The following is a 224784-nucleotide window of genomic DNA, read 5'->3' on the forward strand; positions in this document are numbered from 1 at the left end:
CTTCGCGGGCCTTCTCACCGAAGATCGCGCGGAGCAGGCGCTCTTCCGGGGTCAGCTCGGTCTCGCCCTTGGGCGTGACCTTGCCGACCAGGATGTCGCCGTCGCGGACCTCGGCACCGATGCGGATGATGCCGCGCTCGTCGAGGTCGGCCAGGACCTCCTCGGAGACGTTCGGGATGTCCCGGGTGATCTCCTCGGCGCCCAGCTTGGTGTCGCGGGCGTCGATCTCGTGCTCCTCGATGTGGATCGACGTGAGCACGTCGTCCTGCACCAGGCGCTCCGAGAGGATGATCGCGTCCTCGTAGTTGTGGCCCTCCCACGGCATGACCGCGACGAGCAGGTTCTTGCCGAGCGCCATCTCACCGTTCTCGGTGGACGGGCCGTCGGCGATGACCTGACCCTGCTCGACCCGGTCGCCCTCGTTGACGATCGGGCGGTGGTTGAAGCAGGTGCCGTGGTTGGAGCGACGGAACTTGTACAGTCCGTAGCTCTTCCGCGTGCCGTCGTCGTGCATGATCGTGATCAGGTCGGCCGAGAGCTCCTCGACGACACCGGACTGCTCGGCGACGAGCACGTCACCGGCGTCGACCGCGGCGCGCAGCTCCACACCGGTGCCGACGTACGGCGCCTGGTTGCGCAGCAGCGGAACGGCCTGACGCTGCATGTTCGCGCCCATCAGCGCGCGGTTCGCGTCGTCGTGCTCGAGGAACGGGATCATCGCCGTCGCGACCGAGACCATCTGTCGCGGCGAGACGTCCATGTAGTCCACGTCGAGCGGGTCGATCAGCTCGACCTCGCCGCCCTTCTTACGGACCAGGACGCGGTCTTCGACGAAGGTGCCGTCGTCCGAGATCGGCGCGTTGGCCTGCGCCTTCACGAAGCGGTCTTCCTCGTCCGCGGTGAGGTAGTCGACCTGGTCGGTGACGCGGCCCTCGACGACCTTGCGGTACGGGGTCTCGATGAAACCGAACGGGTTGACCCGCGCGTACGAGCAGAGCGAGCCGATCAGGCCGATGTTCGGGCCTTCCGGCGTCTCGATCGGGCACATGCGGCCGTAGTGCGACGGGTGGACGTCACGGACCTCCATGCCGGCGCGCTCACGCGACAGACCACCGGGGCCGAGGGCGGACAGACGACGCTTGTGCGTCAGCCCCGACAGCGGGTTGTTCTGGTCCATGAACTGCGACAGCTGCGAAGTACCGAAGAACTCCTTGATCGCCGCCACGACGGGACGGATGTTGATCAGGGTCTGCGGCGTGATCGCTTCGACGTCCTGCGTGGTCATCCGCTCGCGGACGACGCGCTCCATCCGGGACAGACCCACGCGGATCTGGTTCTGGATGAGCTCGCCGACGGTGCGGAGACGACGGTTGCCGAAGTGGTCGATGTCGTCGGTCTCGACCGGGATGGTCTGGTCGCCGACGGTGACCTTGTCCTCGCCCGCGTGCAGGCGGACCAGGTACTCGATCGTCGAGACGATGTCCTCTTCGGTCAGCGTCCCGGTGTCGTACGGCGTGGTGAGGGCGAGCTTCTTGTTGACCTTGTAGCGGCCGACCTTGGCCAGGTCGTAGCGCTTCGGCTTGAAGAACAGGTTCTCCAGCAGCGTCTGCGCGCTCTCCTTGGTGGGCGGTTCGCCCGGACGCAGCTTGCGGTAGATGTCGAGGAGCGCCTCGTCGGTGCCGGCGGTGTGGTCCTTCTCGAGGGTGGCGAGCAGCGTCTCGGAGAACGAGAAACGCTCGCGGATCGCCTCGGTGGTCCAGCCGAGCGCCTTCAGCAGCACGGTGACCGGCTGGCGGCGCTTGCGGTCGATGCGGACGCCGACGGTGTCGCGCTTGTCGACGTCGAACTCGAGCCAGGCACCCCGGCTCGGGATGACGCGGACGTTGAAGACGTCCTTGTCCGTGGTCTTGTCGACGCTGGTGTCGAAGTACACGCCAGGCGAACGGACCAGCTGGGACACGACGACACGCTCGGTGCCGTTGATGACGAAGGTGCCCTTGTCGGTCATCACCGGGAAGTCGCCCATGAAGACCGTCTGGCTCTTGATCTCGCCGGTGTTGTTGTTCACGAACTCGGCGGTCACGAACAGCGGTGCCGCGTACGTCATGTCCTTGTCCTTGCACTCCTCGACGGAGGCCTTGACCTCGTCGAAGCGCGGGTCGGAGAAGGACAGCGACATGGATCCGGAGAAGTCTTCGATCGGCGAGATCTCGTTGAGGACCTCTTCCAGGCCACCGACCGGGTTTTCTTCACCTTCTTCGACGCGGCGTTCGAACCACGCCTCGTCGCCGGTGAACCATTCAAAGGACCTGATCTGCACGTCGAGCAGGTTCGGGGTGCTGAGCGGCTCGCGAATCTTTGCGAAGGAGACCCGTTTGGGGGCTCCCGGGATTCCCGTGGACTCCGAGCGAGATACAGCCGAGGTGGTCGCAGCAGTGGCCTGGTTCGCGGGAGAGACTGCCAAGATGCGTCCTTCCGGGGACAATGAGCGGTGAGCAGCCGCGTCAGCAACAGCTGAAGCGGACTGTCAAGGGTGCCGTGTGCCCACTATCCTAACTACCGGCTCCGGGCAGCCTGAAAGAGGGCAGCGCAAAGAAGCAGTCTAGCCCGAACGTCGCGGTCTGTCCAGGGGGCGCTCCCGATGGGGCCCAGCCTGCATCGCAACGTCTTCAGGTATGCCTCTCCTGGCTTCCCCGGGCCGTCCCTCCCGCAAGGGCACCGCCGGTTCTCGCCGTTGCCAGTAAGCGTGACCCCACAGGGGCTCTGAGTCAAGATGCCGCGCGGTGGTCCCGCCGGTTGGCGCAGCGTGGGAGAGGTTGCGCGCGGGGCGCTTCCCAGGACGATCATCCTGGTTACCGCCCGGTACCCGCAGGTGGCGGCGCTGGGGCGCCGACCTGCGTTTAGCGGGCTAATCGCGATCCGGCCGAAGGGCGTTCACGAGAGTCACCGGGTCGGGGCCAGGCGATCGGCGGGGCGCTCCGGACGGGCCCGACGGGTGTGACCGCTGTGGCCGGTGGGCCACCTGGGGTGGCGCACAGGCAGGCGGCGGACTCGCGTTTAGCGGGCTAATCGCGAAGCTGCCCGGCACGCGTCGCGATTAGCCCGCTAAACGCGCTCCGCCGGGCGCTGCCAGACTGGGCCGCGTGTGCGAAATGTGCGAGCAGGAGGCCGGTGCCGAGGTGGTGCCCGCGTTACCCCCGGTCCTCTTACGACCGGAAGCCGAGCTGCGGCTGGCCGCAGAGCGGAGCCCGCTCCTCCACGATCTCCGCGGATACGTCGCCGGGTTGGACGAGAACAGCGAGCCGGGCGACACGCTGATCCCCCAGTGGGCGGAGGCTTCCGGGCTGGTCCGGGTCCTCAAGGGCAAGCACGTGCCCGTCCAGAGGAACGCGAAGCTCCTCGACGACCCTCTCCGGCTCTGGGAGCGGCTGTATTCGACGATCGGCGAAGCCGGGTTCGGCATCGCCGCCCAAGGCGATGCCGTGCCGCTTGGCTTCGGGATGCTGTTCCCCCGGTTGGTCGCGTCGCTCTCGCTCACGCTCTACCAGTCGGGTCCGGTCCCGGCGCCGGTCGAGCTTCTCTTCGAGGTCTTGGCTCCGATATTCGAGCTCGGGCAGGCGCCCGATGAGTCGACGCGGCACGCGACCGCCGTCACCCTGGATCTGCTGGAACGGCTCGGCGCGATCGAGCGGGCCACCGCGGACCCGGCCGGGCTCGCGAGAATCGCCGAGATCGCCGGCAAGCCCGATCCCTCCCCGTTCCTCGTCAGTCTCACCCCGATCGCCGTCTGGGCGATCAACAGGGAGCTCCGCGAGGCCGGAATGGACGCACCGGTCATCGGTGACGCCGTGGAAGAGAGTCTCGGCGAGCTGAGCCCACGCCTCGCCGATGCCGCGCCGGAGATCATCGACGCGGAACTGAAGGCCTGGACCCGGCACCGGTCACCCTCCGACGCGGCAGCCGAGGCGAGCGAGTTCCTTCGCACGGCGCGGCTTCCCGAAGAACGACTGTTCACTTTGATCGTGCTCGGGGAAGTCGGCGAGATCGGCCTCGAGACCGCTGTGGGAGTCCGGGCCGAAGGCGGTCTGCTCGGCGCGGTCGCCGCGATGTGGCTGTCCGAACGTGGAGCGATCGGCCCGGAAACGGTCACCCGCGACGAGGTCGTCCTCGGGATGGCCGACCATTTCGCGGCAATGCACGCGCTCGGCGCGTTCGTCCACCAACTCGCCGACATGGACGACGGCTTCGACATCGTGGACCTGCTGACGTCCTCTCGCCACCCGGACAGACTCGAACTCCTGAACGTCGTCGGCGTGGAACATCCGGACCGGACGATGGCCGAGAAGGCGCGAAAGGCGAGCTTCAAGCTCCGGTCGAGCGGCGGCGTGTGAGCCCTGGCCCCGGATCGCGTTTAGCGGGCTAAACGCGATCCGGGGCGCTACTTGGAGGGGGGCGCGGAGGCGGGGGGTGAAGCGGGGGCCTGGGAGGCCGTCGGGTTCGGCGGAGCGGCGTAGGTGTTCATCGCCGTGATCTTCCACTTGTCGCCCTGCAGCTCCGCGTTCAAATGCAGCTGCGCGCTCCCGGCGGTGGTCTTGTTCGTGTCGGCCCGCGTCGAGCTCTGGTCGACGAACACCATCACGTCGGCCCGGTCGCCTTCCAGCCGGATGACGGCGCTGCGGGTGACCTTGCAGGTCACGACCATCTTCTGCTGCGGGGCCAGCCGCTTGACCTCGCCCATCAGCAGGTTGTACTTCGCCCGCACGTCGTCATTGACCAGCAGATCGCCGGCCGCTGTCTCGGTCTTCGCGATGTTCTTGAAGTCGTACGAGAACAGCGCCTCGGTCGCCTTCGCGACCTGGTCCTTGACCTGCGCGGTCTTCGCGACGTCCAGCAGCGCGGTGTTGTCCGTCGAACTCGACACCTCGGAAGCCTTGAGATGGAACAACACCGCGGTCGCGGCCAGCAGCAGCCCGACGACGACCAGCGCGCCCGCCAGGATCAGCTTGCCGGAGCCGGGCTTCTTCTCGGACTCGGATGCCTCGTCGGCTTCGGAAGCGACCTCGGCTTCGGCCTCTTCGATGTCGTCCGGCTTCGCCTGAGCGGCCGCACGGGCCTTCGCACGCGGGCTCGGCTTCGCGACGACAGCCTCTTCAGAGTCTGAAGGGTCTTCGGGTGCCTCCTCGACCTCCGAAGGAGCCTCGACAGTCTCAACGGCCTCAGCAGTGTCCTCAACGGACTCAGGGGCCTCGACAGACTCAGCAGTCTCGACAGGCTCAGCGGCCTCGACGACCTCGGGCTCAGCCTCAGGAACGGGCCGCGGAGCAGGCCTCGGCGACGGACGCCGCACCGGCGTCTCGGTGACCTCCGAGACTTCCGCAGTGGAGACCTCCGAGGCGGAAGCCTCGGGAGTGGGCCGTCGCAGACCGGCCACCCGGGGGCGGCGCACCGGCGGAGTGCTGCGAGGGGGCTGGCGACGGGAGGGGGGCACTACGAGGCTCCGTTCTAGGTGACGCTCTTACTGGCCGGCCGCGACGAGGGGCACGTTGTCGATCCCGGACAGCTTCCACTCATCGCCGACCCGGGTCATCGAGACCTCCAGGCGCAGCGCCTTGGAGCTCGCCTTGTCGCCCTGGGTGACCTGGGTGGTGATGGCGGCGAGGAAGCTCGCCTTGCCCTCGTGGTCGTCGAGTTCCTCGACCGCGATGTCCTGGATCGTGGTCGCGACCTTGGTCTTCGCGTCGCCGAGCGCCTTGCGGTACGTCGGCTCCAGCTGCGCCAGCTGCTGGCTCATCTTGTCGTCGGAGACGGCCTTCTGCCGGTTGAAGAACTCGTCGAGGTTCTCGAAGTCGACCTCGGTATAAGCCTTGATCGCGCGGCCGCCCGCGTCGACCACTTCGTCCCGCGAGCGCGCCAGGTCGGCGTTGTCATCCGACGCGGCCACGGCCCACTGGACGCCGAAGATCGCCGCGGCGACGAAGGCTGCCAGGGCGAACGCCGCCGCCCCGAGGACCAGGGTCCGCGATCGAGAAGAACTCATGACACTCCAGGGTAGGTATACGGTCTCGGGCTCAGCCGGGCAGGCCCAGCAGCGCGCCCAGGCTGGCCAGGCTGACCCCCGGGCTCTGCAGGACGCTCGGCATGCCCTGCGCCGCGCGCAAGGCCGCCAGCTCCTCGGCGGACCGGCCGGCGTTCTTCGCGACGTCGCCTTCCGACGGGATCTGCGGGACCCCGTTGTACGGGACGTTCTGCGAACCGCGCACGTTGATCGGGCTGCCCTTCGGCTCGGCGCAGTACGCGTCGTCCTTCGGCGGGCGAGGCGCCGTGTCGGTGCCTTCGCGGTACTTGTCGAGGCCGATGTAGCCCTTGGTGCACGAAGGCGGGTTGAACAGGTTGAGCGCGAGACCCAGGTGCGCGGTGCCGTCGTTGGCGACGCTGTTCGCGCCCGCGGCCAGCATCGGGTAGGTCACCAGGCCCTGCTCGAGCCCGTCGAGCCGGGTCACCAGCAGGTTGGACGTCGTGAGCAGGTTCGCCGTCAGCGCGCCCAGCCCCGGTCCGGATTCGGCGAGCACCGAGCTGATCTGGTTCGCCACCTGCGGGGTGACCCCGATCAGCTTCCGGATGTCGGCGTCGGAGTTCTTCAGCGTGCCGGACAGCTTGTTGAGGTCCGCGCTGAACGACTTCATCGAGCTCGCCATGTCGTTCTGCGTGTCGAGGACCTGCCCGCCCTTTTCCAGCAGCTGGATGGTCTGCGGCAGGTACTCCTGCGCGGTCGTGGTGAAGCTCCGCGCGGTGTCGAGCAGTCGCTGCAGGTCCGGGCCGGTGCCGTTGAAGGCGTTGTACGACTCGTCGACGACCTTGCGCAGCGAGTCGACCGGCACCGACGCCGCGAGGCTGTCGAGGTCGCCGATGAGCTGTTCGGTGGGCACCGGCGTCTTGACCTTGTCGGCCGGGATGACCGAGCTCGCGTTCAGGAACGGCCCGTTCTCGCTCTTGGGCCGCAGGTCGACGAACTGCTCGCCGACCGCCGACCGGTTCGCGACCACGGCGTCCAGATCGGCGGGCACCTGCGGGGCGTCCGGCGAGATGTTCAGGTCGGCTTCCAGCCCGGTCTTGGTCAGGCGCAGCTCACCGACGCGGCCGATGTTGAAGCCGCGGTAGGTGACCTCGGCGTTCTGGAAGATCCCGCCCGATTGCTTGAGCTGGAGCTTCACCGTGTAGCCCTCGTCGCCGAAGACCTGGCCGAGTCCGGCGAACCGGATCAGCGCGTACACGATGGCGACCACGGAGATGATCACGAACGCGACCAGCTGGATCTTCGTCCTACGGACCAGCATCAGCCGGCACCTCCCGACAGCAGGCCGAAGATCCCGGCGGGTCCGGTCTGTCGCGGCTGTCCGCCGCCCTGTGGCGTGTTCGCCTGGCCGCCTGCCTGGGTTCCGCCGACGCTGTCGGGGATCGGCAGCGGCGGGTTCACGCCCGGTCCCTCGGTCCCGCCGGTCAGCCCCGGCACCGGGACGAGGTCCTTCAGCGGGTTCTCACGGCTGCGGCCGAGGTTCTTGAGGATCTCGTTCAGGTTCAGGTCGACCTTCGCGAACAGGTTGAAGTAGTCGCCCTTGACCCCGTCGAACGCGGCGTCACTGAACGGGAAGGTCAACAGGATCTCCAGCGCCTTGGGCAGATCCGCGCCCGCCTCGCCGAGCTTCTGCAGCGTCGGCTGCAGCGCCTTGAGGTCGGCGACGAGGTCTTCCTTGCTCTTGTTCACCGTGTCGACGGCGACACCGGAAAGGTTGTTGAGCGCGTTCAGCATGGTCACCAGCTGGCCGCGCTGCTGCTCCAGCACGCCGAGGCCGGGGCCGAGGTTGTCGACCGCGCCGACCAGCTTGTCCTTCTGGCCGTTCAGCGTGAGCGAGAGCCGGTTCAGCCCGTCGAGCGCCCGCGTGATGTTCGCGGACTGCCTGTCCAGGTTCGAGACCAGCTCGTTGGTGTTGTTCAGCAGCGCCTTGAGCTCCGGCGAGCGGCCGCTCGTGGCGTTGTTGAGTTCCTTGGTGATGGTGTTGAGCTGGTCGACGCCGCCACCGTTGAGCAGCAGCGAAAGCGCGCCGAGCAGTTCCTCGACCTCGACGCTGCGGTTCGTGCGGGCCAGCGGGATCACCGCGTTGTCGGCGAGCTTGCCCTGTCCCCCGGCGGGCGCGGCCAGCTCGACGTACTTCTCACCGAGGAGGCTCGACTGCTTGACGTTGGCCAGCGCGTTCGCCGGCAGCTTCACGTCACCGTTCACCCGGAGGGTGACTTCGGCGTTCCAGCCGTCCTGGGTCAGCCCGATCGCTTCGACGCGTCCGATGGAGACCTCGTTGACCTTCACCCCGGCCTGCGGGGTCAGGTCGAGGACGTCCCGGAACTGCACCTTGACCGTGTACGGGTGGTCGCCGAGCTCGGCGCCACCGGGCAGCGGGACATCGTAGATCCCGCTGAACCCGCAGCCGCTCAACGTCAACGCGGCGATGGTTCCGGAGGCGATGAGAGCGAGTTTCTTCATCACTTCGCCGCCGTTCCGTAGAGCTGCCCCGCGATGGGCAGCGGAAGCGGCGGCAGCTGGCCCGCCTGCGAGGACTGGATCACCTGCGCGATCGACGGCAGCGGCACCAGCCCGTCGACCAGTCCGGCGATCCCCTTGCACGCGTCGCCCAGCGCGTCGAGCGCGTCCGGGGTCTGCTTGAGCAGGTTGCACACCATCACCAGCGGCGGCTGGGTGAGCTCGTTGAGGTTCGCCCGCGCGTCGAGCGTGCCCGACGAGGCGTTGTAGGTGTTGACCAGGTTCCCGAGGCCGACCGGGGCGACGTCGAGGATCTCGGCGAGCGCGCCGCGCTGGTCCACGAGCACCTTGGTCACGCTGGCCAGCTTGTCCACATTGGACTTGAGCCGGTCGCGGTTCTTCTCGATGAACCCCTGCACCGCGGTGAGCGTGTCGGACAGTTGCTTCACCGTCGCGGCGAGGTTGTCCTTCTCCCCCGCGAGGAATCCGCTGACGTCGGCGAGCTGCCGCTCGAAGTCGCGGACCTGCGAGTCGCTGTTCACCAGCGTCTGGGAGAAGGAGCCGAGGTTCTCGACGGTCTTGAACAGGTCGTCCTTGTTGCCGGACAACGTGCCCGCGGCCTGGCCGAGCTTCGTGATCGTGTCGTGCAGCGCCTGCCCGTTGCCGTCGAAGTTCTTCGCGGCGGTGTCGAGCAGGTTCGACAGCGAACCGTTCTTGTTGGCACCGTTGGGCCCGAGCGACTTGCTGACCCGGGAGAGACTGGCGGCGAGCTCGTCGACCTCCAGGGGGACTTCGGTGCGGTCGAGGCCGATGACGGCGCCGTCGGCGATCCGCGTGCCGCCTTTGTAGGCCGGGGCCAGCTGCACGTAGCGGTCGCTGACGAGCGAAGGCGACACGATGATCGCCTTCGCGTCGGCGGGCACCGCCACCGAGCGGTCGTATTCGAGTTCGACGCGGACCTGGTTGCCCATCGGCTGGATCTTGGTGACCGTGCCCATGTCGACGCCGAGCATGCGGACGCTGTTGCCTTCGTAGAGGCCGACGGCACCGGCGAAGTAGGCGGTCACGTGGTTGCGGCCGGCGTCCTTGAGCGTCCACCACAGCGCGCCGGCGACGACCAGCGCGAGCACGATCGCGATGGTGAAGCCGCGGGCGAGGCTGGAACCGAGACGGGTACTCATTTCTCGTAGCACCCCTTGTCGTTGATCGGCCCGAACGACGGCAGGACCAGTCCGCAGATGTAGTTGTCGAACCAGCGGCCGTTGCCGATCGTGTTCGTGAACACCCGGATGAACGGGGCGAACCGCGCGATGCCCTGGCCGAGGGCGTCCTGGTTGCGCTGCAGCATCGAGGTCAGCTGGTCGAGCTGGGTGAGTACCGGGTCGAGCTGCGCGTCGTTGTCGTCGACCAGGCCCTTGAGCTGGGTGGCGAGGTTGCGCGAGCCGTCCAGCAGGGCGCTGATCGCGTCCTTGCGGCGGGACACCTCGCCGAGCAGCTTGTTGCCGTCGGCCAGGAGCTTCTGGAACTCGGCGTCGCGATCGACGAGCGTCTGCGAGACCTGCCGCGTGTTCGCGAGCAGGCTCGCCAGCTTCGAGTCCCGCGAAGCGATCGTGTCCGAGAGGCGGGAAAGGCCGCTCAGGGCGCCCTTCACGTCTGCCGGGGTGTCGGCGAAGGTCTCCGTGATGACGTCGAAGCTCTTCGCCAGCTGCGTCGTGTCGATGTCGTCGACGGTCTGCGAAAGCCCGCGGAAGGCGTCGAGGACGTCGAACGGCGACATCGTGCGCTCACGCGGGATGGTCGCGCTCGGGTCGAGCGTGCGCTGGCCCTGCGGGTCGAGCGCCAGGTACTTCTGGCCGAGCACGGTCTTGATCTTGATCGCCGCGCTGGTCTTGTCGCCCAGCCAGGCGTCCTTGACCTTGAAGGAGATCCGGACCTTGTCGCCGTCGAGCTTGATGTCGGAGATCTTGCCGACCTTCACCCCGGCGACCCGGACGTCGTTGTCCTGCTGCAGGCCGGAAGCCTCGCTGAAGTCCGCGCTGTAGGTCGTGCCGCCGCCGATCACCGGCAGGTCCTCGGAGTTGAGCGCGGCGAGGAAACCGAGCAGCAGCACCGAGATGCCGACCAGCGCGATCGGGACCGGATTGCGTTTCTGGAACGACTTCATGCCGTGCACCTCGCCCGGTTCACCGGCAGCAGCGGCAGGTTGATCGGTTCGTTGATCAGCGGAGGCAGGGCGACGGCTCCTGTCAGTTCACAGGCGAAGAAGTTGAACCAGGAGCCGTAGTCGGCGGTGCGGGTCAGCGCGGTCACCTTCTGCGGCATGAACTGGATGAAGTGCTCGACGATCGGCTGGCTGTCGTTGAGGTTCTTCGTCAGCGTGCCGAGCGCGGCGATGTCCTGTTTGAGCGGCTCGCGGGCCTCACCGAGCAGACCTGAGGTCGTCTGGGCGAGGTTGCCGAGCGAGTCGATGGCGTCGCCGATCGGCTCGCGGTCCGCGGCCAGCCCGGAGACCAGCTGCTGCAGCTTGACGATCAGGTCGTTCAGCTGCGGCGTGTGCGCGTTGACCGTGTCGAGCACCGAGTTCAGGTTGTCGATGACCTCACCGATCACCTGGTCCTTGTCGGAGATCGTGGTGGCCAGCGACGCGGTGTGCTTGAGCAGGCTTTCGATCGTGCCGCCCTCGCCCTGCAGGACCTGGATGACCTCGTAGGACAGCTTGTTGATGTCGTCCGGGTTGAGCGCGGTGAACAAGGGCTTGAAGCCGTTGAACAGCTGCGTCAGGTCGAGTGCTGCGGTGGTCCGCTCCAGCGGGATGTTCCCGCCCGGCGCCAGGTTCTTCCCGGAGGAGTCGGTGCCCTGCCCGAGCGAGACGTAGCGCTGGCCGACCAGGTTCCGGAACTTGATCTGCGCGGTGACCCCGGCGGGCAGCTTGCGGCCGGCGTCCACTTCGAACTCGACCTCGGCCTGGCGGCGGTCGACGATGCGGACGTCCTTGACCTGCCCGACCCGGACGCCGGCGATGCGGACGTCGTCGTTGGGCAGCAGCAGGGTCGCGTCGCTGAAGCGGGCTTTGTAGGCGTTGGTGCTGGTGGTGTTGATGTTGGCGATGCTGATCCCGAGGATCGTCGTGAACAGCACGGTGACCACGACGAAGACACAGAGCTTGATCAGCGGTGCGAGCAATCCCCTCACTGGACGTGCACCTCCGCTCCGCGGTAGAGCGGGCCGACGAGCAGCGAACCCCAGCCGGGCACGTCCGAGGCGGACATGCCGACCTGCGGGGCGACCAGCTGCGCGAGGAAGTCCGATTCGGACGCGCTGTAGGACGGGCTACCGCCGGGCGCTCCCCCGCCGTTGTAACCGCCGACGTTCGCGAAACCGTTCGAGGGCGAAAGGCCGTCGTTGGCCGAGCGCGCCGGCGGTTTGGCCGTGCTGCCGTCCTTGATCGGGCCGTCCGGCGGGTACTGCGGGAACGGGTCCGGGAACTGCTTCAGGTCGTAACAGCGCGGACCGCGCTTGTCCTCGAACCTCGGCTCGTCCTTGCCCGGCAGGTACGGCCCGCGGTTGACGGTGATCTCGATGGTCGCGTGCAGACCGGGCCGGTTGGTCCCCTTGCCGAGGGCCTTGTCGATCTTCGGCAGGTTGGCCGCCATCTGCCCGATCACGCACGGGTACTCCGGCGCGTACTTCGCCAGCAGTTCCGCCGTCGGGCGGGCGGTGTCGGCGAGCCGGATCAGGTTGTCGGCGTTGTTCTGCAGGAAGGTCTGCAGATCGACCGAAGCCTGGGTGACGCTGCCGTAGAGGTTCTGCAGGTTCATCTTCTGATCGGCCACGGTGCGCGTGGTCGTGCTCAGGTTGTCCAAGGTCTGCACCAGATCCGGGGCGACGGCGTTGAGGTTGTCCGAGAACTCCGCGAGCTCCTTGAGGTTCTGCTGGAGCTGGGGCACGTGCGGGTTCAGGTCCCCGACGTAGGTGCCGAGCTGCGAGAGAGTGTCGCCGAGCTGGCCGCCGCGGCCGTTGAGCGCGGTGGAGATCGCCGAAAGCGTGCTCGACAGCTTCTGCGGCTGGACGGCCTGAAGCACCGGCATCAGGTGGGCGAAAGCCTGCTCCAGCTCGACGGCGCCGGACGTGCGGTCCTGGGTGATCACGTCGCCCTCGGCGATCGTCTTCACCGAAGGGGCGTCCGGGATTTCGAGGGAAACGAAGCGTTCGCCGAACAACGTCTTCGGCAGGAATCGCGCGGAAACGTTCTGGGGGATCAGTTTCGCCGATTCCGGATTCAGCGCGAGCGTGAGTTCGGCGCCGTCCGGGGTCGCGGCGATTTCCTTCACCGAGCCGACGATGAGGCCGCGGACCTTCACGTCGGACTGCTTCAGCAACTGGTTCCCGATGCTGCCGGACTGGAGCTTCACGCTCACCACGGGCGTGAAAGCCCGTTGGTACAGCGCGATGCTCAGCGCCACCCCGCCGACGAGCACGGCGACCAAGAGCAAGCCCAATAGCCTGCGCCGGACTGTCGCGATCATCCTGCGATCCTCACCGTGACGTCGGTTCCCCAGATCGCGAAACCGATGAAGAAGTTCATGATGGACACCGTGACGATGCTGAGCCGCACCGCCTTGCCGACCGCCACGCCGACACCGGCGGGGCCACCGGAGGCCCGGTATCCGAAATAGCAATGGGACAGGATGATCAAGACGCTGAACAACAGCACCTTGATGAACGAATAGAGCACATCCTGTGGAGGTAGGAACAGGTCGAAATAATGGTCGTAGGTACCCGCTGACTGGTTGTAGATGTAGATAACGACCAACCGGGACGCGAGATACGAACTGAGCAGGCCGATGACGTACAGCGGGATGACCGCGACGAAACCGGCGATGATCCGCGTGGTCACCAGATACGGCAGGCTCGGCACGCCCATGACCTCGAGCGCGTCGATCTCCTCGGAGATCCGCATCGCGCCCAGCTGAGCGGTGAATCCGGCGCCGACGGTGGCCGAAAGCGCGAGGCCGGCGACCAGCGGGGCGATCTCGCGAGTGTTGAAGAACGCGGTCAGGAAGCCGGTGAAGGCCGAGGTGCCGATCGAGTTCAGCGCCGAGTAGCCCTGCAGGCCGACGAGGACACCGGTGAACAGCGTCAGGCCGACCATGACGCCGACCGTGCCGCCGATGACGGCGAGCGAGCCGGAACCGAAGCTCACTTCGGCGAGCAGCCGCAGGACCTCTTTGGTGTAGCGGCGCAACGTCCGCGGCGTCCACAGCAACGCGCGGCCGTAGAAGGACATCTGGTCGCCCAGCGCGTCCAGAGTCTGCAATGGACGGTTGGCGACCCGCTTGGCGCCCTGGAGAAAGGTCATGCGTCAGTCCAGCTTTCCGGGCACGATCTGCAGGTAGATCAGCGTGATCACGAAGTTCACCACGAACAGCATGAGGAACGTGATGACGACCGACTGGTTGACCGCGTCGCCGACGCCCTTCGGGCCGCCGGACGGGTTCAGTCCCCGGTAGGAGGCGACGACCGCGGCGATGAAGCCGAAGATCAGCGCCTTCAGCTCGCCGACCCAGAGGTCCGGCAGCTGGGCCAGTGCGGAGAAGCTCGCCAGGTACGCACCCGGCGTCCCGCCCTGGAGGACGACGTTGAAGAAGTAGCCGCCGAGCACGCCGATGACGCTGACCATGCCGTTGAGCAGGAGCGCCACCAGCATCATCGCGAGCACACGCGGCACGATCAGCCGCTGCACCGCGGAGACGCCGAGCACCTCCATGGCGTCGATCTCTTCACGAATCGTCCGGGCGCCGATGTCGGCGCAGACCGCGCTACCGCCGGCGCCCGCGACCAGCAGCGCCGTGACCAGCGGACTGGCCTGCTGCACGGTGGCCAGCACCGACCCGGCGCCCGTGTAGGACTGGGCGCCGAGCTGGCGGGCCAGCGATCCGAACTGCAACGAGATGACCGCGCCGAACGGGATCGCGACGAGCGCCGTCGGCAGGATCGTGACGCTCGCGATGAACCAGGCCTGCTGGATGAACTCCCGCAGCTGGAACGGGCGCTGGAAAATGCCACGAACGATGTCGAGGCCAAGGGCGAACAGGTTTCCGGTCTCGCGCAACATGCCGATTCCGGGAATCTTCGCCGATGAAGCGGGAGAGCTCACGCGCCACCTGACCCCGGATCATGTGGCCGCATGCGGTGGTTGCCCGGTCTCCCCGGATGCGGGATGTGGGCGACCTGGTCGTCGGGCAGCTGCCCTTGGTGGTGGTTCGGCATCGGGCCGTCGCTCTGCGGTGCGGAACGGTGCCCGGCGGCGGCGAGGCGCTGCGGGCGGACGCCGTAGTGCTGCTGCTCCTCCGGGGAGAGCGACTCGATGATGCTCTGCTGGGCCTCGTGCGGCAGACCGGACAGGATCTGCATGACGCGGTCCTTGCGGCGGACCGCGCCCATCCGGGTCGGCACGCCGGGCGTCGGCTGCATCTGCGGCGGCACCCCGCTGACGTCCTCGACACCACCCGAGTGGTGACCGGCCTCGAACATCGCGCGCTCGGCGGCGAGCTGAGCCGAGTCCTTCTCCTCGCTCATGCCGATGGGGCCGTCCATCTTGCCGTTGAGGAACTGCTTGACGACCGGCTCCTCGCTGGTCAGCAGCACCTCGCGCGGGCCGAACATGACCAGTTCCTTGCGGAAGAGCATGCCCAGGTTGTCCGGAACGGTGCGGGCGAGGTTGATGTTGTGCGTGACGATCAGGAACGTCGCGTCGATCTGCGCGTTGACGTCCAGGAAGAGCTGGGAGATGTAGGTGGTGCGGACCGGGTCGAGACCGGAGTCCGGCTCGTCGACCAGGATGATCTGCGGGTCCAGCACCAGGGCGCGGGCGAGGCCGGCGCGCTTGCGCATACCGCCGGAGATCTCGCCGGGCAGCTTCTTGTCGGCGCCGTTGAGACCGGTCATCTCGAGCTTCTCGAGCACGATCCGGCGGACCTCGGTCTCCGACTTCTTCGTGTGCTCCCGCAGGGGGAACGCCACGTTGTCGTAGAGGTTCATCGAGCCGAACAGAGCGCCGTCCTGGAAGAGGACGCCGAAGAGCTTGCGCACCTCGTAGAGCTGGTGTTCGGAGCACGTCACGATGTCGACGCCGTTGATCATGCACCGGCCCTTGTCGGGCTTGAGCAGACCGATCATCGACTTCAGAAAGACGGACTTACCGGTTCCGGACGGACCGAGCATCGCCGAAACCTCGCCCGGAGGCAGGGTCAGCGTGACGTCCCGCCAGATGGCCTGCTTACCGAAGGACTTGGAAAGACCTTCGATGACCACCTCGGCACCCATCGCACCTCCAGGAGCTGTTCCGCGTCGTCGCGCACTGCCTTCCCGTGCCACTGGCCCGAGAGGACGCATGCGTTCGCGCAGCGATACCCGCGTCAACCAGGTGCAACGAGCTGAGTGCGAACAGGTTACTCACCAGTTTTCTTTTCTGGCCAGACCCGCGGGTAACTTTTCGCGCAGCCCGCCGCCTGCCCGTGCACCGCTTGCAGCACCGTAGTGCACGTCACCCTCACCCGCAGATCAACAACCCCTCCCACCCAGCTCCGCGCGGCCCCGCGTCGCGATTAGCGGGCTAAACGCAGGTCAGCCCCCTCCCGCCCACCCCCTCGCCCTCCCGCGCCCCGGATCGCGTTTAGCGGGCTAAACGCGATCCGGGGCCCTTGGGTCGCTCAGGTGCTTAGCGTGGCTACGCGTCGCGATTAGCGGGCTAAACGCAGGTCCGGGCGGGGACTAGCAGCGATAGATGCCGCAGTAGGACGAAGACGACGAGCCGCTGCCGGAGTGGGCGTTGGCCTTCGTGACCTGGACGGCGATGACGATCGCGCAGATCACCGAAGCCGCGACACCGAGCACGGCGATGACCGCGAGGATGAACAGATGGCGCCGGGCGGCGACCTGCTGGGCGAGAATCTCCACGAGCAGCCGATCGGTGTAGTCCGGCCTGGGCTCGTCCGCGCCGTCCCCGTCCTCGACCTGCGCTTTCGCCTCCTTTAGCCGTTTTTCGACATCAAGAGGCGAAAGAGGAGCATTAGCGAAGTATCGGACATGAAGATCGCGCGCCGTTGTCACTGTTCGCCTTCCGTAGCGGGATGAGTTTCCCTGTAGTCGGCAGGCTCGCACTGGACGCAACGGTCGTGATCAAAGCGAAAGGGCGGGCATCCGTGTGGATGCCCGCCCTTTCGACGGTGCTGCGGTAGGCGCTTACGCGCCCGAGATCACTTGATGGCGATCTTGGCGCCCGCGGCCTCGAGCTTCTCCTTGGCGGCCTCGGCGGCCTCCTTGTCGACCTTCTCCAGGAGGGCCTTGGGAGCGGCCTCGACCAGCTCCTTGGCCTCCTTCAGGCCCAGGCCCGAGACGACCTCACGGACGACCTTGATGACCTGGATCTTCTTCTCGCCAGCGGACTCGAGGACGACGTCGAACTCGTCCTGCTCCTCGGCGGCGGCCGGGGCGGCGCCGACCGGGCCGGCGGCGACGACGGCAGCCGGGGCGGCCGCGGTCACGTCGAAGGTGGTCTCGAATTCCTTGACGAACTCGGACAGCTCAAGAAGGGTGAGCTCCTTGAAGGCGTCGATCAGCTCGGTGGTGCTCAGCTTCGCCATGGTGGCTTTCCTCTCTGAAACGAACTAAAAGTTCGGGGTGGGGGGTTGTTCAGCTCTCGGCGGGTGCTTCGGCTGCTTCGGTACCGGCGTTGCGCTGCTTGTCCTCCAGCGCGGCAGCCAGGCGAGCGACCTGGGACGCCGGCGCCTGGAACAGCGCGGCGGCCTGGGACAGCTTCGCCTTGAACGCGCCCGCCGCCTTGGCGAGCAGGACCTCACGGCTGTCGAGATCGGCGATCTTGTTGATCTCGTCCACGGACAGCGTCTTGCCGTCCATGAAGCCGCCCTTGATCACAAGCGCGTTGTTGTCCTTCGCGAAGTCGCGAAGCGCCTTCGCGGCGTCAACAGCTTCACCTTCGACGAAGGCGATCGCGGTCGGGCCGACGAACAGGTCTTCAAGGCCCTCGATGCCCGCGTCCGTGGCGGCACGCTTGACGAGGGTGTTCTTCGCGACCCGGTACTTGGCACTGGTGCCGAGAGCGCGGCGCAGCTGGGACAGCTGGGACACGGAGAGGCCGGTGTACTGGGTAACGACTGTGGCCGAGCTGCTGCGGAAGCTCTCCGCGATCTCGGCGACGGCCGCCTCCTTGTCGGGCTTCGCCATGGTCGCCTCCTCTCTTGGCTAGTGGTCCACTGGCCTTGAGAGCCCTGAAAACGACGAAACGCCCCAGCGCAGACAGGCGCGGGGCGTCAGGGCAAACGACGAAAAGCGTCGTGTGCGAGCCTCGTTCCTCCTGCGCGGGTCGCCCGCCCTAGCGGGGCCTTCGTTCTCCAGGCCAGATGACCAGGAGAAGACCAGCGGTCTTCGGTAGAACCTTGACAAGAATACGCGACCCCCTTCCGCCCCCTGCGGCACCCCCTCCCGGATCGCGTTTAGCGGGCTAAACGCGACCGGCGGAGTGCATCGTGGGGCTCGCGAGGCATCATGGTGACGTGGCGGAGCAGCGTGATGACGGAAAGCCGGGCAACGAGCCCGGCACGGACATCGAGCCCAAGGCGGGGGGTCAGCCCGCGCCTCGGCTGGACGACGAGCAGCTGCGCCAGTTCCAGCAGTTTCAGCAGTTCCAGGACTATTTGAAGTTCACCGAGGCGCAGAACCAGGGCCTCGTGCCGTCGCAGTCCGCGACCCAGAACTACGGAGGCCAGCCGCCGGCGCCTCCGGGACCGCCGCCCGGCGAACTCGTGCACGCCCCCCGGCCGCGCACACCGCGTTGGCTGCGTCGTCTCGGCGGGAAGCTTCTCGCCTGGGTGATCGTGATCGTGCTGATCTGCATCGGGGCCACCATCGTCTACCGGCAGGTCTTCCCCAGCGACGCCGGGCAGGACACGGCGACGTTCGTCCAGGGCGGCGGCGGCAAGCACCACACCAACCAGGTGCTTTCGACCAATCCCTGGGAAGCCGTGCGGGCCATCTACGACACGATCGGCAAGCCGTACCCGCCTGCCACCCGGGTCGAAAAGGTCTGCCTGTCGATGAGCGAACAGGCGCAGGCCCAGTTCGCCCGCGACCTCGGCTACCCGGACTGCGCGACCGCCGTCCCGGCGCTGAACGCCAAGGTCACCGACATCACGCCGTACATCTACGCGGTGCGCCCGATGTCGAGCGTGGTGCCGCGTCAGAACCTGACGATCCACTCGTGCTGGTACAGCATCCGCGGCGGGCCCCTGCTGGGCAGCTTCACCCTGCAGGAAGTCGAGATGGGCCAGTGGCTGATCACCGGCCACGCCAACTCCCCCGAGCCCTGCCCCGCTCCCCCCACCGGCAACTGACCCCCGCCGACCTGGGCCTCCTGCCACCGGATCGCGATTAGCCCGCTAAAGGCGACGCGGGCGCCAGAACGCGGTCAGGGGGCTAAACGCAAGTGCCCACCGAGATCGCGTTTAGCCCGCTAAACGCAGGTGCCCGCCGGATCGCGATTAGCCCGCTAAAGGCGACGCGGGTGCCGGATCGCGATTAGCGGGCTAAACGCAGGTCGGGTCAGAGGTCGTGGGAGGCGAGGAAGCCGGTCAGCGTGGAGCCGAAGGCGGGGTGCGTGACGGCGGTCAGGTGATCGCCGGGCACGCGGACGAGGCGGGCACCGGCGATGGCGGCGGCCAGCCGTTCGGGTTCCGCGGCCAGCGGGTCGGTGTCCCCGGCGAGGATCAGGGTGGGGACGGAGATCGCCGTCAGGTCCAGTTTCGGATCCGCCGTCCCGCGCGCGACGGCCGCCAGCGCGATCCGGTCCGCCCGCAACGCGTCGGCCAGCACTCGGAAAGGCGCCGCAGACGGCGGCAGCTTCGACGGGTCCGAAGCGAGCAGAGCCTCGCTGATCGCCTCCGGCGTGACCACGCGGGTGTCGACACCTCCGAAGTCGACGATCCCCGAGCCGACCCCGCCGATCGCGAGGCACCGGATCCGCGGGTCGGCGGCCGCCGCGCCGAGCGCGATCATCGCGCCCATCGAGTAGCCGACCATCGACACCTCGTCGAGTTCCAGCGTGTCGAGCAGCGCCGACACGTCGCGAACCATCGCGTCATCGCCGTAGCCGGCCTCGTCGTGCGGTTTCGCCGACCGTCCGTGCCCGCGCGCGTCCAGGCTGATCACGGGCAGCCCCGCGTCCTGGAGGGTGTCGACGACGCCGGGAGCGATCCAGTTGGCGTTCGTGTCCGCGGCGAAGCCGTGCTGCAGCAGCACGGGACGCCCTTCACCTTCCCAAACGGTGTAGTGCAGCTGAAGCCCGTCGAACGTCGCGAAGGTAGGCATGCCCTCCAGCAAACACGAAAAGGGGGCGACCCCGCCGTAGCGGGACCGCCCCCTTGTCAGTGATGTCTAACTCAGACTCACGCGTCCTCGGAGAGGAGGTTGCGGGTCCGGGCGGGGTCGATCGGGACACCCGGGCCCATCGTCGTGGAGATCGTGACCTTCTTCAGGTAGCGACCCTTCGCCGACGACGGCTTGGCGCGGAGGACCTCGTCCAGCGCGGCCGCGTAGTTCTCCACCAGCTTCTCGGTGTCGAACGAGGCCTTGCCGATGACGAAGTGCAGGTTGGCCTGCTTGTCCACGCGGAAGTTGATCTTACCGCCCTTGATGTCCGAGACGGCCTTCGCGACCGCGGGGGTCACGGTGCCGGTCTTCGGGTTCGGCATCAGGCCACGCGGGCCGAGGATGCGGGCGATGCGGCCGACCTTGGCCATCTGGTCCGGCGTCGCGATCGCGGCGTCGAAGTCGAGCCAGCCACCCTGGATGCGCTCGATCAGTTCGTCGGTGCCGACCACGTCCGCGCCGGCGGCTTCGGCCTCAGCGGCCTTGTCACCAACGGCGAAGACGATGACGCGGGCGGTCTTACCGGTGCCGTGCGGCAGGTTCACGGTGCCGCGGACCATCTGGTCGGCCTTACGAGGGTCGACACCGAGGCGCATGGCGACCTCGACGGTGGCGTCCATCTTCTTGGAGGAGGTCTCCTTGGCCAGCTTGGCGGCGTCGAGCGGGGCGTAGAGCCGCTCGCGGTCCACCAGCTCAAGGGCCTGACGGTAGGCCTTGCTGTGCTTGGGCATTGCTTCTGTCCTTAACTCTTCAACGGATCAGTGTGGTGTTGGAGCCAGCACTGGCTCTCCCACGGTGGTGCGGGGTGGAACTCAGTCGACGACCGTGATGCCCATCGAGCGGGCGGTGCCGGCGATGATCTTCGCGGCCTGGTCGACGTCGTGCGCGTTCAGGTCGGATTCCTTGGTCTTCGCGATGTCGCGGACCTGGTCCCAGGTGACCTTGGCGACCTTGGTCTTGTGCGGCTCGCCGGAGCCCTTCTCCACGCCCGCGGCCTTCAGCAGCAGCTTCGCGGCCGGCGGCGTCTTGAGCTTGAAGTCGAACGAACGGTCTTCGTACACGGAGATCTCGACCGGGACGACGTCCCCGCGCTGCGACTCGGTCGCGGCGTTGTAGGCCTTGCAGAACTCCATGATGTTGACGCCGTGCTGACCCAGCGCGGGGCCGACCGGCGGCGCGGGGTTGGCCGCACCGGCCTTGATCTGCAGCTTGATGATCGCTGCAAGCTTCTTCTTCTTGGGTGGCATTTCGTTTGTTCCTTCTTACTGACTTGAGTCCCCCGCACACCTGCCAGTACGCGGGGACTGCCGGCCGTCTGGCGGCCGTCAGATCTTGGAGACCTGGGTGAACGACAGCTCGACCGGGGTCTCCCGGCCGAAGATCGACACCAGGACCTTCAGCTTCTGCCCGTCCACGTTGACCTCGGAGATCGTCGCGGGCAGCGTCGCGAACGGGCCGTCCATGACGGTGACCGACTCGCCGATCTCGAAGTCGACCTCGACCGCGGGGCCGCCCAGCTGGGACTCGACGGAGGAGTCGCCCTTGCCGGACTTGGCGGGTGCCGCTGCCTCGACCTTGGGCGCGAGGAACTTGAGCACCTCTTCCACGGTCAGCGGCGACGGACGCGACGTGGCACCGACGAACCCGGTGACGCCCGGCGTGTTGCGCACCGCGCTCCACGAAGCGTCGTTCAGGTCCATCCGGACCAGGATGTAGCCGGGCAGCACCTTGCGCTGCACCTGCTTGCGCTGGCCGTTCTTGATCTCGGTGACCTCTTCGGTCGGGACCTCGATCTGGAAGATGTAGTCCTCGACGTCCAGCGTCTGGGTACGGGTCTCGAGGTTGGTCTTCACCTTGTTCTCGTAACCCGCGTACGAGTGCACGACGTACCACTCACCGGGAGCGGCGTTGAGTTCCGCGCGCAGCTTCGCGACCGGGTCGACGTCCTCGTCGGCTTCGGGCTCGGCGGCGGTGTCGTCGGCTGCGTTGTCGTCGGTCTCGACGGACGCCTCATCGGCCTCCGCGACATCTCCGGCTTCGTCGACCTCGTCGCCTGCGGCGGGCACCTCGACGGAGTCCAGGTGCTCGGACTGCTCGTCGCCGAGTGCCGCGTGCACCTGCTCGTCGGAAAGCTCGGTCAGCTCATGACCGGCTGCTGTGCCGTTGTCGGAGGTCACGTTCCGTCCTCTCAGTTGATCGGTTGCCGTGGCGCAGGCCACCGTGCGGTGCGCTCAAGCACCGCGACCGGCTGCCTCAGCTGCCGAAGACGGCACCGACGACCTCTTTGAAGGCCAGGTCGAGGCCGCTCACCAGCGCCACCATGAACACCACGAAGACCAGCACCACCGCGGTGTAGGTGACCATCTGCTTGCGGTTCGGCCAGATGACCTTGCGCAGCTCGGCCCAGACTTCGCGGATGAAGCGCATCAGCCGGGCGAAGATCGACGCCTGCTTCGGCTTGCGGTCGCGCTTCGGAGTCGCCGTGCCCTTGGCGTCCTTGGTTTTCTCGGTCTTGTCCCCGGCCTTCGCCTTGCCGGCGGGGCGGGTCTTGTCGTCCGACTTGGCGTCGGCCTTACCGGACGGGCGCGCGGACGCACGGCGCTCACGCCGGGCAGCGGCGGTCACCGGGCGGGACTGTTCGTCGGGCTTCTGCCCGTCGCCGTCCTGCGCCTTCTCACCGCTGGCGTCGCTGTCGCTCACGACCACTCCTCCGCCTTCACCAGTTCGCTTACGCAGGGGTGACAGGACTTGAACCTGCAACCTGCGGTTTTGGAGACCGCTGCTCTGCCAATTGAGCTACACCCCTTTGGAGCCCCGATGCTCTGGAGCTCCCGAGGACGCATTCCATCGTCCCCACCGCCGTGGCGGGGATGACCGTAGTGCGTTCTGAGACCAGAAGTCTACGGCAACCCCCGAACAGCTTCGCAACCGCGCCCCTCAAAGGCGGCGCGGAGCAGCCTTCCGCGGGGAAAGTCCCCACGGCCGACCCCATGATCGTGCCACGATGTCGCCATGAGCGCTCCCGCACCCTCGTCTTCGGCCGCCTCCCGCGTCTCGGCACGCATCGGCGGCATCACGCCGTCGGCCACGCTGGCCGTCGACGCGAAGGCCCGGGAGCTCAAGGCGCAGGGCCGTCCGGTGATCGGGTTCGGCGCCGGGCAGCCGGACTTCCCCACCCCGGCCAACGTGCTCGAAGCCGCCGAAGCGGCCGTCCGGGACAAGGTGAACCACGGCTACACCGCCGCGGGCGGGCTGCCGGAGTTGCGCGAGGCGATCGCGGCGAAGACCGTCCGCGACTCCGGGTTCGAGGTCGACCCCGGCCGCGTCCTGGTGACCAACGGCGGCAAGCAGGCGGTCTATTCGGCGTTCGCGACGCTGCTCGACCCGGGCGACGAGGTGCTGCTGCCCGCGCCGTTCTGGACGACGTACCCGGAGTCGATCGCCCTCGCCGGCGGGGTGCCGGTGCAGGTCACGGCGGACGAGACGGCGGGCTATCTGGTCACCGTCGAGCAACTCGAAGCCGCCAGGACGCCGCGCACGAAGGTGCTGCTGTTCGTCTCGCCGTCGAACCCGACGGGCGCGGTGTACCCGCGCGAGCAGGTCGAGGCGATCGGGCGCTGGGCGCACGAGAACGGGCCTCTGGGTCATCACCGACGAGATCTACGAGCACCTGGTCTACGACGGCGCCGAAGCGCCTTCGATGCCCGTCTTGGTCCCGGAACTCGCCGACCGGACGATCGTCCTCAACGGGGTCGCGAAGACGTACTCGATGACCGGCTGGCGGGTGGGCTGGCTGCTCGGCCCGCAGGACGTGGTCAAGGCGGCGACGGCGTACCAGTCGCACTTGTGCGGCAACGTTTCGAACGTCGCGCAGCGGGCCGCGCTCGCGGCGGTGAGCGGACCGCTCGACGCCGTTTTCGCGATGCGTGACGCGTTCGATTCCCGCCGGAAGAAGGCACTTTCCCTGCTCTCCGAGATCCCAGGAGTGGAGACTCCGGTGCCACTCGGCGCTTTCTACCTCTACCCGTCGGTGAAAGCACTGCTGGGCAAGGAGATTCGCGGCGAGCGACCGGCCGATTCGGTGGCGCTGGCCGATCTGATCCTGCGCGAGGCCGAAGTCGCCGTGGTGCCCGGCGAGGCGTTCGGGACGCCCGGGTACTTCCGGATTTCCTACGCGCTGAACGAAAACGATCTCGCCGAAGGGATCACCAGGATGGGCCGGCTGCTCACGGAAGCGCGTTGACCGCGATGCGGCTGGGGATCACCCTTCCGCAGTACGGCCCGCTGGCGGCGATGGACGCCGTCATCGGCTTCGCCACGGCCGCCGAGGAGCTCGGGTACGAGGCCTTGTGGGTCGGTGATCGGGTGCTCGCCCCGGTTTCGCCGTCGGATCTCTATCCCGGCGGGACACCGGAGCGGCCGTACCCGCCCGAATTCGTCACCTTCGCCGATCCGCTGATCCTGCTGACAGTGGCCGCGAGTGTCACGAAGAAGGTCCGGCTCGGCACCAGCACGCTCACCGGGACGGTGTATCCCGCCGTGGTGCTCGCCCGGATGCTCACTTCACTGGATCAGGTGAGCGGGGGCAGGCTGGACGTCGGGCTGGGCACCGGCTGGCTTCGCGACGAGTACACCGCGACGGGCACGCCCTGGAAGGGGCGCGGCAGGCAACTGGAGGAGCTTCTCGACGTCCTTCGGAAGTTCTGGACCGGTGATCCCGTCGAGCACGAGGGCGAGCGCTGGCGGATCCCGGCGTCGAAGGTGGGCTTGCGACCGGCGCAGAGCCCGCATCCACCGGTTTTGCTGGGCGGTGTCTCGGCAGGAGCCCTGGAGCGCGTCGGCCGCCGAGCGGACGGCTGGCTGCCCGCCGGATTGCCCGCGCCCCGCCTCGCGAAGCTCTGGGACACCGTGGCGAGCGCGGCCGAGCGGGCGGGCCGCGATCCCGGCACGCTGCGGCGGGTACTGCGGATCAACCCGAAGCCCGGCACGGACCTCAAGGACGTGGCGGCGCAACTGGAAGCCGCGGCCGAAACCGGGATCACCGAAGCCTTCGTCGACCCGCATTACCTCGCGCGGGACGTCGCTCATGCCCTGGATCTCGCCGCCGAGCTGCGCGATCTCGTCCCGAACGGCTGAAGGCCCCTCCCCGGTAGGGAAGGGCCTTCAGAGGTCAGGATTCGCCGTCGGCGAGCTGGACGAGCGCTTGGGCCTTCGCGGCGTACTTCCAGTTGCCGAGGTCCCGGATGGTCTTGATCTTGAATTCCGCGAGGAGTTCGTCGTGCTTCTTGGTCAGGCCTTCGAGCGCGGACGGCGGGGCGTCCAGCAGCTCGTTGATGCCTTTGTCTTCCCACGCCTTGTCGACCAGCTTGGTCAAGTTCAGGCTCACGTCTTTCGCCTTTCCTCGGGGCCAGGTACGCGCCCCACCCTGAACGTGATCCACGTCTCAGGCAACCGGTGATCACCCGTTCACGCGTAATTCACCGACGGCCGGACCGATGACAAGGCGACCCGGGTCGAGTACAACGAACGGGTGACGCAGCGGAGAACGGGCGGCGGCTGCCTCTTCCTGGTGATCGTGCTGTCCGTCCTGGGGATCGCTTACCACCTGTGGGAGCGAGGGACTTCGGTGACACCTGCGGGTGTCACCACATCGGATGACGCGGGCCGGTATGTGGCTCTGGGTGATTCGTATACGGCTTCACCGGGCACTGGGCGGCCCGCGGGCGCGCCACCGGGCTGCGACCGCTCGGACAACAACTACCCGAGCCTGCTCGCCGCGAAGCTGCGTCCGGCGGAGTTCGCCGATGTCAGCTGCGGCGGAGCCACGACCGAGCACCTCACCGGCGAGCAGAAGACCCGGGACGGCGTCAACGCTCCGCAGCTCGACGCGGTCGAGAGCGACACGACGCTGGTGACCGTCGGGATCGGCGGGAACGACGTGGGCTTCGTCGGCTTCGCCGGCCAGTGCGCGACGCAGCTCCAGACCGCTTCGCCCTGCAAGACCCAGCTGACCGCGGGCGGACGCGACCAGCTCGCCGAGCGGATCACCGCGGCGGCGGACCGGCTCGGCGGGATCCTGGACCGGATTCGTTCGAAGGCGCCCGAAGCGCGCATCGTGGTCGTCGGGTACCCGACGGTGCTTCCGGACGACAACGCGGGCTGCTGGCCGGTCCTGCCGGTCGGCGAAGGGGACGTGGCCTACTTCCGCGACTCCTTGAAGCGGCTGAACACCACGCTGCAGGAGACGGCCAAGGAGCACAAAGCGGGCTTCGCCGACATGTCGACCGCGAGCAAGGGGCGCGACATGTGCAGCGCCGCGAACCGGCGATGGGTGGAGGGCCCCGCGCCCGCGGTGCCCGCGGCGCCGCTGCACCCGAACGCGCGGGGCGAGGAAGGCATGGCGGAGGTCATCGGGAAGCTGCTGAAGCTCGCGTAGAAGGTCAGGTCTCGTGAGCAGTACGGGCGGCGCCTACTGGCTTCTGGGTGGGGTTGACCCCAGGCCCGGTCCGTGAAGGCCCCCTTCACAGCGCTGGGCGCAATGAAGGGGGCCTTCACGTACCTCAAACGGGCAAGGACCGGAACGAGGCTTGAGATCAGGCGCGGACGACCGCTTGAGCCTTGCCCAGGACCGCTTTGCCTTCGAACTTGGCGGTGATGTCGACGCGCGCGGTGCCGTCGTCGTTGACCACGGCGACCTTCCCGGTGAACTCGATCGTCGCGGCGCCGTCGTTCGGCACGACCACGGGGCGCGTGAAGCGCGCGAAGTAGTCGACGAGGCGGCCGGGGTCGCCGAGCCAGTCGGTGACGAGCCGCGCCCCGAGCGCCATGGTCAGCATCCCGTGCGCGATGACGTCCGGCAGGCCGACCTCTTTGGCGAAGGCCTCGTTCCAGTGGATGGGGTTGAAGTCCAGCGAAGCGCCGGCGTAGCGCACCAGCTGCTCCCTGGTGACCTCGATCGTCAGCGGAGCCAGTTCTTCCCCGGCGGTGAACGTGCTCACGCGCCCTCCCCTCGGACCACGAGCTGGGCGTACGTGGTGGCGATCCGGCCGCCGTCGGCGCCGGAGATCTCGGCGCGCAGGTTGATGAAGTCGTTCCCGGCGCGGGTCATGATGTTGTCGATGTACGTGGTGAGCGACAGGACGTCGCCCGCGTGCACCGGCCGCGTGTAGGTGAACCGCTGGTCGCCGTGGACCATCCGCGAATAGTCGAGCCCCAGTTCGGGGTCGGAGACGATCGCGTTGATCGACGCGAGGTTGATGATCGTGAGGAACGTCGGCGGTGCGATGACGTCGGGATGACCGGCCGCCTTCGCCGCTTCGGTGTCGCGGTAGAGCGGGTTCGTGTCGCCGAGCGCGTCGGCGAACTCCCGGATCTTCTCGCGACTCACTTCATAGGTACTGGTCGGCGGATACACCCGCCCGGTGAACGACTGGTCCAAGGCCACCCGAGCAGGCTACCCAACCCGGAAATGCCCGAAGCCGCCCTGGTGTGACCAGGGCGGCTTCGGGTGAGACTGGTAGAACCGCGCTTGGAGAACGCTGAACGCTCAGCGGGTCTCTTTGTGAGTCCGGTGCGTACCGCAGTTCCGGCAGAACTTCTTCATCTCCAGGCGATCCGGGTTGTTGCGCCGGTTCTTCTTGGTGATGTAGTTGCGGTGCTTGCACTCCTCACACGCGAGCGTGATCTTCGGTCGCACGTCAGTGGCAGCCACAGCATTTCCTTCTCTACTAGGCCTGGGAAACCCAGGATTACCGCGTAGCGGTGGCCGGACTTGAACCGGCGACACAGCGATTATGAGCCGCTTGCTCTGCCAGCTGAGCTACACCGCCCTTACATAACCCTGGCCGCGACACGCTTGCGTGACGCGGCTGAGGTTGCGAGCCCCTTTACGGAATCGAACCGTAGACCTTTTCCTTACCATGGAAACGCTCTACCGACTGAGCTAAAGGGGCCTTGCCTCTCGCGAGGACTTGGAAAGACTAGCAACACCTTCGTGGGCCCCGTGCAGGCGGGGTCACTTTACCGGAAAACCTCAGGTCAGCAGGGTCAAGACGGTCTCGGAGTGCCGTCCCGGCGAGCGCGCCGTGCGGGCCTGCAGCCACGCCTCCAGGCGGTCCTCGGGCAGCGGCCGCGAGATCAGGTAGCCCTGTGCCACGTCGCAGCCCATCGCTTCGAGCTGATCCCGGGCGACGTCCTCTTCGACGCCCTCCGCCACGACCGTGAGGCCGAGCGAGTGCCCCAGTTCGACGATGGAGCGCACGACGGCGAGGTCGCCGAGGTCGGTGCCCATGCCGAGGACGAAGCTCTTGTCGATCTTGACCTGGTCGACCGGGAGCTGCCGCAGGTACGCCAGCGACGAGTAGCCGGTGCCGAAGTCGTCGACGGCGAGCACGATGCCCAGCGAGTGCAGCTCCCGCAGGATCGGCAGCGCCTTCTGCGGGTCGGACATCACACCGGACTCGGTCAGCTCGAAGGTGAGCAGCTCGGGCGGGATGCCGAAGCGGTCGAGTTCGCGCGCGACCTTCGTCGGGAAGTCCTCGTCGGCGAGGTTGCGCACCGAGAGGTTCACCGCGGCGGAGATGCGCAGGCCTTCGTCGAGCCACTTCCGCACGCGCTTCAAAGATTCTTCGAGCACGAAGGACGTCAGGACGCCGATGAGGCCCGCCGCTTCGATCGCCGGCACGAACTCGTCCGGGCCGAGCCTGCCGAACTCCGGATGCACCCAGCGCACGAGCGCCTCGACGCCCTGGATCTGCCGGTTCGGCAAGGTGATCTTCGGCTGGTAGTGGACGCTGAGCTGGCCTTCTTCGAGCGACTGCCGGAACTGCGTGACCATTTGGAACCGGCGCATGAAGATCTGGCCCATGCTGGCCATGTAGCCGCGGACCTCTTCGCCGCCCTTGGTCGCGCGGACGGCGACGTCGGCGCGCTGCAGGAGCCCGTCGACGTCGACCTGGTCGTCGTCTTCCGCCGAAGACGTGGCGTAGCCGATCATCGCGTTGGCTTCGACGGAGAGCCGGTCCACCGGGTACGGGGCGACGAGTTCCGCGCGGAGCAGTTCCGCGGCGGCCTGGGCGCGTTCCGGCGCGCAGCCGACGAGAAGCGCCGCGAAGGACGCGCCTTCGAGCCTGGCGAGCGGGACGTCGGGGCCGAGCGCGTCGCGGATCCGGCGGCCCGCGGCGATGACCATCCTGTCGGCCCAGACGTAACCGAGGGCGTCGCTGACGGTGGAGAAGACGTCCAGATCGACCCTCAGCACGACCGCGTCGACCTGTTCCCGCAACGGTTCCTTGGCGACCTGGCGGAAGCCCGGCCGGTTCAGCAGGCCGGTCAGCGGATCGTGGTAGGCGTCGTGGCGCAGGGTCGCGAGCAGGCGCCGGTTGTCCAGTGACGTCGCGAGGTGGCTGGCCATCGTGCCGAGCAGTTGGACGTCGTACTTGCCGAAACCACGCCAGCGGGACAGCCTGTCGTGCGCTTCGACGACGCCGAGGAGCTGGTTCGCGCTCCGCAGCGGGACGACCAGCGCTTCCTGCGCGCCGCGGTCGAGCAACGCGGAGCGGACGTCGGGATTGGCTTCGGTGATCCGGAAGTGCCGGACGTGCGCGCCGGGCAGGCGCAGCAGCGGGTCGTCGGCGGCCGGGTCGACGGGCGGCAGTTCGTCACCCGCGACGACCATGCGCATGGTGTCCTTGGGTTCCAGCCGCAGCCTGAGCACGACCCGTCCGGCGGCCAGCTGGTCCTTGATGCGTTCGGCGATGGTCGCCCACTCGCGGACGTCCACGCCGCCGACGAGTTCGTCGGCGCGCCCGGCGGGACGCGCGGCGGCCTGCTGACCGGATCGCGCGACCATCAGGCTGACGTCGGACAGCGCTTCCATGTCCCGCTGTTCGCGGAGCAGGTCGGAATACGCCCAGTACAACGCGGTGAGCCCGAGGAAGACGGCCAGCACGAGCGGCCAGGCCTTCGGCGTACCGGAAATGACCAAATAGCCGGAAAGACCGACCGAGGCGTTGACGAATCCGACGACGAGGATGCGGCCGGTCAGCCGGATCGCGGTGCTGACCCGCATGCGGCGGCGCAGCACTCGAACGGCGGCGAGCGCGAGCAGCGTGCTGACCAGCGGCGCGGTCAAAGTGCCTGCCAGCGCGGCGATCCAGGTCATGGAGTGGGCGCCGGAGGCCTGTTTCACCAGTCCTGCCACGGCGAACGCGCCGGTGATCTCCAGCAGGAAGGCGCCGGCGTTGTAGAGGACCCGGCCCGCGACCTTGCGGGCCAGCAGTGTCCCGATGCCCGCCACGAGATGCGCGGCGAGGACGACTTCGAAGGGGGCGACGAAGAATCCGATGACCAGCGGGATCTCGGTGAACGAGATCGTCCAGGAGATACCGCTGCGGACGTCGACGTTGATGCCGAGCTGTTCGGCGAGCAGGAACGCGAGCGCGAGGATCGGCCCGATCCACAACAGATCGTCCGAGGCCTCGAAGTCCAGCCACAGGCTGACCGCGGCCGCGGCGGCGATGCCCATGGTGAGTACTGCGAAGGTGTAGACGCGGAACCGCCGCTCGTCGGTACGAGCCTCCGTAACGGCGCCTCCCTTGCCCGGCGCCGCCTGTGCGGCGCTCCCGGGCCTGCCGTTCGTGTCCGGCATCCGACCTTCCTTCCCGGCTGCCCAACCGGTCTTGTCCTACCGCGACCTCGGGGACGAGGGCAATACAGTACCCCGGAGGGCGTACCCAAGTCCCATTCGAGACAGTATGAGATCACCCCAGGGTTAACAATGGGCGCGTCGCGCTGACCTGCGTGGACCAAGGGGTGAAATGGGAGCGATATTCGCGTTCCCTTCGACTACCGGAAGTCACCTGGCGCCACGGCGGAGCCAATCTCGTGAAGTTCCCGGCGGACCCGTCAGTAGGGGCTTGAATAGTCCTATGAATAGCCACGCCATCGCCGCCGGGCATGCCGAGCGGCTCGCCACCGTGGACGCCCTGCTCCCGGAAATGCCTGCACTGGAGCCTGCCGAGGGCTCCGTGTCACTCTCCGCGACAGCAGGCGACTCGGCCGCTGCCGGATTGTCGGTACGGACTGAAGCGGGCCCCGATTCTGTTGACTCTCCGTGGCGGGCGCTCGTCGAACATCGGCTCGAAGCCCGGCTCACCGGACCTCGTCCGGAAGCGGCCCTTGACGCATTACTCACCCGATGGGATGAACATCTGAAGGCGGTCGCCCCACCTGGGGATGTCGAAACGGCGGCGACCGTGGTGCGGCCCAGCCGGGATTCGCCCGGCTCGGCCGAATTGCTGCGCCGCGGATTCGCTCCGGTGCTGGTGATCGCGGTCCGCCCGGCCGATCGGCTCGCCGTGACGGGACCGCCCGCCACTCCCGGAGTGCACATCCGGCCCGCCGAAGCGGATGATCTCGAAACCGCCGTCGGGCTCGAGCTGGAATTGCAGCGCTATGACGCGCAGTTCGGTTCGGTCACTTTGCGCGAGGGCGCGGAGGAAGCGATCACCGCGGACCTGTCGAAACAACTGGGGCGGGAAAACCCGACGTTGTGGATCGCCGAGCTGTACGGGCGGCCGCTGGGCATGGTGCGGGTGCAGTTCCCCGGCGAGACGGCGTGGATCGGCAGCCGGGTCGCGGCCGAGAAGGTCGGCTACCTGTCGTCGCTGGCGGTGGCGGAACCGGCGCGGTCGAGCGGGGTGGGGTCGGCGCTCGCCGCGCACGCGCACCAGGTCTTCGACGAATGCGGGACCGAAGCCGTGCTGCTGCACCACGCGCTGGCCAATCCGCGCTCGACCCCGTTCTGGTACGCGCAGGGCTACCGGCCGCTCTGGACGTACTGGCAACGGCGGCCGGCGGTGTACTGATCCCGATAGGCTCTTCCCTGGGAGATCAGGGGGTTTTCTGTGACCAGGGACGATGACGCGGCCCCGGTGGCGCCGACCGGGGTCGACACCGAAAAGCCGTCCGCGGCGAGGATCTACGACTGGTTTCTCGGCGGGACCCACAACTGGGCCGTCGACCGCGAGTTCGCCCGCGCGCTGGAACGGCAGTGGCGGTGGGTGAAGCCGGGCGCGCAGCACAACCGCGAGTACATGAATCGCGTCGTGCGCGCGGCGCTGAACGCCGGGATCCGGCAGTTCGTCGATCTGGGGTCCGGTGTCCCGACAGCCGGGAACGTGCACGAGATCGTCCAGGAAGAGCTGGAGCCGGGCGATGAGGCGAAGGTCGTGTACGTCGACTACGAGCCTGTCGCGGTGGCGCACGCGGAGCTGATCCTCGAACGGCACGAGGCGACAGACTGGGCCGGGATCGTCCACGCGGACATGCGACGGCCGAAGGACGTCCTGCGGCATCCGGAGACGCGGCGGCTGATCGATTTCTCGCAGCCCGTCTGCCTGATGATGATGGCCGTGCTGCATTTCGCCGGGCCGCACGACGATCCGCCCGCGCTGGTCGCGACCTACCGGAACGCGCTGGCGCCGGGCAGCTGGCTGGGGCTTTCGCATATGAGCTTCGGCGGCCAGACCGGTGAGGACGCCGACGGGCTCCGCTGGATGGTCGAGCAGTACCGGAAGACGAGCAACCCGGTGTGGATGCGGGACCGCGAAGAGATCGAGCCGCTCTTCGGGGACTGGCCGCTGCTGGAGCCCGGCGTCGTCCATCTGCCCGAGTGGCGTCCGGTCCGGGAGCTGCGGCGGGACGAGGAAGGCGCCCGGCCGTTCGCCTGGTGCGGGGTCGCCACCCACCCCTGACGTCCGACCTCTGCCGCCGTCGCGTCGCGTTTAGCCCGCTAAACGCGACGCGTTGGGGCACAGGGGTCGGAGGGGTGGGTGATCGCTGACGGCGAACGCGGAAAGGAAACAAACGGGTCGATCGGAGAGTTGAGCTAGTCAGACTCAACTAACCGAGGAGTGCACAGATGACCGACAACCGCCTCCTGCCCGTCCTCCCGCTCGATGACGACGTCGTGCTGCCGGGCATGATCGTCCCGCTCGACCTCGCCGACACGGAGACGCGCGCCGCGGTGGAGTCCGCCCAGGCCAACACGCCTGCCCAGGCTTCTTTCCCGGGGATCCGGTCCGGCGCCGGCGCCAAAGCCGAAGTGCTGATCGTCCCCCGCGTCCACGGCGAGTACGCCGAACTCGGCACCATCGCGACGGTCGAGCGCATCGGCCGCGTGCCCGGCGGCAAGACCGCGGTCCTGCTGCGCGGCACCCGCCGCGCCGTCGTCGGCCGCATCGCCGACGGTCCCGGCGCCGCCCGCTGGGTCCACGCCGAAGTCGCCACCGAGACCACCGACGACAACTCCGCGAAGCTCGCGTCCGAGTACAAGAGCGTCGTCCTCGCGATCCTCCAGCAGCGCGGCGGCTGGCAGATGATCGACGCCGTCCAGGAGGTCGAGGATCCGTCCGCGCTCGCCGACCTCGCGGGCAACTCGTCGTACCTGAACACCGAGCAGAAGCTCGAACTGCTCTCCGCGCTCGATGTCTCGGCACGGCTCGAGAAGGCTCTCGAATGGAGCCGCGAGCAGCTGGCCGAACTCGAGGTCACCGACACGATCCGCAAGGACGTCCAGGAGGGCATGGAGAAGCAGCAGAAGGAGTTCCTGCTGCGCCGCCAGCTCGAAGCGATCCGCAAGGAGCTGGGCGAACTCGACGGCACCGCCAACGACGACGACTACCGCGCCCGCGTCGAGGCCGCCGAACTGCCGGACGCGGTCAAGAAGGCCGCACTGTCCGAAGTGGACAAACTGGAGCGGACCTCCGACCAGTCCCCCGAGGGCGGCTGGATCCGCACCTGGCTGGACACCGTCCTCGAACTGCCGTGGAACGAGCGCACCACCGACGTCCACGACATCGCCGCCGCGCGCGACATCCTCGACGCCGATCACGCCGGTCTCGACGACGTGAAGGAACGCATCATCGAGTACCTGGCCGTCCGCAAGCGCCGCGCGGAGTCCGGTCTGGGTCCGGTCGGCGGACGCCGTTCGGGCGCCGTGCTGGCCCTCGCCGGTCCTCCCGGGGTCGGCAAGACGTCACTAGGCGAGTCCGTGGCGAAGGCGATGGGCCGCAAGTTCGTCCGCGTCGCGCTCGGCGGCATCCGCGACGAGGCCGAGATCCGCGGGCACCGCCGCACCTACGTCGGCGCGCTGCCCGGCCGGATCGTCCGCGCCATCAAGGAAGCGGGTTCGATGAACCCGGTCGTGCTGCTCGACGAGATCGACAAGGTCGGCGCCGACTACCGAGGCGACCCGACGGCCGCGCTGCTGGAGGTGCTGGACCCGGAGCAGAACCACACGTTCCGCGACCACTACCTCGAGGTCGAGCTGGACCTGTCCGACGTCGTGTTCCTCGCGACGGCGAACGCGCTCGAGACCATCCCCGGCCCGCTGCTGGACCGCATGGAGCTGGTCACCCTCGACGGCTACACCGAGCACGAGAAGGTCACCATCGCCCGCGACCACCTGCTCCCCCGCGAGCTGGACCGGGCCGGCCTCGGCAAGGAAGACGTCACGCTGACCGACGGCGCGTTCAGCCGCATCGCGGCCGAGTACACGCGGGAAGCCGGGGTGCGCAACGCGAACCGGACCATCGCGAAGGTGCTTCGGAAGGTGGCGACCAAGGTCGCGCTGGACGAGGTCGCGCTGCCGCTGACGATCGACGCCGACGGGCTCGAGACCTACCTCGGGCGCCCGCGGCACCTGCCGGAGTCCTCGCTGCCCGCGTCGACCCAGCGCACGTCGACGCCGGGTGTGGCGACCGGCCTGGCGGTGACCGGCGCCGGCGGTGACGTCCTCTACATCGAGGCGTCGCTGGCGGATCCGGAATCCGGCTCGACCGGGCTGGCCCTGACCGGCCAGCTGGGCGACGTGATGAAGGAGTCGGTACAGATCGCGTTGTCGTACCTGCGCTCGCACGGCGCGGAGCTGGAACTCCCGGTCGGCGACCTGAAGGACCGCGGCATCCACGTGCACGTCCCCGCGGGCGCGGTGCCCAAGGACGGGCCGAGCGCCGGCATCACGATGACGACCGCGCTGGCGTCCCTGCTTTCGGGCCGGGTCGTGAAATCGGACGTCGCGATGACCGGTGAGGTGTCGCTGACCGGGCGGGTGCTGCCGATCGGCGGGGTCAAGCAGAAGCTGCTGGCCGCGCACCGGGCCGGGATGAAGACGGTGATCATCCCGCAGCGCAACGAGCCGGACCTCGACGACGTCCCGGCCGAAGTGCTGGCGCAGCTGGACGTCCACGCCGTGGCGAACGTCCGCGACGTGCTGGACATCGCGCTGGCCCCGGCGACGGCTCCGGTCGCCCAAGCGGCGTAACGGCGCGAGGCCGAAGCCCCGGATCCTGCCCAGGGTCCGGGGCTTTCGGCGGTTCAGGATCCGGACGAACCCGGACATTAATCGCCCTTAAATTTCATATCACGGTTTGATAACGTAGATTCGTGCCACCCAGCCGGGTGCAGCCCCTGAACCTTGAGAGGGCAAGGTCATGAGTCACGGAATCCTGCCGCCCCTGCGGCCGAGGCGAAGCTGTGTTTCGGCCGGTCAGCTCGTTTGCCTGAGCATTCTCACCGTATTCACCACGGCGCTGACCTTCGCCGGTACGAGTGCGCCGATCGCGGCGGGGATCGCGATCACCCTGCTCGGCGCCGTCCTCCGCCCCGTGCCCGCACGGGCACGCCGATGAACACCACCCTCACCGAGGAATCGGAATTCATGGCGCGGCTACGCGAACTCCGTGACCGAAGCGGCCTCAGCATCCGCGCTCTGGCCGCCGCGACCGGTCAGTCCCGGAGCACCCTGGCCGACACGTTGGCCCGGAACACCTTGCCCGGCAACGAAAACCAGATGCGAGTCCTGGTATGTGCCCTTCTCCGGGCCGTTCCCGGAGAGCCCGGGCTCGACGATTATCTCGCCGACTGGCGTCACCTGATCGGACGTCGTCACCACCGCAATGGCGGATGCGCGCCGCTCGACCGAATACTCGTCGCCTTGGAAATCGCCGAACAACGCGGCGGTGCCGAAGCCCCGGGCCTTCGCAAAGCGAAAGAAATAGTGTTGATCGAGGCTTCCCTACGAAAGTTCCCTCCCACCGGCGAATACGCCGCGAATTCACCTGGAAGTCCCGTTCCGCCCGTAACCTCCCCTCCGCTCCTTCCCGCACCACCACATCAGCGGAGGCACGAGTGAAGCGACGGAATTTCCTGCGCGCGGCCGTGGTCGGCGCCGGCGTCACGGCGTTCGGAAACAGGCTCTCGGGGGCGGCCCTCGCGGCGCCCGCGCAGAACGGACCCAGCCCGTACGGCGCGCTCCAGGCGGCCGACGCGAACGGGATCCAGCTGCCCGCCGGATTCACCAGCCGTGTGATCGCGCGGTCCGGCCAGAAGGTCGCGAGCACCGGATACACCTGGCACAGCGCCCCGGACGGCGGCGCGGTGTTCGCCGACGGCAGCGGCTGGATCTACGTGTCGAACTCGGAGATCACGCCGGGTGGCGGTGCCGGCGCGGTCAAATTCGACGCGAGCGGGACTATCACCGGCGCTCACCGAGTACTGGCGAACACGCGCCAGAACTGCGCGGGCGGCAAGACTCCTTGGAACACTTGGCTTTCCTGTGAGGAGATCGACCTCGGCTTCGTCTACGAGTGCCAGCCGAACGGACCCGCCTCGGCCGCGGTCCAGCGGCCCGCGATGGGGAAGTTCAAGCACGAGGCCGCGGCGGCGGACCCCGTGCGCAAGGCCATCTACCTGACCGAAGACACCACGGACGGCTGCTTCTACCGGTTCGTCCCGACGACCTGGGGTGATCTCTCCGCCGGGACGCTGCAGGTGCTGAAGGCGGGCACGGCGACGTCGGGCAGCTTCACCTGGGCGAACGTGCCCGACCCCGACGGCTCCCCCACCCCCACGCGCAACCAGGTATCCGGCGCGAAGCGGTTCACCGGCGGCGAAGGACTGCACTACGCCAACGACACCGCGTGGTTCACCACCAAGGGCGATAACCGCGTCTGGCAGCTCAACCTGGCGAACAGCACCTACGAACTGGCCTACGACGACTCCCTGGTCAGTCCGGGCTCGGCGCCGCTGACCGGTGTCGACAACGTCACCGGGACCTCGTCGGGTGACCTGTATGTGGCCGAAGACGGCGGCAACATGGAGATCTGCGTCATCACGCCGAACGACATCGTGGCGCCGTTCCTGCGGATCAGCGGCCAGAGCTCGTCGGAGATCTGCGGCCCCGCGTTCACCCCGGCGGGGAACCGGCTGTACTTCTCGTCGCAGCGCGGCACCTCCGGCTCGTCCTCCGGCGGGATCACCTACGAGGTCACCGGCCCCTTCCGGTCCTGAGACAGCGGTGTGGGGCGTCTGGCCAGGCGCCCCACCACCGTCACACATTGGTGCGGTTCTTCTCGCGAACGCGGCTGACCACGAAGAGCGTCAGCGCGATCGCGACGGCGGCGATCACGAAGTACTGGAAGAACCCAGCGTACTCGTCCACCAGGTGCCAGCTCTCCCCGAGGGCGTAGCCGGCCATGACGAACACGGTGTTCCAGATCAGGCTGCCCAGCGTGGTCAGGGCCAGGAACCGCCAGAACGGCATCCGCTCGATCCCGGCGGGCAGGGAGATGAGGCTGCGGAAGATCGGCACCATCCGGCCGAAGAACACCGCCTTGGTGCCGTGCTTCTGGAACCAGGCTTCGGTCTTGTCGAAGTCGGAGGCCTTGACCAGCGGGATCTTCGCCATCCAGCGGCGCGTGCGGTCGCGGCCCAGCAGCAGGCCGAGGTAGTAGACGATGATCGCGCCGGCGACCGATCCGAAGGTCGTCCACAGCAGTGCCTCCGCCAGGGTGAACGTGCCCTGGCTGGCGGAGAACCCGGCGAGCGGAAGGACCAGCTCGCTGGGGATCGGCGGGAACAGGTTGTCCAGCCCGACGATGATCGCGGCCCCCGGGCCGCCCAGTGCGTCCATCAGCGACACCGCCCAGCCGGCGAGGCCGCCCATCGGTTCGCTGGCGGCTTGGGCGAGGAGGAGGTTCATGGCGGCCTTTCGTGGTCGTCTGCAGGTATCAACGAACGTACGAATTGCCCGGGTTCCACACCCTGCGGTGAAGCGGCACAGATCACTGAGGAAAACCGCAGTACCGATCTTCGGGGGCCCCGCTAATCTGGCGTTATGCCTGTTCCGGCCGCTGTGCGCAACTATCTGCGCAAGATGCTCCGCGGCACGCTGGGCCTGGCGATCGGCTCCGTGACCGCGTTCGCGGAGTTCTTCTATGTCCTCTTCGGCGGCGCCGCGCTCGCGATCCCCGCGCTGCGGCGTCCCGTCTTCGCCGGTGCCCGCGTACTGTCCGAAGTGGAAAGAAGACGGCTGGAAAAGTACCTCGGCGACGAGAACGCCACGGACTACACCGGCCGCCGCGCGATGGCCTACCTCGTCCCGCGGTGCGTCATCGGACTGCTCAGTGCCGGGGTCTTCGTCATGGTCCTGTTGGGCGCAGGCTCCGGTGTGGTCATCGCCTATCAGCTTTTCAACGGCCAGTCTCCCGGAGGCGGAGCGCCGGCCGACTGGTACGACCCCGTCACCACGGCACTCTTCGGCTCGCTGCTTGTTTTCCTTTCCCTGCAAGGCCTTCTCGGTGCCGCGACGCTGGACCGCAAGCTGGCGACGCGCTTTTTCGGGCCCAGCAAGAAGGAACAGCTGCGCCGCCGGGTCTCCGAGCTCGCGACCAGCCGGGCGGAGGTGGTCGAAGCGGTCAACGACGAGCGCCGCCGGATCGAACGGGATCTGCACGACGGCGTCCAGCAGCGGCTCGTCGCGCTCGGGATGCTGCTCGGCCGGGCGCGGCGCGCGGGCGATCCGGACCACGCGTCGGATCTGCTCCGGCAGGCACACGAAGAGTCCCAGCGCGCCCTCGAAGACCTGCGCGAGGTCTCGTGGCGGGTGTATCCGATCGCGCTGGACTCGGACGGACTGCACCCCGCGCTGGAGGCGCTCGCGGAACGCTCCGGCGTGCCGGTCCACCTTCGTGTCGACCTGCCGGAACGGCCACCGGCGGCCATCGAGACGGTCGTCTACTTCGTCGCGTCCGAGGCGGTCACCAATACGATCAAGCACGCCGCGGCGACGCGGATCGACATCGAGGCCGAACGGGACGGGGACAGGGTGCGGGTGCGGATCACCGACGACGGCACGGGCGGCGCGAGGGAGTCCGGCGGCGGTCTCTCCGGCCTCGCGCGGCGCGTCGCGGCGGCGGACGGGGAGTTCACCGTGGACAGCCCGCCCGGCGGCCCGACAGTGGTGACGGCGGTACTGCCGTGCGAGTGATCCTCGCCGAGGACTCGACCCTGCTGCGCGAAGGGCTGGTCCGGCTGCTGGTCGAAGAGGGGCACGACGTCGTGGCGTCGGTCGGCGACGGCGAAGCGCTCCTCTCGACGACGGCCGCCTATCAGCCGGATGTGGTCGTCACCGACGTCCGCATGCCGCCCACCCACACCGACGAGGGCCTTCGCGCGGCGCTCGAGATCCGGAAACGCTGGCCGGGGATCGGGGTCCTGGTGCTCTCGCAGTACGTCGAGAAGCGCTACGCCGCCGAGCTGATCACCGGCGACGGCGAACGCGTCGGCTATCTCCTGAAGGACCGGGTCGCCCAGGTGGGCGAATTCCTGGACGCGCTCGACCGGGTCGCCGCGGGCGGGGCGGCGTTCGATCCGGAGGTGGTCCGGCGGCTGCTCGCGCGGACGACGCACACCGATCCGCTCGCGAAGCTGACCGCTCGCGAACGCGAAGTGCTGGAGAAAATGGCGCAGGGCCACACAAACGCCGGGATCGCCGAGTCGCTGTACGTGTCGCAGAGCGCCGTCGAGAAGCACGTGAACGCCATCTTCGACAAGCTCGGACTGGCCAACACCGCCGGCTACAGCCGCCGTGTCCTGGCGATCCTGCGCTACCTCGGCTCCTGACCCCGAGTTGACAGGCAAGTGACGGCTTGCCTATAACTGAGTCGTGGACGGCGACCTGTTCAAGGCGATCGGCGACGCGACGCGACGCACCATCCTGGACGAGCTGACCGAAAAAGACGGTCAGACGCTGTTCGAGATCTGCGGCAGGCTGACCATGAAACACGGCCTGACCTCTTCACGGCAGGCCATCTCGCAGCATCTCGCGATGCTCGAACAGGCCGGCCTCGTGCACACCCGGCGGCAGGGCCGCTACAAGTTCCACCACATCGACACGAGTCCGCTGCGGTCGATCGTCGAGCGGTGGCCCATCGACCGAGAGGAACCGAACCCGTGATCCGCATCAACATCACCAGCGTCTTCGTCGACGACCAGGCCAAGGCACTGGCCTTCTACACCGAGAAGCTGGGGTTCACCAAGAAGCACGACGTGCCCACCGGCGACGCCCGCTGGCTCACCGTGGTCTCCCCCGCCGACCTCGACGGCGTCGAGCTGCTGCTGGAACCGGACGGCCACCCCGCGGCGAAGCCGTTCAAGAAGGCACTGGCCGATGACGGCATCCCGTTCACCCAGTTCGCCGTCGACGACGTGTACGCCGAGGTCGAGCGACTCAAGGGGCTGGGCGTCGAGTTCACCCAGGACGCCGTCGACATGGGGCCGGTAGTCACCGCAGTCTTCGACGACACCTGCGGCAACCTGATCCAGCTCGCCACGATGAAGTAGCCGAAAGCGGGGCCCGGTCCACTGTGGACCGGGCCCCGCTTTGACTTTTCCTTACTGCTGTACCCATTCCACGAGTTCCACGGGCACGCCGTTCGGGTCGGTGACCATGAGGAGACGTTCTCCCCACGGCTCCTCCCGCAGCGGCATCGTGATCTCGACACCTTCGTCGCGCAGGCGCTTCTCCTCGGCTTCGAGGTTCTCGACCGTGAAGGCCACGATCACCCCGGACGCGCGCTGCTGCCGCAGGTTCTCCGGCAAGACCTCGATCCCCGCCTGGAGCAGGACGATGGCCACCTTCGCGGTTTCATGGCCGAGGGAGACGAATCCCTCCGCGGCCATCTGCTCGGTGAAGCCGAAGTGCTCGGTGAAGAAACGGCTGGAGGCGGCGACGTCGTCGACGGTCAGCGAGACGGTGGAGGCAAGGACGTTCATGGGCTATCCCCTTCGGTCGGCGGTGAGTTTTCGATGGAACTGATCGGTCAGTACGACCGGCGGCGCGGGACGCCGGTCGAGCGGCGCACCGGCATCGAGCGGCCGGGGAACGGCTGCTGATGGCGGCGGTCGCTCCGGCGGACCTGGGCGCGGTTGATGCCTTCGTTGCCTTGGGGGATTCGAGCAGTCAAGGACCCTCTTCTCTCTGGTCGGTAGTACGGACGTAAGTTTACATCGGACCTACCGTAAGTCAAGGATATTTTTACGACGGTGGTAAACTTCGCCCATGACCAGCGCGGATGTGGGCTTACGAGAGCTCAAGAAGCAGGAGACACGGCAGCTGATCTCCGACAAGGCGACGCTCCTCTTCATCGAGAAGGGCTTCGAGGAGACGACGATCGCCGAGATCGCCGCGGCGGCGAGGGTCGCGAAGAAGACCGTCACCAACTACTTCGCACGCAAAGAGGACCTGGCACTGGACCAGCACGAAGAGTTCACGAACGGGCTGGCGAACGCCGTCCGGGACAGGAAGGCGGGTGAGTCGGCGCTGGCCGCGCTACGGCGCACCTTCTTGGACGCGGTGGCGGAGCATTCGCCCGTGATCGGCTTCACCGGGACGGCCTTCGCGAAAATGGTGCTGGAGAGCCCGACCCTGACAGCGCGACTGCGTGAACTGCACGAACTGCGGGAGGGGGCGCTCGCCGTCCTGCTCGCGACCGAGACCGGAGCCGCCGCGGACGACGTCACCCCGATCATGGCGGCCGCCGAACTCAACGCGATCGACCGCGTTCTCTTCCGCGAGGTCCTGCGGCGCTCGCATGCCGGCGAGAGCAACGACGAGATCGCCGAAGCGCTGACGAAGGCGACACAGCGGGCTTTCGAGCTACTGGAACCGGCCTTCGGCGACTACGCGATCCGCGTGTAACTCCTAGTGTTCTGTCGGGGGTGACCGCTAGGGTCCGCCTCATGTCTGAGGGGACTTCGTTCGAAGTCATCTGTTGTGAGGGCTGGGATCCGACCGCCCGCGCCCTGGTCGGCAAGCTCACGTCCGACACCGCCCGGGAACGCGATGCAGCCGGAGAGCAGTACGCCGTCGCCCTGGTGCGTCCCGGCGCCGAGGCACCGTCGGTGTTGCTCGAAATCGCGTGGCAGCACCATTTCGCGCGCTGCTGGCACGTCGACGAGCAGGCCAGACGGCGCGCTTCGTTCGAGTACCGCTTGCTCGAAGACGGCACCTTGTTCCTCGTGCGGATCGAGCAATGGACCTACAAATCCCCCGACCAGGAAGAATTCGACAAACAGAACGCCGGGCGCGTGGAGATGTCCTTCGGCCCCGAAGGTGAGGGCTGGCTGCATCAGGCGCCCGATGGCTACGGGGGCGGCTCCAGCAGCGGCCGCGCGCACAAGCCGGTGTCCGAGCTGACCACGCCGAAGCCCGTCTTCGGCGACTGGGAGTCTCTCGCGAACTCGGGGCCGCTGGCCTTCCAGAGCCCGGGCACTCCCGAAATTGATCCGCCGCTTCCCGTCGAAAAGCGTCCTTGGCGGCCGTCCGTTCCGTTGCGGCCCAACAGCATGAAGGAGATGTTCACCGCGGGCACGCGCTTTTCGCTGCGTGAAGACCGCGACCTCGTCGAAGTCGAGCTTCGGGACGCCGGGAAGCTCCGCATGCCCAGCGGCAGGCTCGTCGCCTCGGATCCGGCCTTCCTGGACGCGGAGTCCGACCACTTCACGGTCACGGTCCCGCCCGGGGAGCACCGGGTCGAGCTCGCCATGATCCGCTTCGTCGACGAGCCCGCCCACGAGCGGGTCGCCGCCGCGAAACTCGTCGTCGCCGACGTTCCGGTGAACACCTGGGAGGTCGCGCTCTGGCCGGGTCAGAACGCGCTCTTCCTGGGAGACGGGGAGTTCTACGGCTACGGCGTCGACAGCGGCACGGGCTGCTTCGCCGACGCCACTGCGCTCCCCGAGGAGGTGGACGACGACCTCATGGAGCGGTTCGCCGAGGTGGATCCCCACGTCGACATCACCCCGGACGGCGCGAGCGGCAACATCATCGCGTTCGCCACCGGCTGGGGAGACGGGAGCTATCCGACCTGGATCGGCCGAGCCGCCGACGGCACCCCGGCCTGCTTCGTGACCGACATGCTGGTGCTCAACCGCGCGCGGGTTCTCACGGCTTGACGTAGAGAAGCATGTCCCGTGCGGTCCCGCCGATCTCCTGATGGGCGGGTAGCAGTCCTTCACGCCGGTAGCCAGCTTTCTCCGCCGCGCGAAGGGAACCACGGTTCCACGGCTCGATGTACAGCTCGATCCGCTCGACGCCGGGGACGGTCCGGGCGAAGCCGGTGATCGCCTTGAGCGCGTCGGTCGCGAAGCCGTGTCGCCGGTGCCGCGGCGAGACCGAATAGCCCACGATCCCGACGCCTTCGGACAGTTTCCTCAGCCAGAGGCCGATCGTGCCGACCGCGGTCTCGTCGGCGGTGATCACGAAAGGGAAGCCCCGCCCCTCGACGTGACGGGTCTGCTGCCGCCGTACCCAGTCTTCGGCTTCCCTGCCGGTCGGGTGCGCGGGCAGGCTGCCGATGAGCGGCACATAGGGGTCTTCGCCGAGTTCGAGGGCGAGCTGGACGTCGGTGTCGGCGAATTCGCGCAGGACAACGGATCCGTGGGCCGGCGGCGTCGCGGGCCAGGGCAGCGGCTCGGTCATCGGCACATTCTTGTCGGTGGGCGGCGGTACGGTCTGGCTCATGCGTGAACTGATCGTCACGGAGAACAGCACGATCGACGGCGTGATCGAGCTGACGGGCGACTGGTTCAGCCCGGGCGGCGGTGATCAGGGGCTCCTGGCCGCGCTCCGCGAACAACGTGAGAACGCCGACGCGTTCCTGGTCGGACGCGTCACCTTCGAAGACATGCGCGACTACTGGCCGAAACAGACCGAGGACACGACAGGGATCTCGGCTTATCTGAACTCAGTGAGCAAGTACGTGGTCTCCAGCACGCTGACCGAGCCGGAGTGGGAAAACACGACAGTTCTCTCCGGCGGGCTGCGTTCGGAGATCGAGAGGCTGAAGGCCGCCGAGGGAAAGGACATCGTGACCACCGGCAGCATCTCGCTAGTGCGGGCGCTCATCGCCGAGGGGCTCGTCGACGAGTACCGGCTGTTCGTCTACCCCGTCGTGGCCGGGGAAGGCCGCCGCCTGTTCGAAGGCGCCACCGGCGTTCCTAAGCTTCGGCTGGTGGAGGAACGGCCGTTCGCTTCGGGGATCGTGCTGCTGCGCTACCGGGCTCGGTAGGGTCGGCGTAGCGGCGGGAGAACGACGGAGGTGGCGATCATGGTCGACGCGTCGAAGTTCACCGCCGAGGTGTTCCGCCTCGCGGCGGAACGGCCCGGCGCCTCGCCGCGGCTGACCCGGGCGGCGGGCTGCGTCCGGGACGGCAAGTTCAGCTGGGACGACGTCGCCGGTGGGAAGTGCGAACATCCGCTCGCGCAGGCCCTGTTCGCGCCCAAGGCCCAGGAGAAGCTGTGGCCACAGCTCGCCGAGATCGCCGAGAGCCTCGAATCAGCCCCCGAAGCGGCCCCCGCACCGGTGGCCGCACCCCGGCGCGCGCGAAAAGCGCCGACGACGGACGACGACTTCAGTGAGCACACCTACCTGGAGGACCTGGCCGAGCCGAACAGCCATCCGGCCTGGCCGCAGCGGCGGGATCGAGGCCGGTGAGCGCGGGGTCGCACGAACAAGAGCGGCCCCGTGACCAGGTCACGGGGCCGCTCTGTGTGGCGAGTGAGGGATTCGAACCCCCGAAGGCGTAGCCGTCTGATTTACAGTCAGATCCCTTTGGCCGCTCGGGCAACTCGCCGTGGCCGGGCAAGCCCGGTCGAGACGAAAGAATACCCAATGCCATGGCGGGCCGGTCAACCGGGTTCCGCAGGGCTAGGGTGGAAGCTCCTGACAAGCGAGTACGAGGTGTGAGAACACGTGGCGGATCCCTCTTTCGACGTGGTGAGCAAGGTCGATCGCCAGGAGGTGGACAACGCCCTGAACCAGGCCAGCAAGGAACTCGGTACACGGTTCGACTTCCGGGGTACCGGGACCAAGATCGACTGGTCCGGTGAAGAGGCGATCGCGATCGAGTCCGAGACCGAAGAGCGCGCGCTGGCGGCGGTCGAGGTGTTCAAGGAGAAGCTGATCAAGCGCAACATCTCCTTGAAGGCGTTCGAGGCGGACGAGCCGGCGTTGTCCGGCAAGATCTACAAGGTGGGCGGCAAGATCCTGCAGGGGATCGCGTCGGACAAGGCGAAGCAGATCGCCAAGTTCATCCGCGACGAGGGCCCCAAGGGTGTCCAGGCGCAGATCCAGGGCGACCAGCTGCGGGTGTCCGGCAAGAAGAAGGACCAGCTGCAGGACGTGATCGCCTTGCTCAAGGGCAAGGACTTCGAGATCGCGCTGCAGTTCACGAACTACCGCTGACAGCGGCGGGGAAGGCCACCTTCGGAAAGTCGCGAAGGTGGCCTTCGTCATACCTACGACCCCGTGACCGTCCAGGTCCCGTCGCCTTCCACCGAGAGGTAAGCCGGGCCGGACACGGGCACGGTGCCCTTGTAGTCGCCGAGCTGGTTCACGGGGAGATCCGAGTAGTCGCTGCTGTGCACCCACACCGCGGTGCGGCCGCTGTTCTTGGTGGTGACGGCGACGGACGAGACGGCGTCAGGCACCGCGAAGACCGCTTCGCTCTTGCCTGAGAGGGGTTTGCCCGGTTCGAGCACGGGCAGGCCGCTCTCGTCGGTGATGGTCAGCGTCCAGGCGGCGTTGGCCTTGATGGTGAACGTCTTCGCCTGGTAGCCGGGCATGTCGTTGATCCACTGCGTGCCCTTGTACGGGCCGATGTCGTTGACGATCAGCTCGTTCTCGGTGTTGACCGCGACGTGCCCGGAGCATTTCGGGCAGTCGAAGGTCACGAAGCCGAGGCGCGTCGGCCAGGTCATGGGGACCGACGCGTTCCCCTTGCCCGAGTGCTTCTCCGCCGGCTGCGGGCCGGGGCGCGGGGTGGTGGTGGACGTCGGCGGCGGCTCGGGGGTCTCCGACTGCGAGCGCAGCCCTTCCGGGGCGGCGGCCCGCGGGACGACCCTGCCCGTGTTCGCGGGCGAGCAGGCCATCAGGCCGACGGTCAGCAGCACGGCGGCCGACGCCGCGCACAAGCGCCTGATCACGGACTCCCCCTAGTTGTTCAGTCATGGGATCTTCGCCGACCGATAGCCCAGCGTTACCGGACCACCCGGCCGAGCGATTCAGGCCACCCGTGCGTGGGTTTCTGCCGCAACGCCTTCGCTGGAGTCCGAAATGGACAAATGTCCGTGTTGTAATCCGGCGATCGCGTTCGAGGAAGGTCCCGATGAAGCGCCGTTTCCGCTCCGCACTCGCTCTCACGCTGTCACTCACCGTGATCGCGTCGCTGTTCACCTCCGCGCAGGCCGCGGAGCAACAACAGCTCGTGCCCGGCTACGGCTCGTATGCCCGGCTCATCCGCCTGGAGCATTCCGCGATCGGCAAAGGCCGCATCCTCGCGTCGCTGACCAGCGAAGACGCGGGCGGCAAGTTCACGCCGATCATGGAGAGCACCGACGAGGGCCAGACCTTTCACAAGATCGGCGAGGTCCGCGACCGTGACGGCCGCTACGGCATGTGCTGCGGGACGCTGTACGAACTGCCGCAGCGTGTCGGCAGGCTGCGAGCGGGCACCCTGTTGTGGGCCGCGAGTTACCGTCAGGACGCCGGTCCGCAGCGGCGGATCGGCATCAAGATCTGGTACAGCCGCGACGCCGGCCGCACCTGGTCGTTCCTGTCCGAAGCCGCGCGCTCGCACAACCACGACGGCATCTGGGAGCCGGAGTTCGTCGTCGACGCGGGCGGCACGCTGTGGCTGCACTACGCCGACGAGACCGAGGCGCCGCAGTTCGCACAGGTGATGAACCGGGTCGCCTCCACCGACGGAGTGAACTGGGGCACCAAGCAGCGCACGATGGCCATCCCGCCGCATCGGGTGCGGCCGGGGATGCCGATCATCCGCCGCCTCCCCGACGGCCGGTACTACCTGGCCTACGAGATCTGCAACTACGGCAACCGCTACTGCGACCCGTACTTCAAGATCTCCTCCGACGGCGCCAACTGGGGCGATCCGCTCGACCCGGGCACCCGGGTCAACACCGCCAGCGGCAACTACTTCCAGCACGCCCAGACGATCGCGCTGTTCCCCGGCGGCCCGAACGGGGTCCGGCTGGTGATGGTCGGGCAGATCTACACCGACGCCGCCGGGGTCCCGCAGGACAGGAACGGCCAGGTCCTGCTCGCCAACGACAACTTCGGCGCGGGGAACTGGTACGAACTGCCGGCGCCGGTGCACATCACCGGGATCCACAACAACTTCTGCCCCAACTACAGCTCGACACTGCTGCCGGTGGACGGCGGCAAGAACGTGCTGCAGATCTCCACCGAGTACAACCTGGGCTGCAAGGCGTACTTCGCGAAGGGTCCGGCGTTCTGATCCACCCGGTAGTGTGAGTCGTCGAGAGAACGGCTACGGAGCGGGGGCTGCGGATGAAGGGCATCGTGCTGGCGGGGGGCAGTGGGACGCGGTTGCATCCCATCACCCAGGCGATCTCGAAACAGCTGTTGCCGGTCTACGACAAACCGATGATCTACTACCCGATCTCGGTGCTGATGTTCGCCGGGATCCGCGAGATCCTGATCATCTCGACCCCTGTCGACCTGCCGCACTTCCGGCGGCTGCTCGGCGACGGCAGCCAGTTCGGGCTCAGCTTCAGCTACGCCGAACAGGCGGCCCCCAGCGGGCTGGCCGAGGCGTTCATCATCGGCGCGGACTTCGTCGGCGATGACGACGTCGCGCTCGTGCTCGGCGACAACATCTTCTACGGCCAGGGGTTTTCCAGCCGGTTGCAGGCCGCCGCGACCGCGCTCGACGGCTGCGTGCTGTTCGGCTACCCGGTGAAGGATCCGCAGCGCTACGGCGTCGGCGAGATCGACGCCGACGGCAAGCTCATCTCCATCGAGGAAAAGCCCGAGAAGCCGAAGTCGAACAAGGCCATCACCGGCCTGTACTTCTACGACAACCAGGTCGTCGAAATCGCCCGTGACCTCAAGCCCTCGCCGCGCGGCGAGCTGGAGATCACCGACGTCAACCTCACCTACCTGCGGCAGGACCGCGCGACCCTGGTCGACCTCGGCCGCGGGTTCGCCTGGCTCGACACCGGCACGCACGACTCGCTGCTGGAGGCGGGCCAGTTCGTGCAGGTCCTCGAGCACCGGACGGGCGTCCGGATCGCCTGTCTCGAGGAGGTCGCGCTGCGGATGGGCTTCATCGACGCGGACCAGTGCTTCGCGCTCGGCGCGAAGCTGGCGAAGTCCGGCTACGGCGAATATCTGATGAACGTCGCGCGCACGCAGGGTGCTACCGGCTGAACAGGTGCTCCCGCAGGGTGTCCCCGGTGTAGTCGGTCCGGAAGACGCCCCGGTCCTGGAGATGCGGGACGACGTCGTCGACGAAAGCGTCCAGGCCGCCCGGGGTCAGGTGCGGGACCAGCACGAATCCGTCGGCGGCGTCGCTCTGGACGTACTCGTCGATCGATTCCGCGACCTGGCGGGCGGTGCCGACGAACTGCTGGCGCGCGGTCACCTCGATGACCAGTTCGCGGATCGAAAGCTTCTTGTCCTCCGCGATCGCCCGCCATTTCGCGGCCACCGCGAGGGGATCCTTCTCGTGCCGGACGCGGCCCCAGGTCAGCGGTTCGGCGTCGGGGTCCGGGTCGATCTCGGGCAGCGGGCCGTCGGCGTCGTAGGCGGAGAGGTCGCGGCTCCAGACCTGTTCGAGGAACTGGATCGCGGTGGCCGGGCGGACCTGCTGGTAGCGGATCTCCCGTGCGTACTCGTGCGCGTCCTCCTCGGTGTCGCCGAGGACGAACGTCGCGGCGGGCATGATCAGCAGCTCGCCGAGCTCACGGCCGTGGGCGGGCAGTCGCCGTTTGACGTCGGCGTAGAACTCCTTGCCGCTTTCGAGCGAACCGTGGCGGCTGAAGATGACGTCGGCGGTCTTGGCGGCGAATTCCCTGCCCTCGTCGGAATCCCCGGCCTGGATGACGATCGGCTGTCCTTGCGGTGTCCTCGGGACGGTGAATTGGCCGCGGATGTCGAATTGCGGTCCACTGTGGACGAAGCTGTCGATGCCGCTGGCGAAGACGCCGTTCTCCTTGTCTCCCACCACAGCGTCGGGCGCCCAGCTGTCCCAGAGTTCCCGCACGGTGGCGAGGAACTCTTCGGCGCGGCGGTAGCGGTCCTCGCGTTTCAGGAAACCGCCCCGGCGGAAGTTCTGCCCCGTCCACCCGTCCGGTGAGGTGACGACGTTCCACGCGGCGCGACCGCCGGAGAGGTGGTCGATGCTCGCGACCTGCCGCGCGACCTCGTACGGCTCGTTGAAGGTCGACGACAGCGTGCCCGCGAGGCCGAGCCGGGTGGTGACCGCGGACAGCGCGGCCAGGACGGTGGTGGTGTTCGGCCGCCCGACGACGTCGGAATCGAGGATCTTGCCCGCGTGCTCGCGCAGGCGGAGGCCCTCGGCGAGGAACAGGAAGTCGAACTTGCCCCGCTCGGCCGTGCGCGCGAGGTGTTCGAAGGACGAAAAGTCGATTTGACTACCCGATCGTGGGTCGCTCCACACGGTCGTGTTGTTGACGCCGGGGAAATGTGCGGCGAGTTTGACCTGCTTGGGCATCTGTCACGCCTCCGCGTACTGGTTGGCGGCGATCCCGAGGCCGAGATGGTCGCGCAGGGTGGTGCCGGTGTAGGTCTGCCGGAACGCGCCCGCGGCCTGGAGCGCGGGGACGGTCTCGGCGGTGAAGAGCGCCAGGTCGTCGGGCAGGACGGCGGGCCGGAGGTGGAAGCCGTCGAGGCCACCCGACGCGGCGAGGCGGGGTAGTTCGGTGGCGAGGTCGGCGGGAGTGCCGGTGAAGCTCAGGCCCGGCGGGAAGGGCGCGTAGGCCTCCAGCGCGCGACGGCGGTCGATGGCCTCCTGCTCGGTCTCGGCGAGCACGATCGACAGGCCGGCCAGGAGTTTGGCGTCCGGGAAGCGCTCGCGAGCGCCTCGGATCTCGTCGATCAGGACGACGTCGGCGCCGTGCGCGTACGGCGAGTCGCCGTATACCGCGACGACGGGGTGGCCCTGCGGCGGGCGCGGCGTGATCGAAGGTCCCTTGATGCTGAAGAAGCGGCCTTCGAAGTCGACGTAATGCAGCTTTTCGCGGTCGATGAAGCGGCCCGACGGCTCGTCGCGGATGATCGCGCCGTCCTCCCAGCTGTCCCAGAGGCGCGCGAGGACGTCGACGACCTCGGCGTTCTCAGCTTCGGCGTCCACCTCGGACGACAGCGTGCGCCTGCCGAAGTGCGCGACCTCGGCTTCGGTGCGCGAAGGCACCGCGAGGACGCCTGCGCGGCCGCGGCTCGCGAAGTCGAGCGAAGCGACGGCGGTCGAGAGGTGGAACGGCTCGGTGTGGGTGGTGGTGACCGTCGGGACGAGGCCGATCCCGCTGGTCGCGGGGGCTAACGCGGCGAAGGTCAGCAGGGCGTCGAGCCGGCCTCGGACGACCTCCTCGCCGCCGGGCTGGAGCGCGAGGGTGTCGTCGAGGGTGACGAAGTCGAGCGAAGCCGCTTCGGCGAGCTTCGCGTGGGCTAGGTAGTGGGCGGCGGTGAACAAGGCGGCCGGGCGGACGTCGGACACCCGCCAGGCGGCCGGATGCTGCCCGGCCCCGTCGAGCGCGACCCCGAGGTGCAACTGCTGTGCGGAACCCATGCCCGGGGAACCCCCTGGCCCAGCCCCCGATTCCCGCTCCCACGAGGTGAGACATCGCGTTTAGCCCGCTAAACGCAGGTCGGGGCGGGGGTCAGAAGGGGCGGCGGGCCATTTCTTCCAGGCGCCGGATGCGTTCGTCCATGGGCGGGTGGGTCGAGAAGAGTTTGGTGAGGCCACCGCTCGGGCGGAACGGGTTCGCGATCATGAGGTGCGACTGCGACACCAGCTTCGGCTCCGGCACGAGCGGCGCCGCGCGCGTCCCCCTGTCGAGTTTCCGCAGCGCCGACGCCAAGCCGAGCGGGTCGCCGGTGAGTTCCGCGCCCGACGCGTCGGCCTGGTACTCCCGCGACCGGCTCACGCCGAGCTTCACGACGGCGGCCGCGATCGGCCCGATCAGCACCAGGAGCAGCGCGACCAGCGGGCTGTCGCCGTCTTCGCGGTCGTTGCCGCCGAAGACGCTCGCGAACATCGCGATGTTGGCGATCACGCTGATCACGCTCGCCAGCGCGCCCGCGACACACGAAATGAGGATGTCGCGGTTGTAGACATGCGACAGTTCGTGCCCGAGCACGGCCCGCAGCTCGCGCTCGTCGAGCAGGCCGAGGATGCCGGTGGTGCAGCACACCGCCGCGTGCCGGGGGCTGCGGCCGGTGGCGAAGGCGTTCGGGGCCTGTGTGGGGCTGATGTAGAGCCTCGGCATCGGCTGCCGCGCGGTGGTCGCGAGTTCGCGCACGATCCGGTACATCGCGGGCTGCTCGGCCTCCGAAACCGGCCGGGCGAGCATGGCCCGCAGGGCCAGTTTGTCGGAGTTGAAGTAGGCGTACGCGTTGACGCCGAGCGCCACGATCAGGCCGATGACCAGCGCGCCCCGCCCGAAGAAGCCGCTGACCCCGACGATGATCGCGGACAGCACGCCGAGCAGGACGACGGTCTTGAGCCCGTTCTGGTGTTTGCGCACGGCGTCCTGCTCCTTTCTCTCTCCGGGTTTGGGGGTTACTCATCGGAAACAACGCGATCGGGGGACGCGAAGTTCCTTCGCGGGCCCGGATCGCGGGTTATCGTCGAACCCCGGAACGATCATGGGGAGGCGCCCGTGCGAGGACCCGAACTGAGCCGCCGAGCCCTGTTCACGCTGGCCGCGGCCGGTGCTTCCGCGGTCGCGTTCGCCCCGGCGGCCAGAGCCGAGAAAGTGCTCGTCATCGAGGTCGGGGGCGCCCCGGAGGCGGTCGCGGTGAATTCCGTCACCGGCTTCGCCTACGTCTCGGACCCGGCCACCGGCACGGTCGTCGTCCTCGACTCGCGCAGCGGCACTGTCAGCGAGGTGATCCCGGTCGGCGGCGAGCCCGCCGGCCTGGCCGTGGACACCGTCACCAACCGGGTCTACGTCGCCAACCCGCCCGGCGGGACGGTCCTCGTCCTCGACGGGCTGACCAACGAGGTCGTCAGCGTGGTGCCCGCCGGGCCGGGCGCGTCCGATGTCGACGTCGACGAGCAGGCGAACCGCGTCTACGCGGTCAGCGACCTCACCGGGACGCTCGCCGTCCTCGACAGCGTCGGCTGCCGACTGCTGAACCTGGTCCCCGGCCCCACGCGGGCGTTGGCGTCGACGGCAATCGACAGCGGGCGCAAGCTCGCCTACTGCACCAGCCCGGACACGGACTCGCTGGAGGTCTACGACATCGGCGCGGGGAAGTTCACCGGCGGGATCCCGGTCGGACAGTCACCGACCGGGGTCGCCGTGCACCGCGGTTCCGGGACGGTGTTCGTCGCGAATTCGGCGATCCATCATCTGTCTGTTGTGGACGGTGGCGCACGCAAGGAGAAGGCGACCGTGCTGCTGCGCTCGGAGTCTTCGGCGGTCGCGGTCCACGAAGGATCGAACACCGTCTACACCAACGGAGGCCCCAACGGCGTCGCCCGGATCGACGGCGTGACGAGCTTGCTCACCGGCGACCTGTCACTCGGCGTGAACCCCGGCGCGGTCGCGATCGACCAGCGCACCCGGACGGTGTACGTGACGGATCCCTTGCGCGGCAGGGTTTCCTTGATCAGGGATTTCTGAGTTCTCACGTGGAGTAACTCCGGGTATACCGTCGGAAGCATGAAACTCGGTTTGCAGATCCCGGACCTCACGTGGCCGAACGGTGCGAGCACGCTGGGCGCCGATCTGGCCGCCGTCGCCAGGAAGGCCGACGAAGCGGGCTTCGACTCCATCGCCCTGATGGACCACTTCTTCCAGATCTCGGTGGTCGGACCGCCCGAGAACGACATGATCGAGGCCTACACCGCGCTCGGTTTCCTCGCCGCGCACACCGAACGCGCGAAGCTGCTCACCGTCGTCACCGGTGTGCACTATCGCGAGCCCGGCCTGCTGGCGAAGGCGATCACGACGCTCGACGTCCTTTCCGGCGGCCGCGCCATTCTCGGGATCGGCGCGGGCTGGAACGAAGAGGAATCGCGCGGGCTCGGCTTCCCGTTCCCGTCCACCGCGGAGCGGTTCGAGCGACTGGAAGAGACGCTTCGGTACGTCCGGCAGATGTGGAGTGACGACGACGGTCCCTTCCAGGGCAAGCATTATCAGGCCGACAGGCTGCTGAACGTGCCGCAGGCGCTGTCGAAGCCGCATCCGCCGATCATGATCGGGGGCGGCGGGGAGAAGAAGACGCTGCGGTTCGTCGCGAAATACGGCGACATGTGCAATCTCTTCAACGGCCCGGACCTCGAACGCAAACTCGACGTGCTCAAGCAGCACTGCGAAAACGAGGGCCGCGACTACGCCGAGATCACCAAGACCGTCTATCACACCCTCGACATCGGGCCGAAGGGCGAGAAGACCGGCGAACTGAACGACGCGCTCGGCAAGCTGGCCGAACTCGGCGTCGACGTCGCGATCGGGTCCATTCCCGGGCTTCCCGACCTCGACCTCGTCGAAAAGATCGGCGCGGACGTCATCCCGGTCGCGGAAAAGCTCTGACGGCACTCGCCCACCCCGCCCGCCGCGGGCATGATGGCGGGGTGAGCGAGTACGCATTGCGTGGCGGACTGCAACCGGACGTGTCGGCCGTGGCCGCCGTTCTGGCGCACCATGGTGTCGAGGGGCCGGACGGGAAGGCTCCCGGCGAGGCGCTGCTCTTCGCCGTGTCCGGCGGGATCGGGGCCGGCTACATCCTGTGGGACTTCGCGCACGAGACGATGTCGACGGTCGTGTTCGGTTTCCGCGCGCGCTGGCAGTATCCCCAGGAGTGGCTGAAGTCCACTGTGGACCGTCTCGGGCTCGGCATCGACATCCACACCACCGGTGGCAAACGCGCCGCCGCGAAACGGCTCACCGCCGACCTCGCGGCGGGGCGGCCGGTGATCGTCCTTCCCGACCGCGAGTCGCTCGGCTACTGGCAGCTTCCGCCGGAGATGTCCGGCGGTGGCGGCCATTTCGTCGTCGCGTACGGCGAAGAGGACGGCAGGGTGCTCGTCGACGACCGAAACCTCGCCCCGCTGACGGTCGACAGGAAGACGTTCGACGCCGCGCGCGGTCGCGTCGGCTCGTACAAGAATCTGCTCGCGACGATCACTCCCGGCGAGGTCCCTGACTGGCAGGCGGCCGTGCGCGGCGGGCTGACGGACTGCGCGCGGAACCTCTCGGCGCCGTCGAAGTCGTTCTCGCTGCCCGCGTGGGAACGCTGGGCGAAGGCGATGACCGACGAACGTGACCCGAAGGGCTGGCCGCGCGCGTTCGGCGAGCGGCGGGGGCTCGTCGGAGCACTGTTCAACGTCTGGGAAAGCGTCACCCCGGCCGGGATGGAGGGCGGGCATCTGCGCGGGCTGTTCGCCGACGCGCTCACCGAGGCCGCCGGTCTGCTCGAACTCCCGGCGCTGGCCGAACAGGCGTCGACCTGGCGCGGGATCGGGGAACGCTGGGCAGAACTGGCCGAGGCCGCCGTCCCGGCACCGGCGGCGGAGTTCGCCTGGGTCCGAGGGCTGGTCAGTGCGGTGTCGGCGGGTGTCCGCGAAGGCGACGCGGGGCAGGACGCGGCCGCGGAGGCAGCCACGGAGATGTGGAAGCTGCGCGCGCACTACAACGACGAGACGCCGTTCACCGACGTCGAGGCCCGCGAACTCTTCGCCGCGATGAGCACGATGATCCGGGACATCCACACCGCCGAGACCGCCGCGATCCGCGAGCTCTCCAAAACCCTGATGGAGTGAACCGGGCCGGTACCCGTTGCGCCGCGCGGCCGGAACACCGCGCGATCGTTGAAGATCCACTTCGTGCACGCACATCCGCTGGGGACGATCGGTGCGAGTCCCGCTTCCGAGATCCACCTCTACCGTCATCGCCTGCGTGTCACCGACCTGGATCACCTCGGTCACGTCGGGAACGTGCGGCTGCTGGACTACTTCCAGGAAGCCCAGGTCGCGATGCTCGACCCCCGGCGTGAGCGGGTCTTCCAGACGAAAGGACCGGCTTTTCTGATCGCGAAGCACAACGTCAGCTACGTGCGGCGGCTGACGTTCCGCGACCACCCCGTCGAGGTGGAGACCGTGGTCGGGCGGATCGGGACCTGCGACATCGTGGTCAACAGCAGGCTGCGCGACGAGAAGGCCGTCTACGCGCGCTGCCGCACCATCTGGGTCGCGTGCACCTTGCCCGAAGGCGGCACGCGACGCCTCGACGACGAGGAACGCGAGCGGCTGACGCGGTTCAGCGACGTGATCGACGAGATCGCCTGAACGATTTTTTAACCGTTTATGCTCCATTTCCCGCAGCACCGGAAAACGGCTGGGCCATTCAGCGGCTGATCATCGTGCTTTTGGGCCGGTACCTTCGAAAGAAGCTCTCTTCCCCTGCTGAGCTCCCCGGAGGTATTTCATGCCACGGCCGAAGTCTGTCCGCTTTCTCGCGCCCTTGGTCGGCGCCCTGCTCCTGACCGGCGGGGTGGCCGCCACCGCCGCACCCGCCAGCGGCGGTGAAGACCCCCGGTTCATCCGCCTGGCCAGCAGGACCTTCGATCCGCTCAGCCAGCGGACAGCCGCGAGCCAGAACTGGACGGGCTCCTATCTGCTCCAGGTCCGGAGCACGCTGACCGACGCGCAGCGCGGGCAATTGCGCGCACTCGGCGTGCGAATCGGGACCTACATTCCCGATTTCGCCTACGTGGTCCGCCTCAAGCAAGAGAACCGTGAATCGATCGCGAAATTGAGTTTCGTCCGCTGGCTCGGTGAATACCGGCCTGCCGACAAGACGGAAATCTCGGTGGCCGGGACGGGTAGTTATCTGGTGACGCTGGTCGAATCGGACGCGCGGGACCAGCGGGCGGTGGCCGAGCGGATCCTGCGGCTCGGCGGGAGCGTCGAGGCGATTTCGCAGAGCGGGCAGCACCTCGTCGCCACCCTCGGCTCCGGCCAGGTCGCGACCGTGGCGCAGGGCGCCGAGGTGCTCGCGGTCGGCGCGATCACCGCACCCGAGACCGACATGGCCAACGCCAGGGAGAGCGGCGGCGCGAACTACATCGAGAGCGCCGGCGGCTACCGCGGTCAGGGCGTGCGCGGCGAGGTGATGGACGGCGGCCTGCGCGCCACCCACCAGGAGTTCAAGGCGCGGCCGACCGTGCCGCACGGCTCGAACTCGACCGACACCAGCCACGGCACCTCGACGTACGGCCAGATCTTCGCCTCCGGGGTGAGCGCGCCGCAGCGCGGCCTGCTGCCCGAGGGCCAGGGCATCTTCGCCACCTACAACAAGCCGGACCGCTACGCCCACACCAAGGAACTGGTCGACCCGGCCGGCAAGTACCGCGCGGTGTTCCAGAGCAACAGCTGGGGCGGCGGGCTGACGACGGCGTACAACTCGGTCTCGGCCGAGCTCGACAAGATCGTCTTCGACCACGACCTGCTGATCTGCCAGTCGCAGAGCAACGCGGGGAGCCAGCAGTCGCGGCCGCAGGCCTGGTCGAAGAACGTGCTCTCGGTCGGCGGGCAGTACCACTACAACACGCTCAGCCGCACCGACGACAAGTGGAGCGGCGGGGCCAGCATCGGCCCGGCCGCCGACGGCCGGATCAAACCGGAGCTGTCGAACTACTACGACAAGATCGACACCACGTCTTCGGGCAGTGACACCTCGTACACGACGTCGTTCGGCGGCACGAGCGGCGCGACCCCGATCACCTGCGGAAACGCCGGTCTGCTGTTCCAGATGTGGGCCGACGGCGTGTTCGACGGCACCCCCGGCAAGGGCCGCGACGTCTTCACCAGCCGCCCGCACGCCGCGACCGCGAAGGCGCTGCTGATCAACGGGGCCGACCAGTTCGCGTTCAGCGGCACCTCGCACGACATGACCCGCACGCACCAGGGCTGGGGCACCGCGAACGTGCGGTACCTGCACGAACAGGCCAAGGCGAACGGGTGGAAGCTGCCGGTGCTGGTCAACGAGACGGACCTGCTGGGCACCGGGCAGGCCAAGAAGTACACGGTCGCGGTGAACGGGTCGAAGCAGTTCAAGGCGACGCTGGCCTACACCGACCCGGCCGGCTCGCCGAGCGCGTCGGTCACCCGGGTCAACGACCTGACGCTGAAGGTCACCGCGCCGGACGGGACCGTCTACTACGGCAACAACGGGCTGAAGGCGGGCAACTTCTCGACCGCGGGCGGTTCGCCGAACACCGTCGACACGGTGGAGAACGTCATCCTCGAGAAGCCCGCCGCCGGTACCTGGACGGTGGAGGTCGTGGCGACGCAGGTGAACGCCGACGGGCACCCGGAGACGTCGGCGACCGACGCGGACTACGCCCTGGTGGTTTCTTGACGCTGTGAGCGGCGCCACTGGTGCCCCTTTCCGTAAATGCGCGTGAAGGCCCCCTTCCCTCGGCTGAGCAGAGGGAAGGGGGCCTTCACGCGCAAACGGATCGCGTTTAGCGGGCTAAACGCGATCCGGCCGGGCCTGGCTCACCCTCGGTCACGGGGTTCCGGAGTTGCCCGCGCCCGGATGGCGGAGATGTCTGCGCCGATGGCCGAGACGCCAGGTTTCGGTTGTGAGACGGAAGCGTGAGAGCCCCGAAAGGCATGTAACGAGGCGACCCGAGGTGCCGACGTCTGGGATACGTGACGCGAGCCAAGGAGCCTCTCGATGACCACCTGCCGACTCTGCGGATCGGCCCATCTCGCCAGCGTCGTCGACCTCGGGGCGACGCCGCCGTGCGAACGATTCCTCACCGCGGAACAGCTCGCGGAACCGGAGCCGACCTACCCCCTGCACCTGCAGGTCTGCACTGAATGCTGGCTCGCCCAGATTCCGCCGTTGATCACCCCGGAAGAGACTTTCACCGAATACGCGTACTTCTCGTCGTATTCCGCCTCCTGGGTCGAACACGCCAAAACGTTCGTCGACGGCGCCGTCGGGCGACTCGGGCTCGATGAGTCCTCTTTCGTCGTCGAGGTCGCCAGCAACGACGGCTATCTGCTCAAACATGTTGTGGCGCAGCAGATCCGTTGTCTCGGCGTGGAACCTTCGGTGAACGTGGGCCAAGCCGCGCGTGACGCCGGGGTGCCGACGAAGACCGCCTTCCTCAGCCCTGAAAGCGGACGCGACGTCCGCGAGGAACACGGTCCCGCCGACCTCGTCGTGGCGAACAACGTTTACGCGCACATTCCGGACATCATCGGCTTCACGCACGGGCTCCGCGCCCTCGTCGCCGACGACGGCTGGGTCAGCATCGAGGTCCAGCACCTGCTGACGCTGATCCAGGAGAACCAGTACGACACGATCTATCACGAGCACTTCCAGTACTACACGGTGGAATCCGCGCGCCGGGCCCTTTCGCGCGGCGGATTGTCCGTTGTGGACGTCGAACTCCTGCCCACCCACGGCGGTTCCATCCGGCTGTGGGCGCGCCCGGACGCCGTCGCCGGCGAGCCGAGCGAGCGGATGCTGGAGATCCTCGACGCCGAAAAGGCGGCCGGACTGCACGAAATGTCCGGCTACACCGAGTTCTCCGAGCGGGTCACCAAGGTCCGGCTCGACCTGAACAAGTTCCTCACCGACGCGGCGCTCGAAGGCAAGACCGTCGTCGGCTACGGCGCCCCGGGCAAGGGCAACACGCTGCTGAACCACTGTGGCATCCGCCCGGACGTGCTGCGGTACACCGTCGACCGCAACCCGTACAAGCACGGCCGGTTCACCCCCGGCACCCGGATCCCGATCCTCCCGCCGGAGCGCATCGAAGCGGACCGGCCGGATTACGTGCTCGTCCTTCCGTGGAACCTCCGGAAGGAACTGACCGCCCAATTGTCCTTTGTGGACGACTGGGGCGGGAAACTGGTCTTCCCCATCCCGCACCTGGAAATCGTCGAGGTGAAGTCGTGAAGGTAGTCCTCTTCTGCGGCGGCTACGGCATGCGGATGCGCAACGGTGACGCGTCCGACGTGCCCAAGCCGATGGCCATGGTCGGCCCCAGACCCCTGATCTGGCACGTGATGCGTTATTACGCGCATTTCGGCCACACCGAGTTCATCCTGTGCCTCGGTTACGGCGCGCACCACATCAAGGAATTCTTCCTCAGCTACCAGGAGACCGTCTCCAACGATTTCGTCCTGCGAAAAGGCAAGGCGGAACTGCTGTCGACCGACATCGCGGACTGGTCGATCTCCTTCGTGCAGACCGGCCTCGAATCGGCCATCGGCGAGCGGCTGCGCCGGGTGCGCCCGCATCTGGACGGCGACGAGATGTTCCTCGCCAACTACGCCGACGTCCTCACCGACGCCCCGCTGCCGGAAATGATCGAGCGCTTCAAGAACACCGACGCCGGCGCGTCGATGATGGTCGTGCCGCCGCAGTCGTCGTTCCACTGCGTCGAGATGAACGAGGACGGCCGGATCGGCGCGCTGACCCCGGTCAGCGAAATGCCGCTGTGGGAGAACGGCGGGTACTTCGTGCTGCGCCAGGAGGTCTTCGACCACATCCCCGAGGGCGGCGACCTGGTCGCCGACGGCTGCGGCGAACTCGCCAAGCAGGGCAAGCTGCTCGCGTACCCGTACCGCGGGTTCTGGAAGCCGACCGACACCGTCAAGGAACGCGTCCAGCTGGACGACGCGTACGCGCACGGCGACCGCCCCTGGGCGCGGTGGGAGCGCGAACCCGCGCCGGTGGCCACGGCGTGATCGGACTCGGCACCGGCCGGATCGAGCGGATCGTCGCGCTCGGCGCGCATTGTGACGACATCGCCATCGGGGCGGGCGGCACACTGCTGACGCTGTGCGCGGGCAACCCGGGCGTCCGGGTCGACGCGCTCGTCCTCTCCGGCGGCGGCACCGAACGGGAGGCCGAGGAGCGCGCCGCGCTCACGGCCTTCTGCCCGGGCGCCGACGTCGAGGTCACCGTGCTCAAACTGCCCGACGGCCGGTTCCCGTCGCACTGGGAAGAGGCCAAGAACGGGCTGGAGGAACTGCGCCGTCGCACGGATCCGGATCTCGTCCTGTCCCCGCGCACGGCCGACGCGCATCAGGACCACCGCGGTCTGGCGACACTGGTGCCGACGGTGTTCCGCACCCATCTCCAGCTGGAGTACGAGATCGCCAAATGGGACGGCGACCTCGGCAAACCCACCGCGTATGTCCCGCTTTCCCCGGAACGCGCCGAGGAGAAGGTCCGACTGCTGCAGGAGCATTACGCCTCTCAGCGGCACCGGCCTTGGTACGACCGTGAAGCCTTCCTCGGCCTCGCCCGCATTCGCGGTATCGAATGCGGGCAGCGCTATGCCGAGGCCTTCGACCTCAAGAAACTGACGCTCGACCTCACTGCGAAAGGCTGAAAGTCATGCGTGTGCTGCTGACCGGGCACAAGGGCTACCTGGGCACGGTGATGGCCCCGGTGCTGGCCGCCGAAGGCCACGAGGTGATCGGCCTCGACTCCGGTCTCTACGACACCTGCGTGCTGGGCCCCCAGCCCGAAGACCCCGAAGGCTTCGAGGTCGACCTCCGTGACGTCACGACCGAGCACGTGGCCGGGGTGGACGCCGTGATCCACCTCGGCGCGCTGTCCAACGACCCGCTCGGTTCGCTGGCGCCGGAGCTGACCTACGACATCAACCACCACGCCTCGGTCAAGCTCGCCAAGCTGGCGAAGGACGCCGGGGTCAAGCGGTACCTCTACGCCTCGACGTGTTCGGTCTACGGCGCTTCGGGCGGCGACGGCCTGGTCGACGAGGACGCGCCGCTGCGCCCGGTGACCCCGTACGCCGAGTCGAAGGTGCGGGTGGAGGACGACGTCCAGGAGCTCGCCGACGGCGACTTCAGCCCGGTGTACATGCGCAACGCGACCGCGTTCGGCTTCTCGCCGCGGCTGCGCGGCGACATCGTGCTCAACAACCTGACCGCGCACGCCCACCTCTCCGGTGAGGTGCTGGTGCTCTCCGACGGCACGCCGTGGCGGCCGCTGGTGCACGCCAAGGACATCGCGCGGGCCTTCGCGGCGGCGCTGGTGGCGCCCAAGGAAGCGGTGCACGGCAAGGCGTTCAACATCGGCACCGAACGCAACAACGTGACCGTGGCCGAGATCGCCGAAGAGGTCGTCGAGGCCGTTCCCGGCTCCACGCTGCGGATCACCGGCGAGGCGGGCGCGGACCCGCGTTCCTACCGGGTCGACTTCTCCCGGTTCCGCGCGGCGATCCCCGGCTTCGACTGCGACTGGTCGGTCAAGGACGGCGCGCTCGAACTGATCGAGGCCTACAAGATCCACGGCCTCACCGAACACGGCTTCCAGCGCCTGTTCACCCGGCTCGCGCGGCTGCAGGACCGCACCGCCGCCGGCGAACTCGACGACACCCTCCGGCGTCGCTGATGTCGTACCGGGACCTGGACACGAGCGCCGACCTGCGTGAGCTGGTCGAGCGCCTGTATCCGCTGTGCCGCAGCATCACCGGCGACGGCGTCCGCCGCACGCTGGAGATCGTCGGCGAGCACATCCCGCTGGAGATCCACGAGGTCCCCACCGGCACCCAAGTACTGGACTGGACGGTGCCGCAGGAGTGGAACATCCGCGACGCGTACATCAAGGACGCCTCCGGCCGCCGCGTGGTCGACTTTCAGGAGTCGAATCTGCACGTGGTCGGCTACAGCGTCCCGGTGTCGCGGAAGATGCCGCTCGCCGAGCTGCGCGAGCACCTCCACACCCTGCCGGACCAGCCGTCCTGGGTGCCGTACCGGACCAGCTACTACTCGCCGACGTGGGGTTTCTGCCTGGCGCAGGAGACCCTCGACGCGATGCCGGACGGCGAGTACGAGGTCTGCATCGACTCCACGCTGGCCGACGGGAGCCTCACCTACGCCGAGCACGTCGTGCCGGGAGAGGTCACCGACGAGGTGATCATCTCCTGTCACACGTGCCATCCGTCGCTGGCGAACGACAACGTCGCCGGGATCGCGATCGCCGCCGCCTTCGCGCAGACGCTCGAAAAGCCCCACTACACGTACCGGTTCCTGTTCATGCCGGGCACGATCGGCGCCATCACCTGGCTCGCGCGCAACAACGAACGCGCGGGCCGGATCAAGGCGGGGCTCGTGCTGGCGTGTGCCGGTGACCCGGGATCGTTGACGTACAAGCGAAGCCGTCGGGGCGACGCCGAGATCGACCGGGTGCTCGCGTACGTCCTGGCCGATCGCGCACACCAGATCGAGGACTTCTCGCCGTACGGCTACGACGAGCGCCAGTTCTGCTCCCCCGGCTTCAACCTGGGCGTCGGATCGCTGACGAGGACGCCGTACGCGGGCTATCCCGAGTACCACACCTCGGCCGACAACCTCGATTTCGTCTCCACGGCGGCCATGGAGGAAACCCTCCAGACGCTGAAAGACACGCACGCCGTCCTCGACCGCAACCGCAGCTACGTCAACCTCAGCCCCTACGGCGAGCCTCAACTGGGCAAGCGCGGGCTGTACGGCTCACTCGGCGGGCGAAGCGACGCCAAACAAGCCCAGATGGCCATGCTCTGGGTGCTCAACCTCTCGGACGGCGAGCACAGCCTGCTCGACGTCGCCGAGCGGTCCGGGCTGCCGTTCGATTCCGTCGTCGCCGCCGCTCAGGCGCTCCACGACGCCGGATTGCTCAAGGATTAGAGGCCCATGCGATCACTTCTGCGTTCCCAAGCCGTCCGGGCGATGGCCGGACGGCTCAGCTGGGGCCTCGGCGACCAGGCCGTCTCCAGTATCACCAACTTCGTGGTCGGCCTCTACGTCGCGCGTTCGCTCGGCACGTTCGCGTTCGGCATGTTCAGCCTCGCCTGGGTCAGCTACGGCGTGGTGCTCAACCTTTCGCGCGGGCTGACGACGGATCCGCTGATGGTGCGGTTCTCCGGGGTGTCCACCGAATCCTGGCGCGCCGCGACCAAGCGGGCGACCGGGACGGCGCTCACCGCGGGCGTCGTGTCCGGGCTGATCAGCGTGGCCGCCGGTCTCATCGTGGGCGACTCCACCGGTGGGGCGTTCGTCGCGCTCGGCCTCGTCATCCCCACGCTGCTGCTGCAGGACGCCTGGCGGTTCACCTTCTTCGCCGCGGGGCACGGGAAGAAGGCGTTCCTCAACGACGTCGTCTGGGGGATCGCGCTGATCCCGGCGCTGTTCATCGCGCACCACACGTCCGACACCGTCGTCGCGTTCATCCTGGCGTGGGGTCTTTCCGGGGCGGTCGCGGCCGCCTTCGGCTGCCTGCAGTCCGGGGTCCGGCCGGATCCGCGCGGCACGCTCGAATGGATCAAGGCGCACCGCGATCTCGGCACCCGCTACGTGGTCGAAAACGTCAGCAACAGCGGCTCGTCGCAACTGCGGATGTACGGTCTCGGCGCGATCGCCGGGATCGCGAGCGTCGGCGCTGTCCGCGGCGCCGAGCTGCTCCTCGGGCCGTTCTTCGCTCTTTTGATGGGACTTTCCCTGGTCACGGTCGCCGAAAGCGCGCGGGTGCTCCAACGGGCCCAGCACCGCTTCCGGAAATTCTGCGCCGTCCTCGGCGCGGGCCAGGCGGCGGCGGCCCTGCTCTGGGGCCTCGCCTTGCTTCTGGTACCCCACGACGCCGGCCGGTTCGTGCTCGGTGACGTCTGGGATCCCGCTTCGAAACTGATCCTCCCGGTGACCATCGGTATCGCCGCGGCGGGATTCAACACCGGAGCGGCCGCCGGACTGCGTGCGCTCGGCGCTGCGAAACGGAGCCTTCGCGCCCAGCTGATCAACTCGGCCGGCTACGTCGGCTTCGGGCTCATAGGCGCCTTCTTGGCCGGGGCGTCCGGATCCGCGTGGGGGGTCGCGTTGGCGATCACCAGCGGATCAGCGGTGTGGTGGCTTCAGCTGCACATCGCCTTCAAGGAACACCTGACTTCGGAGAAGGAAGAAATGAGGACGTCATGAGCACCGCTCCTCGGCTGAGCATCGGGCTCCCGGTCTACAACGGCGAGGACTACCTCGCCGAATCGCTGGACGCACTCCTCGGCCAAAGCTTCGGGAACTTCGAACTGATCATCTCGGACAACGCGTCCACCGACCGCACCGAAGAGATCAGCCGTGAGTACGCGAAGCTGGATTCCCGCGTCCGCTACGTGCGCCAGCCGGTGAACATCGGCTGCGCGCCCAACCACAACTACTGCGTCGACGTCGCCCGCGGCGAACTGTTCAAGTGGGCCTCCGACGACGACCTCTACGCGCGCGACCTGCTGGAACGCTGTATCGAAGCGCTCGACGAGCATCCGGAGTTCATTCTCTCGCACTCGTGGACGGCGATGATCGACGAGAAGGGCGTCGTCACACAGGCGCTGCAGTACCCACTGAACACGGTCTCGCCGCACGCCGCGGAACGCTTCCGCAGCACACTGTTCGCGCCCGGCGGGGACGACGACGGCGCTGTCATCCGCACCGAGGTCCTGCGCCGCGTCGCGCCGCTGGACAGCTATCACCACGCGGACCGCACGATCATCTCGGAACTGGCCCTGCACGGCCCGTTCCACCAGGTGTCCGACTGGCTGTACTTCCGGCGCGACCACCCCGGCCGCTCCGAACACGAGCACCCGACCGTGCGCCGGCGGGCCACCAACCTCGACCCGAAGCGGGCCGACAAGCTGCGCCACCCGATGGTCCGGCTGCTCGGCGAGTACGTCCTGGGGTACGTCAACGCGATCCGCAACGCGCCGATTTCCGGCGCGGAGAAGCGTGAATGCTTCCGCTACCTGCGGCAATGGGCGCTGAACCGGGCGGGGAACCCGGCCATGGGCCGGATGCCGGTGCAGGCCGAGGCCGAAACCGGCCCGCGTGAGGTCTCCGTCGTCTCGGTCGTCGCCGGCCAGGAGGGACGAGTCCCTTGACCCCGCCCGCGAGGATCGGGCTGTTCGGCCTCCTCGGATCGGGGAACCTCGGCAACGACGGTTCCTTCGAGGCGGTCCTCGGGTTTTTGCGCACGGAGCATCCGGACGCCGCCATCAGCGTGATGTGCGGCGGTCCGGAAATCGTCGCGTCGCGCTACGGACTCGAGACGACCGCGTTGAACTGGTACGAGGGCGAATACCGGACGGTCTCGGGACCGCTGTCAGTCGTACTGAAGGCCTTCGGGAAACTCGTCGACGCCGTCCGCACGGCGGCGTGGGTACGGCGCCAGGACGCGGTGATCGTGCCGGGGATGGGTGTCCTGGAATCCACCCTTCCCCTGCGCCCGTGGGGGTTCCCGTACGCCCTGCTGCTGCTTTCGGCGTCCGGCCGTCTGGTCGGCACCAAGGTGGCGCTGGTGAGCGTCGGCGCCAACGTGAGCTCGCAGCGGGTCACCCGGTCGGTCATCCGCTGGGCCGCGCGGCTGGCGGCGTTCCGGTCGTATCGGGACGAGCCGTCACGGGAAGCGATGGGCGCGATGGGGGTCGACGTCACGAACGACCGCGTCTACCCCGATCTCGCCTTCGCGCTCCCGGCGCCGTCGGAACCGGTGCTGCCCCGCTCCGTCGGGGTCGGGGTGATGGCCTACCACGGCGGGAACGAGGACAGGGCCCGCGCCGGCGAGATCTACGAGTCCTATGTGGACAAGATCACCGGGTTCGTCGCCGGACTGGTCGCCGACGGCCGCCCGGTGCGGTTGTTCATCGGAGACCGGGCCGACAAGCAGGTCGTCGACGAGATCATGCGGGAACTGGACTCCCCCTTGATCGCCGCCGCCGACACGTCCACTTTGGACGAACTGCTGCGGGCGATGTCGGCGGTCGAGGTCGTCGTCGCCACCCGGTACCACAACGTCCTGTGCGCGTTGAAACTGGCGAAACCAACGCTGTCCATCGGGTACGCGAGCAAGAACGAGGTCCTCATGACCACCCTGGGGCTGGGGGAGTTCTGCCAGTCGGCCAAGGAGATCGATTCCGCCGCGCTGGTGCGCCAATTCGCCGAACTCGAGTCCCGGGCGGGCGAACTGGCCGGGATCGTGGCGAAAAGAGGCGCGGAGCAAGTGCGGCTACTGGACGAACAGTTCGCCGAACTGTCGGCCGCCTTCCTGCCGATCGGAGTCCGATGAAGGTGATCCCGGTGCCCGCCATCGCGGGCGCGTACCTGTTCGAGCCGACCCCGCACGCCGACGAACGCGGCTTCTTCAGCCGCACGTTCGACGCCGACGTCGTCCGGTCGGCCGGGATCGACCCGAACGGGTTCCTCCAGGACAGCGTTTCCCGGTCCCGCCGGGGAGTGGTGCGCGGAATGCACCTCCGCTCGGGCGAGGGCGAGGCGAAACTGGTCCGGTGCTCGTGGGGCGCCGTTTTCGACGTCGTCGTCGACCTGAGGCCGGATTCGCCGACCTACCTCGGCAAGGAGACTTTCGACCTCTCCGGGGAGACCCAGGTCTCGCTGTACATCCCGGCCGGCTGCGCGCACGGGTTCCAGGCGCTCACCGAGTACGCCGACGTCTCCTACCGGATCGACCGCGTGCACGACGCGAGCGAGGACGTCGCGATCGCCCACGACGATCCGGAACTGGCGATCCCCTGGCCGCTCCCGGCGGCGCTGCTGTCGGAACGGGACCGCCGTGCCCTTCCTCTTTCCGCCGTCTTACAGAACACGAGGTGAGAGCATGACCCGTCGGCTTCCCAAATCCATGCGGGCCAACGCACGCCTCCACGCGATGATCCCCGGTGGCGCGCACACCTACGCCAAGGGCGACGACCAGTACCCGGAGAACCTGGCGCCGGTCATCTCCCACGGGCTCGGCGCGCACGTCTGGGACGTCGACGGGAACGAATACATCGAGTACGGCTCGGGGCTGCGCGCGGTCAGCCTCGGGCACGTGCACCCACGGGTCAGCGAAGCCGCCCACCGCGAGATCGACCGGGGCGCCAACTTCGCCCGTCCGTCCATTGTGGAGGAACGGGCGGCGGAGAAGTTCCTCGCGACAGTCCCGACCGCCGAGATGGTCAAGTTCGCCAAGAACGGCTCGGACGCCACCACGGCCGCGGTCAAGCTCGCCAGGGCGGCCACCGGCAGGCCGCTGGTGGCGATCTGCGGCGACCACGCGTTCTTCTCCATCGACGACTGGTTCATCGGCACCACGCCGATGTCGTCGGGGATCCCGGACGAGATCACCGGCCTGACCGTGTCGTTCCCCTACGGCGACCTTCCGGCGACGGAACGACTGCTGCGGGACAACGCGGGCCGGGTCGCCTGCCTGGTACTGGAGGCGTCCACCCAGCTCGAACCACCCGCCGGGTACCTCGTCGGCCTGCGGGAACTCGCCGACCGCTACGGCTGCGTCCTGATCTTCGACGAAATGATCACCGGTTTCCGCTGGTCCGAGGCCGGAGCGCAAGGGCTCTACGGTGTCACGCCGGACCTCTCGACGTTCGGCAAGGCGCTCGGGAACGGGTTCGCCGTCTCCGCGCTGGCAGGCAAACGCGAACTGATGGAACTCGGCGGCCTCCGCACCGGCGGGGAGCGGGTCTTCCTGCTGTCCACCACGCACGGCGCCGAGACGCATTCACTGGCCGCCGCTATCGCGGTCATGGAGACCTACACCGAAGAAGGCATCGCCGCGCGGCTGCACGCGCTCGGCGACCGGCTCGCCGCCGGGGTCCGCGAAGTCGCGGCCTCCGCCGGAGTCGGTGAACACGTCGTCGTACGCGGCCGGGCGAGCAACCTCGTCTTCGGCACGCTCGACGCGGAGAAGAAACCGTCGCAGGACTACCGAACGTTGTTCCTGCGGCAACTGGTCACCGGCGGGGTCCTCGGACCGTCGTTCGTGGTCAGCAGCGCATTGTCCGAAGAAGACATCGACCGGACGGTCGAAGTGGTCTCGCAGGCTTGCCTCGTGTACCGCAAAGCGCTCGACGCGGATGATCCGGCGCCGTGGCTGGGTGGCCGTCCGGTGAAGCCGGTATTTCGGAGAAGGGTATGAGTTTAGGGATCGCACATCGCTCGGCCGGCAAACGGGCGCTCTGCGTCACGCTGTCGGTACTACTGCTCCAGGTCGCCGTTGAAAGCCCAGCGGTGGCATCCGAAGAGCCGGCCGGAGGGGTGTGCGGCACAACCGTTGGCGTCCCCTCCCCGCCGGAAGGCGCCCAGGTGATCCAACCGGGCACGGATCTGACCGACCGGACCCGGTTCAGCCCGCCGGGGAGTACGTTCTGGCTGGCCCCGGGCACGCACATGCTGACAGCCGACCAGTTCGGCCAGGTGATGCCCAAGGACGGCAACGTCTACCTCGGCGCGCCCGGCGCCGTGCTGGACGGGCGAAGGATCAACCGCGCGGCCTTCACCACGTCGGCCAAGGACGTGGTCATCCGCGGTCTGACCATCCGCGGTTTCGTCGCGGAACGGGATCAGGGCGTGGTCAACCACGACTCCGGCGACGGCTGGATCATCGAAGGCAACGTCATCGAGGACAACGACGGCGCCGGGATGATGACCGGGACCGGCCAGCGGGTGATCCGGAACTGCCTGCGGAACAACGGCCAGTACGGCATCAACGCCTACCGTTTCGGCGGCGGGATGACCGGTCTGGTGATCGAAGGCAACGAGATCACCGGGAACAACACCGGCGACTGGGAAACGAAGATCCCGGGCTGCGGCTGCAGCGGCGGGGCGAAGTTCTGGTCGGTGAACGGCGCCGACATCGTCGGCAACTGGGTCCACCACAACCACGGTGTCGGGCTCTGGGCCGACACGAACAACAACGACTTCCTCATCCAGGACAACCTGATCGAGGACAACGCGTCCGAGGGGCTGTTCTACGAGATCTCCTACAACCTGGAGCTGATCGGGAACACGTTCCGGCGCAACGCGCTGGTGCAGGGCCGCACCCGGGCCGCCAAGGGCGACAACTTCCCGGTCGCCGCGGTGTACCTCAGCGAATCCGGCGGGGAACCGAGGCTGCCGGCCCGGACCAGCCAGATCGACATCCGGGGCAACCTGTTCTCGGACAACTGGTCGGGGATCACCCTGTGGGAGAACGCCGACCGGTTCTGCAACAGCCCGGCCAACACCTCGACGCTCACCTGCACGGCACTGGTCTCACCGACGTCCACCTGTTCGGCCCCGGGCATCGCGACCGAGCCGCTGTACAGCGACTGCCGGTGGAAGACCCAGCGCGTCCTGGTGCACGAGAACACGTTCGAGGTCGACTCGACGCTGGAGGGCTGTCTCGGCCTCTGTGGACGGATGGCGGTGCTCTCGAACTACGGGACCTTCCCGGCCTGGTCGCCGTACCGGGCGAACGTGATCTCCGACGCGATCACCTTCCGGCAGGAGAACCGTTGGTACGAAAACCAGTACTACGGGCCCTGGACGTTCGTCACCCAGGACGCGTCACGGCGGCTGACCTCGGCACAATGGCAGGCCGAGCCCTACCGGCAGGACGTCTGCAGCGGGTTCGGAGCTCCGGCGACCTGCTGAGGTTTCACCTGTAAGTGTCCATCTGGGACGGTCCATAGTGGCTTACCGTTTCGGGTATGCCCGCGTTCCTGGTCGTCCTGCTGCTGCTCGTGACAGGAGTCGTCACAGCCTCTCCGGCTTCGGCGGCTCCTGTCACGGCTTGTGCTGCGGGACCGGTGAGCCCTTCGAAACCGGACGGCGCCGTGATCGTCCCGCCGGGCACCGACCTTTCCGAGAAGACGCGCGAACTCCCGGCAGGCACGACGTTCTGGCTGACCGGGGGCACGCATACCCTGGGCCCGGACGAGTACGGCCAGATCATCCCGAAGGACGGCAACGCCTACCTCGGCGCGCCCGGCGCCATCCTGGACGGGGGCGGCGTCAACCGCTACGCGTTCACCCAGCAGGCGCGCGACGTCGTCATCCGCGGCCTCACGATCCGCGGGTTCACGGCGCCGCGCGATCAGGGAGTGGTGAATCACGACTCCGGTGAACACTGGACCATCGAAGGCAACACCATCGAGGGCAACCGCGGCGCCGCGATGATGGCGGGGCCGCGTCAGGAGATCCTGCGGAACTGCCTGCGGGACAACGGCCAGTACGGCATCAACGCCTACCGGGCCGGCGACGGGATCACCGGGCTGCTCGTCGAGGGCAACGAGATCACCGGCAACAACACCGACGACTGGGAGAAGCAGGTCCCCGGCTGCGGCTGCAGCGGCGGCGCGAAGTTCTGGGCCGTGAACGGCGCCGACATCCGCGGGAACTGGGTCCACCACAACCACGGCGCGGGCCTGTGGGCGGACACGAACAACAACGACTTCCTCGTCGAGGACAACCTGATCGAGGACAACGAGGCGGAGGCGTTGTTCTACGAGATCTCCTACAACCTCGTGGTCCGCGACAACACCTTCCGGCGCAACACCCTGGTGCAGGGCCGCGCGTTCGCCGCTCGCGGGGACGACTTCCCGGTCGGGACGATCTACCTGTCCGAATCCGGCGGTGAGCCGCGTATTCCGGCCCGGACTTCTTCCGTGGAGATCGTGGACAACGTCTTCGAGGACAACTGGGGCGGGATCACCGCGTGGGAGAACTCGGACCGCTTCTGCAACAGCCCGGCGAACACCTCTTCCGGGTCGTGCACGCTTCTCGTTCCTTCGGTCTCTTCGTGTTCCTCTCCGAGGATCGCTTCTCGTCCGTTGTACGACGACTGCCGATGGAAGACACAGCGGGTTTCCATTCACGGCAACAAGTTCTCTCACGGGGTCGACTGCTCGGGGTTGTGCGGTCGGATGGCGCTTTTGGCGAATTTCGGGACTTATCCGGAGTGGTCGCCTTATCGGGGTTCTTCTGTTTCGGAGGCTGTCACCTTTGGGCAGGGGAATCGGTGGTATGACAACGCTTATACGGGGTCTTGGCGGTTTGTCGCTCATGACACTTCGCGGACTTTGGGGGCTTCGGCTTGGCGGGGGAAGCCCTACTCGCAGGACGCGGGGTCGAGCTTCTCGTGACGACAGGACCTCTCGGAGCGCACGCGGTTGGCGACGGTGAAGGAATTGGGACGTTCAACGTCCCAATTCCTTCACCGTCGACTGACGTCAGTTCATGACCGGGACTTTCGTGCACACGAGAGCGAAATTGTCGGTGCTCAGCGGCACAGTGGTCAGGTGCTACGAGGAACTTGGGACACCCACCCCTTACTGACCGCGCCCGATCACATGGGCGTGGTCCGCGTGTCCGAGCTGGAACGGATCGGAGTACCACGCCGGACCGTTTCACGACGCTGCGCTCCAGGCGGCCCCTGGCGAATGCTGCTGCCCGGCGTCGTACTGCTGACCAACGGGGAACCGACGAACGAGCACCGCGTCCGCGGTGCCTTGCTGCACGCCCGGAAGGAGGCGATGCTCACCGGGACCTGGGCTCTGCGTCGCCACGGTTTGGAGAGGATTCCCGATCAAGAAGAAGTACATGTCCTCATCTCCGCGAGTCGCGACATCGATGATGTCGGCTTCGTGCACGTCGAGCGGACAAGGCACTTACCTCGCCCCCACCTCCGCGGGGATCTCCCGGTGGCTCCCGTCCCCCGAGCAGTCATCGACGCCGCCCGAAGGCTCACCGACGAGGACGAGATCCAGGCGATGATGGCCGAGGCCGTCCAACGTCGCTTCTGCACCACCGCCCTGCTCGCCCGCGAACTCGACCAAGCGGGCCGAACCGGAACAGCCCTGCCGCGGAAAGCCCTGGTCCCGCTCCTGGCCGGAGCGAGATCCGTCGCCGAGGCCGACGCCTGGCACCTCTGGCGAAGATCCGGCCTCCCGCCGGGCCACTGGAACGTCCCGATCTTCGACGCGAACGGGATCTACATCGCCACCCCGGACTTCTGGTGCGACGAGATCGCCTTCGCCTGGGAGATCGACTCTTACCGCCATCACGCGAGCCTCGAAGACCACCGCGCCACCGTCGCCCGCAACGCGAGGTACGTCGCCGCCGGGATCGTCGCGCTCCAGACGTTGCCGTCCCGCCTGCGCACCGAACCGGAGCAGGTGCTCAGCGAGCTTCACGCCGCGTTCCAAACGGCGCAGGCCCGGCCCCGGCCGAACGTCAGGCGAACCGCCGCGTGAGCCGGTCCACTGTCCACCCCACCACCGGCACCACCGCGACAGCGACCCCGAAGCCCCCGAAGGTGTCCGTCGGGTAGTGCGCCCCCAGCGCCACCTCGGCCCACCCCATCGCGAGCCCCGCGAACGCGACCAGCCCCACCAACACTCCGATCCCGCCCGCAGGTCCGAGCCCCCGCACGTCGATCACCAGCAGCGCGACGACGGTCGCCACGGTGACCGCGAAGGCCGTGTGCCCGCTGGGGTAGGAGAGGAACTCGCCGTGGATCAGCCTGCCGACCAGGGGTTTCAGGCCGGTGGTCAGCGCCACCGTCACCCCGCTGGCGGCCACGAGCAGGATCGCGATCCGCGGCCGCCGGTGCCGCAGGCACAGCCAGCAGAACAGCGCGATGACGACGACCGCGCCGATCGGTTCGCCCGCGAAGTCGATAGCGGTCGCCACGTACCAGAGCGGGCCCTCGACCCGGTCGATGACGGGAAGCACGAGGGCGTCCAGTCCGGCGAGGTGGGAGGTTCCGGTGTAGCGCAGGCCGAGGACGAGGGCGACGACGAAGCCGAAGCCGCCCAAAATCCAGAGCGGAATCCGGGCGCGCGGAGGGAGGGCGGGCGGACCGGTGATCACGCGTCGATCGCGGCCTGGTAGCCGCCGACGAGCCGTTCCAGCCCGACCTTCGGGGTGAACTCCTGCTCGTAGACCAGCCGCGCCGCCCAGCCCATCTCCTGGTTCCGTTCGGCGTCGCCGACGACCTCCCGCAGGCGTGCCGCGAGGGACTCGGGGTTCCCGGGTTCGTGCAGCAAGCCGGTGACGCCGTCTTCGACGAGTTCGCGGAAGGCGCCGTGGGCGGCGGCGACCGTCGGGACGCCGGCGGCCATCGCCTCGACCACGACCAGCCCGAAGGTCTCCAGCCATTCCGAGGGGGCGAGGACGGCGTTCGAGCGGACGACCAGGTCGCGACACTCCTCTTTGGACTGAAGGCCGAGGTAACGGACGTCGTCGCGGCCGTGGGCCCAGCGCGCGACCTCGTCCTGCATCGGGCCGGTGCCGGCGATCACCAGCGGCGGCAGCGGACCACCCGCCGCGACGAGCAGATCCCAGGCCTTCATCAGCAGGCCGACACCCTTTTCCGCGGTGATCCGGCCGAGGAACAGCAGGTGCTCCCCCGTGCCCTGGCGCGTCTTGCCGGGGTCGGCGACGTAGTTGTACTTCACCGCGAGCCGCTCGGCGGGCATCCCGGCGGCGATCAGCACCTCGCGCTGCGCCTTCGAGATGCAGAAGAACCGCGACACCCCGGACCACCAGCGGTTCCGGTTCAGCATCAGGCTCGCCGCCATCGGCACGGTCGCGAGCCCCGAGCCTCGATAGCACCCGTGCCGCACGGCGGGCAGCGGTGTCCGCCCCACGCAGTCGGTGCACACCTGGCCATCGCGGTACAGCGTGCCGGGCGGGCAGATCAGGGTGTAGTTGTGCACGGTCGCGACCGTCGGGACCCCGGCCTCGGCGCACGCGGCCAGCACCGACGGCGAAAGCAGCGGGAACGTGTTGTGGACGTGGACGACGTCCGGCCGGTCGTCGGCGAGGCGCCGGGCCAGGTCCGCTCGCACGGCCCGGTTCCACGGCACCTGGAGCGGGACGACGGCCTTGCGTGGCAGGGACATCTCCGCGATGTCGTCGCTGCGCCGCTCGAACAGGCCGACCTCGTGCCCGGCCTCGGCCAGCAACGCTGTCTCCTGGTCGACGACGTTGTTCTCGCCGCTGGGCTGCTCGGATCTGTACCGGTTGTGGATCACGAGGACCTTCACGTCGTCTCCTTGACGAACTCGGGTTCTTCGGCGGGCACACGCACGAGCAGCGACGCGGCCAGGGCCAGGTGCAGCAGGTACGGCGACGCGTCGCCGAGACCGGCCTCGGTGTAGGAGGCGGAAAGACAATAGGTGATGAGGAAGATCGCGCACGCCCTGGCGGGCGACGGCGGCCGCAGCACCGCGACCACCACCAGCACGAGCAGGAACGCCGCCACGATCACGATCCCGACGTACCCCTGCTCGTGGTAGACCGCGAGCCAGCTGCTGTCGATCGGGAGCCCGTCGTAGGACTTGTCGGTCAGGCCGACGCCGAACAGGTACTCCAGCGTCGTCCTCGGCGCGCCGAGGAGCGAGTCCCACACCTTCGCGCGGCCGGTGAGGCTGGAGAAGTTCTCCTCGGACTGCCCCCGCAGGAACCACGCCTGCAGCAACCCGCCCAGCGCCACCACGACGAACACCCCGCCGAACACCAGCCCGGTGAACACCTTGCGGGCGCGGGCACTGGACATCCACTGCGACATCAGCGCCACGATGGTCCCGACCACCAGGCCGAGCATCGCGGTGCGGGTGTGGGTCAGCAGCAGCACCCCGAACGACGGGATGATGACGATCAGCGCGTGCCGCCGCTCCAGCTTCCCCCCGAGCCACAACAGGATCGTGAGGCCGATGGCGATGGCCGCGTACTGGCCGACCTGCGGCGGGGTCAGCGGCCAGACCGTGCCGGTGAGCCGTCCGCCGTACTCGAACGGCATCGCTTTGCCCGGGCTCAGCGCGAGCCCGATCACCACCGTCACCAGCATCGCGCCGTAGGTGCGGATGTGCTGGCGGACGAGGTCGAGGCCGCCGTCCCACCAGCGGGTCAGCAACCACAGGGTGCCGAGGAAGAGGCTGAACCGGAAGCAGCGGAAGAGCGCGCCGAACCCGCCTTCCAGGTCCAGGCTCGCGACCACGCTCAGCACCAGCAACAGCGTGAGCAGGGAGAGATAGGCGCTCGGCCGGATCCGCAGCCTGGGGTTCAACGCGAGCGCGATCACGAAGGCGGTGCCCAGTGCGCCCATGGTGATCAGCTGGCTGACCGACCTCGGCAGCGGGATGACCGTCTTCGCGCCCGTCGAGCCCAGGGTGTTGATGATCAGCAGCGTCCAGGCGATACCTGCCGCCTTGGGGAAGCCGCGGACCACCGGAGCGGGCCGGACGGCGGGATCGAGCACGTCAGCCACCTCCCGCGCGGGTGAGTTTGCTGCCCTGGTCCTGACGGTAGGGCGCGCCCTGCCACTCACCGAAGCCGAGTACCCGGCTCGGCTCGAAAGCCACGAAGTTCCACGGCCCGGAGTAGGTGTTGTCGTAGAGCTTGTTGCCCTGGTCGAAGGTGATCGCCTGCTGGACGACCTCGCCCTTGTACGGTGACCACTCCGGGAAGGTGCCGAAGTTCGCGAGCATCGCCATCCGCGCGCAGCTCTCCTCGCAGTTGGTGACGACGGGGTCGAGCACGAACCGGTTGTGGTGGATCTCGACGCGCTGCGTCTTCCACCGGCAGTCCTCGTTCAGCGTGCCCGCCGCGATCGCGGGCTGCGCGCATTTCGCCTGCTCGGGCACCAGCCGGGTGCAGGAGCCGGACGAGGTGTTGGCCGGGCTGTTGCAGAACCGGTCGGAGTTCTCCCACAGGGTGACGCCGTTCCAGTTGTTCTCGAACGAGTTGCCGGAGATCTCCAGTTTGTCCGTGCGCGCCTTCACTCTCGGCTCGCCGCCGGATTCGGAAATGTAGATCGACGCCACCGGGAAGCTGTCGCCGCGGTCGATGTAGCCCTTGCCGTCCACCCAGTTGTTCCGGCGGAAGGTGTTGCCGCGGATGACGGCGTTGTAGCTCGTCTCGTACATCAGGGCGGAGCCGTTGTTGTTCTCGATGACGTTGCCCTCGACGAGGAAGTCGTTGTTGTTCGTGTCGGCCCACAGCCCGACGCCGCGGTTGTCGTGCACCCAGTTGCCCCGGATGTCGGCGCCGTCGACCGACCAGAACTTGATCCCGCCGGAGCAGCCGCAGCCGTCGATCTTGCGTTCCCAGTCGCCGGTGTTGTTCCCGGAGATCTCGTTGCCCTCGACGACGAGGCCCTTGATCGCGTTGCCCTGCGCGTAGGCGTTCATGCCGTACTGCCCGTTGCGCCGCAGGCAGTTCGCGCGGACCTGCTGCCGCGCGCCCGCCATCAGCGCCGCGCCGTCGTTGTCCTGGACGGTGTTGTGCTCGATGACCCAGCCGTCGGCCGAATCGTGGTTGACCACGCCCTCGTCGTGCGGGGCGGCGAAGCCCTGCACGGTCAGGTACTGGATCTTGACGTCGGCGGCGTGGCCGGAGAAGGCGTACTGGTTGATCTTCCGGCCGTCGAAGACCGCGTTCGGGCCGCCGAGGTAGACGTTGCCCGCCTTCGGGGTGATCTGGTCGTAGCGGTCGTCGCCGAGCCGGTGGGTCCCCGGTGCCAGCCAGAACGTCGTCCCGGCCGGGCTCGACCGCGTCTTCGCGGCGAGGTCGCCCGTCACCGCCGGGTCGATCTTCACCGCCCCCGCCGGCGCTTCGGCCGGCCCCGCCTTCACCTTGTCGCACACCTGCGCGATCGAACCGGACGGCGCCTGCGCCGGGTTCGGTCCGGTTTCGTCGGCCGGGGTGGTGCAGGCGGTGAGCGTCAGCGGGCCGAGCAGCACCAGAAGCGCTGCCCTGCGGAGACGGTGCGGTCGTGCGATCACAATGGGGGATCCTCGTTACCTGAATCGAAGGTGAGCGCGGTGGTGAACGCCGCGCCGTCGGTGGCGATCCCGCCGCCGAACAAGGTCCAAGCGGGCTCGCGGCGGCCGAATCCGGCCGAGTACCAGCCCATCGGCAAACCAGTCTCGCCGCGATGCGCCGACCAGTCCAGCTCCGGTGGCAGCATGAGCGAAGCCGTCCGGACCCGGCCGTCGACCGTCCAGGACAACGTCGCCGTCGCGTCGGAGAGCGAGACCTCGACGGCCGGGCCGAAGTGGAACGCGAGACGGCAGTGCTGCGCGTCGCCGCCGCGGACCTCGTCGAGGATCCGGAACGTCGAGTCCTCCAGTTCCACCGAGCGCCGGTGGATCGCCGGGCCGTAGCCGTCGTGTTCCGCGCTCCAGCGCGACGGCGTTCCCGCCGCGATCACGGTGGTGACGGCGTGTTTCGTCCACAGGAACGGGCCACCGGAGACGGACTGGTCGGTCCGGGAGAGTTCGAGGGTGTTGTGCGCGGCCGTGGACCGGAAGTACGACCGCCACTTCGGTTCGCCGTGGTAGCAGTAGGTCCCGGGGTCGGCGAGGATGTCGACGCCGTCGTGCCGGACCTCCACCGAGAGCGCGTCCGCGTGCGCGTGCGCGGCGATGGACAGGAAGCCGTGCGGCCCGCCGTCGCAGCGGGCCCAGATCGCGCCGTCGCGCAGGATGGTCATCCCCGCGTCGGCGAAATCGTCCCGCCGCCGCACCGGACGCGTCTCACGGACCTGGATGTCCTTGGCCAGCGCGGCGAAGAGCGGGGTGCGGACATCGCCGCCGGCCGTCTCCGGCCACCAGTCCAACCGTCCGAAAAGGACGGATCCGGTGTTGAGCAGCGATGCCCAGCGGCTGGTCTCGTCGCCGACAGCGCCGTCCACGATGAGCCCGAAGCCGTCGTCGGCATCGCCTTGGCGCGGCGGCCGCAGTCGATTGTCCACAATGGACGCCAGCGCGTCGGTCATCCGCAGCAGCACGAGCCAGGTCGACTCGGGCACCGCGACCCCGGCGGCCTTCGCCTCCAGCGCTCCCGCGAGCCCCAGTTCCAGGACGAGCCCGTGGTACTCGGTGGCGAGCTCACGGTTGATGCCGGAGTCGAAGGTGTTGTGGCGCAACATCTTGTCCAGCGACGCCAGTGCCGCGTCCCGCCACTGGGCGGACTCGGGGAACCAGGCGAACGCGCAGGCGGCGGCGAGCTGCCCGGCGTCCTCGGCGATCACGTGGTTGTTCGCCGACGAACCCCGGCTCGGGAACGCGTCCAGCCAGCGCTGGTGATGCCAGATCTGGGTGAGCGCCACGGGGTTGTCCTCGAACAGCGCCGGGGCCTGCGCCCAGCCGTTGAGCAGCCGCCGGACCCACACCCACGACAGCAGCCGGATGCCGAGTTCGATCCCGCTGACCCAGTGCACCCCGCGCATCGGCGGGTTCGCCGCCCACCACGACCCGAGATGCGCGGCGACGCGCTCGGCGTACCGGTCTTCGCCGGTCAGGGCGTACGCGGCGGCCAGCACGGTGAGGTGCTGATGCCGCGACGGCTCCCAGATCTGCTTGATGTCCCCGACGATGTCCTCGCTCCGGTACGGGACGTCGAAGGAGTACACATCGGACGGTGCGCGGCGGCCGGTCTTCGGGTCGTAGGACCAGTCCGGGTCGACGAGGTCGTCCCGCTCGACGCCGAAGTACTCGGCGCGCCCCTCCATCAGGCGATCCGCGGTGACGAGCAGATCCTTCACCGCGTCACCCGAGACGGCGGCGAGGACGTCTTCACCGGGCACCGACGCGAACCGGCGGTCCGGCAGCCACGTCGGCTTGTCGCCGGCGACCCCGCGCCACTGGCGTTTGCGCACGACGTCGGTGACCCGGCCCGCGACCTCGGCCGGCCCCATCCGCGACAGTCTTCGCAGGTACCAGGACGGATCCATCAGCCGAGTCCTTCCTTGTCTTCCTCGGTGAACCCGCGACCGCGATCGACGTCGGCAGGGCGCTGGTCGGTCGTCAACGTCACGTCGAGCACAAAGGGCGCCCTGCCACCGCGATAGCGGGGCCTACGGCCGGGCGGGTTCACGCGTATGGTCATTTCTCCGCCGCCCGCTCAGCTCCGCCATCAAGCTCAGCGGCGTTGATCCGCACCGCGGCACCGGTCTCCAGGCTGCGGTTGACCGCGAGCGTGGCCAGCGTCGTCGAAACGAGCGACTCCACGGACACCGGCATCGCGACCCCGGTCTTCAGCGCGTTGACGAACGCCTCCAGCTCGGCGGCCTGGCCCTTGTCCCGGCCCTTGGGGATGCGGGAGCTGGCCCACTTCTTGCGGCCGAACACCGACGCGCGCGCGAAGTCGTCGAACTTCAGCACCTTGCCGTCGGCGGTGACGTCGATCGTCTCCTTGGGGAACGCCGACGAACCGCTGGTGGTGTACGCGATCGACGCGGTCGAGCCGTCCGGATAGCGCAGCAGGATCTGCAGGTCCTGGTGGCCCGGCGTCGCGGTGGCGTACACCGAGACCGGGTCGGAGCCGAGCAGCCAGCTGACCGTGTCGATGAAGTGCCCGCCCTCGCCCGCGAACCGCGAACCCTCGCTGTCGGCCTGGTTGTACCAGCTGCCGGAGTCGAGCTGACCGGCGTTGACCAGGTACCGCACGGAAGCCGGGCCGATCCGCGGTCCGAAATGGAGCACCGACTCGTTCAGCAGCGGCGCGAACCGTCGGTTGAACCCGACCTGCAGCCGGTCGTTGCCGGACTCCTCGATCGCGCCGAGCACGACCTCGAGTTCCTTCTCCGACAGCGCGAGCGGCTTCTCGACGAAGACGGCCTTCCCCGCGAGCAGCGCGCGCCGGGTCAGCTCGGCGTGCGAGCTGTGCCGGGTCACGACGAACACGGCGTCGATCGAGGAGTCGTCGAGCATCGTGTCGAGGTCGGTGGTGGCGCGGGCGAAGCCGAACTTGCGCTTGGCGTTCGCGCCCGAGAGCGCGGAGGTGGTGACGACCTCGGTGAGGTCGACGCCCTCCATCTCCGCCAGATGCGGCAGGAGCATCGAGGACGCGTAGTTGCCGGCGCCGATGAACCCGATCCGCACGCCGCCGGGCTTCGGCAGCGCGCGCGTGGTCACCGTCTTCGGGACGGCGACCGAGGTGACGTGCTCGGTGGTGGCGGCGGCGCGCTTCTCGTACTCGAACAGCACCGCGACGGCCTTGAGCTCGCCCTCGTTCAGCTTCCGGTACGTTTCGACGGCGTCGGAGAAGTCCGACATGTGCGAGATCAACGGCTCGACGTCGAGACGGCCGCTACCCATCAGGTCGACGACGCATTCGAGGTTGCGGCGCTCGGTCCAGCGGACCTGGCCGATCGGGTAGTCGCGGCCTTCGAGTTCGTACTCCGGGTCGTAGCGGCCGGGGCCGTACGAGCGGGAGAACCGGACGTCGAGTTCCTTTTCGTAGTAGGCGTTCCACGGCAGGTTCAGCGAGCACTTGCCGATGTCGATCACGCGGCCGCGGTCGCGGGCCAGCTTCGCGGCCAGCTCCACCGGCTCGTTCGTGCTGCCGCCCGCGGCGAGGTACACCTGGTCGACGCCGTGCCCGTTGCTGATCTCCGCGACCGCGGTGTCGATGACGCCGGACGCCGGGTCACCGCACTTCAGGGCACCGAGCTGCTCGGCGAGCGCGCACCGCGTCGGGTCCGGGTCGACGCCGACCACGCGGACCCCGGAGGCGACCAGCAGCTGCACGACCAGCTGCCCGATCAGGCCCAGCCCGATGACCAGCGCGATGTCGCCGATCTGCGGTTCACCCTGGCGGACGCCCTGCATCGCGATCGAGCCGACCGTGCCGAACGCGGCGTGCCGCGGGTCGACGCCGTCGGGCACCTTGGAGTACAGGTTCTTGGGCACCCAGTTCAGTTCCGCGTGCAGCGCGTGCTCGTTCCCGGCGCACGCCACGTAGTCCCCGACGGCGACGTCGCCGATGCCCGCGCCGACCTCCTCGACCACGCCGCACAGCGAATAGCCCAGCGGCGTGTACGAGTCGAGTTTGTTCATGGCCTTGCGATAGGTGGCGCCCAGGCCGTTGGTCGCGACGCTCTGCATCACCTTCGCGACCTGGTCCGGCCGCGCCTTCGCCTTGCCCACCAGGGAAAGGCTCGCCTCGGACACCTTCATCATCTCGGTGCCGGTGGAGATCAGCGAATAGGCGGTGCGGACCAGCACACCGCCCGGTTTGCACGCGGGGACTTCGACGTCGAGGAGCGCCAGCTCCCCGCTCTTGTAGTTCTGCACTACCTGCTTCACGTCGCTCCTCAGCGATCAGGTGGTCCGGGCCGCGACGGCGCCGCGGTACCAGTACTCGAGGGTCAAGATGTGCCAGAGGTGCTTGGACCGGTCCTGCTGCCCGGACGCGTCTTCGTCCACGAGCTTCTGCAGGGCCTCACGGCGGAGGAACCCGGCCTTCACCAATTCACCTTCGTTCGTCACCTCGCGCACCAAGGGCGCGAGGTCGCGGCTCATCCAGGCCCGCAGCGGCGCGCTGAACAGGCCCTTCGGCCGGTGCACGATCTCGGCGGGGAGGATCGACAGCGCCGCTTCCTTCAGCGCCATCTTTCCTTGGCGCTTCACGATCTTCTTGTCACCGGGGATCCGGAACGCGGCTTTCACGACCTCGATGTCGACGAACGGCGTCCGCACCTCGGTCGACGCCGCCATGCTGGACCGGTCGGTGTAGGCGAGGTTGAGGCCGGGCAGGAAGAGCCGGGAATCGGCGAGGCACATGCGGTTCACGAAGTCGGACAACGTGTTGTCGTTATAGGTGTCCGCGTGCTCGGTGATCACGTCGTCGACGGCGCCCGCGAGGTCCGGATTCAGCAGCCCGGCGAGCTCGGCCTGGTCGTACATCGTGTAGCTGCGCCGGAACGCGGTCTCCTCCGGCAGTTCCGCGAACGAGAGGAACCGCTTGGCGAACCGGACCGAGCGGAACCCGCGCTTCGACGTCGCCACCGGCAGTCTGTCCACAAGGGACTCCACCGGGCGGCGGACGAGGCCGGGCACCCGCTGGTACTGCACGGCGATCTTGTTCGCGAGATGCTTGCGGTACCCGGCGAACAGCTCGTCGGCGCCCATCCCGGACAGCATCACCTTGACGCCTGCCTCGCGCGCGGCGGTGCAGATCAGGTAGCTGTTGATGGCCGCCGGGTCGCCGATCGGCTCGTCGAGGTGATACGTCATCCGCGGCAGCAGATCCAGCACCTGCGGCGCGATCTCGATCTCGTGCAGGTCGACGCCGAACTTCGCGGCGACCTTCTTCGCGTACATGAGGTCGTCCGGCATCGCCTCGAACTTCGCGTCCTCGGCCCGGAAACCGATGGTGTAAGCGGAGATCCCCGGCTGCTCACGCGCGGCGAGCGCGGTCAGGTAGCTGGAGTCGAGCCCGCCCGAAAGGAACGTCGCGACCGGGACGTCGGCCATCAGGTGCTTGCGCGTGGAGTCCTCGATGACGGCGTTGAGGTCGAACTCGCCCTCGTACGCCGCACCCTCTTCGGCGACCTGGCGCAGCGACCAGAAGGTGCCACGCTCGACGTCACCGTTCGGGCGGAACCGCGCCCAGCTGCCCGGCGGCAGCTTCTCGGCTTCGCTGAACGCGCAGCGGCCGTCCGGGACCCAGTAGTAGAGCAGGGACGCGACGAGCGCGGTGTCGTCGACGGTCAGCGAGCCGCCCAGTTCGGTGGCCAGCGCCTTCAGCTCGGAGGCGAACGCGACGCCCTTGCCGCGGCGCACCAGAAAGAGCGGTTTGATGCCCAGCTGGTCCCGCACCAGGGTCAGGGCGCCGGTGCGCTCGTCGAAGACACCGAACGCGAACATGCCGCGCAGCCGGTGCAGGCCCTCGGTGCCCCACTTGCGCCAGGCTTCCAGGACGACCTCGGTGTCGGAGGTGCCCCGGAAGCGCACGCCGGCGGCTTCGAGTTCCTTGCGCAGTTCCGGCGAGTTGTACAGCTCGCCGTTGTAGGTCAGCGCGAGGCCGTCCTTGACCATCGGCTGCGCGCCGGTCTCGGTCAGGTCGACGATCGACAGCCGTCGATGTCCTAAGTGGACTTCACCCTCGCCGGCACGGTGGTCGTACCGCCCCGAACCGTCCGGTCCGCGATGGGCGAGGATTTTCGTGAGCCGATCGGTGAGCGGTCCCCCGTCCGGCCAGAAGTAGGCCCCTGCGATGCCGCACATCTCTTTTCGCTCCCTATAGCGCTTCGGCGTTATCCGGTGAAACGGGCGAGAATCGTTTGGTCGGCTGATCGGCGTTGTCCTGGTCTTCCGGCCGCTTGTACGGCGTCGGCGGACGTCGCCGCGCGGCCTTCTTCTCCCTCGGCGGCTCCAGTACCCGCTCGACGGTGCGCTCGGCGTCCGTCTCGACCGGCGCCACCGTCGAGAGCCGCCGCACCGGGGCATCCGCGTCGGGGAACATCTCGACCGGCTTCGGCGCGGGCCGGGGCACCCGCCGCTCCGGCGAGACCTTCCGCTCGGGCAGAGCCCTGCGCTCCGGCGCCGCCACCCGGGCCGGAGCCACCGGGCGGGCGGTCATCACCGGCCGCGCGGGCACCGGCTCCGGAACGGCACCGCCCCGACCACGCAACGCGGTGTGCAGGCCGTCCCACAGCGTCCCGTCGGTGTGGTCCCGCGGATCCGGATCCACCAGGACGACCCCGATGATCGGGATGCGCCGGTCCGCCAGCTGGCGGGCCACGGTGTGCAGCCATTCGGTGTTCGCGTGCGCGGTGCGGACGACGAGGATCGTCTCCTCACCGAGGAATTCGAGGTCGGTCCACGCCGTGCCGGGTTCGATCGAGCCGACGCCGATGCGGCGTTCCTTGCCCGCCACCGGCGCGTCGGCGCGGTCCAGCACCTGGATCGGGCCGTCACCTGCCAGCTCACGGAGGTTCGCCTTCGGCAGGTCGTCGACGAGCGAGACCGGCCCCTTCTCCGCCAGCTCGCGCGCCATGTCGACGGCGAGCGGGGCGGTGACCTGACGGGCACCGAGGTCCAGCAGCGACACCGAACCGCCCTCTTGCCGGACGGCGCGGACCAGGGTCGCCGCGACCCGCTGCCGCCGGGTCACCGCCCGCGAACGCCGCAGGAATCGCGGCGGTCTGGGCAGCTGCGCGATCACGGAGGCACCGAGATGCCGCGAGATCTCGCGGCGCAGCACCGGCCGGTCCTTCACCACGCTCAGGATGGCCGCGAGCCCCAGCCCGGCGAGCAGCCCCAGCGCGAGGCCGATGCCCATGTCGGTGCCGAGGGTCTTGAGGAGCGACTTCGGCAGGATCCGCGGCGCGTCCACGATCTGCGTCCCGGCGGCGACCTTCGGCGTACCGATGCCCGCCTCCTGCGCGCGGCCGTCGTAGTCGGAGATCTTGGAGGTCAGCTGCGCCCGGCGCGAGTACAGCCGTTCCAGCTGCGCGGGGTTGGCGTTGCGGCCCTTGGCCTCTTCGGTGACGATCGACGCTTCGATCGGGGTGAGCTCGTTCTGCGCCTGGTTCCGCTGATCGAGCAAAGCCTTCTGCTGCGCCGCCGCGGCCGCCTGGTTGCGGCCGATGTACTCGGTGATGAAGGCGTCGGAAATCGCCTGCGCGCGGGCCAGCGCCTCGTCCTTGGTCTTGCCCTTGACCGTCAGCTGGAGGACGTTGTTCGTCAGCCCGAGCCCGTCGTAGTCCTTGATGAACTCCTCCGGCGCCTGGGTGCTGTTCAGCTTCTTGAGCGCCTCGCCGGCGGTCTTCGTGGTCTTGAGGACGGCGACGTCGGTCCGCATCAGCGTTCCGCTGTCGGTCGGCGAGTCGTCGGGGTGGATGACCAGGATCTGCGCGACCGCGGTGGGCGGCGACGGCAGGAGCATCGCGACGAGCCCGCCGGCGATCAGGCCCAGCAGGGCGGTGGCCATCCACAGGCGGCGGCGTCTCCGGATCGAGACGACCAGCCGCTGCAGGTCGATGAGCGGCTCGGACTTCGTTTTTTCTGCGCTGGTCACGCGGTACCTGCCAGTGCTTCGTGGTCGGTGGGGGTGGCGGCGGCGGACCGGGTGCGGGTCGGCCGGACCGGACGGATCAGCACGGTGCCCACCACGGCGAGACCGGCGTCGGCGACCGCTTCGGCGATCCCGACCAGCTCCCAGGCGGACCGGGAACCGAGGCCCGCCACGACGAGGATCCCCTCGGCGTCGGTGTCTTCGATGATCGGCCGCACCGGGGAGACCGTCGCCACGGTGCACCACCGATCGGCCAAGGCGGCGAGCCGCTCGGCGGCCATCCGCCCGGCGTGGTCGTCTTCGGCGGCCACGACGAGCAGCCGCCGGTCCGGGAGCCGGGAAACCAGCCGCCGGTAGTGGACGTCGACGTCGATCTCGTCGGCGTACACGTCCACCCGCGGGATGTTCCACGGCCTGTCGTCACGGAGGAGCTTGGCCCGCAGGGTGCTCGCGGGAAGCCGCTCCTCCACGGCGTCGAAGGTGGCCAGCACCGGCCCCCCGATCGCCGCGGCGATCTCCTCCTCGTCCTTCAGCCGCCTGTCGGTGCGGGCGGTGAAGAGATGCCCGAACAGGCCGATGACGAAGAACAGCAGCGCGCCGCCCAGCGCCAGCTGCGGCAGCGTGGGCGCCGCCGGCGAGGACGGCAGCTCGGCCGAGCCGAGCACGACCATGTTGCCGAGGCCGCTGGCGGTGTCGGCCGCGTTCAGGGTGGACATGGCCGACTCGATCGACGTGCGCAGGCCCTGCAGTTCGGTGCGGAGCTGGACGCTCTCCACGGTCGTCTTGCCTTCGTTGACCTTCGTGGAGAGCTCGCTGATCCGCTGGTTCGTCTGCGCGACCTGCTGCCGCAACGTCTCGCGGCGTTCCTGCGCCAGCTGCACCGCGGCGTCGCCGGAACCGGCGATGATCTGCGTCGAGTACTTCACGAACTCGGCCGCGAGCTGGTCGGCCATCCGCTGCGTCTGTTCGGCGGTGTCCCCGGTGACACCGATGGTGATGACATTGCCCTGTGCGACCGACGTGGCCACCTTGTCCCGCAGGTCGGCGCCGGTCTCACCGTCACCGAGCCCGGCGGCGGCCCGATCGAGCACGACCGAACTGGTCGCCACCTCGGCCTGGGTGAGCAGTTCGTCCGCCTGACGCGGGCCCTGCAGCAGCACGCTGGACGTCGTCCGGTAGCCGGGGGAAAGGATCACCGACGATCCCGCACCGATCAGGGCGCCGAGCAAGGCGAGGACCACCAGGGTCCGCCATCGCCCGCGCAAGACCTGTCCGATCATGGACAGGCGCACCGTGTCGTCAGTCAAAGCCGGGATCTCCCATCGGTGCGTGCGGGTGCAGCATCAATCCCGTCGGACCGACCGCGGTGTTGGTTACAGGATTGCCCGAGTCTTGTTCAAAACGCGATCGGGAAGTCGATCAGCGAACGGCGGCCGCGTAGGCCGTGAGCAGGGCTTTCTGGGAGTTCTCCCAGGAGAGAGGACCGGCGACACGCGCTCGGCCCAGCTCACCCATCTTCGCCCGCTCCTCCGGCGAGTCGAGCAGGTGCGCGATCAGCTTCGCGAACTCCGGCTCGTCGTTGGCCGGCGCGTACAGCGCGGCCTCTCCCGCCGAAACCCGCGCCTCCCGCAGCTCGAAGGAGACGATCGGGCGGCTCATCGCCATGTACTCCATGATCTTGTTCATGGTCGACACGTCGTTGAGCGGGTTCAGGGGATCCGGCGAAAGGCAGACGTCGGCGGTGGACAGGTAGCGCAGCAGGTCCTCGTCGGAGATCCGGCCGGTGAACTCGACCTGGTCGTCGAGCTTCAGTTCCTTGGACAACGCCACCATGGCGTCGAAAGCGTCACCCGAGCCGATGAACACGGCCTGCCAGTCGGTGCGGCCGACCTCGTCACGCAGCGAAGCGAGCGCGCGCAACGCGTAGTCGACGCCGTCCTGCGGGCCCATCACGCCGAGGTACGCCAGCAGATACGGCTTGCCCTTCTTCAGCTCGGGCTCGGCCGGGACCTGGTGGAACCGCTCGACCACGGGCGCGCTGCGCACGACGAACACATCGTCCGGCGACTTGCCGCCGCGCTTCACGGCGACGTCCTTGTAGCTCTCGTTGGTCGCGATGACGACGTCGGCCGTCTTGTAGGTGCGGCGCTCCAGCGCGCAGACCGCGCGGTAAAGGAGGTCTTCGCCGCGGTTGAAGCGCGAGAGGTACAGCTCGGGGCAGAGGTCGTGCTGGTCGAAGATGAACTTCGCGCCCTGGCGCTTGAGGTACAGCGCCACGAGGAACAGCATGTCCGGCGGGTTGCAGGCGTGCACGACGTCCACCCGGCCGACCTTGCGGGCGAGCCGGAGCGTGTGCCACAGCGCGGAGCCGTACTCCTGGACGTACCCCGCCGGACCGCCGGTGGCGGCCTTCAGCGGGTATCGCAGGATGTGGACGCCGTCGATGGTGACTTCGGCTTCGGTGTCCCGCTTCGTCCCTTGTGGACAGATGACGTGGACTTCCCAGCCGGCGTCGCGAAGTGTCTGACACTCCTGCCAGACGCGGCGATCGAAGGGGACGGAAAGGTTCTCGACGAGGATGAGAGCTTTACCAGGCAAGACCGACATATCCCTCTTCAGCCCGGCGCCGGTCGGCGTCGGGTACGCGGACGAGATCGATGATGGTGCGGCCGCCGCCCACCGGATGCGCCGCGAGGACGTCCGGGTCGTTGCAGCCGATGAGGGAGACCTCGGCGTGGTCGAGGACCTCTTCGATGGAACCGGCCAGCAGCTGGCCGAGATGCGGCAGCCTGCCCTCGATGTACTCGCGGTTCGCGCCCATCAGCCGGGAAAGGCTGACGTTGGCGTCGTAGATGCGGAGGTCGTACCCCTTGCCGAGCAGCCGCTCCGCGAGCTCGACGAGCGGGCTCTCACGGAGGTCGTCGGTGCCGGGTTTGAAGGACAGGCCGAACAGGCCGACCTTGCGTTTTCCGGTGTGCGCGACCAGATCGAAGGCACGCTGGAGGTGTTCGTCGTTGGAGGGCAGCACGTGCGAAAGGATCGGGACGGCGACGTCCGCACGGTGCGCGGCGTAGACCAGGCCACGCAGATCCTTGGGGAGGCACGAGCCGCCGAAAGCGAACCCGGGGCGAAGGTAGGCGGGGCTGATGTTGAGCTTGCGGTCGGCGAGGAAGACGTCGATCACCTGGTGCGAGTCGAGCCCCAGGGCCCGGCAGATCGCGCCCAGCTCGTTCGCGAAGCCGATCTTGAGCCCGTGGAAGGAGTTGTCGGCGTACTTCGTCATCTCGGCGACCGGGATCGCGACCCGGAAGACCTCGCCGGGAAGCCCCTCGTACAGCGCCGCGACGACGTCACCGCTGGCCTCGTCGAGCTGGCCGATGACGGTCTTGGGCGGGTCGAAGAAGTCCTTGACGCTGCTCCCCTCGCGCAGGAACTCGGGGTTCACCGCGACCCCGAAGTCGACGCCGGCGGTGAGGCCGGACGACTTCTCGAGGATGGGGACGAGCAGGTCCAGGCAGGTGCCCGGCAACATGGTGCTGCGGAAGACGACGGTGTGCCGCTCGGCCTTGTCCCTGAGCGCCTCGCCGATCTCCTCGGCCACACGTTCCAGGAACGCCGTCGACAGGCTGCCGTTCGGTGCCGAGGGGGTACCGACGCAGATCAGGGAGACTTCGCTGTCCGCGATCGCCTGTCTAACGTCGGTGGTCGCTCTCAGCTTGCCTTGGGCGACCACCTCCGCGGTCAGTTCCCCGATGCGCTCTTCGACCACCGGCGCCTTGCCGCCCGAAATGAGGTCGATCTTCACCGGGTTCACATCTACCCCGACGACCTCGTGCCCGCGCCCGGCAAGGCACGCCGCCGACACACAACCGACGTAACCGAGCCCGAAGACACTGATCTTCATGACGAATTCCTCCAGCCGCATTCCGCTGCCCGTTGGTCGGAGGACGGACCGGGTTCGTTACCGCCGTCCGGAAGTCGCCTGCTTTTGGCGGAATGCCTGTGCGGCAAGGGAATTACTCATCGTTCGAAGAGCGCGAAACGCTACATGCGGCACGTAACGATCTCGTGAGTGATTTGGGTCGTTCTAACGACCCAAATCACTCACGAGCCCTGCACCGGACACAAGTCGGCTCCCGCGCTCCTCTTGGGTCCCATCCCTCGCGCACCAGCACCTCCCGGACCTCGGCGGCGACCGCGCACGGCGAGTTCCGCACGTCATTCCAGCCGTAGACGAGGCGGGCCCGGCCCGCGAGCTCGGCGGCATTGTCGCGCCGCCGGTCCCGAAAAGCGACACTCGCCATGGCATGCGTCGCCCGACCGTCGAGGCGAACGGTCAACCGGGCTCCGCGGGAGTCGTAGGTGACGTCTTCCCAGAGCGTTTTGCCGTCGACTTCGACCGGCGTCTGTTTGTCACCGGCAGGCAGACCGTGTCCGTCCTCGACTTCCTTCTGGTATTCGACCTCGAGCGCCGACATCAGCCCATTCCTCACCAAGGCCAGCCCGCGCCAAATGGCCGCCCGGTGAAGATACGGTGGCCGGAGCGCGACGCAGGCCTCCATCGCGGCGACCGTCACCCGGCTCCGGCTGACCAGGTCGACGACGATGTTCGTGGCCTCCCGCGCGGTCCGCTGGGAAACGGCGAGATCGACGATCGTGTCCGTGGTCCGGGTTCGGGGCGGGTTCATCTCGACCGCCGTGAATTCCAAGGCCCGGGATCGGTGCACCAGGACCAAAGGCGGCTGCGAGACAGCCGAACTGGTGTAGGGCACGGTGATTTCGATCGGGCCCTCGATGACCGGGACGAGATTCCATTCTTCGGCGGCCGTGCGATGACTCAAGGTGGCGTGCCCGCCGCCGTAGAGGACCGCCGCGTGCAGTTTCGCCGCCCGGGACAACTCGCCGGTGAACGTGGCTATGACGCCAGGAAGCACGATTCGCCATCGACCGGCAGCGACGTTGGCACGGATATCGGAGGGCGTGTGCCGGTACGCGCGGAGTTGCGCCCTGCTGACGATCCCGTGCTGCTCCCGAACAAGGACAGGCCAGCTGGGGCGGAGTTCGGCCGGAATCGAGTTTTCCGACCAGCGAGTGTGAGTGGGCATCCTTCGAGGGTGAGGGCCGGAGGGGTGGCGCGGGGAGGGAGAGTGGGATCTGTGGATAAGTGGGGTGGGTGTGGATAAAAGATGTCGTGAGTGATTTGGGTCGTTCTAACGACCCAAATCACTCACGACATCTTTACCCGACCCACTTCGCGGCGAGACCCTCCCCCACGGACGTCGCCTTCCCGTGGTCTTCGGTCGGCGTCACCTTCGAGTTCTTGAAGCAGATGTACGTGACCCCCGAGTCGACACCGCCGTTCGCCGGGTCCGGGTTGATGCCCAGCGACTTCGCGGCCGCGTAGGACGCTTCGCCGATGATGTCCTTCGGGCCGGTGTCACCGATGACGGTGTACAGCACCTTGTCGTTGTAGATCACCGCGCACGAGCCGGCGCCCTTGAGCCCGGCCTTCTCGAAGTTCCACGTGCTGCTGATGCTCGGCACGACGATGTAGGGCGTCTGGTCGGCGATCAGCGCCTTGCCGTCGGAGCGCGGGTACGCCGTGCCGTCCTGGAACCACGGGTCGGTGTTCTTGTTGCACCGCGCGGTCGGCTGCCCGTCGCAGTCGACGTCCATGTCGGCCTTCCAGAACACGGCACCGCCCGCGTCGCAGACCGCGATGGTCCGGCCGGTTTCCTCATCGGTCTTGTACTTGCCGTTCGAGACTTGCTTGCAGCTGGCCGTCTTCGCCAGCAGCTGCTGCGCGGTCGGGCCCGCCTGGACGGTGACCGGAGCCGGCGAGGTCACGGCGGCCGGTGAAGCCGCGGCGGCCGCCGCGGGGGCCAGTCCTGCGGCCACCACCATCGCCGGGAACAGGAGCAACTTCCGCATACCGTGCACCCCTTAGTTAGTAAGACTTCTTTACCGAGGGTGCTCAGGATGCCGCCGGGCGCGGTTCGGCTCAAGGGCCGGCGGGGGGTTGTTTTCCAACCATGCAACGAAAACCGGTCAAAAGCGGGCAAGCCTGGCGACTCGGGCCATCACCCGTCCCGCTCGGCGGTACAGGCCGTCCCGTTCACCGAGCACGCTGTCGATCCACTCCTGGTCGACGTCGTACCGGACCTCGGTCCGCGGCCGCAGCCAGCTGTCGCGCGCCACCGCGCCGCCTTCGTTCGTGTAGACCCTCGTCGCGCCGGAACGCCGCAGTCTGCTGAGCACCCGCCGGTCGTAGGCGCCGAACGGCGGCGCGTACGCGCGCACGGGCTTCCCGCTCAGGTCCGCGAGCAGTTTCGGCGCGGCTTCGAGCTCGCGCCGGGCGTGCCTGCCGTCGAGCCGCCGCCAGTCGCGGTGCTCCCAGCCGTGCGAGCCGATCGACATACCCGCCTCGGCCAGCTGCCGGAGGTCGTCGGCGTCGACGAACGCCCGTTGGCCGATCCGGCCGGCCAGCGGGAAGAACTCCGCCGTGAGATCGCGCTCCATCAACTTGGGGAGCGCGATCTCGACGTCGGAGATGTTGCCGTCGTCGAAGGTGAGCCCGACGTCGTCACGTCCGGCCACCGTGTCGAGCACGCGATCGAGCTGGTCGACCGTCACCCATGTTTCGTTCTCGCCTGGATCGAGCGCGCGCACGGGCCTGCCCACGCCGCCAATCGCCAGGATCACCATCCGCGCCTCATTCGGGACCGAGTGTGTTTCCCGATTAATCGAGTTGGCGAATGGAGTAGTTACATGATCCAGCAAGATGTCCACTAACGGATTACTTGCGGATCTCCAGGGTGCAGCACTTCGGGCCGCCGCCTGCCTTCCTGAGCTCGGAGATGTCCACGAAGACGACTTCGTAGCCACATCCGGCCAGCCGCGCCGCCAACCCGGTCGCTTCGACCGGCAGGACGACGTTGCGGCCGTCGGACACCCCGTTCAGCCCAAAGCACTCCGCGTCGGCTCGGTCCGCGATTACCGCGTCCGGGAACATCCGCTCCAGCACCTTCCGCGACCCGGCCGAGAAGGCTTCCGGGTAGTAGGCGATCTGGGCGGACGTGGTGTCGGTGGCCTCGGCGAGCACGAACAGCGCGGTGTCGAGGTGGTAGTAGCTCGGGTCGATCAGCCGCAGCGAGACGACCGGGACGCCGAGGACCTCCTGCGCTTCGGCGTGCGCGGCCGGGTCGGTCCGGAAGCCGGTGCCGGCGAGCAGGACCTTGCCTGTCCAGGCGAAGTCGCCCTCGGCCTCGTTGATCTTCTCGGGCATGGTGATGTCGCGGTAGCCGCGCTCGACGAACCAGCGGCGGAAGTGCTCGGCCTCGGCGGTGCGCTGCGGGGCGCGGAACCGCGAGCCGAGGACACGGCCGTCGACGACGGTGCCGGAGTTCGCCGCGAACACCATGTCGGGCAGGCCGGGCTGGGCGTCGATCTCCTCGACCGTGTGGCCGAGGCGTCGGTAGGTGTCACGGAGTTCGGTCCACTGCGCCATCGCGGTGTCGACGCTGACCGGGACCGAGGGGTCCATCCACGGGTTGATGACGTAATCCACCGCGAAGTACCGCGGCGGGCACATGAGGTAGCGGCGCGTCGTGGGTACACGGGGCTGCTGCTCCAGTTCCGGCATACCCGAAGGGTAAGGCTCGCCTAATTCGCAATCAATCGCTGTTCGCTGCGCATATACCTGCTAAACATTGCGTGTGAACACCATCGACCAGCGAATCGTTTCATGCCTGATGGCCAACGCGAGGTCCAGCTACGCCGACATCGGCAAAGTCGTCGGCCTGTCCGCGCCCGCGGTGAAGCGACGGGTCGACAGACTGCTCGAAACCGGCGTCCTGCGCGGGTTCACCGCGGTCGTGGACCCCGAGGCACTCGGCTGGGGCACCGAGGCGTTCGTCGAGATGACCTGCAACGGCAACATCACCCCGGCCCGGATCCGCGCCCGGCTGGAGCCGTTGCCGGAGGTCGTCGCGGCCTACACGGTGTCCGGCGCGGCCGACGCGATCGTCCACCTGCGCGCCTCGGACATCCATCACCTGGAGACCGCGCTGGAGCGGCTGCGCGGCCTGGAGATCGTCGACCGCACGGTCTCCACCGTCGTCCTGTCCCGGTTGCTGGAACGCCCGCCGACGCCGGAAGCGTGACACCCTCGGCCCCGTGACAGATCAGATCCGCTCCAGCCACGACGGCGGCGTCGCCGTACTCACCATCGACGCCCCCGCGACCCGAAACGCCCTGACCCTCGACCTCTCCGCACAGCTGGTCGAGGCCGTCGCGCGCGCCGAAGCCGACGAGAGTGTCCACGCCTTGGTCGTCACCGGCGCCCCTCCGGCCTTCTGCGCGGGCGCGGACCTGGACACGCTCGCCGATGCCAGGGAGGAGGGACTCCGCGCGATCTATGCCGGTTTCCTCTCGGTCGCCCGGTGTTCCCTGCCGACGATCGCCGCGGTCGGGGGCGCCGCCGTGGGCGCCGGATTGAACCTCGCGCTCGCCGCGGACGTCCGCATCGTGGGACCGAAGGCGAAGTTCGTGGCCAGATTTCTCGATCTCGGCATCCATCCCGGCGGCGGGATGACGTGGATGATCCAGCGGCTCGTCGGACCGCAGAAGGCCGCGGCGATGACACTCTTCGGCGAGATCGTCGGCGCCGAAGCGGCTGTCGAATCCGGGCTCGCGCTCCGGCTCGTCGAAGGGGATCTGGTCGAGGCCGCCCGTGAACTGGCGAAACCCGCCGTCGGCGCTCCTCGCGACGTCCTCCTGGCGACGAAGCGCACGCTTCGGCACACCGCCGCACTGACCGACCATTCGGCCGCCGTCGACGCCGAGATCGAGCCGCAGCTGGCGTCACTCACCGCACCCGCGTTCGCCGAGCGGCTCGCCAAGCTGAGGGCGGCGATGACCGGCCAATGACCGCTCCTCGACCGGACTTCACTACGCTGGAACGAGATACGGCTCACAATCGGGTCGCGTCGTTAACCGTTACCATCGGTAACACATAAACCGGAAAACCCCCGCTCAGCGCCGAGCTCAGGACACTCGAGAAGTAGGTCCAGACCGTTTTTAGGGCAACCTGGGAAGTGTGCCGGGGACTAACCTCGGGACATGGCACCTGTGACCTGGCCGACACCGCCGGGCGAGGCACGCCGATCTCCGGCACGGCCGGGGACGGCGCACGTCGGGAGAGAGGGAATCCCTGACCTATGAGCACGAGTGCGAACGGCAACGGCTCCTTGTCGGCCGTCAGGCCCACCGAGGTCGCCAAGCTGGACCGGGTGGTCATCCGGTTCGCCGGTGACTCCGGTGACGGCATGCAGCTGACAGGCGACAGGTTCACTTCGGAAGCGGCCGCCTTCGGCAACGACCTGTCCACCATGCCGAACTTTCCCGCGGAGATCCGCGCGCCACAGGGCACCATCCCGGGCGTCTCGAGCTTCCAGGTGCACTTCGCCGACTACGACATCCTGACGCCGGGCGACCGGCCGGACGTCCTGGTCGCCATGAACCCTGCCGCGCTGAAGGCCAACCTCGCCGATGTCCCGGCAGGTGGGACGCTCATCCTCAACACCGACGACTTCACGAAGCGGAACCTGGTCAAGGTCGGCTTCGAGAACGATCCCCTCGACGACGACACCCTTTCGGCCTATCAGGTCCACCGGGTGGCCATGTCGACGTTGACCAGAGGCGCACTCGAAGAGACCGGACTGTCCAAAAAGGACGCCGAACGCGCGAAGAACATGTTCGCGCTCGGGCTGCTCTCCTGGATGTACCATCGGCCGACAGAGGGCACCGAACGGTTCCTGCGCGAGAAGTTCGCGAAGAAGGCCGACATCGCCGAGGCCAACATCCTGGCCTTCCGCGCCGGCTGGAACTACGGCGAGACGACGGAGTCGTTCGCGACGACGTACGAGGTCGCGCCCGCGAAGCTGAACCAGGGCACGTACCGCCAGATCACCGGGAACACCGCGCTGGCCTACGGGCTGGTCGCCGCCGGGCAGCAGTCCGGCCTGCAGATCCTGCTGGGCACGTACCCGATCACCCCGGCCTCGGACGTGCTCCACGAGCTGTCCAAGCACAAGAACTACGGCATCCTCACCTTCCAGGCCGAGGACGAGATCGCCGGCATCGGCGCGGCGCTCGGCGCCTCCTACGGCGGTGCGCTGGGGGTCACCTCGACGTCGGGGCCCGGTGTCGCGCTGAAGTCCGAGGCCATCGGCCTCGCGGTGATGACCGAACTGCCGCTGGTCGTCGTCGACGTCCAGCGCGGCGGCCCGTCGACCGGCCTGCCGACCAAGACCGAGCAGGCCGACCTGCTGCAGGCGATGTTCGGCCGCAACGGCGAGTCCCCGGTGCCGATCGTCGCGCCGCTGTCCCCCGCGGACTGCTTCGACGCGGCGATGGAGGCCACGCGGATAGCGCTGAAGTACCGCACCCCGGTCTTCCTGCTGTCGGACGGCGCGATCGCGAACGGCTCGGAGCCGTGGCTGATCCCGGACATCGAGACGCTGCCGGACCTGCGGGTGGAATTCGCCACCGAGCCGAACGCCGAGGACGGCTCCGGGGAGTTCTGGCCGTACGTCCGCGACCCCGAGACCCTCGCCCGCGCGTGGGCGATCCCGGGCGCGGCCGGTCTGCAGCACCGCATCGGCGGGCTGGAGAAGGCCGACAAGACCGGCCACATCTCCTACGACCCGGACAACCACGAGACGATGGTCCGCCTGCGGCAGGCCAAGATCGACGGCATCGACGTCCCGGACCTCGTCGTCGACGACCCGAGCGGCGGCAAGGCCAGGGTGCTGGCACTCGGCTGGGGTTCCTCCTACGGGCCGATCGGTGCCGCGTGCCGCCGCGTCCGCAAGGACGGCATGCCGATCGCGCAGGCGCATCTGCGGCACCTCAACCCGTTCCCGGGCAACCTCGGTGTCGTACTCCGTTCGTACGACACCGTGGTCGTCCCTGAAATGAACCTCGGCCAGCTTTCGATGCTCTTGAGGGCGAAGTACCTCGTGGACGTGAAGTCGTACACGAAGGTCGCCGGGCTGCCCTTCAAGGCGGAAGAGCTGCAAGGCGTGTTCACGGAGATCATCACCAGTACGGAGGCGGCGAAGTGACCGCGATAGACCTGGGGATTCCCACCCTCGGCGGCTTGGACCTCGTGCCGACCGAAACCGAACCGCAGAAGGCGAAGGACTACAAGTCGGACCAGGAGGTCCGCTGGTGTCCCGGCTGCGGCGACTACGTCGTGCTCAACGCCGTGCAGTCGTTCCTGCCGACGCTCGGCCTCAAGCGCGAGAACATCGTGTTCATCTCGGGCATCGGGTGCTCGTCCCGGTTCCCGTACTACCTGAACACCTACGGCATGCACTCGATCCACGGCCGCGCGCCGTCGATCGCGACCGGCCTCGCGACCGCGCGGCCGGACCTGTCGGTGTGGGTCGTCACCGGTGACGGCGACGCGCTCTCCATCGGCGGCAACCACCTGATCCACGCGTTGCGGCGCAACGTGAACATCAAGATCCTGCTGTTCAACAACCGGATCTACGGCCTCACCAAGGGCCAGTACTCGCCGACGTCCGGGCCGGGCATGGTCACGAAGTCCACCCCGATGGGCTCGGTCGACACCCCGTTCAACCCGCTTTCGCTGGCGATCGGCGCCGAGGCGTCGTTCGTGGGCCGCGCGCTCGACTCGGACCGCAAGGGCCTGACCGAGGTGCTGGAGGCCGCCGCGAAGCACCGCGGGTCGGCGCTGGTGGAGATCTACCAGAACTGCCCGATCTTCAACGACGGCGCCTTCGAAGTCCTCAAGGACAAGGACGAGGCCGCCTCCCGGCTCATCCCGCTGAAGTCCGGCGAGCCGATCAAGTTCGGGCCGCAGGGCGAGTACGGCGTCACCCGCGGCGGCTGGGCCGGGCTGGAGGTCGGGAAGGTCGCGAACATCGGCGAGGAGAACCTCGTCGTGCACGACCCGACGATCGAGGACACCTCGTACGCGTTCGCGCTGTCCCGGATCGCCGACCAGAACCTGAACCACGTGCCGACCGGCATCCTGCGGCAGGTCGAGCGGCCCACCTACGACGACCAGGCACGTGCCCAGGTCGCGGAGGCCCAGGCGGCTCGCAAGCCGGACCTGCAGGGCCTGCTGCGCGGCAAGGACACCTGGACCGTGGTCAGCTAGTCCCGAAGTGCAATGAAGGGGCCTTTCATCGCAAAATTTGCGATGAAAGGCCCCTTCATTGCACTCAAGTCAACGGCCGGAAACCTACGCGCTCCGCGTCGGAGGCGGTGCGGAACCAGACCTCCGCGACCATCTTCGGGAACTGGGGCGACTCCTCGGTGCAGTACCGCAGAGCCGTCACGCTGGCCTTGACCGCGAAGTCGTCGGCGGGGCGGCCACCGCCCGGCCGCGGCATCGCCGATCCGGGACCGAACGGGCCGGGCGGAACGGACTCGGTCACCGGGGCGGTCTGCCGTGCGGGCGGCGGCTCCGGGGCGGGCATCGCGTCGCCCGGCTGCACGGCGGGCTCGAACAGCGAACCGCTCTGGCCGCCGGACAGCTCCGGCTCACGACGTTCGATCGCCCGCATCGACGGCTGGATCGGCTGCGGCGGCTCGAACCCGCCGCGCACCGCGCCCCGCGGCGTGCGCTTGGGCAGCACCTGGGTGGCTTCGGCGGGGGTCTCGGGCTCAGAGTCGAGGAGACCGGCCTGCGCTTCTTCGTCGGAACCGAAGGCGTACGCGGGCGGATCGTGCAGCTCTTCTTCCCGCTCGAACCAGTTGGTCTCGACCGGCGGCTGCTCCGCGTCGACGCGCGACGCGGGGCTGAACAGCGAGACCGGCTCCGGCTGCGTCTCGACGCCTTCGGGGTCCAGCTGGATCTCCAGGCGGGACCGGTACGGCCCCTCGCCCGGCAAGACCGGCAGAGGCTCGGGTTCGGGTTCGGGCTCAGGCTCCGGTTCGACGTCCAGGGTCGACGCGGGCTGGAGATACTCGGTCGCCGCCGCGGCGTACGGGTTCTCCGGCTCGGGCTCGGGTTCCGGCTCCAGCTGGGCCGCCGGGATGAACTGCGTCCGCTCGGCCGCGGGCTCCGGGTCGGGCTCCAAGTCCGGCTCCAGATCCCTCTGGGGCGCTGTGCGGTACTCGGCCTCGTACTCGTCTTCAGGCTCGAAGGTCGGCGTCTCGGCGGGCTCGAAGATCTGCGTCTCGGTGGCGACGGGCGCCTGTTCCTCGACGACGTCCTCGCGGAAGTCCCCGTGGAAGTCTTCGCGGACCTCCTGGGCAGGCTCCGGAGCCTGCTCCTCGGCGGGTTCGGACCACCGCTGCGCGGGCTCCTGCTCGGCGAGCGTCGCGGGGTACGCGGGCTGCGGCTCCTCGGCGGCCGCGAACTCCTCGTCCAGCTCGTCGTGCGACGGCTTCGTGAGGTACGCGGTCCCGCCGGCGACGGCCGCGGCCCCCGCGCCGAGGCTCATCCCGGCAGGCAGTCTGGACGTCTCGGCGTGCGCGGTGGCCAGCGAGCTTTCCAGCTCACGGATGCGCTTGCGCGCCGGGATCACCAGCACCAGCCAGGTGAGCAGCGCGCCGACGACGAACGCCAGCAGACTCCACAGCCAAACCTGTCCGAAAATGGACATCTAACCTGCCCTTTGTCAATGCGTTCGCGCGATCAGGTAGTCGGCGACCGATTCGCAGGCGTCCCGGGCGGGCGACGCGGGCAGCGCCGCGAGCTCGGCACGCGCCCGACGAGCGTAGTCGGAAAGAGTTTCGCGTGCGCGTTCGAGTCCGGACGAAGCACGGAGCAGATCCAGGGCCTCGGCGACGAGCTTGTCGTCGGAGATCGGCCCCGACAGCAGCTCGACCAGGCGCGGGTCGGTGGCCGGGTCGGCCAGCGCGTACAGCATCGGAAGCGTGCGGACGCCTTCACGCAGGTCGGTGCCCTGCGCCTTGCCGAGCTCGTCCGAGGCGGACGCGATGTCGATGACGTCGTCCGAGATCTGGAACGCCGTCCCGATGATGTCGCCGAAGCGGCGGAGCGCGTCGATGTAGTCGTCGGGCGCGCCGGACATCATCCCGCCGAACCGGCCGGAGGTGGCGATCAGCGAGCCGGTCTTCTGCGCGATGACCGTGAGGTAGTGCTCGACCGCGTCGTCGCCGTCGGCCGGGCCGACGGTCTCGCGCATCTGGCCGGTGACCAGCTCACCGAAGGTCTCGGCGATGATCCGGGCCGCGTCGGTGCCGAGGTCGGCGACCAGCCGCGAGGCGTGCGCGAACAGGAAGTCGCCGGTCAGGATGGCGATGGTGTTGTCCCAGCGGGCGTTGACGCTCTCCGCGCCGCGGCGCATCGTCGCCTCGTCCATCACGTCGTCGTGGTACAGCGTCGCGAGGTGCACCAGCTCGACCGCCGCGGCGGCGATGACCACCTGGTCGCCCTGCTTCGGCCCGAACTGCGAAGACAGCAGCGTGAACAGCGGACGGAAACGTTTGCCCCCCGCCTCGACCAGGTGCGAAGCGGCGTCCTCGACAGCCTTGACGTCACTGCGGACGACATCGCGGAGCAGGGTTTCGACGTCGGCGAGACCGGTCGCGAGCGTGCGCAGAAGCTGTTCATCGGCGATCTGGAGCCCGACGGACGCGCGCAGGTCCTCGATGGCACCACCTGGGGCAGGTGAAGACACAGACACGTCGGCTCCGCTCTCTTTGACACCGTTCGGGAATTGCTTCCAGCGTAGTGGCTACCCACTGAGCCCTGTTGACCTGCTGTCCAGGGGAAACGGTGACGAACATGACACCCCCGCCGCGTATCCTGCCGACCTTGGCACGAACTGGGGGAACACCATGGAAAGACCGGGCGATTCCGGCGACAGACCGGCGTGGAGACCTCCCGCCGAAGAGCATCGGGAGCAGCGTTCGACGGTGTGGATCACCGTCATCCTCTTCGCCGCGTTCATGGCGGTGATGCTGGTCGTGGCCGCGCTCGCGGTGGGCGGCATGAAGGAGTCGAGGGCGGGCGCTATCCAGTCCCGGCAGCCGACGGTCCCGCCGTCCTCCGTGTCCCAGCCCGCGACGTCGCCGACGACACAGGCGGAGGTTCCGACCCGCAAGCACGAGACGGCGGCCAACCCGCTCGTCGCACCCGGTGTGACGATGCCGAAGGTGACCTGCGAGCTGCCCAAGCTCCGCGGCACGAAAGAGAAACTGGAGGAGTTCTACCGGACGCTGATCCCCTGTCTGGAACAGGCGTGGCATCCGGTCCTGACCCAGGTCGGCGAACCGAGGATCCCCGTCTCGGTCAACGCCGAGGACGTCAAGAACACCGCGTGCGGCCCTCCGCCGCCACCCGAGGAAGCCCTGGGCTTCTACTGCTCGGACGGCACGACGATCTTCGTCCCGCTGCCGAGGCAACTCGATCGCGGCGGGCCCGACCTCCTGACCCAGCTGTTCCTGCTCGCGCACGAGTACGGGCACCACGTCCAGGAGCAGTCCGGCATCCTCTCGAAGCACGACTCGCTCTACGACGAGGCGGACGGCGACCAGCCGAAGATCCTCGACCTGAGCAGGCGGCTCGAACTCCAGGCCGACTGCTTCAGCTCGATGTTCCTCGCCAACGCCGCCGGCCGCGGCTCGATCGGCGCCGGGCTGATCTCCCAGCTCAAGCAGAGCACATTCGACGACAGCGACACCCACGGCTCGTCGAAGAGCGCCGCGCTGTGGCAGAAGCGCGGCCTGAACGCCAAGGACACCTCGGCGTGCAACACCTTCACCGCCCCTGCGAGCGAGGTCTCCTGACAGTTCGAGACTTGGCAAGCCTTCTCGTAGCCAAGTAGCACACCACGTGTCTTGTGATACTTTAGCCGCTTCAAGTATCACAAGACACGAACTGGAAGAGGTAAGTATCAATGCGGACCGCGGCTGTGTCAGAACGCCAGCGGGCCCACCTCGTGCGCTCGGACCGCGGCTACCAAGCCTTCGTGCCGCCCCCTCTGCCACCGGACGTCGAGTTCGACCTCGGCCTCGCGAGCGCGCTTTCCGCCGCGGACCGGGCCGTCGGCGAACTGGCGGGCATCGGGCGCACGCTGCCCGGCGCGGCGTTCCTGGTCCACTCGATGGTGCGGCGCGAGGCCGTGCTCTCCAGCCGGATCGAAGGCACGGAAGCGACCATGTCCGAACTCGTGCTGTTCGAACTGCAGCCGACCGCTTCGAAGCAAGGCTCCGACGTCGAGGAGGTGCTCAACTACGTGACCGCGCTGGGACACGTACTCGCACCCGACCGCAGATTGCCGCTGAGCCTTCCCCTCCTTCGCGAAGCCCATCAGGTTCTGCTCACCGGAGTCCGCGGCGGATACGCCACACCGGGCGAGTTCCGCCGCTCTCAGAACTGGATCGGCCCTCCCGGCTGCGTTCTCGACACCGCGAGCTACGTTCCCCCGCCGCCGGAACTGCTCTGGGACTGCCTCGGCGCCTTCGAGAAGTACCTGCACGCGGAGCACGTCCTGCCACCGCTCATCACGATCGCCTGCCTGCACTACCAGTTCGAGGCGATCCACCCCTTCATCGACGGCAACGGCCGCGTCGGCCGGCTCCTGGTGACCTTGCTTCTCGTCGAATGGGGCCTCTTGCCCGCTCCGCTTCTGGACCTGTCCGCCTACCTGGAGCCACGGCGCGACGAGTACTACGCCCGGCTCCTGGCCGTCAGCACCAAGGGGGATTGGACCGGCTGGATCCGCTTCTTTCTTTCAGTGCTGGAAAACCAGGCGATCGACGCGCGCAACCGCGCCATCGCGCTGCACTCGCTCCGGCAGGAGTACCGGACAAGGGCGACCTCCGCCCGCACTTCGAGCCTGCTCCCTCAACTCGTCGATGCCCTGTTCGAGTCCCCCGCGATGACGATCAACCGGGCCGCGAAGGTCCTCGGAATCACCCATCGGGCCGCGACCCAGAACGTGCTCAAACTGGTCGACGCCGGGGTGCTGACGGAGATCCAGTCGCCAGGGCGAGTCCGGCTCTTCTTGGCCGAAGAGATCCTCAGGACCCTGGACGGCGACGGATCTTGATGTCGTCCATGCAGGTCGCCTTCCCCGCGACGTCGCGATACGGGTAACCCTTCGCGTCCAGCAGCTCCATGACCTTCAGCTCGGCCTCGTCGAGCACGTCGCGTTCCTCTTCGCCCCGCAGCGTGACGCGGAAGGTGAACGCGCCGAGGTGCGCACTGTAGGTGAGCAGGCCGTCCTCGGTGAACCCGATCGCCTGGTGGTGACTCAGTCCGGCCAGGAGCCGGGCACGGGTATCGGCGTCGGGATGGTCGAACTTGCCGTTGACGAGGACGCGGTAGGTCGGCATGCGTCCGAATATACAGATCTGTATCCAGATACGAACCCGAATATCCAATGGGTGCCCATGATCCACGGTCGAGTGAAACGACCGTCACGCGCGCAACGGTCGAATCCGCCACGCAGATAGTGATCACAAAGGAAGAACGGCCGATCCGGCTCGCTCTCCATCACGTGAGGAGGAAGCCCATGCGCAACACCATCGCAAGCCGGGCCGGCCTGGTCGGCGCACTGCTGCTGGCGGGCCTCGGCGCCGGGGCGGCACCGGCCGCCGCGTCGAACCCGTCGGGCGTGGCCTCACTCGGCTCCGCCGCCTTCACGAAGGGCAGTTCGACGCCGATCTCGATCGCGTCGCTCGCCGACTGCGCGGTCGAGGGGCCGACGAGCAACTCGTCCGGGGCCGTGAGCAAGACCGGGATCACGTTCGGTGGCGGCACGTCGACGTGCACGACCACCGTCGTCGACCCCGCGAACGACGTGACCACGACGAAGTCGGAGGCCAAGGGGGAGAACTTCGAGCTGTCGGCACTGGTCTCGTCGAGCGGCCCGCGGATCAAGATCAGGTCGTACTCGGTCAGCTGCACGGCGACCCAGAACAACACGAACGCGAGCTGGACCTACGGCGGCGCGACCGGGCTCGGCACCCTGCCGTCGCCGGTGCCGGTGGGCTACGTCAAGCCGATCACCAAGTCCAACGGCACCCTGCTCGCCGAAGCGGTCTTCAACGAGCAGACCTTGCCGGGCGACGGCAGCATCGGGCTGACCATGCTGCGGATCAAGTTCGCCCCGGCCTCGAACATCACCGGCGAAGTGGTCATCGGGCGCACCGCCTGCTCCCCCACTCCGTAAGCCATCACGCCGGGAAGGGGGCGTCCGGGGCCTTGCCGGGCGCCCTCTTTCCAACCTGGCTTATATAAGCTTACGCTGATACCTTGGCCGAAACCGAGCCGAGGAGGGCACCGATGGTCGACGTGACCGGTCAGATCAACTCCGTCCAGCGCAAGCTGGACAAGCGCGTGGTCGAAGCGGGCGAGGCGGTGACGGCCACCGTCAGCCAGGTCTACGACACCGGCATCGACGACCTCTGGAACGCCTGCACCGACCCCGAACGCATCCCGCGCTGGTTCCTGCCGGTGAGCGGCGACCTGCGCGCCGGTGGCAAGTACCAGCTCGAAGGCAACGCGGGCGGGACGGTCGAACGCTGCGATCCCCCGAAGAGCTTCGCCGCGACCTGGGAGTACGGCGGCGACGTCAGCTGGATCGAAGTCCGGCTGAGCCCGGAAGCCGACGGGCGCACGCGATTCGAGCTCGACCACACCGCCATCCCCAACGAGCACTGGAACCAGTTCGGGCCGGGTGCGGTCGGCATCGGCTGGGACATGATGGTGAACGGGCTCGCACTGCACCTCGAATCCGGTGAGGCCGCCGACCCCGAGGCCGCCATGGCCTGGATGACCAGCGAAGAGGGCGTGCGGTTCATGACCCTGAGCAACGACGCCTGGTACGAGGCCGACGTCGCCCATGGAACCGACGCGGACACCGCCCGCAGGCGCGCCGACGCCACCTTGGCCGCCTACACCGCGCCGCCGGAAAGCTGAAGATCTTCGGCGAGTTCCGGGGTTCGAAGTAGTTCGATGAGCTCGTCGTCCGCCCGGAACACGGCGCGGGCTCCCGGCATTCCAGCCTGCCGGAGCATCGCGTGGAGGACGTCGGCGTGCGGCTGGTCTAGCAGGGTCCAGGCCATCGCGCGCCGCTTCGCGTCGTCCCCCAGTTCGCGCGCGGTCCACCAGCCCATGACGAGCGCGCTCACCTGGTTGACCGCCGTTTCCCGCCCCCGCGCCAATTGCGCGCGGTTCAGCCCGCACACCTTGATCGTCTGCTCGCCCTTCACGGTCAGTGCGCGGTAGGTCCCGATCGACAGCACCAGGAACAGGTGATCCAGCGGGTCTTCGGCGGTCGGGTCGATCAGCAGGCCGGCGCCGTCGCCGTCCACCGGGAACAGGTCGCGTTTGTGGTGGCTGTTGCAGTACTCGCACGCGAGCACGTGGTTGAGCCAGTCGAAAGCGCGCCCCGGATTCCGCGCGATCGGCTCGAAATGGTCCACAGTGGACCCGAGGCCGTCGCCGCAGTACATGCAGTAGCCGCGGCCGGCGGCCATCACGTCCAGGCCGGCCCGCAAAGAACGCCGTACGGCACGGGAAACGCGCCAAAGGCGGCGCGCTTCTTTGCTGTCACCGGCAGGGATCCGCGCGGTCAGCTCTTCGAGATCGGCCACCACCCGCCCCGGCAGCTCGATCCGGCGGATCCCGATCACCGATCGTCGGCCTCGAACCGCCTGGCCACCTCGTCCACCCGGCTCGGCGGCGAGCTGCTCAGCATGTCCCGGAGACGTTCCCATTCGCGGACGCCGTTCGCGTCCGCCCGCCCGGAAGCCACCTGGAATTCGAGTTCGGCGAGGTGTTCCCGCAGTTCGACCGCCTGCGGCGAATAAGGCGTGTCCAGTCCGAAAAGGTCGGACAGTACGGCGTCGTCCCCGCTGCCGAACACGACCCGCTCGTACAACTCCTCCGAAACCACACGCGGCGGGACCTGCTCGGCAGGCCCGGAAAGCCGGATGAGCCCGCCGGGGTCGGCGGCCTGGCAGACGTACGGGCTGTGCGTGGTCACGATGAACTGGATGCGCGGGAAATGCGCCTTGAACCACGACCCCATGCGTTTCTGCCACGACACGTGGAGATGCGCGTCCACCTCGTCGATGATCACGACGCCGGGACTCTCGTGATCGAGGCCCGCGACGTCGAGTTGCTTGAGCAGGTCGACCACGAGCGCGGTCACCGTGCGGTAGCCGTCGCTCATCTCGCGCAAGGGGAACCTGTCGCCGCGGTACTCGACCCAGAGCCCGTCCGAATCGACGTCCCGGATCCGGTAACCACCGGGCAGGAGACCGTCGCCGAGGATCTCCAGCGCCTTGTCCTTCAGCTCGCGAGCGCCCGCTTTTCCTTCCAGGGCACGGAGATGCTGGTTGATCAGCCACGTGACCCCCTCGGCGAGCGAGGCGTCTTCGTGGAACAGGCTGGCCATCCGCGCCAGCGATCCCGCGCCGCGCATCCACGACTCGGCCTCGCCGCTGCCGCCCGCGAGCCGCCGGAAAGGCCCATACGCCGCGCAGAACGGCTGCCCCGGCGGGAGTCCGGAGATCGGCAGCAGACCGGAATCGAGCCAGCGGACCTCGACCGGTGCCGGGCCCTCGTCGCGCATCACCGACAGCTCGATCGACCCGGAGGTCTGGTCCATCGAGATCCAGCTGCCCGCGTCCGACAGCAGCCCCCAGGCCACGTCCGGCGCCGCCGCGACCGCGATGGCGCGCAGCAACGAGGTCTTGCCCGAACCGTTGCGCCCGGCGAGCACCACCCAGCCGGGACCGGGCAACCGCAGGTCGACGGCGCGGGCACCGCTGAAGCCGCGGATGTTCTCCAGCCGGACCCGCTCGATATACATGCAGGAAGCTTACGACGCCGCGGACGTCACCTGGTCGTCCGAAAGTGGGTCGCCATCACGAGTTCCATCACAGCGCGTGCCTTGGCGACGTCCACGGCCGAAACGACCTTCGAGCGGTCCCAGTCGTCGATCCCCCGCTCCCGCTCGGGCGTGATCTTCAGCCGGACATGCCCACGCGAGTCGAGATTCCCCAGCGGCGAGACGTAAAGGGCGAACTCGCTGTCGTCCGTCGAACGGAACGTGACTCCCGGGTTGCCACTGAACGAGGTCTGATGGTGGTCTTTGTAGACCTTGTTCGGATCCGCGTGCCACTCCCCGGGCGCGCCGCCGGTCGCGGTGGCCCCTGCCTCGATCTGCAGCCGATGCCTCGGTTCGACGAAGTAGCAGGAGGCCGGCGTGGCGATCGGCTCGAAATCCTGGCCGAAGGTCTTCTTGACCGCGTCGCGGAACACCGCGCATTCGACGTTCGGATCGGCGGCGCCGGCGTCGAGGATCAGCTCGGCGCCGGCGGGCACCTGCGCGTCGACGGCCGGATCGCAGGTCTCGCCTTTGCTGGTCGAGACCCAATCTGCGCAGGCCCCGACGCGGCCGCTGTCCTGACCGTCCGGCGGATAGACGAGGTCGCGGGGAAGCTTCGCGGCTCCTGCGGTGGCGAAGTCGCGTAGGAGCTCGCAGTCTTTGCTCCGGCTCTGAAGCCCGAGTTCGAACTTGACCGCACGCTGGAAACTGACCGGAACCGTGATCGCACAGCCACTGACCTGGCCCCCTTGACGGGTTTCAACCTGGTAAGCCTTCACTCCACCCAGGTCGACCACAGTTCCGTCGTTCCGAAGCACCGTGTGCCCCGGATCCACGTCTTGGACGTAGACGAGGCCTTCGTAGCCGTCGCGGTTGAGCGTGCACGTCTTCTTGCCGTACCTCACCTTGGGCTCACGCGTGACGGGCCGAGTGTCGCCCCCTTTCCTGCGGTCGTACGCGGCCAGGTCGATCAGCTCGCAGAAGTCGACGGCGTCGAGGGCAGCGCCAACGGCCTGTTCATCACGATCGGCCGGACGTGGTTGTTTCGGATCCCATTTCGAAAACTGCGGTCGCAGTGGGGGCATATCCACGGAATTCGTACAAGCCGCCAGCAGGCTGACAAGTACTGCGCCGAGAATCACTCTTCGGAACTTCATTACGCAGAGTATGCAAATTTCGCGTCTCGCGTACCAGGTAGAACCCCGTTTCCCGCGACGCGTTCACCTGAACGATTTTCACGGATAGTCACCAGGTTCGTCGACCCTATTCAGCGAGGAACGGGACTTTAAGGAGACCGGGTCGCCGCCACGGGAACCCTGGTAATCTTCCCGGCGTCGGATTACGCAGGGTGCATCGGGGAGAGGCGCCTTGTAGCCACGGGAGGGGCACATGACGACGGTGACTTCAGGGCGGCTTCGTCCATTCAGCGGGGATCGGTTCGGGGCGGCAGGGGTGCATAGCCGTGTCTGACCAGCCACCTGTCTACACACCCGGTTTCAACCCTGGCTCGGTCTGCAAAGCCCCGCCGACCGGCGGCAGCTATGGCACGCCAGTGGCCGAAGGGGCGGGGTTCAAGTACGACGAGGCGACCCTTCACGAACTGGTGAAGGAGTGGTCTGACTTAGCCCAGGAGTTCAAGGACGACCTCGATGCAGCTGGCAAGATAGCCCGGGCCCTGCCACCAGGACTGGAGTACGCCAGCGGCAACAACGCTGACGTCACCCAGCGGTCTGGCAAAGCCCTCACGGAAGCTCTAACGCAGCGCGTCAACTACTGCCAAAACATGGCTAAGAAGTACCTGACCGCCCTCGGCAAGTATGCCGCTGCGGAAGACCATGCCACCTCAGTCATCAATCAACAGCCGAAGGGCATCGCCTGATGCGACGTACCGTCCTTGTCCTCAGTGCGGCCGCCCTTGCCCTCACCGCATGCTCCACCCCCACCACCAACGGCACCCCCACGCCCACTAACGGCGGAACGAACCCGAGCCCGTCGAAATCGGCCAGCCCTGCTCCCGAGGTACCGAAGGTCGAAAAGCCGATCGGCCTGGCACAGATCAAGCAGGCCCCGTGCAACGCCTTGACTGAAGCACAGGCAAAAGAGCTCCTCGGTCCTACCACCGAAACTGCTGGACAGCCGGACGGTGCGGCAGGGCCCGCCTGCAGGTGGTCTGTCCCCTCTACCACTCGTCCGCGAGTCAACGTGATCTTCAGCAAGACTCCCGATGGAGGCACGGCAAGTGTCTACAAAGCGAAGGGCGGCGCTTACGAGTTCGTTGAACCGCTCGAGCCGATCGACGGATACCCGCTGACCGCCTACGGCGCGAAAGACGAACGCCCCTCGGGAAAGTGCTCGGTCGCGCTCGGAGCCAGCGATACCGAAACCATCGACATCGCGCTGGAGCTATCCGAGGCCAATGTCGGCAAGAAAGAGCCCTGCGCTATCGCACGCGAAGCAGCGATCAGGGTCCTCGCCACAGTCCGAGGAGGCAACTGATGGCCACCGAAGGACCGCTCACAGCCGCCCAGATCTACGAACAGATCACCGGTGGTGAAGGCACCGGCTCGCTATCCGATGCCCAGCAAAGCGGGTTCAGTTTGACCCAGCGACACCACGAACGTGCGCAGAGACTCACCGCGCTCACCCAGAAGACCATGGCCGGCTGGCAAGGCAGCGCCAGCGACGCGGCTGCCGACGCGACGAAGCCCGTCGTTGAGGCAGCGTACGACGACGCGATGCATCTGGCGCGAGCTCAATCGGCCATCACCGCGCAGATGGGCGCGTTCGGGTCGGCGAAGAACTCCGTCAAGCCGGTGCCGCCCGAGCAGCCTGCCCCGACGGCCGAAGACGTCAAGGCTCTCATGGGTGGCGGCGGCCAGTTCGGGTACTGGGACAGGGTCAAGGGTTACCAGGCCGACAGCCAGCACAACATCGACACTTTCGCGACCTATCACTCGGCCAGCACGTCCAACGGTGACGAGCTGCCCGCCCAGTACGCGCAGCTCACCGACCCCGGCGGCAGCGTCACTCTGGACGAAGACGGCTCCGGGAAGCCGGCGGTGAAGGGGTTCGGCGACGGTTCCGACCGGCACGATCCCGGAATCGGCGAGCCCTACCGTGGACCGAACGGCCCGAGCGGGCCGGATGGGCCAACCGGACCGAGCGGACCGAACGGGCCGGGCACCGGCACGCCTGGGCCGGGACAGGGCGGGCCCGTCGAGAGCGGCGGCCCGCAGCCCGGGCAAGGCCCCCAGCCGGGTCAGCACCTGCCGGGCCAGCAGCCGGGCACCCATCAGCAGCAGCCCGACGACGGGACCCGCGCGAATTCGTACACGCCGCCTCAGACCACCCCGGTCGTGCCACCGGCGGCGAACCTCGACTTCGGGCCGAACGGCAGGCCGCCCACCTCCTACAACCCGCCCGGGTACGGCCCATTCGGTCCAGGGACCGGAGGACTGGGAACCGGAGGACCAGGGATCGGCGTGCCGGGAACGAGCGGCCCGGGAACAGGCGGCAAGACACCGGCGGTGTCCGGCGGCGGCTTCCGGGGCGGAGTCCCGGGTGGGCCCGGTGGGCAGCCTGGCATGGGTGGCCGGAGCGGCGCCGGGATGCCGGGCGAAGGTGTCGGCGGCCGTGGCTCGGCGGGTTCGGCGGGGGCCGCCGGTCGTGGCGGCGCGAACGGGATGCCGATGGGGGCGGGCGCGGGTCGCGGCGGGAAGGGCGAGGAGGACAAGGAGAAGAAGGCTCCGTCGTACCTCCAGAACCCGGATCCGGACGAGACCTTCGGCGGCTACGTCGAGAAGCCGACGCCGCCGGTGATCGGCGAGAAGAAGAACTAGCACCACAGTCCCAGGGGAGGGAGACACGTGGTGCTTGCGCGCCCTGTCGAGATCACGCTCGACACTTTGCTGACCGCGTTCCGTCACGCCGGTTGCGGAGATCCGCATCTGGTCTTCGCGGGCGGGCTGCGTTATGTCCCGCCGTCGTCGAGAAACGGCGAAGACCGGGCCGCGTTCGAGGAGCTCGGCGGGCTCGGGTTCACCGAGGGCAGGCGGCTGACCAGCGATTTCGAGGACGTCCTGCACATCCTCGACCGGCCGAACACCGAGTACTACGCGACGGTGCGGACGGAGGCGGAGCAGTACAGCGTGCTCGTGGCCGTGCGCGGGCGGGCGGCGGTCACCGCGATCTGCGAGGGCAGCCGGGTGTGGCTGAAAGGCGTGCGGACGGCCGATCGCGCGGCGGCGCTCGTGATGAACCTGCCCGAGTATCCGCCGGCGCGGTTCGCGCCGTTTTCCTTGCCCCAGGACGATTTCAAGCTCACGGCCGGGAACGAGCTCTACGACGAACCCGAGTCGCGAAGCCGCGGGGCGCGGCGGCTGGACGTGATCTTCGAGCAGCCGTACTTCGGCGTCGGGTTCTTCGCCGTGGCCAAGCGTCCTGACGGAGGCAGACGCACCGAGGCCGTCGACGGTCTGACGTATCTGGACCTCGACGCCGGACGGATCGCCATGCACGTGACCGGTTCGCCCCGGAACCGGTACATCACCGTCCTGCCCGGCGAACCCGTTCTACTGGCCCAAAAAGTCGCCGCGCTGCGGGCAGGCCTCGATCACTGACTCGATCAGCCGCACCGACCGCCCGGGATCCAGTGCGACCGCGTCCACAGTGGACTGGAGATACGGCTCGACGTCGACGGGCCGGTGCAGGAACAGCCCGGATCGCCGATATTCGGCATACACCAGCTGCCGACCGTCGCCGAATTCCAGCAAAACGTAGGCGCCGCCGGGATGTGCTCCGGCCGCGAAGGGGATGACTCGCAGTTCGACGGCAGGTCGCTCGGCGATCGTCACCAGGTGCCGGAGCTGGTTCGCCATCACCCGGGGCCCACCGACCTGACGGCGCAGCGCCCCTTCGTCGATATAGGCGACGAACTTCTTGTGCCCCAGCATCTTCTGTCGTTCCCGCCGCGCTTCGATCGTCGCGACGGGAAGGTCCGCGGCCCTCGCGTAGGACGGGGTTTGCAGCAGGCCCGGCAAGAGCACGGTTCCGAATTCGACGATCTTGGTGGCCTCCTTTTCGTACTGTGCGAAGGTTTTCCGCTGAAGGGACACGTCGGCGAACCACCAAGCCCCGCTGTCGCGAGACAGCGAGAGCAGCGCGTCCCGCCGCTCCCCGGTCACCCGATAGACCGCGAGCAGTGCCGATACCTCTTCGGCGGACGCCGGACGCGCGCCGGTTTCGATCCGGCTGATCGTCGGCTGGGACCAAGCCAGTTTGTCGGCCACTTCGGTCGCCGTGAGTCCGGCGGACCTCCGCGCGTCTCGAAGTCCTTCGGCGAGCGCCCTCGCCTGAGGTGTGGGCTTCGGTTTCGGCATCGCCAGCAACCTGCCCGATGCGCTCTGGCAAGTCATTCCCCGATGGCGGCGACTTCGCGGATGGCGGCCGAAATGCTGGGGAAGTCCTTCTTCAGCAGCGCGCCGTGGTTGCTGTCGACCTTCGCGCTCACCTTGATGTTCGGGTTGCGGCCGGTCACCGCGTCGAGGCCGGCGCGGATCTGTTCCTGCTCGTCGCCCTTGCTGCCGAAGGAGGTTCCCGAAGCGATCACGTATCGCGTCGGCACGGTGATGCCGTCGAGCACCGGGCCCAGCTCGGCCTCCCGGGAGAGCTTGCCGAGTTCGATGTTGCTCTCCGCCTGCTGCGCGGCAGTCATGCGCGGCGCCAGCCCTGTCGGGCGCAGCAGCGGCATGACCAGGTTCAGGCGCTTGAACAGCTTCCGGATCCGCGCCTCCATGGCGTCGTCGAGCCAGTCGTACGGGAAGGCGCCGTCGACCAGGACCGCGCCCAGCGTGCGCTCCGGGTTGCGGGCGGCCCAGTGCGCCGCGACGACCGCGCCGTAGGACCAGCCCACCACGACAGCCCGCTCCACTCCCCTGGCCGCGAGGACGGCGTCGACGTCGCGGACGGCGGCTTCGAAGGAGTAGTCGGCCGAACGCGCGGACTTGCCGCGCGCCCGCTCGTCGTAGGTGATGTGGCGGAAGTCCGACCCCAGGTCGGCGAGGATCCGCCGCCAGTAGCCCTGGGTCGCGAACTGGCCGTTGAGGTAGACGACCGGGATGCCGGGGCCGCCGGTGTCGGTGACGGCCAGCTGGGTGTCTTCGACCGGGAGCATCCCGGTCCAGGCGGCGGTGGAAGTGGTGGTCGAGGCGGTGCTGTTCTTGGTCATGAGGGAACTATCGCGGTCCGGCCTGACACCACCCTGACGTCGCTCTGACACGAAAAAGGCCCCCTCACGACAGCGAGGGGGCCTTTCGCGACAGAAAGAAGGACTACTTGAGGGCGAAACCGCCGGAGGCCGCCCAGTCGAGGGCGAACGCCGGGATCAGGCCGAGCACCAGCGTGACGATGACGCCGAGCGTGATCGCCGTCGTGGTGAACGCGCCGGGCACGGTGACGGTCGGGCCGTCGGGTGCCGGCTCGGAGAAGTACATCAGCACGATCACCCGCAGGTAGAAGAACGCGGCGACGGCGCTGAAGATCAGCGCGATGACGACCAGCGGCGCCATCCCGTCGGACAGGGCCGCCGAGAACACCACGAACTTGCCGACGAAACCACTGGTCAGCGGGATACCGGCCAGCGCGAGCAGCAGGAAGGTGAACACCCCCGCCAGCACCGGGGACCGCTTCGCCAGCCCCGCCCAGGCGGACAGGTGCGTCGCCTCGCCGTTCGAGTCCCGCACCAGCGAGACGACACCGAACGCGGCGAGCGTGGTGAAGCCGTAGGCAAGCAGGTAGAACAGCGTGCTCGACAGGCCTTCCTCGGTCATCGTGATCGCACCGATGAGCAGGAACCCGGCGTGCGCGATGGACGAGTAGGCGATCATGCGCTTGACGTCGGTCTGGGTCAGGCCCAGCACCGCGCCGATCAGCATCGAGAGGATCGCGACGCCCCAGAGGACACCGCGCCATTCCCAGCTGGTCGATTCGAACGCCACCGAGAACACCCGCAGGATCCCGCCGAACGCGGCGACCTTGGTGCAGGCGCCCATGAACGCGGTGACCGGGGTCGGCGCGCCCTGGTAGACGTCCGGGGTCCAGGTGTGGAACGGGCCGACCGAACCCTTGAACAGCAGGCCGACCGCGAGCAGGCCGAGCCCGGCGAACAGCAGCGTGTCCGACCGGTCCGAACCGGCGGCGGCGTTGGCGATGTCCGAAAGCTTCACGGAGTTCGCGTAGCCGTAGAGCAGCGCGAGACCGTAGAGGAAGAACGCCGACGAGAACGCGCCGAGCAGGAAGTACTTGACCGCGGATTCCTGCGAGAGCAGGCGACGCCGCCGCGCGAGACCGCACATCAGGTACAGCGGCAGGCTCAGCACTTCGAGCGCGATGAACATGGTGAGCAGGTCATTGGCCGCGACGAAAGCCATCATGCCGCCGAGCGCGAACAGCGTCAGCGGGAAGACCTCGGTCTGCATGCCGGTGGTGCCGACCTGCGCGCGGTCCTGGACCGTGCCCGGGCGGATACCGGCCTGCGCGACGAACGCGCCGCCCGGCTCGACCGAGCGGTCCGCGATCAGCAGCAGCGCGCCCAATGCCAGCGCCAGCAGGGTGCCCCACAGGAACAGCGACGGCCGGTCGACGGCGATCGAGCCGCTGAAGGTCGTGACACCGCCCTTCGGCGCGGACGAGCTGGCGTACCAGACCAGGAAGACGCCTGCCGCCCCGATCCCGACCAGGGACAGGAAGACCTGCGAAGGCCACCGCATGTGCTTGGGCAGGAAGGCTTCGAGCAGCACGCTGACACACGCGACCCCGAGGATGATCAGGATCGGCGTGACGGCGAAGTAGTCGATCGACGGCACCTGCACCGGTGGCGCCTGAGTCAAGAAGAGCACGGTTTACTTGCCTCCCTGCACGGACGACATCGTCGCCTGCACCGACGGGGTGATCGTGTCGAGCACCGGCTTGGGGTAGAACCCGAGCGCGATGATCAGCACGACCATCGGCGCCAGGATCGCGATCTCCCTGCCGCCGAGGTCCTTGATTGCTTTGGTCGCCCCGAGTTCGGGCGCGATGGCCGTGCCGGGACCGCCACCGGCGCCGATCAGGGCATCACCGCGGACGGGGCCCTGCATGACGCGCTGGTAGAGCCAGAGCACGTACGCCGCGGCCAGCACCATGCCGACCGTCGCGATGATCGTGTACACCGGGTAGTCCACAAAGGACCCCAGCAGCACCAGGAACTCACTGATGAAGGAGTTCGTGCCGGGCAGGGACAAAGTGGACAGACCGGCGATGAGCAGCATGCCGCCGAGCAGCGGGGTCACCTTCGCCATGCCGCCGTAGTCGGAGATCCTGGTGGACCCGCCGCGCATCACGATCAGGCCGACCACCACGATCAGCATGCCGGTGGCGAGGCTGTGGTTCAGCATGTACGACACCGAGCCGACCATCGCCTGCTCGTTGAAGCTGAAGATGCCGAGCGCGATGAACCCGAAGTGGGCGATCGACACGTAGGCGATGAACCGCTTCATGTCGCGCTGCCCGGCCGCGAGGATCGAGCCGTAGAGGACACCCGCGACGGCGAGCACCAGCACCCACGGCGCGAGTTCCTTGCTGGCCTCGGGGAACATCGGGAGGCAGTAGCGCAGGAACCCGAACGTGCCGACCTTGTCCAGCACACCGACCAGCAGGACCGCGACGCCGATGGGCGCCTGGCCCGCGGCGTCCGGCAGCCAGGTGTGGAACGGCACCAAAGGGGCCTTGATCGCGAAGGCGAGGAAGAACCCGAGGAACAGCCAGATCTGGGTGCCTGTCGGGGCGTCGCGGACGACGGTGACGAGCGTGGCCCAGTCGAAGGTGCCCTTTCCGAGCTTGTCCGAAGCCAGCGAGTACGCCCCGATCGCCGAGGCCAGCATGATCAGGCCGCCGAGGAACGAGTACAGGAAGAACTTGACCGCCGCGTACTGCCGGTTCGCGCCGCCGTAGCCGCCGATCAGGAAGTACATCGGGATCAGCATGATCTCGAACAGCACGTAGAACAGGAAGACGTCGGTCGCGGCGAACACCGCGATGGTCAGCGCCTCCTGCACCAGGATCAGCGAGAGGAACCCGCCCGCCGAGCGCCCGGCCGGGAGCTTGTCGGTCAGGCCCAGCGCGCCGACCACGATCGGCACGAGCAGGCCGATGACCGCGATCATCACCAGCGCGATGCCGTCGATGCCGAACGAGATGTGGATGCCGAAGTTCGGGATCCAGTCCATCGAGGTCGTCTGCTGGATCCGGTCCCCGGTGGGCGTGTAACTCGCCCACATCGGGATCACCAGCAGGAACGTCAGGAGGGACACCACGAGCGCGGTGAGCGTCGCCAGGCGGTCGTTTTTCTTCATCCCGGCGACGACCGCCGCACCGAGCAGCGGCAGCAGGATGGATGCGAGAACCCAGGTCATCAGGAGAACCTCACCAGCAGGAGTGCCGCCAGAAGCAGGAATGTGCCGCCCAGCATGGAAAGTGCGTACGAGCGGACGAAGCCGGTCTGCAGGCGGCGCAGGCGCCCGGATCCGCCGCCGAGCGCGGCGGCGAGGCCGTTGACGGCGCCGTCGACCCCGCGGTTGTCCACGTAGACCAGCGCGCGGGCGAGCCAGGTGCCCGGACGACCGACCAGCGTCTCGTTCAGGGTGTTGCCGTAGAGGTCGTTGCGCGCGGCCTTGACCACGACCGAGACCCGCTCGGGGCGTTCCACCGGAACATCCTTGCGGCCCACGAAGAGCCAGGCGGCGAGCGCGCCCACCACGGACAGCGCCACGGTGAGGATCGGGACCAGCGCGTGCGGGATGACACTGTGGCCACCCTCTTCGAGCGGGCCGACCACCGGCGCGAGCCATTCGGCGAACCGGTCGCCGAGGGCGAAGAACGCACCGGCGCCGAGCGAGCCGACGGCCAGGACGATCATCGGCCACTTCATCACCGCGGGGCTTTCGTGCGGGTGGAAGTCGCGGCCGTCGCTGGACTTGATCTCCTTCCAGCGTTCCTTGCCGAAGAAGGTCATCACCATCAGGCGCGTCATGTAGAACGCGGTGAGCCCGGCGCCGAGCAGTGCCGCGCCGCCCATCACCCAGCCACGCCAGCCGCCTTGGCTCAGCGCCGCTTCGATGATCGCGTCCTTGGTGAAGAAGCCCGAGAGCGGCGGGATGCCGATCAGCGCCAGGTAGCCGAGCGCGAAGGTCCAGAAGGTGACCGGCAGGTGCTTGCGCAGCCCGCCGAACTTCCGCATGTCGACCTCGTCGTTCATGGCGTGCATGACCGAACCGGCCCCGAGGAACAGCCCGGCCTTGAAGAAGCCGTGCGCCACCAGGTGCATGATGCCGAGCGCGTAGGCGATCGGCCCGAGGCCGACGGCGAGCATCATGTAGCCGATCTGGCTGACAGTGGAGTACGCCAGGACTTTCTTGATGTCGTCGTAAGCGCAGCCGATGACGCACCCGATCAGGAGCGTGACCGTTCCGACGAGGGTGACGATCAGGCGGCCGTCCGGGGTGGCGTTGAAGATCTCGTGCGCGCGGGCGACCAGGTAGACGCCGGCGGTGACCATCGTCGCGGCGTGGATGAGGGCCGAGACCGGGGTCGGGCCCTCCATCGCGTCCGGAAGCCAGGCCTGCAACGGGAACTGACCGGATTTACCGCAGGCGCCCAGCAGCAGCAGGATCGCGATGGCGGTGATGGCGCCGGTGGGGATCTTGTCGATCGCGCCGAAGACCTCGGCGTAGCCGGTGCTCCCGACGTACTTGAACATCAGGAAGATCGCCAGCGCGAGCCCGACGTCACCGACGCGGTTCATCAGGAACGCCTTCTTCGCCGCGGTGGCCGCGGACGGGCGGTCCTGGTACCAGCCGATGAGCAGGTACGACGCGAGGCCGACACCTTCCCAGCCGAGGTACAGCGTCACGAAGCTGTTGCCCAGCACCAGGATCAGCATCGAGGCGACGAACAGGTTGAGGTAGGCGAAGAACCGCGAACGGTCGCGATCCTCGGCCATGTAGCCGATCGAGTAGAAGTGGATCAGCATGCCGACGCCGGTGATCAGCAGTACGAACGTCAGCGACAGCGCGTCGATCCGGAGCCCGAAGTCGACCTGCAGCGCCGAAACCGGGATCCACGAGAACAGTTTGACGTCCGCGATGCTCTTCGTGTCGGCCGTGAAGAAGAGGATCAAGCCGTACACAAAGGACAGTGAGACTGTCGCACTGCCGAGGAGGTGTCCCCAGCCCCTGGCTCGTTTACCCGCCAGCAAGAGAATAAGGGCGCCGAGAGCCGGGAAGGCCACCAGCAGCCACGATGATGCGGTCACTCTCGGTGCTCCCTAGTACTTCAGCAGGTTGGTGTCGTCGACCGAGGCCGAGCGCCGGGTGCGGAAGATCGCCATGATGATCGCGAGCCCCACCACGACCTCGGCGGCGGCGACGACCATCACGAAGAACGCCATCACCTGGCCGTCGAGCGACCCGTTGATCCGGGCGAACGTGACCAGTGACAGGTTCGCCGCGTTCAGCATCAGCTCGATGCACATGAACACGACGATCGCGTTGCGGCGCACCAGCACCCCGACCGCGCCGATGGCGAACAGCAGCGCGGACAGGAGCAGGTAGTACGTCGGGGTCATTCTTTCTCCCCTTCAGGCTTGCCCACGAGAGCGTGTGCGTCGGGGCCTTCTTCCGTACCGGCGACCTGCTTGCGCTCGTCTTCGAGCCGCGCGGCCGAGGTCGACTCGATGAGTTCGGACAGCGACTCCGGGGCGATCGAACCGTCGGGCAGCAGCGCCGGGGTGGCGACCGAGTTGGCGGTCGCGAAGACACCCGGGCCGGGCAGCGGCGAAGGCCTGTCGTGCTTCCCGGTGAACCGGTCGACGACGAGTTCCTTCTGCGACTTCTTGCCGCCCTTGGCGTGCCTGTCGGTGAAGGCGAGCACCATCGCGCCGAGCGCGGCGGTGATCAGCAGCGCCGAGGTGAGCTCGAACGGGAACAGGTACTTGGTGAAGATGAGCCGCCCCAGCCCGCCAGGGCCGCCGCCGTCGAGGTTCGCCGGGTCGCGCGGCAGCGCCGGGGTGACGTTGGCCAGCGCGCGGGCGAGACCCGCGGCGAGCAGCCCACCGGTACCGATGCCGAGCAGGGTCGCCATGACCCGCTGCCCGCGCAGCACTTCGACGACCGAGTCCGAGCTCTCCCGGCCGACCAGCATCAGCACGAACAGGAACAGCATCATGATCGCGCCGGTGTAGACGATGATCTGCGTGAAGCCGAGGAACGGCGCCTGCTGGATCATGTACAGCGCGCCGAGGCACAGCATCGTGAGGACCAGCCACAACGCCGAGTGCACGGCGTTGCGGGAGAAGATCATGCCGAGCCCGCCGAGCAGCGCGAGCGGGCCGAGCACCCAGAACGCGATGGTCTCGCCGGTGGTGATCCCGGCGGAGACGTCCGGCGCCTGGGCGAGAAGAGCCGTGATCACTTGACGGCCTCCGTCGACTCGGCCGGCTTCTGACGTGCGAGCTCAGGGCCGTTGACGTAGTAGTCCTGCTCGTTCTCGCCCAGCCGCATCGGATGCGGCGGCTGCTCCATACCGGACAGCAGCGGCGCGAGGAGGTCTTCCTTGGTGTAGATCAACCGCTGCCGGTCGTCGTCGGCCAGCTCGTAGAAGTTGATCATCGTCAGGGACCGGGTCGGGCAGGCCTCGACGCACAACCCGCAGCCGATGCAGCGCAGGTAGTTGATCTGGTAGTCGGCGCCGTACCGCTCACCGGGCGAGAAACGTGCTTCTTCGGTGTTGTCGCCGCCTTCGACGAAGATCGCGTCCGCCGGGCAGGCCCACGCGCACAGCTCACAGCCGACGCATTTCTCCAGCCCGTCCGGATGCCGGTTGAGCTGGTGCCTGCCGTGGTAGCGCGGGGCCGCGGGGGCGCCCGCCTCCGGGTACTCCTCGGTGGCGACCTTCTTGAACATCATGCCGAAGGTGACACCGAAACCCTTGATGGGATCAAGAATCCCCATCGCCGGCCTCCCTTCCACTGGAAACCGCCGCGGGCTTGCGCTTGGCAGCCCGGGCTTCGGCCTTCGCGAGGGCCTTCTGACGCGGAGTGTGCTCCGGGACCTGCAGGTCGAGCGGCGGTACGGGGAACCCGCCGCCGGTCACCGGGACGTAGTCGTCGTCCGGGACCTTCTTGTCGGGCAGCAGCAGGCTCAGGATGACGACGACGAGGATGAGCGCGCCGCCGCCGATGAGGATCTGCGGGGTGGACAGCCCGCCCGAGTTCTTGATCGCGCGGACCGTGACGATCACGACGATCCAGACCAGGTTGACCGGGACCAGGACCTTCCAGCCCAGCCGCATGAACTGGTCGTACCGCAGCCGCGGCAGCGTGCCGCGCAGCCAGATGAAGCCGAACAGCAGGATGAACAGCTTCGCGGTGAACCACAGCAGCGGGAGCCAGCCCTGGTTGAGCGCGTGGTCCGCGCTCACGAACGGGAACTTCCAGCCACCGAGGAACAACGTGGTCGCGAACGCCGAAACGATCACCATGTTGACGTACTCGGCGAGGAAGAACATCGCGAACTTCATCGAGCTGTACTCGGTGTGGAAACCGCCGACCAGCTCGGATTCGGCCTCGGGGAGGTCGAACGGGGCGCGGTTGGTCTCACCGACCATGGAGATCAGGTAGATCACGAAACTCGGCAGGAGCAGGTAGAAGTACCAGCCGCTCTGCTGCGAGTCGACGATCTGCGAGGTCGACATCGAACCCGAGTAGAGGATCACGCCCACGATGGACAGGCCCATCGCGATCTCGTAGGAGATCACCTGAGCCGCGCTTCGCAGTCCGCCGAGCAGCGGGTACGGCGAGCCGGAAGACCAGCCGGCCAGCACCAGGCCGTACACGCCGATCGAGGAGCAGGCCAGGATCACCAGCACGCCGACCGGCAGGTCGACCAGCTGGAGCACGGTCCTCTCGCCGAAGATCGAGACCACCGGGCCGAACGGGATCGCCGCCAGCGCGATCAGCGCCGGCACCGCGGAGATCACCGGCGCGAGGAAGTACACCTTGCGGTCGGCGGTGTCCGGGATGATCTGTTCCTTGAACGGCAGCTTGATCGCGTCCGCCAGGGACTGCAGGTAGCCGCCGGGGCCGACCCGGTTCGGGCCGGGACGGTTCTGCATCCGGCCGACGGCCTTGCGCTCCCAGACGATCAGGAAGATCGTCAGGATCGGGCCGATCAGCAGGATGACGACCGTCTTGAGCAGGACCAGCCACAACGGGTCGTCCGCCAGCAGCGCCGCCCGCTCGGCGGCGTCCGGCATCTGGCTGAGCAACGGAGTCACTTCTCACCTCCGGTGAGGTTGACGGCGGAGCCGTGTCCTGCGGCCAGCGCCGCGCGGACGGCCGAGCCGTCGGAGTTGCCCGGGAGCCACACGACGCCGTCCGGCAGGTCCGCGACCTCGATCGGCAACGTGAGGGAACCGCGTTCGGTGGAGACCTTCACTGTGGCGCCCAAACCTTCGGCGGTCTTCGCCGAGAGCTTGGCGACGACCTCGCGCTGGGTGCCCTTGAGGTGCGGCTCGTCGTCCTGCAGCGAACCGTTGTCGATCAGCTGCCGCCAGGTGGCGAGGAGGACCTTGCCGTCATCCGCGACCGCGGCGGCCGCGGCGACCGGTTCGAAGGTGGCGGGCTCGGTCTTGCCGGGCAGCTTCGCCAGATCGGCGGCCGCGGCGGCCGGGGTCTGGGTGAAGATGTCGGCGTCCATCTCGACGGCGAGGGTGTCGAGCACCCGGCAGTCCGGCAGGGCGCCGGTGCCTTCGAGGGTGACGGCGAACTCGCGGTGGCGGCCTTCCCAGTTCAGGTAGGTGCCCGACTTCTCGACCGCCGGGGCGATCGGGAGGACGACGTCCGCGTGCTCGGTGACCGCACTGGGCCGCAGCTCCAGGCTGACGACGAACTTCGCGTTTTCGAGCGCGCGGCGGGCGAGATCCGGGTCCGGCAGGTCGTCCGGGTCGACGCCGCCGACAAGCAGGCCGTCGAGGTCGTTGCCGGAAGCGGCCTTGAGGATCGCGGTGGTGTCGCGCCCTTCACCAGTGGGAAGCTCGACGCCCCAAGCCTTTTCGACCTCGGCGCGAGCCGCCGCGTCGGTGACCGAACGGCCACCGGGCAGCAGCGTCGGCGCCGCACCCGCCGCCAGGGCACCGCGTTCACCCGCACGACGCGGGATCCACGCGAGCCGGGCGCCGGTGCGCTCCACCAAGTGGTGCAGGGCCGAGAACAGGCCGGGGACCTCGGCGGCACGCTCGCCGACGAGGATCACGGCGCCTTCGGCGGTCAAGGCCGCGTCGAGGTCCTGCGCGTGCTGCGCGATGCCATCGATCGCGGCGGCCTCGCTGCCCGGCGCGCACGCCAGCAGCTCGCCGAAGGTCTTGCGGACCGAGGAGGTGGTCCACTGTCCCAAGTGGACGACGCGGGTGCGGTTCTTGCGGGCCGCCTTGCGCAGCCGCAGGAACACGATCGGCGCCTCGTCCTCCGGCTCGAACGCGACGCACAGCACCGTGCGTGCCCGCTCGATCTCGCCGAAGGTGACGCCGCTTTCCGGCGTCGTCCCGACCACGTGCGCGGCGAGGAAGCTCAGTTCCTCGGCCGAGTGCGGGCGGGCGCGGAAGTCGATGTCGTTGGTACCCAAGGCGATCCGCGCGAACTTCGAGTACGCGTAGGCGTCCTCGACGGTCAAGCGGCCACCGGTCAGCACCGCGGCGCCCTTGCCGTCCCGTGCCTTGGCGAGCCCGGCCGCGGCCGCGCGCAGCGCGTCGGTCCAGGAAGCCTCGACCAGTTCGCCCGCCTCGTCACGGACCAGCGGACGGCGGATGCGGTCGTCTGCGGTGGCGTAGCGGAAGGCGAACCGGCCCTTGTCGCAGAGCCACTCTTCGTTGACCTCGGGGTCGTCGCCCGCGAGCTTGCGCGTGACCTTGCCGCGGCGGAAGTCGGTCCGCTCGGCGCAGCCGGACGAGCAGTGCTCGCACACGCTCGGCGCGGACACCAGGTCGAACGGCCGCGAACGGAACCGGTACGCGGCCGACGTCAGCGCGCCGACCGGGCAGATCTGGATGACGTTGCCCGAGAAGTACGACTGGAACGGGTCACCCGAAGTCGTCCGGGAGGCCAGGTCCAGCACGTCGGCGGTCTCGGCCGTGCCGATCTGCTGGTGGGCGCCGCGTTCGAGCAGCTCGATGAACGGGTCGCCGGCGATCTCGCGGGAGAACCGGGTGCAGCGCTGGCAGAGCACGCAACGCTCCCGGTCCAGGAGCACCTGCGAGGAGATCGGCAGCGGCTTCGCGAACGTCCGCTTCGTGTCGACGAAGCGGGATTCCGCGCGGCCGTGCGCGAGCGCCTGGTTCTGCAGCGGGCATTCGCCGCCCTTGTCGCAGATCGGGCAGTCCAGCGGGTGGTTGATGAGCAGCAGCTCCATCACACCCTGCTGGGCCTTGTCCGCGACGGCCGAGGTCAGCTGGGTCTTCACGACCATGCCGTCGGCGACCGTCATGGTGCACGAGGCCTGCGGCTTCGGCATCGGACGGCCACCCATTTCGACCTCGACCAGGCACTGGCGGCAGGCGCCCGCCGGGTCGAGCAGCGGGTGGTCGCAGAACCGCGGGATGACCGTGCCGAGCCGTTCGGCGGTGCGGATCAGCAGCTCGCCCTTGGGCGCGATGACCGTTTCACCGTCGATGACCAGCTTGACGTGGCCCTCGGGGACCGGAGTCTCCTCCGCGGCCGTCCCGGGCTTGTCGGGTGCGATCGTCATGCCTGCGCCCCCACCAATTCGCGCTTGTTTGACTGACACAACGCGAGGAATTCCTCGCGGAAGTACTTGATCCCGCTCTGGATCGGCGAGACCGCGCCGTCGCCCAGCGCGCAGAACGAGCGGCCGAGGATGTTGTCGCAGACGTCGAGGAGGGTGTCGATGTCCTCTTCGGTGCCCTTGCCCGCGACCATGCGCTCCAGGATCTGCGCCAGCCAGTACGTGCCCTCGCGGCACGGCGTGCACTTGCCACAGGACTCGTGCTCGTAGAACTGCGTCCACTTCATCACGGCCCACGGCACGGAAACGGTCTCGTTGAAGACCTGAACGGCCGTCGTGCCCAGCATCGACCCGGCTTCCGCCGCGCCTTCGAAGTCCAGCGGAACATCGAGGTGCTCCGCGGTGAACATCGGTGTGGACGAACCACCCGGCGTCCAGAACTTCAGCGGGACGCCGTCCTTCATGCCGCCCGCCATGTCGAGCAGTTCGCGCAGCGTGGTGCCGAGCGGGCATTCGTACTGGCCGGGGTTCTCGACGTGGCCGGAGATCGAGTAGATCTTCGGGCCGGGCGACTTCTCGCGGCCCATCTGGCGGAACCAGTCCGAGCCGCCGTTGATGATGTACGGCGCGCTGGCGATGGTCTCGACGTTGTTGACCGTGGTCGGCGCGGCGTAAAGCCCCGCGGCGGCCGGGAACGGCGGCTTGAGCCGCGGCTGGCCGCGACGGCCCTCCAGCGAGTCCAGCAGCGCCGTCTCCTCGCCGCAGATGTACGCCCCGGCGCCCGCGTGCACGGTGATGTCGAGGTCGAATCCGGAACCGAGGATGTCCTTGCCGAGGTAGCCCGCGTCGTAGGCCTCGCGCACGGCCGCGTTGAGACGGCGGATGCAGTGCAGCGCCTCGCCGCGGACGTAGATGAAGCAGTGGTGCGAGCGCATCGCGTACGAGGCGATGATGCAGCCCTCGATCAGCGAGTGCGGGTCCGCCATCATCAGCGGGATGTCCTTGCAGGTCCCCGGCTCGCCCTCGTCGGCGTTGATGACCAGGTAGTGCGGCTTGTCCTCGTTCGGAGGCATGAAGGACCACTTGATGCCGGCCGGGAAGCCCGCGCCGCCACGGCCGCGAAGGCCGGAATCCTTGACCAGCTGGACGATCTGCTCGGGAGTGCCCTTGAGCGCCTTGCGGATCGCGGTGTAGCCCTCGAGGGCTTCGTAGGACTGGATCGTCCACGAGTTGGGCGAAAGCCAGCGCTTCGTGAGGACCGGAGTGATGGGATCTGCCATTACTTCTTCTCCCCGGTGTTGGAAGGCGGAGTCGGCAACGCGACGTCCTTCATGGCGGGCGCCGTCCAACCGCGGTCCTGCGCGACCTGCGCGCCCCGCAGGGTTTCGACGGCCTGCGAAGGACCGTCGACGTCCGTGCGGTACTGCTGCGCGTCCTCCGGGAAGAACCCGGCGAGCTGCAGTTCGGCGCCCTTGAAGCTCGTCAGCGGCGCGCCGCGCGTCGGGGCGGGCTTCTTGCCCGCCTGCAGCGCGTCGACCAGCGCGACGGCCTTGTCCTCGGTCTGGTTGTCGAAGTACTCGTAGTTGACCTGGATGACCGGGGCGAGGTCACAGGCCGCGAGACATTCGGCGTGCTCCAGCGTGATCGAGCCGGGCTCGTTCGGCGTACCCGCGGTCTCGTTGTGCCCCAACGGCTTCTCGTCGGAACCGAGATGCGTCTGGAGCTTCTTGTAGATCGCGTCGCCGCCCATGGCCGCGCACAGCGTGTTGGTGCAGACGCTCACCAGGTGCTCGCCGCACGGGCGGCGCTTGTACATGGTGTAGAACGTCGCGACCGCGCTGACCTCGGCGTCGGACAGGTCCAGCTGCGCGGCGCAGAAGGCGATGCCCTCCTGGCTCACGTAACCCTGCACCGACTGCACGAGGTGCAGCAGCGGCAGCAGCGCCGAGCGCGACTGCGGATAGCGCGAGATCAGGTCCTGCGCCTTGGCGACGACGTCGGCGTCGAAGATCTCTTCGGCCGTGGCCTGTTCGGGTGCTTGGGTCATCGGTCCACTCCCCCCATGACGGGGTCGATCGAGGCGATGGCGGCGATGACGTCCGCCACCAGGCCGCCTTCGGCCATCGCGGGCATCGACTGCAGGTTCACGAAACTCGGTTCGCGCACGTGGACCCGCAGCGGCCGGGTGCCGCCGTCGGACACGAGGTGCACGCCGAGTTCGCCACGCGGCGACTCCACGGTCGTGTAGGACTGGCCTGCCGGGACCTTGAAGCCCTCGGTGACCAGCTTGAAGTGGTGGATCAGCGATTCCATCGACTGGCCCATGATCTTGCGGACGTGTTCGAGCGAGTTGCCCAGGCCGTCGCTGCCGAGCGAGAGCTGCGCGGGCCAGGCGACCTTCTTGTCCTCGACCATGACCGGGCCCGGCTCGAGCTTCTTCAGGCACTGCTTGATGATCCGCAGGCTCTGGTGCATCTCCTCGACGCGGATCAGGTACCGCGCCCAGCAGTCCGCGTCGGTCGAGGTCGGGATGTCGAACTCGAACTCGTCGTAGCGGGAGTACGGCTCGGTCTTGCGCAGGTCCCACGGGAGACCTGCGCTGCGCAGCACCGGGCCGGTGACGCCGAGCGCGAGGCAGGCGTCGACAGGCAGGTAGCCGACGCCCTTGAGCCGGTTGCGCCAGATCGGCTGACCGGTGAAGAGCTTGTCGTACAAGGGAAGCCGCTCGTCCATCGTCTTGACGAACGCGCTGACGACCTCTTGGTAGTCGTCCGGCATGTCCTGCGCGAGGCCGCCGGGGCGGATGAACGCGTGGTTCATCCGGAGACCGGTGAGGTGCTCCAGCAGGTGCAGGACCTCTTCGCGCTCACGGAATCCGAGCGTCATCGCCGTGGTCGCGCCGAGCTCCATACCGCCGGTGGCGATGTAGACCAGGTGCGAGCCGATGCGGTTGATCTCCAGCAGCATCACGCGCAGCAGTTCGGCGCGGCGCGGGGCCTGGATGCCGAGCAGCTTCTCGACCCCGAGGCAGTACGCGAGTTCGGTGGAGAGCGGCGCGAGGTAGTCCATGCGCGTCACGAAGGTGACGCCCTGGGTCCACGTGCGGTACTCGCAGTTCTTCTCGATCCCGGTGTGCAGGTAGCCGATGACCGAGCGGAGCTGGGTGACGGTCTCGCCCTCCATCTCCAGCACGAGCCGGAGCACGCCGTGCGTCGACGGGTGCTGCGGGCCCATGTTGATGACCATGCGCTCGTCGTGGCGGGAGTCCTCGATGAGATCTTCCCAGTCACCACCGGAGACGGTGTAGACACGGCCTTCGGTGGTGTCGCGCGAGTCAGCCTCGGGGACTTCGGTTGCTTCGCCTGTGTTCTCGCTGATGCTCACGAGTACGACCTCCGCTGGTCCGGCGGCGGGATCTCCGCGCCCTTGTATTCGACCGGGATCCCGCCGAGCGGGTAGTCCTTGCGCTGGGGGTGGCCGTCCCAGTCGTCCGGCATGAGGATGCGGGTGAGCGCGGGGTGCCCGTCGTAGACGATGCCGAACATGTCCCAGGTCTCCCGCTCCTGCCAGTCGGCGGTCGGGTAGAGCCCGACCAGCGACGGGACGTGCGGGTCCTCGATGTCGAGGGTGACCTCGACGCGGATCCGGCGGCGGTAGGTCATCGACGTGAAGTGGTAGACCGAGTGCAGCCGCTGCGGGACGTCGACGCCGTAGTCCACACCGGACACCGAGCTCAGCAGCTCGAAGCGGAGACCGGTGTCGTCGCGCAGGGTCCTGGCGATCTCGACGAGGTGCTCGCGGGACACGTAGAAGGTGATCTCGCCGTGGGCGACCGTGGTCTGCAGGACCGCGCCGGCCGGGATCTTGTTGTCCGCCAAGGCCGCGTAGAACTCGTCGGCGAATTCGTCGAACCAGCCGCCGTACGGGCGCTCCGCCGGGGGCGGGTTGTACGCGGGGAGGCGGACGCCGCCGTAGCCGGAGGTGTCACCGGTGCCGCGCACGCCGAACATGCCCTGGCGCTCTTTACCGGTGACGACAGGCTCGGCCGGACGGACACCCTGCGGCTCGAGACCGCCTTCGGGCCGGTCGGCACTGGACTGCTCGCCGCCGGTCTCGGGGACTTCGGGAGTGTTGTCTGTGTTGTCGTCGGGCACGTCGCTCACTTCTTCGCGTACTTGATCGAGGAGGCGATCAGCTCGGTGCGCTCACCGCTGGCGGCACGGATCGCGGCCCGGCGGGCGTTGATCGGCTCGTCCTGGATCTTGGCGTGCAGCTTCAAAATCGCGTCGAGCAGCATCTCGGGGCGCGGCGGGCAGCCGGGGAGGTACATGTCGACCGGGACGATGTGGTCGACACCCTGCACCACGGCGTAGTTGTTGAACATCCCGCCGGACGAGGCGCAGACACCCATCGCGAGCACCCACTTGGGCTCGGCCATCTGGTCGTAGATCTGGCGGAGCACCGGCGCCATCTTCTGCGTGACGCGGCCCGCGACGATCATCAGGTCCGCCTGGCGCGGCGTCGCGCTGAAGCGCTCCATGCCGAAGCGGGCGATGTCATAGCGGGAACCGCCGACGGTCATCATCTCGATCGCGCAGCAGGCGAGACCGAAGGTGGCGGGCCACATCGAGTTCTTGCGGGCCCAGTTCACCAGGCCTTCGAGGCTGGCCAGCAGGATGCCGTTGGGGAGTTTTTCTTCGAGGCCCATGCTTCTCTAGTTCCAATCCAGGCCGCCGCGACGCCACACGTAGGCGTACGCGAAACCGACCGTCGCGATGAACAGCACGATCTCCACCAGGCCGAACATGCCCAGCGCGTCCGCGGAGACCGCGAACGGGTAGAGGAAGACCATCTCGATGTCGAACAGGATGAACAGCATCGCGGTGATGTAGTACGCGATGGGCATCCGGCCGCCGCCGACGACAGGCTGCGGCGACGGTTCGATACCGCATTCGTAGGCCGCGAGCTTCGCCTTGTTCGGCCGGCTCGGGCCCACCAGCGGGCCGAGCAGCACCGAAAGCACCGCGAATCCGAGAGCGAGAACGAAAAGCAGGACCAGGGGGAGGTACATGTCCAGGTTGGGCACTGTGGGAGTACCGGCCTGGGCAAGCACGGGCAACATCAGCACGGGGTTTTCGCCATCCTTTCCGCGCCGCTGCGGTTTTCGAGTCGGGGTTCACCGCTTCCCTCGGTCGGCACCCTAAGTCACCTGGGTCACACCGCCGAGGGTTAGGCAACCCTTACGGGCCGTGCATGACGGCCCCCTTGCTTGTGAAATAGTTCACAAGCCTCCCGTCGAGGATGTGAAGCGATTCACAAAGCATGGGGGGAGTGTAGGACGTGACTCACATTCTTGTCCCTAGGCCCCGTGCTATAAGGCTGCCCTAACTTGGCCGCACGGCCAGTACGGTTTCTTCCCGCGTGCGGTACCGGTGACCTGCGACGTCGTTCTCAAGATCGAGTCGAGGAGTCCGTTTGACCACGTTTGTCCTGTGACCGATACCACTGCTCGGAGTACCCATGACTGGTCCAGACGTGTGGTCCGGCGCAGGTGGGAGCCGGGGCGGGCAGGCGCGAGCGGGGGCCGGGGGCGCGTCGATCGCCTGGTCGCCCGAAGTACGTGAAGGCCCCCTTCATTGCGCTAGGCGCAATGAAGGGGGCCTTCACGTACTTGCCCGGCGTCAGCGCGGAGTGGGCGTCGCTCGCGCCAGCGCGGCGATGAGGCGGTCGACGCCGTCCCCGCCCTTGGCGTCGTAGCAGCCCGAGAGTCCCTTGTAGACCAACGGAAGGATCGAGTTGATCCGCAGCCCGTACTTCGTCGCGGCGTGCATGACCTTCGGCTTCCCGATCAGCTTCGCGAACACGTTGCCGAGCCGGTAGTAGCCGCCCATCAGCTCCCCGACGGCGCGCGGGTAGCCCTCCAGCGCGCGCTCGCGGGACGGCCCCTCACGACGTGCCAAGGCCTGCACGACGAACTCCGACGCCAGCTGCGCGGACTCCATCGCGGCCGAGATGCCCTCGCCGTTGAACGGGCTGACCATGCCGCCCGCGTCGCCGAGCAGGAGCAGGCCGTCGCGGTAGTGCGGGGTGCGGTTGAAGCCCATCGGGAGACCGGCGCCGCCGACCTTGCCGATGGCGTTCTCCTCGCGGTAGCCCCATTCCTCGGGCGTCCCGTCGAGCCACTGGCGCAGCAGCGCGCGGTAGTCGGTGCCGCGGAACGCGGCCGACGTCGACAGCATGCCGAGGCCGACGTTCACCGTGCCGTCGCCCAGCGGGAAGGCCCAGCCGTAACCGGGCAGCAGCTTCGGGTCGCGCGGGTCCGAGCGGTCCCACAGCTCCAGGTGGCCCTCGATGAACGGGTCGTCGTGGCGCGGGCTCTTGTAGTACTGCCGCACCGCGACGCCCATCGGGCGCTTCTCGTTCTTCTGGATGCCGACGCTCAGCGCGAGCCGCGCGGAGACGCCGTCGCAGGCCAGGACCAGCGGAGCACGGTAGCTCACCGGCGTCTTCTCCGGGCCGACCTTCGCCTCGACGCCGATCACGCGCCCGGTCGGGCTGGTGATCGCGCCGGTGACGGTGGTGCGCTCGTAGAGCCGCGCGCCCGCCTTGACCGCGGTCTTCGCGAGCAGGTCGTCGAAGTCCTGGCGGGTCCGCGAGACGCCGTAGGGCGGGTAGCTCGTCAGATCCGGCCAGTCGAGTTCCAGCGTCAGCTCGCCGGTGAGGATCCGCAGGCCGCGGCTGTGCACCCAGCCCGCGTCCTCGCTGGTGTCGATCCCCAGGTCGATGAGCTGCTTGACGCCGCGCGGGGTCAGCCCGTCGCCGCACACCTTCTCGCGCGGGAACTCGGTCTTCTCCAGCAGCAGCACGTCGACGCCCGCGCGGGCGAGGTACGTGGCGGCCGTGGAGCCGGCCGGTCCGGCACCGACGACGATGACTTCGGCGTCGTGGTCAGCATTGCGACGGGTCATACTCACGAATCTACAGTCGAGCGAAGCTCGTCCGTTGAGGGTGGTGGCGGGGAGGAAGGCGGAGCTACAGAGGGCTTTTTCGCGCGGTGGATGGCGACGACGCCGAACGTGAGGTTCAGCCACTCCACCTCGGTCCATCCGGCGCTCGCGATGATCTCGCCGAGCGTCCGCTGATCCGGCCACGCCAGCATGGATTCGGCCAGGTAGGAGTAGGCCTCGGGGTTCGTCGAGGTCCGGCTGCCGACCCAGGTGAGCAGCCGCAGGACGAACTTCCGGTGCACGAACCGGATCGGCGGGAATGTGGGCGTCGACACCTCGCAGATCACCAGGCGTCCGCCCGGTTTGACCACCCGCGCGATCTCGGTGAGCGCGGCCTTGGTGTCGACGAAGTTCCGCAGCGCGAGCGAGATGGTCACCGCGTCGAAGCTTCCGTCGGCGAACGGCAGCCTCAACGCGTCGGCGGCCACCATCGGGACGCCGCGATGCCTGCCCGCCTTGAGCATGCCGACCGAGAAGTCCGCGGCGAGGCACCAAGCACCGTTGCGCGCGTACTCGACGGTGGACACGCCGGTGCCCGCCGCGAGGTCCAGCACCTTCTCGCCGCTCTTGGCGTCCAGCACCCGCGCGGTGATGGTGCGCCATCGGCGGTCGAAGCCGAAGGTCATGAACGAATTCGCGCGGTCGTAGCCGTCCGCGACGTCGTCGAACATGGCGGCGACTTCGTGCGGATCCTTGTCAAGACTCGCTCGGGACATGCCTGAACACTAACTCGCCGCCGCTGAGACACTTCGGCCAAGCGGGAGCAAAGCGACGCCCCGTAGGTTCACCTGGTCCGGTGAAGCAACGCAGGGGCCCGGTGCGCACCGGCCCCCGCGACCTCGCCGGCGAGGATCCGCCGCTCCAGGAACCGCAGTTCCGGCCCCGGTTCGAGGCCGAGCTGATCGACCGAGACCCGGCGCGCACGCCGGTACGCCGCCAACGCGTCGGACGTGCGCCCGGCTCGCCAAAGAGCGTCCATCAGGAGGTACTGGGCACGCTGCCGCAACGGCTGCCGACGCACCAGATCCGCCAGCTCGACGGCCGCGCTCGCGTGCCGCCCGAGGTCCAGTTCGGCCTGGTAGAGCTCTTCGAGCAGGACCAGGCGGTGCTCCGAGAGGCGCATCGTCTCGTCCGAAAGCAGCGGGACGTCCAAACCGTCGTAGGGCGCGCCGTGCCAGTGCGTGAGGGCCTGCCGGATCAGCGAGACACGCTGCGCGGGATCCGCGGACTTCAGCGCCTGGCTTCCGAGCGTCTCGAAGGTCTCGACGTCCAGTTCGCCGGGGTGGACCTCCAGCCGGTAGCCGCCGTTGTCGAAGCCGAGCCGGTCACCTTCGGGCAGGGCCTGCCGCAGCTTGTGGACGTGCCAATGCAGCTTCGGCATCGCGCGGGGCTCCCACCGGCTCTCCCACAGGGCCTCGGTGAGCACGTTGACCGGCACGAAGGTGTTCGCCCGGACCAGCAGCACTCCGAGGAGCGTTCTTCTCATCCGGCCGTGCAGTGGGACCGACCGCGAACCGGAAGAGATGCTGAACGTGCCGAGTACTTCGAACCTCACGTGCCGTCCTCTCGCTCGATGGCGTGAGGGGACGATGAATGCCGGTTGTACAAAGAAGATACAAAGTGTTCAGTTGTGTGCGGAGAGCATTCCCCGCACCGAGTGTGGCCAGGCGAATTCCTCCGCTCGCGCCCGCGCCGCCGCGCGCCGGGCCAGCTCAGGTCTCTTTAGGAGCTCGGTGACAGCGCCCGCGAACGCCGGGGCCTGATTGTCGACGGCCTCGCCGCAGCCCGGCCGCACGATCTCCCGCAGCGCCGACGACGCCGAGACCACCACCGGCGTTCCCGAAGCGAGCGCCTCCAGCGCGGCCGGCCCGAACGTCTCGTGTGGACCGGGCGCGAGGGAGACGTCGGCGCTGGCCAGCAGGCGCGCGGTGCCCTGACTCGGTCAGCGCGGCGACAGTGTCCACACTGCGCTCGACGTGCTTTTCCGGCGACAGGCGTCCACAGTGGACGAGCAGCGTATCCGCGTTCCCGGACAGCGTGTGCCGCCAGCCGTCGTCACGCCGGGCCGGGGCGAACGTCTTGAGGTCGACGCCGAGCGGGAGGCGCCGCACGTTCGGCGCGGCGATCCGGTCGAATTCCACGCGGGCGAACGCCGTCGTGCAGACCACCGTGTCGTAGCGCCGTGCCATCCGCCCATACCGCGCAGGGTGAGCCTGTCGGACACTTCCAGTCTGTCCGGTTCGAGGCGTTTCAGCACCGCGCGCACCCGGTGCGGATCGACCGCGCGGTAGCCGCCCGTGCCCGGGATCTGCGGTGCGGGAAGGGAGAACCGGCGGACTCCCGAGGGCAGCGTCTCGTCCGTGTAGCGCTGCCCTGGCACCACGAGGGTCACCTGATGGCCGCTCGCGACGTAGCCGGCGCCGAGATGGTGCAGCGCCGTCCGCGGCCCGCCCGAGCGTGGCCCGTAGAAGTTGGCGAGCTGCACGATGTGCATCTAGGCCGCGCGCGCGATTTTGCCCTGAACCGCCTCGTAGTGCCCGACGAGTTCCTGGCAGACCGCGGGCCAGGTCCGGCCCAGCACCACTTTGCGCGCCTTCTCCCCCAGCCTGGCTCGCAACGCTTCGTCGCGCAGGTCGTTCACCTTGTCCACCATGGCCGTCGCGAACCCGGCCCGGTCGGCGGGCAGCAGGTAGCCGGTGCGGCCGGGCAGGACCAGGTCCTTCGGGCCGCCCGCGTCCGGCGCGAGCACCGGAAGCCCGGACGCCATCGCCTCCTGGATGGCCTGGCAGAACGTCTCGTGCGGTCCTGTGTGGACGAAGACGTCGAGGCTCGCGTACGCGGCGGAGAGCTCTTCGCCGTACCGGGCGCCGAGGAACGCGGCTCCCGGGATCCGCTCCCGCAGCATCGGCAGCTCCGGCCCGTCGCCGACGACGACCAGGCGGATCCCGTCGATCCCGGCGAGCGCGGTCAGCCGCTCGACCTCCTTTTCGGGCGCGAGCCTGCCGACGAACCCGACCAGCAGTTCCCCGTTCGGCGCCAGCTCGGCACGCAACGCGGGATCGGCGTGGACCGGCGAGAACCGCTCGATGTCGACACCCCGCGCCCAGCGGTGCACCCGCGGGATCCCGTGCAACTTCAGCTGTTCCACCGAATCCGACGACGGCGCGAGCGTGCGGTCGGCCCGCGAGTGCAGGCGGCGCACCCAGCGCCAGGCCGCGCGGGCGGCGATGCCGAAGCCGTACGCGGCGGCGAAACCGGCGATGTCGGTCTGGTACACCGCGACGCACGGCACCCGCAGCCGTCGCGCCGCGGCGAGCCCGCGGGCGCCGACCACGAACGGGGACGCCAGATGCACCACGTCCGGCCCGAAATCGGCCAGCGCGGTGAGCACCGTCCTGGTCGGCACGCCGATCGGGAGGGAGTTCACGCCGGGGAAGTCGAGGGCGGGGATGCGCACGACCGGGGCGCCGAGGTACTCCCCGGGACCCGGCCCCGGAGCGATGATCAGCACGTCGTGCGCGCGGTCGCGGAGGTGTTCCACGACACGGAGCACGGAGTTGGTCACGCCGTTCACCTGGGGCAGGAAACTTTCGGTGACTATCGCGACTCGCACGACGATCACTGTCGCATCCGGTTGTGACGCCCACGCCAACAAAAACGGAACAGACGACATGTCATCTCAAGGTCGTGTTCCGGAAACCAGTTTCGGCCACACTAGGCAGGCATGACCCTCCTGTCGTCAAGGCCGCCGCAACCCGTCGAGCCCGGGTTGCTGTCGAGGGCCCTCGAAGTGGCCGGGCGGCTGGCCAACGACGCGACCGACGTGATCACCGCGACCGCGGGCCGGGGCACCCAGCCCGATCTGAAGGACTCACCCTTCGACTGGGTCACCGACACGGACCGGATCCTCGAACGCCACACCCGCCGCGTGCTGACCGCGGAGTTCCCCGGCATCCCCGTCGTCGGTGGCGAGTTCGGCGCCGACCACGGTGCCGACGTCGCCGAATACCGCTGGGTGGTCGACCCTGTCGACGGCACCGCGAACTACGTCGCCGGTGTCCCCTGGTGCGCCTACAGCCTCGCCCTGATCGACGCTTCGGGGCCGGTGGTGGGCGTGGTCGCGGATCCGTACCGCGCCCAGATCTACGCCGCCGCCCGCGGCCGCGGCGCCCGGGCGAACGGCAAGCCGATCACGCTGCCCGACCGTCGCGGGACGGCCGGGGCGATCGTCTGCACGGAACTCACGCGCAAGGGGGTGTGGCCGGGGATGGGCCGGTTCATCGAACAGGCCGCCGCCGCGCACGCCGGGGTCCGGGTGCTCGGCTCGGCGGCGCTGGCGATCGCCCAGGTCGCGCTGGGGCACGCGGCCGCGGCGGTGCTGCACAACTACCGCGAATGGGACGTCGCCGGCTCGGTCGCGCTGGCCATCGAGGCGGGGGCCGTCGTGCTGGACAGGCACGGTGAGGGCTCGGCACTGCCGGTGGACGCGCTGCTGGTCGCGGCTCCGGGCGTGGCCGACGAGGTGCTGGGGTGGTGGCAGGACTCGGTCGACTGAGTTCCGCCTTCAAGCACGCGAGTCACGTCCCCAATCACGCGAGTCGCGCCTTCAATCACGCGTGATCGCAGATTCCGCACAGCGAGCTCCCGTGCCTCAACGGCCGACTCACGTGATTAGACGGCGAACTCACGTGATTGGACGCGGAACACGCGTGATTGGACGCGGGACTCGCGTGATTGGACGCGGAACACGCGTGATCAGGCGGCGGACTCGACGCGTGACCGGAGGTTCTGCCGCCGGATCCAGTACAGCAGCGGACCGGCGATCAGCCAGGTGAAGAAGACCATGCTGCCCAGCGGCAGCAGCGTGTTCGACCCCGAGCGCCCGGCCACTCGCGCGAGTTCCGGGTCGCCCGCGTCGTACTCGATGTTGACCAGCTGCCCGGCGGCCAGTCCCGCCGGGTAGAGCACGCCGTTGGCGGGGCTGTGCATGATGCCGTCGGGGGTCGCGTAGTTGATGATCGTCCGGTCGAACGACACCGACTCGACCTGCGCGGTGGCCTGCCCGAGCTGCGCTTCGATCGCGCTGTCGTTGCGGAAGGCGGCGAACAGCAGCGAGACGCAGAGAACGGTGACGAGTGAGGCGACAACGAGGGCGGCATACCACCCGATGCGCCTCACCCGCTCCGCTTTGGCCGTCACGCCGCGAGCGTAGCGCTACCCGTCAGTGGGCGTGTCGCTCGCCGAGGAATTCATGGGTCGCCTTGATCTGCGGGTAGGACTTGGGTGCGACCGGTGCCACAGCGGCCCGCAGAGCGGCGGCGGGCGTCCCGTTCGGACCCACCGCGGGCTTGCCCTTGGTGTAGAGCCAGGTCTGGAACAGGTCGTACAGCGGCTTGCCCGAGATCTTCTCCGCCAGCGCGATGAACTCCGGGATCAACGCCGATTTGCTCTTCTTCACCTGCTGCCAGGTCTGCAGGATCCGGAAGAACGTGTCGTCGCCCACAGCCTTGCGCAACGCGTGCACCGCGAGCGCGCCGCGGTCGTAGACGGCCGCGTCGAACTGCTTGTCCACCCCCGGGTCGGCGGGCAGGACCTGCCAGAACGGGGCGTCGGCCGGCTGCGAGTCGTAGATGTACTGGGCGAGTTCGTCTGCCGTGCCCTCGCCGGTCTCCTCCGACCACAGGAACTCGCCGTAGGAGGCGAAGCCCTCGTTCAGCCAGATGTCACTCCACTTGCCGAGCGTGACGTTGTCGCCGAACCACTGGTGCGCCTGCTCGTGCGCGACGACCGAGGTGTTCGAGCCGGAGCGGAACGCCCTCGCGCCGTACACCGGCCGCGTCTGGTTCTCCAGCGCGAAGGTGATGCCGGTGGTGACGACACCGCCCTGCGCCTCGAAGGGGTACGGGCCGAACTTCGAGGCGAGGAACTCGGTGATCTCCGGGGTCCGCTCGACGCTGGCCTTGGCCGCGCCCGCCGACTCGCCGAGGTCCGCGCCGTAGGCGGTGATGAACGGCTGGCCGCTCGGCGTGGTCTGCTCGTTCACCTCGAACTTGCCGACCTCCAGCGACGTCAGGTACGGCGCCTGCGGTTTGGTGCTGCGCCAGTTCCAGCGGGTCCAGCCGGGACGCTGCACCGTCTTGCGCACGAGCGTGCCGTTGGACAGCGCCGCGACGTCGTTCGGGACCTCGACCGAGATGTCGTAGGTGGCGAGGTCGGTCGGGTGGTCGTTGGAAGGGAACCACCAGGCCGCGCTCTGCGGCTCGTCGACGGCCAGCGCGCCGTCCGGGGTCTTCTTCCAGGCGGTGAAGCCGTCGATCTTCACCTTCGACGGGGTGTCCGCGTAGGCCACGACGACTGTCGCCGTCTGGCCCTTCTTCAGTGCCGCGGCAGGCGTGACGCTCAGCTCGCCGGTGCCGTCGGTCGAGGTCGCGAACTGCGCGGGCCGGTTGTTGACCCGGACGCTCGACACCTTCAGGCCGAAGTCGAGGTTGAACCGCGACAGGTCCTGCGTCGCGGTGAGCAGGATCGTCGTCGACCCGGACAGCAGGTCGGTGGACGGCTGATAGGTCAGCCGGAGGTCGTAGTGGCCGACGTCGTAGCCACCGTTCCCGGCGTGCGGGTAGTACGGGTCACCGATGCCGATCGAGCCGGGCGCGGGTGCGGCGGCCGCGGTGGCGGCGAGCAGCACCGAGACGACGCCCGCGGTCAATCCGGCGAAGCCGGCGCGAGTCTTCAAGCGCATTGCGAATCCCTCCCAGGATTTGTCAGCGCGCTCGAAACTATCCAGATGATCATCACGGAGACACGTCCGAAGGAGGGGTTCCTACCCTCTGGACTGAGACGGATATCCGCTAGACAGCGCGCACCGCGGAGGAAACCGCCGTACGGAGGCGCGCGTGCAGCTCACGGTGGCGCGTTCGGTCCACCCGGACCTCCACCACCCGCAGACCCGGCGCGGGCTTCAGCGCCGCGCGGAACTCGGTGAGCGTCTCGGCGACGACGTGCGGAACGCGGTAGCCCGCGCACAGCGCGCCCAGATCGGCGCCGTGCGGCGTGCCGAAGACACGCTCGAAGCTGGCGTTGTGCTCGGGCGCGCCCTGCTCCAGCAGGGAGAAGATGCCGCCACCGTCGTCGTTGAGCACCACGATCGTCAGGTCGGGACGCTGTTCGGCGGGCCCGGTCAGCAGGCCGCTCGCGTCGTGCAGGAACGTCAGGTCGCCGAGCAGGGCGTACGAATGTCCCCTGTGGACGGTCGCGGCGCCGATCGCGGTCGAGACCATGCCGTCGATCCCGGCGACACCGCGGTTGCGGTGCACGAGGACGTCCGGCCGCAGCCGTCCGGCGAGCGCGACGTCCCGGGTCGGGTTGGACGAGCCGACGACCAGCAGCGACCCTTCCGGGACCGCGTCGACCAGCTCGGTGGCCAGCCGCAGCCCGCTCGGCCACGGTTCGGCGGCCAGTGCCTCGGCCACCGCCGACGACGCCGCCTTGTCCGCGCGCTGCCAGCTGGCGAGCCACTCCGGATCGGCCGGTTTGGTCGGCTCGTCGAACCACTGGCCGACCTGGCGGACGTTGTGCGCGGGCGCGGGCCAGTCCGAATCGGGCCGGACCAGCAGGACCTCGACGTCGGGATCGGACAGCACGCGCTGGACCTGCCGGAACACCGTCGGACGGCCGATGCACAGGACCTGTTCGGGCTTGTGCCGCGAGATGAACTCCTCGACGCCGAGCAGCCAGGCGCCGGACGAGATCGCCGTCGCGCCCGCCATCCCGATGCCGCCGGTCTCGGAGACGACCGGCCAGCCGTGCTGCTCGGCCCATTCGCTGGCCGCCTGCACGCCGGTGTCGCACGCGATGACCAGGCCGTGGCGCGCCGAGGGCACCACGAACGAGGGAAGCGCGCCGAAGTCGGGAAGCTCGGTCCAGCGAGCGCCGTCGGGACGTCCTTCGAGTGACTCGTACCACTCGCCGTCATCGTTGATGTCGGGGACGAGCGGCTCACGGAACGGGATGTTCAGGTGCACCGGCCCGCAGCGCCACTCGCCGTAAGCGGCGTTCCAGGCGCGGCAGATCTGGCCGCGCCAGTACGAGTTCTGCCCGGCGCGGCGTTCGGCGACGGCGAGCTCGTCGAAGTAGCGGATGGCGTTGCCGTAGAGGTGGTGCTGGTCGATGACCTGGCTCGCGCCGGCGGCCCGCATCTCGGGCGGGCGGTCGGCGGTCAGCACGATCAGCGGGACACCCGCGCGATCGGCCTCCAGGACGGCGGGGTGGAAGTTCGCGGCCGCGGTGCCCGAGGTGCACAGCACGGCGACGGGTCGCCCGGTGCGCGCGGCGATGCCTAGGGCGAGGAAGGCGGCGCCGCGTTCGTCGATGCGGACGTGCAACTGGAGGCGTCCGGCGGCCGCCGCGTCGTAGAGCGCGATCGACAGCGGGGCGTTGCGTGAGCCCGGGCAGAGGACGACGTGCGAGACGGTGTTGCGGATGAGCTCGTCGACGATCACCCTGGCCTGCGCGGTGGAAGGATTCACCGGCAGACCTCGGGTTTCACACTACGACTCACGGCCACACGTCCTATTCTCCCAAACGTGGATGACGCCCAGGTTTCCGAGCTGTTCGACCCCGCCCTGTGGACCGAGGTCGAAGGTTTCGACTTCACCGACATCACCTATCACCGCTCCTCTGAGAGCCGCTCAGGCAAACGTGTGGTGCGTGTCGCGTTCGACCGTCCCGAGGTCCGCAACGCCTTCCGTCCGCACACCGTCGACGAGCTGTACCGCGCGCTCGACCACGCGCGGATGAGCTCGGACGTCGGCTGCGTCCTGCTCACCGGCAACGGCCCGTCGCCGAAGGACGGCGGCTGGGCGTTTTGTTCCGGTGGTGACCAGCGTATTCGCGGACGCTCCGGGTATCAGTACGCGGACGGGGAGACCTCCGACACGATCGATCCGGCCAGGGCCGGACGGCTGCACATTCTCGAGGTTCAGCGGCTGATCAGGTTCATGCCGAAGGTGGTGATCGCCGTGGTCCCCGGGTGGGCGGCCGGCGGCGGGCACTCGCTGCACGTGGTGTGCGACCTCACGCTCGCCTCGGCCGAACACGCGCGGTTCAAGCAGACCGACGCCGACGTCGGCTCCTTCGACGGCGGCTACGGCTCGGCGTACCTGGCCAAGCAGGTCGGGCAGAAGTTCGCGCGGGAGATCTTCTTCCTCGGACGCGAGTACACGGCCGAGCAGATGCAGGCGATGGGCGCGGTCAACTCCGCCGTCCCGCACGCGGAGCTCGAGACCGAGGCGCTGGACTGGGCGTGGGCGATCAACGGCAAGTCGCCGACCGCGCAGCGGATGCTGAAGTACGCGTTCAACCTCACCGACGACGGCCTGGTCGGCCAGCAGCTCTTCGCCGGCGAGACCACGCGGCTGGCGTACATGCAGGACGAAGCCGTCGAGGGCCGCGACTCCTTCCTGGAGAAACGCTCCCCCGACTGGTCGGCCTTCCCGTACTACTACTGACCGCCGACCTGCGTTTAGCCCGCTAATCGCGATCTGTGCCCCCTCCGGCGCCGACCTGCGTTTAGCGGGCTAAACGCGATCCGGAGGCCCCCGGGCCTGACCTGCGTTTAGCGGGCTAAACGCGATCTGGTGGGCGGGCGCTTAGGGTGGAGCGATGCGTGCCGTGGAGGTGGACGGGAGTCCGGAGTCGATCGCCGGGCTGACCGCGGCGCTGGCCGAGGCGCTCGGCGGCGGCCCGGCTGTCCTCCCCTACGCGTCCGGCGCTCTGCGGGACGCGATGGAGCCGACACGCCCGGCCGAGCCCGGGACGGCGGTGATCATCGCCACCTCGGGATCCACCGGCGAGCCGAAGGGCGTCCTGCTCTCGGCCGCCGCGCTGGCCGCGTCGGCGCACGCCACCCACACGCGGCTCGGCGGGCCGGGGCACTGGCTGCTCGCGACCCCGGCGCAGTACATCGGCGGGCTGCAGGTGCTGGTCCGTTCGCTGCTGGCCGGGACGACGCCCGCCGCGCTGCACGCCTCCGGTTTCCGGCCGGACGACTTCGCCGAAGCCGCCGCGCCGCTGCTGGCCCTCGACGGGCCGCGCTACACGGCGCTCGTGCCGACTCAGCTCGGCCGGCTGCTCGACGCGGGCGGCCCTGGGCTGGCGGCGGCCCGCGCCTTCGACGCGATCGTGATCGGGGCCGCGGCCACGACCGCCGGACTCCGCGAGCGCGCGGCCGAAGCGGGCCTGAAGATCGTGCCCGCGTACGGCATGAGCGAGACCGCCAGCGGCTGCGTCTACGAAGGCGTACCGCTGGACGGAGTACACGTCGAACTCGAAGACGAGCGGGTCTGTATCACGGGTGACGTGCTCTCGCACGGCTACAGATTGCGACCCGACCTGACAGCGGAGGCCTTCGAGGCGGGCCGGTTCCGCACTTCCGACCGCGGCCGGTGGTCGGCCGACGGGCGCCTGGAGATCCTCGGGCGGGTCGACGACATGATCAACACCGGCGGGGTGAAGGTGGCCGCCGCGGCCGTCGAACGGATCTTGACCGGACAACCCGGGATCCGGGACGCGTGCGTGGTCGGGGTACCTGACCCCGAGTGGGGCGAGGCCGTCGTCGCGCTCGTCGTCGGCGCTGGTTGCGACGTCGATTCGCTGCGTGCGGCGTGCCGTGAACAGGCCGGTGCGGCGGCCGCGCCGAAGCGGGTCGAGTTCGCCGAAGAACTCCCGTTGCGGGGCCCTGGAAAGGTCGACAGAACGGCCGTCCGGAATCTCCTACGAAGGTCGTGAATTCTCCACCGATTACTGGGACATTGTTGACACGATCATTACCCGCGGGTTTACGTCTAGGTATGACGCGCTGGACACGCACAGTATTGGCCTGCACCGCCGTCACGATGGGCTTGGTCGCTTTGGCCGGGCCCGCGCTGGCGGACGAACCGGAAACCGCCGTTCCGAACAGCGGCACCCTCACCTGGACCCTGGAAGACACGATCAACAACCTGAAGTAGCGCGATTCGTCCCCTGCTCGCGGTGGCTCGGCACCGCGAGCAGGTGACGAGCCCCGCATACCGGCCGGTAGCCGCCAGGGCCAGAATGGCGGCATGGCGACTGCTGGTGAATGGATCGAAGGGGCGCGCCCGCGGACCCTGCCCAACGCGGTGGCGCCGGTGGTCGCCGGAGTCGGCGCCGCTGTCGCGCTCGACGGCTTCTCCTGGTCCCGATCGGTTCTCGCGCTGCTGGTCTCGCTGGCCTTGATCGTCGGCGTCAACTACGCCAACGACTACTCCGACGGCATCCGCGGCACCGACGAAAACCGTGTCGGCCCGCTGCGGCTGGTCGGCTCCGGGGTCGCGAAGCCGAAAGCGGTCCTGACAGCCGCTCTCGTTTCACTCGGGCTCGCAGGAGTCCTCGGGCTCATGCTCGTCGCGATCAGCGGCCTGTGGTGGCTGCTGGCGATGGGCGCGGTCTGCATCCTCGGCGCCTGGTTCTACACCGGCGGCAAGAAGCCCTACGGCTACTACGGTTTCGGCGAGATCGCGGTCTTCGTCTTCTTCGGACTGGCCGGCGTGCTGGGCACGGTGTACGTCCAAGCCGGACAGCTCAGCTGGACGGCGCTCGGCTGCGCGGTCGCCGTCGGCACGTTCTCGACCGGCGTGCTGACCGCCAACAACCTCCGCGACATCCCGACCGACATCGAGTCCGGCAAGCGCACGCTCGCCACCCGGCTCGGCGACGCCGGCACCCGACAGCTTTACCTGGCGCTGGTCGCGGTCCCGTACGTCGTTAGCGTGGCGCTCGCCTTCGTGACGCCGTGGGCGTTGCTGGGCCTGCTGACCGCGCCTCTTCTGCTGAAGTCGGTCAAGGCCGTCGGCGGCGGCGCGCAGGGCCGGGCGCTGATCCCGGCGCTGCGGGACACCGGGTTCGCCATGCTGGGGTGGGCGATCCTGACCGCGGTCGCTCTCGCGCTCTAGAGCCGGACTGAAGGGGCCCTTCAGTCCCCGCTCAGGCCTCCGGAGCGAGGAGGCGTGAATGGACCGTTCATTCCTTGGGCTTCCCGCTTCGACCCACTACCCGTGCCTGCCGCAGCACGGGCCGACCACAAGATATAGCCCAGGCGATAGCAAAGGTCCCTTGCTCTTTTGGTGATCGGGCGAACCTGCGCTAGGACCGCTCAGCCGTGTCGCGAAAGCCACTTTCGGGACATCAGACGTCGCGAAAGTGGCTTTCGCGACGTCCCCGACCGGCCCCCGTCAGGCCTCCGGAGCGAGCTTCCCGCTCACCAGGAACTCCCGGTACTTCTCCAGGTACGGCGCGATGTCGATGTTCTTCTGCGCCAGCCACCCGTCGTCGTAGTACGTGTTCGCGTACCGCTCGCCGCCGTCGCACAGCAGCGTGACGATGCTGCCCGCCTGGCCTTCCGAGACCATCCGCGAGATCAGCGTGAACGCGCCGAAGAGGTTCGTCCCGGTCGAGCCACCCGCCCAGTGCCCGGTCCGCTCGCGCAGCACCCGGATGGCCGCCAGCGAAGCGGCGTCCGGCACCTGCAGCATCTCGTCGATCACGCCGGGCACGAACGACGGCTCGACGCGCGGCCGCCCGATCCCTTCGATCCGCGACGGCATGCCTGTCGCGTAGTCGAGCGCGCCGGTCTCCCAGGCGCCGTAGAACGACGAGTTCTCCGGATCGACGACGGCGATCTTCGTGGTGTGCCGCTTGTAGCGCACGTAGCGGCCGAAGGTCGCGCTCGTGCCGCCGGTTCCGGCGCCGACCACGATCCACGTCGGCACGGGGTGCCGCTCGGACTGCATCTGCGCGTACACCGACTCGGCGATGTTGTTGTTCCCGCGCCAGTCCGTCGCGCGCTCGGCGTAGGTGAACTGGTCGAGGTAGTGCCCGTTGCACTCCGAAGCGAGCCGCTCGGCCTCCGGGTACATGTCCGGCGCGCGGTCGACGTAGTGGCATTCGCCGCCGTAGAACTCGATGAGCGCGATCTTCTCCGGCGAGGTGCTGCGCGGCACCACGGTGATGAACCGCAGACCGAGCATCCGCGCGAAGTACGCCTCCGAGACCGCCGTCGAGCCGCTGGAGGCCTCGACGAGCACGGTGTCCTGCCCGATCTGGCCGTTCACCAGCCCGTACAAGAACAGCGAACGCGCGAGCCGGTGCTTGAGCGAGCCTGTCGGGTGGACGGACTCGTCCTTCAGGTACAGGTCGATGCCCCATTCGGCGGGCAGCGGGAAGACGTGCAGATGCGTGTCGGCGCTGCGGTTCGCGTCGGCCTCGATGATGCGGACGGCTTCGCGGACCCAGCTGCGGCTGTGCAGCCGGCTCACGCTGCCCCGTCCACTCGGTCGCCGCGCAGCTGGGAGCGCAGTTCGGCACGGGCGCGAGCGCGCTTTTCGTTGCGGCGGGCGAGCCCGGCGGTCACGCGCGCGTTCAGCGGGCGGAACAGCAGCAGGCCCAGCGGCAGTCCGACGACCAGCCCGATCAGCAGCGAGACCAGCAGCGGGACGTTGGCCAGCAGCAACCCGCCGCCGATGACCCCCACCAGGGCGAACCTGGCCAGCACGTACAACGTCAGGTCTCGGGGCAGGTGATTGTCGCTCACATCAACGGAGGCTACGCGTTGCCGTTCTGCACGTCGTCCAGGCCCGCGTTGTTGGGGCGGCCTTCGAAGCGGGTGGAAAGCACGACGGTGGTGTTCGTCCGGCCGACGCCGGGGATCCGCCGCAGCCGGTTGAGCGACCGCTCCAGGTCGTCGACGGTCGCCACGCGCACCTTGACGACGAACGCTTCGTCACCCGCGACGGCGTAGCAGCTTTCGACCTCGTCCAATGCGCCGAGCGCGGCCGCGACGTCTTCCTCGGTCGCGGTGTCGGTGGGATGGATGCCGACCAGCGCCGTCACCCCGAGTCCGACCGTGCTGGGATCGACCATGGCGTGGTAGCCGGTGATGACGCCGGCGGCCTCGAGTTTGCCGACCCGCTCGTGCACTGATGAGGCCGAGAGCCCGACAGACCGGCCGAGGTCGGCATAGGTAGCCCGGCCGTTCTCCCGCAATGCCGCGATGATCTTCCGATCCACCTGGTCCACCGCTACACCTTAGGGGCCACGGCCCGATTCGCGAGATCAGGGCGCGTTTTCGTACATCCGTGACAAGTCCTTCGCGCGCGGATGCGCATGTCGCGGTTGTCGGTTTTGACCTTTAAGGGCTCTTTACTGTTGGACAACCGTTCGAGTACCTGACGGGTGAGATGCAACGATTGCCGTGTTGGCTACCCGGCACGACGGGCACTGTGCCCGCCTCCGGTTTAGCAGTGAAGCCGTGAAGGAGGCGGAAAATGACCGCGACCATGGGCGGAAGGTTGCTCACCCCCGGTGAAGTGGCGGCCCTGTTCCGGGTTGACCCCAAGACCGTGACCCGCTGGGCGACCGCGGGCCGGATCGGCTCGATCCGCACTCCCGGCGGGCACCGCCGGTTCCGTGAGGCCGAAGTGAACGAGCTCCTCGCCGAGCTGACCACCGACGCCAGCGAGCCCGCCCGCAAGGTCTGACCAGGCATTTCTCCCAAAAGGGACTCCAGTGACGAAGGGTTCGCAATGGCCCTTCGTCACATTGGGGTATCCATGGGTCCCCCCGTGTGCGGCAAAGAGGCTAGCCTCGTGGGACTGAGCAACGTCCTCCACGCGGAAAGGGACCGAGCATGATCTATTTGCTCGCGGCCATCGGAGCGCTCACCGTCGCCGTGGTTTTGTGGCGCGCGTTCGGGATCGAGCGGGTCGGGGTGCCCTCGTCGCGGCCGACTCTGGCCCCGGACGACGACCCCGACTTCCTGCGCAAGCTCGGTGAGCAGCAGCGCAAAGGTAAAGACGAGGACAAGGAATAGGCTAGGGCTGAATCGGCTGGTACTGCTGGCCGCCGAAGCCGTCGGCGACGGTGGCGGCCAGTTCCAGCAGGGCCAGCCGGGTGTCGGCGTCGAGCCGGTCCAGTTCGATCTCCGCGCCCTCTTCCAGGTGCGGGTCGAACGGGATGCGGCAGACCGAGCGGACCCGTGCGCCGAAGTGCGCGGAGAGCTTGTCGAGGTCGACGGAGCCGCCCTTCGGCCGCACCGAGTTGATCACCGCGACGGACCGTTTGACCAGGTCACCGTAGCCGTGCGCCTCCAGCCAGTCGAGCGTGGCCGAAGCACTGCGCGCCCCGTCGACGGAGCCTGACGACACCACCACCAGCGCGTCCGCGACGTCCAGGACACCCTTCATCGCCGAGTGCATCAAACCGGTCCCGCAGTCGGTGAGCACGATGTTGTAGAAGTGCTCCAGCAGGTTGACCGTGCGCCGGTAGTCGTCCTCGGAGAACGCCTCCGAAACCGCCGGGTCCTGCTCGCTGGCGAGGATCTCCAGCCGGCTCCCGCCCTGCGACGTGTACGAACGGACGTCGCTGTAGCGGGTGATCTTGTCCGCGTCGCGCAGCAGGTGCCGGACGGTCGCGGTGGTCTCGATCGGGATCTTCTGCGACAGCGTCCCGCGGTCCGGGTTCGCGTCGACGGCGACGACCCGGTCACCGCGCAGCGAAGCGAACGTCGAGCCCAGCGTGGTCGTCGTGGTGGTCTTGCCGACGCCGCCCTTGAGGCTCAGCATCGCGATCTTGTAGCACCCGCGCAGCGGCTGGTTGATCTGCGCGATCAGCTCGCGCTTGCGGGTGTCGGCCGGGCTCTCCCCCGGGTTGACGAGCTTGCCGGTGCCCACGTAAAGCGCCTTGCGCCAGCCCGACTGCGGCTTGCGCTTCTGCGGTTTGACCAGGCTCGCGGTGGCGAGTTCGTCCGGGAGCGCGTGCCTGCCCTGCGGCTGCGGAAGCCCCGGCACGCCTTGCTGCTGGACAGGCTGCTGCTGGACAGGTAGTTGCTGGACGGCCTGCTGCGGAACAGGCTGTTGCGGCGCGTACTGCTGCTGAGGCGGGTACTGGGCGGCCTGCTGAGGCGGCGCCTGCTGGGCTTGCTGCGGCTGCAGCGGGGGCAGGTTCTGGTCGTAGGGCTGCTGGTACTGCCCCTGCGACGGCTGCGGCAACGGCGGCTGCTGAGGCGCGTACTGGCCCTGCTGCTGCGAGTACTGCGGCTGGACGACCTGCGTCGGCTCGGCCTCGAAGGCGCTCGCGGGCGGATGCGGCGCCGAGTCCGTCCTGTCCTCGGAGAACAACTCCGAGGGCTCGGCGCTCTCGGTGGGTTCGGGGTGGCCAGGAGCCGATTCTTCGCTGGGTCCGGTCACCGCTGAATTCCTCCTCCGCGCACGTCTTCCCCCGTTACCTCAGTATTGACGGTAGTCGGCTCGCGTGCAGCGGTGACGGTCAGCCCCCGGCGTAGGAGTGCAGGCCCGAAGTCACCAGATTCACGAAGAACAGGTTGAACACCGTCGCCGAGAACCCGACGACGTTGATGATCGCCGCCCGCTTGCCCCGCCAGCCCGCGGTGGCGCGGGAGTGCAGGTACGCCGCGTAGATGACCCACGCGACGAACGCGACGGTCTCCTTCGGGTCCCAGCCCCAGAACCGGCCCCAGGCCGCCTCGGCCCAGACGGCGCCGCACAGCACGCCGAAGGTGAAGACCGGGAACGCGAAGATGGTCGTGCGGTAGGCGATGCGGTCGAGCACGTCCGCTGTCGGCAGCTTCGGGCCGAACTTGGGGAACTTGGCCGGGTTTCCGTCGTGGGCGGAGCGGAAGAGGTAGAGGACGCTCGCGACACCGGGGACCAGGAAGACGCCCGAGCCGATGATCGCCGCGGAGACGTGGATGATCAGCCAGTACGACTGCAGCGCGGGCTGGACCGGCGCGGCCGTCGTGTACAGCATCGTCCCGTTGATGAACATCAGGATCACGACCGGCGTGAGCAGGAAGCCGGTGAGGTGGCGGACCGGGAACTTCCGCAGGATGACGATCCAGGTCAGGACCGCGATGAAGGTCGTGGCCATGCCGTACTCGTACATGTTGCCCCACGGCGCGCGGTGCACGGCGAACCCGCGCAGCACGATCGCGGACAGGTGCAGCAGCGCGGCGAGCACCAGCAGCGCGGCACCCATGCGGCCGATGCGCTCGGGGCGGCCGACCTCACGCGGCGGCTCGGCGGGGCTCACGGTGGTCACCGACGGGCCGCCGGCGCCGACCAGTTCGCGGACGCGCTGCTTGCTGCGCTCCGTCGCCAGGCGGCCTTTCGCGCCGAAACCCTGCTCGACCAGGGTGAACATCAGCGCGAGCACGTAGATCGCCGTCGCGGTGGTGTAGGAGTAGTCGCTGTACTGGGACAGCGTCTCGTTGATCGGCATGACCTCTAGTTGCCTCTCTGCCCCTGGACCAGCTTGCCGCTGATCCGCTGGAACTCTTCGCCGTAGCCCGCCTGATCGGTGCGCGCCAGCCCGGCGACCTCGATCACGGTACCTGTCTCGCCTTCGCGCGCCGGGGTCGCCCGCACCCACACCCGGCGCCGTTTGACCAGCAACGATCCCGCCAGGCCGATCAGCATCGCGACCGCGCAGACCAGCACCCAGCCCTGCACCGGATCGTGCGAGACCTGGATGGCGACCCATTCCTGGACGCCGTCGAAGCGGACCTTCGTGCCGTCGTCCAGCACGGTCTCCTGGCCCTGGTCCAGGTTCTGCCGGGTGAGCTTCTTGAGCCTGCCGTCCGCGACTAGCGACTGGTCGATCTGGAAGATCGACTGCCCGCGACCGGCGTCGAGGCCGAGGTCGCCGCGGTAGATGTCGACGGCCACCGCCGGCTTGTTCGCCTCGGGCCGCGAAGACGTCAGGACGTTGCCGTGCATGAACGCCGTCGGGGCGAGCAGGCCGGTGATCGCGAGCTGACGGGTGCGGCGTTCGATCGGGTCGGTGATGCCGGGCTGGTCGATCTTCGTCGCGCCTTCGGAGAGCTTCGTCGGCTCGTCGGCGGGGCGCCACGGCGTGATGTTGGTGCGCACGGTGCCGTCGGGGAAGGTCACCGTGAACTTCGGGGAGTAGCCGAAGTTCAGCAGGTAGACGCGGTCGCCCGCGGTGCGCAGCGGCGAGTTGACCTCGAGCCCGTACGGCTTCCACACGCCGGTCTTCAGGTCTTCGCCGGACTGGTACTCCATATTGGAGTGGTAGTAGTTCGCCTGCCCAGTCGCGGTGTAGCGCGCTTCGAAGTCCTTGAGCCGGATGCAGAAGGCGTTCAGGTCGGTGCCGTCGACGCGCAGCCCGGCGTTGAAGGTGTCGTAGCCGAGGATGCCGGAGTTGCACCACGGGCTGTTGTCGGCTTGGACGATGACCTGGCCCTCGTAGCCGAACATCTTGCCGAGGGCGAAGAAGATGATCAGGCCGAGCATGCCGAAGTGGAAGACGACGTTGCCGGTCTCGCGGAGGTACCCGCGTTCGGCGGAGATGCTTCGGACGCCGTCGGCCTCTTCGCGCTCGACGCGGCGCCAGCCTTTGAGCAGCGTGTGAGTGTCCTTCATGACCGTCTCGGGGGTCCGATCGGTCGTGGTGGACAGGTGGTGCGGCATCCGCGAGAGCTTGCGCGGCGCGAGCACAGGCTTCGCGCGCATCGCCTTCGCGTATTCGAGGCTGCGTGGCGCGAGGCAGCCGATGAGCGAGACCATCAGCAGGAGGTAGATCGCCGAGAACCAGACGCTGCCGTAGACCTCGAAGAACTGCGTGCGGTCGAGGAGTTCGCCCCACCAGCCGTGCGCGGCGATGTACTCGTCGGTCTTGGCGACGTTGAGGTTCCGCTGCGGCAGGAGTGCGCCGGGCATCGCGGCGAGCGCGAGCAGGAACAGCAGCACCAGCGCGGTGCGCATCGACGTCAATCCGCGCCAGGTGTTGCGCAGGAAGGCGAGGACACGCTTCAGCGGCGTCGGGCGGTATTCGGTGGTCACAAGGGCAGCCTGAGGTCGGTCACGAGGGTGTTCCTGATCCAGCCGGTCATGTCGCCCCACAGCCCGGTCACCAGCAGGACGCCGACGATCAGCAGCAGGGCGCCGCCGAAGATCTGCACCTGACGGCCGTGGCGGCGCAGCCAGTCGGTGGCGCGGACGGCCCAGCGGGCACCGAACGCGATGAGGAGGAACGGCAGGCCGAGGCCGAGGCAGTAGACCAGGATCAGCACGTAACCACGCGCCGCCGCCCCGCCGGTGGCGCTGGCCATGGAGATGACCGCGGACAGGGTCGGCCCGATGCACGGCGTCCAGCCGAGCCCGAACACCGCGCCGAGCACCGGCGCGCCCCACAGTCCGCCGCGCGGCACGTGGTGGGACCGGAACTCGCGCTGCAGCCCGGGGATCCAGCCGAGGAAGACGAGCGCCATCGCGATCGTCAGCACGCCGCCGAGGCGCTGGAGGAGGTCCATGTTGAGCGCGACGGTGTCGGCGATCCAGACCAGCGTCCCCAGCGTCACGACGAAGACGACGGTGAACCCGAGCACGAACAGCGCCGCCGCGCCGACGACGGCGTAGCGGCCCTTCTTGCGCTCCTCGTCGGCGCTGACCGCGGGGGCGTCCGCGCCGACCAGCGCCGCCAGGTACGCGAGATACCCGGGCACCAGCGGCACGACGCACGGCGACGCGAAGGAGATCGTCCCGGCCAGCAGCGCGACACCCGCTGCGAGCAGCAGCGGCCCGGAGAGGGCCAGCTCGGAAACGGAGTTCACCCGGCTGAGCGTAGGCAGTGTGGTCCAAGTGAAAACGCCGGGGCGTCCTCAACGGGACCTACGTCGCACCCGGTCAGGACGTTGGTCCCGTCCCCGTTACTTGAGGGAGTCGGGCGGTGTCAGCGGGATGGTGGGGAAAGCGGGCGCCGTGACCTCGGGCTTGGGACGGCGGTCCCGGAACACCCAGCCGCCGATCACGCCGCCGAGGAAGCCGAAGAGATGCGCCTGCCAGCTGATCCCGGCGTCCTGCGGGAACAGGCCGGCGAACTGGTAGGCGAAGCACAGCGCCATCACCAGCCCGATGACGATGTCGATCTTGTGCCGGTCGAAGATCCCGCGCACGAGGACGTACCCGAAGTACCCCATGACCAGGCCGCTCGCCCCGACCCCGACCGTGCCGGAGTCGTGGAGCGTCCAGGCGCCCAGCCCGCTCAGCACCGCGATCAGCACCGTGACGCTGAGGAACTTCTTCACCCCGCGATACGCCGCGAGGAACCCGAAGATGAACAGCGGTCCCGAGTTGAACTCGATGTGTCCCCAGCTGGCGTGCAGGAGCGGCGCGGTGAGCACTGTCGGCAGCGAGCTGATCTCACGCGCCCGCGTCCCGTACTCGTACATGAGGCTGTAGCCGTCCACCGCGTTGTAGATCTGGATCAACCAGAGCACCACGAGCGCGCCGACCATGACCCAGAAGGCCTTCTTGGCCTCCGCGATCATGGCCTCGGCGTCACGCTGACCGGATCTGGGCACGTCCGAAGCGGTCGTCATTTCCTTCTCCCCAGTTCAGAGCCACTCCACGTGGCGGAACAGGAGGATAGCCGCCCCGACCGACAAGCCGTCGCGTTTCGTCCTCTGAATGCGGTCAGGCGGGTTCGGCGGCCAGGCGCTGGACGACCGGCAGCAGGTCCGAGGCCAGCAGGTCCCGCAGGAACACCGCCGCGACGCGGTGCTGGTTGTCCAGCACGATCGTCGACGGGATGATGTTGCGCGGATAGCCCGAGAGCTGCAGCAGCGTCCGCCCCGACGGGTCGTAGATCGACGGGTACGTCAACTTCCGGTCCCGCATGAAGTCCTGTGCCGGGGCCCGGTCGTTGTCGCGCAGGTCGATGCCGACCACCTGGACACCGGACGCCTTGGTCTGGTCGTAGACCTTCTGCATCTCCGGCGCCTCGACGCGGCACGGCCCGCACCACTGGCCCCACAGGTTGAGCACGATGACCTTGCCGGGGAAGTCGGCGATCGAAAGCTGTTTGCCCTCGTTCATCAGGTCGTCGCCGGACAGCGTCGGCGACGGCTGGCGGTCCGCGACGTCGTAGGTGATGTCGACCTTCCCGCCCGGCGAAACGAAGTTGAACGTGCCGCCGGTGACGACGGCGTCCTTGCCGGTGCTGCAACCCGTGACGACGAGCAGCAGCACCGCCATGGCCGCCAGCGCGCGCTTCATGCCCCGGTCACCTTCGGGTCGGTCGTGCCGGCGGGCTCGCTGTAGACGATCCGCACGAGTTCTTCGCCCTCGAAGACCAGGCTGGTCAGCGACGCGAGCGAGCACTGCCGGACGCGCGGGTCGTGCCAGAGGCGCTTCGCCTCCAGGAACCGCCGCACGGTCCAGATCGGCAGCTGGTGCGAGACGCACAGCGCCTCGTGCCCCTCGGCCGCCTGCCGCGCCCGGTAGATCGCGCCGAGCATGCGGTGCGCGATCTCGACGTACGGCTCGCCCCACGACGGCCGGAACGGGTTGACCAGCTTCGGCCAGTGCTTCGGCTGGCGAAGGGCCCCATCGCCGACGGCGACCCGCTCACCCTCGAACTGGTTGTCCGCCTCGATGAGCCGCTCGTCGGTGTCGACGTCGAGCCGGTGCGCGGCCGCGATCGGCGCCGCGGTCTCTTGCGCGCGCTGAAGCGGCGAAGCGACGACGTGCGTGATGTCGTGCTTCGCGACGGCCTCGGCGACCGTCAGCGCCTGGCGCTGGCCGCGGTCGGAGAGCTTGAAGCCGGGCAGGCGGCCGTACAGGATCTTGTCCGGGTTGTGCACTTCGCCGTGGCGGAGCAGGTGCACGATCGTCGTCTCGCTCACGCCTGGACCGCCTCGGCCGCCGCGCGAGCCGCGACACGCAGCGCGGACTCGATGATCGCGAACTCGGCGTCACCCATGGCCGCGTTGACGAACCAGGCCTCGTACGCGCTCGGCGGCCCGTACACGCCGTTGTCCAGCAGCGCGTGGAAGAACGCCGGGAACCGCCAGGTCTCCGAGGCCTGTGCGCCCGGGTAGTCCGTCACCGGGTTCTGGCCGAAGAACACGCTGACCAGGTTGCCCGCGTACTGCACGCTGTGCGCGACGCCCGCCTCGGTCAGCGACCGGTCGAACAGGTCGCCGAGCCGCTTCGCGTTGGCGTCGAGGGCCGCGTACACGGCGTCGTCGGCCGCGCGCAGCGTCGCGAGCCCGGCGGCGACGGCGACGGGGTTCCCCGAAAGCGTCCCCGCCTGGTACACCGGCCCGCCCGGGGCCAGCTTCGCCATCACGTCGGCGCGACCGCCGAAGGCCGCCGCCGGCAGCCCGCCGGACATCACCTTGCCGAAGGTGTACAGGTCACCGGCGACGCCTTCGAGGCCGAACCAGCCCGCCTTCGAGACGCGGAACCCGGTCATCACCTCGTCCATGATCAGCAGCGCGCCGTGTTCGTGCGCGATCTCCTTGAGCCCGGCGTTGAAACCTTCGGCAGGGGCGACGGCGCCCATGTTGCCCGCCGCGGCTTCGGTGATGATCGCGGCGATCGAGTCCGGGTTGTCCGCGAAGGACTTCCGGACCGCGTCGAGGTCGTTGTAGGGCAGGACGATCGTGTCGGCAGCCTGCGCGCCGGTGACACCGGGCGACGTCGGGAGGCCGAGGGTCGCGACGCCGGAGCCCGCTTCGGCGAGCAGCGCGTCGACGTGACCGTGGTAGCAGCCCGCGAACTTGATGATCTTCGCCCGGCCGGTGAACCCCCTGGCCAGCCGGATCGCGCTCATCGTCGCCTCGGTGCCGGAGTTGACCAGGCGGACCTGCTCGACCGGCTCGACACGCCCGATGATCTCCTCGGCCAGTTCGACCTCACCGCGGGTCGGCGTGCCGAACGACAGCCCGTCGACGGCCGCTTCACGCGCCGCGGCGACGACGTCCGGATGCGCGTGCCCCAGGATCATCGGCCCCCACGAGGAGACCAGGTCGACGTAGCGGTTGCCGTCGGCGTCCCAGAGATACGGGCCCTCGCCGCGCACCATGAACCGCGGGGTTCCGCCGACGGAGTTGAAGGCCCGCACCGGGGAGTTCACCCCGCCCGGGATCGCGGCCTTCGCTCGTTCGAACCATGCCTTGGACTGATCGACTCCGGTAGTCACGTCCCCAGTCTCGCAAATCCCGGATGACACCCGCCGCCGAGTCCTCGCGGTTCCGGGCGTGGCGTGATCAGCCCCACTAGGGTGGGAAGCACTCCCGTCGAAACCCTCGCGGAGGAATCCACGTGTCCACGGTGCCATCACCGCCGACCCACCATCGCCGCCTGCGCTGGCAGGCCCTGGCCGGATTCGTCGCCCTGTCGGCGATCGTGGGAGCGGTGGCCGCGCTCGCCGTGGCCACCCGCTCGGAAGCGCAGAACGCGATGGCCCGCCCGTCGTGGGCGCCGCCCGGCTGGCTCTACGGCCCGGTGTGGTCGGCCCTGCTGCTCCTGGTCGCGGTCGCGGGCTGGTGCTATTGGCGGACCGACGGCGAAACGCGCGGATTCGCCTTCTACGGCCTCTGCCTGCTGCTGACCCTGCTGTGGACGCCGCTGTTCTTCGCCGGCAGCGCGCACGCCCTGGCGCTGGCCGACGTCGTCGTCCTGGACTTCGTGGTGCCCATCACGATGATGGAGTTCGCGCGCCGGTCGAAACTCGCGGCCTGGCTGCTGGTGCCGTACCTGCTGTGGCTGCTGTTCTCGACCGCGGTCAACGCCGCCGTCGTCTGGCTGAACTAGGTCGTGCTAGTCCTTGGGCTTGCGGCCCTTGGCGCGGACGGCGAGCAGGAACTGGCGGATGGCGTCCACCACCAGGATCGCGGCCACCAGGCCCAGCCCGATGGCGCCGGCGAGCGGGCCGCCGAAGTAGCGCTGCGATTCGAGGATCGTCGTTTCGTTGTAGGTGATCACGACCGGGACGACGCCGGCCTTCCAGCAGGCGAAGGCGCCCCACACCGCGAGCGCGGCGAGGAACAACTCGACGGCCCCCACCAGAGCGCGCAGGGGTTTGTGCAGCCGGGCCGCGGGCCGGGCGTCCTCCGGTGGCCACAGATCGGCACCGGTCGGCTGGGGAAGGTCGATCACGGTGAGCAGTTTCTCATGACTCTGTGGTGCGAGCACGCACCAAATCCTCGAGAGCCTCGCGCAGCGCGTCCGGATCCTTCGCCCAAGCGCGGACGAAAACGCCGTCTTCGAGCTTCAACCCGACTTCGCCGTGCTTCTTGGGGATCGTCCAGCCGCCCCCGAGGACCCGCGATCCGACCGGGGTCTCTTCGTCACCGAGGACCTCGGCGATCCGGGCCGCTTCCAGGGTTTCCCGGCCTTGCCGGAAGCCGTCGGCGGTGACTTCGAGCGAGAGGAAGCGGCGGCGGGCGTACACCCACGGCACCGTGATCAGCACCAGCCCCGCCGCGACGAGGAGCCAGGCCAGCCAGTGGACCGGCCCGCCGGTCGCCAGTTCGGCGAGCAGCCCGGCGGCGGCGAACAGCGGTGCCCACAGCAACGCCGTCCAGCCGACGCCGGGTTCGCCGTAGAGAGCAGCCGGCTCGGGCGTCATGGCAGGTTGCGCCCGACCTTCGGGAAGTAGTCGGAGACGCTGGGCAGGTACATCAGGATCAGCGCGATCGCCACCAGCAGGGTGGACACCAGCAGGAACACGTTGAGCGAGCCGCGAAGGATCAGCAGCTCCACCAAGACCAGGAAGACCGCACCGACGGTCAGGACCGTGCGGGCCGATCGTGTCCCCTCGCGGGCCTTGTAGGCGAACAGCGCGAACAGGACGGCGAAGGTGACAGCGCCACCGAACAGCATCCACAGCAGGGTGTTCACACCGGAAGCGACCAGCGCCGGGTCGGCGGGCTGGCCGGGGACCGGGTTCTTCTTGATCTGGTCGAGGATCCCGGCGGTCAGTTCGTCTTTCAGCACCAGCAGGGCGATCTGCCCCGCCACCAGGACGACCCCGGCCAGGATCCACAGCCAGAACGAGACGGTGACCAGCCTCGGCGCCGCGATCTTCGGCGGCGCCTGACCAGGCAGGATCGGGTCGGGTGCCCTCCCACGCTTGCGGCGTTCGTCGTCCGTTTCGCCCGCTTCGCTGTCGCTCACGCGACGCAGCCTAGTCGAGCCAAGCAGCGGCTTCGGCGGCCCAGTAGGTGAGGATCATGTCCGCGCCCGCGCGGCGGATCGAGGTCAGCACCTCGAGGACAGTGCGCTCGCGCTCGATCCAGCCGTTCGCCGCGGCGGCTTCGACCATCGCGTACTCGCCCGAGATGTTGTACGCCGCCACGGGAACCGGCGACGCCTCGGCTGCGGCCCTGATGACGTCCAAATAGGACAGTGCGGGCTTGACCATGATCATGTCGGCGCCCTCGGCGATGTCCAGCTCGATCTCCCGCAACGCTTCGCGCACGTTGCCCGGATCCTGCTGGTACGTCTTCCTGTCGCCCTTCAGCTGCGAGTCGACGGCCTCGCGGAAGGGGCCGTAGAACGCGCTGGCGAACTTCGCCGAGTACGCGAGGATCCCGGTGTCCGTGCGCCCGGCGCGGTCGAGCGCGGCGCGGATGACGCCGACCTGGCCGTCCATCATGCCGCTGGGGCCGAGCAGATGCGCACCCGCTTCCGCCTGCGCCAGACCCATTTCCGCGTACAGGCGCAGGGTCGCGTCGTTGTCGACACCGCCGTCGGCGTCGAGGACGCCGCAGTGGCCGTGGTCGGTGAACTCGTCGAGGCACGTGTCGGCCATCAGGACCGTCGCGTCGCCGAGTTCGGCCTTCAAGTCGCGCAGGGCGACGTTGAGGATGCCGTCCGGGTCGATCGCGCCGGAGCCCTCGGCGTCACGCGTCTTCGGGATGCCGAACAGCATCAGGCCGCCGACACCGGCGTTGACCGCTTCGACGGCGGCTTTGCGCAGCGTGTCGCGGGTGTGCTGGACGACGCCGGGCATGCTGGAGATCGGGCGGGGCGCGTCGGCGCCCTCGGCCACGAACATCGGGAGGATCAGCTGGCGCGGGCGCAGCGTCGTCTCACCGACCAGCCTTCGCATGGCAGGAGTGGTACGGAGCCTGCGGGGACGATGCTCAGGAAACACCCCTCCGACGGTACTCCGGCTCGCTTGAGAGGCGGTCCGCAGGCGCTGGAAGCCGCGTGAGCGGCGAGGAAGTACGTGAAGGCCCCCTTCATTGCGCCTAGCGCAATGAAGGGGGCCTTCACGTACTTCAAACGAGCAGGATCAGGGCAGCCGGATGATGGACTCGCTGTTGCAGTTGAACATGCTGTCGGCGCAGGCCTTCACCGTCAGCCGACTCCAAGTGCTCGGCAACATGATCACGGCCACGGTCTCCCCATCGCCGACCTGGATGATGGAGACCTGAGTCGGCGGAGACACGATGAACTGCGCGATGAGAGTCGACGTCGGCGAGTTGTCGGTCAGCGTGGCGAACGCCTCTCCCCGACCGATGGTGGTCCGGATACTTTGCGCCGCGCAACCGAGCGGGCTGCACACCTCGAACGAGCTGGGAGCCGCGGCCGCCGTGCCCGCGAATCCGGCGGAACCGAGGGCCAGCACACCCAGGACGGCGGCGGCCCGTGCGAGAGACTTCATGATCACTCCCCAGTGATTGTCGAACCCACGAAGCTACGCCCCACTGCTTCGCGCGCGGTAAAGACTCACTAAGGAACGAAAAAGCCCCCTTCCCACGCGAAATGTGGAAAGGGGGCTTTTCACGGAATCAGGAGCGGCGGGCCCGCTTCGCCTTGCGCGGCGGCGGAAGCGCACCTTCGGCGCGAAGCCGCGCGGCGTGCTCGGCGAGCGCGTCGACGAGGTGCGGGACGTCGGCCTTTTCGGGCTGGACGTCGACCCGCAGCCCGAACTCCACGGCGGTTTCCGCGGTCTTCGGGCCGATGCACGCGACCAGCGTGCGGGTGTGCGGCTTGCCGGCGATGCCGACGAGGTTCCGCACGGTCGAGGACGAGGTGAAGCAGACCGCGTCGAAACCGCCGGTCTTGATCATCTCGCGGGTCTCGGCTGGCGGCGGCGCGGCCCGCACGGTGCGGTACGCCGTCACGTCGTCGATCTCCCAGCCGCGTTCACGCAGGCCGGCCGAAAGGGTCTCGGTGGCGATGTCCGCCCGCGGCAGCAGCACGCGGTCGACCGGGTCGAGCACGTCGTCGTACGGCGGGAACTCGGCGAGGAGGCCCTCCGAGGACTGCTCGCCCTCCGGGATCAGCTCCGGGATGATGCCGAAGGAGCGCACCTTCGCGGCGGTCGATTCGCCGACGCAGGCGATCTTCACGCCGGAGAACGCGCGGGCGTCGAGGCCGAACTCCTCGAACTTCTCCCACACCGCGCGGACGGCGTTGGTCGAGGTGAAGACGATCCACTGGTAGCGGCCGTCGACGAGGCCCTTGACCGAGCGCTCCATCTGAGCGGGGCTGCGTGGCGGCTCGACCGAGATGGTCGGGACCTCGTGCGAGGTGGCGCCGTGGCCGCGAAGCCGCTCCGCCATCTCACCGGCCTGCTCCTTGGTGCGCGGCACCAGGACCTTCCAGCCGTACAGCGCGCGCGACTCCCACCACGACAGCTTCGAGCGCTGGCCGACGGCCTGGCCGATGGTCACGATGAGCGGGCCGACGAGCTCGCCCGCCTCGTTCGCGACGGTGGCCAGCGTGGTGTCCAGGGTGCGCTGGGTGTTGATGGTGCCGTTGGAGGTCACCGCGACCGGGGTGGTCGGCGCCAGTCCGTGCTCGGTCAGCGCGGACGCGGCCTCGGCGAGGTGCGCCGAAGTCGCGTGCAGCACGATCGGGCCCGGGGTGGCGGCCAGTGCGGCCCATTCGACGTCGCCGCGGACGTCGACCTCGGTGTGGGTGCCGCCGAGCGCGACACCGGCGTACGCCGGGACGGCGGCGCCGGGCGAGACGCCCGGGATGATGTCGAAGACGGCGCTGGTCCGGGAAACGGCCTGCACCTCGGCGACGACGGCGGGCTGGGTCAGCGGGTCACCGGCGATCAGCCGGAGCACCAGCCGTCCGGCCTTGGCCTCATTCACCAGGTCCTTGGCTACCTCAGTGGCCTCGCCGACGGCGGGGCGCACTTCGGCGCCCTCGGCGGTGAGGGCCAGGACGCCCGAAGGGACGTCCGGGTCGGTCACCACGACCTCGGCCTTGGCGAGCAGCTCCTGAGCGCGGACGGTCAGCAGACCGGCGTCACCGGGGCCCGAGCCCACGAAGGCGACACGCCCGGTGGTCTTACGCGCGGGGGTCATCTGTGCGTTCTCCTCTTGAGCGGCCGCAGTCGATCGCGGCCCTACCTTCAACGTTCTGACTCACTGGGCGGGGCCGGACAGCGCGCCCGCCCCCAGGTCGAGCAGCTCGGCGGCCAGTGTCCGGCCGAGCTGTTCAGCATCACGGATGTCGGCGAGCGCGGAAGCGCGCACCATGTCGACCGCGTCCCCGTCTCCTTCGACGGCTGCGGTGCCCCGCAGCGAGATCCGCTCGACGACCCGCCCTTCGGCGTCCAAGTCCTCGACGATCTCCGCCAGCGCTCCGACCGGTGCACTGCATCCGGCTTCCAATGCCGCGAGCAGCGCCCGCTCGGCGGTCGCCACGGCACGAGTGCCTTCATCGTCCACTGTGGACCCGAGCAGGTGCTCGATGTCCACGTCACCGGTCCGGCACTCCACCGCCAGCGCACCCTGTGCGGGCGCGGGCAGCATCTGGATCGGGTCGAGGGTCTCGGTGATCTCCTCCGCCCGGCCGATCCTGGCCAGTCCGGCACGCGCCAGGACGACGGCGTCGAGCTCTCCGTCGATCACCTTGCGCATGCGGGTGTCGATATTGCCTCGGATCGGCACGATTTCCAAACCGAGACCGAGCGAGCGCAGTTGCGCGGTGCGCCGCGGCGAGCCGGTGCCGACGGTCGAACCCGGCGGAAGCTCACCGAGAGTGAGCCCGTCACGGGCGATCAGCGCGTCACGCGGGTCCTCGCGGCGCGGCACGGCGGCGAGCGTGATGCCCGGCTCCGGCTTCGTCGGCAGGTCCTTGTACGAGTGCACGATGACGTCGACTTCCTCGCGCAGCAGGGCTTCGCGCAGCGCGGAAGTGAAGACACCGACCCCGATCGTCGGGATCGGCGCGGACGACCTGTCGCCCGGGGTCGTCACGGTGACGAGCTCGACCTCGGCCCCGGTGGCACGCAGGGCGTCGGCGATGGTGCCGGTCTGCGCGAGGGCGAGCTTGCTGCCGCGCGTCCCGATACGGATGACTCTGCTCACTTGATGCTCACTCGTCTTTCGTAGCGGTGGGACTCGCCACGGCGGCGGGCGCCTGCGGGTCGAGGCAGAACAGCTCGCGCAGCGCGTTGGCGTAATCGGTGTCGGCCGTCTCGGCGGCCAGCTGCTTGACCCGCACCGTCGGCGCGTGCAGCAGCTTGTCGACCACGCGGCGGACCGTGCGGCCGACCTCCTCGCGGACCCCGGCTTCGAGGTCCGGCAGGCGGTTGTCCAGCCGCAGCAGTTCGGCGTCGACCACCTCGGCCGCCCGGCGCCGCAGCGCCGTCACCGTCGGGGTGACCTCGGCGCTGCGCTGACCGGCGAGGTACTCGCGCACCTCGTCGAGCACGATGCCGGTGGCCTTCGCGGTCTGGCGTTCGGTGGTCGGGGTGCCCGCTTCGCGCATGCGGCGCTGGATGGTTTCGAGGTCGACCACGGTGACGTCGGCCAGCTCGGCGACGTCGTGGTCGACGTCGCGCGGGAGGCCGAGGTCGCAGACGACCAGCGGTCGCCCGGCGCGGGCCGGGACGTGCTCGGCGGTGAACACCGCGGCGTTCGCGCCGGTGCAGCAGACGACGACGTCCGCCTCGGCGACGGCGGCCGCGATCCCGCTCATCTGGACGGCCTTCGCGGGCACTCCCTGCTCGACGCTCGCGGCGGCGAGTCGGGCGGCCCTGGCTTCGGTGCGGTTGGCGACGGTGATCTCGCCGATCCCGGATTTGCGCAGGTGGGACGCGGTCAGCGCGCCCATCGAACCGGCGCCGACGATCAGCGCGTGCTTGCCGGCGATGCCACCGGCGGCGGCCAGCGCCTCGGAGACGACCGACGCGCCCAGCTGGTCCAGCCCGGTCTCGGAGTGGACGCGTTTGCCGACGCGCAGCGTGGTCTGGATCAGCTCGTGCAGCGTGCGGCCGACGGTGCCCGCCTCGCGCGCGGTGGCGTAGGAGGACCGGATCTGGCCGAGGATCTGCGTCTCGCCGACGACCATCGAGTCCAGCCCGGACGTGACCGAGAACAGGTGCTCGATCGCGGCGCCCGCGTAGTGCACGTACAGCGATTCGTAGAGGTCCGCGGGCTGCATCCCGGCCTGGCGGGCGAGCACGTCGGAGACGTCGTTGAGGCCACCGTGGAAGGTCTCGACGACGGCGTAGACCTCGATGCGGTTGCAGGTCGAGACGAGGATCGCCTCGCTGACGTGCTCGGCCTGCTGCAGTTCGTGGAGCACCTTGGTCACGTCGGTCGCGGGGACCGCGACGCGCTCCAGGGTGCTCAGCTCGGCACTGCGGTGCGAGAGCCCGACCGCCAACACGCTCATTTCAGCGCACCACCATTCCGTTGCCGTGGCCGTTCACGCTGCCATTCTCGGCGCCTCCGGGGCCACCGTCCCCTCCGCCGTTGCCGTTAGCGGCCAGATCGGCGCGGCGAGCGACGTGGAACGACAGGATCTGCAGCTCGACCGCGAGATCGACCTTGCGCACCTCGATATGCGCCGGAACCTGCAGCACCACCGGGGCGAAATTCAGGATGCACTGCACGCCACCTGCGACAAGCCGGTCGCAGACCGACTGCGCGGCGGTGGGCGGAGTGGCGATGACGCCGATGGAGATCTGCCGTTCGGCGCAGACTTTGGGGATCTCGTCGAGATGCGAGACCAGGAGGCCGCCGACCGGCACGCCGACCAGATCCGGGTCGAGGTCGAACAGCGCCTCGACCGGGAAGCCGCGGCCGGGGAACCCGCCGTAGTTGGCCAGCGCGTGCCCGAGGTTACCGATGCCGACCACGGCGACCTTGTGCTTGCGGGTCAGGCCGAGGATCCGTTCGATCTGGCTGACCAGGACGCTGACCTCGTAGCCGACGCCGCGGGTGCCGTAGGAGCCGAGGTAGGACAGGTCCTTGCGCAGTTTCGCGGAGTTGACGCCCGCGGCCTGCGAGAGTTCCTCGCTGGAGATCGTCGTCGCGCCCTGCTCGGCCAGTCCGGAGAGGACACGGAGGTAGACGGCGAGGCGGGCGACGGCGGCCTCGGGGATCGACTTCGCGCGGACCGCTTCCGGCTCGGCGGTGGCCTCGACGGCGGGCATCTCCGCGGTGGGCGCGTTGTCGGCGTCCGGTGTCACCCGGGTGCGCCGGCCTCGTTGCGACACCACGCTTGTCCGCTCCTCTGGTCCTGCTGACGACATGATTCGCCTGAACCTGCGAAACCGGCTCTTGACCCGCGGCGCTGAGTCCGGTTCGATGCCGGGCGCTGTCGGAGGCGACGTATCTACGGTAGCCACTTGTGAACGCAGGCACAAAGTCACTGGTAGGTGCTGTGTTGAAGGTCGCGTCAGCGCGCGTTGACCGAAACCGTGTGCCAGCCGGTGGCTCCGTCGGGCACGGTTCCGGCACGCTCCTGGGTCTGCGTGTAGCCGGACTGGTCCGTGGCCCGGACCGCGACCTGATGCTGACCAGGGCCGACCCGGACTTCGGTCCACCACATCCGCCAGGTGTCCTTCGACGTTTCGGCGGACAGGACGGTCTCCTGCCACGGCCCCTCGTCGACGCGGACCTCGACCTTCGCGACGCCGGTGTGCTGCGCCCAGGCGGTCCCGGACACGACGACCTTGCCCGCGTTCACCGCCGAGCCGGGCGCGTCGATCCGCGACTGCGTCTTCACCGGTCCCTCGCGGCCCCAACCCCGGTCGAGCCAGTACGCCCGACGCTCCTCCCAGGTGGTGATCTCCAGCTCGGTGACCCATTTCGTGGCGGACACGTAGCCGTACAGCCCGGGGATCACGATGCGCGCGGGGAAGCCGTGCTCGATCGGCAGCGGTTCGCCGTCCATGCCGATCGCGAGCATCGCGCCGCGCGCCGGGTCCAAGGCGGCCTCGACCGGGGTACCGCAGGTCCAGCCGTCGACGCTGGTGGCGAACATCTGCTCGGCGCCGGGTTTCACGCCCGCTTCGAGCAGCAGGTCACGCAGGTCGACGCCGATCCAGCGCGCGTTGGAGATGTACGGGCCGCCGACCTCGTTGGAGACGCAGCACAGCGTGACGTCGCGTTCGATCAGCGGCCGCGAGCGGATGTCCTCATACCGGTAGGTGACCTCGCGATCGACCATGCCGCGGATCTGCAGGCTCCAGTCCTCCGCGCGCACCTGCGGGACCACCAGGGCGGTGTCGATGCGATAGAAATCCTTCGAAGGAGTGAGGTACGGCGGGGTCCCGAACTTCACGAAGTCCGCGTCCGGCGGGATCGGTGGCGCTGTCCGCGCGGCGACGAGCCTGCCGACGGCGGCCCGCGAGTCCGCGGCGTTCTTCCTGGTCCCGACGAGCTGGCCGGTCAGCGCGGCGACACCGGCTCCCGCCGCGACGGAGGCGCCGGTGATCAGCACCTTCCGCCGGTCCGGCCCCTCGCCTTCGCGGTCGTCGAAGAACACCTTCGGGCGGAAGAACAGGTGCAGCCTGGTGAAGACGACGAGCCCGGCGACCGTCGCGGCCACCGGCGCCAGCAGCGCGATCTGCCCGAGGTCGGTGCGCACGTAGACGGCGGCGACACCCGCCGCGCCGAGGACGCCGACGAGCACCTGGCCCGGCAGTGCCTTGCGGCGCGAGAGCTGCCCGGCGAGCAGCGCGACCAGCACCAGCACCACGGCCAGGCCGATCTTGAGGATGGGCTTGTCCCAGGTCTCCAGCGTCTGTTCCGCCCAGGCGACCACCGCGTGCGGGCTGTGGTCGATGACGAAGTTCGCGACCGCGACGAACGGCGAGGCCGTGTACCCGACGAAGCCCGCGACGAGATGCCCCACGCCGAGGGCGGCCGCCAGTGACAGGAGCCCGGTCAGAGCGGCTTGCTGGAAGGTGAGCCTGCGTTCTTCGTCCACGACTCCATCTTCGGAGCGAAAGGCGCTTCGGGTCGGCCGATCGCCCCTTACGAGTGTGTTACGCCAGTGCCTTCCGGAGCCTGTCCTCTTCGACGCGCCAGTAGCCGTGCTCGGCGTCGTCGACGAGGATCACCGGCACGCGGTCGCCGTATTCGGCCCGCCATTCGGGGTCGCTGTCGACGTCCTGCGCCGACCAGGCGACACCCAGTTCGCCGCAGATCCGTTCGATGTCCTGTTCCGCGACCTCGCACAGGTGGCAACCGGTGCGGGTCATGACGGTCACGTGGTGCGCCATGGCCCCCATCCTTACCTGAGGCGAAGGCGCCGGAGCTTCCCGGTGGCCGAATGCGGCAGGGACTCGGCGAACTCGACCGTGTGCGGCACCTTGTACCCGGCCAGGTGCTCCGCGCAGTGCTCGACGACCTGCTGTTCCGAGAGCGACGCACCCGGCGCGGGGACGACGACGGCCTTCACCGCCTCACCGGTCCGCTCGTCGACGACGCCGACGACCCCCGCCTCGACGACTTCGTCCAGCATCGAGATCACGTTCTCGACCTCGTGCGGGAAGACGTTGAAGCCGTTGACGATGATCAGGTCGTTGGCGCGATCCACCAGGTGCAGGTCGCCGTCGGTGTCGAGGTAGCCGACGTCGCCGGTGCGGAACCAGCCGTCCTCGTCAGGACCGTGCGAGCCGTCGGGCCAGTAGCCGGAGAACAGGTTCGCGCCGCGGATCGACACCAGCCCGGTGCCACCGTCCTCGTCGAAGGCGTCGCCGAGGTCGTCCGGGTCCAGCGGGACGGGTTCCGCGTCGCCGTCGCTGTCGACCAGCCGGAGTTCGACGCCGGGCAGCGGGCGCCCGACCGAACCCGGCTTCGGGTAGCCGGTGACCAGGGTCGTGGTGACCACGGGCGCGCATTCGGTGAGGCCGTAGCCCTCGTAGACGTCCAGCCCGGTGGCGCCGCGGAGCGCGGTGAGGATCTTGGGGTGCAGCGGCGCCGCGCCTGAGGTCATCCGCCGAACGGTGGAAAGGCCCTGCCCGAGCTCGTCGGGGTCCATCGCGGCGAATTCGGCGTACATCGCGGGCACGCCGGCGATCGAGGTCACCCGGTACTCGGTGCAGTCGGCCAGGGTCCGCTCGGCGAGGAAACGTTCGGACAGGATCGCCGTCGCCCCGACCGAGGTGGTCTGCAGAAGGCCCGGCCCCAGGCCGTAGACGTGGAACAACGGGATGGTGATGAGCACGCGGTCGCCGTGCACGAGCGGCGTCGGGACGATCCGGCTCAGCTGGTCGAGGTTCGCCAGCAGCGCCCGGTGCGACAGCATCACGCCACGCGGCGGGCCGGTCGTGCCGGAGGTGTACGAGATGACCGCTATGTCCTCACCGGCACCGGCAGCGTCGAGCGGTTCGACTGCTCCATCCGAAGTAACGGCCGGTGAGAGGCTTGTCACCCCATCGGGGAGCTCCTCGGTCGCCTCGCGTTCGAGAACCAGCCGTGCGCCGCTGTGCTCCAGCAGCCCGGTCAGCTCCGCCATCGGAGCCTGCGGCGAGATCGGGACGACCACCGCGCCCGCCCGGAGTGCCCCGAAGAGCGAGACGGCGAAAGCGGCCGACGTCGGCAGCCGCAACGCCACCCTGTCGCCGCGCTCGATTCCCGCGTCGAGCAGGGCGCGCGCCAGTGCGTGGGCGGCGTTGTCGAGTTCCGCCCAGCTCAGCGCGACCCCGTCGCCGGTCTCCTGGACGGCCGCCTTCCCGGGCCACTGCCGGGCGGCCTCGGCGAGCAAGGTGGGCACACTTGGATCGGCAACCTGCTCCGCGCTCAACTGCGAACCTCTTCCCTCGGTGAACGGCGTTGCCAGTTTGTCATCTCCCCCACCGTCATGGGTGTCACTCGCTTTCGTCGCAGTTCCGTAACCCCGGCACCGCTACCTACTTCGCGGTAACTACACGTATGCTGCTGGGCGTCGTCGAGTGGTGTTGATCACTCGATGGTGAGAAAGGGAGTCCGGACGTGCAGATCTTGCAGGCCCACGCGGCGGTGGGACATGCGGGCCGGTTCTCCCTGTCCGGAACGGGAGGTACCGCGTGACTCTTCCCGCGCCGAACCCCGTCTCGATGCTGGCGGGCCATATCCTCCGCCGGAGCGGTTTTCCCGCCGCGCCGTCGCGAGCCAAGGCCGAGGCAAACGACGACGCCGCCGAGGCCGCGAAGGCCGAGGCGTGGGAGCTGGTCAGCGCCGCGCAAGGCGGCGACACGTCCGCCTTCGGACGGCTCTACGACCGCTACGTCGATGTCGTCTACCGCTACGTCCTGTTCCGCCTCGGCGACCGGGACCTCGCCGAGGACGTCACCAGTGAGACCTTCCTCCGCGCGCTGCGCCGCATCACGTCGGTGAGCTACCAGGGGCGTGACGTCGGCGCCTGGTTCGTCACCATCGCGCGCAACATCATCCTCGACCACGTGAAGTCGAGCCGGTTCCGCCTCGAGGTCGTCACCGACGAGGTCGCCGAGCCGAACGGGGCACCGATCGGGAACGTCGGCGTGCAGGCCGTCGTGGGTCCCGAGCAGCAGGCCATCAGCCGTGCCACCCGCGCCGAGCTGCTGCGTTGCGTCGCCGAACTCGGCGAAGACCAGCGCGAGTGCATCGTGCTGCGGTTCATGCAGGGACTTTCGGTCGCCGAGACCGCGGCGATCATGAAGCGCAACGAAGGCGCCATCAAAGCCCTTCAGCACCGCGCAGTACGCCGTTTGGCACAACTTCTGCCCACCGGATTGCGTTAACCCGCCGATATACCCACCGCCACCCTCAACGGAAACGCTTCGCGTTGCCGCAACGATCTAATATTTACTCCTCACCGGGCCTTGCCGTAACCCTTGGGCGCCTCCGCTCGTTTTCCCAGCCAGACCGGTGTCAGGACCGGGCTGAGCAGATGGAGACTTCGCCGTGGGCGTGCCGGGATGGTTCGCGCGTGAGCGGGCGGACGGTGACCGCTTCGCGGACCTTGTCGACGGCACCGCCGGCACCGAGACCCCGGACGACGAGTTCGCGCACGAACTCGCCCTCGTCGGCGGCTTGCGCGAGCTGGGCGCCGGTGGCGCTCCCGACGCGGAGACCCGGCAAAGGATCCGCGACGAGATCGCCGGACGCCTCGCCGAAGACGAAGCCCCGTCGAAGCGTCGTGGTCACGCCGTCGCCAACCTCGCCGCGGCCGCCGTCGCGCTCGTCCTCGCGCTGGGCGGCATCACCTTGCTGCTGTCCAAGGACGCGTTGCCGGGCGATCCGCTCTACGGCATCAAGCGGGCGGGTGAATCGGCCGCGCTCGGGCTCACCTTCGACGAGCGGGACAAGGCGAAGAAGCATCTGGAGTTCGCCGCGAACCGCGTCGGCGAACTCGACGAACTGACCCGGCAGGGCGCGGCCACCGGCGCCTACTTCACCGGCCTCGCCGATTTCGAAACCGACCTGCGGGCCGGCGTCTCCCAGCTGACCTCGCTCGTCACCGATCAGGGCGGCCAGACCCGGCTCACCGAACTCCGCACCTGGGCGCGGCAACAGTCCGACCGGCTCGGTGTCCAGGTCGGGCACGCGCCCGCCGAGGCGCGCGACAAGTTCGCCGCGGCCCGTGTCCTGCTCGACAAGGTCCAGACGCGCACGTCGGATCTCGGCTCGCGGCTGGTCTGCTACACGATCACCACGGGCTCGTCCGACGAACTGGGCGCCGTCCCGGCCGCCGGCGACTGCGTCCGCAACCCCGGCTCCTCCGACGCCGTCCTGCCGCCGGTGACGTTGCCCTCGCCGTCGTCGGCACCGGCCGGGTCGCCGTCGCCGACCTCGGTGCCGCCGTCGTCCGGCGTGGACACCGCGACCCCCACCGGACCGCTCACGCCGCCCACGGGCGGGACGCCGCCACCCGTCGTGGCCACGCCTCCCCCGACGACGAGGACGTCGCCCCCGGCGACCACCACGCCGAAGCCGCCGCTGATTTCGATTCCACCGCTCATTCCGGGATTACCGCCGATAACCATCGGCTGACGCGGCGTTGATGAGGGAGGCACCACACCCGGGACAGGCTGGTCGGCCGCTCGCTACGCTGTGCATCAGGCACCTGGGATTCCGGAGGCGGTGTGCGTGTCAGTTTGGCGGGGCAGGGATAAGAGTCAAGAGCTCGAACGGCTGGCCGAGCTCGCGGGCGAGGCATCGGCCGAGGCCGCCATGGCGACCGCGTCCGCACAAGCCCTCGAACCGCCCGCGCCGCCCGCTCCGCCGGACCTGACAGCGGCCGCGTTCTTCGACGTCGACAACACCATGATGATGGGCGCGTCGATCTTCTACTTCGCCCGCGGCCTGGCCGCGCGCAAGTTCTTCACGTCCGCCGATCTCGCCGGATTCGTCTGGCAGCAGGTGAAATTCCGGCTCGGCGGCCGGGAGAACAAGGAGGACATCAAAACCCATCGCGAGCGCGCACTGTCCTTTGTGGCCGGCCGCACCGTGCAGGAACTGACCGACATCAGCGAAGAGATCTACGACGAGCTGATGGCGGACAAGATCTGGTCCGGCACCAGGGCACTCGCGCAGATGCACCTCGACGCCGGGCAGCGCGTCTGGCTCGTCACCGCGACGCCGATCGAACTCGCGGCCATCATCTCGCGGCGCCTCGGCCTCACCGGCGCGCTGGGCACGGTCGCGGAGACCAAGGACGGTGTCTACACCGGCCGTCTCGTCGGCGACCTGCTGCACGGCCGCGCGAAAGCCCACGCCGTCCGGGCGCTGGCGTCACGCGAAGGGCTGAATCTCAAGCGCTGCACGGCGTATTCGGACTCGCAGAACGACGTGCCGATGCTGTCGGTCGTCGGGACAGCGGTCGCGGTGAACCCCGACGGCGGTCTTCGCGACGTCGCGCGGGCTCGCGGCTGGGAGATCCGCGACTTCCGGACCGGGCGCAAGGCCGCGAAGATCGGCGTGCCCTCGGTGCTCGGCGTCGGTGCGGTGGCCGGTGCCGTCGCGGCCGGCATGGCCTACCGGCGCCGCTGACCCGTCACACGCGTGATCCAGGCCGTGACTCGCGTGTTCAAGCCCGTGACTCGCGTGATTGGGGCCGGAACTCTCGAGTTCCGGCCCCAATCACGCAAGTGACGGCCCCAATCACGCGAGTTCCGGCCCCAATCACGCGAGTTCCGGCTTCAATCACGTGAGTTCCGGCTCTAGCCCTTGAAGACGCTCTTCCGCTGCGAAAGGCGTTTGTACAGCGACTGCTGGATCGACTCCCGCACCTGGTCGGTCAGCGTGAACACCAGCATCGGGTCATCCACGGCGTCCGCGTCGTAGGTGTCCGTGCGGATGGGCTCGCCGAACTCGATGCTCCACTTCGTCGGCAGCGGGATCGCGCCGAGCGGGCCGAGCAGCGGGAAGAACGGCGTCACCGGGAAGTACGGCAGGCCGAGCACCCGCGCGAGCAGCTTGATGTCACCCATCTTCGGGTAGATCTCCTCCGCGCCGATGACCGAAACGGGGATGATCGGCACCCCGGTCCGCAGCGCGGCGGAAACGAAACCGCCGCGGCCGAACCGCTGCAGCTTGTATCGCGACGAGAACGGTTTCCCGATGCCCTTGAACCCTTCGGGCCAGACACCGACGAGTTCTCCCTTGCGCAGCAAGCGTTCCGCGTCGGCGTTGCAGGCGAGCGTCTGCCCGGACTTGCGGGCGAAGGAGCCGACCAGGGGTACCTGGAACACCAGATCCGCGCCGAGGCCGCGCAGGTGCCTGCCGCCGGGGGCGTGGTCGTGCACGGCGACGGCGGTCATCAGCGCGTCGAGCGGCACCGTGCCGGAGTGGTTCGACACCAGCAGCGCGCCGCCGTCGGTGGGCAGGTTCTCGACGCCGAAGGTGTCGACCCGGAACCACTTCTCGTACAGCGCGCGCAGCGGCGGCAACAGCAGGGTCTCGGTGAGCTCGGCGTCGAAGCCGAACTCGTCGACGGTGTAGTCACCGGTCAGCCTGTCCCGCAGGAACCCCAGCGCCGTCCGGAGCGAGGCGGGCAGGAGGTCGGCGTCGGCCGGACGGGTCCTGGCGGGCGAGATCCGCGCCGCCCCGGGGAACTCGACGACGGGCGCGTCCGCCCGGCGCTCCTGCTCCAGCTGCTCTTGCGCTTCTTCGGACTCGCGAAGATCCCGATCCGCCTGTGCGGCCGGGTCCGGCTTCTCTCTGCCGGGGCCGTGCAACGGGATGACCTGCGCTTCAGCGCCGCTCACGTCTTCCGCCTCGCCTTCGTGAGAGTTATCGGGGGTGTTCTCGTGGGGCCTGCTCACCGGTTCCCCGCCTGCCCTGTCGCCGCGGCCACGAGGACCTTGCCGGCGAACCCTGCCAGCCTGCCTCCGTCCACCACGGGCCTGAGCCCGCGGCCGGTGATGTAGTCGTCGAACGCCTCCCGCGTGGTCCACCGCGGGGTGTAGCCGAACTCTTTCTTGAGCTTCGTGATGTCCACGACGCGGCCGAAGTTCAGCAACCGGACCTGGTCCGCGGAGAAGTCGACCACCCTCGCTCCGCGCAGGACCTTGCCGACCGACGGCACCACACCGCTGGGCATCGGCAGTTCGACCCGACCGGCTCGCCGGATCGCCTGAGACAGCGTGAGTACCCCCTCCGAGCCGACATTGAACACGCCGGGCTTGTCGTTCAGCGTCGCCTGCTCGAACACGGCCAGCGCGTCCGTGGCGTGGAGCAGCTGGATCCGCGCGTCGTAGCCGAAGACTGTCGGGACCACCGGCAGCGCGAAGTAGCGCGAGAGCACGGTGTCGATCTCGGGGCTGATGATGTTGGCGAACCGGAACAGCGTCGTCGTGATGTCGGGACGGCGGCGCATGAGCCCGCGGACGTACCCCTCCATCTCGACGGCGTCCTTCGCGTAACCGCTGGTCGAGGTGGGGATGAGTTCGGAATCCTCGGTGAAGACGGCCTGCGAGCGCGCGCCCGCGCCGTAGACGGCGGCCGTCGACTTCACCACGAGCTTGCGCACGAGCGGCGAACGCTGGCAGGCAGCCAGGAGCCGCATCGTGCCGATGACGTTGACCTCTTTGATCACCGTGCGGCGAGCGGGCCCGGCCGGATGCGCGGTGCACGAGGCGTGCACGACGGTGTCGACCTTGGCCGTGCTGATCACCTTGGCGATCAGCGGGTTACGGATGTCGGCCCGGACGTATTCAGCGTGCCCCATACGCTGCAGAACCGACTTCTGCGGGGGCGTGGTGTCGACGCCGATCACCCGCTCGAACTCCGGATTGTTGCCGAGTCTGGCGAGCAGCTTCCCGCCAAGGTCTCCCCCGACCCCGGTCACGAGCACGATGTTCGACGGCATAGGACTCCCTGCGGCTTTAGGCTGTTCTCGGACTTTTTGATCACGGGGTCCTGATGACCTTGAGCGCGGATCGATCTACCGAGCGTGCGCGTACCTGCACTCACTGGAAGCATCGCGCGGCTGCCCTTGAGATGTTACCGCTCATTAGGGGTAGTCGAGCCAGCGCTTACATGCTATTAACCCGCCGCTCGCAGAGGGGATGCGCGTCTCACTCGAATGGGCGGAAAACGTCCACCAAATGGGAATGGCCCGTCCAGAAACTGGACGGGCCATTCACCGGCTGTGTCTTACTTGCCGGCCTTCCTACGCTGAACGCGCGTCCGGCGCAGCAACTTCCGGTGCTTCTTCTTCGACATACGCTTACGGCGCTTCTTGATCACAGAACCCATAGAGCGCTCCTTCCTTCGTCGTCGGTCACGCTGCCCGGCGCAGCGTCCAACGGGTGGAGCGCACAGGCACGAGCGGTCTTCCAGGGTACTCGCGCCCCGGAAGACGCCCTCGGGCGGGCACGCTGTGCTCCGCGAAGCGGGCCTCAGCCCACGTCGAAGTACGCGCCCTGCAGATATTCGTGAACGGCCTTTTCGGGCACTCTGAACGACTTCCCGACGCGCACCGCGGGCAACTCGCCCGAGTGAACGAGGCGATAGACGGTCATCTTGGAGACCCGCATCAGCGTGGCCACCTCGGCGACCGTCAGAAACTGGACCTGACCCACTGAGGGCAGATCATCCTTCTTGTTCGACGGCATGAATCACCGTGCCCTTCGACACGTGTCGCGCCACGCGGCTTCCCCACCTGTGGTATCGACACGCACGTGCTCTCCTGAGAGTAGCGGGACACGTGTGGCTAAAGCGACGCGAGTCACCGAGATGGGCCCGTCCGACTACGCATTTCGCCCTCCGGATGCGGTAGTTCGGCGGCGAACTACCGCATCCGGAGGACTAGGCGCGGGGATCGTGGGCGCGGCCCAGCTCTGTCGAACGGTCCTTCGCGGCCTCGATGGCGGCCAGGAGCGCCGCGCGGACGCCGTGCTTCTCCAGCTCGCGGATGGCGTTGATGGTCGTCCCGGCGGGCGAGGTGACGGCTTCACGCAGCAGCACCGGGTGCTCGTCGGACTCCGCGAGCATCTTCGCCGCGCCGACGGCCGACTGGATGATCAGCTGCCCGGCGAGAGCACGGGGCAGGCCGAGCAGGATCCCGGCGTCGATCATGGCCTCGACCAGGAAGAAGAAGTACGCGGGCCCGGATCCCGACAGCGCCGTCACGGCGTCCTGCTGCGACTCCGGCACCTCGACGACCTGCCCGACGTGCGAAAGCAGGTCCTTCACCACCGCGATGTGCTCGGCGGTCGCGTGCGCGCCCGCGGAGACGGCGCTCATCGCCTCTCCGACGAGCATCGGGGTGTTCGGCATGACACGGACCACCGGGACGCCCTCGGCCAGCCTGCGCTCGTACAGGGCTGTCGGCAGGCCCGCGCAGAGCGAGACCACCAGAGACTCCTTGCCGAGCAATGGCGCGAGCTCGTCCAGCACCGGGTCGATGTCCTGCGGTTTGACCGCGACGACCAGCACGTCGGCCCGGCGCGCGGCGTCGGCGACGGTGCTCCCGTGCACGCCGTAGCGCTCGGTCAGCTCGGCCGCGCGCGCCGGATACCGCTCGGTGAACAGCAGGTCGTCGGGGCTGTGCCCGCCGTGCAGCAGGCCCGAGAGCAGGGCCTCCCCGATCTTCCCGGCACCCAAAACCGCGATCACGCTCATGCCTTTCAGCGTGCCAAACCGCGGTCAGCCCCCGGGCGCCGGGGCGAGCGCCAGCTGCCTCGCCTGGCAGACCAGCCTGCCCTGCGAGTCCACGACGACGGCGTCGGAGTCGAACCAGGCCTCGTGCACCGACTGGGACTGCACGATCACCCGCAGCCAGCCCGGCGCCGGCCGGGTGCGCAGCAACGCGGTCAGCTGCACGGTCGGCGCCCAGCCGACCCGGCCGAGGTTGTAGACCACCGGCGGGTTCACGTCGCTCGCGAGCAGCGCGAAGTACGGGTCGGGGAGACCGTGCCGGGGCCGGACCCACAGCCGCATCTTCGGCGGATCACCGATCCGGCCGTGCAGATAGCCGACACTCGCCGGATCCAGCCGGACCTCGCAGCCCTTCGCGAGGTTGAACAGGCCTTCGGACGTCTCACCGGTCACGGGCACCGCGCCGGGCGGCGGCTCCGCGGGCATGGTGGGGACGTCGGTCCACTCCGGGCGCCGCATCGGCAGCCGTCCGGTGGTCACCCTGGCCTCGACGCAGCTGCGGCCCCGCTGCTCCAGCAGGACCGCCACGACCGAGGCGCGCCTTCCGACCTTCCGGACGTCCATGCGCAGCAACACCGGCCCCACCGCGGGCGGGTGCAGGAACTCCGCGCTGATCGCCAGCGGCTCGGACGGCGGTTCGCCGCGTTCGTGCAGGAACGTGAGGGCGGCCCGCGCCATCAAGGCCATCAGGAAGCCGCCGTGCGGATGCCCGCCGATCGACCATTCGGTACGCAGTACCGCCGTGAACGTGCCGTCACCCAGTGATCTCGTCGCGCAAGCCGCGTCGAAGGAGGTTCCCGTGTCGTCGGCCGCGCTCACCGAGCACTGACCCAGGCCACGAGCCGATCCATGGGAGTGCGGGAGATCAACAAGCGCAGCTGGTTCACGGTCGGAACTTTACGTGTACCAGCGCCTCGGGCGCAGGCAGGAATGAATCTCCGCACCTGGGGACGATCTTTGTCACTGGCCGAGGTGGAACCTCGCGAACAAGAGTGACTCCGCGAGATCCCTTGACCGCTGTGCCGCGTTCGGCGAGCGGCGGGTGTTGATCTCCAGCACGATCTGTCCGGAGAAATCGCTGTTCACGAGCTTTTCGAGCAGTTCGGCGCAGGGTTCGATCCCGCGTCCGGGCACCAGGTGCTCGTCCTTCGGGAGCCCCGTGCCGTCCGCCAGATGGACGTGGGTGAGCCCGGAACCCATGCGTTCGGCGAGCGCGAGGGCGTCCATACCGGCTGCCGCTGTATGGGACAGATCCAGCGTGTAGTGGCGAAACCCTACGTCCGTAGGGTCGATCGAAGGCCGGAAGGCCGACACGCGCGACGTCCGCGAGCCGCCGGGCGGGCGGACCTTGAACATGTTCTCGACCGCGACCTCGATGCCGCTCTCCTCTTCGAGTTCGTCGACGAGGTCGCCGAACGCGTCGCCGTAGCGGCGCTGCCACCGGAACGGCGGATGCACCACGACCGTGCGCGCGCCCAGTTCCAGCGCCGCGTCCACGGACATCCGCAGGCGCACCTCGGGATCCGGCGACCACACGCGCTGGGTGATCAGCAGCGACGGCGAGTGGATCGACAGCACCGGCACCCCGGTGCGGCGCGACCAGCGGCGCAGCGCGGAGACGTCCTGGCTGACCGGGTCGGCCCAGACCATCACCTCGACACCGTCGTAGCCGAGGTCGGCGGCCATCTCGAAGGCCACGCCCGCCTTCAAGGGCCACACGGACGCGGTCGAAATCCCCACCGGAATCTGCTGAACCATTCCGGCATCCTTCCCGAGGCCGCTAACGCGCGACCAGCAGGAGTGCGGCCGGTGAGACCGTCACCACCAGCCCCACCAGCACCGCGAGCACCGTGGTCTGCAGATCTTCCGCCCGGCGGATCTTCCGGACGATCCACACCAGCGCGACGATCACCAGCAGCGCGGCGACCAGCGCGGCGGCGGGGATGTTCACCCACAGCCAGTTGAAGCCCAGCCAGACCCCGGCGCCGCCGACCACGCCGAGGGCGAGCTGGCCGGCCAGCGCCAGCCACTGCTTCCCCGGTGACGCGTTCTCGGCAGGTGCCTCGGGTTCGACGTCATCGACGTCATCGACGCTGCCGTCGGCCCGGTCGTCTTCGTAGTCGTCCTCGTACTCGTCGGCGCGGTAGCCGTAGTCGTCGCGGGCGAAGTCCGGGCCGCCGTCGGGGTACGCCGGGTCGGCGAACTCGCTCTCGTACTCGTCGAGGTTGTCCTGCCGTTCGCGGTCGTCGAGCGAATGCGGCGGCACGAACGGCATCGGCGCGGGGTGCCCCATGGTCGGTGGGCCCGCGTCGAACTGGTCCTCTTCGGCGTCGATGTCCGGTTCGCCGGGCGCGACCGGGGGCGGGATCGGCGGGATCCCGCCGATCTCGGTGTCCTCGGACTGCACCTTCTGCCTGCGCTTGCGCCAGCCGGCGAGCCCGGCGGGCGGTGCCGCCGGTTCGGCGGGCGCGGAACCTTCGGAATCGACCCCGGTTTCGTCGCCGACCGCGGCGAACTGCTCCGTGCTCGGCTCGGCCTTCGGCTGCGGCGGGCGGGCCGCAGGACGACGGCGCCGCGCCGGCTGGGCGGGCGGGGTCTGGAACGCGCCGCTGGCCATCGGGCCGGGCTGGTCCTGGACGTCTTCGGGCGGGGCGTCGGCCCCGTCGAGCCTCGCCGACAAGCCGGCGGACGGGGGTCCCGCGGGCGGCTCGGGCCGACGGCGGACCGGCGGCACCGCGCCGCGGGTCTCTTCCGGGCCCGCGGGCCGCGGGCGGCCACGGGGAGGCAGGCCTTCGGAGTCCGGCGGACGCTGCTGGTAGCCGGACTGTTCCTGGGGCGGAGTCGGCCGCACGAACTGACCCGACTGCTGTGGAGGCTGCGGCGGACGCTGCTGGTAACCGCTCTGCTCTTGCGGCGGCGCAGGCCTCACGAACTGACCCGACTGCTGCGGAGGCTGCGGCGGACGCTGCTGATAGCCGCTCTGCTCCTGCGGCGGCTGCGGCGGGCGCACCGGCGGCGTCTGCCGGGTCGGGGCCGCGGCGTTCGGCGGCACCGGCAGCGGCGCGGAGTCCTGGGGCTGCGGCGGGAGCGGCCGTGCTCCGGAGTCCTGGGGCCTTGAACGGCGCGGAGGACGGTTGGGCGGCGGCGGGGTGTCGCCGGACACCCTGTCGATGATCGCCTGCGGCGCGGTGTCGCTCACCGACGGCGCGCGTCGGCCACGGGGAGGCTCGGGAGCCTCGTCCTCGTCGTCGGCCGCGCGGCGTCGCCTGCGGCGGCCGCCCTCGGGCTGGGCTCCATGCTGTGCGAGCAGCTCCGCCACGGTCTTCTGTGGCTGGCCGCTCTCTGTCTCGTCCGTCATACCGTGCTGTCCAATGCGCGCTCCGGCCGTTGCGAACCGGCACACGACGGGGCATCGGCGGCGTCGCGCGCGCTATCCACCGTCATCCGCATTTCCGTCACCTCTTCACCGTGCCCGTTCTCCGTCGACTAAGTCCAGTCGGGCGCTGCCGCCCACAGTCTCGTCCGCACCGTTCGAATGGTCCAGCCGTCGAAGGATGACACCTTCTCGCAGCGCCCACGGACAGATCTCCAGTTCTTCCAGGGAAAGCGCCCGCATGGTGGCTTGTGCGACGAGCGCGCCCGCCACCAGTTGGTGCGAGCGGCCGGCGCTGACCCCTTCGAGTTGTGCCAGGTCATGGGCGGTCATCCGGGAGATGAACGCGATGAGCTGGCGCAACGCGGTGTCGGTCAGGGTACGGCGCACATGCGGCCCGCCCGCCGACGGCGCCGCTCCGGTCAGCCTGGCGAGTGACCGGAAGGTCTTCGACGTCGCCACGACACGATCGGGTTCACCCAATTTGGCGACCTTCTTCGCGAGCGGGGCGAGTTGTTCTTCGAGCCACGCCGAAGTCGCGATGAGCTCCGAGCGGGTCGGCGGGTCGTGCTGGAACCGCGTCCGGGTGGTCCGGCCCGCTCCCAGCGGAAGCGATTCGGCCAGATCCGGCTCCTCGTCGCGGCCCATCGCGACCTCCAGCGAGCCGCCGCCGATGTCGAGCACGAGCAGCTTTCCCGCCGACCAGCCGAACCAGCGGCGGACAGCGAGGAAGGTGAGCCGGGATTCGTCGATCCCGGAAAGCACCTTCAGCTCGACGCCGGTCTGTTCGTGGACCTTCGCCAGCACCTTCGGGGCGTTCTTGGCTTCGCGGACGGCGGAGGTGGCGAACGCCATGACCTCTTCGCAGCCGAGCCTGGCCGCGGCCGCCTTCGCCGATTCGACCGCCCGGACGAGGCTGTCCGCGCCCGCGCGGCTCAGGTCACCGTTGCGGGTGATCTGCTCGGCGAGCCGGAGGACGGCCTTTTCGGAATGCATCGGGGTCGGGTGGGCGCCACGGTGGGCGTCGACCACGAGCAGGTGGACGGTGTTGGAACCGACATCGAGTACCCCTAGGCGCACGAGCGTCTACGGTACCCGCCTCCACGTCAGGTCACGAAACCGTAACCGTGTTTATCTGTCGAGCGCTGACGGAAACCTGCCGAAGGGGCGCCGGATCGCACACAACGTCACGTTGCGTTTGCAGGCGCCCCTTCATCAGGTTTCCGTGGGCCTTCGGCCCAAAAGAGGGCGCTCGACGGTGAAGTCTTCGTCGGGCGCGGAGCGCCCTTGGGAAGACCCCTGGGTCAACCGAGCCTCGGTGATTTAAGTCTCGAAGCCTCGGTGGTTTAAGTCTCGAACTTGTAGCCCAGGCCACGCACGGTGACCAGGTGCCGCGGCGAACCCGGGTCCGGTTCGATCTTCGACCGCAGGCGCTTCACGTGGACGTCGAGCGTCTTGGTGTCGCCCACGTAGTCCGCGCCCCACACCCGGTCGATCAGCTGCCCGCGGGTGAGCACGCGGCCCACGTTGCGCAGCAGGTATTCGAGCAGGTCGAACTCCTTCAGCGGCAGGGAGACCTCCTGGCCGTCGACGGTCACCACGTGCCGCTCGACGTCCATCCGCACCGGCCCGGCGGTCAGCACCAGCGGCGCCAGATCACCTTCGGAGCCCGGCTCGCCGCCGCGGCGCAGCACCGCCCGCACCCGCGCGATGAGCTCGCGGGCCGAGTACGGCTTGGTGACGTAGTCGTCGGCGCCCAGTTCCAGCCCGACGACCTTGTCGATCTCGCTGTCGCGAGCGGTCACCATGATCACCGGCACCGCGGAACGCTGCCGGAGCTGCTTGCAGACGTCGGTGCCGCTCATGCCCGGGAGCATGAGATCCAGGAGGACGATGTCGGCGCCGTTGCGGTCGAACTCCTCGAGCGCCTGCTGCCCCGTCACGGCGACGGCGGCGGTGAAGCCCTCTTTGCGGAGCAAGAACGCGAGCGGGTCGGCGAACGACTCTTCGTCCTCGACGATGAGAACCCTCGTCACAGGTTTCCTCCATGGTCGGGGCTTTCTTGCCCTGTTGCCACGAGACGGGGTGTCCGCTCGGGGGTCTTCTCCGGCCGGGATGCCGGCGGAGCCTGTTTCGGCGCCGCGGCCGGTTCGGCGCCGATGTGCGCGGGGATCCGCAGGGTGAACGTCGACCCGGTGCCGGGACGGCTCCAGAGGCCGACCGAACCGCCGTGGTTGGCGGCCACGTGCTTGACGATCGCGAGCCCCAGCCCGGTGCCGCCGGTCGATCGCGACCGCGCCTTGTCCGAGCGGAAGAACCGCTCGAAGACGCGCTGCTGCTCGTCCTCGGCGATGCCGATGCCGCGGTCGGTCACCGCGATCTCGACCTTCCCGTCGACCAGCCGTCTGCTGATCGACACCGGGCTGCCCGCCGGCGAGTACGCGACGGCGTTCTCCAGCAGGTTCGACAGCGCGGTGACCATCAGCGTCCGGTCACCCTCGATGAGCAGCCCGCTGGCCGAGTCGGTGGTGATGGTGATCTCGGCGGATTCCGCCGACAGCGTCGTCCGGCCGAGCGCCTCGCGGACGACGGCGTCGACCTCGACCACGTTCAGGTCGGGCAGCCGCTCGGCGCCCTGCAGCCGCGACAGCGCGATCAGCTCGGTGACGAGCTGGCCGAGCCGGGTCGATTCGCGGAGGATCTTGCCGCCGAACCGGCGGACCTCCTCGACATCCTCCGCGGCGTCGAGGACGGCCTCGGTGAGCAGCGCGATCGCGCCCACCGGCGTCTTCAGTTCGTGGCTGACGTTCGCGACGAAGTCCCGCCGGACGGCTTCGAGGCGGATCGCCTCGGAGTGGTCGACGGCCTCGACCACGGTGAACCCGTCGCCCAGCGGGCGAACCTCGCCGAGGACGGCTTCGGGCTGACGGCCCCTCGCCTCCAGCGGGGACAGGTCGATCTCCATCGGGTCGTCGGTCTCGACCACCTGCTCGGCGGCCTTGCGGGCCCTCGGGTCGGCCTGGTTGACCTTCACCAGGCCCAGCTCGTAGGCACGCGGGTTGTGCAGGACCATGTCCCCGAACTTGTTGAGGACGACGACCCCGTTGTTGCTGGAGCGCACGAGGCGTTCGAGCAGTTCGGCCACGGTGGGGCCGGTCGGGCGCCGCTCCTCGCGGCGGGCGCGGCCCCTGGCGATCAGGAAGCCGACGACCACACCGACGATCAGTCCGCCGACGGCCAGGGCGAGTGCAACAGGCGTGGTCACAGGGGAATCGTAAGCGTGCGGGTAGCCTTTTGGCCTAGTCCCGGCCGCGTACTCGTGATGCCTATGACACCTGGGGAAGCCCTGTTCGCCTGCAGGTCGGCCGCCGTTCACGTGGCCGACCCCTGGCCGAGATCTCCTGGGTGAGGCGGGTCACCCGGAACGGGGACCTGGTCGGTGGCCGGTGCCCGGATCCCGACTTTCGTCGTGACTATCCGGGCGGCGATCGTCCCACTCACGGGCGAATAGCGACGTTCCCGTCACGGCTGCCGGAGAATGTTGGAAGACTGTCGCCGTGGAACTCGTCAGTGACATCTCCCTGATTCGCGGAGAAGAAGAGCTGCTCGACCGGACGGCTCATCTGTTCGTCGCGGCGACCGACATCGCGTGCGCGGCCGACGACCTCTACACCTGGGCGCTTTCCCGGCCGTCGCTCACGCGCCAGGGCGAGCGGCTGCTGTCCGGCAAACGGGTCCGCAAGCTCTACCGCCCCGGCGTCCTGCTGAACGAGCAGACCGCGCAGCACCTGCACCACCTCTCCGGTCTCGGCGCGCAGATCCGGATCGGCACCGAGGAGATCAACGAGACGATCCTGCTCGACGAGCGGGTCGCGATCATGGCGGGCGACGAGGGCAAGGAGGTGCGCTCGTACAGCGTCATCTCGCGCCCGGAGCTGGTCCAGGGCATCTTGTCGCTGTTCGAGACCGCCTGGCTGGCGGCCGCCACGCTGGAGACGTTCGACGCGCGGTTCGCCGACATCCGGATGGAGACCCCGCAGATCCTCGAGTTCCTGACCACCGGCTGCAAGGACGACAAGGCCGCGAAGAGCCTCGGGATGGGCGTGCGGACCTATCAGCGGCGCGTCTCGGAGCTGCTGGTCGCGCTCGGCGTGACTTCGCGGCTCCAGGTCGACGCGCGGGCTCGGGAACTCGGCCTCTTGTGAGGCGCTGGGCGGGTTTCGCCGTGCTGCTCGCGCTCGCGGGCTGCACCACCGGCGTCTCCGGCACCGCCCGGCCCGAACCGGAAAGCCCGCCCGCCAACCTCGCACTGGTCGATCCGTCGCGGACGGCGTCGGTACTGAAAGCGGTGAAGACGGCCACCGAAGCGGTGTTCTCCTACGACAGCACGGCCGCGCCCGCCTACGACAAGGCACTCGCCGAGAACCTGACGCCGGGCGCGCGGGACGAGATCGCGAAGCTGTTCTCCGAGGTCCGGAACTCGCCGGAGCCGATCAAGCTCGTGACGCGGGTGATCGTCTCGGCCGCCGTCGAGCAGACGCCGGACAAGACGCGGGTGCTGACCGTGCTCGACCAGAGCAGCACGAGGGCGGGTGGCACCAGCAAGGGCATCGCGTCGGTGCTGCTCGCGACGGTGCGCGAGGGCGAACGCTGGCGCATCGGCGAAATCAAGGTGAACCCGGCCGGATCGCCGCTCGCTGCGGAGAAACCAGGCGCGGGTGACCGGGCGCTCGCACGGGTGCGGGACTCGGCCCGTGACGGCGCTCTGCGCGCCGCTGAGGTCCTGCTGAACGTGAACCCTGCCGATCCCGAAGGCAGCTACGCCCGCTACGAGTCCGTCTCGACCGGAGAGCTGCTGACGGGCTTCCAGCGGGACAAGGCGGCGCGGATCGCCCAGTTCCGCGCGGCGGGCACGAAGGCGTCGATGGCGCCGAACCCCGCTGTCGGGGTCATGGAGGTCGTGGACGACAAGGCGAGCGTGCTGCTCTACGCGGCGACGGACGTCACGGACGCGGCCGGACAGACGACGAAGAAGTACCTGCCGATCGTCCTGCGCCTCAAACGCCTACCCGAAGGCTGGAAGGCCGCCGGGATCGAGTCCGTCCAGGCTTTGCCCTGAGCTCGGCAACCGTGCCCAGATGTCATGAAAGGGTCGTTCAGGACATTTTTTGTCCTGAACGACCCTTTCATGACACTCGGGGAGCTTCGGTACGGAAAGGTCAGCGGCCCTGGTTCGCGACGGCGGCCGCGGCTTCCTTGGCGGCTTCCGGGTCCAGGTAGGTCCCGCCGGCGGTGACCGGCTTGAGGTCCTCGGTGAGGTCGTAGCGCAGCGGGATGCCGGTCGGGATGTTGAGCCCGGCGATGGCGTCGTCGGAGATGCCGTCGAGGTGCTTCACCAACGCCCGCAACGAGTTGCCGTGCGCGGCGACCAGCACGGTCTTGCCCGCGCGCAGATCCGGCACGATCTCGGTCTCCCAGTACGGCAGCAGCCGCGCGACGACGTCCTTGAGGCATTCGGTCAGCGGGGCGGAGTCGCCGAGGTCGGCGTAGCGCGCGTCGCCCGCCTGGCTGAACTCGTCAGCCGGGTCGATCGGGGGCGGCGGGGTGTCGTAGGAGCGGCGCCAGAGCATGAACTGCTCCTCGCCGAACTCGTCCAGGGTCTGCTTCTTGTTCTTGCCCTGCAGCGCGCCGTAGTGGCGTTCGTTGAGACGCCAGTCGCGCTTCACCGGGATCCAGTGCCGGTCGGCGGCGTCGAGCGCCAGGTTCGCGGTCGAAATCGCGCGGCGCATCAGCGACGTGTGGACGACGTCCGGCAGCAGGCCGGACTCGGCGAGGAGCTGCCCGCCCTTGCGCGCCTCCTGCTCGCCCTGCTCGGACAGCGGCACGTCCACCCAGCCGGTGAACAGGTTTTCGGCGTTCCACGTGCTCTGCCCGTGACGCAGCAGCACCAGAGTCCCAAGCTCAGCCATGGGGTTCAGCCTGCCAGAGAGAGCGGAAGCGCCGGTCAGAGGGCCGGGATTGCGCTTTCTTCTACAGAGAGTGCGTTACCCGCGAGTAACACCTTCACCCGTCCAGAAGACGGGTTGCCAACAAGTCCAATTCCCCGGCAATCAGGCTGCACTCCGTTATCCCGGTTTTCGAAGTTCACTCGAACGGAGTAACCGGTAGTCTTGTGATTACAGGTGGAGATCTGACAGGTTGACTAAGTCCCGCGCGGCCGGATTCCACGCACTCCCCGGCTCGACGCGGGTGACGACCGCGACTCGTCTCCCCCCTGCCGAGTCGCGGCGCCCGCCGGCCCCGTTGGCATCCCCCTCGTCACCGGGTCCACCTTGGCGGGAACTTCAGCGGGGCGGCTCGAGATCGCGACTCCCCCCTCCCTCGAGCCGTCCCGCCTGTTCATTTCAGTCCAGCGGAGGCGCGGACGGCAGCTCCGAGGCGGTCGCCATCGCCGGTTCCAGCTGACGGCGCCGCTTGCGCAGCCACCACACCAGCGCGGCCGCGGGGATACCGAAGACCAGCAGGAAGGGCGCCATCGCGCCGAGCACGGTCAGCAGGCCGCCGCCGAAGGTCAGGAACGCGTCCCAGCCGTTGGCAAGGCCGCCGAAGAACCCGCTCCGGGCTTCCTCCTCCGCCGCCGCGACCGTCTCCGCCTTCACCTGCAGCGAGATCGTCGACATGGCGACACTTCCGGCCAGGCTTTCGCGGCGCTTCTGAAGCGACTCGAGTTCGGACTCACGGCTCGTCAGCTCGCTCTCCACGGAGGCGATCTCGGACACCGAAGTCGCCCTCGCGAGCAACGCGCGGATGCGCTCGACGCTCGCCCGCTGGGTGGCCAGCCGCGAATCGACGTCGACCATCTGGTCGGTCACGTCCGTCGCGGTGACCTCCCGCCGGACCTGCTTCCCCAGCTTCCCCAGCTGGTCCAGCACGCCGTCGAGGCGTTCGGAGGGCACGATGACGTTGACCGACGCCCGCTTCTCCTGGGTGCTCTCCTGCCCGGTGTAGCCGGCGGCGGCCTGGGTGATGACGCGCACCTGCGAGAGCACGTCGGCGACGTTCGGCGCGGTGAGCTCCAGGCTCGCCGTGCGCACCAGCTTGCGGTCGGCGATCCCCGGCTGTGCCGCGGGCGCCTTCTCCTGACCCGCCTTGCCCGCGCTGTCGGTGGCGCCCTTGTTCGGCACGCCCTGGTTCGGTCCGCCCTGATTCGGCACGGCCTGCTTCCCGTCGGCCGTCATCGGCATCGCGGCGGATTCGCTGTAAGGCTCGCTCGCCGAGCAGCCCGCCAGCGCCAGCGCGGCGCCGACTACGGCCACCCATCTCAATCGTTTGTACATCGGTCCATCTCCCTCCAGTGCTGCGGAAAGAGACGGAACCGGGTTCAGGCCGGTTGCACCATCCGGGTCACGAGTCGGTCAAGGCCCCTGGTTCGTGCCCGTTCGAAGGCTCGACGAGATGTTTGAACGCCGCCAGGTTCGCGAGCGACTCTCCACGCGAGACACGCCAGTCCCATTCGCGTTTGATCGACTCGGCGAACCCGAGTTCCAGCAGCGTGTTGAAATCGCCGTCGGCGGCTTCCAGGACCTGTCCGAGGATCTTGTCCAATTCGGACTCGGTCACCGTGTCCAAGCCGAACCGGCCAACCAGGTAGATGTCGCCCATCGCGTCCACGGTGTAGTGCACGCCGTAAAGCTTCGCGTTGCGGCGCAACAGAAAGCGGTAAACGTCCTCATGGGACTCGTCGGGGCGGCGGCAGACGAAGGCTTCGACGGCGAAGGCGTGGTCCCCGGCGACCAGCCAGCAGTTGGTCTGCAGCTTCTTGGTACCGGGCAACGTGACGAAGTACTTCCCCTCGCCGCGCCTGTCATACTCCAGGCCCGCGTTGTCCAAAGAGGACCGCAAGGTCTCGTCGAGCGTCAAACCGCCACCTCCGCGCGCTGTTCGAGGGCACGCCGGAACGCGCCGGTCGCCTGAGCGTACGTGTCCAGCAGGCGGTCGGTCGTCCGGCGCCAGGAGAAGCGCCGCGCGTGGACGACGGCGTTGGCCGAGAGTTCGGCACGCCAGCCGGGCCGCAGCGCGACGTTCGCGAGCGCGCCCGCCCAGTCCTTCGGATCGTGCGAAGGCACCAGCAGCCCGGAAACACCGTGCGGGACGGCGACCGGCAGCCCGCCGACCTCGGCCGCGATCACCGGTGTCCCGCAGGCCTGCGCCTCGAGCGCGACCAGCCCGAACGACTCGTTGTAACTGGGCACGGCGACGAGGTCGGCCGCGCGGTAGACGTTGACCAGCGACCGGCCGGGCTGGGGCGGCATGAACCGGGTCTGCTCCTCGATCCCGAGGGAGACGGCCAGCTCGCGCAGGGCCTGCGGCTGCTCCAGCCCGGTCCCGGACGGGCCGCCGACGATCAGCACGACCAGCCGCGACGCCAGCTCCGGCCGCTCACGCAGCATCTCGGCCGCGGCCAGCAGGAGGACGTCCGGCGCCTTCAACGGCTGGATCCGGCCGGCGAAGGCCAGCACGATCGCGTCCTGCGGCAGGCCCAGCGCGCGGCGCGCGGCCGACCGGGAACCGGGGGTGAAGCGGTCGAGGTCGACGCCGGGCGGGATGGCGTGCACGGCGTGCGGGTCGGCGTCGTACAGCTCGATCAGCTCGCGGGCCTCGACACGGGTGTTCGCGACCAGGCAGTCCGCCTCGTCGACGACCTGCTGCTCACCGATCACGCGAGTGCGCGGCTCGGGGGTGTCGCCCTCGGCCAGCGCGGCGTTCTTGACCTTGGCCAGGGTGTGCGCGGTGTGCACCAGCGGGACGCCCCAGCGGTCGCGGGCGAGCCAGCCCGCCTGGCCGGAGAGCCAGTAGTGCGAATGGATGAGGTCGTAGTAGCCCGGCTCGTGGAACGCCTCGGCCCGCAGCACCCCGGCGGTGAACGCGCACAGCTGCGCCGGCAGCTCGTCGCGTCCCAGCGGCTCGAACGGCCCGGCCGGGATGTGCCGGACCAGGACGCCCGGCGCCAGCTCGGCGACCGGGGGCTGGTCCGAGGACGTCGCCCGCGTGAACACCTCGACCTCCACGCCGCGGCGGGCCATCTCGGTGGCCGTCTGGCTCACGTAGACGTTCATCCCGCCGGCGTCGCCGGTACCCGGCTGTTCCAGCGGAGAGGTGTGCAAGGACAGCACCGCGACGCGCCTGGGCGCGGCATCGAACCCGTGCAGAGGGATCGTCACCTGGTCAACACTCCTGAAGTCCTACTGATCGGCGAACCCGCGCAGCAGTTCACCGAACTCGTCCGCCGCTTCGGCGAACGGCAGATGCCCCACCTCAGGTAACCAACGCACGACGGCACCCGGAATCTTCCCGGCCGCGTATTCCGCCGACGTCGGATCGATCACAGCGTCCGCGAGACCATGGACGATCAGCGCCGGTTTGTCCAGATCGCGAAGAACATCCTCACTCCCGACGTCGCGCCGGAACAGCGCGGAACGCACCGCGGGCGGCGTGGAGAGGCAGGCGCCGAGCAGCGCCTGGGTGAGCGTGCCGGACACCGGGGAGGCGGTCATCCCCGCGCTGAACTGCACCAACGCGGGAATCGCGACCGCCGGATCGTCCGACAGCACCGCCGGGATGGCCTCGCGCATGGCGGGCCCGACCTTGCCTCCGGGCCGGTTCTTGCCGATTTCTGTGATCGCGCCCACAAGGACGACGCCACCGAGCCGGGCGGAACCGTGCACCCGGAGGTAGTCGGCGATGACCAGCCCGCCGTAGGACCAGCCGACGACGATCGCGTCGTCACCGGCGAAGTCGAGGACGGAGGCGAGGTCTTCGGCCCAGACACGCGGATCGTCGTAGCCGGCGGAGGGCACCTCGGAGTCGCCGTGGCCACGCAGGTCCATCGCGACCAGGCGGAACCGCTCACTGAGCGCGGGGTCCGCCAGCTGCGGCGCCCAGGCCCGGGAGGACTGGGCCCAGCCGTGCACGAACACGATCGGGCGGGTGTTCTCGGCGCCCTCGACCCACAGGCCGATGCGGGTCCCGCCGTAGCCGACTACCTCGGTCTTCATGCCTCGCACTTTAGGAGGTCGGCCGGGGTGGCCCCTACCCGCCGGAAGTGGCGGTAAGCCGCGGGCTGGGTGGGTCGTGAGTGGCGATTCAGGTCAGGGCCAAGCGTGCCTTAGGTACCTGGCTGCGCTTGATCCCTGTCCGTGAAGGGCCCTTCACCTTCCCAAGTACATGAAGGCCCCCTTCCTTGCGCTAGGCGCAAGGAAGGGGGCCTTCATGTACCTCAAGCGAGCCAAGCGGCGGTGAGGCGTCGATACCGGCGCCCTGACCCGCTACTTGACCGCGGAGAGGGCCTTCCAGGACTTCCAGTCGTAGAACCAGTTCTTGACGTCCGATTTGGTCGGACTGCCCAGTTTCGAACCGGTGATCTCGACCGGGTCGCCGACCAGCGCCGAGTCGAAGTACTTCTTCGCGTCCGCCTCGAGCAGGTTCACGCAGCCGTGCGAGGTGTTGGACTTGCCGATGTTCGACGCGTTGTCCTGGTTCTCGTGGATGTACTCGCCGTTGTTCGAGATCCGGCAGGCCCACTTCTTGTTGACGTTGGTGTAGCCGTAGCGCGCGTTGTCGAACCGCGCGGTCGGCTCCTTCGACATCACGATGAACGTGCCGTTGGGGGTGTTCCGCTGGACGTCGCCGTCGAGGCCGTTCGAGCACGGGTAGCTCGCCGACTCCGCGCCGCCGCGGTAGACCTTCATCGTGTGGTCGGGGGTGTTGACCTTGACCACCTGGTTGCGGCCGATCTTGAACTTGGTGGTGACGTCGGCCTTGCCGTACGCGCCGCCGCCGAGCGCGACGCCGTAGAGCTTCGCCTCGACGTTGACCGTGATGTTGGCGGGCCAGTACTCCTTGGGCCGCCAGTCGACCTGGGTGTCCGAAAGCCAGCCCCAGGAGCCCTCGACGTCCTTGTCGGTCTTGACCTTGAGCGCCTTCTCGGCGGCAGCCTTGTCCTTGACCGGGGACGCGAACTTCACGCTGATCGGCATCGCGACGCCGACCTCGGCGTTGTCGGCCGGGTTCAGCGTGGCGCGGACCTCCTTGGCGGGCTTGAGCGTGGTGAAGGAGCCCTTGAGCTCGGCGGGCTTGTTGTCGCTGCCGGTGGCCTTCGCGGCGTAGGTGTACGTCTTGCCGTAGCCGAGGACCTCGGAGCTGGTCCAGGTGAGCCCGTCGGCGGAAAGTTCGCCCTTGACGTCCTTGCCGCCGTCGGCGGTGACCTTGACCTCGGTGAGCTTGCCGTCGGCGACCTTCACGACGACCGGGGTCACCACGGGGGCGTCCTTGGCGTCGGCGGCGGGTTCGGCGGTGATCTTGGCCAGCGGCGCGGCCTCCTGCTCCCCGCCACCACTGCTGCCTTCCGGCTTGGCGTTGCCGCCTTCTTCGCTGGAGCAGGCAGCGGCCAGCATGGCCGCGCCCGCGGCGAGCGCGGCCTTGAACACCGTGCGCCGTTCGATCACCGTGTACCTCCCATGAAGATCCCCGCCCCCACGCGAGCTTCTACCCGCTCAGCGCTGGGATCCATTCCGACGTTACCCGCGGCGACGGAACTCACCCTCGCCCCTCGGAGTGATAGACGCACGAAGACGGCTCGGGGTTGTTCGCGATTTTCCGGTTTGCATAACGAAACGCCTGGCACGCGGGTCGTGGCTAGAGCGAGCAGTTGATGAGCAGAGGCTCCGGGTGCAGCGAAACACCGAAGCGGGCCTCGACGCCGTCGCGCACTTCGCGCGCCAGAGCGAGGAGATCCGCTGTCGACGCTTTGCCCCGATTGGTAAGCGCGAGTGTGTGCTTCGTCGACAGCGAGACCCGGCCTCCGGGCCCCTCGTGGCCCTTCCCGAACCCTGCCCGCTCGATCAGCCACGCCGCGGACAGCTTCGTGCCGCCGGGCGCCGGGTACTGCGGCACGCGCACGTCCTCGCCGACGACGTCCACGATCCCCGCCAGCACCTTCGCCAGCCGCGCCTCCCCGATGATCGGATTGGTGAAGAACGAGCCCGCGCTCCACGTGTCGTGGTCGTCCGCGTCCAGGACCATGCCTTTGCCGCGACGCAGCACGAGGACCGCTTCGCGTGCTTCGGCCACCGGGACACGATCACCGATCTCGACGCCGAGCGTGCGGGCGAGTTCGGCGTAGCGGATCGGGGCCGAGAGGCCGTCTTCGGTGACCTTGAAGCGCACTGTGAGCACTACGCCCGCGTCGGTCCCCTTCAGGATCGACGTGCGGTAACCGAACCCGAGCTCTTCGGCGGTCAGCGTGCGAACCTCGCGGGAGGCGCGGTCGTAGAGGTCGACCGAGACCAGGGACTCGGCCACCTCGCAGCCGTACGCGCCGACGTTCTGGATCGGCGTCGCGCCGACCGAGCCGGGGATCCCGGAGAGACATTCGAGCCCGCCGGCGCCCTCGGCGACCAGGCCCTCGACGAAACCGTCCCAGTTCTGCCCCGCCGCGACCTCGACGAGATCTCCGTCACGGGTCCAGCCGGTGTTGCCGACCTTCAGCAGCGCGCCCTCGAAACCGTCGTCGGCGACGACGAGGTTCGAGCCGCCGCCGAGCAGGAGGATCGGCTCTCCGGCGTCGTCGGCCTCGCGGACCGCGTCGACCAGGGCCTGCGCGGTCTTCGCCTCGGCGAAACGCCGCGCCGGGCCACCGAGCCGCAGCGTGGTGTGATCGGCGAGGGCGGCGTGCTGAGTCGGAGTTTCGGCAGTGCTCACGCCCGTGAACGGTACTGTCTGGCGCCATGGCCTCCCGTATCGAGCACCGCTCAGCGTTCTCCGCAGACCTCGCGACCACGTTCGACGCGGTCGCCGGCGAGGAGGCTCTGCGGGCCAGGCTGGAGCAGATCGGCGGCGACGACGCGGAGCTGCTGGAGTACGTCCCGGCCGAGGACGGCGTGCGCTACAAGCTGCGTCAGGGCATCAGCTCGGACAAGCTCCCCTCCGCCGTGCGGACGCTGCACCGGGGCGACCTGATCGTCGAGCGCGAGCAGACCTGGAAGGCCTCCGGAGCCGGATACACCGGCGCCGCGACGGCGTCCGTGCAGAGCGTGCCGGGCGAGATCACCGCGAAGACGTCGCTGACCGGCGAAGGTGAGCAGACGACGCTGGTCAACAGCGGCGAGGTCAAGGTGCGGATCCCGTTCGTCGGCGGAAAGCTGGAGAGCGTGATCGCCGAACAGGTCACCAAACTGCTGGAACGCGAGGCGGAGTTCGTCGCGAAGTGGCTGGCCGAGCGCTGAAGCCGGTCGGGGCACCGACACGCGGGACGACCAACCCCAACCGGCTGCGCCGGGTGGACCGGTGGCTCGCGCGCGACCCGGCCGTGACGCGGCTGCTGCGCCGCGCGGACGCACCGCTGGTGGTCGACCTCGGCTACGGCGCCTCCCCGGTGACCACCGTGGAGATGGCGCGGTGGCTGCGGTCCGTCCGCCGCGACGTCCGGGTGCTGGGCCTGGAACTGGACGCCGAACGGGTCGCCGTCGCGCAGGCCGCCGTCGACAAGCCGTGGCTGGACTTCCGGCGCGGCGGGTTCGAGCTCGCCGGGACGCGGCCGGTGCTGGTGCGCGCGTTCAACGTGCTGCGCCAGTACGACGAAGCCGAGGTCCCGGGGGCCTGGTCGCTGATGCTGGACGCGATGGCACCCGGCGGTCTCCTGGTCGAAGGCACCTGTGACGAGATCGGACGGTTGAGCACCTGGGTCGCGGTCGGGCACGACGGGCCGCGCGCGCTGACCCTGTCGGTCCATCTCGCCAGCCTGGAACGTCCGTCCACAGTGGCCGAACGCCTGCCGAAGGCCCTCATCCACCGCAACGTCCCCGGCGAACGGGTCCACGAGCTGCTGTCCGCTCTGGACGTCTGCTGGGCGACGGCGGCGCCGCACCAGAACTTCGGTGTCCGTGCCCGCTGGGCGCATACCGTGCACCTGCTCACCGGCCGGGGCTGGCCGGTGCTGAACCGGCCGTCGCGGTGGCGGCTCGGCGAGCTGACCGTGCCCTGGTCCGCCGTCGCACCGAGTGACCGCGGACTGGTCCCTTAGCGGGAATTCACCGGTACAACCCCACTCCGTCACCCCGTAGCGACCTGCGGTGATCACCATGGGACCGTGGAACTGCTGGAGTACGTCACCGAGCTGCTTCGGGGCACGCTGGGATCACCCTGGCTGTGGGTGATCGTGTTCCTCGTGTCCGGTTTGGACGCGCTCCTGCCGTTCATGCCGAGCGAGACGACGGTCATCACCGTCGCCGTCCTGATCGGCCCGGACTTCCCGCAGCTGGCGCTGCTCGCGCTGGTCTCCGGGCTCGGGGCCTGGGTGGGCGACTGCCTCGGCTACACCGTCGGCGCCGCCGCGGGCCCGCGGGCGCTCGCCCGCCTGCAGCGTGGCCCGGACGGGATCCGGCGCTACGAATGGGCGAAGATCCAGGTGCGGCGCAACGCCGTCCTGCTGATCCTCGCCGCCCGCTACCTGCCCGGTGGCCGGGTCGCGAGTGGCCTCGCCAACGGCAGTCTCGGCTATCCACCGGGCAAATTCGTCTGGCTCGACGCCGTCGGCGCGAGCATCTGGGCGGTGTACAGCGTCCTGATCGGTCTCGTCGGCGGAGCGGCCTTCGCGGACGAACCGGAGAAGGGCCTTCTGCTGTCTTTCGCGCTCGGACTGGTGCTGGTCGCGGCGATCGAGATCGGGCGGCGGGTCCGCGTCCGCATCCTGACCCGGCGCCGCGCGGCGGCCGAGAGCAGCGACAATGGTTTGTGTGTCGAACCCTGAACGTCGCTATGTGATCTCTTTCGGCTGTCCTGACCGCACCGGGATCATCGCCCGGATCTCGGGTTTCCTCGCCGAGCACGGCGGCTGGATCGTCGAAGCGGCGTACCACACGGATCCGGACACCGGCTGGTTCTTCACCCGCCAGGTCGTCCGCGCCGACTCGCTCCCGTTCGACGCCACCGAACTCCGCACACGCTTCGCCGAGGTCGCGAAGTCGCTTTCGGCCGAGTCGAGCTGGCAGGTCAGCGACTCCGGTGAGCGGCGTCGCGCGGTGATCCTCGTCTCCAAGGCCGGGCACTGCCTCTACGACCTCCTCGGCCGGGTCGCGTCCGGGGAGCTGGACGTCGACGTCGCCGCGGTCATCGGCAACCACGCGTCGCTGGGCGACATCACCCGCGCCCACGGCATCCCGTTCCACCACGTCCCGTTCCCTTCCGGCGACGCTGCGGCCAAGGCGGCTGCGTTCGCCGAGGTGCGGAAACTGGTCGACGAGCACGACCCGCACGCCGTCGTCCTCGCCCGGTTCATGCAGGTCCTGCCCGCCGAACTGTGCGAGGCCTGGGCAGGCCGGGCGCTCAACATCCACCACAGCTTCCTGCCGTCGTTCGTCGGCGCGCGGCCGTATCACCAGGCCCACGCGCGCGGGGTGAAGCTCATCGGCGCGACCTGCCACTACGTCACCGCCGACCTCGACGCGGGCCCGATCGTCGACCAGGACGTCATCCGCGTCGACCACGGCGACTCGGTCGAGGACATGGTCCGCAAGGGCCGCGACATCGAAAAGGTGACGCTGGCGCGCGGGCTGCGGTGGCACCTCGAAGGCCGCGTCCTGGTGCACGGTAACCGAACTGTCGTCTTCTGATGATTCACTGAGGTCATGGGGACTTCAGAGATCAAAACGATCGAGACGCTCGATGCGCTGCGTGAGCACCTTGGCCACCCGGCCGAGCGGACGCGAGGGAAGATCATTCCCTTCATCGACCAGCACGCGCGCACGCTGATCGACCACTCGCCGTTCTACCTGCTGGCGACGGCGTCGTCAGACGGGACCTGTGACGTCTCCCCGCGCGGAGACCCGGCGGGTTCCGTGAAGGTGCTCGACGACAAGACGCTCGTGATGGCGGACAGGCCGGGCAACAAGCTGCTCGACAGCCAGACCAACATCCTCGACAACCCGCACGCCGGGCTGCTGTTCCTGGTGCCGGGCATGAACGAAACGCTGCGCATCAACGGCCGCGCGAAACTGGTCGCGGACGCGCCGTTCTTCGACGACCTCGTGGTCAAGGGCAAGCGCCCGGCGCTGGCGATCCTGATCGAGGTCGAAGAGCTGTACATGCACTGCGCCAAGGCTTTCCTGCGGTCCGCGCTGTGGAAGCCGGACACCTGGCCGGAGCGCTCCAGCCTGCCGACGGCGGGGCAGATCTTCCGGGACCAGATGAAGCTGGACGTCACGGCGGAGGCGCTGGACGCCGCTTTGACCGAAGGCGCCCTCACGACGCAGTACTGAGCCCCCGCGCGTGTTATGAATGGGACTTTCATCGCAAAATTTGCCATGAAAGTCCCATTCATAACATCGGGGAAGCGGGTCAGACGCGCACCAGCATCTTGCCGGTGTTCGCGCCGCCCAGCAGGTCGAGGAAGGCCTGCGGCGCGTTGCGGATACCGTCCACAATGGTCTCGGAGTACTTCAGCTCGCCGGAGGCGACCAGCGGCGCGACCTCCTTGACGAACTGCGGCTGCAGCGCGAAGTGGTCGCCCACCAGCATGCCGCGCATGGTGAACCGCTTCGCGATGATCGACGCGAGGTTGCGCGGCGCCGCGGCCGGTTCGGTGTTGTTGTAGACCGAGATCATCCCGCAGATCGCCATCCGGCCGTGCAGGTTGATCGAGTCGATGGCCGCTTCGAGGTGGTCGCCGCCGACGTTGTCGAAGTACACGTCGATGCCCTCGGGCGCCGCCGCGCGCAGCTGCTCGATGACGGGGGCGTCCTTGTAGTTGAACGCCGCGTCGAAGCCCAGCTCGTCGGTCAGCCACTTGACCTTGTCGTCCGTGCCCGCGCTGCCGATGACGCGCTTCGCGCCCTTGAGCTTCGCCAGCTGGCCGACGATGGAACCGACCGCGCCGGCCGCGCCGGACACGAAAACGGTGTCGCCCTCCTTGAACTCCGCGACGTCGAGCAACCCGGCGTAGGCGGTGAGCCCGGTCATGCCGAGGACGCCGAGGTACGCCGTGACCGGCGCGGCCTCGGGGTCGACCTTCACCGCGTGCTTGGCGTCGACGACGGCGTGCGAACGCCAGCCGAGGCCGTGCAGCACGATGTCGCCCGGCTCGAAACCGTCCACGGTGGACTCGAGCACTTCACCGACGGCGCCGCCGTGCATGACCTTGCCGACCTCGTACGGCTCGGCGTAGGACTTCGCGTCGCTCATCCGGCCGCGCATGTACGGATCCACGCTCAGCACCTGGTTCCGGACCAGGATCTGACCCTCACCCGGCGTCGGGATCTCGACGTCGGCGATCTCGAAATTCTCCAGCGTCGGGACACCGTGCGGACGGGAGGCGAGCCGGATCTCGGTTGCGTTCACGAGGTAACTCCAAGTCTGTTGCGAACCTCAAGCGGGGCGATCGCCCCGTATTCACGACGGGTACAACGAGCTAACCGGGGCGACCATTCCGATTGTGGCGAGCGCTACACGACCTCGGCGAGCTTGCCGAGAACTCCTTCGTAGATCCGCTTGAGGCCACCGGGCGCGAAGGTCTTCTCGAAGAAGCCGCCGATGCCGCCCGCGCCGTCCCAGCTCGTCTCGATGCGGACGAGGCTGCCCTCGGGCACCTCGCGGACGGTCCAGGTGGTGACCATGCTGGAGTTCGCGTCGGTCTCGACGAGGGTGCCTTCGGACGGCTCGGACACCGTCGCGGCGACGTCACGCACACGCTTCGACGTCGCCTGCAACTTCCAGCTCGCCTTCGTGCCCGCGCCGACGCCGCCTTCGGTGACCTCGTAGTCGCGGTAGTGCTCGGTCAGCAGCTTCGGCCGGGTTTCGGCGTAGTCCGCGACGAGCGCCCTGACCTTGTCCGCCGGCGCCTCGATGGTGCGCTCCGCGACGGCCGTGACCTTTCCCATCCCACTCCCTTTCACCCGTGTTGCAAGACAGCGTCCACGATTCCACCGCCGGGCGCAGGAGGAGCGAGCGCCCCCGCCGCCAGAGGCCGTGAGGGTGGGCGTGACTCGCGTGATCAAGGACGTGACTCACGTGATCAGAGACGGAACTCACGTGATTAGGGACGGAACTCACGTGATTGGAGGCCGCACTCAGGTGTGCGGCGCCCCGTCACCCCCGGCCCCGGATGCCATGAAAGGTCCTTTCCTTGCGAATTTTGCAAGGAAAGGACCTTTCATGGCGTGCGCGGGGGTCAGATGAGGGACTTTTCCTTCAGCCAGTCCTTCGCGACGTCGCCCGGCTTCTCGCCGTCCGAGTCGACGCGCTTGTTCAGCTCACGCAGCTGCACGGTGTCGAGGGCCTTGCTCACGGCGTTGACGGCGGCCGCGAAGTCGGCGCCGCGCTCGTCGAGGACCTTCTTGTTCACCGCGGGCACGACGTTCTCGGTCGGCACGATGGCGAGGTCGTCCTCCAGCGCCACGAACTGCGGGTCGCTGACGAGCGGGCTCACCGAGTCGACCGGGATGACGGTGACCTTGCCGGACCGCAGCTGCTCGACGCGCGGGCCGGCCTCCTGCACGGTCTGGAAAGTCGCCTTGAGCTTGTAGACGTCCGTGAAGCCCTTGAAACAGGGAAGCCGCTTCTCGCACTCCGGCCCGCCCGCGACGATGAGGTTGTCGACCTTGGACAGGTCGCTGATCTTCGCGAGGCCCTTCTCCTTGGCGAGGTCGGCCTTCACGATGTAGGTGTTCTTGTCCTCCGCCGGCGAGTAGTCCAGCAGGCCGATGCCGTCGGCCTCGAACAGCTTCTTGAGCTGCTCGTGCTCGCCCGCCGCGTCCTTCGCGGCGTCCTTGCCGAAGCCGGTGGTGATGGCGGCGCCCTGGTACTCCGGGATGAACTGGAGTTCGCCGGACTTCAGCGCCGGGTAGATCAGCTCGCGCGAACCGAGGTTCAGCTTGCGGGTGATCGGGTAGCCCTTGGCCTCCAACGCGTTCGCGTACAGCTCCGCGAGGACAAGGCTGTCGGTGAAGTTGAAGGAGGCGACGACGATCGGTGCCCCGCCCTTGCCCTGCGCGGCCGGGGCCGCCGCGTCGTCGCCACCCCCACAGGCGGTCATACCGAGGACGGCGGCGGCGAGCACCGCGCCCACTCGAACATTCCGTGTCCAGCGCACGTGCACACACTCCTATGACTCGTTCAGAGGAATGGACAGTATCTCCGGGTCACGACAGAATCCACATTTTGAGAGTTCCGCCCCGTGCGCTCCCAGAGAACGGAATCGGGCCGTCCGAACGGGGTAAGGTCGGCCGGTGCGAGCCTCCTCCGTGTTCCCCGTACCCGCCCAGGGCGGGCGGCCGCTGTTCGAGTGGCGGTGGGTGGACCGTCACCTCGACGAGATCTTCGAGCGACTCGGCGAGCACGTGACGCTGACCGCGGTGGCGCTGGCCATCGGTCTGGTGGTGTCTATCGGTGTTTCCGTGGTTTCGCTGCGTCGCCGGTGGTTCTACGCGCTCGCGCTGGGCACGGCCGGTTCGCTGTACGTCATCCCGAGTCTCGGCGCCTTCGCCGTGCTGGTGCCCTTCACCGGCCTGACGTCCTTCACCACTGCCGTGATCCCGTTGGCGACGTACACGTTGCTGATCCTCATCCGCAACATCGTCACCGGGGTCGAACAGGTGCCCAAGGAAGTCCGCGAAGCCGCGATAGGCATGGGTTTCACGCGTGCGCGGTTGCTGTGGCAGGTCGAACTGCCGCTCGCGCTGCCGGTGGTGATCGCGGGCCTGCGCGTCGCGGCGGTGACCACGATCGGGCTCGTGACGGTGACTTCCATGCTCGGCAAGGGCGGGCTCGGGTACTTCATCCGCAACGGGATCCAGACCGCGACGCCGAACTCGACGTCGATCATCGTCGGTGTCGGGCTTTCCGTGGTGCTCGCGGTCGTGGTGGATCTGCTGCTGTGGCTCGGGGGGCGCGCGCTCGCGCCGTGGTCGCGGAAGGCGGCGTCGCGATGAGCATCATCGACCAGACCATCGAGTGGTTCGGCGAACCGAACCGCTGGAGCTGGACGGACTCGGCGGGCGTGCCGTACCGGACTGTCGAGCACCTCCAGTTTTCGTTGCTGGCACTGGCGATCTCGGCCGTGCTGACGATCCCGCCCGCGTTGTGGCTCGCGCACTACCGTCGCGCGCAGTTCCTCGCGACGAGCGCGGTCAACATCGGCCGCGCGATCCCCAGCTTCGGGCTGGTGATCCTGTTCTGGTTCCTGGCTTCCCGGCTCGAAGTCGACACGACGTTCTGGCCGCTGATGCTCGCGCTGGTGGCCTTGGCGCTCCCGCCGATGTTCACCAACACCTACGCGGGCGTCATCCAGCTGGAACAGGAAACCGTCGACGCCGCGCGCGGAACCGGTTACCGCGAGTGGCAGATCATGCTGCGCTTGGAGTTGCCGCTCGCGTCGCCGGTAATCCTCGCGGGGGCCCGTGTCGCTTTCCTGCAACTGGTCGCGACCGTCGCGATCGGCGCGATCGTCAACGACGGCGGCGGCCTCGGACGGTACATTGTGGACGGTTTCGCGCTCGGGGATCCGGGCCACGGCGAGATCCTGGCGGGCGGTATCGCCGTCGTCGTACTGGCTTTGGCGTGCGAGGGCGTTTTCGCGCTCATCACGCGTTGGGTGACCCCGCGCGGGCTGGCGATCCAGTCCCGCGCGGACGCCCGAGCCTGATCCTCGGTTCTAGTCGAGAATCCAATCGCCATAGGTGTTGCGAGAGCGGCGGTTTGCGTCAGATCAAGGGAGCGCCGTCACCGAGTTCGCCGTCAGAACGGCCCGAATCCCCCGGCGGGAAACGCGGCGACAAGAGCAGTCACTTCCGGCCCCAATGACCGATCCTCGGCCACCGGAGGCACCAACTCCCGCAGCCGGTCGTAAGCCGCCCGAAGTCCGGGCGCCCCTTCCCCGGACGCCAGCCACCGCGCCTGCGAACCCGTGATCAGCTCGCAGGCCGTGATCGCGGACATCCGCGCGCAAGCGTCGCGAAGCTGATTCCCCGCCGCCCAAGCGAACGCCTGCACGTCTTCCTGCCCGGCGGATGTGTCGACGGAGCCCAACGTCGCGGGCGTGACGAGCCGCCGCAGCGCGTGCAGTTCGCCCACCGCGCGTTTGTGCAACGGCACCAGCCCCGCTTGCGGCCCCGGATCCTGCGTCAACTGCGCGGGCAGGCCGCTGAACCGCTCGTCCAGCAACCGGTGCGCCCGCTGCACGCTCACCTCGCCCAGATGTGCCAGCGCCGCTGTCACCGCGTCCATCCGCAGCCCGAGTTCGACGGCGTGGAAACCCGTCGTGGACACGAATTCGCCGTCCAGGAACGCCGGGGAGTCGGTCGGCATCGAGCGTCGCAGGACCTCGTCCAGGTCGTCGGCGACCCGCGTCAGATGGGCGATCGCGCGCGGAGCGACCCGGACGGAAACGGGCGCCTGCACGACCTCCGGACGTTCGACGGCACCGCGGATCAGTTCGCTCACTTCGAGCAGGACCGAGCGGAGAACCTGGTCGTCTCCCGCCAGCGACGGACGGTAGACCGCTTGCGGCGCACCGAGAACGTCGATCGCGATAGCCGCGGCCAGCGTCTGGAGGCCGACGAGCCGCCGGACCTCGGTGAGCGCGAAGGCGGCCAGCGTCTCGGCCAGTGGCGAGCCCTGGATGAGCGTCGCGCCCTCCTTGAGGCCCGGCTCGTACGGCTTCGCCAGCACCTCCGACGCGGGCGTCTCGACGCCGTCCACCAGCACGGTCCCGACGCCGAGAAAGGTCTGGAAGGCGTGCGCCAGCGGGATGATCTCGCCGGCGCTGCCCAGTCCCGTCCTCGGCACGGCGGGCGTGAACCCCTCGTTCAGCCTGTCGACGAGGAACGTCACCAGCTCCGGGCTCGCCCCCGCCTCCGGCGCGAGCAGATCGCGCAGGCGCACCAGCAGCAGCCAGCGCACTTCCCCGGCCGAAAGCCAGGGTGGGCCACCGACGGCGCGACCGATCAGCAGGTTCCGCTGGTGCGCGCCCGACGCGGGCGAGGCGACTCCCGCGAGCCGCCCCATGCCGGTGTTCACGCCGTAGACGGGGCGATCGGTCAGCGCGTCGAGGACGCGGGCGCGGTTCTCGCCGAGCCTCGCCGGCAACGCGGGATCGAGCTCCAGGAATCCGGCTTCGAACGCCGAAGCCAGCGCGAAATCCTTTGTGGACAGCCTCACTCGACGGGGCGCGCGAGGTCGTCGATCACCTCGGCACCGGGAAGCGAGGCGAGCGCCGAGCCCGAGATCAGCAGTTTGCTGCCGCGGATCCCGCTCCCGATGATCAGTTCGGGCTCGTCGGCGACGCGCCGGTCGATCAGGATCGGCCACGAGTCGGGCAGGCCGACGGGCGTGATGCCGCCGTACTCCATGCCGGTGATCGAGACGGCCTCGTCCATCGGGGCGAAGGACGCTTTGCGGACGTCGAGACGGCGTTTGATCACACCGTTCACGTCGGCGCGGGTGGTGGCAAGGATCAGAGCGGCGGCGAAGCGGACCTCACCGGCACGTTTGCCGGCGACGACCACACAGTTCGCGGACGCGGAAAGCGGAGAGCCGTACGCCTCGCAGAAGGCGGCGGTGTCGGCCAGTTCGGCGTCGATCTCGGCGACACCGAGGGCGTCGGGATCGGACAGGGCGGCGAGTGCCTTGGCGACGGGCTCGGCGAGCAGGTCCGTGCGCGAGGGGGCGGGGACGACGGTGAGGCTTCCGGCGATGGTCCAGGTAGTCACGTCGCCACCCTAATAATCACCAGTTGCGGCCGCCGCGTTGCACCTCGATGAGCTTGGGGCGGACGTCCACGAGGTAGACCAGGACCGCGACCAGTGCGGGCAGCCACAGGATCATGCCGCCGCCGTAGAACTGGAAGAAGGTCATCACGACGGTGGCCCCGCCGGTGATGAGCATCCAGATGGGTTTGGTCTTCCGATCGGCGGCCGAGTACGCGTCCGAGCGCTGGCGCAGCGCATGCACGAAAGCGAACAGCCCCGTCAGTGCGCCGCCCCAATGGATGGCGATGAGGATCCAGGTGGCAACGAGCACGACGTCAGCTTACGTCAAACCGGGCGAATGACCCGGGCCCCTGGCACCGAAGCGGTGCCAGGGGCCCTGAGATCACGCGGACCTTACTTCTCGGTCGTCTTCGGCGTGGTGGCCGGCTTCTTGGCGGCCGGGCTGGTGGTGGTGCGGCGCGCGGCCGGGGAGGTGGTCTTCGGCGCGGTCTTGTTGGCGACCTTGCGCGAAGCGGAGCGGGTCTCGTGCGCCAGGTCGTCGCCGAGCTCCTCGACCTCGTCGGCGATCTCGCCCGCGACCTCGGTCACCTTGCGGGCGGTCTTCTCGCCCACCGAGCGGGTGCCCTTGGTGACCTTGCCGAGCACGGTGTCGAGGCGCTCACGGGCGTCGGTGGTCGCACCCTCGACGCGGTCCTGCGCGGTGCTCAGCGCGTCTTCGAGCTGCTCGATGGCCTTCTTGACCTGCGGCTGCGCGGCGATCTTGTCCCACGCCTGCTCGCCGGACTCGGCCAGCTTGTTGTACAGCTTCAGCGCGGCTTCGGTGTACTCGTCGATGACCTTGCGCAGCTCGGCCGGGTCCAGCTTCTCGCGGATGCCCTCGACGTCGTGCGGGAGCTCCTCGATGTTCTTGCGGGCGGTCTCGCCGCTCTCGACGACGCGCTCCTTGGCCTTCGCCACAGCGTCGACGACGGCCTGGCCCGCCAGGTTGCCGGCGCCCAGCGCGGCCAGCAGCGGGGTGCGGACCTGGTCGAGGGCGGTGTGCTTGCGGTCGGTCTTGGTGGCCGTGGTCATGCTGACTCCTTGGATTCGGCGGCTTCTGTTTTCGGTGACGCTGCGTCTTCGTTCTTCGCCCGCGCCGCCTGCTCTGGCTTCGCGGCGGCGTTCTCGCGGCGGAACGATTCGTAGACGTCGAGCAGGACCTGCTTCTGCCGTTCGGTCAGCTCGGTGTCGGCGCGGATCGCGTCGCCGACCGGGCCGCCCGTGGGCAGATCGAGGATTCCCGCTTGCACGTAGAGCGCCTCGGCCGAGATTCGCAGGCCCTTGGCGATCTGCTGCAGGATCTCCGCGCTGGGTTTGCGGACCCCGCGCTCGATCTGGCTCAGGTACGGATTGGACACTCCGGCGAGTTTCGACAGCTGCCGCAAGGAGATCTTCGCGTTGCTGCGCTGCAGTCGGATGTACCCGCCGATGTCGGAAGCGATGTCCGCGACCTTCTCCATCGGTCCGCCCGACGTGGGCTGATCCCGGTTGGTGTCTGCCATCGGTCACCTCCTCGCGACGTCTTCAACGCTACGCGCGAGTGCTAGCTATTGCAAGCACTCTGCTTGCAACCATCGGGTGTGTTGGTGCTCACCCGGCTACCGTGGAGGGATGTCGAACGCGACGCGGCTGCGGCGGCGCCTCGTCGAGCATCTGCTCGCCGAGGGCGTGCTGCACGACGCGCGCTGGATGACCGCGTTCCGCACCGTGCCGCGGCACGTCTTCCTGCCGCGCTTCTTCGTCCCGGCGGCGAACGGCTGGGCCGCGATGGAGCACGGCGACGACGAGTGGCTCCGCCGCGCCTACTCCCCCGAAGTGCTGGTCATCCAGCTCGACGACGATTCCGGGCTCTGGGAACGGGCGCGCTATCTGGGCGCGCAGCCGGGGACGCCGACGAGTTCGTCCAGCCAGCCGTCGATCATGGCGATCATGCTCGAAGAGCTCCGGGTCGCCGACGGGCAGCGCGTCCTGGAGATCGGCACGGGCACCGGCTACAACGCCGCCCTGCTGTGCCAGCGGCTCGGCTCCGGCCTCGTGTACACAGTGGACATCGACCCGGAACTGGCCGACGCCGCGCGCAAGCGGCTCGCGGAGGCCGGGTACGCGCCGTCGTGCGCAGCGGCCGACGGTGCCGAAGGCTTCCCGGCAGGCGTCCTCTACGACCGGGTGATCTGCACGTGCTCGGTGTCGTCGATCCCGCCCGCGTGGCTGGAACAGACGGTGCCGGGCGGGCTGATCGTCACGACGCTGAACCGGCCGATCGGCGGCGGGCTCGTCCGGATCGTCGCGGGCGAAGGCGCGACGGGCCAGGGGCGGGTGCTGGCGCGCGACGGTCGTTTCATGCCGCTGCGCGCGCACCGGTTCAAGCCGTCGAGGGTGCCGGACGGCGACGTCGTCTGGCGGCCGACGCCGCTGCCGATGGGAGTGATCACCGAAGTCCGCAGCCGCTTCGAGTTCTTCGCCGGGCTTCAACTCCCCGGCGTGACGGCCTTGCGGGAAGGGCCGCGCACGGCGCTGGTCCATCCGGACGGCTCATGGGTACGGCATCGGCATGCGGACGGCCGGTTCGAAGTGGCCGAAGGCGGCCCGCGGCGGCTGTGGGAGGGCGTCGAAAGCGCGTATGAGGACTGGCTCGGACTCGGTGAGCCGTGGCGGGACCGGTTCGGGCTCAGCCTCGACGGCGAAGACCAGGTGATCTGGCTGGACTCACCCGAGGGCCGCGTTTGGCCCTTGTGTCCCTGAAAGCAGGCTCCGCACCCACGTCTCGACGTGGTCGACGGCGGCGTCCACCGGGATGTGGGTGGTGTCGAACACCTCGACAGGCGGGTCGAGCGACGGCGCTTCCCGTTGCAGCCACTCGTTGAATTCCAGCATCTCCTCGACCCGCTCCTCGTCCCACTCACGCCAGGCGGGCCGCGCCAGCAAACGCTTGCGCAGCGCGTCGGGCTCGCTGACGAGCGCCAGGTAGTGGATGCCGGAGAAGAAGACGCGCTCGGGCAGCCGCTCGAATTCGGGCGGCGCGACGGTGCCGCAGAGCACGACCGGGCGCCCGTTCTGGTGCAGCATCGCCGCCATCCGCAGCCAGGTCGAGCGGAACGCGGGATGGCCGGGGACGTCGTCGCGCAACGCCCCGGTCCACAACACGTCCTGCTCGACCACGAGCGCGAGATCGCCGAGCCGTCGCGCCAGGAGCGGCCCGACCGTCGACTTGCCCGCCCCGCTCGGCCCGGTCAGCGCGAACAGCGGGAGCCGCCGGAACGGCCACCGGTGCGCGCATTCCGCGCACACCAGCAGCCCGCTCTCGACTTGTGGCCGTTCGGCGCGATCACCGCAGGCCGGGCAGATCTTGAGATCGAGGACCACGGTCAGTCGAAGAGACCCTCGAGGAAGCCGCCCTTACGACGCTTGCCGTGGTGGCCGTACCCGTGCGGGGAGTCCGCGTAGCCGCCACCGCGGTAGCCCTTGGGCGAGTCGGCGTGACCGCCCCGGTAGCCCTTCGGGGAGTCGGCGTACCCGCCGCGGTGCGGTCGGGGGGAGTCCGGACGGCCGTAGTGCGGCGCCGGCGCGTGCCCGCCTCCTCCCTGGTACGGCGGGGGCTGATGCCCGCCGTAGTACGAGTTCTCGGCACCGGCGATGGCTTCCAGCTCGCCCCTGTCCAGGAAGATGCCGCGGCATCCCTGGCACTGGTCGATGTGGACGCCGTTCTTGTCGACGGTCTTCATGACGTTCTGACACTTCGGACAAATCACGTATCAGAGATTACGCATTTTTCGCGTCCGAGGTCAGCAGGCGCACAAGCAGAACGGGTGCCCCGCCGGATCCGCGTACACCCGGAAGGTCTCCGGCGAGTCGTCGAGCAGCTTCGCGCCGATGGCCAGCGCGCGCACGTGAGCGGCCTCCATGTCGGTGACGTCGAGGTCGAGGTGCGCCTGCTGCGGGTTCTCGGCGGACGGCCACGCGGGCGGACGGTGGTCGGGCACGCGCTGGAACGAAAGCCGCGCGCCGCCCTCCGGGTTCCGCAAGGTCACCCAATGGCCGTCTTCGGCGACTTCGGCCGCCTTCCAGTCGAGCAACTCGCGGTAGAACTCCGCCAGCGCGACCGGGTCCGGGCAGTCGAGCGCCACCGCGCCGAAGGTCGGTACCGCACCCATGGTTCAGCCTCCCAGATGATCGAGTAACCAGTGAAGCGATTATGCGGGTTATCGGAGCCGATGACAACAGGTCTCGCCCGTACACTGGGCGAGGTGAACACCGACGCGTCCCTGGTGGTCGAGTTTCTGAACACGGTGAACGTCGAACGCGGCACCGACCTCCTGGACGATCTGGAGACCTGGCAGCGCTGGGCCCGGGACCACCGGCTGCGCGCGGACACCCCCGCGGCCGCGCGCGAAACCCGGGACGCGCTGCGGGCGGCGATCGGCGACCCGCGGCTGCCGCGGCTCGGCCTGCGTGCGCCGGCGGAGATCGTCCTCGGCCCGGAAGGCCCGGTCCTGGTCTCGGAAACGGTCAGCGAAGCGGTGATGGCGGCCTCGACCCGGCTGACCGTCCTCGGCGACTGGATCCGGCTCAAGATCTGCCCGGCGGACGACTGCCTTTGGGCGTTCTACGACGAATCGCGCAACCGGTCGAGGACGTGGTGCTCGATGCGGGCGTGCGGGAACCGGGAGAAGGCGCGGGCCTGGCGGGCACGGACGGCGGACGTCTCGACCTGACTTGCCTGGCACGACGGGTCGCCGACCTGCGGAAAGAGAGCAAGGGACCTTTGGTATCGCCGGCGATCAGCGGGGGTGTGTGGAAATAGGGACGTTGAGTGTCCCTATTTCCACACACCTGTCACCGGGTGTCACGACTTCCGGTGATCTGTGAAAAGAGCGCGAGGGATCTTTACTGTCGCGCCCGTCGCCCCCGCGTCAGTCCAGCGCCTTCACGGACCTTCCCGAGCACCTCCGGCCGAACGTTTGGGTCGGCGACGACCACAACTTCTGGGGTCACCCACCCCCGAGTTACCCCCAGGGGTTGTGCACACCGTTAGGCCAAAGACGTGAAAAGCTGTGGATAACCCTGGGGATGACTCCACTTCCTGTGGACAACTCCCGGCGAGGCCTCCGGAGTGTGGTATACGCCGAAGACTCAGAAGAGCAGCTGCGCGACCGCGTAGATGACCACCCCGGCGAGCGCGCCGACCACCGTGCCGTTGATCCGGATGAACTGCAGATCCCGGCCCACCTGGAGCTCGATCTTGCGCGAGGTCTCCTCGGCGTCCCAGCGCTCCACGGTGTCGGTGATGATCGTGGTGATCTCCTGGGAGTAGTGGGTGACCAGGTAGGCCGCCGCACCCTCCACCCAGTTGTCCACCTTGGACCGGATCTGGTCGTCGGAGACCAGGCGCCCGCCCAGGGTTTCGAGGCCGGTGCGCACGCGGCGCCGCAGCTCGCTCGACGGGTCCTCGGCGGCGTTGAGCAGCATGTCCTTCGCCGTCGCCCAGGCCGAGCCGATCAGCTTCTGCACCTCGTCATGCCCCAGCATCTGGGCCTTGACCTGCTCGGCGCGCGCCATCACCTCGGGGTTGGTCTGCAGGTCGAGGGCGAATTCGCCGAGGAACTTGTCCAGCGCCAGCCGCATCGGGTGGTTGATGTCGGTCTTCACCGCCCACACGAAGGACAGCACCTCGCCGTAGACCTTGTCCGCGAGCATCCCGTCGACGAACTTCGGCGACCAGCTCGGCGCCCGGTCCGAGACCACGCGCAGCATCGTCGTGTGGTTGTCCCGCACCCATTCGTAGGCGCGGTCGCACATCAGGTCCACCAGCTTGTGGTGCGCCCCGTCGGCGAACACGCCTTCCAGGATCTTGCCGAGCGGCGGGCCCCACGGCTTGTCCACGATCCGCTTGACCACGGCCTGTTCCATGATCGCCTGGACGTCTTCGTCGCGGAGCACCTTGACCGCGGCCCGCACGACTGTCGCCAGCTCGGACGTCACGCGTTCGGCGTTGCGCGGCTGCGAAAGCCAGCCACCGAGCCGCTTCGAGACCTCGACCCTGCCCAGCTTCTCCCGGACCACGGACTCGGACAGGAAGTTCGAGCCGACGAAGTCACCGAGGCTGCTGCCCAGCGCGTCCTTCTTGTTCGGGATGATCGCGGTGTGCGGGATCTTGATCCCCAGCGGATGCCGGAACAGCGCCGTCACCGCGAACCAGTCGGCGAGCGCGCCGACCATCCCGGCTTCGGCGGCGGCACGGACGTAGCCGACCCAGCCCGGCCAGCCCGCGGCTTCGGCCCAGCTGGCCAGCAGGAAGATCACCGTGGCTCCGAGCAGGAACGACAGCGCGACCATCTTCATCTTGCGCAGGCCGCGGCGCTTTTCCTCCTCGGCGGCGCTTCCACCTGGCGGATCGGCTGGGGTCACCTTGGCGGGCGTCAGTTGCTCCACACGGCCATTGTCCGTGAGGATGGCTGATCGTGCGCGAACCTGTCCTCGTACCCCGCCTCCAGCCCTTCACCTCGACCATCTTCGCGGAGATGACGGCACTGGCCGTCCGCCACGAAGCCGTCAACCTCGGCCAGGGTTTCCCCGACACCGACGGACCCGCCGGAATGCTCGACGCCGCCAAGAACGCGCTGTTCGGGGGTGCGAACCAGTACCCACCGGGTCCGGGGCGCCCCGAGCTGCGCGCGGCGATCGCACGCCATCGGCTCCGCTACGGCGTCGAGTACGACCCCGCCACGGAGATCCTGGTCACCGCCGGTGCCACCGAGGCCATCGCGGCGTCGCTGATCGCGCTGACGCAGGCGGGCGACGAGGTCATCGTCATCGAGCCGTACTACGACTCGTACGCGGCCGCTGTCGCCATGGCGGGCGCGGAGCGGCGCGTCGTCGGCCTGGTGGAACGTGACGGCCGGTTCGCGCTGGACATCGACGGCCTGCGGGCCGCGGTGACCGGCCGGACCAGGGCGATCCTGATCAACTCGCCGCACAACCCGACCGGCACCGTGTTCACGCGCGCCGAGCTGGAAGCCGTCGCCGCGCTCTGCGTGGAGCACGACCTGATCGCGATCACCGACGAGGTGTACGAGCACCTGGTCTTCGACGACGCCGAGCACGTCCCGCTGGCGACCTTCCCCGGCATGCGCGACCGCACCGTGTCGATCTCCAGCGCGGGCAAGACGTTCAACTGCACCGGTTGGAAGATCGGCTGGGTCTGCGCGAGCCCCGAGCTGGTCGCGGCGGTGAAGGCGGCGAAGCAGTTCATCACCTTCGTCTCGGGCGGCCCGTTCCAGCCGGCCATCGCCCACGCTCTGGACCACGAACTGCCGTGGGCCGAGGACCTGCGCACGAGCCTGCAGGGCAAACGGGACCGGCTCGCGGCCGGCCTCGCGGAGGCGGGGTTCGCGGTGCGGCCGACCGCCGGGACGTATTTCGTCTGCGTCGACGTCCGCCCGCTCGGCTTCGAGGACGCCGCGGAACTGGCCTGGGAGCTCCCCGAACGGGTGGGCGTGGCGGCCGTGCCCGTAAAGGTGTTCACCGATCACCCGGACGAGTGGAAACATCTGCTGCGTTTCGCGTTCTGCAAGCGCAACGAGGTCATCGACGAAGCGGTCACCCGATTGCGCAAACTCCGGTGACTCGTCCGATGTCCTTCACGCCCAGCCGCCCTTTTCGAGGGACCGTCTGAGCCGGTCCAGGCACCGTCTTCGCACCCTGCCCACACTGGCCGGGCTGATCCCCAGCTCCCCCGCGAGCTGGGCGTAGGACAGCTCCGGCCGGTGTGCGAGCAGCCACATCAGGCGCCGGTGCACGTCCGGCAGGCGATCGACCGCCGCCCAGAGCGCGCGGTCACGTTCGGCGCGGACGACCTCGGCCTCCGGGGTCGGCTCGCTGTTCGGAGCCATCCCGGTATCCGGGAGCGGACGCGGCGTTTCCCGCCTGTTCCTGGTGATCATCCGGAGCGCGCGGCGCCGCGCGGTGGTCGTCAGCCAAGCCCCGAGCTTCGCTTCGTCGCGTAGCGCGCCCGGCGCGCGAAGCAGTTCCAGCCAAGCTTCCTGACAGACGTCCCTGGCGTCGGATTCGGTCAGGCGATAGGTCTTCAACGCGCCGAGCACCACGGCCGAAACCGCTTTCACGTCCCACATCCCGGACTCTCCTCTCCCGGCGGCTCGCGTCCGCCACGTCGATCACCGAACGCGACTTCGACGGCACGCACCGCAGCAGGGATCCGGAAAAGGTCAGGTCACCGAGGATTTGAGTAGTTCCACCCGGACCCGGATGGCCGCCGGGCACACACCGAGAGTGATCAACTTCGGTACTCCATGCACCGGAGCCGATTGCGTCGTTCCGCCTAACGGGCTGGATCAGCGGCGGCTGAAGTGAAACACTCCCCTCCGGTGCTAAAACTGGCGCAGCCCCGGGGGACCTGCGACCTGACCGGAAGAGACCCCAAGCAAGATCGAACTCACGGCGGAGAACGTGGGTTTCCGGCGGACGGTGGTGATTGCTGTGAGCGGTGCGGCAGTCGTGTCCCGTCACGGCCTCACCTCCCCGAAGACCGGCTTGCGAATTCTTTTCGCGGGCGGGCTCGCGGTCACGGGCTGGCTTCTCGGCGCCGTCCTGTCCACTCCGGCTTCGGCCGAAGAACAGGCCCCCGTGACGCCGGAGACCTCTGTGGTCCAGCCCGCGAACGACGCGGAATCCGGGAAAACGACTACTCCAAAAGAGTCCACTTCGGACTCCGGCGCGGTCGAGGCCACGAAACCCGCTGAGGCCACCGAAACCCCGAAGACCGAGGCGCCGAAGGAAGAGCCCGCTCCTGTTTCGAGCCAGGAGCCCGTGGCTGCGTCTTCCGAGAACACCGCATCTTCCGAAAGCATCGTCGAGGAAAAGGCCGTTTCGAACGCGAGTTCCGTCGAGAAGACTTCTTCTCCGGAGCCGTCGAAGAAAACCGCGAAGCCCCAGGCGTCCAGCGGTTTGCTGGGCGGCCTCCTCGGCGGCGTGCTGGACCTCGTCGCGAACACGGTCGGCGGAGTCGTCGAAACCGTCGGCGGGGTCGTCGGCGGAATCGGCGAACACGTCGTCGAGCCGATCGTCAAACCCGGTCCGTGCTGCGGATCGAGCAATCCGGTGCTCCTGCCGGGCACCGGCGGCGTGCTCGACCCCGTCTTCGGCGGCGGTTCGGGGCAGTCGGCGGGCGGCTCGGTCACCATCGCCGTCCCGGCCAAGACGGCCACGCCGGCCGTGCCCGCGCCGAACACGCCGGACCCGCGTCCGTTCGTCCCCGCCGGGACCCCCGCTCCGGCGGCGGCCACCCAGCAGAACCACCGCGTCACCCTGCCCGTCCAGGTCAAGGCCGATGCCCAGGCCGCTCCGGCCACGCCCACCACGTCCGACACGCACGCGTCCCGGGACGGCGGCGGCTCGGGCGGCGGCGGTGGCCTGCCGAGCACCCCTGTGGCCCCTGTCGCGCCCACGACGAGCGCCCAGCCCGGGCACGACAACTCCGGCGGCGGCCGCGGGCCGCTCGCCGTGCTCGACGCCGGAATCCCCGCCACGCAGCTGAAGCTCATCGGAACCGGCTGCGACCATGAAGGCGAGCGCACCGGCCGGGAAGCCGCGCTTCCCACCACCTCCCCCGACTGACCTGACCGGGTCGCCGGGGAGAACCACGTCCAAACCAAGATCAACTTCGGTTTTCGACGTCTGATGAGTCCCCGGTAATCAGTCGCGTTTTCGCCTGCCCTCTTTCAGGCATCCCTCTGTCTTCCCGAACGGCCGACCGCGCCCGGCCGGTTCGGATCCCGGCCCCGGCGCCGCGCTGCCTCTTGCGGCGCCGGGACCAGCACCGGGTGGACTCCGGGGGCTTCTGCTCACCGCGCCGAGCAGGAGCCGGCCAAGCTCGAAGTCCGCCTGAACCGCGGGCGGTTCCCGGCACGTCGAGGGGCTGTGCCGGGTAACCGCCGCGGTGCCCGCCTGCGAGATTTCGGTCTCGGGGCGGGCCGGATAGCCGGTGCGCTGGTCGTGCGGCGCCGATGCCCTCCCTGGAGCATCGGCCGCCCCGCCGGCGCACCGGCTATTTCCGTTTCAGGTGACCTGGACGGCCGCCGGGGCGGCCGTGGCGGGGGTCGCGGCCACCGAAGCGGCCGCCGCGCCCAGCCGCCGCACGGCCTCGAAGAGCCTGTCGGCCGGAAGCGCGTACGGCAGCCGCAGCCAGCGCTCAAGTCCGCCGTGGACACCGAACCGCGAGCCCGGCGCCACCTGCACCCCGTGCCCCGCCGCCGCGACGGCCAGGCGCGTGCTCATCGGCTCCGGCAGACGGCACCACAGCGAAAGCCCGCCGGACGGCAGGGTGAACGTCCACTCCGGGCAGTACCAGTTCAGTGCCCCGGTCAGCGCGTCGCGCTGGGCCAGCGTCTCCTCACGACGGTGCGCCAGCGCGGAACCGCCGTCGTCGAGCAGTTCGGCGAGGACGAGCTGCTCGAAGACCGGTGACCCCAGGTCGACGGCGAACCGGGCCGCGATCAGCCTGCCGATGACGTCCTCGGAAGCGCGGATCCAGCCGAGCCGCAGCCCGGCCCAGTGCGACTTCGCCGCGGAGCCGATCGTGATGCCGAGATCGCCCGTGAACGCGCCCAGCGGCGGCGGCCCGTCGACAGGATCGCCTTCGAGGTCCAGTTCGACCAACGTCTCGTCGATGATCGCGGGCGTCCGCGCGCGGCTCAGCGCGGCCGCGAGCCGCTCCCTGCCGACGGCGTCGAGGCGCAGGCCCGTCGGGTTCTGGAAGTCCGCGACGAAGTACGCGAGCCTCGGCGCGGACTGCCTGAGCGCGGCCTCGATCCCGACGATGTCCCAGCCGGTGACCGGGTCCAGCGGCACCGGAACCGGGATGGCGTGCGCGGCGCCGATGGCTTCGAGCGCGTTCGGATACGTCGGCTGCTCGACCAGCACCCGGTCGCCAGGACCGGCCAGCATCCGCAGGACCTGCACGAACGCGTGGTGCGCGCCGTTGGTGACCATCACCTGGTCGGCGTTGGTCGGCAACCCGCGTTCGGTGTAGCGGCGGGCGATCCGCTCACGCAGGATCCGCAGGCCACGCACGTGATAGCCGTTCTCGCCGAGGTGGTCCACCAGCGCCTTCCGGGCGGCGTCCACGCCCGCGACCAGGCCGGGGATGGCGGGCGGGCAGGCCTGGGCGAGGTCGATGAGGTCCTCCCCCGACGGCAGGATCGTCTCCCTGCCCCGGCCGCCAGGAGACGCGATCCAGGACCCGGCCCCGCGACGGCTGGCGACCAGCCCGTCGGCCCGCAGTTTGTCCAGGGCGGCGCCGATCAGCGTGCGGCTGACCTCCAGCGCGTCGGCGAGCTCCCGTTCGGCCGGGAGTTTCGTGCCGAGCGGCAGCCTGCCGTCGAGGACCAGCAGCTCGACCGCCGCCGCGAGATCGGCGGCACCGTGTCGAGAACCACTCTGCCGCCAACCTCCCAGCAAAATGGCCAATTTCGAGCCCGAAACGCGTCCAGTCAGCGGGATCAGCGGTTCCATAAGGCCAATTGTTCCAGATTGGCCATGGTCAAGGTAGCCACTTACCCCCGATGGTGCACTCGTGGCACTTAACCTCGACCTCAAACCCGTCGGCATCTCCCAGGACACCGCCCGACGCTCGATCCAGCTCGTCGGCGGGCTCGCCCTCTACGGCGCCAGCATGGCCATGCTGACCAGGTCGGGACTCGGCCTCGACCCGTGGGACGTGCTGCACGAAGGCCTGATGAAGATCACCGGCCTCTCGTTCGGCACTGTCACCGCGATCGCCTCGGTCCTGGTGCTCCTGCTGTGGATCCCCCTGCGGCAGCGACCCGGGATCGGCACGCTCGCCAACATCGTGGTCATCTCGCTCACCGTCGACCTGGTCCGGGTCTTCCTGCCCGACCAGCACGTCCTCGGCTGGCAGATCCTCAACCTGGTCGCCGGTGTGGTGCTCAACGGTCTCGCCGCCGCGATCTACGTCGGCGCGCGGCTCGGGCCCGGCCCCCGCGACGGGCTGATGACCGGTTTCGCGGCCCGGACGGGCAAGTCGATCCGCCTCGTCCGGACCCTCATCGAGATCACCGTCCTGGCCGCCGGCTGGCTGCTCGGCGGCACCGTCGGTGTCGGCACGGTCCTCTACGCGCTCGCCATCGGGCCGCTGACGCAGGCCTTCCTGCCGTACGTCGTGTGGCGGGAGCGCTGAGGAGTCGCGTGGGTCGTGAGTGGCGATTCGGGTTCTATTGAGGGGTAAGGCAAAGGTGTCGGGTCGACGAGGGCGCGAGTTGTCACTCAGGGTGAGGAGTGTGTGGATTTCTGGTCATCCAACGCACCAAAATCCACACAGTCGAGGCCAACGACCCGGTGTCGCGCAGAGTCACCGACACCGTCCACAAACACGCCAGGTTTGCCTTACCCCTCAATAACCCGAATCGCCACTCACGACCACCTGGGCCGACGATCAACTGGTCGCGTGCTGCTCCAGCAGGCGGCGGACAGCGAGGTAGTCGATGCCGCGCTGCGCGAGGACATCGGCCGCGGCACCCGGGAGCGCCGTGAGCGCGAGCAGCAGGTGCTCACCTTCGATGCGCTTGCTGCCGACTTCGACGGCTTCGCGAAGGCACTTTTCCAGCACCTTCTTCGACTCCGGCGTGAAGGGCCGATGGCCGCGCCTGCCGCGCTGCCCGCCGGTCAGCGCGCCGGGACCGTGGGTCTCCTCGACCCGCTCGACGATGTGCTCGACGTCGATGCCGAACCCGCTCAGGGCTTCGACGTCGGCGTCGCTCATCCCGCCGCGGCGGCGGACGCGGCGGAGGTCGTCGGCCAGTTCGTCCGTCGGGCAGCCCAGTGCGGTGAGCACGCCGGTGCGCTGGGCGAGTGACGTCAGCAGGTGCAGCGGGTCGACGTTCGTGGCCGCCTCGTCCGAGGCGACGCGCTGGGCGTCCATGACGACCTCGCGGAGTTCGGTGGTGAATCGCTCGAACATCAGTGCCTCCCGTACTTCTTGTGCACCGCTTGCCTGCTGACCCCCAGCTCGGCCGCGATCTCCTGCCAGGACCAGCCGTGCACCCGCGCGCTGCGGACCTGCACGGCTTCGAGTTGTTCCACCAACCGGCGCAAGGCGGCGACGGCGCGCAATCCCACCCGGGGATCGTGGTCGCCGGCCCGCGCGGCCAGATCAGTCGCTTCGGTCATGATGTCAACCTACGTTGACAAGTCGCTCACGTCAACCTCAGTTGACAGTTAGGGTCTGGCCCATGGTCGAAATCGTAGTGGCGGAAAGGGACGGAGTAGGCGCGGACGGAGCATCGCGCCCGACCGAAGACCACGTCGCCGTGCTCGGCAACGCCGTGGTGGTACTCGACGGGGCGACCGCGCCGCGACCGGATCTGCCGTCCGGCGGCTGGTACGCGGGGCTGCTCGTGCGCAGCCTGTCGCGAGCGCTGACGGCGGAGCCCGAGGCGGATCTCGCGGTCCTGCTGGCCGAGGCGATCGCCGACGTCGCGCGCCGGGAAGGGCTCGAACCGGGGCGATCACCGTCGAGCACGGTCGCGATCGCGCGCTGGACGGACGAAACCGTCGACGCGCTGGTGCTCGCCGACAGCCCGATCATCGCCTTCGGTCCCTCCGGCGCGGATGCGCTCACCGACGACAGGCTGGTCTCGCTGCGCGACAGCGGTCAGCTCCGCACCGGCGCCGACGTCCGCGCGAAACGCAACGCGCCGGACGGCTTCTGGGTCGCCGAGGCGGAACCGAAGGCGGCCGCCGAGGCCGTCCGCCGGAGCTGGCCACGCTCGGAGGTCGAAGCCCTGCTCCTGGCGACGGACGGTGTCGCGATCGGGGTCGACGAGTACGGCCTGTTCGGCTGGCCGGAAGTGCTCGCCCTCAGCCGGGAACGCGGTCCGGACGCGGTCCTCGACGCGGTGCGCACGGCGGAGAAACAGGACCCGGACGGCGACCGCTGGCCCCGCGCGAAAAGGCACGATGACCAGCTACTGGTAGTGGTCGAACTGGGGTTAGCCCCAGGGTAAAACCGGGGGCATCCCGGATCGGAAAACCGTGCCCGCGCGAGCACGCTGGACGCATGATGTCCCCTGGGGAGAAGTCACGCGTGAGACCTTGGCTGATCGCGTCGGGCGCGGCCATCGGGTGGGCGCTGTTCACCATGGTCGTGCTCCACCTGATCAGCTCACGCGATCCGGTGTTCGACACGCTGTCCAGCTACGCCTACGTCAACCGCGGCACGGGCATGCTCGGCGCCAGCGTGCTCTCCCTGTCCATCGGCTCGCTCACCGCGCTCGGCGCGCTGGCCGCGGCCGGGATCCCGCTCAGCCGCACCACGAAACTGCTGTTCGTGCTGTGGTCGCTCGGACTGGCGGCGGCCGCGATCTTCCCGGCGAGCTACCCCGAATTCCCGGATCCGGTCAGCGGCGAGATCCACCTGTACGCGTGCCTCATCGCGTTCCTCAGTCTGCCCGCCGCCGGCTTCACCCTGCGCGACAACCTGCGCGGCACCCCGGCGGCCAGGCAGGTCGGCCGCCTGGCCTGGGGCAGCGCCGCAGGCCTGATCGTCTTCGGGCTCAGCTTCATCTTCGTGCGCCTGGCCGACATCCCGTTCTTCAAGACGCTGACCGACATCGTGCCGGTCGGGGTCACGCAGCGGCTTTCCCTGGTGGCACACGTGATCCTGATCGCCGGGATGCTGAAGGTCGCGTCAGCGGCTCACCGCGTCAGTGAATTCGGGGGCGTAACCGTAGAGGCCGGGCAGCCCGCCCGTGTGCAGGAAGACCACGTGCTCGTCGGCCGCGAACTGGCCTTCGGCAGCCCACTCGACCAGCGCGGCGCCCACCTTGCCGGTGTACACGGGATCGAGCGCGATCCCTTCCGTACGGCCGAAAAGTCGCACCGCGTCCCACGTTTCGGCGGTCGGGATCCCGTAGCCGGGGCCGATCGTGCGGTCGTCGAGATGCAGACCGTCGAGTGACGGCGGCTCGCATCCCAGCAGCACGGAGGCCGCGATGGTGAGGTCGGCGAGGTTGTCCAGTGCCTCGTCGACCGGATGGCTGACGCAGGCGATGTCCAGCGTCAGCCAGTCGAGGTCCGCCGTGCCGACGACGAGCCCGGCGGACGTCCCGCCGCTGGCGTGCGGGGCGACCAGCCGCGCCTTGGTGACGCCCAGCTCGGCGAGTTGCTCGGCGAGCTCCCGCGCGGCCGCCACGTACCCGAGCGCGCCGACGCCGTCGGAGCCACCGACCGGGAACGTGGCCACCTTGCGGCCCTCGGCCGCGGCCTCGGTGATCAGCCGGTCGTAGGTCTTGCCGGTCTCCTCGCCGTCGCGGCAGACGTGCACGTTCGCGCCGAAGAGGCGGTCGAGGGAGACGTTGCCGGACCGTTCGTACGCGTCGCCGTCGCGAGGGACCTTCGCCGTGAGCACGAGCTCGCACCGCAACCCGAGCTTCGCGCAGGCGGCGGCTGTCTGGCGGCCGTGGTTGGTCTGCAGCGCGCCGAAGGTGATCACCGTGTCGGCGCCGGCCTCGATCGCCGCGCCGAGCAGGAACTCGAGTTTGCGCAGCTTGTTGCCGCCCACGCCGAGCGGATGCACGTCGTCCCGTTTGAGCAGCAGGTTCGGCAAGCCGAGGGCCTCGCCCAGCCGGGGTGCCGGATGCAGCGGGGTCGGGTAGCCGCCGAGGTCGACGCGGGGGAAGCGATCGAGGTCCATGCAGGTCACGTAACCACACCGAGGGCGCCCGATCGAGGTTACCCGGTGGTATCGTTCGTTTGAACGAACGAGAGCGGCAGGGGGAGCCATGACCACGTCGAAACCAGAGCTCGGATTCACGGGCCTGGCCGAACAGGCCTCGATGCTCGCGAGCGGAGCCACGACGTCAGTGGAGCTCACGCGCCTGGCGCTCGAAAAGGCCGAGGCCAGCCAGCCGACTCTCAACGCCTTCAAGAGCCTTCGCACCGAAGAAGCCCTTCGCGAGGCAGAGGAGGCCGACAGGCGCCTCGCCGCCGGAGAGACCGCTCCCCTGCTCGGCGTCCCCACCGCGATCAAGGACGACCTCGACGTCATCGGGCTGCCGACGGCGTTCGGCTGCGAAGGCGACTTCTCCCTCGCGACGACGGACTCCCCGCCCGTCGCGGCGCTCCGCGAAGCGGGTGCGGTGTTCATCGGCAAGACCAACACCCCGGAACTCGGCCAGTGGCCCTTCACCGAAGGTCCCGCTTTCGGCGCGACCCGCAATCCGTGGGACACCGAGCGCACTCCCGGCGGTTCCTCGGGCGGCGCGGCGGCGGCCATCGCGTCGGGGGTGATCGCCGCCGCGCTGGGGTCCGACGGGGCGGGATCGATCCGGATCCCGGCCGCGTGGACCGATCTGGTCGGGATCAAACCGCAGCGCGGCCGGGTCCCGACCGACCGGGAGCTCTTCCACGGCCTGACCGTGGTCGGCCCGCTCGCGCGCACCGTCGCCGACGCGGCCCTGCTGCTCGACGTCGCCGCCGGGACCGGGACGGCGTTCCAGTCCGCCGCCCGCCGCGAACCGGGCCGGATGCGGATCGGGCTCTCCACCCGAATCCCTTTCACAGCCACGAAAACCCGGCTAGATCCGCATGCGCACGCGGCTGTCGTCCGGCTCGCGGAGCGGTTCGCCGAACTCGGCCACGAGATCGTCGAGATCGAACCCGACTACCGGCTGATCGGCCTCACCTTCCTTCCGCGTTCGCTCGTCGGCGTGCGTGACTGGTCCCGTCGCGTCCCGGACCAGGCGCGGCTCGACCCGCGCACGCGGGCCAACGCGCGGCAGGGCTCGGCGCTGGCCGGGCCGGCACTGCGGCTCGCCAGAGCCACGGAACCGTTGCTGCAGCGCCAGATCGGCTCGGTGTTCGGCCGGGTGGACGTGGTGCTCACGCCGACCACCGCGACCCCGCCACCGCGGATCGGCACCTTCGACAAGCTCACCGGCTGGCAGACCGACCAGGCCATGATCGCCGCGTGCCCCTACGCTTGGCCGTGGAACGTACTGGGCTGGCCGGGGGTCAACGTCCCCGCCGGGCTGAGCCCCGAAGGCCTGCCGCTCGGCGGGCAGCTGCTCGGCCCCTCGCACGCGGAGGAACGGCTGATCTCGCTGGCTGCGCAACTGGAAGAGGTCGAACGGTGGCAGGACCGCAAGCCCGAGACCGCTTGGTGAACACCCGCGAGACCATCCTCCACGCCGCGCTCAAGGTGGTCGGGGAACAGGGTGTCGGCGGGCTGACCAACCGCCGGATCGCGCGGCAGGCCGAGGTCTCGCTCGGCACGCTGACCTATCACTTCCCCAGCCAGACGGCGTTGCTGCGCGAGGCGATGCTGCTGTTCGTCGAGGAAGAGACCACGAAGCTGACGGGGTTCGTGGACGCCTACCGCGAGCAGGGGTTGAGTGTCGAGCAGGCCGCGTCGGTGGTCGAGCAGGTCATCTCGCAGCTTCCGTTCGGCACCGACGAACTCGGCGCGCACGAGCTGTATCTGCAGGCCGCGCGCGACCCCGGGCTCCAGGACGCGGCCGCGCGGTGTTTCGCCGCCTACGACGAACTGGCGCTGGTGATCCTGAAGACGCTCGGCGTGCCCTCGCCGGAGCGGCTGACCGGTCCGGTCGTCGCGCTGATCGCCGGACTGCAGTTGCGCAGGCTGGCCACCGGCGTTGACGGCGTCGGCGTCGCGCAGTCGTTGATGATGCTTGTCCGCGGCGCGTCGTGAGCGGTCCGCCGATCGTCAAGGGGACGGCGGCGTGGCGGTACTTCGGCGACTTCCGGGCCGGGCTGCTGGCGGGTCAGGTGCTGGTGCTGCAGGTCGCGCATCCGGTCGTCGCGGCCGGGGTGCGGGATCATTCGGACTACGTCTACGGCGGTCCGGAAGGCGCACGGTACGAAGCGGACCGGTTGCGCGCGCTGCATCGCGAGTTCACCGGGGTCGACGCCGGTGAACTCGCACGCGTACGCCTGGGTGCACGCCACGCTCGTCATGGCTCCCGTTGACACGCAACGGTTCTACGGCAAGCCGATGACCGCGTCCGAACTGGACGAGTACTACGCGCAGATGTGCGACGTCGGACGGCTTCTCGGCCTGCGCGAACAAGATCTGCCGCCGACTTGGCCGGAATTCGAGCGGTATTACGCGGAAACGATCGACGGCTTCGGCCCGAACGAGGCGATCTCGACGCTGTTCGAGACGCTCCAGACGGTGAAGAAACCGTGGCGATTGCTGCCCGACAAACGCTGGGCGAAGCTGCGGCAGGGGCAGCTGTTCGTCATCCGCGGCACCCTTCCGCCCACGCTGCGCGAGCGACTCGGTCTACAGTGGACAGGGCAGGATCAGCGCCGGTTCGACCGGTTCCGTACCGTGGTGAGGACGGCTGTCGGGCTCGTGCCGACGACGTTGCGGTCCTCGCTCATGCGCCGGATCGGCAGGCTGAACGTCTGGTTCCGTGCCCATCCGCGTGCGTACCGCTTCCTCGGCGGCTGATCTCCAGGGTCATCCCCGGCCGAAGTAAGGGCCTCCATCCCCTTTACGGGGGACCCAGGTTCACCCCGCGCCGTGACGCTTTCCCTGACCGTCGTCGTTAACTTCAGGCGGGATGGGGAATTCACCGAGGGGGCGGCGCACGGCGCCGTTGGTCATCGTCCGCGTACTCGTGCTCTGTGCGCTGGCGTCCTTGCTGTTGGGCGGCACCGCCCAGGCGGACGGCGTGTCGAGCGGAGCGGACGTCCAGGTCGCGCAGACGCTCGGCACCCGTGATCTGACGATCGTGCTGCGGCGGATGGACATCGCGCCTGGACCGCTGCACGTCGACGTCGTCACCCACGCCGGAAGCGCGCCGGGAACGCTGAAGCTGCGCGCGTCGACAGCCGGTACGACGTTTTCCGAAACCACGGTGCAGCTGGACGGGAAACCCGGTGCCCATCCGGCGCAACTGCGGGTCGACCAGCCGGGGCCGTGGGAACTCGGCCTCGACGACGGGACGGACACCGCGTCGATCCCGTTCCTCGTCCCGGCCAGGGTCATTCCCCCTTGGGAGAAGGCCACTTTCAGCGGATTCGTCGGCGCGGGCGTGTTCCTGGTGATCGGTCTCGTCGTCGCGATGCGCGTCCGGCGGCCGCAGCTCGCGCTGATCCCCGCCGGCGGGATGGTCGCCGCGCTCGCGGTCGCCGTCACCGGCGCGATGCTTTCGGCGTCGACACCGGCACCGCCCGCACCCGGCGCGACGCTGGACCCGACAATCGACAACATCCAAGACCCGTACGCGAACGCGCAGATGTCCACTGTGGACTTCTCGCGGCCGCCGGTGAACCTGGCCGTACACTCCCCGAACGCGCGATCGGGCGGCCTCGCCGAGGTCCGGCTCGCCTTCGCGGACGGCTCGACCGGCCGCCCTGTCGACGATCTCTTGGTGCACGACAACGCCTTGGTGCATCTCGTCGTCATCTCGCCGACGGGCAGGCTCTGGCATCTGCATCCGGTGCGCGTCGGCCCCGGTGACTACCGGGTGAAGTTCACGCCGCCCGAGGCCGGGACCTACGCCGTCGCCGCCGAAGTCGCCCGGAGAGGCGGCGGCGTGCAACTGGTGCGCACCACGCTGCCGGTCGCGACGGGCACCGACTCCCCCGCCGAACCCGTGCCCGCGGGGGCGGGCGCGCGGGTCGTCAACGGGAACCCGGTCGACGTCGAGGTCAAACCGGGCAAGCCGACCACGATCACCGCGCGGTTCGGCAAAGCGGATCTCCAACCCTGGCTGGGCATGCTCGGCCACCTGATCGTCGTCGGCCCGATAACCGGCGACACCCGGGTCGGCGCGGATGCCGCTGCCGCGCCGACCTGGGCACATGTGCATTCGATGATCCCGCAATCGCCCGGTCTGCCGGGAAAGCCCGATGAGACCGTCGCCGCGTACGGCCCCGACGTCCCGTTCACCTACACCTTCGCCGCACCCGGCGAGTACCGGATCTGGCTGCAGGCCGAACGCGACTACACGGTGCTGACCGTGCCCATGCAGCTCGAAGTCCCGCCGGAAGGGGCGCCGCAATGACCATCGAGAAGTCCACAGTGGACACTCAGAGACGCAAGCCGGCCCTGCTCATCTCCGTGGTCGCCGTGCTCGTGGCGGCGATCGTGGCTTGGCTGGTGTGGCCGAGCGGCGGCGGGGAACAGGTACAGCGCTCGACCCAGGGCCCGTACACGGTTCAGCTGTCGGTCGCGGATCCGCACCAGGGCGGCAATGTCTTCGCCCTGACCGTCACCGGCGCCGCGCCGGACGTCGTCACCGTCGAACCGGTGATGCCGCAGATGGGGCACGCGCTCGCCCCGTCGCCCGCGATCGCGGAGGCGCCGGGCCGGTTCCGCACCGGTGACGTCCTGCTGCCGATGTCGGGCCAATGGGAGATCACCGTTTCACTGCGCGGGCCGTCCGGCGCCACGCAGCACGTTTTTCCTTTGCTGGTCAAGTAAGAGAGGGAGGTCGGGGGTATGGATCTCACCGCGGGAGGGGCGAGGGTCGCCTCGGTGGCACGAAGTGAACGCACCGGTCTCGTGCCGGCGGGCACGGTGCTGGCCGGATCGGTGATCTCACTGGTCGGGCTGACCTGGGACATCCAGTGGCACGGCGACGTCGGCCCGGACACGTTCTTCACACTGCCACATCTGTTCCTGTATTCGGGCAGCGCGATCTCCGGGCTCGCGAGCCTCGTGATCGTGCTGATGACCACGGCCGCGCGCCGGGCGGGCCGCGAAGTCGACGCCCGGGTCGGCGGCCGGGCGATCAACGTCTTCGGCAAGGTCTTCGCCGCACCGGCCGGCTACCTGGTGACCGGGACCGGCGCGGCGATGTTCCTGCTGTATGGCCTGTGGGACCAGTGGTGGCACGGCCTGTACGGCTTCGACGCCGTGATCGACTCGCCGCCGCACATCGGGCTGCTGCTGTCGATCACGCTGAGCATCATCGGCACGGTCATGGTGTTCGCGGCCGCGCGGGAGCACCGCTGGGGCACCCTCGGCGTGGTCGGCAGCCTCGGCGTGCTGATCGCGTTCAGCACGGTCACCGTGCTGGGGCTGCAGCAGATCGACGTCGACCTGGTCGACGTCATCTCCGTGGGCATCGCGCTGCTTTCGGTGCTGCTGGTCTCGGCGGGCGCCGGATTCTGGCGGCGGCCGGGCGGAGCGGTCCGGGTCGCCGCGGCGCTGGCGGTCATCCAGGCGATCACCTGGTGGTTCTCGCCGTGGGCGGCGGAGGCCTACGCGAGCGCCGTCGGCCTGCCGATGCGGGACTACATCGACGGCGTGCCCGCGATGCCCGCGATGATGCCGATGGCGTTGCTGCCGATCGCGGCCGTGCTCGAAGCGGTCTACCTGCTTTCGCGGCGCGGCTGGTCCACCGGCCGGGTTTCCGTGCTGGCGGGCGGGATCGGCGGATTCCTGATCGGAGCGAGCATGCCGATCCAGAACGTGTTCGTCTACGGGATGGCCAGGGTCGATTGGCCGCTCGTCATCGTGACGGCCGCCGTCGGCGCGGTGTTCGGGCTGCTCGGCGGGTTCGCCGGGTGGCGGTTCGGCGGGATGCTGAGGCTGCTGGCCCCGGCGAAGGGGGACGACGCGCATGCGTAAGACACTGCTGGCCCTGGCGGCGGCGATCGGGTTGCTGTTCGCGACCACGCCCGCGGCGAACGCCTACGAACCGGTGAACATCGTCCATACCGAACGGGTGCAGGTCGGCCCGTACGGGATGACGGTCGGATTCAGCACGTGGCCGTTGCGCGCCATGCAATCGCTGGACTTCACGTTCATCCCGGACGACGGGATCGCCGGGAAGTCGGGCACGCTCGCGTTCCTCAACCCGGAGACCGGGCGGCTGGGCCGCGGCCAGCCGCTGGCGAAGCATCCGCGGAAACTGGAGGTGTGGGGACTGGACATCCGGGCCCTGCAGACGCAGGGCTCGTGGACGTTCCGGTTCGAGATCGACGGACCCGCCGGCAAGGGCACGGGCGAACTCCGCGATCTGGCGGTGCTCGAACAGCCGGGACCGCCGATGGCGGTGAGCTGGTCGATCAGCCTGATCCCGCTGATCGTCCTCGCCGTCCTGATCACCATCGCCTGGAGGCGCACGAAGTCCAGGCTGCGCGGGAACGTGCTCCCGGCGACGGTATGACTCGAAGATCGGATGGCTCGCGTGTCCCACGGGACGCGCGAGCCTTCTGTCATGGGCTCAAATCGAACTGTCCGGCCTTGACCGCCTTGAGGAAGGCGTTCCACTCACCGGAATCGAAGACGAAGACGGGACTCGCGGCCAGTTTGGTGTCACGCACCCCGACCAGGCCTTCCCTGCCGAGGTTGACCTCGACACAGTTCCCGCCATTGGGTTCGCTCGCGAAGGACTTCTCCCAAGCGGAGTCGTCGAACAGCGACACGGCCGTGGTCGGATCGTAATCCGCCGCCGATGGATAATCGGCCATTGGTCGTACCTCCGAACGTCGGTCGGGGGTGCGGGACGCGACCTGCGCGAACCGTCACGGCCCCGGCTTCTCCCTGCCTCAACGGGACTATCCCGCACGGCCAAGTGGGTGATCAACTCTGCCCACCCTCGACATGAAGATTATTCCAGGAGTAGGATTAATCGCAGCGGCCGGGGCTCGGTTGTTGGTGAATCGCTCGCAGTATGCAGAAAACCCGGCGACAGTTGTCACCGAGGGCGCTCACCAGGAAGTTTCACCGTTCCAGCAGGCCACCGACGGCAGGTGACCGGCCGGGACACGACCCCGCGGCGCGTGACCACCCACCGCCGACCTCGTGGGGGAGGATCAGCGTGATCATTCAGGACACGATGCCTGCGACGGTACTCGCCGTCGGCAGGCTCATGGCCGGGACAGCGGGCGAAAGCCGCCGCTCGGCACACCTTTTCGACCTGCACTCCGGGGGCTCGCACCCCGAATTCCTGCACGCCCGTTGTGGCGCGGCGATGCCTTACGACCACCTGGAATGGATCCCCGTCGGTTCGGGGATGCCGTGTGAGCGTTGTCTCGGCCTGGCCGGTTCGGCCGACCAGACGCGGTTGCCGCGGCCGAGCCGGGGGGTGTGACCGTCATGGCCGTCCGCCTCACCACGCTGCTGTTCCGCCGTGAGGACGAACGCCAGACCTCGGCGAAGCACCGCAACATCGGGCTCGAACTGCGTCAGCGGTTCGGGTTCAGCCTCATCCAGGCCCCGCTGCGCAAGCAGCCGCTGTGGAACTCCGAAGTCGATTTCCCCGTCCGGCGCGGCGCGCACCGGGACCTGATCAGAACCGGCCGGCCGCTCGAAGGTCACTTCGAGCTGACACCCCTGATCGGGCATCTGACCGGCCGGGCCTGAGGGATCAGGGCTTGCGGCCCAGGCCGCCGAGTCCGCCGGTGAAGGTCGGGTCGTCCGCGAACCGGTTGCTCGCCCGGGAAGCCGCCTCGTCCAGATGCCAGGTGGCCATCCAGTCGATCCCCGGCTCCACCAGCTCCAGGCCGTCGAAGAACGCGGTGAACTCCGCGCGGGACCGCAGGTGGAACGGCGCGCTGGTCTTCTTGTAGAGCTCCTGGACGTTCTCCCGGTTGTCGCCTTCCTTGCGGGTGACGCCGTCCTCGGTCAGATGCGAGGACAGGAAGTACGAACCGGACGGCAGCAGGTCGACGTAGCGCTGGACCATTTCGTGGACGGGTTCGTCCGGGCCGAGGAAGTACAGCAGGCCGACCAGGACCAGCCCGATCGGCTGCCGGGGGTCGAGCACGCCGGTTTCGAGGGCGCGCTTCCAGATGTCGGCGGGATCGCGCACGTCGCCCTGCAGGACCGCGTGCCGCCCGAGCAGGCCCTCCCGTTCCAGCAGCAGCTGGGAATGCGCGACGGCGACCGGCTCGATGTCGACGTAGACGACACGGCTGTCCGGGTTGACGGCGCTCGCGATCTGGTGGACGTTGCCGACGGTGGGCACGCCGGAGCCGATGTCGAGGAACTGGGTGACCCCCTGGCGCGCCAGGTATCCCACGCCGCGGCCGAGGAAGTCGCGGCCGACTCGGGCGAATGTCTTGACCTCCGGGAACTGCTTCAGCACCTGCGAGCCGAACTCGCGGTCGATGGCCCAGTTGGCGGAGCCGCCGAGGAACCAGTCGTACACCCTGGCCACGTTGGGTCGTTCGAGGTCGACACCTTCGGGGGCTTCAGGGTCTCTGGGGTCCTGCTGCGTCGTCATACCGTCACACCTCGTCAGAAACCGGGTTTGCGGGCGACCCCGCCGATGGCGCAGTTAAGCGTAGGCGAGCGGGAGTCGTCCAGCCGCCAGGCACCGACCTGGACCAGCCCCGGCGCCACGAGGTCGAAATCCCCGAAGAAACCGAGGAGCTCTTCCTTTCCGCGGAAGGTCGCGGGTGTGCTCGACTGCTCGTACTGCTTCACGACGCGCTGGATCTGCTCCAGCTCGTCACCTTCCACTCCGGACATCGTGACGTGGGAAAGCACGTAGAACGAACCGGCGGGCAGCAGTTTCCGGTACCGCGCGATGACGGCGGCGAGTTCGGGGCCCGGCACGAAATGCAGGACCGCGACGGTGAGCAGGGCCACCGGCCGGGCCGGGTCGAGCACGCCGGTGTCGAAGGCGCGCTCCCAGATGTCGTCCGCGTCGCGCAGGTCTCCGCCGATGACCGCGTGCCTGCCGGGGTCGCCGCCTCTCTCCAGCAGGATCCTGGCGTGCGCCACGGCGACCGGTTCGTTGTCGACGTACACGCACCGGCTGTCGTCGTCGACCTCACCGGCGATCTCGTGGACGTTGCCGACCGTCGGCACACCGGAACCGAGGTCGAGGAACTGGTTCACGCCGTGCTCGGCGCAGTGCCGCACCGCGCGGCCGAGGAAGGCCCGGTTGGCCCTGGCGACGGAACGGATGAGCGGGAAGGCCTTGACCAGCTGCTCGCCGAATTCCCGGTCCACCGCCCAGTTCGCGGTTCCCCCGAGTGCCCAGTCGTAGATCCGGGCGGCGTTGGGACGCTCGAGATCCACGCCTTCGGGAAGGAACTGCGGGTCCACGTCCAGCCCCTGTCCACTCGACCGCGCCGATACCGGTAACCCTACCGAAGGGAGGCGGCGAGCTCTCAGGATTGCATCTGATTGCGGTACAGCTCGGCGAGTTCCTTGAGGAACTGCCGGGTCTCCTGGCGTTCCAGCGCGGCGCCGCGCAACCTGTCCCAGGAGTCGACGAAAATGTTGAAGTCCTTGACGTCGTCGAGGTACAACCCGCCCGCGGAATGCTCGATGTAGACGAAATCCCTGGTGCGATCGGGAAAACGCATGATGGTGAAGTCGTTGGGCACCGCGGCGAGCCGCGCGCCGAACGGCAACACGTGCACATACACACGCGGATGCTTGTCCAGGGCCAGCAGATGTTCGACCTGGTCGAGCATCACCGCCGGGGCCGAGCCACCGGGAGCGCGGCGCAGGGAGCCTTCACTGATGATGAACCGGTAGTAAGGCGGCTGTTGTTGCTCGAAAACGGCCTTGCGGTCCAGCCTGTTGCGGACCAGCGAAGTGACGTCGGTGGCGCCGGCCTCGGTGAACTGCTTGAGCATGTAGTGCTCGGACTGCAGCGGGCCGGGGACGCGCTCACCGTGCCAGGTGAGGATCTCCGCGGCCGCGGGTTCGAGGTCGGTGAAGGTGCGGAACCAGTGCGGCACCACGGATCGATAGCCGGACCAGTGGCCGCGCTGCCCGGCCGCGGCGCGGGCCAGGTTCATCAGCGTGTCGGCCTCGTCGCCGTTGATCCCGAACGCGTTCAGCATCGATCGCACATCCCCGAGCTTGACCCCGACGGCACCGGACTCGATCTTGTTGACCTTGCCCTGGGTGCAGCCGAGAACTTCGGCGACCTGCTGCTGTGTCATCCGCGCGGCGTTGCGGGCATGCCGGAGCTCGTTCCCGAGCTGCTTCCGGCGCGAGGTGACGGTGCTGGCCATCAGCCTTGCTCTCCCGGACCACATAGCCAGGACGGCGGCTTCCCGTCGTCCTGCGCGCGAATACTCGAACCCACCCAGGGTACTTCACCTTGCGGGGTTCGATGATGACATTCCGCAGCGTTCCAGGAAACGGCCGAAAACACCAGTCACCTGGTACATCACCCTGGTGGCGGAACGATCTCGTCACATTTCGGGCACGTTCGCCGGGCATAGTGACCGAGTGGACCAATCCCCCTTCGCCCGGCGAGTCTCCGACGACGTCTTCGGGTACGTGCAACCCGACGGCTCCTGGTGGATCAACAACTGCGGGTTCGTGGCCGCGGGCGATCACACCGTCGTCATCGACACCTGCTCCACCGAACGGCGCACGCGTGCCCTGCTGGAGACGGCGGCGTCGACCGCCGACGCGCCGGTGACCACCGTGGTCAATACGCATCACCACGGCGACCACACGAACGGCAACTACCTGGCGACCGGCGCGACGATCGTCGGGCACCGGAAGACCCGCGAGGTGATGGTCGCGACCGGGATCGACACCTACGAGAACGCGTTCACCGGGAACGACTGGGGCCATCTGGAGCTGAGGCCGCCCGAAGTGGTGTTCGACGACCGGCTGACCGTGCACGCCGGCGACGTCCGGCTGGAGCTGATCCACCCGGGGCACGCCGCGCACACCACCAACGACGTGCTGGTCTGGCTGCCGGAGCGGCGGGTGCTGTTCGTCGGCGACCTGATCTTCAACGGCGGGAGCCCGTTCGCGCTG

226 protein-coding genes, 4 tRNA genes and 4 pseudogenes (2 of these 234 cut by a window edge) are annotated in these 224784 nt (G+C 68.7%); 89 read left to right on the plus strand and 145 right to left on the minus strand.

The window, feature by feature from the left end; translation table 11 throughout:
• Nucleotides 1-2464, minus strand: partial view of a DNA-directed RNA polymerase subunit beta gene (gene rpoB / locus ACZ6YV_RS11240; protein ID WP_378238579.1) — the 5' portion only. Its footprint begins 1037 nt before the window's first position; 2464 of the gene's 3501 nt are visible here — the first part of the coding sequence; its start codon is at nucleotides 2462-2464; its stop codon lies beyond the left edge, outside the window.
• Nucleotides 2465-3152: 688 nt separating this feature from the next.
• Between rpoB and ACZ6YV_RS11245 the strand changes: the two genes are divergently transcribed.
• On the plus strand, nucleotides 3153-4391 hold the full coding sequence (locus ACZ6YV_RS11245) for a hypothetical protein (RefSeq protein ID WP_465509744.1): 1239 nt from the start codon (nucleotides 3153-3155) through the stop codon (nucleotides 4389-4391).
• Nucleotides 4392-4438: 47 nt separating this feature from the next.
• Here ACZ6YV_RS11245 and ACZ6YV_RS11250 read toward each other — a convergent pair whose 3' ends face one another.
• The 14 genes from ACZ6YV_RS11250 to rplJ all read right to left on the minus strand — a co-directional run bounded on the left by ACZ6YV_RS11250 (nucleotide 4439) and on the right by rplJ (nucleotide 17779).
• Nucleotides 4439-5431 (minus strand): hypothetical protein, encoded by a 993-nt coding sequence (locus tag ACZ6YV_RS11250; RefSeq protein WP_465509745.1) that lies wholly within the window; start codon nucleotides 5429-5431, stop codon nucleotides 4439-4441.
• A gap of 84 nt (nucleotides 5432-5515) precedes the next feature.
• The gene (locus tag ACZ6YV_RS11255) at nucleotides 5516-6037 is read right to left on the minus strand and encodes a hypothetical protein (protein ID WP_465509468.1); all 522 of its coding nucleotides are present in this window, start codon (nucleotides 6035-6037) and stop codon (nucleotides 5516-5518) included.
• Nucleotides 6038-6068: 31 nt separating this feature from the next.
• Complete coding sequence (locus tag ACZ6YV_RS11260; RefSeq protein WP_465509469.1) at nucleotides 6069-7334, minus strand: MlaD family protein; 1266 nt, start codon at nucleotides 7332-7334, stop codon at nucleotides 6069-6071.
• Entirely contained in the window at nucleotides 7334-8536 is a 1203-nt protein-coding gene (locus ACZ6YV_RS11265) for an MCE family protein (RefSeq protein WP_465509470.1), read from the minus strand. Before ACZ6YV_RS11265 ends, ACZ6YV_RS11260 begins: the two co-directional genes overlap by 1 nt.
• On the minus strand, nucleotides 8536-9714 hold the full coding sequence (locus tag ACZ6YV_RS11270) for an MCE family protein (protein WP_465509471.1): 1179 nt from the start codon (nucleotides 9712-9714) through the stop codon (nucleotides 8536-8538). The genes ACZ6YV_RS11265 and ACZ6YV_RS11270 overlap by 1 nt, the downstream gene beginning before the upstream one ends.
• Nucleotides 9711-10697 (minus strand): MCE family protein, encoded by a 987-nt coding sequence (locus tag ACZ6YV_RS11275; RefSeq protein WP_465509472.1) that lies wholly within the window; start codon nucleotides 10695-10697, stop codon nucleotides 9711-9713. The genes ACZ6YV_RS11270 and ACZ6YV_RS11275 overlap by 4 nt, the downstream gene beginning before the upstream one ends.
• Nucleotides 10694-11725 (minus strand): MCE family protein, encoded by a 1032-nt coding sequence (locus tag ACZ6YV_RS11280; protein ID WP_465509473.1) that lies wholly within the window; start codon nucleotides 11723-11725, stop codon nucleotides 10694-10696. Before ACZ6YV_RS11280 ends, ACZ6YV_RS11275 begins: the two co-directional genes overlap by 4 nt.
• Nucleotides 11722-13059, minus strand: coding sequence for an MCE family protein (locus tag ACZ6YV_RS11285; RefSeq protein ID WP_465509474.1), 1338 nt, complete (start codon nucleotides 13057-13059; stop codon nucleotides 11722-11724). Before ACZ6YV_RS11285 ends, ACZ6YV_RS11280 begins: the two co-directional genes overlap by 4 nt.
• On the minus strand, nucleotides 13056-13892 hold the full coding sequence (locus ACZ6YV_RS11290; RefSeq protein WP_378238569.1) for an MlaE family ABC transporter permease: 837 nt from the start codon (nucleotides 13890-13892) through the stop codon (nucleotides 13056-13058). The genes ACZ6YV_RS11285 and ACZ6YV_RS11290 overlap by 4 nt, the downstream gene beginning before the upstream one ends.
• A gap of 3 nt (nucleotides 13893-13895) precedes the next feature.
• Entirely contained in the window at nucleotides 13896-14648 is a 753-nt protein-coding gene (locus ACZ6YV_RS11295) for an MlaE family ABC transporter permease (protein ID WP_020633292.1), read from the minus strand.
• 38 nt (nucleotides 14649-14686) lie between these two features.
• A complete protein-coding gene (locus ACZ6YV_RS11300) occupies nucleotides 14687-15859 on the minus strand; it encodes an ABC transporter ATP-binding protein (protein ID WP_465509475.1) in 1173 nt (390 codons plus the stop codon).
• Nucleotides 15860-16306: 447 nt separating this feature from the next.
• Nucleotides 16307-16492, minus strand: a complete 186-nt coding sequence (locus tag ACZ6YV_RS11305) for a hypothetical protein (protein WP_465509476.1) — start codon at nucleotides 16490-16492, stop codon at nucleotides 16307-16309.
• A gap of 299 nt (nucleotides 16493-16791) precedes the next feature.
• Nucleotides 16792-17178: a 50S ribosomal protein L7/L12 gene (gene rplL, locus ACZ6YV_RS11310; protein WP_020633289.1), complete on the minus strand. Its 387-nt coding sequence runs from the start codon at nucleotides 17176-17178 to the stop codon at nucleotides 16792-16794.
• A gap of 49 nt (nucleotides 17179-17227) precedes the next feature.
• The gene (gene rplJ, locus ACZ6YV_RS11315) at nucleotides 17228-17779 is read right to left on the minus strand and encodes a 50S ribosomal protein L10 (RefSeq protein WP_101612139.1); all 552 of its coding nucleotides are present in this window, start codon (nucleotides 17777-17779) and stop codon (nucleotides 17228-17230) included.
• Between the two features lie 329 nt (nucleotides 17780-18108).
• Between rplJ and ACZ6YV_RS11320 the strand changes: the two genes are divergently transcribed.
• Nucleotides 18109-18945 carry a hypothetical protein gene (locus ACZ6YV_RS11320; RefSeq protein WP_465509477.1) on the plus strand — a complete coding sequence of 279 codons (837 nt, stop codon included), beginning with the start codon at nucleotides 18109-18111 and terminating at the stop codon, nucleotides 18943-18945.
• Between the two features lie 208 nt (nucleotides 18946-19153).
• On the opposite strand, the gene ACZ6YV_RS11325 is transcribed toward ACZ6YV_RS11320, so the two are convergent.
• The 6 genes from ACZ6YV_RS11325 to ACZ6YV_RS11350 all read right to left on the minus strand — a co-directional run bounded on the left by ACZ6YV_RS11325 (nucleotide 19154) and on the right by ACZ6YV_RS11350 (nucleotide 22784).
• Nucleotides 19154-19918 (minus strand): alpha/beta fold hydrolase, encoded by a 765-nt coding sequence (locus ACZ6YV_RS11325; protein WP_465509478.1) that lies wholly within the window; start codon nucleotides 19916-19918, stop codon nucleotides 19154-19156.
• A gap of 77 nt (nucleotides 19919-19995) precedes the next feature.
• Nucleotides 19996-20709 carry a 50S ribosomal protein L1 gene (gene rplA / locus ACZ6YV_RS11330; RefSeq protein ID WP_378238563.1) on the minus strand — a complete coding sequence of 238 codons (714 nt, stop codon included), beginning with the start codon at nucleotides 20707-20709 and terminating at the stop codon, nucleotides 19996-19998.
• An 81-nt stretch (nucleotides 20710-20790) separates the two neighbouring features.
• The gene (rplK, locus tag ACZ6YV_RS11335; RefSeq protein ID WP_076164368.1) at nucleotides 20791-21225 is read right to left on the minus strand and encodes a 50S ribosomal protein L11; all 435 of its coding nucleotides are present in this window, start codon (nucleotides 21223-21225) and stop codon (nucleotides 20791-20793) included.
• A gap of 78 nt (nucleotides 21226-21303) precedes the next feature.
• Nucleotides 21304-22155, minus strand: coding sequence for a transcription termination/antitermination protein NusG (gene nusG / locus ACZ6YV_RS11340; RefSeq protein WP_465509479.1), 852 nt, complete (start codon nucleotides 22153-22155; stop codon nucleotides 21304-21306).
• Between the two features lie 76 nt (nucleotides 22156-22231).
• Nucleotides 22232-22684, minus strand: a complete 453-nt coding sequence (gene secE / locus ACZ6YV_RS11345) for a preprotein translocase subunit SecE (protein ID WP_378238561.1) — start codon at nucleotides 22682-22684, stop codon at nucleotides 22232-22234.
• 27 nt (nucleotides 22685-22711) lie between these two features.
• A tRNA-Trp gene (locus ACZ6YV_RS11350) sits at nucleotides 22712-22784 on the minus strand.
• A gap of 206 nt (nucleotides 22785-22990) precedes the next feature.
• Between ACZ6YV_RS11350 and ACZ6YV_RS11355 the strand changes: the two are divergent.
• A pseudogene (locus ACZ6YV_RS11355) lies at nucleotides 22991-24221 on the plus strand (pyridoxal phosphate-dependent aminotransferase).
• Nucleotides 24218-25114: a TIGR03619 family F420-dependent LLM class oxidoreductase gene (locus tag ACZ6YV_RS11360; RefSeq protein WP_465509480.1), complete on the plus strand. Its 897-nt coding sequence runs from the start codon at nucleotides 24218-24220 to the stop codon at nucleotides 25112-25114. The pseudogene ACZ6YV_RS11355 and the gene ACZ6YV_RS11360 overlap by 4 nt, the downstream one beginning before the upstream one ends.
• Nucleotides 25115-25148: 34 nt before the next feature.
• Here the strand turns inward: ACZ6YV_RS11360 and ACZ6YV_RS11365 are convergent, their stop codons facing one another.
• Nucleotides 25149-25364 (minus strand): hypothetical protein, encoded by a 216-nt coding sequence (locus ACZ6YV_RS11365; RefSeq protein WP_378238558.1) that lies wholly within the window; start codon nucleotides 25362-25364, stop codon nucleotides 25149-25151.
• A gap of 144 nt (nucleotides 25365-25508) precedes the next feature.
• Between ACZ6YV_RS11365 and ACZ6YV_RS11370 the strand changes: the two genes are divergently transcribed.
• Entirely contained in the window at nucleotides 25509-26414 is a 906-nt protein-coding gene (locus ACZ6YV_RS11370; protein ID WP_465509481.1) for an SGNH/GDSL hydrolase family protein, read from the plus strand.
• Between the two features lie 157 nt (nucleotides 26415-26571).
• Here the strand turns inward: ACZ6YV_RS11370 and ACZ6YV_RS11375 are convergent, their stop codons facing one another.
• The 6 genes from ACZ6YV_RS11375 to ACZ6YV_RS11400 form a co-directional block, all read right to left on the minus strand.
• Nucleotides 26572-26976, minus strand: coding sequence for a MaoC family dehydratase (locus tag ACZ6YV_RS11375; protein WP_378238556.1), 405 nt, complete (start codon nucleotides 26974-26976; stop codon nucleotides 26572-26574).
• On the minus strand, nucleotides 26973-27422 hold the full coding sequence (locus ACZ6YV_RS11380; protein ID WP_465509482.1) for a MaoC family dehydratase N-terminal domain-containing protein: 450 nt from the start codon (nucleotides 27420-27422) through the stop codon (nucleotides 26973-26975). Before ACZ6YV_RS11380 ends, ACZ6YV_RS11375 begins: the two co-directional genes overlap by 4 nt.
• Before the next feature lie 102 nt (nucleotides 27423-27524).
• Complete coding sequence (gene rpmG, locus ACZ6YV_RS11385) at nucleotides 27525-27689, minus strand: 50S ribosomal protein L33 (protein ID WP_465509483.1); 165 nt, start codon at nucleotides 27687-27689, stop codon at nucleotides 27525-27527.
• A 45-nt stretch (nucleotides 27690-27734) separates the two neighbouring features.
• Nucleotides 27735-27807: transfer RNA gene (locus tag ACZ6YV_RS11390), tRNA-Met, on the minus strand.
• Nucleotides 27808-27857: 50 nt separating this feature from the next.
• A tRNA-Thr gene (locus ACZ6YV_RS11395) sits at nucleotides 27858-27930 on the minus strand.
• 80 nt (nucleotides 27931-28010) lie between these two features.
• A complete protein-coding gene (locus ACZ6YV_RS11400) occupies nucleotides 28011-30626 on the minus strand; it encodes a putative bifunctional diguanylate cyclase/phosphodiesterase (RefSeq protein WP_465509484.1) in 2616 nt (871 codons plus the stop codon).
• A 280-nt stretch (nucleotides 30627-30906) separates the two neighbouring features.
• On the opposite strand from ACZ6YV_RS11400, the gene ACZ6YV_RS11405 reads away from it, so the two are divergent.
• From ACZ6YV_RS11405 to ACZ6YV_RS11430, 6 genes are all read left to right on the plus strand, one after another.
• Complete coding sequence (locus ACZ6YV_RS11405; RefSeq protein ID WP_465509485.1) at nucleotides 30907-31845, plus strand: GNAT family N-acetyltransferase; 939 nt, start codon at nucleotides 30907-30909, stop codon at nucleotides 31843-31845.
• Between the two features lie 39 nt (nucleotides 31846-31884).
• Nucleotides 31885-32733, plus strand: a complete 849-nt coding sequence (locus ACZ6YV_RS11410; RefSeq protein ID WP_465509486.1) for an SAM-dependent methyltransferase — start codon at nucleotides 31885-31887, stop codon at nucleotides 32731-32733.
• Between the two features lie 167 nt (nucleotides 32734-32900).
• Nucleotides 32901-35303, plus strand: a complete 2403-nt coding sequence (lon, locus tag ACZ6YV_RS11415; RefSeq protein WP_465509487.1) for an endopeptidase La — start codon at nucleotides 32901-32903, stop codon at nucleotides 35301-35303.
• Between the two features lie 169 nt (nucleotides 35304-35472).
• A complete protein-coding gene (locus tag ACZ6YV_RS11420) occupies nucleotides 35473-35670 on the plus strand; it encodes a hypothetical protein (RefSeq protein WP_465509488.1) in 198 nt (65 codons plus the stop codon).
• Nucleotides 35667-36173 (plus strand): helix-turn-helix domain-containing protein, encoded by a 507-nt coding sequence (locus ACZ6YV_RS11425; protein ID WP_465509489.1) that lies wholly within the window; start codon nucleotides 35667-35669, stop codon nucleotides 36171-36173. The genes ACZ6YV_RS11420 and ACZ6YV_RS11425 overlap by 4 nt, the downstream gene beginning before the upstream one ends.
• A complete protein-coding gene (locus tag ACZ6YV_RS11430; RefSeq protein WP_465509490.1) occupies nucleotides 36170-37330 on the plus strand; it encodes an alkaline phosphatase PhoX in 1161 nt (386 codons plus the stop codon). The genes ACZ6YV_RS11425 and ACZ6YV_RS11430 overlap by 4 nt, the downstream gene beginning before the upstream one ends.
• 40 nt (nucleotides 37331-37370) lie before the next feature.
• Here ACZ6YV_RS11430 and ACZ6YV_RS11435 read toward each other — a convergent pair whose 3' ends face one another.
• Nucleotides 37371-38021 (minus strand): DedA family protein, encoded by a 651-nt coding sequence (locus tag ACZ6YV_RS11435; RefSeq protein ID WP_465509491.1) that lies wholly within the window; start codon nucleotides 38019-38021, stop codon nucleotides 37371-37373.
• A 135-nt stretch (nucleotides 38022-38156) separates the two neighbouring features.
• Between ACZ6YV_RS11435 and ACZ6YV_RS11440 the strand changes: the two genes are divergently transcribed.
• The 4 genes from ACZ6YV_RS11440 to ACZ6YV_RS11455 are packed head-to-tail and all read left to right on the plus strand — an operon-like array spanning nucleotide 38157 to nucleotide 40663.
• A complete protein-coding gene (locus tag ACZ6YV_RS11440) occupies nucleotides 38157-39308 on the plus strand; it encodes a sensor histidine kinase (protein WP_465509492.1) in 1152 nt (383 codons plus the stop codon).
• Nucleotides 39299-39943 (plus strand): response regulator, encoded by a 645-nt coding sequence (locus ACZ6YV_RS11445; RefSeq protein WP_465509493.1) that lies wholly within the window; start codon nucleotides 39299-39301, stop codon nucleotides 39941-39943. Before ACZ6YV_RS11440 ends, ACZ6YV_RS11445 begins: the two co-directional genes overlap by 10 nt.
• A 43-nt stretch (nucleotides 39944-39986) precedes the next feature.
• A complete protein-coding gene (locus tag ACZ6YV_RS11450; RefSeq protein WP_465509494.1) occupies nucleotides 39987-40277 on the plus strand; it encodes an ArsR/SmtB family transcription factor in 291 nt (96 codons plus the stop codon).
• Complete coding sequence (locus tag ACZ6YV_RS11455) at nucleotides 40274-40663, plus strand: VOC family protein (RefSeq protein ID WP_465509495.1); 390 nt, start codon at nucleotides 40274-40276, stop codon at nucleotides 40661-40663. The genes ACZ6YV_RS11450 and ACZ6YV_RS11455 overlap by 4 nt, the downstream gene beginning before the upstream one ends.
• 51 nt (nucleotides 40664-40714) lie before the next feature.
• Here the strand turns inward: ACZ6YV_RS11455 and ACZ6YV_RS11460 are convergent, their stop codons facing one another.
• Nucleotides 40715-41095: a VOC family protein gene (locus ACZ6YV_RS11460; protein ID WP_465509496.1), complete on the minus strand. Its 381-nt coding sequence runs from the start codon at nucleotides 41093-41095 to the stop codon at nucleotides 40715-40717.
• A 47-nt stretch (nucleotides 41096-41142) separates the two neighbouring features.
• On the minus strand, nucleotides 41143-41286 hold the full coding sequence (locus tag ACZ6YV_RS11465) for a hypothetical protein (RefSeq protein ID WP_465509497.1): 144 nt from the start codon (nucleotides 41284-41286) through the stop codon (nucleotides 41143-41145).
• A gap of 95 nt (nucleotides 41287-41381) precedes the next feature.
• On the opposite strand from ACZ6YV_RS11465, the gene ACZ6YV_RS11470 reads away from it, so the two are divergent.
• The gene (locus tag ACZ6YV_RS11470; RefSeq protein WP_465509498.1) at nucleotides 41382-42020 is read left to right on the plus strand and encodes a TetR/AcrR family transcriptional regulator; all 639 of its coding nucleotides are present in this window, start codon (nucleotides 41382-41384) and stop codon (nucleotides 42018-42020) included.
• Between the two features lie 41 nt (nucleotides 42021-42061).
• Nucleotides 42062-43276: a DUF4241 domain-containing protein gene (locus ACZ6YV_RS11475; protein ID WP_465509499.1), complete on the plus strand. Its 1215-nt coding sequence runs from the start codon at nucleotides 42062-42064 to the stop codon at nucleotides 43274-43276.
• On the opposite strand, the gene ACZ6YV_RS11480 is transcribed toward ACZ6YV_RS11475, so the two are convergent.
• On the minus strand, nucleotides 43266-43844 hold the full coding sequence (locus ACZ6YV_RS11480; RefSeq protein ID WP_465509500.1) for a GNAT family N-acetyltransferase: 579 nt from the start codon (nucleotides 43842-43844) through the stop codon (nucleotides 43266-43268). The two genes, ACZ6YV_RS11475 and ACZ6YV_RS11480, sit on opposite strands and share 11 nt — an antisense overlap.
• Here ACZ6YV_RS11480 and ACZ6YV_RS11485 point away from each other — a divergent pair.
• Together ACZ6YV_RS11485 and ACZ6YV_RS11490 are read left to right on the plus strand one after the other, a co-directional pair.
• Entirely contained in the window at nucleotides 43843-44391 is a 549-nt protein-coding gene (locus ACZ6YV_RS11485) for a dihydrofolate reductase family protein (protein WP_465509501.1), read from the plus strand. The genes ACZ6YV_RS11480 and ACZ6YV_RS11485 overlap by 2 nt on opposite strands.
• Nucleotides 44392-44430: 39 nt before the next feature.
• Nucleotides 44431-44817: a hypothetical protein gene (locus ACZ6YV_RS11490; RefSeq protein WP_465509502.1), complete on the plus strand. Its 387-nt coding sequence runs from the start codon at nucleotides 44431-44433 to the stop codon at nucleotides 44815-44817.
• Nucleotides 44818-44874: 57 nt separating this feature from the next.
• Here the strand turns inward: ACZ6YV_RS11490 and ACZ6YV_RS11495 are convergent.
• Nucleotides 44875-44956: transfer RNA gene (locus ACZ6YV_RS11495), tRNA-Tyr, on the minus strand.
• Nucleotides 44957-45075: 119 nt separating this feature from the next.
• Here ACZ6YV_RS11495 and ACZ6YV_RS11500 point away from each other — a divergent pair.
• Nucleotides 45076-45567 (plus strand): YajQ family cyclic di-GMP-binding protein, encoded by a 492-nt coding sequence (locus ACZ6YV_RS11500; protein WP_020633257.1) that lies wholly within the window; start codon nucleotides 45076-45078, stop codon nucleotides 45565-45567.
• 53 nt (nucleotides 45568-45620) lie between these two features.
• Here the strand turns inward: ACZ6YV_RS11500 and ACZ6YV_RS11505 are convergent, their stop codons facing one another.
• Complete coding sequence (locus ACZ6YV_RS11505) at nucleotides 45621-46307, minus strand: hypothetical protein (RefSeq protein WP_465509503.1); 687 nt, start codon at nucleotides 46305-46307, stop codon at nucleotides 45621-45623.
• A gap of 182 nt (nucleotides 46308-46489) precedes the next feature.
• On the opposite strand from ACZ6YV_RS11505, the gene ACZ6YV_RS11510 reads away from it, so the two are divergent.
• Both ACZ6YV_RS11510 and rfbA read left to right on the plus strand, forming a co-directional pair.
• Nucleotides 46490-47638 carry a sialidase family protein gene (locus ACZ6YV_RS11510; protein ID WP_465509504.1) on the plus strand — a complete coding sequence of 383 codons (1149 nt, stop codon included), beginning with the start codon at nucleotides 46490-46492 and terminating at the stop codon, nucleotides 47636-47638.
• Between the two features lie 53 nt (nucleotides 47639-47691).
• On the plus strand, nucleotides 47692-48573 hold the full coding sequence (gene rfbA, locus ACZ6YV_RS11515) for a glucose-1-phosphate thymidylyltransferase RfbA (RefSeq protein WP_465509505.1): 882 nt from the start codon (nucleotides 47692-47694) through the stop codon (nucleotides 48571-48573).
• Here rfbA and ACZ6YV_RS11520 read toward each other — a convergent pair.
• From ACZ6YV_RS11520 to htpX, 3 genes are all read right to left on the minus strand, one after another.
• Nucleotides 48563-49879, minus strand: coding sequence for an NtaA/DmoA family FMN-dependent monooxygenase (locus ACZ6YV_RS11520; RefSeq protein WP_465509506.1), 1317 nt, complete (start codon nucleotides 49877-49879; stop codon nucleotides 48563-48565). The two genes, rfbA and ACZ6YV_RS11520, sit on opposite strands and share 11 nt — an antisense overlap.
• A gap of 3 nt (nucleotides 49880-49882) precedes the next feature.
• The gene (locus tag ACZ6YV_RS11525; protein WP_465509507.1) at nucleotides 49883-50953 is read right to left on the minus strand and encodes an LLM class flavin-dependent oxidoreductase; all 1071 of its coding nucleotides are present in this window, start codon (nucleotides 50951-50953) and stop codon (nucleotides 49883-49885) included.
• A gap of 91 nt (nucleotides 50954-51044) precedes the next feature.
• Nucleotides 51045-51911 (minus strand): zinc metalloprotease HtpX, encoded by an 867-nt coding sequence (htpX, locus tag ACZ6YV_RS11530; protein ID WP_465509508.1) that lies wholly within the window; start codon nucleotides 51909-51911, stop codon nucleotides 51045-51047.
• 135 nt (nucleotides 51912-52046) lie between these two features.
• Here htpX and ACZ6YV_RS11535 point away from each other — a divergent pair, with 135 nt between their 5' ends.
• From ACZ6YV_RS11535 to ACZ6YV_RS11620, 18 genes are all read left to right on the plus strand, one after another.
• Nucleotides 52047-53015, plus strand: a complete 969-nt coding sequence (locus ACZ6YV_RS11535) for a YncE family protein (RefSeq protein ID WP_465509509.1) — start codon at nucleotides 52047-52049, stop codon at nucleotides 53013-53015.
• A 39-nt stretch (nucleotides 53016-53054) separates the two neighbouring features.
• Complete coding sequence (locus tag ACZ6YV_RS11540; protein ID WP_465509510.1) at nucleotides 53055-53927, plus strand: LLM class F420-dependent oxidoreductase; 873 nt, start codon at nucleotides 53055-53057, stop codon at nucleotides 53925-53927.
• Nucleotides 53928-53968: 41 nt separating this feature from the next.
• Complete coding sequence (locus ACZ6YV_RS11545; protein WP_465509511.1) at nucleotides 53969-55156, plus strand: BtrH N-terminal domain-containing protein; 1188 nt, start codon at nucleotides 53969-53971, stop codon at nucleotides 55154-55156.
• 63 nt (nucleotides 55157-55219) lie between these two features.
• A complete protein-coding gene (locus tag ACZ6YV_RS11550) occupies nucleotides 55220-55681 on the plus strand; it encodes an acyl-CoA thioesterase (RefSeq protein WP_465509512.1) in 462 nt (153 codons plus the stop codon).
• Nucleotides 55682-55820: 139 nt separating this feature from the next.
• Nucleotides 55821-57755 carry a S8 family serine peptidase gene (locus tag ACZ6YV_RS11555; RefSeq protein ID WP_465509513.1) on the plus strand — a complete coding sequence of 645 codons (1935 nt, stop codon included), beginning with the start codon at nucleotides 55821-55823 and terminating at the stop codon, nucleotides 57753-57755.
• 321 nt (nucleotides 57756-58076) lie between these two features.
• Nucleotides 58077-59312 (plus strand): class I SAM-dependent methyltransferase, encoded by a 1236-nt coding sequence (locus tag ACZ6YV_RS11560; RefSeq protein WP_465509514.1) that lies wholly within the window; start codon nucleotides 58077-58079, stop codon nucleotides 59310-59312.
• Nucleotides 59309-60106 (plus strand): sugar phosphate nucleotidyltransferase, encoded by a 798-nt coding sequence (locus ACZ6YV_RS11565; protein WP_465509515.1) that lies wholly within the window; start codon nucleotides 59309-59311, stop codon nucleotides 60104-60106. The genes ACZ6YV_RS11560 and ACZ6YV_RS11565 overlap by 4 nt, the downstream gene beginning before the upstream one ends.
• Nucleotides 60103-60756 (plus strand): PIG-L deacetylase family protein, encoded by a 654-nt coding sequence (locus ACZ6YV_RS11570; protein WP_465509746.1) that lies wholly within the window; start codon nucleotides 60103-60105, stop codon nucleotides 60754-60756. The genes ACZ6YV_RS11565 and ACZ6YV_RS11570 overlap by 4 nt, the downstream gene beginning before the upstream one ends.
• 5 nt (nucleotides 60757-60761) lie before the next feature.
• On the plus strand, nucleotides 60762-61784 hold the full coding sequence (locus tag ACZ6YV_RS11575; RefSeq protein ID WP_465509516.1) for an NAD-dependent epimerase/dehydratase family protein: 1023 nt from the start codon (nucleotides 60762-60764) through the stop codon (nucleotides 61782-61784).
• Nucleotides 61784-63058, plus strand: coding sequence for a DUF4910 domain-containing protein (locus ACZ6YV_RS11580; RefSeq protein ID WP_465509517.1), 1275 nt, complete (start codon nucleotides 61784-61786; stop codon nucleotides 63056-63058). Before ACZ6YV_RS11575 ends, ACZ6YV_RS11580 begins: the two co-directional genes overlap by 1 nt.
• Before the next feature lie 6 nt (nucleotides 63059-63064).
• Nucleotides 63065-64339, plus strand: a complete 1275-nt coding sequence (locus ACZ6YV_RS11585) for a hypothetical protein (RefSeq protein WP_465509518.1) — start codon at nucleotides 63065-63067, stop codon at nucleotides 64337-64339.
• A complete protein-coding gene (locus ACZ6YV_RS11590; protein ID WP_465509519.1) occupies nucleotides 64336-65286 on the plus strand; it encodes a glycosyltransferase family 2 protein in 951 nt (316 codons plus the stop codon). Before ACZ6YV_RS11585 ends, ACZ6YV_RS11590 begins: the two co-directional genes overlap by 4 nt.
• A complete protein-coding gene (locus ACZ6YV_RS11595) occupies nucleotides 65283-66470 on the plus strand; it encodes a polysaccharide pyruvyl transferase family protein (RefSeq protein ID WP_465509520.1) in 1188 nt (395 codons plus the stop codon). The genes ACZ6YV_RS11590 and ACZ6YV_RS11595 overlap by 4 nt, the downstream gene beginning before the upstream one ends.
• The gene (locus tag ACZ6YV_RS11600) at nucleotides 66467-67015 is read left to right on the plus strand and encodes a dTDP-4-dehydrorhamnose 3,5-epimerase family protein (protein ID WP_378238498.1); all 549 of its coding nucleotides are present in this window, start codon (nucleotides 66467-66469) and stop codon (nucleotides 67013-67015) included. Before ACZ6YV_RS11595 ends, ACZ6YV_RS11600 begins: the two co-directional genes overlap by 4 nt.
• 4 nt (nucleotides 67016-67019) lie before the next feature.
• Entirely contained in the window at nucleotides 67020-68336 is a 1317-nt protein-coding gene (locus ACZ6YV_RS11605) for a glutamate-1-semialdehyde 2,1-aminomutase (RefSeq protein ID WP_465509521.1), read from the plus strand.
• Nucleotides 68333-69832 (plus strand): right-handed parallel beta-helix repeat-containing protein, encoded by a 1500-nt coding sequence (locus ACZ6YV_RS11610; protein WP_465509522.1) that lies wholly within the window; start codon nucleotides 68333-68335, stop codon nucleotides 69830-69832. Before ACZ6YV_RS11605 ends, ACZ6YV_RS11610 begins: the two co-directional genes overlap by 4 nt.
• 56 nt (nucleotides 69833-69888) lie before the next feature.
• Nucleotides 69889-71322 carry a right-handed parallel beta-helix repeat-containing protein gene (locus tag ACZ6YV_RS11615; RefSeq protein ID WP_465509523.1) on the plus strand — a complete coding sequence of 478 codons (1434 nt, stop codon included), beginning with the start codon at nucleotides 69889-69891 and terminating at the stop codon, nucleotides 71320-71322.
• A 156-nt stretch (nucleotides 71323-71478) separates the two neighbouring features.
• Nucleotides 71479-72432 carry a hypothetical protein gene (locus ACZ6YV_RS11620; RefSeq protein WP_465509524.1) on the plus strand — a complete coding sequence of 318 codons (954 nt, stop codon included), beginning with the start codon at nucleotides 71479-71481 and terminating at the stop codon, nucleotides 72430-72432.
• Here the strand turns inward: ACZ6YV_RS11620 and ACZ6YV_RS11625 are convergent.
• From ACZ6YV_RS11625 to ddaH, 16 genes are all read right to left on the minus strand, one after another.
• Nucleotides 72413-73051: a phosphatase PAP2 family protein gene (locus ACZ6YV_RS11625; protein ID WP_465509525.1), complete on the minus strand. Its 639-nt coding sequence runs from the start codon at nucleotides 73049-73051 to the stop codon at nucleotides 72413-72415. The genes ACZ6YV_RS11620 and ACZ6YV_RS11625 overlap by 20 nt on opposite strands.
• Entirely contained in the window at nucleotides 73048-74229 is a 1182-nt protein-coding gene (locus ACZ6YV_RS11630; RefSeq protein WP_465509526.1) for a glycosyltransferase family 4 protein, read from the minus strand. The genes ACZ6YV_RS11625 and ACZ6YV_RS11630 overlap by 4 nt, the downstream gene beginning before the upstream one ends.
• Nucleotides 74226-75443: an O-antigen ligase domain-containing protein gene (locus ACZ6YV_RS11635; RefSeq protein ID WP_465509527.1), complete on the minus strand. Its 1218-nt coding sequence runs from the start codon at nucleotides 75441-75443 to the stop codon at nucleotides 74226-74228. Before ACZ6YV_RS11635 ends, ACZ6YV_RS11630 begins: the two co-directional genes overlap by 4 nt.
• A 1-nt stretch (nucleotide 75444) precedes the next feature.
• Nucleotides 75445-76968 (minus strand): right-handed parallel beta-helix repeat-containing protein, encoded by a 1524-nt coding sequence (locus tag ACZ6YV_RS11640; protein WP_465509528.1) that lies wholly within the window; start codon nucleotides 76966-76968, stop codon nucleotides 75445-75447.
• Complete coding sequence (locus tag ACZ6YV_RS11645; protein ID WP_465509529.1) at nucleotides 76965-78920, minus strand: heparinase II/III family protein; 1956 nt, start codon at nucleotides 78918-78920, stop codon at nucleotides 76965-76967. Before ACZ6YV_RS11645 ends, ACZ6YV_RS11640 begins: the two co-directional genes overlap by 4 nt.
• Nucleotides 78920-79075 carry a hypothetical protein gene (locus ACZ6YV_RS11650; RefSeq protein ID WP_465509530.1) on the minus strand — a complete coding sequence of 52 codons (156 nt, stop codon included), beginning with the start codon at nucleotides 79073-79075 and terminating at the stop codon, nucleotides 78920-78922. The genes ACZ6YV_RS11645 and ACZ6YV_RS11650 overlap by 1 nt, the downstream gene beginning before the upstream one ends.
• Nucleotides 79072-81276, minus strand: coding sequence for a bi-domain-containing oxidoreductase (locus tag ACZ6YV_RS11655; RefSeq protein WP_465509531.1), 2205 nt, complete (start codon nucleotides 81274-81276; stop codon nucleotides 79072-79074). The genes ACZ6YV_RS11650 and ACZ6YV_RS11655 overlap by 4 nt, the downstream gene beginning before the upstream one ends.
• A 15-nt stretch (nucleotides 81277-81291) precedes the next feature.
• Nucleotides 81292-83199 carry an asparagine synthase (glutamine-hydrolyzing) gene (gene asnB / locus ACZ6YV_RS11660; RefSeq protein WP_465509532.1) on the minus strand — a complete coding sequence of 636 codons (1908 nt, stop codon included), beginning with the start codon at nucleotides 83197-83199 and terminating at the stop codon, nucleotides 81292-81294.
• 13 nt (nucleotides 83200-83212) lie between these two features.
• On the minus strand, nucleotides 83213-84994 hold the full coding sequence (locus ACZ6YV_RS11665) for a Wzz/FepE/Etk N-terminal domain-containing protein (protein WP_465509533.1): 1782 nt from the start codon (nucleotides 84992-84994) through the stop codon (nucleotides 83213-83215).
• Nucleotides 84991-86271 carry a YveK family protein gene (locus tag ACZ6YV_RS11670; RefSeq protein ID WP_465509534.1) on the minus strand — a complete coding sequence of 427 codons (1281 nt, stop codon included), beginning with the start codon at nucleotides 86269-86271 and terminating at the stop codon, nucleotides 84991-84993. The genes ACZ6YV_RS11665 and ACZ6YV_RS11670 overlap by 4 nt, the downstream gene beginning before the upstream one ends.
• A 139-nt stretch (nucleotides 86272-86410) precedes the next feature.
• Entirely contained in the window at nucleotides 86411-87598 is a 1188-nt protein-coding gene (locus ACZ6YV_RS11675) for a glycosyltransferase family 4 protein (RefSeq protein ID WP_465509535.1), read from the minus strand.
• A complete protein-coding gene (locus tag ACZ6YV_RS11680) occupies nucleotides 87579-88895 on the minus strand; it encodes a nucleotide sugar dehydrogenase (protein ID WP_465509536.1) in 1317 nt (438 codons plus the stop codon). The genes ACZ6YV_RS11675 and ACZ6YV_RS11680 overlap by 20 nt, the downstream gene beginning before the upstream one ends.
• A 196-nt stretch (nucleotides 88896-89091) precedes the next feature.
• A complete protein-coding gene (locus ACZ6YV_RS11685) occupies nucleotides 89092-90096 on the minus strand; it encodes a hypothetical protein (RefSeq protein ID WP_465509537.1) in 1005 nt (334 codons plus the stop codon).
• A gap of 133 nt (nucleotides 90097-90229) precedes the next feature.
• Entirely contained in the window at nucleotides 90230-90922 is a 693-nt protein-coding gene (locus ACZ6YV_RS11690; protein ID WP_465509538.1) for a glycoside hydrolase family 75 protein, read from the minus strand.
• 117 nt (nucleotides 90923-91039) lie between these two features.
• The gene (locus ACZ6YV_RS11695) at nucleotides 91040-91696 is read right to left on the minus strand and encodes a polysaccharide deacetylase family protein (protein WP_465509539.1); all 657 of its coding nucleotides are present in this window, start codon (nucleotides 91694-91696) and stop codon (nucleotides 91040-91042) included.
• A 91-nt stretch (nucleotides 91697-91787) separates the two neighbouring features.
• The gene (ddaH, locus tag ACZ6YV_RS11700; RefSeq protein WP_465509540.1) at nucleotides 91788-92633 is read right to left on the minus strand and encodes a dimethylargininase; all 846 of its coding nucleotides are present in this window, start codon (nucleotides 92631-92633) and stop codon (nucleotides 91788-91790) included.
• 73 nt (nucleotides 92634-92706) lie between these two features.
• Here ddaH and ACZ6YV_RS11705 point away from each other — a divergent pair, with 73 nt between their 5' ends.
• The 4 genes from ACZ6YV_RS11705 to ACZ6YV_RS11720 all read left to right on the plus strand — a co-directional run bounded on the left by ACZ6YV_RS11705 (nucleotide 92707) and on the right by ACZ6YV_RS11720 (nucleotide 97181).
• The gene (locus tag ACZ6YV_RS11705) at nucleotides 92707-93153 is read left to right on the plus strand and encodes an Lrp/AsnC family transcriptional regulator (RefSeq protein ID WP_005151923.1); all 447 of its coding nucleotides are present in this window, start codon (nucleotides 92707-92709) and stop codon (nucleotides 93151-93153) included.
• A 13-nt stretch (nucleotides 93154-93166) separates the two neighbouring features.
• Entirely contained in the window at nucleotides 93167-93919 is a 753-nt protein-coding gene (locus tag ACZ6YV_RS11710) for an enoyl-CoA hydratase (RefSeq protein ID WP_465509541.1), read from the plus strand.
• Between the two features lie 290 nt (nucleotides 93920-94209).
• On the plus strand, nucleotides 94210-96117 hold the full coding sequence (locus tag ACZ6YV_RS11715) for a 2-oxoacid:acceptor oxidoreductase subunit alpha (protein ID WP_465509542.1): 1908 nt from the start codon (nucleotides 94210-94212) through the stop codon (nucleotides 96115-96117).
• The gene (locus ACZ6YV_RS11720; protein WP_465509543.1) at nucleotides 96114-97181 is read left to right on the plus strand and encodes a 2-oxoacid:ferredoxin oxidoreductase subunit beta; all 1068 of its coding nucleotides are present in this window, start codon (nucleotides 96114-96116) and stop codon (nucleotides 97179-97181) included. The genes ACZ6YV_RS11715 and ACZ6YV_RS11720 overlap by 4 nt, the downstream gene beginning before the upstream one ends.
• Before the next feature lie 64 nt (nucleotides 97182-97245).
• On the opposite strand, the gene ACZ6YV_RS11725 is transcribed toward ACZ6YV_RS11720, so the two are convergent.
• Together ACZ6YV_RS11725 and ACZ6YV_RS11730 are read right to left on the minus strand one after the other, a co-directional pair.
• Nucleotides 97246-98634, minus strand: a complete 1389-nt coding sequence (locus tag ACZ6YV_RS11725; protein WP_465509544.1) for a sunset domain-containing protein — start codon at nucleotides 98632-98634, stop codon at nucleotides 97246-97248.
• Nucleotides 98635-98649: 15 nt separating this feature from the next.
• Nucleotides 98650-99675 carry a polyprenyl synthetase family protein gene (locus ACZ6YV_RS11730; RefSeq protein WP_465509747.1) on the minus strand — a complete coding sequence of 342 codons (1026 nt, stop codon included), beginning with the start codon at nucleotides 99673-99675 and terminating at the stop codon, nucleotides 98650-98652.
• Between the two features lie 160 nt (nucleotides 99676-99835).
• On the opposite strand from ACZ6YV_RS11730, the gene ACZ6YV_RS11735 reads away from it, so the two are divergent.
• Together ACZ6YV_RS11735 and ACZ6YV_RS11740 are read left to right on the plus strand one after the other, a co-directional pair.
• Nucleotides 99836-100786, plus strand: a complete 951-nt coding sequence (locus ACZ6YV_RS11735; RefSeq protein ID WP_465509545.1) for a neutral zinc metallopeptidase — start codon at nucleotides 99836-99838, stop codon at nucleotides 100784-100786.
• A gap of 182 nt (nucleotides 100787-100968) precedes the next feature.
• Complete coding sequence (locus ACZ6YV_RS11740; protein WP_465509546.1) at nucleotides 100969-102051, plus strand: Fic family protein; 1083 nt, start codon at nucleotides 100969-100971, stop codon at nucleotides 102049-102051.
• On the opposite strand, the gene ACZ6YV_RS11745 is transcribed toward ACZ6YV_RS11740, so the two are convergent.
• Entirely contained in the window at nucleotides 102023-102337 is a 315-nt protein-coding gene (locus ACZ6YV_RS11745; RefSeq protein ID WP_465509547.1) for a DUF6204 family protein, read from the minus strand. The two genes, ACZ6YV_RS11740 and ACZ6YV_RS11745, sit on opposite strands and share 29 nt — an antisense overlap.
• A 179-nt stretch (nucleotides 102338-102516) precedes the next feature.
• Between ACZ6YV_RS11745 and ACZ6YV_RS11750 the strand changes: the two genes are divergently transcribed.
• Nucleotides 102517-103176, plus strand: coding sequence for a hypothetical protein (locus ACZ6YV_RS11750; protein ID WP_465509548.1), 660 nt, complete (start codon nucleotides 102517-102519; stop codon nucleotides 103174-103176).
• Between the two features lie 113 nt (nucleotides 103177-103289).
• On the plus strand, nucleotides 103290-103925 hold the full coding sequence (locus ACZ6YV_RS11755) for an SRPBCC family protein (RefSeq protein ID WP_465509549.1): 636 nt from the start codon (nucleotides 103290-103292) through the stop codon (nucleotides 103923-103925).
• Here ACZ6YV_RS11755 and ACZ6YV_RS11760 read toward each other — a convergent pair.
• The 3 genes from ACZ6YV_RS11760 to ACZ6YV_RS11770 are packed head-to-tail and all read right to left on the minus strand — an operon-like array spanning nucleotide 103901 to nucleotide 106748.
• Nucleotides 103901-104641 (minus strand): HNH endonuclease, encoded by a 741-nt coding sequence (locus ACZ6YV_RS11760; protein WP_465509550.1) that lies wholly within the window; start codon nucleotides 104639-104641, stop codon nucleotides 103901-103903. The genes ACZ6YV_RS11755 and ACZ6YV_RS11760 overlap by 25 nt on opposite strands.
• The gene (locus tag ACZ6YV_RS11765; protein WP_465509551.1) at nucleotides 104638-105825 is read right to left on the minus strand and encodes an AAA family ATPase; all 1188 of its coding nucleotides are present in this window, start codon (nucleotides 105823-105825) and stop codon (nucleotides 104638-104640) included. The genes ACZ6YV_RS11760 and ACZ6YV_RS11765 overlap by 4 nt, the downstream gene beginning before the upstream one ends.
• 26 nt (nucleotides 105826-105851) lie before the next feature.
• Nucleotides 105852-106748, minus strand: a complete 897-nt coding sequence (locus ACZ6YV_RS11770; protein WP_465509552.1) for a hypothetical protein — start codon at nucleotides 106746-106748, stop codon at nucleotides 105852-105854.
• A 557-nt stretch (nucleotides 106749-107305) separates the two neighbouring features.
• On the opposite strand from ACZ6YV_RS11770, the gene ACZ6YV_RS11775 reads away from it, so the two are divergent.
• Genes ACZ6YV_RS11775 through ACZ6YV_RS11790 form a run of 4 tightly spaced genes read left to right on the plus strand, consistent with a single transcriptional unit; the run spans nucleotide 107306 to nucleotide 110462 of the window.
• Nucleotides 107306-107722, plus strand: coding sequence for a hypothetical protein (locus tag ACZ6YV_RS11775; protein ID WP_465509553.1), 417 nt, complete (start codon nucleotides 107306-107308; stop codon nucleotides 107720-107722).
• Entirely contained in the window at nucleotides 107722-108339 is a 618-nt protein-coding gene (locus ACZ6YV_RS11780) for a DUF3558 domain-containing protein (RefSeq protein ID WP_465509554.1), read from the plus strand. Before ACZ6YV_RS11775 ends, ACZ6YV_RS11780 begins: the two co-directional genes overlap by 1 nt.
• Entirely contained in the window at nucleotides 108339-109682 is a 1344-nt protein-coding gene (locus ACZ6YV_RS11785; protein ID WP_465509555.1) for a PPE domain-containing protein, read from the plus strand. The genes ACZ6YV_RS11780 and ACZ6YV_RS11785 overlap by 1 nt, the downstream gene beginning before the upstream one ends.
• Before the next feature lie 30 nt (nucleotides 109683-109712).
• Nucleotides 109713-110462 carry an ESX secretion-associated protein EspG gene (locus tag ACZ6YV_RS11790; RefSeq protein WP_465509556.1) on the plus strand — a complete coding sequence of 250 codons (750 nt, stop codon included), beginning with the start codon at nucleotides 109713-109715 and terminating at the stop codon, nucleotides 110460-110462.
• Here the strand turns inward: ACZ6YV_RS11790 and ACZ6YV_RS11795 are convergent.
• The 21 genes and pseudogenes from ACZ6YV_RS11795 to ACZ6YV_RS11895 form a co-directional block, all read right to left on the minus strand.
• On the minus strand, nucleotides 110415-111221 hold the full coding sequence (locus tag ACZ6YV_RS11795; protein ID WP_465509557.1) for a helix-turn-helix domain-containing protein: 807 nt from the start codon (nucleotides 111219-111221) through the stop codon (nucleotides 110415-110417). The genes ACZ6YV_RS11790 and ACZ6YV_RS11795 overlap by 48 nt on opposite strands.
• A 32-nt stretch (nucleotides 111222-111253) precedes the next feature.
• Nucleotides 111254-112069 (minus strand): alpha/beta fold hydrolase, encoded by an 816-nt coding sequence (locus ACZ6YV_RS11800; protein WP_465509558.1) that lies wholly within the window; start codon nucleotides 112067-112069, stop codon nucleotides 111254-111256.
• 103 nt (nucleotides 112070-112172) lie between these two features.
• Nucleotides 112173-113738 (minus strand): NADH-quinone oxidoreductase subunit NuoN, encoded by a 1566-nt coding sequence (nuoN, locus tag ACZ6YV_RS11805; RefSeq protein ID WP_465509559.1) that lies wholly within the window; start codon nucleotides 113736-113738, stop codon nucleotides 112173-112175.
• A 3-nt stretch (nucleotides 113739-113741) separates the two neighbouring features.
• Nucleotides 113742-115292 carry an NADH-quinone oxidoreductase subunit M gene (locus tag ACZ6YV_RS11810; protein ID WP_465509560.1) on the minus strand — a complete coding sequence of 517 codons (1551 nt, stop codon included), beginning with the start codon at nucleotides 115290-115292 and terminating at the stop codon, nucleotides 113742-113744.
• Nucleotides 115292-117190 carry an NADH-quinone oxidoreductase subunit L gene (gene nuoL / locus ACZ6YV_RS11815; RefSeq protein ID WP_465509561.1) on the minus strand — a complete coding sequence of 633 codons (1899 nt, stop codon included), beginning with the start codon at nucleotides 117188-117190 and terminating at the stop codon, nucleotides 115292-115294. The genes ACZ6YV_RS11810 and nuoL overlap by 1 nt, the downstream gene beginning before the upstream one ends.
• Before the next feature lie 12 nt (nucleotides 117191-117202).
• The gene (gene nuoK, locus ACZ6YV_RS11820; RefSeq protein WP_005151882.1) at nucleotides 117203-117502 is read right to left on the minus strand and encodes an NADH-quinone oxidoreductase subunit NuoK; all 300 of its coding nucleotides are present in this window, start codon (nucleotides 117500-117502) and stop codon (nucleotides 117203-117205) included.
• Nucleotides 117499-118347, minus strand: a complete 849-nt coding sequence (locus tag ACZ6YV_RS11825; protein WP_465509562.1) for an NADH-quinone oxidoreductase subunit J — start codon at nucleotides 118345-118347, stop codon at nucleotides 117499-117501. The genes nuoK and ACZ6YV_RS11825 overlap by 4 nt, the downstream gene beginning before the upstream one ends.
• Nucleotides 118344-118886, minus strand: a complete 543-nt coding sequence (nuoI, locus tag ACZ6YV_RS11830) for an NADH-quinone oxidoreductase subunit NuoI (RefSeq protein ID WP_465509563.1) — start codon at nucleotides 118884-118886, stop codon at nucleotides 118344-118346. Before nuoI ends, ACZ6YV_RS11825 begins: the two co-directional genes overlap by 4 nt.
• Nucleotides 118873-120210: an NADH-quinone oxidoreductase subunit NuoH gene (nuoH, locus tag ACZ6YV_RS11835; RefSeq protein WP_465509564.1), complete on the minus strand. Its 1338-nt coding sequence runs from the start codon at nucleotides 120208-120210 to the stop codon at nucleotides 118873-118875. The genes nuoI and nuoH overlap by 14 nt, the downstream gene beginning before the upstream one ends.
• Nucleotides 120207-122675: an NADH-quinone oxidoreductase subunit G gene (locus tag ACZ6YV_RS11840; RefSeq protein WP_465509565.1), complete on the minus strand. Its 2469-nt coding sequence runs from the start codon at nucleotides 122673-122675 to the stop codon at nucleotides 120207-120209. The genes nuoH and ACZ6YV_RS11840 overlap by 4 nt, the downstream gene beginning before the upstream one ends.
• Nucleotides 122672-123952 (minus strand): NADH-quinone oxidoreductase subunit NuoF, encoded by a 1281-nt coding sequence (gene nuoF / locus ACZ6YV_RS11845; protein ID WP_465509566.1) that lies wholly within the window; start codon nucleotides 123950-123952, stop codon nucleotides 122672-122674. The genes ACZ6YV_RS11840 and nuoF overlap by 4 nt, the downstream gene beginning before the upstream one ends.
• Nucleotides 123952-124719 (minus strand): NADH-quinone oxidoreductase subunit NuoE, encoded by a 768-nt coding sequence (nuoE, locus tag ACZ6YV_RS11850; protein ID WP_465509567.1) that lies wholly within the window; start codon nucleotides 124717-124719, stop codon nucleotides 123952-123954. The genes nuoF and nuoE overlap by 1 nt, the downstream gene beginning before the upstream one ends.
• On the minus strand, nucleotides 124716-126056 hold the full coding sequence (locus ACZ6YV_RS11855; protein WP_465509568.1) for an NADH-quinone oxidoreductase subunit D: 1341 nt from the start codon (nucleotides 126054-126056) through the stop codon (nucleotides 124716-124718). The genes nuoE and ACZ6YV_RS11855 overlap by 4 nt, the downstream gene beginning before the upstream one ends.
• Entirely contained in the window at nucleotides 126053-126826 is a 774-nt protein-coding gene (locus tag ACZ6YV_RS11860; RefSeq protein WP_465509569.1) for an NADH-quinone oxidoreductase subunit C, read from the minus strand. Before ACZ6YV_RS11860 ends, ACZ6YV_RS11855 begins: the two co-directional genes overlap by 4 nt.
• 5 nt (nucleotides 126827-126831) lie before the next feature.
• Nucleotides 126832-127380, minus strand: coding sequence for a NuoB/complex I 20 kDa subunit family protein (locus tag ACZ6YV_RS11865; RefSeq protein WP_005151847.1), 549 nt, complete (start codon nucleotides 127378-127380; stop codon nucleotides 126832-126834).
• A gap of 6 nt (nucleotides 127381-127386) precedes the next feature.
• Complete coding sequence (locus ACZ6YV_RS11870) at nucleotides 127387-127794, minus strand: NADH-quinone oxidoreductase subunit A (protein WP_378238819.1); 408 nt, start codon at nucleotides 127792-127794, stop codon at nucleotides 127387-127389.
• Nucleotides 127795-128353: 559 nt separating this feature from the next.
• Complete coding sequence (locus tag ACZ6YV_RS11875) at nucleotides 128354-129640, minus strand: geranylgeranyl reductase family protein (protein ID WP_465509570.1); 1287 nt, start codon at nucleotides 129638-129640, stop codon at nucleotides 128354-128356.
• 2 nt (nucleotides 129641-129642) lie between these two features.
• On the minus strand, nucleotides 129643-130395 hold the full coding sequence (locus tag ACZ6YV_RS11880; RefSeq protein ID WP_465509571.1) for a demethylmenaquinone methyltransferase: 753 nt from the start codon (nucleotides 130393-130395) through the stop codon (nucleotides 129643-129645).
• Between the two features lie 68 nt (nucleotides 130396-130463).
• Nucleotides 130464-131234 (minus strand): AfsR/SARP family transcriptional regulator, encoded by a 771-nt coding sequence (locus ACZ6YV_RS11885; RefSeq protein ID WP_465509572.1) that lies wholly within the window; start codon nucleotides 131232-131234, stop codon nucleotides 130464-130466.
• 69 nt (nucleotides 131235-131303) lie between these two features.
• Nucleotides 131304-132173, minus strand: a pseudogene (locus tag ACZ6YV_RS11890) (glycosyltransferase).
• Nucleotides 132174-133292: a glycosyltransferase family 4 protein gene (locus tag ACZ6YV_RS11895; RefSeq protein WP_465509573.1), complete on the minus strand. Its 1119-nt coding sequence runs from the start codon at nucleotides 133290-133292 to the stop codon at nucleotides 132174-132176.
• A gap of 111 nt (nucleotides 133293-133403) precedes the next feature.
• Here ACZ6YV_RS11895 and ACZ6YV_RS11900 point away from each other — a divergent pair, with 111 nt between their 5' ends.
• The gene (locus ACZ6YV_RS11900) at nucleotides 133404-134234 is read left to right on the plus strand and encodes an inositol monophosphatase family protein (RefSeq protein ID WP_465509574.1); all 831 of its coding nucleotides are present in this window, start codon (nucleotides 133404-133406) and stop codon (nucleotides 134232-134234) included.
• 200 nt (nucleotides 134235-134434) lie between these two features.
• Here the strand turns inward: ACZ6YV_RS11900 and ACZ6YV_RS11905 are convergent, their stop codons facing one another.
• From ACZ6YV_RS11905 to menD, 3 genes are all read right to left on the minus strand, one after another.
• The gene (locus ACZ6YV_RS11905; RefSeq protein WP_465509575.1) at nucleotides 134435-134878 is read right to left on the minus strand and encodes a DUF3592 domain-containing protein; all 444 of its coding nucleotides are present in this window, start codon (nucleotides 134876-134878) and stop codon (nucleotides 134435-134437) included.
• A gap of 22 nt (nucleotides 134879-134900) precedes the next feature.
• On the minus strand, nucleotides 134901-136421 hold the full coding sequence (locus ACZ6YV_RS11910; RefSeq protein WP_465509576.1) for a M1 family metallopeptidase: 1521 nt from the start codon (nucleotides 136419-136421) through the stop codon (nucleotides 134901-134903).
• 109 nt (nucleotides 136422-136530) lie between these two features.
• On the minus strand, nucleotides 136531-138207 hold the full coding sequence (gene menD, locus ACZ6YV_RS11915; RefSeq protein ID WP_465509577.1) for a 2-succinyl-5-enolpyruvyl-6-hydroxy-3-cyclohexene-1-carboxylic-acid synthase: 1677 nt from the start codon (nucleotides 138205-138207) through the stop codon (nucleotides 136531-136533).
• A 57-nt stretch (nucleotides 138208-138264) separates the two neighbouring features.
• Between menD and ACZ6YV_RS11920 the strand changes: the two genes are divergently transcribed.
• From ACZ6YV_RS11920 to ACZ6YV_RS11935, 4 genes are all read left to right on the plus strand, one after another.
• Nucleotides 138265-139188 carry a 1,4-dihydroxy-2-naphthoyl-CoA synthase gene (locus tag ACZ6YV_RS11920; RefSeq protein WP_378414977.1) on the plus strand — a complete coding sequence of 308 codons (924 nt, stop codon included), beginning with the start codon at nucleotides 138265-138267 and terminating at the stop codon, nucleotides 139186-139188.
• Nucleotides 139189-139342: 154 nt separating this feature from the next.
• Nucleotides 139343-140467: an o-succinylbenzoate--CoA ligase gene (menE, locus tag ACZ6YV_RS11925; RefSeq protein WP_465509578.1), complete on the plus strand. Its 1125-nt coding sequence runs from the start codon at nucleotides 139343-139345 to the stop codon at nucleotides 140465-140467.
• 62 nt (nucleotides 140468-140529) lie between these two features.
• A complete protein-coding gene (locus ACZ6YV_RS11930) occupies nucleotides 140530-140688 on the plus strand; it encodes a hypothetical protein (RefSeq protein WP_167336152.1) in 159 nt (52 codons plus the stop codon).
• A 93-nt stretch (nucleotides 140689-140781) separates the two neighbouring features.
• Entirely contained in the window at nucleotides 140782-141651 is an 870-nt protein-coding gene (locus ACZ6YV_RS11935; protein WP_465509579.1) for a 1,4-dihydroxy-2-naphthoate polyprenyltransferase, read from the plus strand.
• 279 nt (nucleotides 141652-141930) lie between these two features.
• Here the strand turns inward: ACZ6YV_RS11935 and cds1 are convergent, their stop codons facing one another.
• Genes cds1 through ACZ6YV_RS11950 form a run of 3 tightly spaced genes read right to left on the minus strand, consistent with a single transcriptional unit; the run spans nucleotide 141931 to nucleotide 143773 of the window.
• Entirely contained in the window at nucleotides 141931-143013 is a 1083-nt protein-coding gene (gene cds1 / locus ACZ6YV_RS11940) for an L-cysteine desulfhydrase Cds1 (RefSeq protein WP_465509580.1), read from the minus strand.
• Nucleotides 143010-143288 (minus strand): DUF4229 domain-containing protein, encoded by a 279-nt coding sequence (locus ACZ6YV_RS11945; RefSeq protein ID WP_378238433.1) that lies wholly within the window; start codon nucleotides 143286-143288, stop codon nucleotides 143010-143012. Before ACZ6YV_RS11945 ends, cds1 begins: the two co-directional genes overlap by 4 nt.
• Before the next feature lie 11 nt (nucleotides 143289-143299).
• Nucleotides 143300-143773 carry an Lrp/AsnC family transcriptional regulator gene (locus ACZ6YV_RS11950; RefSeq protein WP_410606010.1) on the minus strand — a complete coding sequence of 158 codons (474 nt, stop codon included), beginning with the start codon at nucleotides 143771-143773 and terminating at the stop codon, nucleotides 143300-143302.
• A 248-nt stretch (nucleotides 143774-144021) separates the two neighbouring features.
• Here ACZ6YV_RS11950 and ACZ6YV_RS11955 point away from each other — a divergent pair, with 248 nt between their 5' ends.
• Entirely contained in the window at nucleotides 144022-144234 is a 213-nt protein-coding gene (locus ACZ6YV_RS11955; protein ID WP_005151795.1) for a BldC family transcriptional regulator, read from the plus strand.
• A gap of 149 nt (nucleotides 144235-144383) precedes the next feature.
• Nucleotides 144384-144566 carry a hypothetical protein gene (locus ACZ6YV_RS11960; protein ID WP_005151794.1) on the plus strand — a complete coding sequence of 61 codons (183 nt, stop codon included), beginning with the start codon at nucleotides 144384-144386 and terminating at the stop codon, nucleotides 144564-144566.
• Between the two features lies 1 nt (nucleotide 144567).
• Here the strand turns inward: ACZ6YV_RS11960 and ACZ6YV_RS11965 are convergent, their stop codons facing one another.
• From ACZ6YV_RS11965 to hemL, 8 genes are all read right to left on the minus strand, one after another.
• Nucleotides 144568-145941 (minus strand): MinD/ParA family ATP-binding protein, encoded by a 1374-nt coding sequence (locus ACZ6YV_RS11965; protein ID WP_465509581.1) that lies wholly within the window; start codon nucleotides 145939-145941, stop codon nucleotides 144568-144570.
• A 79-nt stretch (nucleotides 145942-146020) separates the two neighbouring features.
• Nucleotides 146021-146992, minus strand: a complete 972-nt coding sequence (gene ccsB / locus ACZ6YV_RS11970; RefSeq protein ID WP_465509582.1) for a c-type cytochrome biogenesis protein CcsB — start codon at nucleotides 146990-146992, stop codon at nucleotides 146021-146023.
• 5 nt (nucleotides 146993-146997) lie between these two features.
• Entirely contained in the window at nucleotides 146998-148575 is a 1578-nt protein-coding gene (gene resB / locus ACZ6YV_RS11975; protein ID WP_465509583.1) for a cytochrome c biogenesis protein ResB, read from the minus strand.
• On the minus strand, nucleotides 148572-149345 hold the full coding sequence (locus ACZ6YV_RS11980) for a cytochrome c biogenesis CcdA family protein (RefSeq protein ID WP_378238428.1): 774 nt from the start codon (nucleotides 149343-149345) through the stop codon (nucleotides 148572-148574). The genes resB and ACZ6YV_RS11980 overlap by 4 nt, the downstream gene beginning before the upstream one ends.
• Nucleotides 149346-149441: 96 nt before the next feature.
• On the minus strand, nucleotides 149442-150113 hold the full coding sequence (locus tag ACZ6YV_RS11985; protein WP_465509584.1) for a rhomboid family intramembrane serine protease: 672 nt from the start codon (nucleotides 150111-150113) through the stop codon (nucleotides 149442-149444).
• 94 nt (nucleotides 150114-150207) lie between these two features.
• Nucleotides 150208-150789 (minus strand): TlpA family protein disulfide reductase, encoded by a 582-nt coding sequence (locus ACZ6YV_RS11990; RefSeq protein WP_465509585.1) that lies wholly within the window; start codon nucleotides 150787-150789, stop codon nucleotides 150208-150210.
• A complete protein-coding gene (locus tag ACZ6YV_RS11995) occupies nucleotides 150786-151418 on the minus strand; it encodes a histidine phosphatase family protein (protein WP_378238425.1) in 633 nt (210 codons plus the stop codon). The genes ACZ6YV_RS11990 and ACZ6YV_RS11995 overlap by 4 nt, the downstream gene beginning before the upstream one ends.
• The gene (hemL, locus tag ACZ6YV_RS12000; protein ID WP_465509586.1) at nucleotides 151415-152719 is read right to left on the minus strand and encodes a glutamate-1-semialdehyde 2,1-aminomutase; all 1305 of its coding nucleotides are present in this window, start codon (nucleotides 152717-152719) and stop codon (nucleotides 151415-151417) included. The genes ACZ6YV_RS11995 and hemL overlap by 4 nt, the downstream gene beginning before the upstream one ends.
• A gap of 122 nt (nucleotides 152720-152841) precedes the next feature.
• Between hemL and ACZ6YV_RS12005 the strand changes: the two genes are divergently transcribed.
• Entirely contained in the window at nucleotides 152842-153333 is a 492-nt protein-coding gene (locus ACZ6YV_RS12005; RefSeq protein ID WP_465509587.1) for a TspO/MBR family protein, read from the plus strand.
• Nucleotides 153334-153339: 6 nt separating this feature from the next.
• Here the strand turns inward: ACZ6YV_RS12005 and ACZ6YV_RS12010 are convergent, their stop codons facing one another.
• The 12 genes from ACZ6YV_RS12010 to ACZ6YV_RS12065 all read right to left on the minus strand — a co-directional run bounded on the left by ACZ6YV_RS12010 (nucleotide 153340) and on the right by ACZ6YV_RS12065 (nucleotide 164508).
• Nucleotides 153340-153714, minus strand: a complete 375-nt coding sequence (locus tag ACZ6YV_RS12010; protein WP_465509588.1) for a hypothetical protein — start codon at nucleotides 153712-153714, stop codon at nucleotides 153340-153342.
• Complete coding sequence (locus ACZ6YV_RS12015) at nucleotides 153692-154150, minus strand: hypothetical protein (RefSeq protein WP_465509589.1); 459 nt, start codon at nucleotides 154148-154150, stop codon at nucleotides 153692-153694. Before ACZ6YV_RS12015 ends, ACZ6YV_RS12010 begins: the two co-directional genes overlap by 23 nt.
• On the minus strand, nucleotides 154147-154698 hold the full coding sequence (locus ACZ6YV_RS12020; RefSeq protein ID WP_465509590.1) for a hypothetical protein: 552 nt from the start codon (nucleotides 154696-154698) through the stop codon (nucleotides 154147-154149). Before ACZ6YV_RS12020 ends, ACZ6YV_RS12015 begins: the two co-directional genes overlap by 4 nt.
• 10 nt (nucleotides 154699-154708) lie before the next feature.
• A complete protein-coding gene (gene hemB / locus ACZ6YV_RS12025; RefSeq protein WP_465509591.1) occupies nucleotides 154709-155680 on the minus strand; it encodes a porphobilinogen synthase in 972 nt (323 codons plus the stop codon).
• Nucleotides 155681-155821: 141 nt separating this feature from the next.
• Nucleotides 155822-156193: a hypothetical protein gene (locus tag ACZ6YV_RS12030; protein ID WP_465509592.1), complete on the minus strand. Its 372-nt coding sequence runs from the start codon at nucleotides 156191-156193 to the stop codon at nucleotides 155822-155824.
• Nucleotides 156194-156320: 127 nt separating this feature from the next.
• A complete protein-coding gene (locus ACZ6YV_RS12035) occupies nucleotides 156321-157853 on the minus strand; it encodes a bifunctional uroporphyrinogen-III C-methyltransferase/uroporphyrinogen-III synthase (RefSeq protein ID WP_093939093.1) in 1533 nt (510 codons plus the stop codon).
• A 60-nt stretch (nucleotides 157854-157913) separates the two neighbouring features.
• The gene (gene hemC / locus ACZ6YV_RS12040) at nucleotides 157914-158861 is read right to left on the minus strand and encodes a hydroxymethylbilane synthase (RefSeq protein ID WP_465509593.1); all 948 of its coding nucleotides are present in this window, start codon (nucleotides 158859-158861) and stop codon (nucleotides 157914-157916) included.
• A gap of 7 nt (nucleotides 158862-158868) precedes the next feature.
• Complete coding sequence (locus tag ACZ6YV_RS12045; RefSeq protein ID WP_465509594.1) at nucleotides 158869-160173, minus strand: glutamyl-tRNA reductase; 1305 nt, start codon at nucleotides 160171-160173, stop codon at nucleotides 158869-158871.
• A gap of 1 nt (nucleotide 160174) precedes the next feature.
• Complete coding sequence (locus ACZ6YV_RS12050) at nucleotides 160175-161002, minus strand: redox-sensing transcriptional repressor Rex (protein ID WP_378238415.1); 828 nt, start codon at nucleotides 161000-161002, stop codon at nucleotides 160175-160177.
• Between the two features lie 179 nt (nucleotides 161003-161181).
• Entirely contained in the window at nucleotides 161182-162717 is a 1536-nt protein-coding gene (locus ACZ6YV_RS12055; protein WP_465509595.1) for a molybdopterin-dependent oxidoreductase, read from the minus strand.
• A 58-nt stretch (nucleotides 162718-162775) separates the two neighbouring features.
• Nucleotides 162776-163012, minus strand: coding sequence for a glutaredoxin family protein (locus ACZ6YV_RS12060; protein WP_038520134.1), 237 nt, complete (start codon nucleotides 163010-163012; stop codon nucleotides 162776-162778).
• Between the two features lie 11 nt (nucleotides 163013-163023).
• On the minus strand, nucleotides 163024-164508 hold the full coding sequence (locus ACZ6YV_RS12065; protein ID WP_465509596.1) for an AMP-binding protein: 1485 nt from the start codon (nucleotides 164506-164508) through the stop codon (nucleotides 163024-163026).
• 292 nt (nucleotides 164509-164800) lie between these two features.
• Between ACZ6YV_RS12065 and ACZ6YV_RS12070 the strand changes: the two genes are divergently transcribed.
• From ACZ6YV_RS12070 to ACZ6YV_RS12080, 3 genes are all read left to right on the plus strand, one after another.
• On the plus strand, nucleotides 164801-165496 hold the full coding sequence (locus ACZ6YV_RS12070; RefSeq protein WP_465509597.1) for a sigma-70 family RNA polymerase sigma factor: 696 nt from the start codon (nucleotides 164801-164803) through the stop codon (nucleotides 165494-165496).
• Nucleotides 165497-165659: 163 nt separating this feature from the next.
• Nucleotides 165660-166748 (plus strand): DUF5667 domain-containing protein, encoded by a 1089-nt coding sequence (locus ACZ6YV_RS12075; protein ID WP_465509598.1) that lies wholly within the window; start codon nucleotides 165660-165662, stop codon nucleotides 166746-166748.
• 96 nt (nucleotides 166749-166844) lie between these two features.
• A complete protein-coding gene (locus ACZ6YV_RS12080) occupies nucleotides 166845-167747 on the plus strand; it encodes an HAD family hydrolase (RefSeq protein WP_378238410.1) in 903 nt (300 codons plus the stop codon).
• A 170-nt stretch (nucleotides 167748-167917) separates the two neighbouring features.
• Here ACZ6YV_RS12080 and ACZ6YV_RS12085 read toward each other — a convergent pair whose 3' ends face one another.
• The 11 genes from ACZ6YV_RS12085 to ACZ6YV_RS12135 all read right to left on the minus strand — a co-directional run bounded on the left by ACZ6YV_RS12085 (nucleotide 167918) and on the right by ACZ6YV_RS12135 (nucleotide 178498).
• Nucleotides 167918-169021 (minus strand): lysophospholipid acyltransferase family protein, encoded by a 1104-nt coding sequence (locus tag ACZ6YV_RS12085; RefSeq protein WP_465509599.1) that lies wholly within the window; start codon nucleotides 169019-169021, stop codon nucleotides 167918-167920.
• Nucleotides 169018-170067, minus strand: coding sequence for an NAD-dependent epimerase/dehydratase family protein (locus ACZ6YV_RS12090; RefSeq protein ID WP_465509600.1), 1050 nt, complete (start codon nucleotides 170065-170067; stop codon nucleotides 169018-169020). The genes ACZ6YV_RS12085 and ACZ6YV_RS12090 overlap by 4 nt, the downstream gene beginning before the upstream one ends.
• 287 nt (nucleotides 170068-170354) lie before the next feature.
• Nucleotides 170355-170456: a 30S ribosomal protein bS22 gene (locus ACZ6YV_RS12095; protein WP_007030867.1), complete on the minus strand. Its 102-nt coding sequence runs from the start codon at nucleotides 170454-170456 to the stop codon at nucleotides 170355-170357.
• A gap of 143 nt (nucleotides 170457-170599) precedes the next feature.
• Entirely contained in the window at nucleotides 170600-170815 is a 216-nt protein-coding gene (locus ACZ6YV_RS12100; RefSeq protein WP_076164244.1) for a helix-turn-helix domain-containing protein, read from the minus strand.
• 193 nt (nucleotides 170816-171008) lie between these two features.
• Nucleotides 171009-171824: a pyrroline-5-carboxylate reductase gene (gene proC, locus ACZ6YV_RS12105; RefSeq protein ID WP_465509601.1), complete on the minus strand. Its 816-nt coding sequence runs from the start codon at nucleotides 171822-171824 to the stop codon at nucleotides 171009-171011.
• Between the two features lie 24 nt (nucleotides 171825-171848).
• The gene (locus tag ACZ6YV_RS12110; protein WP_465509602.1) at nucleotides 171849-172679 is read right to left on the minus strand and encodes a thioesterase family protein; all 831 of its coding nucleotides are present in this window, start codon (nucleotides 172677-172679) and stop codon (nucleotides 171849-171851) included.
• A 141-nt stretch (nucleotides 172680-172820) separates the two neighbouring features.
• Nucleotides 172821-173618: a sugar phosphate isomerase/epimerase family protein gene (locus ACZ6YV_RS12115; RefSeq protein WP_465509603.1), complete on the minus strand. Its 798-nt coding sequence runs from the start codon at nucleotides 173616-173618 to the stop codon at nucleotides 172821-172823.
• Between the two features lie 22 nt (nucleotides 173619-173640).
• The gene (locus ACZ6YV_RS12120; RefSeq protein ID WP_465509604.1) at nucleotides 173641-175218 is read right to left on the minus strand and encodes a hypothetical protein; all 1578 of its coding nucleotides are present in this window, start codon (nucleotides 175216-175218) and stop codon (nucleotides 173641-173643) included.
• Between the two features lie 105 nt (nucleotides 175219-175323).
• Nucleotides 175324-176313: a Ppx/GppA family phosphatase gene (locus ACZ6YV_RS12125; protein WP_465509605.1), complete on the minus strand. Its 990-nt coding sequence runs from the start codon at nucleotides 176311-176313 to the stop codon at nucleotides 175324-175326.
• 266 nt (nucleotides 176314-176579) lie between these two features.
• Nucleotides 176580-177269, minus strand: coding sequence for a response regulator transcription factor (locus tag ACZ6YV_RS12130; RefSeq protein ID WP_005167072.1), 690 nt, complete (start codon nucleotides 177267-177269; stop codon nucleotides 176580-176582).
• On the minus strand, nucleotides 177266-178498 hold the full coding sequence (locus tag ACZ6YV_RS12135; protein WP_465509606.1) for a sensor histidine kinase: 1233 nt from the start codon (nucleotides 178496-178498) through the stop codon (nucleotides 177266-177268). The genes ACZ6YV_RS12130 and ACZ6YV_RS12135 overlap by 4 nt, the downstream gene beginning before the upstream one ends.
• Before the next feature lie 292 nt (nucleotides 178499-178790).
• On the opposite strand from ACZ6YV_RS12135, the gene ACZ6YV_RS12140 reads away from it, so the two are divergent.
• Entirely contained in the window at nucleotides 178791-179438 is a 648-nt protein-coding gene (locus ACZ6YV_RS12140; protein WP_465509607.1) for a DNA-binding response regulator, read from the plus strand.
• Entirely contained in the window at nucleotides 179435-180352 is a 918-nt protein-coding gene (locus ACZ6YV_RS12145; RefSeq protein WP_465509608.1) for a hypothetical protein, read from the plus strand. The genes ACZ6YV_RS12140 and ACZ6YV_RS12145 overlap by 4 nt, the downstream gene beginning before the upstream one ends.
• A 100-nt stretch (nucleotides 180353-180452) precedes the next feature.
• Here the strand turns inward: ACZ6YV_RS12145 and ACZ6YV_RS12150 are convergent, their stop codons facing one another.
• From ACZ6YV_RS12150 to ACZ6YV_RS12180, 7 genes are all read right to left on the minus strand, one after another.
• Nucleotides 180453-181202, minus strand: a complete 750-nt coding sequence (locus tag ACZ6YV_RS12150; RefSeq protein WP_465509609.1) for a phosphoglyceromutase — start codon at nucleotides 181200-181202, stop codon at nucleotides 180453-180455.
• Between the two features lie 435 nt (nucleotides 181203-181637).
• A complete protein-coding gene (locus ACZ6YV_RS12155) occupies nucleotides 181638-182570 on the minus strand; it encodes a DUF4349 domain-containing protein (RefSeq protein WP_465509610.1) in 933 nt (310 codons plus the stop codon).
• A gap of 67 nt (nucleotides 182571-182637) precedes the next feature.
• Nucleotides 182638-183153, minus strand: a complete 516-nt coding sequence (locus ACZ6YV_RS12160) for a type III secretion system chaperone family protein (protein WP_465509611.1) — start codon at nucleotides 183151-183153, stop codon at nucleotides 182638-182640.
• On the minus strand, nucleotides 183150-184454 hold the full coding sequence (gene mshA, locus ACZ6YV_RS12165) for a D-inositol-3-phosphate glycosyltransferase (protein WP_020633133.1): 1305 nt from the start codon (nucleotides 184452-184454) through the stop codon (nucleotides 183150-183152). Before mshA ends, ACZ6YV_RS12160 begins: the two co-directional genes overlap by 4 nt.
• 21 nt (nucleotides 184455-184475) lie before the next feature.
• Nucleotides 184476-185288: an alpha/beta fold hydrolase gene (locus ACZ6YV_RS12170; RefSeq protein WP_465509612.1), complete on the minus strand. Its 813-nt coding sequence runs from the start codon at nucleotides 185286-185288 to the stop codon at nucleotides 184476-184478.
• Between the two features lie 270 nt (nucleotides 185289-185558).
• Nucleotides 185559-186737: a L,D-transpeptidase gene (locus ACZ6YV_RS12175; RefSeq protein WP_465509613.1), complete on the minus strand. Its 1179-nt coding sequence runs from the start codon at nucleotides 186735-186737 to the stop codon at nucleotides 185559-185561.
• A gap of 190 nt (nucleotides 186738-186927) precedes the next feature.
• On the minus strand, nucleotides 186928-187992 hold the full coding sequence (locus ACZ6YV_RS12180) for a UDP-N-acetylmuramate dehydrogenase (RefSeq protein ID WP_465509614.1): 1065 nt from the start codon (nucleotides 187990-187992) through the stop codon (nucleotides 186928-186930).
• 26 nt (nucleotides 187993-188018) lie between these two features.
• Here ACZ6YV_RS12180 and ACZ6YV_RS12185 point away from each other — a divergent pair, with 26 nt between their 5' ends.
• From ACZ6YV_RS12185 to ACZ6YV_RS12205, 5 genes are all read left to right on the plus strand, one after another.
• Nucleotides 188019-188516, plus strand: a complete 498-nt coding sequence (locus ACZ6YV_RS12185; RefSeq protein ID WP_465509615.1) for a DUF2505 domain-containing protein — start codon at nucleotides 188019-188021, stop codon at nucleotides 188514-188516.
• On the plus strand, nucleotides 188498-189313 hold the full coding sequence (locus tag ACZ6YV_RS12190) for a class I SAM-dependent methyltransferase (protein ID WP_465509616.1): 816 nt from the start codon (nucleotides 188498-188500) through the stop codon (nucleotides 189311-189313). The genes ACZ6YV_RS12185 and ACZ6YV_RS12190 overlap by 19 nt, the downstream gene beginning before the upstream one ends.
• Nucleotides 189314-189379: 66 nt before the next feature.
• A complete protein-coding gene (locus tag ACZ6YV_RS12195) occupies nucleotides 189380-190039 on the plus strand; it encodes a DedA family protein (protein WP_465509617.1) in 660 nt (219 codons plus the stop codon).
• Nucleotides 190017-190901 carry a formyltetrahydrofolate deformylase gene (gene purU / locus ACZ6YV_RS12200; protein WP_465509618.1) on the plus strand — a complete coding sequence of 295 codons (885 nt, stop codon included), beginning with the start codon at nucleotides 190017-190019 and terminating at the stop codon, nucleotides 190899-190901. The genes ACZ6YV_RS12195 and purU overlap by 23 nt, the downstream gene beginning before the upstream one ends.
• A gap of 15 nt (nucleotides 190902-190916) precedes the next feature.
• Nucleotides 190917-191546, plus strand: coding sequence for a pyridoxamine 5'-phosphate oxidase family protein (locus ACZ6YV_RS12205; RefSeq protein ID WP_465509619.1), 630 nt, complete (start codon nucleotides 190917-190919; stop codon nucleotides 191544-191546).
• Between the two features lie 79 nt (nucleotides 191547-191625).
• Here the strand turns inward: ACZ6YV_RS12205 and ACZ6YV_RS12210 are convergent, their stop codons facing one another.
• The 3 genes from ACZ6YV_RS12210 to ACZ6YV_RS12220 form a co-directional block, all read right to left on the minus strand.
• The gene (locus ACZ6YV_RS12210; RefSeq protein ID WP_465509620.1) at nucleotides 191626-192624 is read right to left on the minus strand and encodes an NADP-dependent oxidoreductase; all 999 of its coding nucleotides are present in this window, start codon (nucleotides 192622-192624) and stop codon (nucleotides 191626-191628) included.
• A 104-nt stretch (nucleotides 192625-192728) separates the two neighbouring features.
• A complete protein-coding gene (locus tag ACZ6YV_RS12215; protein WP_465509621.1) occupies nucleotides 192729-193163 on the minus strand; it encodes an SRPBCC family protein in 435 nt (144 codons plus the stop codon).
• A gap of 290 nt (nucleotides 193164-193453) precedes the next feature.
• Nucleotides 193454-194350, minus strand: a complete 897-nt coding sequence (locus ACZ6YV_RS12220; protein ID WP_465509622.1) for an ABC transporter substrate-binding protein — start codon at nucleotides 194348-194350, stop codon at nucleotides 193454-193456.
• A gap of 175 nt (nucleotides 194351-194525) precedes the next feature.
• On the opposite strand from ACZ6YV_RS12220, the gene ACZ6YV_RS12225 reads away from it, so the two are divergent.
• Together ACZ6YV_RS12225 and ACZ6YV_RS12230 are read left to right on the plus strand one after the other, a co-directional pair.
• Nucleotides 194526-195212: an ABC transporter permease gene (locus ACZ6YV_RS12225; RefSeq protein ID WP_378238817.1), complete on the plus strand. Its 687-nt coding sequence runs from the start codon at nucleotides 194526-194528 to the stop codon at nucleotides 195210-195212.
• On the plus strand, nucleotides 195209-195925 hold the full coding sequence (locus ACZ6YV_RS12230) for an ABC transporter permease (RefSeq protein WP_465509623.1): 717 nt from the start codon (nucleotides 195209-195211) through the stop codon (nucleotides 195923-195925). Before ACZ6YV_RS12225 ends, ACZ6YV_RS12230 begins: the two co-directional genes overlap by 4 nt.
• A gap of 92 nt (nucleotides 195926-196017) precedes the next feature.
• Here the strand turns inward: ACZ6YV_RS12230 and ACZ6YV_RS12235 are convergent, their stop codons facing one another.
• The 5 genes from ACZ6YV_RS12235 to ACZ6YV_RS12255 all read right to left on the minus strand — a co-directional run bounded on the left by ACZ6YV_RS12235 (nucleotide 196018) and on the right by ACZ6YV_RS12255 (nucleotide 199489).
• Complete coding sequence (locus tag ACZ6YV_RS12235; RefSeq protein WP_465509624.1) at nucleotides 196018-197439, minus strand: aromatic amino acid lyase; 1422 nt, start codon at nucleotides 197437-197439, stop codon at nucleotides 196018-196020.
• Nucleotides 197436-197990 (minus strand): YbaK/EbsC family protein, encoded by a 555-nt coding sequence (locus tag ACZ6YV_RS12240; RefSeq protein ID WP_465509625.1) that lies wholly within the window; start codon nucleotides 197988-197990, stop codon nucleotides 197436-197438. The genes ACZ6YV_RS12235 and ACZ6YV_RS12240 overlap by 4 nt, the downstream gene beginning before the upstream one ends.
• 16 nt (nucleotides 197991-198006) lie before the next feature.
• A complete protein-coding gene (locus ACZ6YV_RS12245) occupies nucleotides 198007-198300 on the minus strand; it encodes a DUF2516 family protein (RefSeq protein ID WP_465509626.1) in 294 nt (97 codons plus the stop codon).
• A gap of 83 nt (nucleotides 198301-198383) precedes the next feature.
• A complete protein-coding gene (locus tag ACZ6YV_RS12250) occupies nucleotides 198384-199061 on the minus strand; it encodes a hypothetical protein (RefSeq protein WP_465509627.1) in 678 nt (225 codons plus the stop codon).
• A complete protein-coding gene (locus ACZ6YV_RS12255; RefSeq protein WP_465509748.1) occupies nucleotides 199058-199489 on the minus strand; it encodes a helix-turn-helix domain-containing protein in 432 nt (143 codons plus the stop codon). The genes ACZ6YV_RS12250 and ACZ6YV_RS12255 overlap by 4 nt, the downstream gene beginning before the upstream one ends.
• Nucleotides 199490-199640: 151 nt before the next feature.
• On the opposite strand from ACZ6YV_RS12255, the gene ACZ6YV_RS12260 reads away from it, so the two are divergent.
• Complete coding sequence (locus ACZ6YV_RS12260; protein ID WP_465509628.1) at nucleotides 199641-200771, plus strand: methyltransferase domain-containing protein; 1131 nt, start codon at nucleotides 199641-199643, stop codon at nucleotides 200769-200771.
• On the opposite strand, the gene ACZ6YV_RS12265 is transcribed toward ACZ6YV_RS12260, so the two are convergent.
• The 3 genes from ACZ6YV_RS12265 to ACZ6YV_RS12275 are packed head-to-tail and all read right to left on the minus strand — an operon-like array spanning nucleotide 200736 to nucleotide 202180.
• Nucleotides 200736-201392: an AAA family ATPase gene (locus tag ACZ6YV_RS12265; protein ID WP_465509629.1), complete on the minus strand. Its 657-nt coding sequence runs from the start codon at nucleotides 201390-201392 to the stop codon at nucleotides 200736-200738. The genes ACZ6YV_RS12260 and ACZ6YV_RS12265 overlap by 36 nt on opposite strands.
• Before the next feature lie 2 nt (nucleotides 201393-201394).
• The gene (locus ACZ6YV_RS12270; RefSeq protein ID WP_378238374.1) at nucleotides 201395-201778 is read right to left on the minus strand and encodes a TFIIB-type zinc ribbon-containing protein; all 384 of its coding nucleotides are present in this window, start codon (nucleotides 201776-201778) and stop codon (nucleotides 201395-201397) included.
• Nucleotides 201779-201811: 33 nt separating this feature from the next.
• The gene (locus ACZ6YV_RS12275) at nucleotides 201812-202180 is read right to left on the minus strand and encodes a VOC family protein (RefSeq protein ID WP_465509630.1); all 369 of its coding nucleotides are present in this window, start codon (nucleotides 202178-202180) and stop codon (nucleotides 201812-201814) included.
• 60 nt (nucleotides 202181-202240) lie between these two features.
• Between ACZ6YV_RS12275 and ACZ6YV_RS12280 the strand changes: the two genes are divergently transcribed.
• Nucleotides 202241-202741 carry a CGNR zinc finger domain-containing protein gene (locus tag ACZ6YV_RS12280; RefSeq protein WP_465509631.1) on the plus strand — a complete coding sequence of 167 codons (501 nt, stop codon included), beginning with the start codon at nucleotides 202241-202243 and terminating at the stop codon, nucleotides 202739-202741.
• Nucleotides 202742-203159: 418 nt separating this feature from the next.
• Here the strand turns inward: ACZ6YV_RS12280 and ACZ6YV_RS12285 are convergent, their stop codons facing one another.
• Nucleotides 203160-204458 (minus strand): DUF445 domain-containing protein, encoded by a 1299-nt coding sequence (locus ACZ6YV_RS12285; RefSeq protein WP_465509632.1) that lies wholly within the window; start codon nucleotides 204456-204458, stop codon nucleotides 203160-203162.
• Between the two features lie 29 nt (nucleotides 204459-204487).
• Here ACZ6YV_RS12285 and ACZ6YV_RS12290 point away from each other — a divergent pair, with 29 nt between their 5' ends.
• Complete coding sequence (locus ACZ6YV_RS12290; RefSeq protein WP_465509633.1) at nucleotides 204488-205651, plus strand: pyridoxal phosphate-dependent aminotransferase; 1164 nt, start codon at nucleotides 204488-204490, stop codon at nucleotides 205649-205651.
• A 15-nt stretch (nucleotides 205652-205666) separates the two neighbouring features.
• On the opposite strand, the gene ACZ6YV_RS12295 is transcribed toward ACZ6YV_RS12290, so the two are convergent.
• The gene (locus tag ACZ6YV_RS12295; RefSeq protein ID WP_465509634.1) at nucleotides 205667-206158 is read right to left on the minus strand and encodes an RNA polymerase sigma factor; all 492 of its coding nucleotides are present in this window, start codon (nucleotides 206156-206158) and stop codon (nucleotides 205667-205669) included.
• A gap of 364 nt (nucleotides 206159-206522) precedes the next feature.
• Between ACZ6YV_RS12295 and ACZ6YV_RS12300 the strand changes: the two genes are divergently transcribed.
• Nucleotides 206523-207659: a hypothetical protein gene (locus tag ACZ6YV_RS12300; RefSeq protein WP_465509635.1), complete on the plus strand. Its 1137-nt coding sequence runs from the start codon at nucleotides 206523-206525 to the stop codon at nucleotides 207657-207659.
• 441 nt (nucleotides 207660-208100) lie between these two features.
• On the opposite strand, the gene yczR is transcribed toward ACZ6YV_RS12300, so the two are convergent.
• Nucleotides 208101-209555, minus strand: coding sequence for a MocR-like transcription factor YczR (gene yczR / locus ACZ6YV_RS12305; RefSeq protein ID WP_465509636.1), 1455 nt, complete (start codon nucleotides 209553-209555; stop codon nucleotides 208101-208103).
• A gap of 61 nt (nucleotides 209556-209616) precedes the next feature.
• Between yczR and yczE the strand changes: the two genes are divergently transcribed.
• A complete protein-coding gene (gene yczE / locus ACZ6YV_RS12310) occupies nucleotides 209617-210240 on the plus strand; it encodes a membrane protein YczE (protein WP_465509637.1) in 624 nt (207 codons plus the stop codon).
• Between the two features lie 255 nt (nucleotides 210241-210495).
• Here yczE and ACZ6YV_RS12315 read toward each other — a convergent pair whose 3' ends face one another.
• A complete protein-coding gene (locus ACZ6YV_RS12315; protein ID WP_465509638.1) occupies nucleotides 210496-211020 on the minus strand; it encodes a Clp protease N-terminal domain-containing protein in 525 nt (174 codons plus the stop codon).
• Nucleotides 211020-211229 (minus strand): sigma factor-like helix-turn-helix DNA-binding protein, encoded by a 210-nt coding sequence (locus ACZ6YV_RS12320; protein ID WP_378238363.1) that lies wholly within the window; start codon nucleotides 211227-211229, stop codon nucleotides 211020-211022. Before ACZ6YV_RS12320 ends, ACZ6YV_RS12315 begins: the two co-directional genes overlap by 1 nt.
• Nucleotides 211230-211291: 62 nt before the next feature.
• Between ACZ6YV_RS12320 and ACZ6YV_RS12325 the strand changes: the two genes are divergently transcribed.
• Nucleotides 211292-212065 carry a hypothetical protein gene (locus ACZ6YV_RS12325; protein WP_465509639.1) on the plus strand — a complete coding sequence of 258 codons (774 nt, stop codon included), beginning with the start codon at nucleotides 211292-211294 and terminating at the stop codon, nucleotides 212063-212065.
• A gap of 134 nt (nucleotides 212066-212199) precedes the next feature.
• Nucleotides 212200-212670, plus strand: a pseudogene (locus ACZ6YV_RS12330) (DUF998 domain-containing protein); the annotation flags it as partial.
• 78 nt (nucleotides 212671-212748) lie between these two features.
• Here the strand turns inward: ACZ6YV_RS12330 and ACZ6YV_RS12335 are convergent.
• On the minus strand, nucleotides 212749-213753 hold the full coding sequence (locus ACZ6YV_RS12335; RefSeq protein WP_465509640.1) for a D-cysteine desulfhydrase family protein: 1005 nt from the start codon (nucleotides 213751-213753) through the stop codon (nucleotides 212749-212751).
• Nucleotides 213754-213841: 88 nt separating this feature from the next.
• Here ACZ6YV_RS12335 and ACZ6YV_RS12340 point away from each other — a divergent pair, with 88 nt between their 5' ends.
• The 7 genes and pseudogenes from ACZ6YV_RS12340 to ACZ6YV_RS12370 all read left to right on the plus strand — a co-directional run bounded on the left by ACZ6YV_RS12340 (nucleotide 213842) and on the right by ACZ6YV_RS12370 (nucleotide 220207).
• Nucleotides 213842-215224 carry an amidase gene (locus tag ACZ6YV_RS12340; RefSeq protein WP_465509641.1) on the plus strand — a complete coding sequence of 461 codons (1383 nt, stop codon included), beginning with the start codon at nucleotides 213842-213844 and terminating at the stop codon, nucleotides 215222-215224.
• Nucleotides 215221-215769 (plus strand): TetR/AcrR family transcriptional regulator, encoded by a 549-nt coding sequence (locus tag ACZ6YV_RS12345; RefSeq protein ID WP_465509749.1) that lies wholly within the window; start codon nucleotides 215221-215223, stop codon nucleotides 215767-215769. The genes ACZ6YV_RS12340 and ACZ6YV_RS12345 overlap by 4 nt, the downstream gene beginning before the upstream one ends.
• A gap of 83 nt (nucleotides 215770-215852) precedes the next feature.
• Nucleotides 215853-216534: pseudogene (locus tag ACZ6YV_RS12350) on the plus strand (oxygenase MpaB family protein).
• Between the two features lie 112 nt (nucleotides 216535-216646).
• Nucleotides 216647-218095, plus strand: a complete 1449-nt coding sequence (locus ACZ6YV_RS12355) for a hypothetical protein (RefSeq protein WP_465509642.1) — start codon at nucleotides 216647-216649, stop codon at nucleotides 218093-218095.
• Nucleotides 218092-218514: a FixH family protein gene (locus ACZ6YV_RS12360; protein WP_465509643.1), complete on the plus strand. Its 423-nt coding sequence runs from the start codon at nucleotides 218092-218094 to the stop codon at nucleotides 218512-218514. Before ACZ6YV_RS12355 ends, ACZ6YV_RS12360 begins: the two co-directional genes overlap by 4 nt.
• An 18-nt stretch (nucleotides 218515-218532) precedes the next feature.
• Nucleotides 218533-219666, plus strand: a complete 1134-nt coding sequence (locus ACZ6YV_RS12365; RefSeq protein WP_465509644.1) for a hypothetical protein — start codon at nucleotides 218533-218535, stop codon at nucleotides 219664-219666.
• Nucleotides 219659-220207 (plus strand): hypothetical protein, encoded by a 549-nt coding sequence (locus ACZ6YV_RS12370; RefSeq protein ID WP_465509645.1) that lies wholly within the window; start codon nucleotides 219659-219661, stop codon nucleotides 220205-220207. Before ACZ6YV_RS12365 ends, ACZ6YV_RS12370 begins: the two co-directional genes overlap by 8 nt.
• A 49-nt stretch (nucleotides 220208-220256) precedes the next feature.
• On the opposite strand, the gene ACZ6YV_RS12375 is transcribed toward ACZ6YV_RS12370, so the two are convergent.
• Nucleotides 220257-220511, minus strand: coding sequence for a DUF397 domain-containing protein (locus ACZ6YV_RS12375; protein WP_038520263.1), 255 nt, complete (start codon nucleotides 220509-220511; stop codon nucleotides 220257-220259).
• A gap of 350 nt (nucleotides 220512-220861) precedes the next feature.
• Between ACZ6YV_RS12375 and ACZ6YV_RS12380 the strand changes: the two genes are divergently transcribed.
• Together ACZ6YV_RS12380 and ACZ6YV_RS12385 are read left to right on the plus strand one after the other, a co-directional pair.
• Entirely contained in the window at nucleotides 220862-221134 is a 273-nt protein-coding gene (locus ACZ6YV_RS12380) for a hypothetical protein (RefSeq protein WP_101611959.1), read from the plus strand.
• Between the two features lie 5 nt (nucleotides 221135-221139).
• Nucleotides 221140-221406 (plus strand): hypothetical protein, encoded by a 267-nt coding sequence (locus ACZ6YV_RS12385; protein WP_378238353.1) that lies wholly within the window; start codon nucleotides 221140-221142, stop codon nucleotides 221404-221406.
• A gap of 4 nt (nucleotides 221407-221410) precedes the next feature.
• On the opposite strand, the gene ACZ6YV_RS12390 is transcribed toward ACZ6YV_RS12385, so the two are convergent.
• From ACZ6YV_RS12390 to ACZ6YV_RS12400, 3 genes are all read right to left on the minus strand, one after another.
• Nucleotides 221411-222268, minus strand: coding sequence for an SAM-dependent methyltransferase (locus tag ACZ6YV_RS12390; RefSeq protein ID WP_378238352.1), 858 nt, complete (start codon nucleotides 222266-222268; stop codon nucleotides 221411-221413).
• Nucleotides 222269-222282: 14 nt separating this feature from the next.
• A complete protein-coding gene (locus ACZ6YV_RS12395; RefSeq protein WP_465509646.1) occupies nucleotides 222283-223098 on the minus strand; it encodes an SAM-dependent methyltransferase in 816 nt (271 codons plus the stop codon).
• A gap of 65 nt (nucleotides 223099-223163) precedes the next feature.
• The gene (locus ACZ6YV_RS12400) at nucleotides 223164-224021 is read right to left on the minus strand and encodes a helix-turn-helix domain-containing protein (protein WP_465509647.1); all 858 of its coding nucleotides are present in this window, start codon (nucleotides 224019-224021) and stop codon (nucleotides 223164-223166) included.
• Between the two features lie 220 nt (nucleotides 224022-224241).
• Here ACZ6YV_RS12400 and ACZ6YV_RS12405 point away from each other — a divergent pair, with 220 nt between their 5' ends.
• A protein-coding gene (locus tag ACZ6YV_RS12405) for an MBL fold metallo-hydrolase (protein WP_465509648.1) crosses the window boundary here: on the plus strand, nucleotides 224242-224784 show its 5' portion. 366 nt of this gene lie beyond the right edge of the window; the window shows 543 of its 909 coding nt (coding positions 1-543); the start codon lies at nucleotides 224242-224244; its stop codon lies off the right edge, out of view.

This window comes from Amycolatopsis sp. NPDC102522 (assembly GCF_055584485.1).

Excerpts from the sequence above, each read along its gene's own strand:
- ACZ6YV_RS11750 (WP_465509548.1), top strand. The coding sequence starts at position 102,517 with ATGCGCAACACCATCGCAAGCCGGGCCGGCCTGGTCGGCGCACTGCTG.
- ACZ6YV_RS11540 (WP_465509510.1), top strand. The coding sequence starts at position 53,055 with ATGAAACTCGGTTTGCAGATCCCGGACCTCACGTGGCCGAACGGTGCG.
- ACZ6YV_RS12015 (WP_465509589.1), bottom strand. The coding sequence starts at position 154,150 with ATGACGCCCGAGCCGGCTGCTCTCTACGGCGAACCCGGCGTCGGCTGG.
- ACZ6YV_RS11910 (WP_465509576.1), bottom strand. The coding sequence starts at position 136,421 with ATGCGCTTGAAGACTCGCGCCGGCTTCGCCGGATTGACCGCGGGCGTC.
- ACZ6YV_RS12120 (WP_465509604.1), bottom strand. The coding sequence starts at position 175,218 with ATGACGGACGAGACAGAGAGCGGCCAGCCACAGAAGACCGTGGCGGAG.
- ACZ6YV_RS11510 (WP_465509504.1), top strand. The coding sequence starts at position 46,490 with ATGAAGCGCCGTTTCCGCTCCGCACTCGCTCTCACGCTGTCACTCACC.
- ACZ6YV_RS11490 (WP_465509502.1), top strand. The coding sequence starts at position 44,431 with ATGGTCGACGCGTCGAAGTTCACCGCCGAGGTGTTCCGCCTCGCGGCG.
- ACZ6YV_RS11325 (WP_465509478.1), bottom strand. The coding sequence starts at position 19,918 with ATGCCTACCTTCGCGACGTTCGACGGGCTTCAGCTGCACTACACCGTT.
- ACZ6YV_RS12100 (WP_076164244.1), bottom strand. The coding sequence starts at position 170,815 with ATGCCGTCGAACAAGAAGGATGATCTGCCCTCAGTGGGTCAGGTCCAG.
- ACZ6YV_RS11780 (WP_465509554.1), top strand. The coding sequence starts at position 107,722 with ATGCGACGTACCGTCCTTGTCCTCAGTGCGGCCGCCCTTGCCCTCACC.
- ACZ6YV_RS11900 (WP_465509574.1), top strand. The coding sequence starts at position 133,404 with ATGACCCTCCTGTCGTCAAGGCCGCCGCAACCCGTCGAGCCCGGGTTG.
- ACZ6YV_RS11985 (WP_465509584.1), bottom strand. The coding sequence starts at position 150,113 with ATGACGACCGCTTCGGACGTGCCCAGATCCGGTCAGCGTGACGCCGAG.
- ACZ6YV_RS11610 (WP_465509522.1), top strand. The coding sequence starts at position 68,333 with ATGAGTTTAGGGATCGCACATCGCTCGGCCGGCAAACGGGCGCTCTGC.
- rfbA (WP_465509505.1), top strand. The coding sequence starts at position 47,692 with ATGAAGGGCATCGTGCTGGCGGGGGGCAGTGGGACGCGGTTGCATCCC.
- ACZ6YV_RS11650 (WP_465509530.1), bottom strand. The coding sequence starts at position 79,075 with ATGACCATACGCGTGAACCCGCCCGGCCGTAGGCCCCGCTATCGCGGT.
- ACZ6YV_RS12360 (WP_465509643.1), top strand. The coding sequence starts at position 218,092 with ATGACCATCGAGAAGTCCACAGTGGACACTCAGAGACGCAAGCCGGCC.
- ACZ6YV_RS12150 (WP_465509609.1), bottom strand. The coding sequence starts at position 181,202 with ATGGCTGAGCTTGGGACTCTGGTGCTGCTGCGTCACGGGCAGAGCACG.
- ACZ6YV_RS12370 (WP_465509645.1), top strand. The coding sequence starts at position 219,659 with ATGCGTAAGACACTGCTGGCCCTGGCGGCGGCGATCGGGTTGCTGTTC.
- ACZ6YV_RS11685 (WP_465509537.1), bottom strand. The coding sequence starts at position 90,096 with ATGCCCACTCACACTCGCTGGTCGGAAAACTCGATTCCGGCCGAACTC.
- ACZ6YV_RS11930 (WP_167336152.1), top strand. The coding sequence starts at position 140,530 with ATGACGCGCTGGACACGCACAGTATTGGCCTGCACCGCCGTCACGATG.
- ACZ6YV_RS12255 (WP_465509748.1), bottom strand. The coding sequence starts at position 199,489 with ATGGAGAAGGTCGCGGACATCGCTTCCGACATCGGCGGGTACATCCGA.
- ACZ6YV_RS11405 (WP_465509485.1), top strand. The coding sequence starts at position 30,907 with ATGAATAGCCACGCCATCGCCGCCGGGCATGCCGAGCGGCTCGCCACC.
- ACZ6YV_RS12250 (WP_465509627.1), bottom strand. The coding sequence starts at position 199,061 with ATGACCACGGCCACCAAGACCGACCGCAAGCACACCGCCCTCGACCAG.
- ACZ6YV_RS11840 (WP_465509565.1), bottom strand. The coding sequence starts at position 122,675 with ATGACGATCGCACCCGACAAGCCCGGGACGGCCGCGGAGGAGACTCCG.
- ACZ6YV_RS11270 (WP_465509471.1), bottom strand. The coding sequence starts at position 9,714 with ATGAGTACCCGTCTCGGTTCCAGCCTCGCCCGCGGCTTCACCATCGCG.
- ACZ6YV_RS11755 (WP_465509549.1), top strand. The coding sequence starts at position 103,290 with ATGGTCGACGTGACCGGTCAGATCAACTCCGTCCAGCGCAAGCTGGAC.
- ACZ6YV_RS12295 (WP_465509634.1), bottom strand. The coding sequence starts at position 206,158 with ATGTGGGACGTGAAAGCGGTTTCGGCCGTGGTGCTCGGCGCGTTGAAG.
- asnB (WP_465509532.1), bottom strand. The coding sequence starts at position 83,199 with ATGTGCGGCATCGCAGGGGCCTACTTCTGGCCGGACGGGGGACCGCTC.
- ACZ6YV_RS11615 (WP_465509523.1), top strand. The coding sequence starts at position 69,889 with ATGCCCGCGTTCCTGGTCGTCCTGCTGCTGCTCGTGACAGGAGTCGTC.
- ACZ6YV_RS12115 (WP_465509603.1), bottom strand. The coding sequence starts at position 173,618 with ATGGTTCAGCAGATTCCGGTGGGGATTTCGACCGCGTCCGTGTGGCCC.
- ACZ6YV_RS11695 (WP_465509539.1), bottom strand. The coding sequence starts at position 91,696 with ATGGTGATCCTGGCGATTGGCGGCGTGGGCAGGCCCGTGCGCGCGCTC.
- ACZ6YV_RS12170 (WP_465509612.1), bottom strand. The coding sequence starts at position 185,288 with ATGAAGACCGAGGTAGTCGGCTACGGCGGGACCCGCATCGGCCTGTGG.
- ACZ6YV_RS12275 (WP_465509630.1), bottom strand. The coding sequence starts at position 202,180 with ATGGGTGCGGTACCGACCTTCGGCGCGGTGGCGCTCGACTGCCCGGAC.
- ACZ6YV_RS11745 (WP_465509547.1), bottom strand. The coding sequence starts at position 102,337 with ATGCCGACCTACCGCGTCCTCGTCAACGGCAAGTTCGACCATCCCGAC.
- ACZ6YV_RS11400 (WP_465509484.1), bottom strand. The coding sequence starts at position 30,626 with ATGCCGGACACGAACGGCAGGCCCGGGAGCGCCGCACAGGCGGCGCCG.
- ACZ6YV_RS12340 (WP_465509641.1), top strand. The coding sequence starts at position 213,842 with ATGACCACGTCGAAACCAGAGCTCGGATTCACGGGCCTGGCCGAACAG.
- nuoF (WP_465509566.1), bottom strand. The coding sequence starts at position 123,952 with ATGGCAGATCCCATCACTCCGGTCCTCACGAAGCGCTGGCTTTCGCCC.
- ACZ6YV_RS11605 (WP_465509521.1), top strand. The coding sequence starts at position 67,020 with ATGACCCGTCGGCTTCCCAAATCCATGCGGGCCAACGCACGCCTCCAC.
- ACZ6YV_RS11420 (WP_465509488.1), top strand. The coding sequence starts at position 35,473 with ATGAGTCACGGAATCCTGCCGCCCCTGCGGCCGAGGCGAAGCTGTGTT.
- rplJ (WP_101612139.1), bottom strand. The coding sequence starts at position 17,779 with ATGGCGAAGCCCGACAAGGAGGCGGCCGTCGCCGAGATCGCGGAGAGC.
- ACZ6YV_RS11765 (WP_465509551.1), bottom strand. The coding sequence starts at position 105,825 with ATGTATATCGAGCGGGTCCGGCTGGAGAACATCCGCGGCTTCAGCGGT.
- ACZ6YV_RS11460 (WP_465509496.1), bottom strand. The coding sequence starts at position 41,095 with ATGAACGTCCTTGCCTCCACCGTCTCGCTGACCGTCGACGACGTCGCC.
- ACZ6YV_RS11670 (WP_465509534.1), bottom strand. The coding sequence starts at position 86,271 with ATGATCGGACAGGTCTTGCGCGGGCGATGGCGGACCCTGGTGGTCCTC.
- ccsB (WP_465509582.1), bottom strand. The coding sequence starts at position 146,992 with ATGCCGATCAACGAGACGCTGTCCCAGTACAGCGACTACTCCTACACC.
- ACZ6YV_RS11810 (WP_465509560.1), bottom strand. The coding sequence starts at position 115,292 with ATGACCTGGGTTCTCGCATCCATCCTGCTGCCGCTGCTCGGTGCGGCG.
- ACZ6YV_RS11295 (WP_020633292.1), bottom strand. The coding sequence starts at position 14,648 with ATGTTGCGCGAGACCGGAAACCTGTTCGCCCTTGGCCTCGACATCGTT.
- ACZ6YV_RS11645 (WP_465509529.1), bottom strand. The coding sequence starts at position 78,920 with ATGGATCCGTCCTGGTACCTGCGAAGACTGTCGCGGATGGGGCCGGCC.
- ACZ6YV_RS11285 (WP_465509474.1), bottom strand. The coding sequence starts at position 13,059 with ATGATCGCGACAGTCCGGCGCAGGCTATTGGGCTTGCTCTTGGTCGCC.
- yczR (WP_465509636.1), bottom strand. The coding sequence starts at position 209,555 with ATGGAACCGCTGATCCCGCTGACTGGACGCGTTTCGGGCTCGAAATTG.
- ACZ6YV_RS11795 (WP_465509557.1), bottom strand. The coding sequence starts at position 111,221 with ATGCCGAAACCGAAGCCCACACCTCAGGCGAGGGCGCTCGCCGAAGGA.
- nuoK (WP_005151882.1), bottom strand. The coding sequence starts at position 117,502 with ATGACCCCGACGTACTACCTGCTCCTGTCCGCGCTGCTGTTCGCCATC.
- ACZ6YV_RS12215 (WP_465509621.1), bottom strand. The coding sequence starts at position 193,163 with ATGGGAAAGGTCACGGCCGTCGCGGAGCGCACCATCGAGGCGCCGGCG.
- rplA (WP_378238563.1), bottom strand. The coding sequence starts at position 20,709 with ATGCCCAAGCACAGCAAGGCCTACCGTCAGGCCCTTGAGCTGGTGGAC.
- ACZ6YV_RS12230 (WP_465509623.1), top strand. The coding sequence starts at position 195,209 with ATGAGCATCATCGACCAGACCATCGAGTGGTTCGGCGAACCGAACCGC.
- ACZ6YV_RS12390 (WP_378238352.1), bottom strand. The coding sequence starts at position 222,268 with ATGACGACGCAGCAGGACCCCAGAGACCCTGAAGCCCCCGAAGGTGTC.
- ACZ6YV_RS11520 (WP_465509506.1), bottom strand. The coding sequence starts at position 49,879 with ATGCCCAAGCAGGTCAAACTCGCCGCACATTTCCCCGGCGTCAACAAC.
- ACZ6YV_RS11785 (WP_465509555.1), top strand. The coding sequence starts at position 108,339 with ATGGCCACCGAAGGACCGCTCACAGCCGCCCAGATCTACGAACAGATC.
- ACZ6YV_RS11480 (WP_465509500.1), bottom strand. The coding sequence starts at position 43,844 with ATGAGCCAGACCGTACCGCCGCCCACCGACAAGAATGTGCCGATGACC.
- ACZ6YV_RS11585 (WP_465509518.1), top strand. The coding sequence starts at position 63,065 with ATGCGATCACTTCTGCGTTCCCAAGCCGTCCGGGCGATGGCCGGACGG.
- ACZ6YV_RS11870 (WP_378238819.1), bottom strand. The coding sequence starts at position 127,794 with ATGTTGCCCGTGCTTGCCCAGGCCGGTACTCCCACAGTGCCCAACCTG.
- ACZ6YV_RS12365 (WP_465509644.1), top strand. The coding sequence starts at position 218,533 with ATGGATCTCACCGCGGGAGGGGCGAGGGTCGCCTCGGTGGCACGAAGT.
- ACZ6YV_RS11555 (WP_465509513.1), top strand. The coding sequence starts at position 55,821 with ATGCCACGGCCGAAGTCTGTCCGCTTTCTCGCGCCCTTGGTCGGCGCC.
- ACZ6YV_RS11715 (WP_465509542.1), top strand. The coding sequence starts at position 94,210 with ATGAGCACGAGTGCGAACGGCAACGGCTCCTTGTCGGCCGTCAGGCCC.
- ACZ6YV_RS12205 (WP_465509619.1), top strand. The coding sequence starts at position 190,917 with ATGGGGACTTCAGAGATCAAAACGATCGAGACGCTCGATGCGCTGCGT.
- ACZ6YV_RS11675 (WP_465509535.1), bottom strand. The coding sequence starts at position 87,598 with ATGTCGGTCTTGCCTGGTAAAGCTCTCATCCTCGTCGAGAACCTTTCC.
- ACZ6YV_RS11525 (WP_465509507.1), bottom strand. The coding sequence starts at position 50,953 with ATGGGTTCCGCACAGCAGTTGCACCTCGGGGTCGCGCTCGACGGGGCC.
- lon (WP_465509487.1), top strand. The coding sequence starts at position 32,901 with ATGACCGACAACCGCCTCCTGCCCGTCCTCCCGCTCGATGACGACGTC.
- ACZ6YV_RS12060 (WP_038520134.1), bottom strand. The coding sequence starts at position 163,012 with ATGGCGCACCACGTGACCGTCATGACCCGCACCGGTTGCCACCTGTGC.
- ACZ6YV_RS12400 (WP_465509647.1), bottom strand. The coding sequence starts at position 224,021 with ATGGCCAGCACCGTCACCTCGCGCCGGAAGCAGCTCGGGAACGAGCTC.
- ddaH (WP_465509540.1), bottom strand. The coding sequence starts at position 92,633 with ATGCCGGAACTGGAGCAGCAGCCCCGTGTACCCACGACGCGCCGCTAC.
- ACZ6YV_RS12045 (WP_465509594.1), bottom strand. The coding sequence starts at position 160,173 with ATGAGCGTGTTGGCGGTCGGGCTCTCGCACCGCAGTGCCGAGCTGAGC.
- ACZ6YV_RS11265 (WP_465509470.1), bottom strand. The coding sequence starts at position 8,536 with ATGAAGAAACTCGCTCTCATCGCCTCCGGAACCATCGCCGCGTTGACG.
- nuoI (WP_465509563.1), bottom strand. The coding sequence starts at position 118,886 with ATGGGGATTCTTGATCCCATCAAGGGTTTCGGTGTCACCTTCGGCATG.
- ACZ6YV_RS11440 (WP_465509492.1), top strand. The coding sequence starts at position 38,157 with ATGCCTGTTCCGGCCGCTGTGCGCAACTATCTGCGCAAGATGCTCCGC.
- ACZ6YV_RS12090 (WP_465509600.1), bottom strand. The coding sequence starts at position 170,067 with ATGCCGTCGAACATCGTGCTCGTGACCGGGGTCGGGGGAGACCTTGGC.
- ACZ6YV_RS12280 (WP_465509631.1), top strand. The coding sequence starts at position 202,241 with ATGACAACAGGTCTCGCCCGTACACTGGGCGAGGTGAACACCGACGCG.
- proC (WP_465509601.1), bottom strand. The coding sequence starts at position 171,824 with ATGAGCGTGATCGCGGTTTTGGGTGCCGGGAAGATCGGGGAGGCCCTG.
- ACZ6YV_RS11865 (WP_005151847.1), bottom strand. The coding sequence starts at position 127,380 with ATGGGCCTCGAAGAAAAACTCCCCAACGGCATCCTGCTGGCCAGCCTC.
- ACZ6YV_RS11960 (WP_005151794.1), top strand. The coding sequence starts at position 144,384 with ATGATCTATTTGCTCGCGGCCATCGGAGCGCTCACCGTCGCCGTGGTT.
- ACZ6YV_RS11255 (WP_465509468.1), bottom strand. The coding sequence starts at position 6,037 with ATGAGTTCTTCTCGATCGCGGACCCTGGTCCTCGGGGCGGCGGCGTTC.
- ACZ6YV_RS11735 (WP_465509545.1), top strand. The coding sequence starts at position 99,836 with ATGGAAAGACCGGGCGATTCCGGCGACAGACCGGCGTGGAGACCTCCC.
- ACZ6YV_RS11590 (WP_465509519.1), top strand. The coding sequence starts at position 64,336 with ATGAGCACCGCTCCTCGGCTGAGCATCGGGCTCCCGGTCTACAACGGC.
- ACZ6YV_RS11875 (WP_465509570.1), bottom strand. The coding sequence starts at position 129,640 with ATGACCCGTCGCAATGCTGACCACGACGCCGAAGTCATCGTCGTCGGT.
- ACZ6YV_RS12095 (WP_007030867.1), bottom strand. The coding sequence starts at position 170,456 with ATGGGTTCTGTGATCAAGAAGCGCCGTAAGCGTATGTCGAAGAAGAAG.
- ACZ6YV_RS12155 (WP_465509610.1), bottom strand. The coding sequence starts at position 182,570 with ATGTACAAACGATTGAGATGGGTGGCCGTAGTCGGCGCCGCGCTGGCG.
- ACZ6YV_RS12035 (WP_093939093.1), bottom strand. The coding sequence starts at position 157,853 with ATGACCCCCGCGCGTAAGACCACCGGGCGTGTCGCCTTCGTGGGCTCG.
- ACZ6YV_RS11600 (WP_378238498.1), top strand. The coding sequence starts at position 66,467 with ATGAAGGTGATCCCGGTGCCCGCCATCGCGGGCGCGTACCTGTTCGAG.
- ACZ6YV_RS11470 (WP_465509498.1), top strand. The coding sequence starts at position 41,382 with ATGACCAGCGCGGATGTGGGCTTACGAGAGCTCAAGAAGCAGGAGACA.
- ACZ6YV_RS11260 (WP_465509469.1), bottom strand. The coding sequence starts at position 7,334 with ATGCTGGTCCGTAGGACGAAGATCCAGCTGGTCGCGTTCGTGATCATC.
- ACZ6YV_RS12355 (WP_465509642.1), top strand. The coding sequence starts at position 216,647 with ATGGGGAATTCACCGAGGGGGCGGCGCACGGCGCCGTTGGTCATCGTC.
- ACZ6YV_RS11955 (WP_005151795.1), top strand. The coding sequence starts at position 144,022 with ATGACCGCGACCATGGGCGGAAGGTTGCTCACCCCCGGTGAAGTGGCG.
- purU (WP_465509618.1), top strand. The coding sequence starts at position 190,017 with ATGGTTTGTGTGTCGAACCCTGAACGTCGCTATGTGATCTCTTTCGGC.
- nuoE (WP_465509567.1), bottom strand. The coding sequence starts at position 124,719 with ATGACCCAAGCACCCGAACAGGCCACGGCCGAAGAGATCTTCGACGCC.
- ACZ6YV_RS11245 (WP_465509744.1), top strand. The coding sequence starts at position 3,153 with ATGTGCGAGCAGGAGGCCGGTGCCGAGGTGGTGCCCGCGTTACCCCCG.
- rplK (WP_076164368.1), bottom strand. The coding sequence starts at position 21,225 with ATGCCACCCAAGAAGAAGAAGCTTGCAGCGATCATCAAGCTGCAGATC.
- ACZ6YV_RS11725 (WP_465509544.1), bottom strand. The coding sequence starts at position 98,634 with ATGTCCATTTTCGGACAGGTTTGGCTGTGGAGTCTGCTGGCGTTCGTC.
- ACZ6YV_RS11680 (WP_465509536.1), bottom strand. The coding sequence starts at position 88,895 with ATGAAGATCAGTGTCTTCGGGCTCGGTTACGTCGGTTGTGTGTCGGCG.
- ACZ6YV_RS12335 (WP_465509640.1), bottom strand. The coding sequence starts at position 213,753 with ATGGACCTCGATCGCTTCCCCCGCGTCGACCTCGGCGGCTACCCGACC.
- ACZ6YV_RS12320 (WP_378238363.1), bottom strand. The coding sequence starts at position 211,229 with ATGACCGAAGCGACTGATCTGGCCGCGCGGGCCGGCGACCACGATCCC.
- ACZ6YV_RS11580 (WP_465509517.1), top strand. The coding sequence starts at position 61,784 with ATGTCGTACCGGGACCTGGACACGAGCGCCGACCTGCGTGAGCTGGTC.
- rplL (WP_020633289.1), bottom strand. The coding sequence starts at position 17,178 with ATGGCGAAGCTGAGCACCACCGAGCTGATCGACGCCTTCAAGGAGCTC.
- ACZ6YV_RS11880 (WP_465509571.1), bottom strand. The coding sequence starts at position 130,395 with ATGTCCCGAGCGAGTCTTGACAAGGATCCGCACGAAGTCGCCGCCATG.
- ACZ6YV_RS11290 (WP_378238569.1), bottom strand. The coding sequence starts at position 13,892 with ATGACCTTTCTCCAGGGCGCCAAGCGGGTCGCCAACCGTCCATTGCAG.
- ACZ6YV_RS12185 (WP_465509615.1), top strand. The coding sequence starts at position 188,019 with ATGGCCTCCCGTATCGAGCACCGCTCAGCGTTCTCCGCAGACCTCGCG.
- ACZ6YV_RS11800 (WP_465509558.1), bottom strand. The coding sequence starts at position 112,069 with ATGACCAAGAACAGCACCGCCTCGACCACCACTTCCACCGCCGCCTGG.
- ACZ6YV_RS12315 (WP_465509638.1), bottom strand. The coding sequence starts at position 211,020 with ATGTTCGAGCGATTCACCACCGAACTCCGCGAGGTCGTCATGGACGCC.
- ACZ6YV_RS11485 (WP_465509501.1), top strand. The coding sequence starts at position 43,843 with ATGCGTGAACTGATCGTCACGGAGAACAGCACGATCGACGGCGTGATC.
- ACZ6YV_RS11425 (WP_465509489.1), top strand. The coding sequence starts at position 35,667 with ATGAACACCACCCTCACCGAGGAATCGGAATTCATGGCGCGGCTACGC.
- menE (WP_465509578.1), top strand. The coding sequence starts at position 139,343 with ATGCGTGCCGTGGAGGTGGACGGGAGTCCGGAGTCGATCGCCGGGCTG.
- ACZ6YV_RS11300 (WP_465509475.1), bottom strand. The coding sequence starts at position 15,859 with ATGGGTGCCGAGGTGGTCATCGAAGGTCTTTCCAAGTCCTTCGGTAAG.
- ACZ6YV_RS11560 (WP_465509514.1), top strand. The coding sequence starts at position 58,077 with ATGACCACCTGCCGACTCTGCGGATCGGCCCATCTCGCCAGCGTCGTC.
- ACZ6YV_RS11935 (WP_465509579.1), top strand. The coding sequence starts at position 140,782 with ATGGCGACTGCTGGTGAATGGATCGAAGGGGCGCGCCCGCGGACCCTG.
- ACZ6YV_RS12260 (WP_465509628.1), top strand. The coding sequence starts at position 199,641 with ATGTCGAACGCGACGCGGCTGCGGCGGCGCCTCGTCGAGCATCTGCTC.
- ACZ6YV_RS11575 (WP_465509516.1), top strand. The coding sequence starts at position 60,762 with ATGCGTGTGCTGCTGACCGGGCACAAGGGCTACCTGGGCACGGTGATG.
- ACZ6YV_RS11275 (WP_465509472.1), bottom strand. The coding sequence starts at position 10,697 with ATGAAGTCGTTCCAGAAACGCAATCCGGTCCCGATCGCGCTGGTCGGC.
- ACZ6YV_RS12385 (WP_378238353.1), top strand. The coding sequence starts at position 221,140 with ATGGCCGTCCGCCTCACCACGCTGCTGTTCCGCCGTGAGGACGAACGC.
- ACZ6YV_RS11690 (WP_465509538.1), bottom strand. The coding sequence starts at position 90,922 with ATGCGGAAGTTGCTCCTGTTCCCGGCGATGGTGGTGGCCGCAGGACTG.
- ACZ6YV_RS11990 (WP_465509585.1), bottom strand. The coding sequence starts at position 150,789 with ATGAAGCGCGCGCTGGCGGCCATGGCGGTGCTGCTGCTCGTCGTCACG.
- ACZ6YV_RS11435 (WP_465509491.1), bottom strand. The coding sequence starts at position 38,021 with ATGAACCTCCTCCTCGCCCAAGCCGCCAGCGAACCGATGGGCGGCCTC.
- ACZ6YV_RS11475 (WP_465509499.1), top strand. The coding sequence starts at position 42,062 with ATGTCTGAGGGGACTTCGTTCGAAGTCATCTGTTGTGAGGGCTGGGAT.
- ACZ6YV_RS12325 (WP_465509639.1), top strand. The coding sequence starts at position 211,292 with ATGGTCGAAATCGTAGTGGCGGAAAGGGACGGAGTAGGCGCGGACGGA.
- ACZ6YV_RS12030 (WP_465509592.1), bottom strand. The coding sequence starts at position 156,193 with ATGAAGTCTCTCGCACGGGCCGCCGCCGTCCTGGGTGTGCTGGCCCTC.
- ACZ6YV_RS12375 (WP_038520263.1), bottom strand. The coding sequence starts at position 220,511 with ATGGCCGATTATCCATCGGCGGCGGATTACGATCCGACCACGGCCGTG.